199 protein-coding genes, 1 tRNA gene and 7 pseudogenes are annotated in these 224188 nt (G+C 65.1%); 90 read left to right on the plus strand and 117 right to left on the minus strand.

Annotated features, from left to right (window positions below; all coding sequences use genetic code 11):
- Window positions 1–161 precede the first annotated feature (161 nt).
- The 3 genes from ACM0O9_RS13920 to ACM0O9_RS13930 form a co-directional block, all read right to left on the minus strand.
- Entirely contained in the window at window positions 162–1328 is a 1167-nt protein-coding gene (locus tag ACM0O9_RS13920; protein WP_065177863.1) for a lytic polysaccharide monooxygenase, read from the minus strand.
- A 175-nt stretch (window positions 1329–1503) separates the two neighbouring features.
- Window positions 1504–2673: a lytic polysaccharide monooxygenase gene (locus ACM0O9_RS13925; protein ID WP_235648987.1), complete on the minus strand. Its 1170-nt coding sequence runs from the start codon at window positions 2671–2673 to the stop codon at window positions 1504–1506.
- Between the two features lie 233 nt (window positions 2674–2906).
- Entirely contained in the window at window positions 2907–3392 is a 486-nt protein-coding gene (locus tag ACM0O9_RS13930) for a DUF1203 domain-containing protein (RefSeq protein ID WP_414603646.1), read from the minus strand.
- Window positions 3393–3688: 296 nt separating this feature from the next.
- On the opposite strand from ACM0O9_RS13930, the gene ACM0O9_RS13935 reads away from it, so the two are divergent.
- Genes ACM0O9_RS13935 through ACM0O9_RS13945 form a run of 3 tightly spaced genes read left to right on the plus strand, consistent with a single transcriptional unit; the run spans window position 3689 to window position 7139 of the window.
- Entirely contained in the window at window positions 3689–5215 is a 1527-nt protein-coding gene (locus ACM0O9_RS13935) for an alpha/beta hydrolase (RefSeq protein ID WP_164229314.1), read from the plus strand.
- Window positions 5212–5958: an ABC transporter ATP-binding protein gene (locus tag ACM0O9_RS13940; RefSeq protein ID WP_053496785.1), complete on the plus strand. Its 747-nt coding sequence runs from the start codon at window positions 5212–5214 to the stop codon at window positions 5956–5958. Before ACM0O9_RS13935 ends, ACM0O9_RS13940 begins: the two co-directional genes overlap by 4 nt.
- On the plus strand, window positions 5955–7139 hold the full coding sequence (locus ACM0O9_RS13945) for an ABC transporter permease (protein ID WP_414603647.1): 1185 nt from the start codon (window positions 5955–5957) through the stop codon (window positions 7137–7139). Before ACM0O9_RS13940 ends, ACM0O9_RS13945 begins: the two co-directional genes overlap by 4 nt.
- 51 nt (window positions 7140–7190) lie before the next feature.
- On the opposite strand, the gene ACM0O9_RS13950 is transcribed toward ACM0O9_RS13945, so the two are convergent.
- A complete protein-coding gene (locus ACM0O9_RS13950; protein WP_164229312.1) occupies window positions 7191–7871 on the minus strand; it encodes a transposase in 681 nt (226 codons plus the stop codon).
- A gap of 99 nt (window positions 7872–7970) precedes the next feature.
- On the minus strand, window positions 7971–8768 hold the full coding sequence (locus ACM0O9_RS13955; protein WP_065177868.1) for a helix-turn-helix domain-containing protein: 798 nt from the start codon (window positions 8766–8768) through the stop codon (window positions 7971–7973).
- 78 nt (window positions 8769–8846) lie between these two features.
- Here ACM0O9_RS13955 and ACM0O9_RS13960 point away from each other — a divergent pair, with 78 nt between their 5' ends.
- The gene (locus ACM0O9_RS13960) at window positions 8847–9101 is read left to right on the plus strand and encodes a hypothetical protein (RefSeq protein WP_065177869.1); all 255 of its coding nucleotides are present in this window, start codon (window positions 8847–8849) and stop codon (window positions 9099–9101) included.
- Between the two features lie 82 nt (window positions 9102–9183).
- On the opposite strand, the gene ACM0O9_RS13965 is transcribed toward ACM0O9_RS13960, so the two are convergent.
- Window positions 9184–10197 carry an energy transducer TonB gene (locus ACM0O9_RS13965; RefSeq protein WP_065177870.1) on the minus strand — a complete coding sequence of 338 codons (1014 nt, stop codon included), beginning with the start codon at window positions 10195–10197 and terminating at the stop codon, window positions 9184–9186.
- A 200-nt stretch (window positions 10198–10397) separates the two neighbouring features.
- Window positions 10398–11018 carry a TIGR00645 family protein gene (locus ACM0O9_RS13970; RefSeq protein WP_065177871.1) on the minus strand — a complete coding sequence of 207 codons (621 nt, stop codon included), beginning with the start codon at window positions 11016–11018 and terminating at the stop codon, window positions 10398–10400.
- 112 nt (window positions 11019–11130) lie between these two features.
- Here ACM0O9_RS13970 and ACM0O9_RS13975 point away from each other — a divergent pair, with 112 nt between their 5' ends.
- The 4 genes from ACM0O9_RS13975 (at window position 11131) to ACM0O9_RS13990 (ending at window position 16612) form a co-directional block, all read left to right on the plus strand.
- Window positions 11131–11820, plus strand: coding sequence for a glutathione binding-like protein (locus ACM0O9_RS13975; protein ID WP_053496792.1), 690 nt, complete (start codon window positions 11131–11133; stop codon window positions 11818–11820).
- A 161-nt stretch (window positions 11821–11981) separates the two neighbouring features.
- Window positions 11982–14207: a S9 family peptidase gene (locus ACM0O9_RS13980; RefSeq protein ID WP_235648988.1), complete on the plus strand. Its 2226-nt coding sequence runs from the start codon at window positions 11982–11984 to the stop codon at window positions 14205–14207.
- Window positions 14208–14232: 25 nt separating this feature from the next.
- On the plus strand, window positions 14233–14748 hold the full coding sequence (locus ACM0O9_RS13985; RefSeq protein WP_065185883.1) for a cytochrome c oxidase assembly factor Coa1 family protein: 516 nt from the start codon (window positions 14233–14235) through the stop codon (window positions 14746–14748).
- Between the two features lie 67 nt (window positions 14749–14815).
- Complete coding sequence (locus tag ACM0O9_RS13990; protein WP_065185882.1) at window positions 14816–16612, plus strand: DUF885 domain-containing protein; 1797 nt, start codon at window positions 14816–14818, stop codon at window positions 16610–16612.
- A gap of 90 nt (window positions 16613–16702) precedes the next feature.
- Here ACM0O9_RS13990 and ACM0O9_RS13995 read toward each other — a convergent pair whose 3' ends face one another.
- Window positions 16703–17167: a hypothetical protein gene (locus tag ACM0O9_RS13995; RefSeq protein ID WP_235648989.1), complete on the minus strand. Its 465-nt coding sequence runs from the start codon at window positions 17165–17167 to the stop codon at window positions 16703–16705.
- Between the two features lie 186 nt (window positions 17168–17353).
- Between ACM0O9_RS13995 and ACM0O9_RS14000 the strand changes: the two genes are divergently transcribed.
- The 4 genes from ACM0O9_RS14000 (at window position 17354) to ACM0O9_RS14015 (ending at window position 19954) form a co-directional block, all read left to right on the plus strand.
- Window positions 17354–17602: a hypothetical protein gene (locus tag ACM0O9_RS14000; protein ID WP_005420185.1), complete on the plus strand. Its 249-nt coding sequence runs from the start codon at window positions 17354–17356 to the stop codon at window positions 17600–17602.
- A 123-nt stretch (window positions 17603–17725) separates the two neighbouring features.
- Entirely contained in the window at window positions 17726–18643 is a 918-nt protein-coding gene (locus ACM0O9_RS14005) for a bestrophin family protein (protein ID WP_065177874.1), read from the plus strand.
- 19 nt (window positions 18644–18662) lie between these two features.
- A complete protein-coding gene (gene hemB, locus ACM0O9_RS14010; protein ID WP_414603648.1) occupies window positions 18663–19652 on the plus strand; it encodes a porphobilinogen synthase in 990 nt (329 codons plus the stop codon).
- A gap of 32 nt (window positions 19653–19684) precedes the next feature.
- Window positions 19685–19954 (plus strand): hypothetical protein, encoded by a 270-nt coding sequence (locus ACM0O9_RS14015; RefSeq protein ID WP_005420179.1) that lies wholly within the window; start codon window positions 19685–19687, stop codon window positions 19952–19954.
- Window positions 19955–20036: 82 nt separating this feature from the next.
- Here ACM0O9_RS14015 and ACM0O9_RS14020 read toward each other — a convergent pair whose 3' ends face one another.
- Window positions 20037–20900 (minus strand): TolB family protein, encoded by an 864-nt coding sequence (locus ACM0O9_RS14020; protein WP_065185881.1) that lies wholly within the window; start codon window positions 20898–20900, stop codon window positions 20037–20039.
- 49 nt (window positions 20901–20949) lie between these two features.
- Here ACM0O9_RS14020 and aroE point away from each other — a divergent pair, with 49 nt between their 5' ends.
- The 3 genes from aroE (at window position 20950) to dinG (ending at window position 24410) form a co-directional block, all read left to right on the plus strand.
- Window positions 20950–21795, plus strand: a complete 846-nt coding sequence (gene aroE, locus ACM0O9_RS14025) for a shikimate dehydrogenase (RefSeq protein ID WP_005420177.1) — start codon at window positions 20950–20952, stop codon at window positions 21793–21795.
- A 3-nt stretch (window positions 21796–21798) separates the two neighbouring features.
- Window positions 21799–22152, plus strand: coding sequence for a hypothetical protein (locus ACM0O9_RS14030; protein WP_005420176.1), 354 nt, complete (start codon window positions 21799–21801; stop codon window positions 22150–22152).
- Window positions 22153–22307: 155 nt separating this feature from the next.
- On the plus strand, window positions 22308–24410 hold the full coding sequence (gene dinG / locus ACM0O9_RS14035) for an ATP-dependent DNA helicase DinG (protein WP_235648991.1): 2103 nt from the start codon (window positions 22308–22310) through the stop codon (window positions 24408–24410).
- A 57-nt stretch (window positions 24411–24467) separates the two neighbouring features.
- On the opposite strand, the gene ACM0O9_RS14040 is transcribed toward dinG, so the two are convergent.
- Window positions 24468–25076, minus strand: a complete 609-nt coding sequence (locus ACM0O9_RS14040) for a hypothetical protein (RefSeq protein WP_058979311.1) — start codon at window positions 25074–25076, stop codon at window positions 24468–24470.
- A gap of 139 nt (window positions 25077–25215) precedes the next feature.
- A complete protein-coding gene (ilvD, locus tag ACM0O9_RS14045; RefSeq protein WP_065185880.1) occupies window positions 25216–27054 on the minus strand; it encodes a dihydroxy-acid dehydratase in 1839 nt (612 codons plus the stop codon).
- Between the two features lie 407 nt (window positions 27055–27461).
- Between ilvD and ACM0O9_RS14050 the strand changes: the two genes are divergently transcribed.
- Genes ACM0O9_RS14050 through ACM0O9_RS14060 form a run of 3 tightly spaced genes read left to right on the plus strand, consistent with a single transcriptional unit; the run spans window position 27462 to window position 29867 of the window.
- Window positions 27462–28034: a DUF1190 domain-containing protein gene (locus ACM0O9_RS14050; protein ID WP_005420172.1), complete on the plus strand. Its 573-nt coding sequence runs from the start codon at window positions 27462–27464 to the stop codon at window positions 28032–28034.
- Between the two features lie 7 nt (window positions 28035–28041).
- Window positions 28042–29220, plus strand: a complete 1179-nt coding sequence (locus tag ACM0O9_RS14055; RefSeq protein WP_065185879.1) for a glutathionylspermidine synthase family protein — start codon at window positions 28042–28044, stop codon at window positions 29218–29220.
- Complete coding sequence (locus ACM0O9_RS14060; protein ID WP_005420170.1) at window positions 29220–29867, plus strand: hypothetical protein; 648 nt, start codon at window positions 29220–29222, stop codon at window positions 29865–29867. Before ACM0O9_RS14055 ends, ACM0O9_RS14060 begins: the two co-directional genes overlap by 1 nt.
- Window positions 29868–29965: 98 nt before the next feature.
- On the opposite strand, the gene ACM0O9_RS14065 is transcribed toward ACM0O9_RS14060, so the two are convergent.
- The 10 genes from ACM0O9_RS14065 to baeS form a co-directional block, all read right to left on the minus strand.
- On the minus strand, window positions 29966–31264 hold the full coding sequence (locus ACM0O9_RS14065; RefSeq protein WP_005420169.1) for a DUF58 domain-containing protein: 1299 nt from the start codon (window positions 31262–31264) through the stop codon (window positions 29966–29968).
- Window positions 31261–32247, minus strand: a complete 987-nt coding sequence (locus ACM0O9_RS14070; RefSeq protein ID WP_005411535.1) for an AAA family ATPase — start codon at window positions 32245–32247, stop codon at window positions 31261–31263. Before ACM0O9_RS14070 ends, ACM0O9_RS14065 begins: the two co-directional genes overlap by 4 nt.
- A complete protein-coding gene (locus ACM0O9_RS14075) occupies window positions 32244–33428 on the minus strand; it encodes a DUF4350 domain-containing protein (RefSeq protein ID WP_235648992.1) in 1185 nt (394 codons plus the stop codon). The genes ACM0O9_RS14070 and ACM0O9_RS14075 overlap by 4 nt, the downstream gene beginning before the upstream one ends.
- Entirely contained in the window at window positions 33425–35041 is a 1617-nt protein-coding gene (locus ACM0O9_RS14080) for a DUF4129 domain-containing protein (RefSeq protein WP_171956210.1), read from the minus strand. The genes ACM0O9_RS14075 and ACM0O9_RS14080 overlap by 4 nt, the downstream gene beginning before the upstream one ends.
- Window positions 35031–36023, minus strand: coding sequence for a stage II sporulation protein M (locus ACM0O9_RS14085; RefSeq protein ID WP_065177881.1), 993 nt, complete (start codon window positions 36021–36023; stop codon window positions 35031–35033). Before ACM0O9_RS14085 ends, ACM0O9_RS14080 begins: the two co-directional genes overlap by 11 nt.
- A complete protein-coding gene (locus tag ACM0O9_RS14090; protein ID WP_005420157.1) occupies window positions 36020–36709 on the minus strand; it encodes an RDD family protein in 690 nt (229 codons plus the stop codon). The genes ACM0O9_RS14085 and ACM0O9_RS14090 overlap by 4 nt, the downstream gene beginning before the upstream one ends.
- 123 nt (window positions 36710–36832) lie before the next feature.
- Window positions 36833–37363 (minus strand): gamma carbonic anhydrase family protein, encoded by a 531-nt coding sequence (locus ACM0O9_RS14095; RefSeq protein WP_065185876.1) that lies wholly within the window; start codon window positions 37361–37363, stop codon window positions 36833–36835.
- Window positions 37364–37527: 164 nt separating this feature from the next.
- A complete protein-coding gene (locus ACM0O9_RS14100; protein ID WP_005420149.1) occupies window positions 37528–38349 on the minus strand; it encodes a nucleotidyltransferase domain-containing protein in 822 nt (273 codons plus the stop codon).
- Between the two features lie 147 nt (window positions 38350–38496).
- Window positions 38497–39186, minus strand: a complete 690-nt coding sequence (locus ACM0O9_RS14105) for a response regulator (RefSeq protein ID WP_065177883.1) — start codon at window positions 39184–39186, stop codon at window positions 38497–38499.
- A complete protein-coding gene (gene baeS / locus ACM0O9_RS14110) occupies window positions 39183–40574 on the minus strand; it encodes a sensor histidine kinase efflux regulator BaeS (protein WP_065185875.1) in 1392 nt (463 codons plus the stop codon). The genes ACM0O9_RS14105 and baeS overlap by 4 nt, the downstream gene beginning before the upstream one ends.
- Window positions 40575–40702: 128 nt before the next feature.
- Here baeS and smeA point away from each other — a divergent pair, with 128 nt between their 5' ends.
- Genes smeA through smeC form a run of 3 tightly spaced genes read left to right on the plus strand, consistent with a single transcriptional unit; the run spans window position 40703 to window position 46473 of the window.
- On the plus strand, window positions 40703–41899 hold the full coding sequence (smeA, locus tag ACM0O9_RS14115; protein WP_065185874.1) for a multidrug efflux RND transporter periplasmic adaptor subunit SmeA: 1197 nt from the start codon (window positions 40703–40705) through the stop codon (window positions 41897–41899).
- Window positions 41900–41911: 12 nt separating this feature from the next.
- A complete protein-coding gene (gene smeB / locus ACM0O9_RS14120; RefSeq protein ID WP_235648993.1) occupies window positions 41912–45061 on the plus strand; it encodes a multidrug efflux RND transporter permease subunit SmeB in 3150 nt (1049 codons plus the stop codon).
- Window positions 45058–46473 carry a multidrug efflux transporter outer membrane subunit SmeC gene (smeC, locus tag ACM0O9_RS14125; protein ID WP_065185872.1) on the plus strand — a complete coding sequence of 472 codons (1416 nt, stop codon included), beginning with the start codon at window positions 45058–45060 and terminating at the stop codon, window positions 46471–46473. The genes smeB and smeC overlap by 4 nt, the downstream gene beginning before the upstream one ends.
- 207 nt (window positions 46474–46680) lie before the next feature.
- Here the strand turns inward: smeC and mnmG are convergent, their stop codons facing one another.
- Complete coding sequence (mnmG, locus tag ACM0O9_RS14130) at window positions 46681–48570, minus strand: tRNA uridine-5-carboxymethylaminomethyl(34) synthesis enzyme MnmG (protein ID WP_005420137.1); 1890 nt, start codon at window positions 48568–48570, stop codon at window positions 46681–46683.
- A gap of 542 nt (window positions 48571–49112) precedes the next feature.
- Entirely contained in the window at window positions 49113–49604 is a 492-nt protein-coding gene (locus tag ACM0O9_RS14135; protein WP_049415731.1) for a hypothetical protein, read from the minus strand.
- Window positions 49605–49764: 160 nt separating this feature from the next.
- On the opposite strand from ACM0O9_RS14135, the gene ACM0O9_RS14140 reads away from it, so the two are divergent.
- A complete protein-coding gene (locus ACM0O9_RS14140; protein WP_235646034.1) occupies window positions 49765–50727 on the plus strand; it encodes a pyridoxal-phosphate dependent enzyme in 963 nt (320 codons plus the stop codon).
- Entirely contained in the window at window positions 50712–51356 is a 645-nt protein-coding gene (locus ACM0O9_RS14145; protein WP_194442065.1) for a YdcF family protein, read from the plus strand. Before ACM0O9_RS14140 ends, ACM0O9_RS14145 begins: the two co-directional genes overlap by 16 nt.
- Window positions 51357–51578: 222 nt before the next feature.
- Here ACM0O9_RS14145 and bioC read toward each other — a convergent pair whose 3' ends face one another.
- The 5 genes from bioC to bioB all read right to left on the minus strand — a co-directional run bounded on the left by bioC (window position 51579) and on the right by bioB (window position 56417).
- Window positions 51579–52463, minus strand: coding sequence for a malonyl-ACP O-methyltransferase BioC (bioC, locus tag ACM0O9_RS14150; RefSeq protein WP_005420131.1), 885 nt, complete (start codon window positions 52461–52463; stop codon window positions 51579–51581).
- Window positions 52464–52475: 12 nt separating this feature from the next.
- Complete coding sequence (locus ACM0O9_RS14155) at window positions 52476–53255, minus strand: SDR family oxidoreductase (RefSeq protein WP_005420130.1); 780 nt, start codon at window positions 53253–53255, stop codon at window positions 52476–52478.
- A gap of 29 nt (window positions 53256–53284) precedes the next feature.
- Window positions 53285–54064 carry a pimeloyl-ACP methyl ester esterase BioH gene (gene bioH / locus ACM0O9_RS14160; protein ID WP_005420129.1) on the minus strand — a complete coding sequence of 260 codons (780 nt, stop codon included), beginning with the start codon at window positions 54062–54064 and terminating at the stop codon, window positions 53285–53287.
- A gap of 18 nt (window positions 54065–54082) precedes the next feature.
- On the minus strand, window positions 54083–55306 hold the full coding sequence (gene bioF, locus ACM0O9_RS14165) for an 8-amino-7-oxononanoate synthase (protein WP_414603649.1): 1224 nt from the start codon (window positions 55304–55306) through the stop codon (window positions 54083–54085).
- Between the two features lie 67 nt (window positions 55307–55373).
- Window positions 55374–56417, minus strand: coding sequence for a biotin synthase BioB (bioB, locus tag ACM0O9_RS14170; RefSeq protein WP_005420125.1), 1044 nt, complete (start codon window positions 56415–56417; stop codon window positions 55374–55376).
- A 159-nt stretch (window positions 56418–56576) separates the two neighbouring features.
- Here bioB and ACM0O9_RS14175 point away from each other — a divergent pair, with 159 nt between their 5' ends.
- From ACM0O9_RS14175 to ACM0O9_RS14190, 4 genes and pseudogenes are all read left to right on the plus strand, one after another.
- Entirely contained in the window at window positions 56577–56885 is a 309-nt protein-coding gene (locus ACM0O9_RS14175; protein WP_235648994.1) for a hypothetical protein, read from the plus strand.
- Between the two features lie 367 nt (window positions 56886–57252).
- Window positions 57253–58578 (plus strand): chloride channel protein, encoded by a 1326-nt coding sequence (locus ACM0O9_RS14180; protein ID WP_414603650.1) that lies wholly within the window; start codon window positions 57253–57255, stop codon window positions 58576–58578.
- Window positions 58579–58723: 145 nt separating this feature from the next.
- Window positions 58724–59893, plus strand: a complete 1170-nt coding sequence (locus ACM0O9_RS14185) for an L-dopachrome tautomerase-related protein (protein WP_414603651.1) — start codon at window positions 58724–58726, stop codon at window positions 59891–59893.
- An 88-nt stretch (window positions 59894–59981) separates the two neighbouring features.
- A pseudogene (locus tag ACM0O9_RS14190) lies at window positions 59982–60242 on the plus strand (double zinc ribbon domain-containing protein); the annotation flags it as partial.
- A gap of 143 nt (window positions 60243–60385) precedes the next feature.
- On the opposite strand, the gene ACM0O9_RS14195 reads toward ACM0O9_RS14190, so the two are convergent.
- The gene (locus ACM0O9_RS14195) at window positions 60386–61033 is read right to left on the minus strand and encodes a cyclin-dependent kinase inhibitor 3 family protein (RefSeq protein WP_414603652.1); all 648 of its coding nucleotides are present in this window, start codon (window positions 61031–61033) and stop codon (window positions 60386–60388) included.
- Window positions 61034–61230: 197 nt separating this feature from the next.
- On the opposite strand from ACM0O9_RS14195, the gene ACM0O9_RS14200 reads away from it, so the two are divergent.
- Both ACM0O9_RS14200 and ACM0O9_RS14205 read left to right on the plus strand, forming a co-directional pair.
- Window positions 61231–61713 carry an NIF family HAD-type phosphatase gene (locus ACM0O9_RS14200; RefSeq protein WP_414603653.1) on the plus strand — a complete coding sequence of 161 codons (483 nt, stop codon included), beginning with the start codon at window positions 61231–61233 and terminating at the stop codon, window positions 61711–61713.
- 41 nt (window positions 61714–61754) lie between these two features.
- On the plus strand, window positions 61755–62147 hold the full coding sequence (locus ACM0O9_RS14205) for an antitoxin Xre/MbcA/ParS toxin-binding domain-containing protein (protein ID WP_414603654.1): 393 nt from the start codon (window positions 61755–61757) through the stop codon (window positions 62145–62147).
- 208 nt (window positions 62148–62355) lie between these two features.
- On the opposite strand, the gene ACM0O9_RS14210 is transcribed toward ACM0O9_RS14205, so the two are convergent.
- The 5 genes from ACM0O9_RS14210 to ACM0O9_RS14230 all read right to left on the minus strand — a co-directional run bounded on the left by ACM0O9_RS14210 (window position 62356) and on the right by ACM0O9_RS14230 (window position 70480).
- Window positions 62356–63342, minus strand: a complete 987-nt coding sequence (locus ACM0O9_RS14210) for a hypothetical protein (protein WP_414603655.1) — start codon at window positions 63340–63342, stop codon at window positions 62356–62358.
- A gap of 63 nt (window positions 63343–63405) precedes the next feature.
- Entirely contained in the window at window positions 63406–64698 is a 1293-nt protein-coding gene (locus ACM0O9_RS14215) for a TniQ family protein (RefSeq protein WP_414603656.1), read from the minus strand.
- 3 nt (window positions 64699–64701) lie between these two features.
- Window positions 64702–65817, minus strand: coding sequence for an AAA family ATPase (locus tag ACM0O9_RS14220; RefSeq protein ID WP_414603657.1), 1116 nt, complete (start codon window positions 65815–65817; stop codon window positions 64702–64704).
- Entirely contained in the window at window positions 65814–68351 is a 2538-nt protein-coding gene (locus tag ACM0O9_RS14225) for a helix-turn-helix domain-containing protein (RefSeq protein ID WP_414603658.1), read from the minus strand. The genes ACM0O9_RS14220 and ACM0O9_RS14225 overlap by 4 nt, the downstream gene beginning before the upstream one ends.
- Before the next feature lie 1301 nt (window positions 68352–69652).
- Window positions 69653–70480, minus strand: coding sequence for a hypothetical protein (locus tag ACM0O9_RS14230; protein WP_414603659.1), 828 nt, complete (start codon window positions 70478–70480; stop codon window positions 69653–69655).
- 662 nt (window positions 70481–71142) lie between these two features.
- Here ACM0O9_RS14230 and ACM0O9_RS14235 point away from each other — a divergent pair.
- The 6 genes from ACM0O9_RS14235 (at window position 71143) to ACM0O9_RS14260 (ending at window position 78031) form a co-directional block, all read left to right on the plus strand.
- Entirely contained in the window at window positions 71143–72273 is a 1131-nt protein-coding gene (locus ACM0O9_RS14235) for a HEPN-associated N-terminal domain-containing protein (RefSeq protein ID WP_414603660.1), read from the plus strand.
- A gap of 869 nt (window positions 72274–73142) precedes the next feature.
- Complete coding sequence (locus ACM0O9_RS14240) at window positions 73143–73847, plus strand: hypothetical protein (RefSeq protein WP_414603661.1); 705 nt, start codon at window positions 73143–73145, stop codon at window positions 73845–73847.
- A gap of 334 nt (window positions 73848–74181) precedes the next feature.
- Window positions 74182–75114 carry a LysR substrate-binding domain-containing protein gene (locus tag ACM0O9_RS14245; protein WP_414603662.1) on the plus strand — a complete coding sequence of 311 codons (933 nt, stop codon included), beginning with the start codon at window positions 74182–74184 and terminating at the stop codon, window positions 75112–75114.
- Window positions 75115–75588: 474 nt separating this feature from the next.
- A complete protein-coding gene (locus ACM0O9_RS14250) occupies window positions 75589–76203 on the plus strand; it encodes a hypothetical protein (RefSeq protein WP_414603663.1) in 615 nt (204 codons plus the stop codon).
- 386 nt (window positions 76204–76589) lie between these two features.
- Complete coding sequence (locus ACM0O9_RS14255; protein WP_376785717.1) at window positions 76590–76955, plus strand: 4-fold beta flower protein; 366 nt, start codon at window positions 76590–76592, stop codon at window positions 76953–76955.
- Window positions 76956–77056: 101 nt separating this feature from the next.
- On the plus strand, window positions 77057–78031 hold the full coding sequence (locus tag ACM0O9_RS14260; RefSeq protein WP_293982432.1) for a PDDEXK family nuclease: 975 nt from the start codon (window positions 77057–77059) through the stop codon (window positions 78029–78031).
- A 107-nt stretch (window positions 78032–78138) separates the two neighbouring features.
- Here the strand turns inward: ACM0O9_RS14260 and ACM0O9_RS14265 are convergent.
- Window positions 78139–78554: pseudogene (locus tag ACM0O9_RS14265) on the minus strand (transposase); the annotation flags it as partial.
- A gap of 137 nt (window positions 78555–78691) precedes the next feature.
- Here ACM0O9_RS14265 and ACM0O9_RS14270 point away from each other — a divergent pair.
- On the plus strand, window positions 78692–80461 hold the full coding sequence (locus ACM0O9_RS14270; RefSeq protein ID WP_312383045.1) for an ATP-dependent nuclease: 1770 nt from the start codon (window positions 78692–78694) through the stop codon (window positions 80459–80461).
- Between the two features lie 913 nt (window positions 80462–81374).
- Here ACM0O9_RS14270 and ACM0O9_RS14275 read toward each other — a convergent pair.
- Together ACM0O9_RS14275 and ACM0O9_RS14280 are read right to left on the minus strand one after the other, a co-directional pair.
- Window positions 81375–82127 carry a hypothetical protein gene (locus ACM0O9_RS14275; protein WP_414603664.1) on the minus strand — a complete coding sequence of 251 codons (753 nt, stop codon included), beginning with the start codon at window positions 82125–82127 and terminating at the stop codon, window positions 81375–81377.
- 583 nt (window positions 82128–82710) lie between these two features.
- Complete coding sequence (locus ACM0O9_RS14280; RefSeq protein ID WP_414603665.1) at window positions 82711–83529, minus strand: hypothetical protein; 819 nt, start codon at window positions 83527–83529, stop codon at window positions 82711–82713.
- Between the two features lie 609 nt (window positions 83530–84138).
- Here ACM0O9_RS14280 and ACM0O9_RS14285 point away from each other — a divergent pair.
- Entirely contained in the window at window positions 84139–85566 is a 1428-nt protein-coding gene (locus tag ACM0O9_RS14285; protein ID WP_414603666.1) for a KAP family P-loop NTPase fold protein, read from the plus strand.
- A 253-nt stretch (window positions 85567–85819) separates the two neighbouring features.
- Here the strand turns inward: ACM0O9_RS14285 and ACM0O9_RS14290 are convergent, their stop codons facing one another.
- On the minus strand, window positions 85820–86443 hold the full coding sequence (locus tag ACM0O9_RS14290) for a hypothetical protein (protein ID WP_414603667.1): 624 nt from the start codon (window positions 86441–86443) through the stop codon (window positions 85820–85822).
- A gap of 915 nt (window positions 86444–87358) precedes the next feature.
- On the opposite strand from ACM0O9_RS14290, the pseudogene ACM0O9_RS14295 reads away from it, so the two are divergent.
- From ACM0O9_RS14295 to ACM0O9_RS14315, 5 genes and pseudogenes are all read left to right on the plus strand, one after another.
- Window positions 87359–87793: pseudogene (locus ACM0O9_RS14295) on the plus strand (ComF family protein); the annotation flags it as partial.
- Window positions 87794–87832: 39 nt separating this feature from the next.
- Window positions 87833–88192, plus strand: a complete 360-nt coding sequence (locus ACM0O9_RS14300; protein ID WP_414603668.1) for a hypothetical protein — start codon at window positions 87833–87835, stop codon at window positions 88190–88192.
- Window positions 88193–88807: 615 nt separating this feature from the next.
- Window positions 88808–89005, plus strand: a complete 198-nt coding sequence (locus ACM0O9_RS14305; RefSeq protein ID WP_081280504.1) for a DUF4926 domain-containing protein — start codon at window positions 88808–88810, stop codon at window positions 89003–89005.
- 254 nt (window positions 89006–89259) lie between these two features.
- Entirely contained in the window at window positions 89260–89811 is a 552-nt protein-coding gene (locus tag ACM0O9_RS14310; protein ID WP_049431885.1) for an HdeD family acid-resistance protein, read from the plus strand.
- Window positions 89808–90278 carry a SecDF P1 head subdomain-containing protein gene (locus tag ACM0O9_RS14315; RefSeq protein WP_065185868.1) on the plus strand — a complete coding sequence of 157 codons (471 nt, stop codon included), beginning with the start codon at window positions 89808–89810 and terminating at the stop codon, window positions 90276–90278. The genes ACM0O9_RS14310 and ACM0O9_RS14315 overlap by 4 nt, the downstream gene beginning before the upstream one ends.
- Before the next feature lie 52 nt (window positions 90279–90330).
- On the opposite strand, the gene ACM0O9_RS14320 is transcribed toward ACM0O9_RS14315, so the two are convergent.
- The 6 genes and pseudogenes from ACM0O9_RS14320 to ACM0O9_RS14345 form a co-directional block, all read right to left on the minus strand.
- On the minus strand, window positions 90331–92109 hold the full coding sequence (locus ACM0O9_RS14320; RefSeq protein WP_164092994.1) for an MFS transporter: 1779 nt from the start codon (window positions 92107–92109) through the stop codon (window positions 90331–90333).
- Window positions 92110–92301: 192 nt separating this feature from the next.
- A complete protein-coding gene (gene nagA, locus ACM0O9_RS14325; protein WP_235648999.1) occupies window positions 92302–93417 on the minus strand; it encodes an N-acetylglucosamine-6-phosphate deacetylase in 1116 nt (371 codons plus the stop codon).
- Window positions 93414–94190 carry a DeoR family transcriptional regulator gene (locus ACM0O9_RS14330; RefSeq protein WP_065185936.1) on the minus strand — a complete coding sequence of 259 codons (777 nt, stop codon included), beginning with the start codon at window positions 94188–94190 and terminating at the stop codon, window positions 93414–93416. The genes nagA and ACM0O9_RS14330 overlap by 4 nt, the downstream gene beginning before the upstream one ends.
- Before the next feature lie 33 nt (window positions 94191–94223).
- Window positions 94224–95558, minus strand: coding sequence for a D-tagatose-bisphosphate aldolase, class II, non-catalytic subunit (locus ACM0O9_RS14335; protein WP_065197284.1), 1335 nt, complete (start codon window positions 95556–95558; stop codon window positions 94224–94226).
- Window positions 95559–95577: 19 nt separating this feature from the next.
- A pseudogene (locus ACM0O9_RS14340) lies at window positions 95578–96513 on the minus strand (ROK family protein); the annotation flags it as partial.
- Window positions 96506–97660 (minus strand): SIS domain-containing protein, encoded by a 1155-nt coding sequence (locus tag ACM0O9_RS14345; protein WP_005420100.1) that lies wholly within the window; start codon window positions 97658–97660, stop codon window positions 96506–96508. The gene ACM0O9_RS14345 and the pseudogene ACM0O9_RS14340, both read right to left, overlap by 8 nt.
- Before the next feature lie 322 nt (window positions 97661–97982).
- Between ACM0O9_RS14345 and ACM0O9_RS14350 the strand changes: the two genes are divergently transcribed.
- Both ACM0O9_RS14350 and ACM0O9_RS14355 read left to right on the plus strand, forming a co-directional pair.
- Window positions 97983–101342 (plus strand): TIM-barrel domain-containing protein, encoded by a 3360-nt coding sequence (locus ACM0O9_RS14350; protein WP_414603699.1) that lies wholly within the window; start codon window positions 97983–97985, stop codon window positions 101340–101342.
- A 134-nt stretch (window positions 101343–101476) separates the two neighbouring features.
- The gene (locus ACM0O9_RS14355) at window positions 101477–104452 is read left to right on the plus strand and encodes a TonB-dependent receptor domain-containing protein (protein ID WP_065197214.1); all 2976 of its coding nucleotides are present in this window, start codon (window positions 101477–101479) and stop codon (window positions 104450–104452) included.
- A gap of 291 nt (window positions 104453–104743) precedes the next feature.
- Here the strand turns inward: ACM0O9_RS14355 and rpsI are convergent, their stop codons facing one another.
- Window positions 104744–105136 (minus strand): 30S ribosomal protein S9, encoded by a 393-nt coding sequence (gene rpsI, locus ACM0O9_RS14360; RefSeq protein ID WP_005411311.1) that lies wholly within the window; start codon window positions 105134–105136, stop codon window positions 104744–104746.
- A gap of 2 nt (window positions 105137–105138) precedes the next feature.
- A complete protein-coding gene (rplM, locus tag ACM0O9_RS14365; protein ID WP_005414692.1) occupies window positions 105139–105567 on the minus strand; it encodes a 50S ribosomal protein L13 in 429 nt (142 codons plus the stop codon).
- Between the two features lie 196 nt (window positions 105568–105763).
- Here rplM and coq7 point away from each other — a divergent pair, with 196 nt between their 5' ends.
- Window positions 105764–106408 (plus strand): 2-polyprenyl-3-methyl-6-methoxy-1,4-benzoquinone monooxygenase, encoded by a 645-nt coding sequence (coq7, locus tag ACM0O9_RS14370; protein WP_065178880.1) that lies wholly within the window; start codon window positions 105764–105766, stop codon window positions 106406–106408.
- A gap of 84 nt (window positions 106409–106492) precedes the next feature.
- Here the strand turns inward: coq7 and ACM0O9_RS14375 are convergent, their stop codons facing one another.
- A complete protein-coding gene (locus ACM0O9_RS14375; protein ID WP_005419816.1) occupies window positions 106493–106813 on the minus strand; it encodes a DMT family transporter in 321 nt (106 codons plus the stop codon).
- A 168-nt stretch (window positions 106814–106981) separates the two neighbouring features.
- Window positions 106982–107776 carry an adenosylmethionine decarboxylase gene (speD, locus tag ACM0O9_RS14380; protein WP_005411315.1) on the minus strand — a complete coding sequence of 265 codons (795 nt, stop codon included), beginning with the start codon at window positions 107774–107776 and terminating at the stop codon, window positions 106982–106984.
- Window positions 107777–107925: 149 nt separating this feature from the next.
- Between speD and crp the strand changes: the two genes are divergently transcribed.
- Both crp and ACM0O9_RS14390 read left to right on the plus strand, forming a co-directional pair.
- Window positions 107926–108615 carry a cAMP-activated global transcriptional regulator CRP gene (crp, locus tag ACM0O9_RS14385; RefSeq protein WP_010482649.1) on the plus strand — a complete coding sequence of 230 codons (690 nt, stop codon included), beginning with the start codon at window positions 107926–107928 and terminating at the stop codon, window positions 108613–108615.
- A gap of 134 nt (window positions 108616–108749) precedes the next feature.
- Window positions 108750–109511, plus strand: a complete 762-nt coding sequence (locus tag ACM0O9_RS14390; protein ID WP_414603691.1) for a sulfite exporter TauE/SafE family protein — start codon at window positions 108750–108752, stop codon at window positions 109509–109511.
- A gap of 141 nt (window positions 109512–109652) precedes the next feature.
- On the opposite strand, the gene ACM0O9_RS14395 is transcribed toward ACM0O9_RS14390, so the two are convergent.
- The 10 genes from ACM0O9_RS14395 to ACM0O9_RS14440 all read right to left on the minus strand — a co-directional run bounded on the left by ACM0O9_RS14395 (window position 109653) and on the right by ACM0O9_RS14440 (window position 118121).
- On the minus strand, window positions 109653–110369 hold the full coding sequence (locus ACM0O9_RS14395) for a haloacid dehalogenase-like hydrolase (protein WP_005419826.1): 717 nt from the start codon (window positions 110367–110369) through the stop codon (window positions 109653–109655).
- Complete coding sequence (gene trpC / locus ACM0O9_RS14400; protein ID WP_005419828.1) at window positions 110366–111160, minus strand: indole-3-glycerol phosphate synthase TrpC; 795 nt, start codon at window positions 111158–111160, stop codon at window positions 110366–110368. Before trpC ends, ACM0O9_RS14395 begins: the two co-directional genes overlap by 4 nt.
- 74 nt (window positions 111161–111234) lie before the next feature.
- Window positions 111235–112266: an anthranilate phosphoribosyltransferase gene (gene trpD / locus ACM0O9_RS14405; protein ID WP_049443905.1), complete on the minus strand. Its 1032-nt coding sequence runs from the start codon at window positions 112264–112266 to the stop codon at window positions 111235–111237.
- 16 nt (window positions 112267–112282) lie between these two features.
- On the minus strand, window positions 112283–112870 hold the full coding sequence (locus tag ACM0O9_RS14410) for an anthranilate synthase component II (RefSeq protein WP_065178878.1): 588 nt from the start codon (window positions 112868–112870) through the stop codon (window positions 112283–112285).
- Window positions 112871–112872: 2 nt separating this feature from the next.
- Window positions 112873–113652, minus strand: a complete 780-nt coding sequence (locus ACM0O9_RS14415) for an SIMPL domain-containing protein (protein ID WP_414603690.1) — start codon at window positions 113650–113652, stop codon at window positions 112873–112875.
- A 67-nt stretch (window positions 113653–113719) separates the two neighbouring features.
- The gene (gene trpE, locus ACM0O9_RS14420; protein WP_065178876.1) at window positions 113720–115195 is read right to left on the minus strand and encodes an anthranilate synthase component I; all 1476 of its coding nucleotides are present in this window, start codon (window positions 115193–115195) and stop codon (window positions 113720–113722) included.
- Between the two features lie 200 nt (window positions 115196–115395).
- A complete protein-coding gene (gene yegS / locus ACM0O9_RS14425) occupies window positions 115396–116331 on the minus strand; it encodes a lipid kinase YegS (protein ID WP_414603689.1) in 936 nt (311 codons plus the stop codon).
- A gap of 256 nt (window positions 116332–116587) precedes the next feature.
- Complete coding sequence (locus ACM0O9_RS14430; RefSeq protein WP_053497693.1) at window positions 116588–117070, minus strand: GNAT family N-acetyltransferase; 483 nt, start codon at window positions 117068–117070, stop codon at window positions 116588–116590.
- Window positions 117071–117083: 13 nt separating this feature from the next.
- Entirely contained in the window at window positions 117084–117761 is a 678-nt protein-coding gene (gene rpe, locus ACM0O9_RS14435) for a ribulose-phosphate 3-epimerase (RefSeq protein WP_235649030.1), read from the minus strand.
- A 30-nt stretch (window positions 117762–117791) separates the two neighbouring features.
- On the minus strand, window positions 117792–118121 hold the full coding sequence (locus ACM0O9_RS14440) for a J domain-containing protein (RefSeq protein WP_008265098.1): 330 nt from the start codon (window positions 118119–118121) through the stop codon (window positions 117792–117794).
- Between the two features lie 144 nt (window positions 118122–118265).
- Here ACM0O9_RS14440 and ACM0O9_RS14445 point away from each other — a divergent pair, with 144 nt between their 5' ends.
- From ACM0O9_RS14445 to ACM0O9_RS14480, 8 genes are all read left to right on the plus strand, one after another.
- Window positions 118266–119192, plus strand: coding sequence for a phosphoribosylaminoimidazolesuccinocarboxamide synthase (locus ACM0O9_RS14445; RefSeq protein ID WP_065186521.1), 927 nt, complete (start codon window positions 118266–118268; stop codon window positions 119190–119192).
- A 135-nt stretch (window positions 119193–119327) separates the two neighbouring features.
- Window positions 119328–119813, plus strand: coding sequence for an Mpo1 family 2-hydroxy fatty acid dioxygenase (locus ACM0O9_RS14450; protein ID WP_414603688.1), 486 nt, complete (start codon window positions 119328–119330; stop codon window positions 119811–119813).
- Between the two features lie 332 nt (window positions 119814–120145).
- Window positions 120146–122974: a monovalent cation/H+ antiporter subunit A gene (locus ACM0O9_RS14455; protein ID WP_414603687.1), complete on the plus strand. Its 2829-nt coding sequence runs from the start codon at window positions 120146–120148 to the stop codon at window positions 122972–122974.
- Window positions 122974–123366: a Na+/H+ antiporter subunit C gene (locus tag ACM0O9_RS14460; RefSeq protein ID WP_005419863.1), complete on the plus strand. Its 393-nt coding sequence runs from the start codon at window positions 122974–122976 to the stop codon at window positions 123364–123366. Before ACM0O9_RS14455 ends, ACM0O9_RS14460 begins: the two co-directional genes overlap by 1 nt.
- Complete coding sequence (locus ACM0O9_RS14465) at window positions 123363–124898, plus strand: monovalent cation/H+ antiporter subunit D (protein WP_279946295.1); 1536 nt, start codon at window positions 123363–123365, stop codon at window positions 124896–124898. The genes ACM0O9_RS14460 and ACM0O9_RS14465 overlap by 4 nt, the downstream gene beginning before the upstream one ends.
- Window positions 124895–125401 (plus strand): Na+/H+ antiporter subunit E, encoded by a 507-nt coding sequence (locus ACM0O9_RS14470; RefSeq protein ID WP_005419867.1) that lies wholly within the window; start codon window positions 124895–124897, stop codon window positions 125399–125401. The genes ACM0O9_RS14465 and ACM0O9_RS14470 overlap by 4 nt, the downstream gene beginning before the upstream one ends.
- Window positions 125398–125682 carry a K+/H+ antiporter subunit F gene (locus ACM0O9_RS14475; protein WP_005411334.1) on the plus strand — a complete coding sequence of 95 codons (285 nt, stop codon included), beginning with the start codon at window positions 125398–125400 and terminating at the stop codon, window positions 125680–125682. Before ACM0O9_RS14470 ends, ACM0O9_RS14475 begins: the two co-directional genes overlap by 4 nt.
- A complete protein-coding gene (locus ACM0O9_RS14480; protein ID WP_005419868.1) occupies window positions 125679–126068 on the plus strand; it encodes a Na+/H+ antiporter subunit G in 390 nt (129 codons plus the stop codon). The genes ACM0O9_RS14475 and ACM0O9_RS14480 overlap by 4 nt, the downstream gene beginning before the upstream one ends.
- Before the next feature lie 87 nt (window positions 126069–126155).
- Here the strand turns inward: ACM0O9_RS14480 and ACM0O9_RS14485 are convergent, their stop codons facing one another.
- Together ACM0O9_RS14485 and ACM0O9_RS14490 are read right to left on the minus strand one after the other, a co-directional pair.
- On the minus strand, window positions 126156–127133 hold the full coding sequence (locus ACM0O9_RS14485; protein ID WP_414603686.1) for a sodium:calcium antiporter: 978 nt from the start codon (window positions 127131–127133) through the stop codon (window positions 126156–126158).
- A 72-nt stretch (window positions 127134–127205) separates the two neighbouring features.
- Window positions 127206–127862, minus strand: coding sequence for a hypothetical protein (locus ACM0O9_RS14490; RefSeq protein ID WP_005419872.1), 657 nt, complete (start codon window positions 127860–127862; stop codon window positions 127206–127208).
- Between the two features lie 125 nt (window positions 127863–127987).
- On the opposite strand from ACM0O9_RS14490, the gene ACM0O9_RS14495 reads away from it, so the two are divergent.
- Window positions 127988–128521 carry a hypothetical protein gene (locus tag ACM0O9_RS14495; RefSeq protein ID WP_069138716.1) on the plus strand — a complete coding sequence of 178 codons (534 nt, stop codon included), beginning with the start codon at window positions 127988–127990 and terminating at the stop codon, window positions 128519–128521.
- Between the two features lie 84 nt (window positions 128522–128605).
- On the opposite strand, the gene hmgA is transcribed toward ACM0O9_RS14495, so the two are convergent.
- The gene (gene hmgA / locus ACM0O9_RS14500; RefSeq protein ID WP_065197056.1) at window positions 128606–129904 is read right to left on the minus strand and encodes a homogentisate 1,2-dioxygenase; all 1299 of its coding nucleotides are present in this window, start codon (window positions 129902–129904) and stop codon (window positions 128606–128608) included.
- 85 nt (window positions 129905–129989) lie between these two features.
- Complete coding sequence (gene hppD / locus ACM0O9_RS14505; protein WP_196768686.1) at window positions 129990–131102, minus strand: 4-hydroxyphenylpyruvate dioxygenase; 1113 nt, start codon at window positions 131100–131102, stop codon at window positions 129990–129992.
- A gap of 129 nt (window positions 131103–131231) precedes the next feature.
- Here hppD and ACM0O9_RS14510 point away from each other — a divergent pair, with 129 nt between their 5' ends.
- Window positions 131232–131723: a MarR family winged helix-turn-helix transcriptional regulator gene (locus ACM0O9_RS14510; protein WP_005419884.1), complete on the plus strand. Its 492-nt coding sequence runs from the start codon at window positions 131232–131234 to the stop codon at window positions 131721–131723.
- 81 nt (window positions 131724–131804) lie between these two features.
- Here ACM0O9_RS14510 and ACM0O9_RS14515 read toward each other — a convergent pair whose 3' ends face one another.
- The 4 genes from ACM0O9_RS14515 to ACM0O9_RS14530 all read right to left on the minus strand — a co-directional run bounded on the left by ACM0O9_RS14515 (window position 131805) and on the right by ACM0O9_RS14530 (window position 136358).
- Window positions 131805–132944, minus strand: a complete 1140-nt coding sequence (locus tag ACM0O9_RS14515; protein WP_065197055.1) for a hypothetical protein — start codon at window positions 132942–132944, stop codon at window positions 131805–131807.
- 232 nt (window positions 132945–133176) lie between these two features.
- Window positions 133177–133782: a thioredoxin family protein gene (locus ACM0O9_RS14520; RefSeq protein ID WP_069138720.1), complete on the minus strand. Its 606-nt coding sequence runs from the start codon at window positions 133780–133782 to the stop codon at window positions 133177–133179.
- Window positions 133783–133801: 19 nt separating this feature from the next.
- Entirely contained in the window at window positions 133802–135301 is a 1500-nt protein-coding gene (locus ACM0O9_RS14525) for a peptide MFS transporter (protein WP_065178867.1), read from the minus strand.
- Window positions 135302–135482: 181 nt separating this feature from the next.
- A complete protein-coding gene (locus ACM0O9_RS14530; protein ID WP_005419892.1) occupies window positions 135483–136358 on the minus strand; it encodes a tryptophan 2,3-dioxygenase in 876 nt (291 codons plus the stop codon).
- Between the two features lie 335 nt (window positions 136359–136693).
- On the opposite strand from ACM0O9_RS14530, the gene pdhA reads away from it, so the two are divergent.
- From pdhA to ACM0O9_RS14550, 4 genes are read left to right on the plus strand one after another with little or no spacing between them, the layout of a single operon-like run.
- Window positions 136694–137776 carry a pyruvate dehydrogenase (acetyl-transferring) E1 component subunit alpha gene (pdhA, locus tag ACM0O9_RS14535; RefSeq protein ID WP_065186527.1) on the plus strand — a complete coding sequence of 361 codons (1083 nt, stop codon included), beginning with the start codon at window positions 136694–136696 and terminating at the stop codon, window positions 137774–137776.
- Window positions 137769–138836: an alpha-ketoacid dehydrogenase subunit beta gene (locus tag ACM0O9_RS14540; RefSeq protein ID WP_005419896.1), complete on the plus strand. Its 1068-nt coding sequence runs from the start codon at window positions 137769–137771 to the stop codon at window positions 138834–138836. The genes pdhA and ACM0O9_RS14540 overlap by 8 nt, the downstream gene beginning before the upstream one ends.
- 1 nt (window position 138837) lies before the next feature.
- Window positions 138838–139191: an SH3 domain-containing protein gene (locus ACM0O9_RS14545; protein WP_005411349.1), complete on the plus strand. Its 354-nt coding sequence runs from the start codon at window positions 138838–138840 to the stop codon at window positions 139189–139191.
- A complete protein-coding gene (locus ACM0O9_RS14550; RefSeq protein ID WP_164093398.1) occupies window positions 139188–140582 on the plus strand; it encodes a dihydrolipoamide acetyltransferase family protein in 1395 nt (464 codons plus the stop codon). Before ACM0O9_RS14545 ends, ACM0O9_RS14550 begins: the two co-directional genes overlap by 4 nt.
- A gap of 169 nt (window positions 140583–140751) precedes the next feature.
- On the opposite strand, the gene ACM0O9_RS14555 is transcribed toward ACM0O9_RS14550, so the two are convergent.
- The 3 genes from ACM0O9_RS14555 to ACM0O9_RS14565 form a co-directional block, all read right to left on the minus strand.
- A complete protein-coding gene (locus ACM0O9_RS14555) occupies window positions 140752–141138 on the minus strand; it encodes a VOC family protein (protein WP_164230223.1) in 387 nt (128 codons plus the stop codon).
- Between the two features lie 117 nt (window positions 141139–141255).
- The gene (locus tag ACM0O9_RS14560; RefSeq protein WP_164230221.1) at window positions 141256–141963 is read right to left on the minus strand and encodes a helix-turn-helix transcriptional regulator; all 708 of its coding nucleotides are present in this window, start codon (window positions 141961–141963) and stop codon (window positions 141256–141258) included.
- Window positions 141963–142598, minus strand: coding sequence for a Rossmann-fold NAD(P)-binding domain-containing protein (locus ACM0O9_RS14565; RefSeq protein ID WP_065186555.1), 636 nt, complete (start codon window positions 142596–142598; stop codon window positions 141963–141965). The genes ACM0O9_RS14560 and ACM0O9_RS14565 overlap by 1 nt, the downstream gene beginning before the upstream one ends.
- A gap of 105 nt (window positions 142599–142703) precedes the next feature.
- Between ACM0O9_RS14565 and ACM0O9_RS14570 the strand changes: the two genes are divergently transcribed.
- Complete coding sequence (locus ACM0O9_RS14570; RefSeq protein ID WP_005419936.1) at window positions 142704–144242, plus strand: GGDEF domain-containing protein; 1539 nt, start codon at window positions 142704–142706, stop codon at window positions 144240–144242.
- Window positions 144243–144307: 65 nt separating this feature from the next.
- On the opposite strand, the gene ACM0O9_RS14575 is transcribed toward ACM0O9_RS14570, so the two are convergent.
- The gene (locus ACM0O9_RS14575; RefSeq protein WP_279945777.1) at window positions 144308–145234 is read right to left on the minus strand and encodes a DUF808 domain-containing protein; all 927 of its coding nucleotides are present in this window, start codon (window positions 145232–145234) and stop codon (window positions 144308–144310) included.
- Between the two features lie 207 nt (window positions 145235–145441).
- On the opposite strand from ACM0O9_RS14575, the pseudogene ACM0O9_RS14580 reads away from it, so the two are divergent.
- Window positions 145442–147088, plus strand: a pseudogene (locus tag ACM0O9_RS14580) (ABC1 kinase family protein); the annotation flags it as partial.
- Window positions 147089–147332: 244 nt separating this feature from the next.
- Window positions 147333–149438, plus strand: coding sequence for a phosphoglycerol transferase I (locus ACM0O9_RS14585; RefSeq protein ID WP_065186533.1), 2106 nt, complete (start codon window positions 147333–147335; stop codon window positions 149436–149438).
- 598 nt (window positions 149439–150036) lie between these two features.
- Here the strand turns inward: ACM0O9_RS14585 and ACM0O9_RS14590 are convergent.
- Together ACM0O9_RS14590 and ACM0O9_RS14595 are read right to left on the minus strand one after the other, a co-directional pair.
- A complete protein-coding gene (locus ACM0O9_RS14590; RefSeq protein ID WP_053497450.1) occupies window positions 150037–152457 on the minus strand; it encodes a DUF3772 domain-containing protein in 2421 nt (806 codons plus the stop codon).
- 89 nt (window positions 152458–152546) lie between these two features.
- Entirely contained in the window at window positions 152547–152795 is a 249-nt protein-coding gene (locus ACM0O9_RS14595) for a hypothetical protein (RefSeq protein ID WP_005419952.1), read from the minus strand.
- Between the two features lie 182 nt (window positions 152796–152977).
- Here ACM0O9_RS14595 and ACM0O9_RS14600 point away from each other — a divergent pair, with 182 nt between their 5' ends.
- The 3 genes from ACM0O9_RS14600 to ACM0O9_RS14610 all read left to right on the plus strand — a co-directional run bounded on the left by ACM0O9_RS14600 (window position 152978) and on the right by ACM0O9_RS14610 (window position 155299).
- Entirely contained in the window at window positions 152978–153472 is a 495-nt protein-coding gene (locus ACM0O9_RS14600) for a lipocalin family protein (protein WP_414603685.1), read from the plus strand.
- A 12-nt stretch (window positions 153473–153484) separates the two neighbouring features.
- Window positions 153485–154693, plus strand: coding sequence for an NAD(P)/FAD-dependent oxidoreductase (locus ACM0O9_RS14605; RefSeq protein WP_414603684.1), 1209 nt, complete (start codon window positions 153485–153487; stop codon window positions 154691–154693).
- A gap of 126 nt (window positions 154694–154819) precedes the next feature.
- Window positions 154820–155299 carry a hypothetical protein gene (locus ACM0O9_RS14610; RefSeq protein WP_414603683.1) on the plus strand — a complete coding sequence of 160 codons (480 nt, stop codon included), beginning with the start codon at window positions 154820–154822 and terminating at the stop codon, window positions 155297–155299.
- Window positions 155300–155503: 204 nt separating this feature from the next.
- On the opposite strand, the gene ACM0O9_RS14615 is transcribed toward ACM0O9_RS14610, so the two are convergent.
- Window positions 155504–155938, minus strand: a complete 435-nt coding sequence (locus tag ACM0O9_RS14615; protein WP_065178854.1) for a PepSY domain-containing protein — start codon at window positions 155936–155938, stop codon at window positions 155504–155506.
- 144 nt (window positions 155939–156082) lie between these two features.
- Here ACM0O9_RS14615 and ACM0O9_RS14620 point away from each other — a divergent pair, with 144 nt between their 5' ends.
- The 3 genes from ACM0O9_RS14620 to ACM0O9_RS14630 are packed head-to-tail and all read left to right on the plus strand — an operon-like array spanning window position 156083 to window position 158348.
- Complete coding sequence (locus ACM0O9_RS14620; RefSeq protein WP_164283183.1) at window positions 156083–156373, plus strand: PepSY domain-containing protein; 291 nt, start codon at window positions 156083–156085, stop codon at window positions 156371–156373.
- Entirely contained in the window at window positions 156373–157032 is a 660-nt protein-coding gene (locus tag ACM0O9_RS14625; protein ID WP_005419968.1) for a response regulator transcription factor, read from the plus strand. Before ACM0O9_RS14620 ends, ACM0O9_RS14625 begins: the two co-directional genes overlap by 1 nt.
- Window positions 157029–158348, plus strand: a complete 1320-nt coding sequence (locus tag ACM0O9_RS14630; RefSeq protein ID WP_414603682.1) for a sensor histidine kinase — start codon at window positions 157029–157031, stop codon at window positions 158346–158348. The genes ACM0O9_RS14625 and ACM0O9_RS14630 overlap by 4 nt, the downstream gene beginning before the upstream one ends.
- Before the next feature lie 132 nt (window positions 158349–158480).
- On the opposite strand, the gene ACM0O9_RS14635 is transcribed toward ACM0O9_RS14630, so the two are convergent.
- Window positions 158481–158801, minus strand: a complete 321-nt coding sequence (locus ACM0O9_RS14635; RefSeq protein WP_414603681.1) for a DUF6122 family protein — start codon at window positions 158799–158801, stop codon at window positions 158481–158483.
- A 44-nt stretch (window positions 158802–158845) separates the two neighbouring features.
- Window positions 158846–160735: an arginine decarboxylase gene (gene speA / locus ACM0O9_RS14640; RefSeq protein WP_061480252.1), complete on the minus strand. Its 1890-nt coding sequence runs from the start codon at window positions 160733–160735 to the stop codon at window positions 158846–158848.
- Between the two features lie 191 nt (window positions 160736–160926).
- Between speA and speE the strand changes: the two genes are divergently transcribed.
- Window positions 160927–161778 carry a polyamine aminopropyltransferase gene (gene speE, locus ACM0O9_RS14645; RefSeq protein ID WP_005419974.1) on the plus strand — a complete coding sequence of 284 codons (852 nt, stop codon included), beginning with the start codon at window positions 160927–160929 and terminating at the stop codon, window positions 161776–161778.
- A 118-nt stretch (window positions 161779–161896) separates the two neighbouring features.
- Here speE and ACM0O9_RS14650 read toward each other — a convergent pair whose 3' ends face one another.
- Complete coding sequence (locus ACM0O9_RS14650; RefSeq protein ID WP_032954620.1) at window positions 161897–162802, minus strand: aspartyl/asparaginyl beta-hydroxylase domain-containing protein; 906 nt, start codon at window positions 162800–162802, stop codon at window positions 161897–161899.
- 436 nt (window positions 162803–163238) lie between these two features.
- Between ACM0O9_RS14650 and ACM0O9_RS14655 the strand changes: the two genes are divergently transcribed.
- The gene (locus ACM0O9_RS14655; RefSeq protein ID WP_164093447.1) at window positions 163239–163898 is read left to right on the plus strand and encodes an RIO1 family regulatory kinase/ATPase domain-containing protein; all 660 of its coding nucleotides are present in this window, start codon (window positions 163239–163241) and stop codon (window positions 163896–163898) included.
- Window positions 163899–163988: 90 nt separating this feature from the next.
- On the opposite strand, the gene ACM0O9_RS14660 is transcribed toward ACM0O9_RS14655, so the two are convergent.
- Window positions 163989–164327: a P-II family nitrogen regulator gene (locus ACM0O9_RS14660; RefSeq protein WP_005411374.1), complete on the minus strand. Its 339-nt coding sequence runs from the start codon at window positions 164325–164327 to the stop codon at window positions 163989–163991.
- Between the two features lie 155 nt (window positions 164328–164482).
- Here ACM0O9_RS14660 and ubiK point away from each other — a divergent pair, with 155 nt between their 5' ends.
- Both ubiK and arr read left to right on the plus strand, forming a co-directional pair.
- On the plus strand, window positions 164483–164734 hold the full coding sequence (ubiK, locus tag ACM0O9_RS14665; RefSeq protein WP_012512353.1) for a ubiquinone biosynthesis accessory factor UbiK: 252 nt from the start codon (window positions 164483–164485) through the stop codon (window positions 164732–164734).
- A gap of 123 nt (window positions 164735–164857) precedes the next feature.
- On the plus strand, window positions 164858–165292 hold the full coding sequence (arr, locus tag ACM0O9_RS14670; RefSeq protein WP_065178851.1) for an NAD(+)--rifampin ADP-ribosyltransferase: 435 nt from the start codon (window positions 164858–164860) through the stop codon (window positions 165290–165292).
- 4 nt (window positions 165293–165296) lie between these two features.
- Here the strand turns inward: arr and ACM0O9_RS14675 are convergent, their stop codons facing one another.
- From ACM0O9_RS14675 to ACM0O9_RS14700, 6 genes are all read right to left on the minus strand, one after another.
- Entirely contained in the window at window positions 165297–165731 is a 435-nt protein-coding gene (locus ACM0O9_RS14675) for a DUF4279 domain-containing protein (protein ID WP_414603680.1), read from the minus strand.
- Between the two features lie 120 nt (window positions 165732–165851).
- Window positions 165852–166217, minus strand: coding sequence for a hypothetical protein (locus ACM0O9_RS14680; protein WP_049402756.1), 366 nt, complete (start codon window positions 166215–166217; stop codon window positions 165852–165854).
- A 39-nt stretch (window positions 166218–166256) separates the two neighbouring features.
- On the minus strand, window positions 166257–166745 hold the full coding sequence (locus ACM0O9_RS14685) for a hypothetical protein (protein ID WP_080104356.1): 489 nt from the start codon (window positions 166743–166745) through the stop codon (window positions 166257–166259).
- Window positions 166746–167059: 314 nt separating this feature from the next.
- Window positions 167060–167416: a CPCC family cysteine-rich protein gene (locus ACM0O9_RS14690; protein WP_414603679.1), complete on the minus strand. Its 357-nt coding sequence runs from the start codon at window positions 167414–167416 to the stop codon at window positions 167060–167062.
- A 314-nt stretch (window positions 167417–167730) separates the two neighbouring features.
- Window positions 167731–168060, minus strand: a complete 330-nt coding sequence (locus ACM0O9_RS14695; RefSeq protein WP_049454264.1) for a hypothetical protein — start codon at window positions 168058–168060, stop codon at window positions 167731–167733.
- A 260-nt stretch (window positions 168061–168320) separates the two neighbouring features.
- A complete protein-coding gene (locus ACM0O9_RS14700; RefSeq protein WP_414603678.1) occupies window positions 168321–168911 on the minus strand; it encodes a DUF998 domain-containing protein in 591 nt (196 codons plus the stop codon).
- Between the two features lie 630 nt (window positions 168912–169541).
- Here ACM0O9_RS14700 and ACM0O9_RS14705 point away from each other — a divergent pair.
- Together ACM0O9_RS14705 and ACM0O9_RS14710 are read left to right on the plus strand one after the other, a co-directional pair.
- Window positions 169542–169898, plus strand: a complete 357-nt coding sequence (locus ACM0O9_RS14705) for a hypothetical protein (RefSeq protein WP_005419998.1) — start codon at window positions 169542–169544, stop codon at window positions 169896–169898.
- Window positions 169899–169943: 45 nt separating this feature from the next.
- The gene (locus ACM0O9_RS14710; protein ID WP_171956182.1) at window positions 169944–170474 is read left to right on the plus strand and encodes a cold-shock protein; all 531 of its coding nucleotides are present in this window, start codon (window positions 169944–169946) and stop codon (window positions 170472–170474) included.
- A 76-nt stretch (window positions 170475–170550) separates the two neighbouring features.
- Here the strand turns inward: ACM0O9_RS14710 and ACM0O9_RS14715 are convergent, their stop codons facing one another.
- Window positions 170551–171069 carry a hypothetical protein gene (locus tag ACM0O9_RS14715; protein ID WP_231109117.1) on the minus strand — a complete coding sequence of 173 codons (519 nt, stop codon included), beginning with the start codon at window positions 171067–171069 and terminating at the stop codon, window positions 170551–170553.
- Between the two features lie 178 nt (window positions 171070–171247).
- The gene (locus ACM0O9_RS14720) at window positions 171248–172282 is read right to left on the minus strand and encodes an RHS repeat domain-containing protein (RefSeq protein ID WP_414603677.1); all 1035 of its coding nucleotides are present in this window, start codon (window positions 172280–172282) and stop codon (window positions 171248–171250) included.
- 406 nt (window positions 172283–172688) lie between these two features.
- Between ACM0O9_RS14720 and ACM0O9_RS14725 the strand changes: the two genes are divergently transcribed.
- A complete protein-coding gene (locus ACM0O9_RS14725; RefSeq protein WP_414603676.1) occupies window positions 172689–174188 on the plus strand; it encodes a YifB family Mg chelatase-like AAA ATPase in 1500 nt (499 codons plus the stop codon).
- 124 nt (window positions 174189–174312) lie between these two features.
- Here the strand turns inward: ACM0O9_RS14725 and ACM0O9_RS14730 are convergent, their stop codons facing one another.
- Both ACM0O9_RS14730 and ACM0O9_RS14735 read right to left on the minus strand, forming a co-directional pair.
- The gene (locus ACM0O9_RS14730) at window positions 174313–174699 is read right to left on the minus strand and encodes a hypothetical protein (RefSeq protein WP_065179393.1); all 387 of its coding nucleotides are present in this window, start codon (window positions 174697–174699) and stop codon (window positions 174313–174315) included.
- A 177-nt stretch (window positions 174700–174876) separates the two neighbouring features.
- Complete coding sequence (locus tag ACM0O9_RS14735; RefSeq protein WP_414603675.1) at window positions 174877–177195, minus strand: TonB-dependent receptor; 2319 nt, start codon at window positions 177193–177195, stop codon at window positions 174877–174879.
- Between the two features lie 300 nt (window positions 177196–177495).
- Here ACM0O9_RS14735 and ACM0O9_RS14740 point away from each other — a divergent pair, with 300 nt between their 5' ends.
- The gene (locus ACM0O9_RS14740; protein ID WP_414603674.1) at window positions 177496–178029 is read left to right on the plus strand and encodes a hypothetical protein; all 534 of its coding nucleotides are present in this window, start codon (window positions 177496–177498) and stop codon (window positions 178027–178029) included.
- A 15-nt stretch (window positions 178030–178044) separates the two neighbouring features.
- Here ACM0O9_RS14740 and yidA read toward each other — a convergent pair whose 3' ends face one another.
- Window positions 178045–178878 (minus strand): sugar-phosphatase, encoded by an 834-nt coding sequence (gene yidA, locus ACM0O9_RS14745; RefSeq protein ID WP_065179391.1) that lies wholly within the window; start codon window positions 178876–178878, stop codon window positions 178045–178047.
- Window positions 178879–179027: 149 nt separating this feature from the next.
- Between yidA and ACM0O9_RS14750 the strand changes: the two genes are divergently transcribed.
- Entirely contained in the window at window positions 179028–179690 is a 663-nt protein-coding gene (locus tag ACM0O9_RS14750) for an exopolysaccharide biosynthesis protein (protein WP_049444347.1), read from the plus strand.
- A gap of 87 nt (window positions 179691–179777) precedes the next feature.
- Here the strand turns inward: ACM0O9_RS14750 and ACM0O9_RS14755 are convergent, their stop codons facing one another.
- From ACM0O9_RS14755 to ACM0O9_RS14765, 3 genes are all read right to left on the minus strand, one after another.
- Window positions 179778–181088 carry a PQQ-dependent sugar dehydrogenase gene (locus ACM0O9_RS14755; protein WP_065186567.1) on the minus strand — a complete coding sequence of 437 codons (1311 nt, stop codon included), beginning with the start codon at window positions 181086–181088 and terminating at the stop codon, window positions 179778–179780.
- Entirely contained in the window at window positions 181081–181521 is a 441-nt protein-coding gene (locus ACM0O9_RS14760; RefSeq protein ID WP_041863928.1) for a DUF2231 domain-containing protein, read from the minus strand. Before ACM0O9_RS14760 ends, ACM0O9_RS14755 begins: the two co-directional genes overlap by 8 nt.
- A 108-nt stretch (window positions 181522–181629) precedes the next feature.
- Window positions 181630–182040 (minus strand): hypothetical protein, encoded by a 411-nt coding sequence (locus ACM0O9_RS14765; RefSeq protein WP_231112026.1) that lies wholly within the window; start codon window positions 182038–182040, stop codon window positions 181630–181632.
- A 251-nt stretch (window positions 182041–182291) separates the two neighbouring features.
- Here ACM0O9_RS14765 and ACM0O9_RS14770 point away from each other — a divergent pair, with 251 nt between their 5' ends.
- Together ACM0O9_RS14770 and ACM0O9_RS14775 are read left to right on the plus strand one after the other, a co-directional pair.
- Window positions 182292–184058: a S8 family serine peptidase gene (locus tag ACM0O9_RS14770; protein ID WP_065179387.1), complete on the plus strand. Its 1767-nt coding sequence runs from the start codon at window positions 182292–182294 to the stop codon at window positions 184056–184058.
- Window positions 184058–184636, plus strand: a complete 579-nt coding sequence (locus tag ACM0O9_RS14775; RefSeq protein ID WP_032954609.1) for a hypothetical protein — start codon at window positions 184058–184060, stop codon at window positions 184634–184636. The genes ACM0O9_RS14770 and ACM0O9_RS14775 overlap by 1 nt, the downstream gene beginning before the upstream one ends.
- A gap of 104 nt (window positions 184637–184740) precedes the next feature.
- Here the strand turns inward: ACM0O9_RS14775 and ACM0O9_RS14780 are convergent, their stop codons facing one another.
- From ACM0O9_RS14780 to cyoA, 5 genes are read right to left on the minus strand one after another with little or no spacing between them, the layout of a single operon-like run.
- Window positions 184741–185421: an SCO family protein gene (locus tag ACM0O9_RS14780; protein WP_065179386.1), complete on the minus strand. Its 681-nt coding sequence runs from the start codon at window positions 185419–185421 to the stop codon at window positions 184741–184743.
- Between the two features lie 11 nt (window positions 185422–185432).
- Window positions 185433–185765, minus strand: coding sequence for a cytochrome o ubiquinol oxidase subunit IV (cyoD, locus tag ACM0O9_RS14785; RefSeq protein ID WP_006399830.1), 333 nt, complete (start codon window positions 185763–185765; stop codon window positions 185433–185435).
- Between the two features lies 1 nt (window position 185766).
- Window positions 185767–186402, minus strand: a complete 636-nt coding sequence (gene cyoC, locus ACM0O9_RS14790) for a cytochrome o ubiquinol oxidase subunit III (protein ID WP_005420033.1) — start codon at window positions 186400–186402, stop codon at window positions 185767–185769.
- Entirely contained in the window at window positions 186399–188375 is a 1977-nt protein-coding gene (gene cyoB / locus ACM0O9_RS14795; RefSeq protein WP_065197203.1) for a cytochrome o ubiquinol oxidase subunit I, read from the minus strand. Before cyoB ends, cyoC begins: the two co-directional genes overlap by 4 nt.
- A 5-nt stretch (window positions 188376–188380) precedes the next feature.
- Window positions 188381–189286, minus strand: coding sequence for a ubiquinol oxidase subunit II (gene cyoA, locus ACM0O9_RS14800; RefSeq protein WP_095378935.1), 906 nt, complete (start codon window positions 189284–189286; stop codon window positions 188381–188383).
- A 183-nt stretch (window positions 189287–189469) separates the two neighbouring features.
- Here cyoA and ACM0O9_RS14805 point away from each other — a divergent pair, with 183 nt between their 5' ends.
- The 4 genes and pseudogenes from ACM0O9_RS14805 to ACM0O9_RS14820 form a co-directional block, all read left to right on the plus strand.
- A complete protein-coding gene (locus ACM0O9_RS14805; protein ID WP_065179383.1) occupies window positions 189470–190885 on the plus strand; it encodes an aminotransferase-like domain-containing protein in 1416 nt (471 codons plus the stop codon).
- A gap of 55 nt (window positions 190886–190940) precedes the next feature.
- Window positions 190941–191219: a hypothetical protein gene (locus tag ACM0O9_RS14810; protein ID WP_414603673.1), complete on the plus strand. Its 279-nt coding sequence runs from the start codon at window positions 190941–190943 to the stop codon at window positions 191217–191219.
- On the plus strand, window positions 191219–191818 hold the full coding sequence (locus ACM0O9_RS14815) for a DUF6436 domain-containing protein (protein WP_053497371.1): 600 nt from the start codon (window positions 191219–191221) through the stop codon (window positions 191816–191818). Before ACM0O9_RS14810 ends, ACM0O9_RS14815 begins: the two co-directional genes overlap by 1 nt.
- A gap of 9 nt (window positions 191819–191827) precedes the next feature.
- Window positions 191828–193333, plus strand: a pseudogene (locus ACM0O9_RS14820) (aminotransferase-like domain-containing protein); the annotation flags it as partial.
- Here the strand turns inward: ACM0O9_RS14820 and ACM0O9_RS14825 are convergent.
- The gene (locus ACM0O9_RS14825) at window positions 193331–194632 is read right to left on the minus strand and encodes an aminotransferase class V-fold PLP-dependent enzyme (RefSeq protein ID WP_065186576.1); all 1302 of its coding nucleotides are present in this window, start codon (window positions 194630–194632) and stop codon (window positions 193331–193333) included. The pseudogene ACM0O9_RS14820 and the gene ACM0O9_RS14825 sit on opposite strands and share 3 nt — an antisense overlap.
- Window positions 194632–197034 carry a TonB-dependent receptor plug domain-containing protein gene (locus ACM0O9_RS14830; RefSeq protein ID WP_414603672.1) on the minus strand — a complete coding sequence of 801 codons (2403 nt, stop codon included), beginning with the start codon at window positions 197032–197034 and terminating at the stop codon, window positions 194632–194634. Before ACM0O9_RS14830 ends, ACM0O9_RS14825 begins: the two co-directional genes overlap by 1 nt.
- A 200-nt stretch (window positions 197035–197234) precedes the next feature.
- On the opposite strand from ACM0O9_RS14830, the gene ACM0O9_RS14835 reads away from it, so the two are divergent.
- From ACM0O9_RS14835 to ACM0O9_RS14845, 3 genes are read left to right on the plus strand one after another with little or no spacing between them, the layout of a single operon-like run.
- Entirely contained in the window at window positions 197235–198062 is an 828-nt protein-coding gene (locus ACM0O9_RS14835; RefSeq protein ID WP_065186578.1) for an AraC family transcriptional regulator, read from the plus strand.
- A gap of 13 nt (window positions 198063–198075) precedes the next feature.
- Window positions 198076–199155 carry an alpha/beta hydrolase family protein gene (locus ACM0O9_RS14840; protein ID WP_065197209.1) on the plus strand — a complete coding sequence of 360 codons (1080 nt, stop codon included), beginning with the start codon at window positions 198076–198078 and terminating at the stop codon, window positions 199153–199155.
- 54 nt (window positions 199156–199209) lie between these two features.
- Window positions 199210–199881, plus strand: a complete 672-nt coding sequence (locus tag ACM0O9_RS14845) for a VOC family protein (RefSeq protein WP_139727902.1) — start codon at window positions 199210–199212, stop codon at window positions 199879–199881.
- A 1-nt stretch (window position 199882) separates the two neighbouring features.
- On the opposite strand, the gene ACM0O9_RS14850 is transcribed toward ACM0O9_RS14845, so the two are convergent.
- The 4 genes from ACM0O9_RS14850 to ACM0O9_RS14865 form a co-directional block, all read right to left on the minus strand.
- On the minus strand, window positions 199883–201295 hold the full coding sequence (locus ACM0O9_RS14850) for a TPM domain-containing protein (RefSeq protein ID WP_065179379.1): 1413 nt from the start codon (window positions 201293–201295) through the stop codon (window positions 199883–199885).
- A gap of 141 nt (window positions 201296–201436) precedes the next feature.
- Window positions 201437–203161, minus strand: a complete 1725-nt coding sequence (locus ACM0O9_RS14855) for a peptidoglycan-binding protein (protein WP_065179378.1) — start codon at window positions 203159–203161, stop codon at window positions 201437–201439.
- Window positions 203162–203283: 122 nt separating this feature from the next.
- Complete coding sequence (locus ACM0O9_RS14860; RefSeq protein ID WP_227836791.1) at window positions 203284–203856, minus strand: hypothetical protein; 573 nt, start codon at window positions 203854–203856, stop codon at window positions 203284–203286.
- 52 nt (window positions 203857–203908) lie between these two features.
- Window positions 203909–204433 carry a hypothetical protein gene (locus ACM0O9_RS14865; protein WP_005420058.1) on the minus strand — a complete coding sequence of 175 codons (525 nt, stop codon included), beginning with the start codon at window positions 204431–204433 and terminating at the stop codon, window positions 203909–203911.
- Between the two features lie 205 nt (window positions 204434–204638).
- Between ACM0O9_RS14865 and ACM0O9_RS14870 the strand changes: the two genes are divergently transcribed.
- A complete protein-coding gene (locus ACM0O9_RS14870) occupies window positions 204639–205265 on the plus strand; it encodes a YiiX/YebB-like N1pC/P60 family cysteine hydrolase (protein WP_065186583.1) in 627 nt (208 codons plus the stop codon).
- A gap of 54 nt (window positions 205266–205319) precedes the next feature.
- On the opposite strand, the gene ACM0O9_RS14875 is transcribed toward ACM0O9_RS14870, so the two are convergent.
- The 3 genes from ACM0O9_RS14875 to ubiA all read right to left on the minus strand — a co-directional run bounded on the left by ACM0O9_RS14875 (window position 205320) and on the right by ubiA (window position 208245).
- A complete protein-coding gene (locus ACM0O9_RS14875; RefSeq protein WP_167345307.1) occupies window positions 205320–205493 on the minus strand; it encodes a hypothetical protein in 174 nt (57 codons plus the stop codon).
- Window positions 205494–205765: 272 nt separating this feature from the next.
- Window positions 205766–207190 (minus strand): short-chain fatty acid transporter, encoded by a 1425-nt coding sequence (locus ACM0O9_RS14880; protein WP_170944951.1) that lies wholly within the window; start codon window positions 207188–207190, stop codon window positions 205766–205768.
- A 161-nt stretch (window positions 207191–207351) separates the two neighbouring features.
- Window positions 207352–208245, minus strand: a complete 894-nt coding sequence (gene ubiA, locus ACM0O9_RS14885; RefSeq protein WP_005411493.1) for a 4-hydroxybenzoate octaprenyltransferase — start codon at window positions 208243–208245, stop codon at window positions 207352–207354.
- Window positions 208246–208394: 149 nt separating this feature from the next.
- Between ubiA and ACM0O9_RS14890 the strand changes: the two genes are divergently transcribed.
- Window positions 208395–208471 (plus strand) — tRNA-Arg (locus ACM0O9_RS14890).
- A gap of 39 nt (window positions 208472–208510) precedes the next feature.
- Here ACM0O9_RS14890 and ACM0O9_RS14895 read toward each other — a convergent pair.
- The 12 genes and pseudogenes from ACM0O9_RS14895 to ACM0O9_RS14950 all read right to left on the minus strand — a co-directional run bounded on the left by ACM0O9_RS14895 (window position 208511) and on the right by ACM0O9_RS14950 (window position 224129).
- Complete coding sequence (locus tag ACM0O9_RS14895) at window positions 208511–208960, minus strand: adhesin (protein ID WP_138953515.1); 450 nt, start codon at window positions 208958–208960, stop codon at window positions 208511–208513.
- Window positions 208957–209391, minus strand: coding sequence for a hypothetical protein (locus ACM0O9_RS14900; RefSeq protein ID WP_005420072.1), 435 nt, complete (start codon window positions 209389–209391; stop codon window positions 208957–208959). The genes ACM0O9_RS14895 and ACM0O9_RS14900 overlap by 4 nt, the downstream gene beginning before the upstream one ends.
- A gap of 88 nt (window positions 209392–209479) precedes the next feature.
- Window positions 209480–209746, minus strand: a complete 267-nt coding sequence (locus ACM0O9_RS14905; RefSeq protein WP_414603671.1) for a hypothetical protein — start codon at window positions 209744–209746, stop codon at window positions 209480–209482.
- A gap of 205 nt (window positions 209747–209951) precedes the next feature.
- Complete coding sequence (locus ACM0O9_RS14910) at window positions 209952–210245, minus strand: hypothetical protein (protein ID WP_005420077.1); 294 nt, start codon at window positions 210243–210245, stop codon at window positions 209952–209954.
- Between the two features lie 802 nt (window positions 210246–211047).
- A complete protein-coding gene (locus tag ACM0O9_RS14915; protein WP_139727915.1) occupies window positions 211048–211425 on the minus strand; it encodes a hypothetical protein in 378 nt (125 codons plus the stop codon).
- Between the two features lie 547 nt (window positions 211426–211972).
- Entirely contained in the window at window positions 211973–212251 is a 279-nt protein-coding gene (locus ACM0O9_RS14920) for a hypothetical protein (RefSeq protein WP_414603670.1), read from the minus strand.
- A 148-nt stretch (window positions 212252–212399) separates the two neighbouring features.
- On the minus strand, window positions 212400–212765 hold the full coding sequence (locus ACM0O9_RS14925; protein ID WP_146256746.1) for a hypothetical protein: 366 nt from the start codon (window positions 212763–212765) through the stop codon (window positions 212400–212402).
- A gap of 1244 nt (window positions 212766–214009) precedes the next feature.
- On the minus strand, window positions 214010–214468 hold the full coding sequence (locus ACM0O9_RS14930) for a hypothetical protein (RefSeq protein WP_414603669.1): 459 nt from the start codon (window positions 214466–214468) through the stop codon (window positions 214010–214012).
- A gap of 1000 nt (window positions 214469–215468) precedes the next feature.
- On the minus strand, window positions 215469–215828 hold the full coding sequence (locus ACM0O9_RS14935) for a DUF6869 domain-containing protein (RefSeq protein ID WP_139727927.1): 360 nt from the start codon (window positions 215826–215828) through the stop codon (window positions 215469–215471).
- A 529-nt stretch (window positions 215829–216357) separates the two neighbouring features.
- Window positions 216358–217473 (minus strand): annotated as a pseudogene (locus ACM0O9_RS14940) (RHS repeat-associated core domain-containing protein); the annotation flags it as partial.
- 348 nt (window positions 217474–217821) lie between these two features.
- Window positions 217822–222459 (minus strand): RHS repeat-associated core domain-containing protein, encoded by a 4638-nt coding sequence (locus ACM0O9_RS14945; RefSeq protein ID WP_139727929.1) that lies wholly within the window; start codon window positions 222457–222459, stop codon window positions 217822–217824.
- Between the two features lie 314 nt (window positions 222460–222773).
- On the minus strand, window positions 222774–224129 hold the full coding sequence (locus ACM0O9_RS14950; protein WP_139727931.1) for a Gfo/Idh/MocA family protein: 1356 nt from the start codon (window positions 224127–224129) through the stop codon (window positions 222774–222776).
- Window positions 224130–224188: the final 59 nt, after the last annotated feature.

Below are 224188 nucleotides of genomic sequence, written 5' to 3' on the forward strand. Positions count from 1 at the left end.
CTCGCGCCTGCCGCAGTGGATGAAGCTGGCCCGCAACCGGGCGCTGCTGCAGCGTGCGGTGGAGCGGTTGCAGCGTCGCTTGCTGCAACGGTAGTGCCGGCCGCTGGCCGGCACCCCCCCGCAAACCGGAGGCGGCACCACGCCGCCCCCGGTGCCCGGCCTCAGTACGCGATCCAGGCATCACGCCAGGCAAAGCCGGTGCCCGGGCGATAGGCATCGGCGTTGATGTTGCACCACGCACCTTCCGGGAACGGACGGCAGGCGTACAGCTTGCCGTCGGTGCCCTTCACCACGGTCTCGCCAGGCTTGTAGCTGCCGAGGCCGGCCGGATACACGAAGTCGAAATCGCCACCCGGCGGATCGACCGGATCAACCGGGCCCGGAATCTGGGTTTCCAGTTCAAAGCGGTTGCCTGGCTTCAGGTAGACGCGGTTCTCGGTGGCGGACGCCACCGGCGTGATCACGCCGTTCTTCATCACGCCGACGCGGGCGTGCTGGGCACTGCCGTTGACCTTGCGGGCCAGCGCCATCGGCCACTGTGCCGGAGCGGTCTGGCCAGCAGCCAGGGTGATTTCCGGGCGCTCCAGATCGTTGCCGTTGGCATTGAACACGCGCAGGGTCAGCGTGGTGCCTGCCTCCAGCGCACCGCGGGCGGTGACCGGGCCGGCATCCTGCCACTGCGGCGGCGGAATCACGCCATTGCCGCCTTCGAATCGCACGTCCATGCAGGTGTAGAACGCTTCACCCGAATCCGAACGCTGCCAGGTGTTGTAGATGATGTGCTGGCCACTGCGCTTGGGCAGCGGGCAATCCAGCTTGTAGGTCTTGCCATCCACCGGCACGTTGCCCAGGGTGCAGAACTCCTGCAGGTCGGCCCAGCGCAGCGGGCTGCCCGGCTGCCAGCCCTCACGGGTGACATAGAACTTCCACTCGCGGGTGGCATGCGGGGCCGGGGCATAGAATTCGAAGGTGTAGCGGCCACGCGCGTCGGCGCGGATCGGCGTGGTCGGCCAGTCCGTGCGGTTCAGGTCGAGCCCGCGGTACTTGGGAATGCTGGCACTGCACAGCTCGCCGTCGCGCACCAGTTCACGATGGTTGCCATTGGCATTGCCGTGCGCAATCGCGCTCCAGTCGTAGAACGGCTGCGCGCCGCCAATGGCCTTGGCGGCGGCGCAGGCCGGGTTGGTCGGGTTTTCCGGATTGCCCTCGTGGCACTGCTTCACGCGGCTGAGCGGCTTGGTCATGGTGCCGTGGGCGAAGGCGCTGCCAGACAGGGCGAGGCCGGCAACGACGGACAGTGCGAGGACTGCCCGGTGGGACAGGTGCATGCAGAGACTCCTTTGCGAGGTGTGGGAAACCTCATGGAGTCTTCACATGCAGACGCGCCGTCAACATCGGACAAGTTTGAATTTGATGGCTGTCGTGCCTGATCTGCAGCGCCCTGCTCAAAACACTGCGGCCCAGGCAGAAGGCGGCGCGATGCGCACCGCCTTCTACAACGGGTCAGTAGGGCACCCAAGCATCGCGCCATGCACTGCCCACACCGGGGCGATATGCCTCGGCATTGACGTTGCACCACGCCCCTTCCGGGAACGGGCGGCAGGCGTACAGCTTGCCGTCGGGGCCCTTTACCACGGTCTGGCCCGGGACGTAACTGCCAATGCCTGCGGGGTACACGTGGTCGAAATCACCGCCCGGCGACGGCGTGCCCGCGTCGGGCACCCGGGTGTCGAGCTGGAAGCGGTTGCCGTCCTTCAGGTACACACGGTTGTCGGTGGCCGAGGCCGCCGGTGTGATCACGCCGTTGCTGAGCACGCCCACGCGTGCGTGCTGCGCACTGGCATTGACCGTGCGTGCCAGCACCAGCGGCCACTGTGCGGCGGCAGTCTGGCCGCTGGCCAGCGTGGCTTCCACGCGTTCGACATCATTGCCGTTGGCATTGAACACGCGCAGCGCCAACGTGGTGCCGACCGGCAGCTCGCCGCGCGCGGTGACCGGGCCGGCATCCTGCCACTGCGTTGCCGGTGCCGTTACGCCGCCGCCCTGGAAACGCACATCCATGCAGGTATAGAACGCCTCGGTCGAATCCGAGCGCTGCCAAGTGTTGTAGATCACATGCTGGCCGGTGCGCTGCGGCAACGTGCATTGCAGCTTGTAGGTGCCATCGGCCGACAGCGGTGTATTGCCCAGGGTGCAGAACTCCTGCAGGTCGGCCCAGCGCAGCGGGCTGCCCGGCTGCCAGCCTTCGCGGGTGACGAAGAAGCGCCAGTCACGGGTGGCGTGCGGCGCGGTCGCCTTGAACACGAAGGTGAACCTGCCATTGGCATCGGGCTGGATCGGCGTGGTCTGCCAGTCACTGCGGTTCACGTCCAGGCCGCGGAAGGTCGGGTTGTTGCCGCTGCACAGCTTGCCGTCGGGCACCACGGCCTGGTGGTTGCCGTTGGCATTGGCCTGGTTGATGCCGTTCCAGTCGTAGAACGCCTGCGAACCGCCGATGGCCTTGGCGGCGGCACAGGCCGGGTTGGTCGGGTTCTCGGGGTTGCCCTGGAAACAGGCGTAGACGCGGCTGACCGGCGTGGTCATGGTGCCGTGGGCGAACGCGTTGCCGGCCAGGGACAGGCCCGCAGCCACGAACGAGGTAGCCAGCAGCAGCGGTGTGGATCGGAATGACATGGCGCATCCTTGTGGTCGTCGAAAGGGAACGGTGACCGCAGGCGCTGCGCTGCGCAGTGGACTTCCGGCGGCACCACGGCGAGTATCGAGTCGCGATGCAGGCGACGGAACCATCGCAGTGTCGATCCGTGACTGCGCATGTGAAGCCCTTCCCGCAGGCTTCACGCAGGGCTGAACGGATGCGCTGGACGTCACGTGACCGGCGTGGCATCGATCACGTCATGGGGATCACGCTACGCAGTCACGGTACCCACCCGATCTGCCTGGCACGAGAAACAGCCATGCGCCGCGTTGTGCAGCTGGACGAACGCCACCGACGGGTCGGCAAACAGTGCATCCAGGTGGTCGGCCACCTCGGTGCCCGCACAGACCTGGGCACCGCACATCAGCGCGGCGTGGTCATAGGCACGCATCGATATCATCCGGCGCTGCACATACGGGGGCACCTCGCCTGGCGGCAGGACGCAACGGGTCACGCCGCGCTGCACGAAGATCGGGCCGGCGGCGCGATACGGTGAATGCAGCGGCAGGTGGACGTGGGACAGCAGGAGCAGCTCGCTGCCAGGCGCGGGATCGCTCAGGCTGATCCGGCAGGGATGGCCGCCGTTGGCGCCGGCCCAGCGACGCTGGATGCCGAGCGCGGCGAGCGCGCTGTCACTCATCTCGAACAGGTGCAGGAAGGGGCGATGGTCGATGCCACTGAGGTACCACGTGTGCATGAGCGTCTCCTGGGTCTGCGGCGGATTCTGCGCGTGCGCCGGCGGCCGTGCTCGCCGTTTTCAGACCCCGCATCGCCGCCGGGCCGGTGCACTGGCCCACGGGGCGCTGCGGGCCGCCGCCGATGCCGCCCTGTGCCGGCCAAGGCCGAGAGGCGGGACCGCCTGGTCTGCGCGCCGTTGGCTGCGGATTCGTCATTGCCCATCGCCGTCGGCGCGCTGCCCGTGTAAGTTGGGTCACATCTTCCGCGGCAGCCCGTCGTGGTCGACAGGAACGTCCTCCAGGGGAAACGAGCACGATGCAAAGACACCACCTCGCGCTGGCCGGGATGCTGGCCAGCCTGATGCTTGCCGGGTGCAGCCAGCCGCCGCCGGCCGACGCCGGAAGCGCCAGCGATGCACCCAGCCGCCGCTTCGGCACGATCGACTTCCAGCCCTGCACACTGTCCACCGAAGGTGCCAGCGCCAACGTGGAGGCGCAGTGCGCCACCCTGCAGGTGCCGGAGGACCGGGCCCAGCCTGACGGTCGCTGGATCGGCCTGCGTGTCGCCTGGCTGGAATCGGGCAGCAGCGGCGCCAGCCAGCCCGACCCGGTGTTCTTCCTGGCCGGCGGCCCTGGCCAAGCGGCCAGCGAGGTGGCGGTCATCGTCGATACTGCACTGCGCCAGGTGCGCAAGCAGCGCGACGTGTTCCTGATCGACCAGCGCGGCACCGGCGGCTCCAACCCGCTCAGCTGCCTGGGCGCGGACGGCAAGCCGCTGCAGGTGGACGAGGATGCCGCGCCTTCCGAGGCATCGCTGCGCGATTACGCCCAGCGCTGCGCCGCATCGCTGCAGGGGCGTGCCGATGCGCGCTTCTACACCACCACCGAGGCGATCGCCGATCTGGATGCGGTGCGTGCGGCGCTCGGTGTGGACCAGCTCAACCTGGTTGGCGGCTCCTACGGTACCCGCGTGGCCCAGCGCTATGCCGGGGCCTATCGGCAGCACACCCGCAGCATCGTCATCGATGGCGTGGTACCGAACGAGCTGGTGGTCGGTGGCGACTTCGCGACCACCTTCGAGGATGCGATCGCCCTGCAGTCGGCGCAGTGCCGCAAGGATGCTGCGTGCAGCAAGCGTTTCCCGACCGATACCCGCGCGCAGCTGCGCAGCGTGGTCGACACCCTGCGCCGTGCACCGGTCTCGGTCGAGTATCGCGACCCGGGTACCAACGCACCCCGGCAGGATGTCCTGACCCCGGACAGCGTGGTCGGCCTTGCCTTCGCCTTCTCCTACGTGCCGCAGTATTCCTCGCTGCTGCCACTGGTGCTGGATGAAGCCGCACACGGGCGCTATGCCCCGTTGGCATCGCTGGCGCGCGGCGCGAACCGCAGCATGGATTTCCAGATCAACCGCGGCATGCAGTGGTCGGTGATCTGCAGCGAGGATGCGCCGCGCTACCACGCGCCGGCCGAGGATCCCGAGCGGCTGTTCGGCAACGAAGTGGCCAGTGCGTTCTTCGCGGCCTGCCCGGTGTGGCCGCACCGTCCGGCGCCGGCAACCGATGCCGTGCCGCTGCGCAGCGACGTGCCGGCACTGCTGCTGTCTGGTGAGCTGGACCCGGTGACGCCGCCGCGTTACGCCGCACAGGTGCTCAAGGGCCTGCCCAACGGCCGTGCGCTGGTCGCCCGTGGCCAGGGCCATGGCACGTTGACCGCCGGCTGCATGCCGCGGCTGCTCGGCCAGTTCATCGACAAGACCGATGCCAAGGCGCTGGATGCCGGCTGCCTGGATACGCTGAGCTACGTGCCGGCGTTCACCTCGTTCAACGGATGGGAACCATGATCGTCGCCGACAACCTGCACAAGGCCTTCGATACCCGCACGGGCCGCATCCAGGCGGTCGCCAACGTCGGCTTCCGCGCCGGGGATGGGCAGATCACCGGCCTGCTCGGCCCCAATGGTGCCGGCAAGACCACCACCATGCGCATGCTGTACACACTGATGACGCCCGACCAGGGCAGCATCACTGTCGACGGCATCGATGCGGCGCGCAATCCGGTGGAGGTACGTCGCCACCTCGGCGTGCTGCCCGATGCGCGTGGCGTCTACAAGCGCCTGACCGCGCGCGAGAACATCGCCTACTTCGGCGAACTGCATGGCCTGTCTGCCGAGCGCATCCGCGAACGCATCGAGGTGCTGTCGCACGCGCTGGACATGGGGGACATCCTCGACCGGCAGACCGATGGTTTCTCGCAGGGCCAGCGCACCAAGACCGCGATTGCCCGCGCGCTGGTGCACGACCCGCGCAACGTCATCCTCGACGAACCGACCAACGGCCTGGATGTGATGACCACGCGCGCGCTGCGCCGCTTCCTGCTGGGCCTGCGCGAAGAGGGGCGCTGCGTGATCCTGTCCAGCCACATCATGCAGGAGGTGGGCGCGTTGTGTGACCACATCGTGATCATCGCCAAGGGCACGGTGATGGCTGCCGGCAGCGCCGACGAGCTGCGTGCGCAGGCCGGCGAAGCCAATCTTGAGGACGCGTTCGTGAAACTGATCGGCAGCGAAGAGGGCCTGCACGCATGAGCATGATGTCGACCCTGATGACGGTGATGCGCAAGGAACTGCGCGACCTGTCGCGTGACCGCCGCACGCTGCTGCTGACCCTGCTGTTCGGGCCGCTGCTGTACCCGGTGCTGCTGCTGGGCATGGGCAAGCTGGCCGAGAGCCGGGTACGCACCCAGATCGAAGAGCCGTTGCAGATCCCGACCATCGGCGCCGGGAACGCGCCGAACCTGGTGCGCTTCCTCGCCGCACAGGGCCTCAATGCCGCACCGGCACCGAAGGACCTGGCCGAGGCCATCCGCACCCAGGACATCGATGTGGCGCTGCGCATCAGCGATGATTTCGGCAAGGACTGGGCCGAGGGCAAGCCGGCGCTGGTGGAGGTGATCAAGGACAGCACGCGGCGCGCGGCTGAAGTACCCAGTGCGCGCCTGGAGGCGGCGCTGGCCACCTACAACGGCCAGGTCGGTGCACTGCGCCTGATGGCGCGCGGCATCGATGCACAGGTGGCCCGCCCGCTGGACGTGGCACGCCAGGACCTGGCCAGTGCCGAGGCCAAGCGCGGCATTATCCTGTCGATGCTGCTGCCGGTACTGCTGACGCTGACCTCGTTCATCGGTGGCGCCTACCTGGTGATGGACGCCACCGCCGGCGAGCGCGAGCGGCAGTCGCTGGAGCCGCTGCTGGCCACGCCGGGCTCGCGCAGCGCGATCGTCAGCGGCAAGATCGCCGCCGCCTGCGTGGTCGGTTTCGTGTCGCTGCTGCTGACCCTGGTCGCGTTCAAGGTGAGCGCGCAGATCGCACCCGGCAACATTGGCCGCCAGTTCAACATGAACGTCGGCTCGATGCTGCAGATGCTGCTGGTGATGTTGCCGATGCTGCTGATCGGCACCTCGCTGCTGACCTTCCTGTCGGCCGCAGCCAAGAGCATGAAGGAAGCGCAAAGCCACATGACCTGGCTGATGCTGCTGCCGATGCTGCCTGGCTATGCACTGGTAGCCTATCCACTGAAGAGCGAGCTGTGGCAGTACGCCGTGCCGTTCCTGTCGCAGAACCAGATGCTGCTGAAGGTGATCCGCCACGAGATCATCACCCCGGCGGTCTGGGCGATCTACCTCGGTGCCAGCCTCGGCCTCGCCGCCGTGCTGTGGTTCGCCGCCGTGCGCCGCTACCACAACGAGCGCCTGGCGATCTCTGGCTGACCAAAAAGGGGACGGAGGGGATTAAGTCGTTTCTGCCTCTCCCGTCCCCTCCTAGCGCGGACGTCCTCGTCCGCGCATCTCCACCGGGCACCCCAGCGTCTGCTCCACCATCCGCAGGAACGCATCGTTCCCCATCGGGCGTTGTCTGGCGCTGTGGTTGCGGATCGCGGGTACGTCGGCGGACGCATTCACATCGCGCAGGAATTCGGCATACAACGTCGCCCTTCCCAGAGCGGTCGCTGCCAGCGCCTCGAACGCGGGATGTTGCGTCAACATCGGATCATCGCGTCGTTGAAGGTTGCCATGCACGCTGGACCACGGGTGATCTTCAGCACTGACAGCAATTCCTGCACGAACGGGATTGCGTTCGATATAGCGGTATACGCTGAGAAGATACGCATCGCTGTCGATCATTGAGGAATGGAAGCGGCCCTGCCACAGAGGTCCACTGCGCCCGTGCCGCTGGTTGAAGGCCTGTACGTAGTTGTTGCCCTGCATGCGCATTGCACCAGCCAGACCCGGCTGTGTGGAGGGCGTGGCCAACAGGTGAACGTGGTTTCCCATCAGGACATAGGCATGCAGCGCGACGTGGTGCTTGAGGAATGCGCTGTGCAACAGATGCAGGACCAGTTGGCGGTCGATGTCGTCGACGAAGATCGCGCCCTTGTTCACACCGCGCTGGATCACGTGATAGGCCTGGCCTGCCAGCATCAGGCGCGCTTGTCGGGGCATCGGATCTGGAGACTGGACGGGGTTTCAGCCTGTCATTGCGGCCGCGAAGCCGGACATCAGGCAACGCCGCGATGCCGTGTCGGAAGAGTCAAAAGCGACTTAATTCCCTCCGTCCCCTTTTGCGTACTGCGCAGGCGTCACCCCCATCTCGCGCTTGAACACGGTGATGAACGCGCTTGGGGTGTCGTATCCCATCGACAGCGCAACGCTGATCACCGGCTCGCCCGCCAGCAGGCGTGGCAGCGACAGCAGCACGCGCAGGCGCTGCCGCCACTGGCCCAGGGTCATGCCTGTTTCGGCCTGCCAATGGCGGGCGAGGCTGCGGCTGGACAGTCCGCTGGTGGCTGCCCACGCTTCGACGCTGCGAAGGTCGTCCGGCGACCGTGCCAGCGCCGCCGCGATCCGCCGCAACCGTCGATCCTGCGGTTGTGGCAGGGCAAGTGGCAAGGGAGTGCTGGCACGGATCTCGTCGGCGATGACGCCGGCCAAGCGTGCCTGCGCAGCGTCCAGTGCCTGATGCGGCCAGCGCAGTGCCCGCGTCACCGCCGCCTGCAACAGCACATCGGGTTGGAAAATGCGGGGCAGCGGCGGCAGATCCAGGCCGGCATCGGCGCGGACGTACAGGCTCCAGCCATCGAATGCGTCTGCCCCTACCAGGGCGTGGGGCAGCAAGGGCGGTATCCAGGCAACATGCCCCGCCGGCAGCAGCCAGTGCAGGTCGCCGGCCTCGATCCGCAGCAGGCCGTGGTGGGCACCCAGCAACTGGCCGCGCACGTGCTGGTGGCGCGCGGTGCGCCGCCTTCCGGGCACGCGCAGCTGGCCGGCCAGCACGATGGGGCCGTCGTCGGCGTCCGCCAATGCCGGATCAATCAAGCCGGTCGGTGTCTGATCTGCCATATCCATTGGCAGTTATACGGCAGAAGTGCCAATGGCTGGGTGGCACACTGGGCTCCCGATCCCACAGGAGCATCACCCATGCAGCCGCAGGACATCCTTCCCGACCATCAGAACGAGGTGCAGGTGAACGGCCTCACCGTGCGCAAGGGCAGCGTCGGCGCCTTCCTCGCCAGCGTCCGTGACTGGCAGGACTCCGCCGGCGATGACGCCACCCGCGCCACCGCCGAAGCCGACCTGCGTGCGCTGCTGCCGGGCCTGCATGCGCTGGGCCTGTTCCAGGTGCTGGACGCGCGCGATCCGGCACTGCAGCGCCTGATCGACAGCCTCGCCTGAAACGAACACGGCCCGGACATGCCGGGCCGTGTCGTCATTGCGGGTCGGAAACGACTTAATCCCATCCGTCCCCTTTTCGTGGTCAGCTGCCGCCCGGGGCGAACACCAGGGTGCGGCGGGTGGTGACCGGTGCGCTGACCGGCTCGAAGCGCCAACGCTTGACCGCGTTCATGGCCTCGCGATCGAAGACGCGCGATGGCGTTGCGCGCAGCACACGGGCGTTGGTCACCGAACCGTCGGTGCCGACGGTGATTTCCACCAGCACTTCGCCGGAGGTGCCTGCGCGCAGCGCCTCGGACGGATAGCGCGGCGCCGGGGTGCTGACCGGGCGCAGGTTCGGCGCCGCAGCGGCCGCCGGAGCTGCAGCCTGGCGTGCGGCGCTGGCCTGCTGGGCGGCAGCCTGCTGCTGCTTCTGCTCGGCTTCGCGGCGGGCCGCAGCTTGGCGCTCGGCTTCCTGGCGCTCATTGTCGCGGCGGGCGGCGTCCTGCTGGGCAGCGATCTGCTTGGCCGCGTCGGCTTCCCTGGCACGCTGCTCGGCCAGGCGCTGCTGTTCGGTCTGCTGCTTGCTGCGGTCCTCGGCGTCCTTCTTCGCCTTCTCGGCTTCGGCCTCGGTGCGCTTGGCCGCGTTCTGCACGCCCTTGGCCAGGCCGTCCTTCAGGCGTGGCAGGGCCGGCGCGGACGCATCCACCTTCTCGATCAGCGCCACCAGGCGCTGCGCTTCGGTGTAGTCCTCGCGGCCCAGGTGCTGTTCGGCGGCGATCAGGGTGTAGGGCAGCAGGTCGGTCAGCGCGCTCTTCACCGAGGCGTCGTCCGGCGTCTTGTCGCGCAGGGCGAGGTAGTACTCGATGGCGTTGTCGCCAGCCGGCGCGTACATGCGGTTCTCGCGCAGGGCCTGGCTGGCCGACTCACGCAGCTGCTCGGTGCCCATCGACTGCACCTTGGCGGCGACCACCGGTGCGGCCGGTGCAGCGGCGGTGGGTGCGGCGGCCGGGGCCGGTGCGGCGGTTTCCTCCTTGCCCGAGCAGGCAGCCAGTGCCAGTGCCAGGGCAACCGGCAGCCACCGGCGCGCGGCGGTGATCGTTGAGACGTGCGACATCCTGCTCCCCTCTAGAAGACGACGTGACGTAAATCATTGATATGCATGGCCGGGACCTGCGGTCCGGGCGCGGCAGGGTGACGTTTCCCGACGCCACCGCCGGCAACGGCGAGGGTGCAATCTAGCATCCCGGCCGCCGCCGCGTACAAGAGCAGTGGCCGGGATGGGCAACGGCGGCCGTGCCGTTGCCGGCGCCGACCTCAGTGGTCGTGCGCCTTGTCGTGCGACTTGCTGTGGCCGTTGGACATCAGCTTGTCGGTCCAGGCGATGCCGATCGCCGACAGGATGAACACGCAGTGGATGATGGTCTGCCACAGCACGCCTTCCTGAGTCAGCATCGAGCAGCGGGCGACACCGATGTTGGCGGCGGCCACGCTCATCTGCTCCGGCGTGCACAGCGGGATGCCATTCAGTGCGCCACTGGCGATGAAGGTCTTCAGCAGGTGGATCGAGGAGATGCCGATGATCGCCATCGCCAGCTTCACCTTCAGCACGCTGGCATTGACGTGGCTCAGCCATTCCGGCTGGTCCGGGTGGCCTTCCAGGCGCAGGCGCGAGACGAAGGTCTCATAGCCGCCGACGATCACCATCACCAGCAGGTTGGAGATCATCACCACGTCGATCAGGCCCAGCACGATCAGCATGATCTGCTGCTCGCCCATCGACACCGAATGCGAGATCAGGTGCCACAGTTCCTTGCCGAACAGGAACACGTAGACGCACTGCGCCACGATCAGGCCCAGGTACAGCGGCAGCTGCAGCCAGCGCGAGGCGAAGATCAGCGTGGACAACGGAGAGAGCGGCGGGCGGTTTGCACTCATGCGGGGGATGCTGCGTTTCGGGGGAGAGGCGAGGTTACCGGCCCGCCATGACGGTGCCAACCCAACTCACGCACTAGACTTCAGGTTCCTTTCCGCACCCCGAGCCGACGCCATGATCGACCTGTATTACTGGCCCACCCCGAACGGCCATAAAGTGACCCTGCTGCTGGAGGAAGCCGGCCTGGAGTACCGCATCCACCCGGTCAACATCGGCTCGGGTGACCAGTTCAAGCCAGAGTTCCTGGCCATTTCGCCCAACAACAAGATGCCGGCCATCGTCGACCACGCCCCGGTCGATGGCGGCGCCCCGCAGAGCGTGTTCGAGTCCGGCGCGATCCTGCTGTACCTGGCCGAGAAGACCGGCCGCTTCCTGCCCAGCGACCCGCGCGGCCGCATCACCACCCTGGAGTGGCTGTTCTGGCAGATGGCGGGCCTGGGTCCGATGAGTGGCCAGATGGGGCATTTCAATGTGTATGCCCCGGAAAAGATCCCGTATGCGATCGAGCGCTATGACAACGAGGTGCGCCGCCTGCACGGGGTGATGGACAAGCGCCTGGCCCAGCACGCCTTCCTGGCCGGCGACGCGTACACCATCGCCGACATGGCCAGCTACCCGTGGATCGGCGCCTACGACAAGCTGCCGGTGGACTTCGCCGCGTTCCCGAACCTCAAGCGCTGGCACGAGACCATCGCCGCGCGCCCGGCCACCCAGCGCGCCTATGCGCTGCGCCAGCAGGTGAACCCGAACGCCGGCAAGCCGCTCAGCGACGAAGAGCGCAAGCATCTGTTCGGCCAGCGCTGACCCCGGCATCTGAAGGTGGGTGCCGACCGTTGGTCGGCACTCGTCCGCACTGCTTATGGGCAGAAGGTCATGCTGCCTTCCCGCACGGGCTTGGTTAGGATGGGGGCACGACCGTCCCGCGCCCCGCGTGGAGGCGGACCTGCCGTTTGCCGGGATCCTTCATGCGCCACCTGTTCGCTTCGCTTGCCCTCATGCTCGCCACCAGTACCGCCGCCCACGCCGAAAAGCTGACCCTGGAAGCCATCACCGGCCCCCTGCCGTTGTCCGGCCCGACCCTGATGAAGCCCAAGGTGGCGCCGGACGGTTCGCAGGTCAGCTTCCTGCGCGGCAAGGACAGCGACCGCAACCAGCTGGACCTGTGGACCTACGACATCGGCAGCGGCCAGACCCGCCTGCTGGTTGATTCCAAGGTCGTGCTGCCCGGCACCGAGACCCTCAGCGATGAGGAAAAGGCCCGACGCGAGCGCCAGCGCATCGCCGCGATGACCGGCATCGTCGATTACCAGTGGTCGCCGGACGCGCAGCGCCTGCTGTTCCCGTTGGGCGGCGAACTCTACCTGTACGACCTCAAGCAGCATGGCCAGGCGGCCGTGCGCCAGCTGACCCACGGTGAAGGCTTCGCCACCGACGCCAAGCTGTCGCCCCAGGGCGGCTTCGTCAGCTTCATCCGCGGCCGCAACCTGTGGGTGATCGACCTGGCCAGTGGCAAGCAGCTGCAGCTGACCCGCGACGGCAGCACCACCATCGGCAACGGCGTGGCCGAGTTCGTCGCCGATGAGGAAATGGATCGCCACACCGGTTACTGGTGGGCGCCGGATGATTCGGCCATCGCCTTCGCCCGCATCGACGAGGCGCCGGTGCCGGTGCAGAAGCGCTACGAGGTCTATGCCGACCGCACCGACGTGATCGAACAGCGTTACCCGGCCGCCGGCGACGCCAACGTGCGCGTGCAGCTGGGCGTGATCGCACCGGCCGCCGATGCGCAGCCGCGCTGGATCGACCTGGGCAAGGAACAGGACATCTACCTGGCCCGCGTCGATTGGCGCGATGCGCAGCACCTGAGTTTCCAGCGCCAGTCGCGTGACCAGAAGCAGCTGGACCTGGTCGAAGTGGCGCTCGACTCCAACCGCCAGCGCGTGCTCGCCCACGAGACCAGCCCGACCTGGGTGCCGCTGCACAACAGCCTGCGCTTCCTTGAAGATGGCAGCGTGCTGTGGTCGTCCGAGCGCACCGGCTTCCAGCACCTGTACCGCATCGATGACAAGGGCAAGGCCACTGCGCTGACCCATGGCAACTGGCCGGTGGACGAACTGCTGGCGGTCGATGAGAAGGCCGGCAAGGCCTACTTCCGTGCTGGCATCGAGACCTCGCGCGAAAGCCAGATCTATGCGGTGTCGCTGCAGGGCGGTGAGCCGCAGCGCCTGTCGAAGGCGCCGGGCATGCACAGCGCCAGCTTCGCCCGCAATGCCAGCGTCTACGTGGACAGCTGGTCCAACAGCACCACGCCGCCGCAGATCGAACTGTTCCGCGCCAACGGCGAGAAGATCGCCACGCTGGTCGAGAACGACCTGACCGATCCCAAGCACCCGTATGCGCGCTACCGCGATGCGCAGCGCCCGGTCGAGTTCGGCACGTTGATGGCTGCCGACGGCAAGACCCCGTTGAACTACAGCCTGATCAAGCCGGCCGGCTTCGATCCGTCCAAGCGCTACCCGGTGGCGGTGTACGTCTACGGCGGCCCGGCCAGCCAGACCGTCACCGACAGCTGGCCCGGCCGCGGCGACCATCTGTTCAACCAGTACCTGGCCCAACAGGGCTACGTGGTGTTCTCGCTGGACAACCGCGGTACTCCGCGCCGTGGCCGCGACTTCGGTGGTGCGCTGTACGGGAAGCAGGGCACGGTGGAAGTGACCGACCAGCTGCGCGGCGTGGCCTGGCTGAAGCAGCAGCCGTGGGCGGACCCGGCGCGCATCGGCGTGCAGGGCTGGTCCAACGGCGGTTACATGACTCTGATGCTGCTGGCCAAGGCATCGAACCAGTACGCCTGTGGCGTGGCCGGCGCACCGGTCACCGATTGGGGCCTGTATGACAGCCACTACACCGAACGCTACATGGACCTGCCGGCGCGCAACGAAGCGGGGTACCGCGAAGCGCGCGTGCTGACCCATATCGAAGGCCTGCGTTCGCCGTTGCTGCTGATCCACGGCATGGCCGATGACAACGTGCTGTTCACCAACTCGACCAGCCTGATGAGCGCGCTGCAGAAGCGCGGCCAGCCGTTCGAGCTGATGACCTATCCGGGTGCCAAGCATGGCCTGTCCGGCGCCGATGCCCTGCATCGCTACCGTGTGGCCGAAGCCTTCCTGGGACGCTGCCTGAAGCCCTGATGCACAAACGGGAAGGAGCCCGCCGATGACACTGCCGCCGCCGATTCCCACCCATGGCCCGAAGCCTGCCGGCTGGTGGTCCCGTCACTGGCGCTGGGCGATGCCGCTGGCCGTGCTGCTGGTGTTGGCCGGTGCCGGTGGCGTGGTGGCCTGGAGCGTGCTGCGCTGGAGCGAGGCCGCACGCGAGAGCCCGCCGATGCGCGAGGCGATGCGCCGCGCTGGATGCAGCATCGAACTGGTGGAAGCCTTCGGCGAGCCGCTGCGTGCCGAGTCGATGCCGCTGGGCAGCATGCAGACCGCGATCAACGGCCAGCGCGACGTCGGCCTGACCGTGGCCCTGGAAGGCCCGCGCGCGCACGGCCGGCTGTTCGTGAAGGGCACCCGCAGCGACGACGTCTGGGACTATCCGGTGATGTATGTGCTGGGCGAGAACAAGCAGACGTTCGACCTGACCGCGCTGGATGATGACGAGGCCGCGCAGGAATGCGAGCTGCAGGCCTGCCGCGAACGCGGCGAATGCCCGCTGGCCGGGGCGTTGTGACCTCCGGCCGATTGTCGCCACAGCGCTGAGCGCGTAGGGTGCGGGCAACCCTGTCCTGGAGTGCACCATGAAGCCGATCGCGTTGGCCGTTGCCCTGGCCCTGACTGCCGCCCCGCTGATGTCCGCACCGCCGGCGCTGGCGGCACCCGCCGCCAAGGCCGCTACTCCGGCCAGCCCGGCCTGGGTGGCCCGCAGCAACGCACTGGCGCAGATCCTGCTTGATGCGCAGGGCCCGTTCCAGCCGGAAGAAACCGGCTTCTTCGGCGTGCCCGGCTATGACGACAAGGTGGCCGACCTCGGTGCGGACAATGGCAAGCGCTACCGCGCCGCGATGGCCAAGGCCCGCGATGAACTGAAAGCCAAGCTGGCCACCGAGCAGGATCCCAACGTCCGCCAGGACCTGGAGATCATGATCCACGCCGCCAACCAGAACATCGAAGGCAGCGAGCTCAACGAGAAGTACCTGCTGCCATGGAGTGACGCGCCGCAGACCATCTTCAGCGGCCTCAACCTGCTGCTGTCCGACCAGGTGCCGGCCGAGCGCCGGGCCAAGGCGATCGACCGCCTCAAGGCCTACGCCGGGCTGCAGCCGGGTGGCACCGCGTTTACCACGCTGGCCCGCCAGCGTTACGAAGAGCGCTTGAAGGACGGCAGCCTGCTGCAGCCGACGAAGATCGAAGTGCAGCAATCGCTGGACAATGTCGAGACGTACATCACCGGCATCGAGTCGCTGCTGAAGAAGTACCAGATCGCCGGCGCCGATGAGGCGATGAAGGCCCTGGCCGGGCAGATGAAGGACTACGCCGCCTGGACCCGCAAGGACGTGCTGCCGAAGGCACGCACCGACGCGCGCCTGCCGGCGCCGCTGTACGCCTACCAGCTCAAGCAGGTCGGCATCGATATCGACCCGAAGCTGCTGATGCAGCGCGCGCAGCTGGAGTTCATGGAAACCCGCTCGGCGATGCAGCAGCTGGCGCCGCTGGTGGTGAAGGACAAGGGCCTGAAGGTGGCCGACCCGAGCGACCCGGTGGCGGTGATCCGCGCGCTGAAGGCCGACAAGATCGCCGACGACCAGCTGGAAGGCCACTACCGCAAGGTGATCGATGCGATCGATCCGCTGATCCGCGAGCATGCCATCGTCGACGTGCCCAAGCGCGCCATGCAGATGCGCCTGGGTTCGGCCGCCGAGAGCGCGGCCAGCCCGGCCCCGCATTTCCTGCCGGCGCCGCTGGTCAACAACACCGGGCAGCAGGGCACCTTCGTGCTGCCGCTGGGCAACCCGGCGGCGGGCCCGGGCGCACAATACGACGATTTCAACTTCGGTGCGGCGGCGTGGACGCTGAGCGCGCATGAAGGCCGCCCCGGCCACGAGCTGCAGTTCACCGCGATGGTCGAGCGTGGTGTCTCGCTGGCGCGCACCATGTTCGCGTTCAATTCGGTGAACGTTGAAGGCTGGGCGCTGTATGCCGAGGCCGAGATGGTGCCGTACGAGCCGCTGGACGGGCAGATGATCGCCCTGCAGTTCCGCCTGCTGCGGGCCGCACGCGCAATGCTTGACCCGATGCTCAATCTCGGCCTGACCGACCGCGCCAACGGCGAACGTGTGCTGATGGAGCAGGTCGGCCTGTCCAAGGCGATGGCCACCCAGGAACTGGACCGTTACATGGTGCGCATGCCGGGCCAGGCGGGCAGCTACTTCTATGGCTACACCCGCATCCTCGAACTGCGCATGCAGACCGAGCTGGCACTGGGCGCGAAGTTCGACCGCCTGGCGTTCAACAACTTCCTGCTCGACCAGGGCCTGCTGCCGCCGGACCAGCTGGCCGACGCGGTGAACAAAGTGTTCGTGCCGAAGTACAAGTGATGCCCGCGCCGGGGTCGGATCCCTTTCCGCAGGAAAGGGCTCTGACCCCGTGCGTCAATGTCCATCCACGCATGGCGTGGATCTACTGCGTCACCGCTGCGGTTGCGGCGTGATCACCTGGGTCGGCAACCGTGCCGGCGGTTCCGGATTGGGTACCCAGATCGCCACGCCGGCGGCGCGCTTCTGCGTGGTCGGAATACCGATGCCGACGCCACCCCCCACATGCGAGCCGAAGGTGCCGGCGCCCACCGACATGCCCACCGGTGAGCCGCTGCTGCCCACGCCCATCAGCACCACGCCATTGGCGCCCAGTGACGCCGCTTCACGCTTCAGGCGTGCCACCGCGGCATCGGTCTGGCCCTGCGTGCCGAAGCCCACGGCAGATGCCGATTCCAGCTGCGCGATTTCCTGCGAGCCGGCCGGTGGCGTGGAATAGATCTGCACCAGTGCCGGATCGATCGGCGCGCGGGCGCGCCCCAGCATGACCTTGGAGGTGCTGGCACAACCGGCGGCGACCAGCAGGATGGCCGCCAGCGCGGCCCAACGGATGTTCATGGCACGACCCCTGTAGGACTGGTTGCGATCTTCGGTGGGCCACTCTGAATCGGCGCCAACACCCGGGCCCGGGCACCCACGGCAGCACGCTAGCACGCGTCGGGTGACAGCCCCGCCAACGGCAGTAGGCGGCGACCGCGTGAACGACTATGGTGGACAGACAGGAACCAACTGCGGGAGAGCGGAATGGGCGTGATCAGTCTGTTGTGGGGCGTACTGGCGCTGTTGTGGATGATCCTGGCGCTGATTCCGCTGCTTGGCTGGGGCAACTGGTTCCTGATCCCGTTCGCCGCCGTCGGCGCGGTGATCGCCGCGCTGGGCATCCTGTTTACCCACCCGACCAAGCGCGGTCGGGCCTGGGCCGGGCTGGTGCTGAACGGCATCGTGGTGGTGGTCGGCATCCTGCGCCTGGGCCTGGGCGGCGGCGTGATCTGAATCCCGGCACCCGGTGCGACCGGGCGTCGCAGGTACACGGCTGCTGGCCGGGCAGGGGCGTACAATGAGCGGCTGCGCGAGCCCCCCGCGTGCCTGTGATTCCGCGCCTGGCGCGGCTGCCCGATGATCATCCGACCCCGTCCCCACGGCTGGCAACTGCTGTACATCCTGCGCGGCTCGATCGTCAAAGCGATCGCGCCGAAGGTGCTGGCCATCCTGATCCTGTCCATTGCCGTGGCGGCCGTGGTGGAACTGGCCCCGCCGACCGGCATCGAACGCGTGTCGGTCACGCCGTTCACCCTGCTCGGCCTGGTCCTGTCGATCTTCCTCAGCTTCCGCAACAGCGCCTGCTATGACCGCTGGTGGGAAGGCCGCAAGCTGTGGGGCCAGCTGGTCTACGAATCACGTTCGCTGGCCCGCCAGGTGCACCTGCTGCTGGCCGATGACAGCGGCCGCCGCCGCCGCATCGCGTACCTCACCACCGCGTTCGCCCATGCGCTGGCCGCGCGCCTGCGTGGACGCATCGTGGCCCTGGCCGCCTTGCCATGGCTGGACAAGCCGCAACGCGAGCAGCTGGGCCAGCGCGAGAACGTGCCGGATGCATTGCTGTCGATGATCGCTGCCGAGCTGGCCCAGGCGCTGCGCGCCGGCGAGCTCGATCCGATTCTCTACACCCAGCTGGAGGAGCGCCTGCACGCGATGTCGTCGATCCAGGCCGGCTGCGAGCGCATCCTCACCACGCCGCTGCCGTTCGCCTACACCCTGCTGCTGCATCGCTGCGCATGGATGTTCTGCGTGCTGCTGCCGTTCGGCCTGGCCAGTTCGCTGGGCTGGGGCACGCCGGTGCTGTCGGCGGTGCTGGCCTATGCCTTCTTCGGCCTGGACCAGCTGGGCGAAGAAATGGAAGACCCGTTCGGCCTGGAGCCGAACGACCTGCCGCTGGACGCGCTGGTGCGCACGATCGAGATCGACCAGCTCGACGCGCTCGGCGAACGCCCCTTGCCCGAACCCCTGCTGCCGCAGGGTTACCTGTTGCAATAGCCACTCCTCGGAGCCTGCCATGTCCCATCCGCTTTACCGCCCGCGCCGCATGCGCCACGACGAGTTTTCGCGCCGCCTGATGCGCGAGAACACGCTGACCACCGACGACCTGATCTACCCGGTGTTCGTGCACGAACTGGCGGGCCGCACCGCAGTGCCGTCGATGCCGGGCGTGGAGCGGCTGTCGATCGAAGAGCTGCTGAAGGTGGCCGAAGAAGCGCTGGAACTTGGCATTCCGGTGATCGACCTGTTCCCGGTGATCCACCCGTCGCTGAAGTCGCTGGACGCGTCGGCGGCGTGGGCCGAGGACGGCCTGGCGCAGCGTGCGATCCGCGCGCTGAAGTCGCGCTTCCCGGAACTGGGCGTGATGACCGACGTGGCGCTGGACCCGTACACCACCCACGGCCAGGACGGCATCATCGACGACAAGGGCTATGTGCTGAACGACATCACGGTCGAAGCGCTGGTCAAGCAGTCGGTGTCGCACGCCGAGGCCGGTGTGGACATCGTCTCGCCGTCGGACATGATGGACGGCCGCATCGGCGCGATCCGCCGTGCGCTGGATGCCGACAACCACATCAACGTGCGCATCATGGCCTACTCGGCCAAGTACGCCTCGGCGTTCTACGGCCCGTTCCGTGATGCGGTGGGCAGCGCGGCCAGCCTCGGCAAGGCCGACAAGAAGACCTACCAGATGGACCCGGCCAACGGCGACGAGGCCCTGCGCGAGATCGCGCTGGACCTGGAAGAGGGCGCCGACATGGTGATGGTCAAGCCGGGCATGCCGTACCTGGACCTGGTGCGCCGGGTGAAGGAGACGTTCGGCGTGCCGACCTTCGCCTACCAGGTCAGTGGCGAGTACGCGATGATGAAGGCCGCCTTCGCCAACGGCTGGCTGGACGAGCGCGCCTGCGTGCTGGAGTCGCTGCTGGGCTTCAAGCGGGCCGGTGCCGATGGCGTGCTGACCTATTTCGCGCCGCAGGTGGCGCGATGGCTGCGCGAGCGCTGACAATAGCGCCACGATAGACGGAGGACTGCGCGATGGGACCCGAACTGGGATGGATGCAATGGCTGATCTGGGGTACCGGTGTCCTGGTGTTCGGTGCCATCATCGTCGGTGTCTTCATCGCCGCATGGCGCGCGGGCAAGCGCCCACCGGAGCAGCTCTCCGCCGCCCGCCACGTGGCCCGTGAGCAGGCCCTTCCGGACAGCGTGCAGGCCGAGCTGGCTGCGTTGAACCAGCGCAAGGACAACGGCCAGCTGAGCGAGATGGAGTACGAGCAGTTGCGCGCCAAGGTGCTGTCGCGCTGACGGGCAATGCCCGGGGTCGGATCCCTTTCCGCAGGAAAGGGCTCTGACCCCTTCGCGGGCGCCATCCACGCGCGGCGTGGATCTACCGCACGCACCCGGCCACCGCCGCCACCTTCGGCACCGCCAACCGGTACACGTCCACGCCACCGGCGCGCGGCGCCTTTGCCGCGCTGCTGGCCACCATCATCTCGCCGGGCCTGGCGTTGTCGATCACCGGCGTGCCGGTCCAGCCGCCGGCCTGGTTGAACGATAGTCCCAGCGGCTGCAGCGCCACACCGCTCCACGCACAGCCGCTGCTCCAGACCTGCGCGGTACTGCCGTGGCCGCGGCTGAACACCACGGCGCCGTCATGGCCCAGCCAGTCGCCGTCGGTCTCGTCGTCGGCGCTGTTCAGCGCGCTCAGTGCGGTGGCCGGGCCACGCAGGCCCTGCGCATCCAGCGTCGCTACGAACAGGTCCCAGCCGGCGCCATGGCCCTGCTGGCGGGCAAACAACAGCTGCTTGCCATCCGCGCTCAGGGCCGGTCCGCGCTCTTCCCGGCGCCCGCCGTCACCGCCCAGCGGCTGCGCTGGGCCCAGCCGGCCATCGGTGGCCAGCGCAGCGCGGTACAGCGCCAGCGCGCCCTCGCGGCCGGCCGCGAACAGCAGCCAGCGGCCATCACGGCTGAAGTAGGGATCACGGGCTTCACCGGCCACGCCGACCGGCAGTGCCTGTGCCTGCTGCCAACGACCGTCGACCACGCGTGCCTCCCAGAGGCCCCAGCCGGCTTCGTCGCGGCGGGCGAAAACGATGCGCTGGCCATCGGCGCTGATCGTGGCGCGACCCTCGTCTGCGCGGGTCGAGACCACGCCCATGCCTTCGATGCCGTACTCGTTCAACGCCATCGCCACGGGGGCAGAGAGTAGACTGGCGGCAAGCACCAGCAGGGGCGGGGTGATGCGCATCATCCGGTTCCATGCACGAACAGAGCATCAGTCTAGCCAGCTTGAGGATTCCATGACCGACCGTTACGCCGTCTTCGGACACCCCGTCGCCCATTCGAAGTCGCCGCAGATCCATGCGTCGTTCGGTCGCCAGGAAGGCATCGCCATCGACTATCGCGCGATCGACCTGGCCCCGGAGGCGTTCCTGGCCGGCCTGGAGGCCTTCGCTGCCGAGGGCGGTGTCGGTGCGAACGTCACCCTGCCGCACAAGGAAACCGCGTTCTCGGTGTGCACCACGCTGACCGCAAGGGCGCGCCGCGCCGGATCGGTCAACACGCTGCTGCGCAAGGGCGACCGTTGGCACGGCGACACCACCGATGGCATCGGCCTGGTGCGCGACCTGACCGACCGCCACGGCCTGGACCTGCGCGGCCGTCGCGTGCTGATGATCGGTGCCGGTGGCTCGGCGCGCAGCGTCGCCCCGGCGCTGCTCGATGCCGGCATCACCGAACTGGTGGTGGTCAACCGCACGCCGGAACGTGCCGACGAGCTGATCGATGCCATGGGCGAACCGGGCCGCGCGATCAGCCGCTACTGGGAGGACCTGCGCGACCTGGGCGACTTTGAACTGATCGTCAACGCCACCTCGGCGGGCCGCGACCGCGATGTCGAGTTCAAGCTGCCGCTGTCGCTGGTCAACTCGATGACCACCGCCGTCGACCTGAACTACGGCGAGGCGGCGATCGCCTTCCTGGCATGGGCACGCGCGGCGAACTGCCGCAACACCGTGGATGGCCTGGGCATGCTGGTCGAACAGGCCGCCGAGAGCTTCCTGCAGTGGCACGGCGTACGCCCGCAGACCGACGAGGTCTACCAGGCGCTGCGCCAGGGCCCGGCTGTGTTGGCCGGCGAGGACTGATCGATGGACGGCACGACCTTGATGGTGACCGTGCTGAGCATGGTCGGTGTGCGCCTGCCGGTGCTGATCGCGCTGTGCGTCGGCCTGGTCTGGGTGGTCGGTGCGCCGCGCGATGCGACCCGCACCGGCGCCCTGGTCGGCCTGCTGCTGTTGCTGTTGACCAGCCTCGGTGGGATGGCGGCGGGCATCCTGCCGATGTGGATGGTCCGCAGTGGTGATTTCAGTGCCGTGTCGAGCCTGAGCGCCATCCTCGGCGTGCTGCATTTCGCGCTGGCAATGGTCGAGGCCATCGGCGTGGTGCTGCTGGTGTGGGCGCTGGTGCGCCTGCTGCGGCTGCGCGGCAACGCGGTGCAGTGACACCGCGGTGACGGCCCAGGGCCGTCGCCAGCAGCGTCCGGCGTGTTCATCCAGCCGCCGGGCGTCGCCGCTGCCCCGTTCAGGTAGCCAGCGGCGGCGGACATGGCCGGCCATGCGACAATGACCGGCCCGATCCAGCCACGGTAATTCCCGGCGTGACCGAAACCGTCGCCGCTCCGCGCACGCTCGATGACCCCTTGAAGGACGCGATCCGCAAGGCGTACACGACGCTGCAGGCCAATACTCCCGGCTTCTCCACCCGCCGCTCGCAGAGCCAGATGATCGGCGTGGTGTCACGCGCGCTGTCGAAGAGCGGCGGCGTTGGCGTGGTCGAGGCGCCGACCGGCGTCGGCAAGAGCCTGGGTTACCTCACTGCGGGCGTACCGATTGCGCTGGCCAGCAAGAAGAAGCTGGTGATCAGCACCGGCACCGTGGCGCTGCAGTCGCAGCTGGTCGAGCGCGATATCCCGAATTTCCTCAAGGCCACCGGCCTGGAAGCAACCGTGGCGCTGGCCAAGGGCCGTACCCGCTACCTGTGCACGCGTAACGCCGCCGAAGCACAGGGCGAGGGCTCGCAGGGCGGCATGTTCGAGGATGATGCACCACTGTTCGACCGGCCGCTGGCGCCGATCGAGATGGACATCGCCAAGCGCCTGACCGATGCCTTCACCGGCGGCAGCTGGGACGGCGATATCGACAATGCGCCGGAGACCATCAGTCCCGGCCTGCGCAGCCGCATCACCACGCCGGCCTCGGGCTGCGCCGGGCGCCGTTGTGCGTATTCGGCGCAGTGCGCGGTGCTGCGTTCACGCAACACCGTGCGCGATGCGCAGATCGTGGTCACCAACCACGCGCTGCTGCTGTCGGCGCTGTCGATCGGCGACAGCGACAACGGCCAGCCGTTGATCGCGCCGCCGTCGGACATGCTGCTGGTGCTGGACGAAGGCCATCACATCGGCAACGTGGCGATCGACCAGGGCGCGGCCAGCCTGGCGCTGGATGAAATGGCCAAGCGCACCGGGCGCCTGCAGATCCTGATTGCCGGTGCCTACCGCGCGGTTGACAAGGACCGCCTCGGCAACCTGCTGCCGACCGAAGCGATCGAGGTCGCCAGCAACGTCGCCAAGCAGCTGCGCGCGTTCCGCGATCACATCGAGCGGGTGTGGATGCCGGCGCCAGCGGATGAGGAGCCGATGTGGCGCGCGGCCAACGGCCGTTTGCCGGAGGCCTGGCGCGAGCCGATCGAGGCACTGGCCGACGAGACCCGCAGCCTCTACAACTGGGCGCATGCCGCTACCGCGCAGGTGGCCAAGGGCAAGCCGGACGACGCCGCGCGCGAGCGCCTGCAGCGCAACCTGGGCATGGCGCTGGAAATGATCGAGCAACAGTACAACCTGTGGCAGGCCTGGCGCCGCGAGGACAAGGACGGCGCGCCGCCGATGGCGCGCTGGGTCACCGCCACCCGCGACGGCGACCTGGTGCTGCACGGCTCGCCGGTATCGGCCGCGCACGTGCTGCGCAAGCTGCTGTGGGATGAGGTGGACTCGGTGGTGATGACCTCGGCGACGCTGACCGGCGGTGGCGATTTCCAGTCGCTGGCGATCGACAACGGCATTCCGGAAGAGGCCGAGATGGTCTCGCTGTCGTCGCCGTTCGACCTGCCCAACCAGGCCGAGCTGATCGTGCCCAGGTTCCCGGTCACCCCCGACGACCGCGAAGGCCATCCCCGCGAAGTGGCGCGCTACCTCGACACCGAGTTGGATTGGGCCAAGGGCTCGATGGTGCTGTTCACCTCGCGCTGGAAGATGGAAAAGGTGGCCGGGCTGATGCCGGCCGCGCGGCGCAAGCAGGTGCTGGTACAGGGCGAGATGTCCAAGACCCGGCTGATCGAAGAGCACCTGCGCCGCGTCGCTGCCGGCGAAGGCTCGGTACTGTTCGGCCTGAACTCGTTCGGCGAAGGCCTCGACCTGCCCGGCGAAGCCTGCACCACGGTGGTGATCACCCAGGTGCCGTTCGCGGTGCCGACCGATCCGCAGACCGCCACCCTCAGCGAATGGTTCGAAGGCCGCGGGCTCAATGCGTTCAACCTGATCGCCATTCCGCACGCGCTGCGCACGTTGACCCAGTTCGCCGGCCGCCTGATCCGCACCTCCACCGACACCGGCCGCGTGATCATCCTCGATTCGCGGCTGCTGACCCGCCGCTACGGCAAGCGCATCATCGACGCGCTGCCGCCGTTCAAGCGCGTGATCGGCTGAGACGGGGTCGGATCCCTTCCGAAGGAAGGGCTCTGACCCGACCACGCCCTCTGTCGCTCAATCGCCCTCCGGATTCCGGCAGGCCTGGTTGCCCATCGCATTGTGGTAATCGCGATCAAAGCAGCGCAGGAAGCCATCGAGCACGTCCAGGTTGGGCGGCCACGGCACATCCACCTTCTGCCCGCCGGCGGTCGTGAAATGATAACGCCCATCCTTCAGCGCCTTGGCAATCTGCTCCGGCGCAGGAATCGCAATCAACCTTGCTCGCGCTTTCTCCAGCGCCGCACGATCACGCTGCAGGAAGGCGATCGTGCCGTCCACGTAGGCGTTCCAGTAACCGGGGTCGGTGGCGGTGGGCTTGTAGGTGCGCTGCATCAGCGCCACCGCCTCCGGGTACTGGCCCGCCTCCGCACGCATCTGGCTTTCATGCCACAGAATCATGGTGTTGCCCGCAGCCTTGGGCAGCACAGCATAGGCGGCGAGCAGATCAGCGGCTTCACGGTGGCAGCCACGGTCGGCCAGCGTGCGCCAGCCACCTTCCAGGTCCTGATCGAACGCATCCGGTTCCATCGCCAGCATCGCTGCACGGTCGTAGCTGCAGTCGGGTGCTTTGGGTGGTTCTGCTGACGTGCCCATGGCAGCGGCCAGTGCAAAGAAAAGCAACATCCTCTCAACCTCCGTGTTGATGACCTCCTGGCCACCATAACGGATCACGACGGGTAGTGCCGGCCGCTGGCCGGCAACCTCAATGATGTGGGACGCGGCGTGCAGATGCCGGCCAGCGGCCGGCACTACCGCGCAGGGATCAATCGCCGAGCAGGGCGGTGTTGCGTACGGCGCCCTTGTCGGCGCTGGTGGCGAGCAGAGCGTAGGCCTTCAACGCGCTGGTGACCTTGCGCGGGCGCGGCGCACGCGGTTTCCAGCCGCGTGCATCGGCCTCGCTGCGGCGCTGGACCAGCGTGGCCTCATCCAGCAACAGGTCGATGCGGCGGGCCGGGATGTCGATGCGGATGCGGTCACCGTCTTCCACAAGCCCGATCGCGCCGCCACTGGCCGCTTCCGGCGAAACGTGGCCGATCGACAACCCCGAGGTGCCACCGGAGAAGCGGCCATCGGTGAGCAGCGCGCACTGCTTGCCCAGTCCCTTCGACTTCAGGTAGCTGGTCGGGTACAGCATCTCCTGCATGCCCGGGCCGCCCTTCGGCCCTTCGTAGCGGATCACCACCACCTCGCCCGGCTGCACCTCGTCGGCGAGGATGCCGGCGACGGCGGCGTCCTGGCTTTCGTAGACGCGTGCGGGGCCTTCGAACACATGGATCGATTCGTCCACGCCGGCGGTTTTCACCACGCAGCCATCGACGGCCAGATTGCCGCGCAGCACAGCCAGGCCACCTTCCAGCGAATACGCATGCTGCAGCGAGCGGATGCAGCCCTCGGCGCGGTCCAGGTCCAGCGCGGGCCAGCGCGTGGCCTGGCTGAAGGCCTCCTGGGTGGGGATGCCGGCCGGGCCGGCCTTGAAGAAGGTATGCAGGGTGTCGTTGTCGCTGCGCGCCACGTCCCAGCGTTCCAGCGCTTCGGCCAGGCTGGCGCTGTGCACGGTCGGCACTGTGGTATCGAGCAGGCCGGCGCGATCCAGTTCACCGAGGATGCCGAACACGCCGCCGGCGCGGTGCACGTCCTCGATGTGGTACTTCGGTGTGTTCGGCGCCACCTTGCACAGCTGCGGGACGCGTCGCGACAGCGCGTCGATGTGGGTCAGGTCGAAGTCGACCTCCGCTTCCTGCGCTGCGGCCAGCAGATGCAGGATGGTGTTGGTGGAGCCGCCCATGGCGATGTCCAGGGTCATCGCGTTGGCGAACGCGGCCTGGGTGGCGATCCCGCGCGGCAGCGCGCTCGGGTCTTCGCCGCCGTACCAGCGATGGCAGAGCTCGACGATCAGGCGGCCGGCGCGGCGGAACAGCGCCTCGCGGTCGGCATGGGTGGCCAGCGTAGTGCCGTTGCCGGGCAGCGACAGGCCCAGCGCTTCGGTCAGGCAGTTCATCGAGTTGGCGGTGAACATGCCCGAGCAGGAGCCGCAGGTGGGGCAGGCGCTGCGTTCAAAGGCCGCGACCTTCTCGTCGGAGGCGCTGTCATCGGCGGCCACCACCATCGCGTCGACCAGGTCCAGCTTGTGCTCGGACAGCTTTGTCTTCCCCGCTTCCATCGGCCCGCCGGAGACGAACACCACCGGGATGTCCAGGCGCAGCGCAGCCATCAGCATGCCGGGGGTGATCTTGTCGCAGTTGCTGATGCACACCAGCGCGTCGGCGCAGTGCGCGTTGACCATGTACTCCACGGCGTCGGCGATGATCTCGCGGCTGGGCAGCGAATACAGCATCCCGTCGTGGCCCATCGCGATGCCGTCGTCCACGGCGATGGTGTTGAATTCCTTGGCGACGCCACCGACCTGTTCGATTTCGCGCGCGACCAGCTGGCCGAGGTCCTTCAGGTGCACGTGGCCGGGCACGAACTGGGTGAAGGAGTTGGCGATGGCAATGATCGGCTTGTGGAAGTCGCCGTCCTTCATGCCGGTGGCACGCCACAGGGCGCGGGCGCCGGCCATGTTGCGGCCGGCGGTGGAGGTGCGGGAACGGTATTCGGGCATGGCTGGCGGAACGGGCGGGCCGTACGACGTGGGGGTCAGCCGATCATGGCCAATTTTTTCGGTTGCTGCTGCAACCACCTTCACCGCTTGCAGCGGCTTGGTGGTCCGCGCATTTCCCCTTATCCCCGCGCCTGCGGCGCGCCCCCTTGAACAACAAGGGGGCTTCTCGCCGGAGACTTGGCTGCGCGCGCCGGGCATAGCGCGGCGCCGCGGGGCGTGTGCCAACCAAGGTTGGCACCTACCAGTGCGGTGTGCCGCCCGGGGTCGGATCCCATCGCAGCGCGATGGGCTCTGACCCCAATGCCGACGAAAATGAAAGGCCGTTCATCTTTCCCGCTTTGCCGATTCCGGTTGTTGGTGAGGATTTGGCATCATTGGGCATTGATCCGTATACAGGGCATGAGGCCATGAAACGTTCCCGCACCACCGCGCTGCTGCTGATGAGCGCTGCGCCGCTGCTGTTCACCGCCTGCCAGAAGGAGCCGGAGGTGAAGGTGCAGGAAGGCCTGTACACCTCGGTCGAGGCCTGCACCGAGGCCACCGGTGATCCGTCGTCGTGCCGCAATGCCTTTGCCGAAGCGCAGAAGCAGGCCGCCGATGCGGCGCCGAAGTACGCCAGCAAGGAAGCCTGCGAGAAGGATTACAAGCCGGAGCAGTGCGTGCAGCAGCACACCTCGGCCGGCACCTCGTTCATCGGCCCGATGATGATGGGCTTCTTCATGTCGCAGATGCTGAGCAACCGCGGCGGCCTCGCCCCGCAGGCGCCGGCGTCGGCACCGGCATACCAGGACAAGAACGCTGGCTGGGCGCGCCCGGCACCGGGCGGCACCGGTGGCCTGAACACCGCCAGCGGCATCGGCGCCGGCAAGGCCGGTCTGGCACCGGTCACCAGCGAACCGAACCGTGCGGTCACTGCCAGCCGTGGTGGCTTCGGCAACACCAGCGCACGCCGCAGCACCAGCGGCAGCTACGGCGGCTGATCGACCCATGCAGCGCATCCGGATTGCCGAGCGTGCCCAGTGGCGGGCACGCGCGGAGGAAGCGGGTTTCCGTTTCCATACCATCGATGGCCAGCCCTACTGGGATGAAAGCGCGTACTACGCGTTCACCCTGCGCCAGATCGAACAGGACATCGAAGACCCCAGTGCCGAGCTGCACCAGATGGCGCTGGACCTGGTCGGTGATGTCATCGGCAGCGAGCGGTTGATGGACCAGCTGGCGATTCCGTCGCATTACCGCGACTGGATCGCCGACAGCTGGCGCCAGCGCCAGCCGCACCTTTACGGCCGCCTGGACCTGGCCTACGACGGCACCGGCCCGGCCAAGCTGTACGAGCTGAACTACGACACGCCGACCTCGCTGTTCGAGGCCAGCTTCTTCCAGTGGCAGTGGCTGGAAGACCAGCGCAACGCCGGCCGCCTGCCGCAGCATGCCGACCAGTTCAATGCGATCCATGAGGCGCTGGTCGAGCGCTTCGGCGAACTGGCCACGCAGCTGCCGCCGCCGTTGTACTTCAGCGCGGTGGGAAGCTCGGAAGAAGACCGTGGCACTGTCGATTACCTGCGCGACTGCGCGTCGCAGGCCGGCCTGCATGGCCAGGCCATCGCGATCGAGGACATCGGCCTGTCCGAGGACGGCCGCTTCACCGCGCTGGATGATTCGGTGATCGGCACGCTGTTCAAGCTGTACCCGCTGGAAGACCTGATGGCCGAAGAGTTCGGCCGCGCGCTGCCCGGTTCGGGCGTGCAGTTGCTGGAACCGGCGTGGAAGGCAGTGCTGAGCAACAAGGGCATCCTGCCGTTGCTGTGGCAGCGCAACGTAGGCCATCCGAACCTGCTGGAGGCGCACTTCGATGAGGGCAGCACGCTGGCCCCGGGCTGGGTGCGCAAGCCGCTGTTCTCGCGCGAAGGTGCCAACATCGAGATGCACCTGGCCGACGGCAGCACCCAGCGCAGCGACGGTCCCTATGACGGCCCGGCGATCATCCAGCGCGCCCATCCGCTGACCCGCTTCGAAGGCGGCTACCCGCTGATCGGCAGCTGGGTGGTGGGTGACCACGCCTGTGGCATCGGCATCCGCGAGGACGACAGCGCGATCACCCGCGACAGTGCGCGGTTCGTGCCGCACGCGATCGTCGACGAGGCGCCGACGCGGATCTACGTCTGATGACGGTGCGGCGTTGGCCTGGCCGGCATGGGCGTGCCACGCCCGCGCCGGGCCGGCATTTCGATGACGGGCGCAGCCTGCAGGCCTTCGCGGACCGCGTCGCGGTGCGTTGCCACCGCTGCGATGCCCCCGGTTGGGTGATCGCCCGCTGGGAACCCTATCGATGGACCGCGCGTTTCCGCTGCACAGCTTGCAGCGCTGCATTGGACAGCGGCGACTGGGTGGGTGCGGTCCGCATTCTGGGCCGCCAGCCCTGTGGATTCTGCGGGCATCAGTGGCTGCATGTGTGTCGGCCGATTCCCGCCGGCATCCCCGCGCCTGCATCCTTCCCCGCCCGATGCGCACAGTGCGGTCGCAGCACCGAGGTCACGGTGTTGACGCGTCCCCTGCGTGACGCCGAGCCTGCCGATCCGCATTTCGGTCTGCCGCTGCGCCTGGTCGAATCGACCCGCGCGGGCCTGCTGTGGGCCTACAACGCCGAACATCTGCAGGCACTGCACGAATACGCGGGCGCGACGCTGCGCGAGGGCCGCGGCCATCATCGATCCATGTTCTCGCGCCTGCCGCAGTGGATGAAGCTGGCCCGCAACCGGGCGCTGCTGCAGCGTGCGGTGGAGCGGTTGCAGCGTCGCTTGCTGCAAGGGTAGTGCCGGCCGCTGGCCGACAGCCGAGCATGGGCTCGGCGCTACAGGAATCAGGCCGTCTGTAGAGCCGAGCCCATGCTCGGCGCCGGTCAATCGCAGGGCTACAGCAACCCTTCGCGCTTCACCGCCAGGTAGCGCTCCACCAGCGCGCCCGGCAGGGCGTCGGCGGTGACGTCCAGCACCATCACCTTCTCGCTGCGCAGCGCTTCGTGCGCCTTCGCGCGCTGCTGCAGGTACAGCGCCGCGGCACCGGCCTGGGTGGCGTCCTCCAGCGTCTGCACGTCCCCCTCCAGTACGCCGTCCAGCTCGCGCTCGCGCAGGCTGGCCACGCACACCAGGTGGCGCCGTTGCAGCAGGCGCACCGCCGCCAGCAGGTCTTCGATGTCTTCATCGCGCACGTTGCTGACCAGCATCACCAGTGCTCGCCGGCGCTGGCGCAGCGACACCTCGGTGGCAGCGGCCAGGTAATCGGTGGCCACCGCGCGTGGCTGCAGGTCGTAGCTGGCGCGCAGCAGGTGCTCGACCGTGCCCATGCCGCGCTGCGGCGCGACCCAGCGGCGTTCGCCACCGGCAGCGAACAGGCCGGCGGCATCGCCCTGGCGCAGCGCCAGGTAGGCCACCACCAGCGAGGCATTCAAGGCATGGTCGAAGTGCGAGAGACCGCCTTCGCTGGCCAGCATGCGCCGGCCACTGTCGAGCATCAGCAGCAACTGCTGGTTCTTCTCGTCCTGGTACTCGCGCGAGATCAGCTTGCGCGCACGCGCGGTGGCCTTCCAGTCCAGCTGGCGCAGGCTGTCGCCGACGCGGTACTCGCGCATCTGGTGGAAGTCGGTGCCTTCACCACGACGGCGCTTCACGTGTGCACCGACCAGCCGCGAGGCCTGGTCGGCACTGAACAACGCAAAGCGCGTGAGCGGCACGAAATTCGGATAGACCCGCACGTCCAGTGCGGGCGGCAGCGTGCGTTGCTGCCACCACAGGCGCCAAGGCGAGCGCATGCGCAGGTGCACGCCTTCGAAGCGGAAGTGCCCACGCTGCAGCGGCTGCAGGTGGTAGTGCAGCGTGGAGGCGCTACTGGCCCGCAGGCGCACGCGCTGTGGCAGCGATTCCAGTGGCCAGCCGCCGGGGACCAGGTCGAACACCTGCACCGTCATCGATTGCTCGGCCTGCAGCCGCAGCGCCGCCTCGCGGCGCACGCCCAGCGCCAGCGCTTCGGGCAGTTCGCGCTGTACCTGCGGCGACGGGCGCTGCGACTGGCGCCACAGGTCGAACAGCGCAGGCAGCGCGATGGCCACGGCGGCCAGCGCCCAGCTCCAGCGCGGCAGCAACCCGCCCAGCACCAGGCCGCCCAGGGCGGCCCAGGCCAGCAGCAGCGCCAGCAGCAGCGGGGCAGGCCTCATCGGCGCGGTGCTTCCACCTTAGCCAGCAGTGCGCCCAGCACGTCGTCGGCGTCCTGGCCTTCGATCTGCAGCTCCGGGGCCAGTGCAATGCGGTGGCGCAGTGCCGGGCGAGCAATGTCGCGCACGTCGTCCGGCGTGACGAAGTCGCGGCCGGCCAGCACCGCCTGCGCACGCGAGGCACGCACCAGCGCGATGCTGCCGCGTGGGCCGGCGCCGACCGCGATGCCTGGCCACTGCCTCGTGGCCGCCACAATCCGCACCGCGTAGTCGATCACTTCGTCATCGACGGTGATCGCCGCGGTCGCACGCTGCAGTTCCAGCAGTTCGCCGGCACCGAGTACGCGTGGCACCTGGCTCAGGTCGAAATCGCTGGCGGCGCGGCCACTGGTGATCGCGGTCACCATGCGCTTCTCGTCCTCCAGCTGCGGGTAGTCGATCAGCACCTTCAGCAGGAAGCGGTCCAGCTGTGCCTCCGGCAGCGGGTAGGTGCCTTCCTGCTCCAGCGGGTTCTGCGTGGCCAGCGCCATGAACGGCGGCGCCAGGGTGAACGCCTTGCCTTCGATGGTCACCTGGCCTTCCTGCATCACTTCCAGCAGTGCCGACTGGGTCTTGGCCGGCGCACGGTTGATCTCGTCGGCCAACAGCAGGTTGGTGAACACCGGGCCACGGCGGATCTTGAAGCTCTCGCTCTTCGGGTCGTACACCGCATGGCCACTGACGTCGCTGGGCATCAGGTCGGGGGTGAACTGCACGCGGCCGTAATCCAGTTCCAGGGCCTGTGCCAGTGCGCGCACCAGCAGGGTCTTGCCCAGCCCGGGCACGCCCTCGATCAGCACGTGGCCACCGGCCAGCAGCGCCACCAGGATCTGGTCCAGTACATCGGCCTGGCCAATGAAGGCGTGGCCGACGGCATCGCGGATGGCATCGACGCGTTCGATCAGGCGGGCGTTGGCGGCCGCCGGCAGCTCGGGTACTTCGGTCATAGCAGGGATCTCATCTGGAGCAGCAAGCGGATGCGCTCGCGCAGGGCGGAGGAATCGTGCGGCGGAGGGGGCGTGAGCGCGCTGGCAACGCGGCCTTGCGGCCAGGACAGCAGTTCGGCGATGGCCTGTTCGCGCGGCGCGCCGTCCAGTGCGGCGGCCACCGGTGCGCGCAGGCGCAGGCGATGCAGGAACAGGGCGAGCACGGCGTCATACAGGCGCGCGCCTTGGCCGAAGCGCAGCAGCAGCTCGCCGCTGGCACGCACGTGTTCCAGCAGCGAGCGGCGTTCCAGCACCGGCGACGGCAGGCGGCTGCCGAAGCGTTGCGAACGGCCCCACAGCCAGCCCAGCAGGGCCAGCAGCAGCGGCGCCCACACCGGCCAGCCCTGGTAGAACAGGCGCGCCCACAGCGATGGCGGGCGGCTGGCGTAGACCAGCCAGAAAGTGCCCTTGCCGTAGTTCGGATCGAGCAGATAGCGGGTCAGGTCGCGGTGCGAGAGATCGTGCAGGCCGTCGCTGGCCTTGCCCGCAGCCGACGCCAGGCGTGCTGCCGGCGAATCCACCTCGCCGCGCATGAACGCCATGTCGGCCAGCACGCTCACCTTGCCCTGCCCGTGGCGCAGTCGCGCGAACACCAGGTTGCGCTCGTTGCCCCAACGCCGTTCGGCGCGTGTACGGGCGGCAAAGCCCAGCGTGAAGCGACGACCACCGCAGAACTCCACATGGCTGGGATCGTCGATGACGTGGAACGGCTGGCAGTCGCTCTGCTGGTACAGGCTGTCCACGCCCAGCTGGTCCAGCAGCGGTCCCTGCGTACTGCTGGCGTCGTCCTCTGCGGGTGGCGGCGTGCGCACCAGCAGATGGCCACCACCATCGACCCAGGCCAGCAGGGCCCTGGCCGCCGGTGCCGGCAGTTCGCTGCTGTCCTGCAGCAGCACCACCGTGTCGCGCGGACCCAGCGCCATCTGCTGCAGGTCCAGCCGCGGCCGCGAGTGCACGTCGATGCCATCGGCACGCAGGGCCTGTCCAAGCACGTACAGCGGGTTGTAGCCAGCTTCGCCCTGCGGCGGCAGCTGCACGGTCTCGGTCACCCGCTCATGCGTGCGCAGGTAGAGGATCGTCAGCGGTACGCCGAGCAGCACCAGCCCGCCCAGCAACAGCGACCAGAACAGGCGCGGGCTCATGCCAGCCACCGGTACTGCTGGCGCAGAGTGTCGGCCAGTGCATCGAAATCGGCGCGGCTGGGCAGGCGGCCACCGTAGGCGGCGTACTGCCACATGCGCACGATGCGCGCGAACAGGTCACGGTCGGTGGCATCGGGCATGCGCCGCGAGGCGCGAAGGCATTGCGCTTCGGTGGCACCGGGCGGAAGCGCGATGCCGCTGCGCTCGCCCACCGTGCGCACGCTGGCGCGGTACAGCAGGGCCAGCGCCTGACGCGGCCGGCCCTGGTCCCACAGCAGGCCGGCCTGGGTGGCCACGTCCGGCGGCAGCACGACCGGCAGCTCCACCTGTTCCTCCACCACCTGCGGTACAGCGTCGGCCTTGCGCCGGCCACTGCCGCGCAGCCACGGCAGCCACAGCCGTGCGGTCAGCAGCAGCACCAGCAGCAGGACGCCCAGCAGGGCCCACAGGCCCCACTCGGCCAGGCGCGCCAGCCAGGCAATGCCGGCCTTGCGGTTGCTGCGCTCGCCCTTGCTGCTGCCGTCGCTCTGCAGCGCCTTGTCTTCCTTCTTTTTTTCCTCGGCCTGTTCGATCGGCTTCCAGCGCGTGACCTGGCGGGTCGGGCGCTGCAGCGGATCTTCATAGGCGCGGTTCACCGCCTGGCGGAAACCGGCGGTGTCCACCGGCGCCGCACCGAAGATCATCGCCGGCGTATTGGCCGGGTCGTTGGCCGCAGTGGCGGGTTCTTCCGCGCTGTCCTCGTCCCCTTCGGCATCGCCGGCCTGCCCAGCGACCGTCTGCGCGTCCTGCGCATGCACTGGCGCGAAGGCCAGCGGCAGGGCAAGGCACAGCAGCAGCGTCAGCGTCGATGCTGCCGGCAGCAGCCGCTCGCGCAGGCGGCGCAGCGCGATCTCCACGTCCCACGCTTCCATCTGCGTACGCCGGTTCAAGTACAGGCCGAAGCCGGCGCCGACATAGAACGGTCCGATCAGCACCGATGCCAGCCAGCACGCCAGGTTGAAGCCCAGTTGCGCCCAGGCAGGCGTGTCCTGGCCGATCATGTCCCATGCGGCACGCCATGATTCGGACATCAGCTCCAGTGGCATGAACATGAACACCGCGCCGATCGCACCGGACACCAGCACCCCTTCAAAGGCCATGCAGGCCACGGTCAGCACGACGGCGGCGCCCGCAGCACCGGCCGCCACGGCGCGGCGGCGTGCACCGCGCTGGGCCGGCGCGTTGCCTTCCAGCAGGTTCACCGGCAGGCACAGGCTGCGCAGCACGCTGAAGCGGCGCCAGCCCAGGTAGCCCCAGAAGCCTGCATTGCCCCAGCTGCGCTGCGCGCGCAGCGCTGCCAGCGCGCCCACCGGCTCACCGAAGATGCCGCGCGACAGGACGTACAGCGGCGCTCGCTCGAACAGTGGCTTGCACCACCACATCGCCAGCCAGGCCCAGCCGAACGCATCCAGCCACCAGCCCAGCGCGTTGAAGATCACGAACAGCGGTGCACTGGCCAGCAGCCAGCTGCCCCATACCGCACGCGCGTGGCGGCGCGACAGGGCGCTGCCCAGCTCCATTGCTTCCCAGCCACTGCGCGCGCGCAGCGCCACGTCCAGGCGGTCAATGCGCATTGCCGCCTCCGCGCCCGCCGCGCCACAGCCACAGCAGCACGCCGGCCCACAGCACGCCGGCCACGCTGAACTTGCCCCACGCCGGCACTTCGGCAATCGACGACCAGAACGCTTCGATGAACGCGGCCACCAGCAGCATGAACGCCACGCCCAGGCACAGCCGGGCCCCGATGCGGCCGCCTTCGACCAGGGCATCCAGGCGGCTGCGCCGGCCGGGGGCCAGCAGTTTCATGCCCAGCTGCAGGCCGGCACCGCCGGCGATCACTATCGCGGTCAGCTCGAACGCACCATGGCCCGCGACGAAGCGCCAGAATGGATCGCCATGGCCGATGTGCTGCAGGTGGCCGGCCACCGAACCGATGATCACGCCGTTGAACAGCAGCACCAGCAGCGTGCCCAGGCCGGCCAGCAGACCACTGGCGAAGGTACGCAGGGCGATGCTGATGTTGTTCAGGATGTAGTGGCCGAACATCATCCAGTCCGTGCCGCTGTCACGCCCGAGGCGCTCGGCCGCTGGATCGTACATGCGCTCCATCTCGGCGATCTGGCGGTTGTCCATCACCATGTGGATCAGGTCCGGGTAGAGCTGCGCCAGCACGAAGCAGGCCACCGCCGGCAGCGCGAACATCGCCAGTGCCACCCACATGCTGCGCGCCTGGCTGCGCACCAGCAGCGGGAAGTCGGCCACCAGGAATTCAAGTGCACCGCGCCAGCGCGTCGGCGGCGTGCGGTACAGCACGCTGTGGCCCTGCTGCATCAACTGCTGCAGGCGCTGCACCAGCTGCGGGCTGTAGCCGCGCTCGCGGGCCAGTGCCAGCTGCTGGCACAGGCGCCGGTAGCGCTGCGGGAAGGCGGCGTCGTCCACTGCCAGCGCGCTGGCCTTGCGCCGCGTGCGGCGCGCAGCACCAGCACGCAGCAGCAGCCAGTGTTCCAGGTCCTGCCATTCCTGCTGGTAGCGGGCGACGAACTGCTCCTGCTTCATCGCCGCCCCAACAGCCAGTTGGCCATGGCATACAAGCGCAGTACGCCGACCTGGCCGTGGGTGCCGGTCAGCGGTTCGGCGATGCCGGCCAGTTCCTGCTGGCGGGCCGCCGACAGCCGTGGCGCGCGCTCGGCGAAGGCCATCAGCGCGGCCTGCTCTTCCGGTCGCAGCGGCTGCGGCGGGGCCAGCACGCTGTCGATGGTGGGCGGAGGCGGCAGGTACAGCACGGGCGCATGCACCACCACGGTGCCGGCCACCAGATCGCCCAGGCGACGGCCATGGGGATCGAACAGGCTGCTGATCAGGCCCAGTGCATAGCCGAACGGCAGCATGTCCACGGTGCGCAGCAGGTTGCGGGTGATGGCAGGCATCCAGCCTACCGGCGCGCCATCGCGCGCAAGCACGCGCAGGCCCAGCGCGCGCTTGCCGAGGGTACGGCCCCACAGCGCTTCGCAGACGATCGGGTAGGCCCAGTACACCAGGAACATCAGCACCAGGCCGAGCCCGGAGCCGAACGAATCCAGCAGTGCCAGTGGAATCGACATCACCACCAGTACCGCGATGCGCACGCCCAGATCCACCAGCCACGCCATCGCCCGTGGCACCGGGCCGGCTGCCGGCAGCTGCAGCGGCACACCCTCCGGCGTCACCACCTCGCGGTAGGTATCGAGCATCGGTGCGGCCATCAGTGCGATGGCCTTCGTTGTGGGCGCCGGAGTCCTCTCCGGCAGGCAGCCACAGGCATGGGGGTCTCGACAGGTCCTGGTCGGGCCCAGACTTTAGCAGAGCCGCATGGCGGCGTTGGCTGCTCAGCCCAGGTATTCGTCCTTCAGCCGCACGTAGTGGTCGGCCGAGTAGTGCAGCGACTCGATCTCCTTGTCGCTCAGCGTGCGCGCCGGGCGGGCCGGATTGCCCACCCACAGCTCGCCTTCGCCAACCACCTTGCCCGGGCCGACCACCGCACCGGCGCCGACGAAGCCATGGCGCTCGACGCACGCACCGTCGAGGATGCAGGCGCCCATGCCGATCAGGCTGTAGTCGCCGATCGTGCAGGCATGGATGATGCAGCCGTGGCCGACGGTCACGCCTTCGCCGATCAGGGTCGGGTAGCCGGCCTTGTTGTAGGGGCTGTGGTGGCTGACGTGGATGATCGTGCCGTCCTGCACATTGGTGCGCGCCCCGATGCGCACGTAGTTGACGTCGCCGCGGATGACCGTGCCCGGCCACACTGATACGTCCTCGGCCAGCTCCACGTCACCGATGACGGTGCAGGCCGGGTCGATGTACACGCGCTCGCCGAGGATGGGCATCTTGTCGCGGAAGGGGCGCAGCGGGTTCATCGGTGTCTCCGGAAATCAGGGCGTTCGCGACGATGATACGCGTGCGTCCGCTGGGGAAGGTACCGCCCTGGGGCCGCGCGGATACACAGTAGATCCACGCCATGCGTGGATGGTGATCTCGGTGCCGACCAAGGTCGGCAGCTACCAGAAACGGGTGCAACCGCTCAGGACGGCGCGTGCTCGGCCAGCATCCGCCGGAACAGCACGTCCAGCCAGGCGCTGTCGCCCTGTCCGGCCGGCAGCTGCGGGGCCTGCGCCGCGCGAACGGCCATCGCATGGTCAATGTACTCGCTGATGAGCGCGATGCGCGGACGAGCGCTGACCTCGGCGCTGGCGCGCTTGACCACCAGCAATGCGTCGATGGCGTGGCGCACCGGGCCGTCCGGCAGCAACCGGTCCAGCAGATCCTCGAAGGCCATCGGCGGCGGCGTGGGCTCGCTCTCGATCCACTGGCAGGCAAGCAGGGCGCGCAGCACATACAGGTACTTCTTGGTGCTGATGGTGGGCTCACCCAGGTGGCGGCTGTGTGTGGTCCTGGCCATGCTCATGTAGTGCCACCAGCTGCCCAAGGGTGAGTAGAAGCGTTGGGCCGCTTCCCACAGCAGTGCCACCGCAGCGTCATCCTGCCGGTACACGATCGGCGAACGCAGCCATTCGATCAGTGTCGGATTGGATTTTGAGACCAGCCGCAGTGCCTTGCGCAGGTCCCAGCCGCTGACATCGAGCTCATCGTCGATCGGCAGCTCGATCACATCGCGCTGCGCATCGCCCGGGCCGGTGCTCTCGTTGACGCTGAGATACCACGGCTGGCGATGCACGTAGATGAAGCGTGCATCGTAGTCGCTGTCCGGCGAAGAGAAGCCCCAGCCACGGCTGCCGGATTCGCAGGCCAGCAGCACACGCACATTGTGGCGCTGTTCGATGTCGGCGAGGCTGGAAAGAATGGCGGCGCGCTTGTCCGGCGCGATCGGGTGGATGTCGTCCATGCAGTTGTGTTCTTAATGTCGAGCGTTCTCGACTGTAGCGCAGGTCTGCATCGCTGCGCTCGCCGGGCATGGCCCGGCGCTACCAGAGGGTGACGTTCGTCGACGAGGCATGACGGGGTAGCGCCGGGCCAAGCCCGGCGAACGCGATCACGGCTCGTAGCTGTAGCCCATGCCATACACCGAACGGATCGGTTCGCCTTCCATGCCGGCGTCAGCCAGCTTGCGGCGCAGGTTGCGCACGTGGCTGTCGACGGTGCGGTCGACCACCACGCGGTGGTCCAGATAGAGGCGGTCGAGCAGCTCGTCGCGCGCCCAGATCCGGCCCGGCGTGGCCAGCAGCGTGCGCAGCAGGCGGTATTCGACCGGGGTCAGGTCCAGGCCCTTGCCGTTCCAGGTAGCGCGGGCTGCCGGTTCGTCGATATGCAGCCCGCTGTTGGCCCGCGCAACGGGGTCCGGGCGGTAGCGGCGCAGCACCGCCATCACCCGTGCGACCACTTCGCGCGGACTGAACGGCTTGCAGATGTAGTCGTCGGCACCGATGTCCAGGCCCAGCAGGCGGTCGATCTCTTCCACCCGTGCGGTGACCATGATCACCGGTACATCGCTGCTGGCGCGCAGTTCGCGGCACAGGTCCACGCCATCGCGCTGCGGCAGCATCAGGTCCAGCAGCACCAGGTCGGGCTGGTAGCGCGCGAATGCGTCGATCACCTGGCCGCCATCGTCCACCCATTCGCTGGTCATCCCGGCGGCGGCCAGGTAGTCGCGCAGCACCGAGGCCAGGCGTGGCTCATCCTCGACGATCAGGATCTTCGCGGACGCGGCGGGGGACGGGCTCATGCAGGCTCCGGCAGGGTAATGACCACGCGCAGCCCGCCCAGCGGCGATGGCTCGGCGTGGATGAGGCCGTGGTGGGCGAGGATGATGTTGTGGCTGATGGCCAGGCCCAGCCCGCTGCCGCCGCTGGCCCGGTTGCGCGAACTCTCCACCCGGTAGAAGCGCTCGAACAGCAGCGCGCATTTGTCGGCCGGCACGCCTGGCGCGGTGTCTTCCACGATCAGCTGCACGCCGGCAGGCACGCGCGCTGCCTGCACGCGTACGCGGCCCCCGGCGTGGGTGTAGCGCAATGCGTTTTCCAGCAGATTGGCCAGCACCTGCTGCAGGCGTCGTTCGTCACCGGATACCTGCAGCGGTGTGGCGGGCAGGTTCTCCTCCAGTGCCAGCCCCGCCGTGGAGAAGCGCACGCGCATGCCATTGAGCTCGCTGCTCAGCAGCGCCGCCAGGTCCAGCGGTGCGAAGCGGTAGGCCAGGCCGCCGGACTGGGTCATCGACAGGTCGTGCAGGTCGTCGATCAACTTGCCCAGTTGGCGGATCTCGCCCTGCAGGGCACCGAGGTTGGCGCGGTCCAGCGGGCGGATGCCGTCCTCGATGGCTTCCAGTTCGGCACGAACCACCGCCAGCGGCGTGCGCAGTTCGTGCGAGATATCGGCGATGAAGGCACGGCGGTTGCGCTCGGTGTCGTCCAGCGCCTGCGCCATCCGGTTGAAGTCGTTGACCAGTGCATCCAGCTCGTCATCGCTGGTGCGCTCGATGCGGGTGGCGTAGTCGCCAGCGGCGAGCCGGTGGGTGGCCGCCGCCAGTTTGGCAAGGCGCTGGCGCAGCGCGCGCGATACCAGCCAGGCCAGCAGCACCGTCACCAGCAGCAGCGCGATGCCGATCACCCACCACGCACGCATCTGGGTGTTGTAGAAATTCAGGTCGTTGGTGGCGATGACGGTCTGGAACGGCACCATGCCCAGCCAGCCGACCGTGTGCCCGTCCACCTGCACGGCGTGCGGCTCGTCGTCGCTGGTGGCGTCCGGGTTGCCGGCTACGAACCGATGCTGTGCATCGAACAGGCCCAGGCGGGAGGGAACGCCGGTCTGGTCGGACAGCGGTGGCACGGGCCCCTCGTGCCCATGGGCCAGATCCGGGCGCAGCAGCCGCGCCCAGCGGTCACTGTCGCCGCGCAGGTGCTCCCAGCCGCCGTGCGCACTGTACTCGCGCTGCAGGTGCGGCATCACGCGCTGCATGCGCAGGTCGCCCTGGTCATTGAGGTAGTCCAGGAAGCCGGTCTGGAACGCCACGCGGCTGGCAATACCGTTCACTGCCAGCACCAGCAGGCAGGCGGTGAAGATCGCGAGGAAGGTCTTCGCGGTCAGGCCGAATTTGAGTCGAATCTTCGCCATCGCGGGGCCATTAGCGGCGCATGCGGCGCCGAAAGCAAGCGCCCGCTGAGCCGGTCGCACAATCTCCATATTCTCTGCACAGTTCCACGGCAGCGTGCACGGGTAAACGAAAGGCCCCCACGCCCCCCATGTCACTCCTGCGCCCGCTGTCCCGCTCCCCCCGTCCGCTGTTGCTGCCCCTGCTGCTGGCCCTGGCGGCCTGCTCGGCGGGCAGGCCCGAGGCCCCGGCCACCCCTGAAGTGGGCATCATCACTGCCAGCGTGCAGCCGCTGGCCCTGCAACAGACCCTGCCCGGTCGCGCCGTACCGTTCGAGGTGTCCGAGGTGCGCCCGCAGGTCGGTGGGCTGATCCGCCAGCGGTTGTTCACCGAAGGCCAGCAGGTCAAGGCCGGCCAGCTGCTTTACCAGATCGATCCGGCGCCGTACCAGGCCGCCTTCGATACCGCGCGTGGCCAGCTGGCGCAGGCCGAGGCCACTGTGTTGTCGGCGCAGCCGAAGGCCGAGCGCACCCGCACGCTGCTGGGCATGGATGCGGCCAGCAAGCAGGACGCCGACGATGCCACCTCGGCACTGAAGCAGGCCCAGGCCAATGTGATCGCCGCGCGCGCTGCGCTGCAGGCGGCCCGCATCAGCCTCGACTACACCCGGGTTACTGCACCGATCGATGGCCGCATCGGCACGTCCAGTGTCACCGCTGGCGCGCTGGTCGCCGCCGGCCAGGACGCGGCGCTGGCAACCATCCAGCGGTTGGACCCGGTCTATCTGGATGTCACCCAGTCCAGCACGCAGATGCTGGCGCTGCGCAAGCAGCTCGATGCCGGCCGGGTGAAAGCCATCGACGGCAAGGCACAGGTGAAGGTGCTGCTGGAGGACGGCAGCACGTACGCGCATGAAGGCACCCTGGAGTTTGTCGGCAGCGCAGTCGACCCGGGCACCGGCAACGTGGTGCTGCGCGCGGTCATTCCGAACCCGGAGGGCCTGCTGCTGCCAGGCATGTACCTGAGGGCGGTGCTGCCGATGGCCACCGATGCGCGCGCCCTGCTGGTGCCGCAGAAGGCGGTGCTGCGCAATGAACGTGGCGAGCCGCTGCTGCGCCTGCTCGACGCAAAGGACCGCGTGGTCGAGCGCCGGGTCAGCACCGGCCAGGTAGTGGGCAACCAGTGGCAGATCACGCAGGGGCTGAAGGCTGGCGATCGGGTGATCGTCAGCAACGGCAGCGCGGTAGCGCTTGGCCAGCAGGTGCAGGCGGTGGCGGCCACCACCGCGCAGCTGGCCGCAATGCCGGCGATCGACCCGACCGGCAACACCGACGAAACGTCGCACTGAGGCCTGCCGCGCATGGTTCGTTTCTTCATCGACCGGCCGATCTTCGCATGGGTGATCGCCATCGCGGTCAGCCTGCTCGGCCTGCTCGCGATCCTGATCCTGCCGGTGGACCGCTACCCGCAGATCGCCCCACCCACCATCACCATCCGCGCCACCTACACCGGCGCCTCGTCGCAGACCGTGGAAAACGCGGTCACCCAGGTCATCGAGCAGTCCCAGCAGAGCCTGGACCACCTGATGTACATGACCTCCACCAGCGCCTCCGATGGCTCGGCTCAGGTCAACCTGGTGTTTGCCACCGGCACCAATCCGGACACCGCGCAGGTGCAGGTGCAGAACCAGCTGCAGGCGGCGATGGCGACGCTGCCGCAGGCGGTGCAGCAGAACGGCCTGACCATCACCAAGTCCAGTGGTTCGATCTTCGAGGTGCTGTCGTTCACCAGCGAAGACGGCAGCATGGACAACTTCGATGTCGCCAACTTCATGGAAGCGCGCATCGACGACCAGATCAGCCGCGTCAGTGGTGTCGGCAACATCCAGCCGATCGGCCAGGAATACGCCATGCGCATCTGGCTGGACCCGGAGAAGATGCGCCAGTACGCGCTGATGCCGTCGGACATCGAGACCGCACTGCAGGCGCAGAACACCGACGTCTCGGCCGGTGAGCTGGGTGGCCAGCCGGCACTGAAGGGCCAGCAGCTGGACGCCACGGTCACCGCGCGCAGCCGCCTGCACACGCCCGAACAGTTCGCGCGGGTGGTGCTGAAGGCCGATGCCAACGGCAGCGTAGTGCACCTGGGCGACGTGGCGACGATCGGCCTGGGGCCGGAGAGCTACGACAGCATCAGCACCTTCAACGGCAAGCCGTCGGCGTCGCTGGGCATCGAGCTCAACGCCGGCGCCAATGCCATCGCCGTGTCCAAGGCCATCGAGACCCGCCTGCAGCAGTTGCAGAAGTACTGGCCGCACGGCTACACCTACCACGTGGCGTTCACCACCACGCCGTTCGTGACCATCTCGCTGAAGGAAGTGGTGATCACCCTGATCGAGGCGATCATCCTGGTGGTGCTGGTGATGTACCTGTTCCTGCAGAACTGGCGCGCCACCCTGATCCCGACCATCGCGGTGCCGGTGGTGCTGCTGGGCACCTTTGGCGTGCTGGCGGCATTTGGCTATTCGATCAACACGCTGACCATGTTCGCACTGGTGCTGGCCATCGGCCTGCTGGTGGACGATGCCATCGTGGTGGTGGAGAACGTGGAGCGGGTGATGACCTTCGAAGGGCTGGCGCCGAAGGCGGCCACGTTGAAGGCGATGGGCCAGATCACCGGCGCGCTGGTGGGCATCGTGCTGGTGCTGACCGCCGTGTTCCTGCCGATGGCGTTCTTCAGCGGTGTCACCGGCGTGATCTATCGCCAGTTCTCGGTGACGATTGCCGCCGCGATGGTCCTGTCGGTGCTGGTGGCGATGACCATCACCCCGGCGCTGTGCGGCAGCATCCTGCACCAGATTCCCAAGGGCGGCCATCCGCATGGCGACCACGGCGGCGAGCCGAGCCTGCTGGGCAAGTGCTTCATCTGGTTCAACCACCGTTTCGAGCGCACCTCCAACGGCCTGCGTCGCCGGGTGGATGGCTTCCTTGGCCGGCGCACGCTGGGCGTACTGTTCTACCTGGCGCTGAGCGTGGCCACCGGCCTGCTGCTGTGGCACCTGCCCGGCGCGTTCCTGCCCGACGAGGACCAGGGCATGCTCAACGCGCTGGTGAAGCTGCCGGCCGGTGCCACCCTGGAGCAGACCCGCGCGGTGATGGATCGCCTGAGTGCCGCTGCGGTGAAGGACGACGGCGTGCTGTCGATCCAGGCCACCGCTGGTTTCAGTGTCACCGGCAGCGGCCAGAACGTCGGCCAGGCCTTCATCCGCCTGAAGGACTGGGATGACCGCAAGGATGACGCCGACACCATTGCCGCGCGGTTGACCGCGGCCATGGCCAGCGTGCCCGATGCGCAGGTGTTCATCACCTCGCCACCGGCCATCCTTGGCCTGGGTGACGCGGGCGGTTTCACCCTGGAACTGCAGGACGAAGGCGGCGCCGGCCATGCCGCTGCCGTGGCCGCGCGCAACACGCTGTTGAAGGAGGCCGCCAGGGATCCGAAGCTGGTCAACGTGCGCTACGCCAGCCTGGAAGACGCGCCGGTGTATGCAGTGAAGGTGGACGACGCCAAGGCGCAGGCGATGGGCGTGAATCCGCAGGACATCAATGACACCTTGAATGCGGCCTTGGGTGGCGACTTCGTCAACAACTTCATCTACAAGGGCCGCATCAAGAAGGTGTTCATCCAGGGCACGGCCGAAGCGCGCATGCAGCCGCAGGACATCGAGCGCTGGAGCGTGCGCAACCAGGTTGGGCAGATGGTGCCGCTGTCGTCGCTGGTCAGCGCGCACTGGTCCAGCGCGCCGGCCGCGCTGCAACGCTACAACGGCGTGTCGGCGATGGAGATCACCGGCCAGCCCGCGCCGGGCGTCAGTTCCGGCGAGGCGATGGCCGAGATCGCGCGCCTGGCCGACGCGCTGCCGGAAGGCTTCAGCCATGCCTGGTCGGACATGGCCTACCAGGAACAGCTGTCGGGCAATCAGGCGCCGATGCTGTACGCCATCTCGCTGCTGTTCGTGTTCCTGTGCCTGGCCGCGCTGTATGAAAGCTGGGCAGTGCCGTTCGCGGTGATGCTGGCGGTGCCGGTGGGCGTGTTCGGCGCCGTGCTGTTGATGAACCTGCGTGGCCTCAACAACGACGTGTACTTCCAGGTCGGCCTGCTGACCACGATTGGCCTGGCGGCCAAGAACGGCATCCTGATCGTCGAGTTCGCGCGCATCCTTGAACAGCAGGGCAGGAGCACCCGCGAGGCGATCCTGCAGGCCGTCTATCTGCGCCTGCGGCCGATCGTGATGACCTCGCTGGCGTTCCTGATGGGTGTGCTGCCGCTGGTGTTCGCCACCGGCGCTGGCTCGGCCGCGCGCCGCTCGCTGGGTACCGGCGTGGCCGGCGGCACGGTCGCCTCGATGGTGCTGGGCATGTTCTTCGTGCCGTTGTTCTACCTGCTCGTGCGCCGCCTGTTCCCGGGCCGCGCGCCTGCCGAAGCCACTGCCCCGGAGGCAAGCCCATGAAGCCGACGCTGCTGCGCGCCATTGCGGCCGCAACGATGACCACCGTGCTGGGCGGCTGCGTGAGCATGGCGCCGCATTACCAGAGGCCCGAGGCGCCGGTGCCGGCACAATTCGGCAATGCCGCCACGGCCGAGGCCGAGCCAGCACTGGCGGTGCCAGCCTGGCGCGAAGTCTTCCTCGAGCCGCGCCTGCAGCAGGTGATCGCGCTGGCGCTGCAGAACAACCGCGACCTGCGCGTGGCCATGCTGCAGGTGGAGAAGGAACGCGCGCAGTACCGCATCCAGCGCGCGGCGCTGCTGCCGTCGGTGGATGCCAGCGGCAGTGTCACCCGCTCGCGGGTAAGTGATGCCAACAGCGAGACCGGTGCCACCCAGGTAACCGAATCCGATGCCGTGCAGGTGGGTATCAGCAGTTGGGAACTGGATCTGTTCGGACGCATCCGCAGCCTGAAGAACGAGGCCCTGCAGAACTGGCTGGCCAGCGCCGAGAACCAGCGCGCCGCGCGCACCAGCCTGGTGGCCGAAGTGGCCACGGCGTGGCTGGCGTTGGCAGCGGACGAGCAGTCACTGGCGTTCACCCGGCAGACCCTGGACAGCCAGCAGCAGACCCTGCAGCGCACCGAGGCCCGCCACGCCCAAGGCCTGGCCTCGGGCCTGGACCTGTCGCAGGTACAGACCAGCGTCGAAGCCGCGCGCGGTGCGCTCGCCAAGCTGCAGACGCAGCAGGCGCAGGATCGCGATGCATTGCAGTTGCTGGTAGGGGCGCCGCTGGATGCGGCCTTGCTGCCAACCGCGCAGGCGCTGGATGGCAGCGTGGCACTGGCGCCGCTGCCGGCCAACCTGCCGTCCAGCGTGCTGCTGCAGCGCCCGGACGTGTTGTCCGCCGAACACGCACTACAGGCGGCCAATGCCGATATCGGTGCCGCGCGCGCTGCATTCTTCCCGACGCTGACATTGACCGCCAACTACGGCCACAGCTCCACCGCGTTGTCGACGCTGTTCTCGGCCGGCACCCGTGGCTGGTCGTTCGCGCCCAGCATCACCGCGCCGATCTTCCACGCCGGAGCGCTGAAGGCCTCGCTGGATGCCTCGAAGATCGGCAAGGACATCGGCATTGCGCAGTACGAGAAAGCGATCCAGCAGGCCTTCAGTGAAGTAGCCGATGCCCTGGCCACGCGCGATCACCTGACCGTGCAGATGGACGCACAGCGCGCGCGGGTGGCCGCCAGCCAGCGCAGCTACACGCTGGCCGATGCGCGTTACCGCACCGGGCTGGACGGCTATCTGCAGGCATTGGATGCGCAGCGCAGCCTGTTTGCCGCACAGCAGGACCTGATCGCGCTGCAGCAGCAGGAAGCGGGCAACCGGGTGACGTTGTTCAAGGTGCTGGGCGGCGGTGCCGACGCACGCTAGCGCGTTCGCCAAGGTGGGTGCGTGTTCCGCTCCGGTGGGTGCCGACCTTGGTCGGCACGGAGGCCTTCATCCACGCATGGCGTGGATCTACCAGAGCGGGTGGCCTTGGTAGGTGCCGACCTTGGTCGGCACACATGCACGGAGTATCGCTATCGGATGATTCGTGCCGGCCGAGGCCGGCACCCACCAGAAGCGGACGGTCCCGCGTTACGCCACGCGGCCGCGGCGCGCGCGCTCCAGGTGCACCAGCAGCAGTGAGATCGCTGCCGGGGTCATGCCCGGAATACGCTGCGCCTGGCCGATGGTCTGCGGGCGCACCCGCTCCAGTTTCTGCAGTGCTTCGGCCGACAGCCCGCGCACGGTCGCATAGTCGAACGCCTCGGCGATCGGCGTGGCCTCATGCCGCTGCTGGCGCTCGATCTCCTCGCGCTGGCGGTCCAGGTAGCCGGCGTACTTCACGCCGATCTCCACCTGCTCGGCCACCTTGGCGTCGGCCACGGCCGGCCCCAGCGATGGCACCTGCATCAGCTGCGCGTAATCCAGCTCGGGGCGCTTGATCAGGTCCAGCACGTTGGTCTCGCGGCTGACCGCCACGCCCAGCGTGTCCTGCACTTCGCGGCCCAGCGCATTGGCCGGGGTCGCCCACAGCGCGCCCAGGCGTGCGCGCTCGGCAGCAACAGCGGCCTGCTTGGTCTCGAACGCACCCCAGCGACGGTCATCCACCAGGCCCATCTCGCGGCCGGTCGGGGTCAGGCGCTGGTCCGCATTGTCCTCGCGCAGCTGCAGGCGGTACTCGGCGCGGCTGGTGAACATGCGGTACGGCTCGTTGGTGCCGTGGGTGATCAGGTCATCCACGAGCACGCCCAGGTAGGCCTCGTCGCGGCGCGGGCACCAGCCGTCCAGCCCGCGCACCTGGCGCGCGGCGTTGAGGCCGGCCAGCAGGCCCTGCGCGGCGGCTTCTTCATAGCCGGTGGTGCCGTTGATCTGGCCGGCGAAGAACAGGCCGTTGACCAGCTTGGTCTCCAGCGAAGCCTTCAGCCCGCGCGGATCGAAGAAGTCGTACTCGATGGCGTAGCCGGGGCGGGTGATGTGCGCGTTCTCGAAGCCGCGGATGCTGCGCACCATCTCCAGCTGCACGTCGAACGGCAGCGAGGTCGAGATGCCGTTGGGGTAGATCTCGACGATGCCCAGGCCTTCGGGTTCGACGAAGATCTGGTGGCTGGCCTTTTCGGCGAAGCGCACCACCTTGTCCTCGATGGACGGGCAGTAGCGCGGGCCGATGCCTTCGATCTGGCCGCTGTACAGCGGCGATCGGTGCAGCGCGTCGCGGATGATCTGGTGGGTCTGCTCGGTGGTGTGGGTGATCCAGCAGCTGACCTGCTGCGGATGCTCGTCCACCGAGCCGAGGAAGGACATCACCGGCCGCGGCGAATCGCCCGGCTGCTCGTCCATCACGCTGTAGTCCAGCGAGCGGCCATCGATGCGCGGCGGCGTGCCGGTCTTCAGGCGGTCCACCTGGAAAGGACGCTCGCGCAGGCGCGCCGCCAGCGTGGTGGCCGGCGGGTCGCCCATGCGGCCGGCGGCGTACTGGGTCGGGCCGACATGGATCTTGCCGGCCAGGAAGGTGCCGGCGGTCAGCACCACGGCACCGGCGTCGAAGCGCAGGCCGGTCTGGGTCATGACCCCGCGCACGGCGTCGCCTTCAATGACCAGGTCATCGACGGCGGCCTGGAACACGGTCAGGTTGGCCTGGCCTTCGACGATGGCGCGGATCGCCATGCGATACAGGTTGCGGTCGGCCTGGCAGCGGGTGGCGCGCACGGCCGGGCCCTTGGAGGCGTTGAGCGTGCGCCACTGGATGCCGGCGCGGTCGGCGGCATGCGCCATCGCACCGCCCAGGGCGTCGATTTCCTTGACCAGGTGGCCCTTGCCGATGCCGCCGATGGCCGGGTTGCAGCTCATCGCGCCCACTGTTTCGATGTTGTGGGTCAGCAGCAGGGTGCGCACGCCGGTACGGGCCGCGGCCAGCGCGGCTTCGGTGCCGGCGTGGCCACCGCCGATGACGATGACGTCGTAACGATGGAAGGACGGGTTCATGGGGCTGTTCAGCTGGGGGCGGGCGCGGCCGGGGCGGCACCGGGGTGGCGATTTTAGCGCCATTCGGGGCCGCGACGTCGGCGCCGGCCGGCTCCCGTCGAAATCAGCCCTAAAGTTGGCAGGATTTTTGCAGATAACCCAATAGCACCCACCGTGGCTGGCGCCGCAGGCGCCCGTGACCGGAACTGGAACAGGGGCCGGTACAGGCGCACGGTGGGGGAGCAGGGGGCCGGCAGTCGGGGGACTGCCCGGCCCTGTTTTTTGGCGCTATCGGGAGGCCGCCATCCACGCATGGCGTGGATCTACGGAAGCTGCGGCCGCCGGTTGACGACCCCGCAAAACAAACGGCCCCGCACTGCGGGGCCGTCTGCTTTCAGAGGTGCCGACATCCGACAGGGCCGGAACAGGGGGGATCCAGATGTTCCTGTCGGATATCGACGTAGAGCTTTTTGCGGCGGCCCGTGTCGTTTTTGTCACTTTGTGACGCGGGCCGTCACTGGCCCCGTAGAGTGCGGCTTGGACCGTGTGAAATGCAAGACGGTTCAGCGCTCAACTGTGCGCTGCGTCCCACGATCCATGTTGCGCCAGGGGGAACCGTTCATTCTTGGCGCACTCGGCGCCGGAGCCGGACGGGCCGGCGGCGGGGGCGCAGAGGGCTGGATGTTCGATTGCGGCGGCCGGCGCATCGAGTCCATGTTCCGCCACGGCGAACCGCCGTTGTACGACGGCCGCGACGGCGGTGGCGGGCGGTTCTCGCCGCCGTTGCCGGGTGGGCGCGGTGGCGGGCGGTGGTTGTGCGGCGGGCGGTAGATCGGGCGCGAGTAATACGGATTGCCATAGCCGCCGTAGTAGCCGCCATAGCCGCCGTAGTACGGGTAGCCGTAGTTGTAGGGATAGCCGGCGGGGTAGCGGTACTCCACCGACGGCGCACCGTGGTAGTAGCTGCCGCTGCGGCCACCGCCGACATAGTCGTAGGTGGTGCAGCCGGTCAGGGCCAGCATCAGGCCACCGGCAAGCATCAGGCGCGTTTTCATGGTGGGTCCCCCCAGAGGACGGGTTGTACAGTGAGCTTCATGCGCAGGCGTTGAATCGGCCCTTAACTTCACTGTCCAGGATGAATGGAGGTGAAGGCTGCCATGCTGGCATGACCTGTGCCGGGGTCGCCAGCAGGGAGCCATACGTTAATCTTGCGTCATGAGCGATTCACTGTTGCCCCGTGCCGATGATGTCCTGGCTGCCGCTGCGCGGATCGCGCCGCACGCCAGCGTGACCCCGGTGCTGCGCTCGCGCACGCTGGATGCGCTGGCCGGCGCGCAGCTGGCGTTCAAGGCCGAGCATCTGCAGCGCGGTGGCGCATTCAAGTTCCGCGGCGCCTGCAATGCGGTGTGGTCGCTGGATGCCGATCGCGCCGGCGCCGGCGTGGTCACCCATTCCTCCGGCAACCACGGCGCCGCCCTGGCCCTGGCCGCGCGCACCCGTGGCATTCCCTGCCACGTGGTGGTGCCCGAAGGTGCAGTGGCGGCCAAGCTGGCCAACATCGCCCGCCATGGCGCCACGCTCTGGCGCTGCCCGCCAACCATCGCCGACCGTGAGGCCACCTGCGCCAAAGTGCAGGCTGATACCGGCGCGACCTTGGTCCATCCCTATGCGGACCCGGCGGTGATGGCCGGGCAGGGCACCGCGGCACTGGAGCTGCTGCACAGCGACGGCCCGTTCGACGTGCTGGTGGTGCCGGTGGGCGGCGGTGGCCTGGCCAGCGGCACCGCGCGGGCCCTGCAGCTGGCCAGCCCGCAGACCCGGCTGGTGCTGGCCGAGCCGGCCGGCGCTGACGACACCGCGCGCTCGTTGGCCGCTGGCGAGCGCCAGGCGGCGTTCACCCCGGACACGATCTGCGATGGCCTGCGCACCCTGATCGGCGCGTCCAACTTCGAGTTGCTGCGCGCGGCCAGCGCAGAGGTGATCGTGGTCGATGACGCGGCGACGATGGCGGCGATGCGCTTGCTGTGGGAGGTCCTCAAGCAGGTGGTCGAGCCGTCATCGGCGACCGTGCTCGCCGCGGTGCTGGCGCAGCCGCAGCGTTTTGCCGGCCTGCGCGTGGGCCTGGTGCTGTCCGGCGGCAACGTCGACCTGCCGGCACTGCGCTGGGGGGCGCCGTGAGCCGCGACCGGCACCGTCATCGCACTGGCCTGCTGGGCTGGCTGTGGCGGTTGTTTGTCCTGCTGGTGATCTGGCTGCTGGGCGTGACTGCCTGGATCGTCTGGGTCGGCGAGCGTGACCAGGCGGCCAAGGCCGACGCCATCATCGTGCTCGGTGCGGCGGCCTATGACGCCAAGCCGTCGCCGGTATTCGAAGAACGCATCCGTCATGGGCTGGATCTCTATGAGGCCCAGTTCGCGCCGCTGCTGATCTTTACCGGCGGCTATGGTGGTACCGGCGCGCGCTTTTCCGAGTCACAGGTGGCGCGGCGCTATGCGCTCAAGCACGGCGTGCCGGACGATGCGATCCTGATCGAGACTGCCTCGCGCAACACCGTGCAGAACCTGGTGGAAGCCAAGCGGCTGATGGACCAGCGCAACCTGCACCGGGTGATCATCGTCAGCGACCCGCTGCACATGGCGCGCGCGCTGCGCCTGAGCAAGGCGCTGGGCATCGATGCACTGGCCTCGTCCACGCCCAGCACGCGCTTCCGCAGCTTCCACACCAGCTGGCGCTTCCTGGTGCAGGAAATCTATTTCTTCCACCGCGACCTGGTGCGGCCGCCGCTGAGTTCGCCGGCCAACACCTGAGGCGGAAACCTGATTTGGGCGGGTGCCATGCGGTAGTGCCGGCCGCTGGCCGGCAGACGCCCACCATGGAATCGTGAGGTTGCCGGCACTGTGCCGACCAAGGTCGGCACCCACCAGAGCGATTCGCGTATGGCGTCGCATCTGGTAGTGCCGGCCGCTGGCCGGCAGATGCCCACCATGGAATCGTGAGGTTGCCGGCCAGCGGCCGGCACTACCAGACGATCAGGTCTGCTTGCGCCGGATCGGAATCGCCGAAACCGGCACTGAGGCCACGTCATGCCCGCCTTCGCGGATCGGTGCGCCCGGGTCCGGTGCCCAGGCATGGGCATAGATCACTTCCCAGCTGCTGGGCAGCTTGCCGTCGGCGCGCCGCATCGGTTCATACGCCGCTGCCGCCGCAGCGAAACGGCCACGCCCGGTCAGCGTGTGGCGGCGATCCACCCGCGCATTGGTCGCGCCCATCGCGCGCAGCTCGCGCATCAACGAGGGCAGGTCGTCGTAGGTCAAGGTGAACAGATCGCGGTCCAGCACCGGGTCGCGGAAGCCGGCCATCATCAGCGCATCGCCGAACTGGGCGATCTGCGCGAAGCGGCTCACGTGCGGGCGGTCATCGGCGGCCGCGAAGGCCTCGTTGAGTTCGATCAGGGTTTCCGGGCCGAAGGTGGAACACAGCAGCAGGCCACCGGGCTTGAGCACGCGACGGAAGCCTGCGAACACCGCCGGCAGGTCGTCCACCCACTGCAGGCACAGGTTGCTGAAGATCACGTCCACGCTGTTGTCGGCCAGCGGCAGCGCGGCGGCGTCGCCGCACAGGCGTTGGAACGGCTTCCACCAGCCGGCCTGGCGCTTGGCCTGGTCCAGCATCGGCAGTGCCACATCCAGCGCGATCACCTGCGCCTTCGGCCAACGCTTCTTCATCAACGCGCTGGCGTGTCCGGTACCCGCGCCGATGTCCAGCACCACCTCGGGCTTGCGTGCCTCCAGGTAGTCCAACGATTCGATCAGCCGCGACTGCACCTCGCGCTGCAGGGCGGCGGCAGCGTCGTAACTGGTGGCGGCACGCGCGAATGCGCGGCGGACATGGCGGGCATCGAAGTGGGACGGCATTGCGAAAGTCTCTTAGAACGTACCGGGGTATGCGCCGCCGTCGATCAGCAGGTTCTGCCCGGTGAGGTAACCGGTGTGTGCGCTGCACAGGAAGGCGCAGGCGGCGCCGAACTCGTCCGCTGTGCCGAAGCGGCCAGCGGGAATCTGCTGGCGGCGGCGTTCGGCCACTTCGCCGGCATCGCCGTCCTTGCCCGCAGTGTGGGCGAAGTTGGCGCGCAGGCGGTCGGTGTCGAACTGGCCGGGCAGCAGGTTGTTGATCGTGACGTTGTGCGCGACGGTGCGGCGCGACAGGCCGGCGACGAAACCGGTCAGGCCGCTGCGTGCACCGTTGGACAGCGCCAGGATGTCGATCGGCGCTTTCACCGCCGACGAGGTGATGTTGACGATGCGGCCGAAGCCACGCGCAATCATCGCGTCCACGGTGGCGCGGATCAGCGCGATCGGCGCCAGCATGTTGGCGTCGAGCGCGGCGATCCAGTCGTCGCGCTCGAAAGTGCGGAAGTCGCCTGGCGGCGGGCCACCGGCATTGGTGACCAGGATGTCCACCTGCGGGCACGCGGCCAGCGCCGCGGCACGACCGGCGTCGGTGGTGACGTCGGCGGCGACCGCGCGCACCTCAGCGGCACCGGGCAGTGCACGCAGCTCTTCGGCAGCGACCTGCAGTGCAGCCTCGCCACGGGCCACGATCACCACGTTGACGCCCTCGCGCACCAGCGCACGCGCGCAGCCCAGGCCCAAGCCCTTGCTTGCGCCGCAGACCAGTGCCCAGCGGCCGTTGATACCCAGATCCATGCGTCAATCCCGTGGAATGAGGAAGGCGCTCATTGTCCGCCATCGGCCGGTGACAGGCCGGCAACGAAGTGTTGCAGGGCGCTGGCCACCTCGTCGGCATGGCCGAGGAAGGGCGCGTGGCCGCCATGGGCGATGGTCAGCGCCTGCGCACCCGGGGCCAATGCCGCAGCGGCCTGCATCGCCGCCGGAGACACCAGCCGGTCGCGCTGGCCGGCGATCCACAGGCTGGGTTTGCCCAGTGTTGGCAATGCGCCGCGCAGGTCGGTGCTTTCCAGCAGGCGCAGGCCTTCCAGCAGGGCCCGTTCGGTGGGCGCGCCGCGCTCGACCAGGCGTTGGCGCAGCGTGCGCAGCTCCTCGCGGGCGTGCGCCGAGCCCATTACATCCAGCGCCAGGAAGCGTTCCAGGGTGCCACCGAAATCGGTCGCCAGCTCGCGCCCGAACTGCTCGAACACCGCCGGCTCCACCGCATGCGGCCAGTCGTCACCGCGCACGAAGCGCGGCGTGGCCGCGATCATCGTCAGCCCGCGCACTTTCGGAAGCGTTGCGGCGGCGTGCAGTGCGAACAGGCCGCCCAGTGACCAGCCGCACCACACCGCCGGCGGCGTGGCCGCGGCAATGGCGTTCACCACGAACGGCAGGCGCAACGGCGTGGTGTCTTCGCGGCTGTGGCCATGGCCCGGCAGATCAACCAGATGCAGGGTGAACCGGTCGGCCAGGCGCTGCACCAAGGGTGCGAACACACCGCCCTGCAGGGCCCAGCCATGGATCAGTACCAGGTCCGGCCCCTGGCCGGTGACGTCGATATGCATGGGAAAACGACAGCAGGCTCAGGCAAAGACAGGCAATGGCGGTGGCGCGGCGTCACGCACCGCCAGATCCACGCGATCGCGCGCGCTGGCGATCGCGTCCACCAGGCCACGCACCTGTTCCGGCGTGTGCAGGGCGGACAGGGTCACACGCAGGCGCGCCTTGCCTTCGGGCACCGTGGGCGGACGGATCGCGCCGACCAGCCAACCAGCCTGCTCCAGTGCCTTGGACATCGCCACGGCGCGGTGATCGTCACCACACAGCAGCGGTTGGATCGGCGTTTCCGAAGCCATCAGGTCCAGGCCATGGCGGCGTGCCTCGCTGCGGAACAGCGCGATCAGGTCGGTCAGTTTCGAGCGGCGCCAGTTGTCACGGCGTGCCAGGCGCACCGCTTCCAGTGCAGCGGCGGCCAGCGGTGGCGGCATCGCCGTGGTGTAGATGTAGGGGCGTGCGGTTTCAGCCAGGTGCTCGACCAGATCGTCGCGGCCCAGCACCAGCGCGCCGGAACCGCCCAGTGCCTTGCCCAGCGTGACCAGCTGAAGCGGCACATCGTCCACGCCCAGCCCGGCGGCGGCCACGGCACCACGGCCGTCACCGACCACGCCTACGCCGTGCGCATCGTCCACATAGAACAGCGCCTGCTGCAGGCGTGCCACAAGCGACAATGCACGCAGCGGTGCGATGTCGCCATCCATGCTGAAGACACCATCGGAGGCCAGCATCGCCGCGCCGTCGGGCGCGTGCTTGAGCTGGCGCATCGCGCCTTCGGCATCAAGGTGCGGATAACGGCGCAGGCGCGCACCGGCCAGCCGCGTCGCATCCAAGAGGCTGGCGTGGTTGAGCTTGTCCTGCACGCAGACATCACTCTCTTCGCTCAGCAGTGCCTGCTGCACGGCCAGGTTGGCGGCGAAGCCACTACCGAACAGCAGCGCGCGCGGGTAGCCCAGCCACTCCGCCACTTCGCGCTCCAGCGCGTCATGCAGGGCGTGGTGGCCGCAGACCAGGTGCGATGCACCGGCGCCGGTGCCTTCGCGTGCGGCGGCATCCTGCAGCGCGTTGACCACGCTGAACTGCTGGGCCAGGCCCAGATAATCATTGCTGCAAAAGCCGGTCAGCCACTGGCCGTCCACTTCCAGGCGGACGCCATCACGACGGTTGACCGTGCGCCGCGTGCGGCGACGGCCTTGGGCATCGCGCAGGGCGCGCTGGGCGTGGAGGCGGGCGGTCAGGTCGGGGCGGGCCATGGCGGCTGAATGCGGCGACGGGGCGGCTAGGGTAGCGCGTTGCCGCGACGCCTGCTTGTACCCCGTCTCAGGCCGCGTGAGCGCAGCCGCAGCCGGGCGCATCGGCGCTGATGTCGGCGTGCACTGTACCGCCGTGATCGTGGCCCTCGGCATCCACCTGCACCGCCATCGGTTGCAGTCCCAGCCGGGCGAACAGGGCCAGGTCGCGCTCACTCTCCGGGTTGCCGGTGGTCAGCAGCTTGTCGCCGTAGAAGATCGAATTGGCACCGGCCAGGAAGCACAGCGCCTGCAGTTCGTCACTCATGGCCTCGCGCCCGGCCGACAGCCGCACCATCGAGCGCGGCATGGCGATGCGTGCCACCGCGATCATGCGCACGAATTCGAACGGGTCCAGCTCCGCGCTGCCATGCAGCGGGGTGCCCGCCACCTGCACCAGCCTGTTGATCGGCACCGAATCGGGATGCGCCGGCAGCGTGGCCAGCGCCAGCAGCAGGCCAACGCGCTGCGCGCGCGTCTCGCCCATGCCGACAATGCCGCCGCAGCAGGTCTTCAGGCCGGCCTCGCGCACGTGCTCCAGCGTGTCCAGGCGGTCCTGGTACTGGCGCGTGTGGATGATCGAATCGTAGTAGTCCGGTGCGGTGTCGAGGTTGTGGTTGTAGTAGTCCAGGCCGGCGTCCTTCAGCGCGCGTGCCTGTTCGCCACTGAGCATGCCCAGCGTGGCGCAGGTCTCCAGGCCCAGCGCCTTCACCCCGGCGATCATCGCCGCTACCTTCGGGATGTCGCGGTCCTTCGGTGATCGCCACGCGGCACCCATGCAGAAACGCGACGCACCGGCGGCCTTGGCCTGGCGGGCCTTGGCCAGCACCGCATCGGTGTCCATCAGCTTCTGCGCGTTCACCCCGGTGCTGTAGCGCTGCGCCTGAGGGCAGTACGCGCAGTCTTCCGGGCAGCCTCCGGTCTTCACCGACAGCAGCGTGGAGACCTGCACCTGCGCCGGGTCGAAGTGCTCACGGTGGACCGCCGCGGCGCGGAACAGCAGCTCGGGCAACGGCAGGTCGAACAGGGCCTGCAGTTCGTCGTGTTGCCAGTCGTGGCGGATGGCAGCAGCCATGGCGGACCTTGGGTACGAGTGGAGCGAGGGCGGCAGTGTGGGTGGGTTGGTGAATGCTGTCAACTAAGTGGTAATTAATTAGGTTTACAGAAATCGACTGCCAGAAATGCGCGCTACGGTGTAAGTTCATTGCCGCATACGGACTCGCGAGCACGTGCCATGGACAGCTACCAGCCCTACCCGATCCGCCGCGACGCGGTGCTGTGCAGCCTGGCCGCACTTCCTGACGGCGGCCTGCGCGTGGTGCTGGATGATCTGCGTCAGGCCGATGCGCCGGGGCAGTGGAAGAATCACACCTTCGTGACCTTCAAGGACTACGCGGTGGGGGAGCTCGATCCGGCGATGCTGCCGAAGGAGGAACTTGAAGCATTCGGTCACTATGTCTTGGTTCGCTTGTTGGCGATAAACGGTTGCCTGCGTGATACGGACGAAGGTCCTGACAGCGATGTCCCTCTCACCGACCAGTAGCGGCAAAGCACCGCCGCGCTGACCGATGGAGGCATCGCCCGGATCGATGCGCAACTGCGTTTCCACTGCGATGGACAGTTCCGAACATCGCCTGCATCGTGGGGAACGCGATGTCGCTGGACCCGCAGCGCCGCCCCAGCATTACCGATGTCTTCTACGCCCAGCGTGTGCGCGAACGGGTTGCGCGCGGTGTACTGGAAGCGCGGGGTGAGAAAGCGCCGGTGGCGGGAGCGCCTGCGCGTCCAGCGATGTACGCACGGGGCAGGCAGTCGGGACGACCCGTATCGGGGCATTTCACCGCATCCTGCAAGGCCTTCAGCCACAGTAGCCGCTGTCCGCCTTCCTCCGCAGCGTCCAAACTGCCCGCATGACCGATCTCCATCGCCTCCGCGGCCGCATCACCGCGCTGGTTCTCAGTGAGGCCTGGCGCCGCCGTGCCGCGCTCTGGGGCGGGGCTGTGGCCGTAGCGCTGGTGGCCATCCTGTTTGCCAAGGCCAGCGACGCGGCCTTCCATCTGTTCCAGCGCATCACCGCGCACTCGCCGTGGTGGGCCCTGCTGCTCACGCCCGGCATCTTCGCGTTGCTGGCCTGGCTGACCAGTGGCGGGCTGAAGCCCACGCGGGGCAGCGGCATTCCGCAGGTCATCGCTGCGTTGGACAAGCCCGATGAGCCGTTCCGGAAAACCAACCTTTCCCCAGCGGTTTCGGCGGGCAAGCTGTTGCTGACCTCGCTGTCCCTGCTCGGTGGCGCGTCCGTTGGTCGCGAGGGCCCGACCGTGCATGTGGGCGCGAGCCTGATGTATCTGTTCGGCCGCTGGTTCGGCTTCAAGGATCCACGCGAACTCTCGCACTTCCTGCTGGCGGGTGGTGCAGCGGGCATCGCCGCGGCATTCAATACACCGCTGGCGGGCATCGTGTTCGCCATCGAGGAGCTCAGTGGCCGTTTCGAACATCGCTTCTCCGGTACCCTGTTGACCGCAGTGATCGTCGGTGGCGTGGTATCGCTCGGTCTGTTGGGCAACTACACCTATTTCGGCCATGTGAGCGCGCGCCTGCCGCTCGGCCAGGGCTGGCTGGCGATCCTGCTGTGCGGCGTAGTGGCCGGGTTGCTGGGCGGATTGTTCGCGCGCGCGGTGCTGGCCAGTGCGGCGGGCCGCCCCCGTTGGCTCGGGCAACTACGGCAGCGGCATCCCGTGTTGCTGGCCGCAGGCTGCGGGCTGGTGGTGGTGCTGCTGGCCCTGGCATTCGGAGAAGGCGCATTCGGCACCGGCTACGAACAGGCGCGCAGCCTGGTGCAGGGGCAGGCGATGGTGGGCCACGAGTTCGGTCTGATGAAGCTGCTGGCGAACCTCGCATCGTACGTAGCCGGTATTCCCGGCGGCCTGTTCTCGCCGGCGCTGGCGGTCGGTGCCGGCCTTGGCCACAACCTGGCCGTACTGATGCCGGGCGTGGACCCGCGCGCGTTCGTGCTGCTGGGCATGTGCGCCTACCTGACCGGCGTCACCCAGGCCCCGCTGACCTCGGCGGTGATCTCGCTGGAGCTGACCGACAGTGGTGATCTGCTGCTGCCGATCCTGGCCACGGTGCTGATCGCGCGCGGCGTGTCCGGGCTGGTGTGCCGCGTGCCGATCTACCGTGGGTTGGCGGAGATGTTGATGGTGCCGAAAACAGAGCCAGCTGATAGGCCTCACTGATTGCCTTGATCAGCAGGACCAATCATCTCGAATCTTCACTCCAGCAGTGAAGCTGATTCCGCGCTGCACCGTCTACCCGATGCCACGCGCGACGCAGAAGATGCATCGACACCGGGGCTGCACCCGGACCCGCATCGAGAGCACCATGATCAACTGCCGTATCCGCAGCCTGGCGGCTGCCCTCCTGGCTCTGACCAGTTCCCCCGCGCTGGCGATGTCCGGCGCGCCCATGCTGCCCAGCGAGCGCAGCATCGGCACCCTCGAACCGGTGGCGCGTTTCGAAGGTGCCATGCCCACCAGCGTGGCGGTATCAGAAACCGGGCGCATCTTCGTCAACTTCCCGCGCTGGGGCGATGACGTGAGCTACAGCGTGGCCGAATGGCGCGACGGCCGCGCCGTTCCCTATCCGGATGCGCGCATCAACAGCGCGGACGGAGCCGACCCGGCTGCACACTTCATCAGCGTGCAGAGCGTGGTGGCCGATGGCCAAGGCCGGCTGTGGGTGTTGGACACTGCAGCGCCCGGATTCTCCGCACCGCAGGCCGGTGGCGCCAAGCTGGTGGCGATCGATCTGGCTACCAATACCGTGGCCAGGACACTGGTGTTCCCGGCCAACGTCATCGACGCGCGCACCTACGTCAACGATGTGCGCTTCGACTTCCGGGTCGGCCGCGAGGGCGTGGCCTACGTGACCGACTCGTCGCTGAGCGGTATCGGCGGCATCATCGTGATCGACCTCGCTACCGGTAGCGCCACCAAGCGCCTGATCGGGCATGTGTCCACGTCAGCCGACCCGACCTTCGTACCGATCGTGGAAGGGCAGCAGATGCGGCTGCGAAACGCGGATGGTTCGACGCAGCCGTTCACCGTGGCCGCCGATGGCATCGCCCTGTCGCCCGATGGCGCCACGCTGTTCTACACGCCCTTGTCCAGCCGTCATCTGTACAGCGTGCCGACCGCGCTGCTGCGCGATCCGAAGGTGAGTGAAGCGGAACTGGCGGCCGCGGTGGTCGACCACGGCGACAAGGGCGCCTCCGATGGCATGGAGATGGACGCCAACGGGCGGTTGTATGCCAGCGACTACGAGCACAACGCGATCCATGCCCGCGACGCGCAGGGGCGATGGACGACCGTGGTTCACGACCCGCGCATCCTGTGGCCGGATACGTTGTCGATGGGGCCGGAAGGCTATCTGTACTTCACCGCCAACCAGCTGCACCGCCAAGCCGGATTCAATGGCGGCGTTGATCGGCGGCAGGCGCCGTACATGGTGTACCGCACGCGGGTGGATGCCGCGCCGGCGCCCACGAGGTGAAGTGATCCGTAAACGGGTAAGGATGCCTACGGGTTGAAGGGCGAGCGTCTGATGGCGCCAGGGCCGGGGTGCGATCACGCTGTAGTGCATGCCGGTCCTGTTCAAGTCCACCCGCCTCCTGCAGGCGGCGCTTCGCGTGCTGCTGCCACTGCGCTGCCTGGTATGCGGCGATCCGGGCCATGATGATCTCGACCTGTGCCGCGCCTGCCTCGCCGGACTCCCCTGGGCCGGCCGCGCCTGCCTGCGTTGCGCGCTGCCGTTGCCGGACGCCGCCCTGATCGTCTGCGGCAGCTGCCGCGAGGAGGCGCCGCCGCAGGCCGCCACACATGCCAGCCTGCTGTACCTTCCTACGCACGTTAGAAATGATTGGCGGCAGAATTCCACAATGTTTGTCGCTGATCTCCTCCGATAGTTGCGGTAGAGTCCAAAAGCTACGTGCCACTCAATTCTAGCTGAGCTCCACCTTTGGAGCGTCGAGTCGCATACTTGGTCCTATATCGGACGCTCTGTATTCCAGGCGCAAATGAAATCCTCCTGCTCACGTGTCTCGATCGCACCAGGTCGAACCTGACGGACTAGGTCCATGGCCTGCATGCCAGTCGCAGCCATCCCAGTTTCCAGTAGCAACATACAAGCAATGGTGCCAGCTCTCCCTAGTCCGCCCTTGCAATGCACCACAACTCGACGTCCACCCAGCAGCTCCTGACAGAGTGCTGGGCCAAGTACCTGCCATTCCTTCAGGAAGATCCTGTCGGGAGCTGCACCATCCACAATTGGAAGCCCATGCCATGCGATGCCTAGAGCTGCTGCTCGCTGAGGCAGCTCCACGATCCTGAGCTCATCGAACTCCCACGGCTCAATGAGGGAAATCAGGTGCGTGGCCCCCCATCTGTGAATCGTACGTAGATCCACGTTGAGATCGCGGTTCCATGTTCCCGTCATCGCCGCCTCCTGATACTTCCCCGGTGCGAATGTCACGCCTATCGCGCCGCCATTACTTCCTACAGCGAGCGTAGCGACATGTAGTGGATGGGAGAGGCTAGTTCTAAACATTACGGCACCCTCGTCGCGGGAAGAAAGAGAGCCGTGATGCAAGCGGGCGATGCAAGGCTTGCTGCGTTGATCCATCAGCTCTGGCATTGTCTCTCGCCAGAGTGGATCGCCGGGACACGGCTTGGGTAAGGTGGTCCCTTTGCGAGCTACATGCAAGAAGTACCAGTAGGCTCACGCCGTGTGCGTATAAGCAAGAACAGATTCGCGTACCAGAAGGCTCACGCTATGGACAGTGAGTGACCCCGGGAGCAAGGTATACGGGTGCACCTTAGCAGAGGCAGAAAATGAAGCCGACCATCTTGGCGTTAGACCTTGAAGGAACGCTTATCTCCAATGCGATAAGCCAGATTCCAAGGCCAGGCCTCCACCAGTTCTTGGAAGATGTTCAATCGCAATTCAGTCAGTTGATGATGTTCACGACTGTGTCGGAGGAGCGCTTTCGGAGCATTGCCAATCTACTGGGTCGGGAGGGCAGTGCCCCCGATTGGTTCGCAGGTCTGCACTACGTTCACTGGACGGGAAAGACAAAGGACCTCCGTCTTGTAACGCCTTGCCTAGGCGAGGCGTTGCTGCTCGATGATCATGGTCCGTACGTACACCCTGGACAAGAGCATCTCTGGGTTCAGATTCCGCTGTTTGGATCTCCCTATTCGCCTGACGACGATGGTTTCAGGGTTGCACGTCGACGATTGGTCGAACGGACCAGAACGGAAAACACCTTGGCCCCGCACCATCAAAAGGGGGCAGCTCGGCCAGGCCGGTTCTAACAGGGATTAGCACGGCTTGGGAGCCCCATGAGAACGGTACAATGAGAAAGCCCAATGAAAGAAGCGTGGCCGGCATTGCGGCGCCAGCACTACGGGTGTTCATGGAAATTGCAGAAGCTTGGAATCTAACCCATCAAGAACAGGCGGGTATTCTTGGAGTACCTGTGAGCGTCGCGCAGACACGATTGGAGGCGTTCGAGGTGAATGACCTCCTGCCAGAGACGCTAGAACGGATCAGCTATCTGCTCGGCATCTATTGCGCGTTGCACACGTTGTTCCCTAATGAGCAGCAAGCAAATACTTGGGTACGCCGTCCAAACACCGGTGCTCCGTTCAAAGGAGACACAGCGTTACGCTTGATGTGTGCGGGTCGAATCGGCGCACTTGCCACTGTTCGTGAGTACCTGGAGGCTCAAGGGATTTCCGCCCCCTGAAATTTCCTATATCAGCCTACAGAAGGGACGCTGGAGAAGTAGGCACAAAACCAACCCTCATCTTGCCTTTCCGAACTCCTTCCAAGCAGCGTTCAGATCTCGGGCAGGGTCTGACGGGAGCGGACGCCGAACATAAGGAAGTGCGCCTGCTATGAGGTCGCCAAGTGAAAAATGTGCAGCACTCATCGTGCCGATCAAATTTGGATGGTCATGTCATCTGCCATCTTTCGCTGATGATCTGCCGCAGTCGGCCAAGCTCAGCGAGCGTGGCGTGACGGCGTCTACAGAGATAGAGCGAAATGGGATCAACCTGAGTGGTATGCGGACTCAACCTCGCTGGGCAGCGATTCCATATCTCAACTTCGGCGAATGAACCTGCGTCATAAGGCGAGAGACCACTTTCCATTGACCGCAAAAGACGTTGGTGTATTGCAAGGTGACGCGGCTGCTCGTCCTGACTGCACTCCCTCCAAGAGAGAGCGGCCTCACCCGCGACGCGCATCTGTCCGAGGCGCGCCACGGAGCGCGTGGGGACACGTATCACTTCGATGACCGGAGTCGACAGCATTGGCTCTACTCTCGCCCAAGTGACACTGCACTCATCCATCTCGACATGAGACCTTGCTCTGATGCGATCTACTGCGCCAACTCCGGCAAGAACTAGCTCGTGGCTGACACAGCCGAGCTGCTTCAGCGGAATTGCGAGTTCAGCTAACGTCCCGGAAATCTCATAGCGGCACCTGCCGTTGTTGAGCGCATGAGTAAGCACGGCCTGTGTCGCGACCGACAGCTTGGCACTGGGAAGGACGGCGGGAGTTCTTGCGGCAGTGTTGATGCTCAGATTTGGGATGAAGATCTCTCGATCTATGATGATGTAGGACAGTCCGGCAGACATCAATGCCACCCGCTCCGCGCTCACAAGATTCTCAGCGGAGACGGTCACTATGTCGTACAGCCCTGATGTTCGGTAGGCCAGGTGCATGGCTACTATCCAGTCCAGCTTGCACCCACCGCGCGAGCAGGCCAGAAGTACGCGCATTCCGCGCATCTCAAACTCAAGGAAGCTGAAGCTCTTACTGAGGATCTCGTCCTGATCCAATGAATGGATTGAAGGCTTGGAAACTTCACTAATCTCACCGATCCTTGCAAGTGCAGAGAAGGCACGCTTCGAGATGCTGCTCGGAAGGTGGGACATGATTTCTACTCCATTGAGCCTTGTTGGACTAAGGATGGGGCCAGTGCGCTGAGGTTTGGCAGTCTAAGGAGTTCGGGCGGTGCGCCTTCGCCTACATTGACGAAGCAGCGTGCAAGCTGATCCGTGGCTCATGTCGAGCTCGTCCTCGAGCATGCTCCGCACTTCTCCATCGGTGAGGTATGGGAGTTTCCCTTCTAGCTCAAGACGCTCAATTAGCGCCATGCCCGTCTCTCGCCGTAGCATCAGTTGCGCCTGTCGTCTAACTTTCCCCACGTAGCTCTGAGCAAGGTCTGGGAACTCAAGTCGGAACGAGAAGCTGCGCAGGTGAAACAGTGTAGAGATCTCAGCGAGTGTTGGGATGCGGATTCCATCAGGGGCAGCAAGTCCCCTCTCCATTAGTGCGCGAACGTCATCAATGATCTCGTTGTAACTACGCCCTTCGAAGGGAACCCCTTTGCCTGGGGAGGCCAGAGCCAGTCCGAAGGACGCTTTTGCAGCAAGCTCAGGCTCAGTCGCAAGCTGCGCGATCGAGACTTGGTGTCGCACGGAAATATCGATCAAGTTGCTCAATGTCGAGGAGTTCTTCACTCCCCGAGAAGAAACTTTCTCCTTCATCTTGCGCCTGTCAATTCGGTGCAAAGGTGCACACATCGCATTCAACGTGCGATAGAACCGGGGGACAACATCGGGGGCGATACTGGAGATGTCTCCGGATGCAATAGCGGAAACCAGCTCTACGCACTCCTGCTCTCCGTAGTGGGGATGCAAGTCCGGCTGGATGAGACTCCTATCACCAACGAGAAACGAACTGCATGAGTAGCAATGGTCAAGGCCGAGCCTCATGTTGTGGTACTTCTGAGGCTGGAAGCAGGATGGGCAGCTGGCGCGAAGCCGCACCCGATGGAATGGACATCTTTCGATGTAGCTGATGGTCCAGATCAGCCGGTCATGTGCGCCGATATGGTGTCTCGCATCTTCCAACAAGCACATCTCGCACCAGGTGCGTAGACGCGCGATGTTCTTTGTTCCAGCACGCACGCTCCGGCTCGTCCTGGGGAGGTGTGACGGAAGCGCGAACAGCGTGAGCCGGTTGAGATCGGCTCTGCCAAGCCCCCGTTCTAGGAGATCCGAAACTCCCCTTACCCACTGACCTGAGCCATTCAGCCCATTGCCCGTGTAGAGTCTGGATTCGCCGTCAGCGGCGGCGTCGGGATCGAAGGCGCCCCGTAGCGCTCGGAGGAGTTGCGAGCTGCCATAGCCGTGAAGAATCGCCACTCTGGAGTAAAAGGAAGAGAGCGACTCGGTCTCTACAGTTCCAAACGATAAGGGTTGGACAGGTAGCAAGAAGGTGTTCATCAGTCAGCCTCCTGGGACTCGTGCAGGCTTTCGCTGGAATGGACGACTTCCGGCGAGTCGCTTCTTACGTGTTGGGCTGGTGCTGCTCATTGTGCCCTCAGCGCGCATTGCGGAGCGGCCGCCTTCGGGGGTCGAGTCGATGTGAGGTGCCCCAGGCGTGATTACATCGGAAACCTGAGCAAGGGCGGCCTTGCCAAGCTCGATGTCCTTCGCGATCGTGGACCATTCGGCTTGCACCGGCTTGACTGCGCGAATCATCTTAGCGGTGATGCTTTCGTTACAGGCGGCTGCGAAGGCAATCACCTGCTGGAGACGTTTGTCTAGAACACCAATGCATCCATGGCATTGGATGTAAAGTTCGCGACTGCACGCTCTCAGTGCGCCACTCTCACCGATACCATGGGGGTTCGCCTTCTCAATAGCTTTGATGATGCTCTGCCAAGCGCCATAGTCAGCCTCGCCCTCATAGGGGGCCAGATGGACAATCGTGACTCTCGCGGCGAGGTGCGCTCTGTGGGCTAGCAGTGGACCAAGTAGCTCATATCCCCCGGTAAGGACGAGGTTCTGTCCTGGCCCTGACAGTACTTTCAGGGCCTCCAAAAGCGTGGCTCCGAACTCCTCGTTCTTCGTGCGTGCAATGCTCTGTGCGTCATCCAGCAGTACGAATTCGATCCTGCTGATGGAGAACAGGTTCCTGAGCAGCTTTAGGTGGTCGGCCTCAGTCTTGGATCCAGCACTTCCGCGATGGCGCGACTGCTCTAGCTTCACCGGATCGTAAAGAGGATGGCGAGCATCACCGAGAAGCATCTGAATCACGTACTTCGGCGTTACGCGAGAATCATTAGAAGGCAGGACGAAAGCGCCAATGATGGGAGTTGACTCTGGCTTTGCCGCTCTGAAGACAACCTCTCGGAGATGCTTGGCTAGCCTCAGGAGAAGAAGAGACTTCCCGCTGTTTGACGGGCCAATGATCGCAATGATGTTTCCTCCGCCGATGTTCTCGCAAAATGTTCTAAGGAACACCTCTGTCGCTATGAAGTTGCGATGCCCGACCACTCCGATGAGTCTTGGTGTGATGCGATCAAGATCGCGCTCGAATGACGTTGGCTCTGCTGTCATGAGGCACCTGTCGCAGGATCCACAGGTGCCGGCTGGACGTCATCCCAGCCATCGTCCACACACAGGCTGGATGTGCAGGTCGGAGGAAGCTCTTCACTGTCGACCAAGCCTTGTCTGGACTGTTCCGCGAGCTCCGAACTCTTGCCTGCCATTACAGAGCCTTCAGTGGGAACGAAGTCATCAGCCCGCGCCGCCTGATCGTATGCTCTCTGCTCCAGCTCTATCGCCCTGTGCATTGGATGTATCCCTCTTTCCGACGAGGGCCTGGTGGCGAATGGTGCAGTTCCGGAGAGAAGTTCGTCGCTGATGCCTGTGCGAAGACTGTGCTTCCGACAGACTGCCCTATGCCAAGCTTTATCGAGATAGAAGTAGATGACATTGCCGTCACTCTCTGGGTCCAGTCGAGGTGAGAGGTTCGCAACCGCGATGGATTTCGAGATAAGGACCGTCGAGGTGAAGTAGCGCTGATCCCAGCGGATGGCGCCCCGAGGGTTGGTGTAGCCGCGGATTTCAATGAAGGGTGAAGTGGTAATGAAGAAATGCAGATCCTTCTTGACCGGAACACCCTGTTCTCCATAGATCTTCTCTAGGTGATGGCGCGTGTCGATGAGGCTTGGCGCACCTTCCCACGCAGTGCCCTGGTTGATCATGTCTATTGCCAAGGAGACTTTCTTGAGAACTCGGCTACGCAGTTGCTTACTCCTGGCCTCAGGGCTATGGCTAGCAGATACGGCGCGGCTGCTCTTTACGTCTACCTTGAAGCCTGTTGCTCCACGAATGGCCGCTTCCTGAACTAGGTTATGTCTACGCTCAACCTGACTCCCACTTTTCGGGTGTGCGGCTCCTCGCTGGAGGAAGTTGATCTTGAGATCCCAAAGGGATAACTGGAAGGCATCACTGCGGAAGTCGCTACCGCCGTCGGAGTAGATCGTCCTAGGAAGCCGTCCATGCCTGCGGACGCAATCGCGCAGGAGTAGAGCGTTTGTAGTCGAACTTGGCGGTGAGAACAGAATTAACCATGCGAGTACTTCCTCCTTCACTTGGTCAACTAGCATGCTGAGGATCGCGTCGCCCTTCATCTCGCAGGCCACGGGCAAAGTGCAGTGATCTACTTGGGCGATCTGGAATGGCATGACGGCAAGTGGAGCTTGTTTCTCAGTGGCCACACGCCCCGCGTCCGCATTGGCAGCTCGTTTACCTCCAGCCCTTAGTGCGTCGATCCTGTTATGATCGCGTAAGTGCCATAGCCGGTTGTAGGACGCCTTGGACATTGGATGAAGCCCATGCGGCCCTGCGCTCATGCGATCCACTGTCACGCAGTAGCTCGCATAGGACTTCTCAATCGTCACCCCATTCCCTGACGATCGATCAGACGCTATTTGGCAAAGTGCGATGTCAAGATTGGCATCCGTAATCGAGCGGGGGCGGCCGGCGTTCTCTGATCTTGGCGCGAGTCCTGCTAGTCCATGATCTCTATAGCGCGCGCGCCAGCGCTGAACAGTTCGTTCGCTAACCTCAGCTGATTCGGGAAACAGGGCCAAGGCCTGTCCATTGATGACGGCAAGCCGGAATCCAATTTTCTCAAGGTATCGCGGATTGAACAGCTGCTCGGCCTCGCCGAGGCCTCTCTGCAGCACGTGATCCCTCTGCTCGATCGCAATGCCAATCTTTGTAGCCCGGTCAAGGGTTGAGCAGATTGTGGAGGAGTCGGGCTCCCACAGACAGCACCGGGAGAGATCCACGTATACCTTCTGCAGCAGAATGGCCTGGAGTACCGGCAGTCCGCTCGCCAGACCGCAATGGTTCATTACCCCTTCAATGGACACCGGCTGCCTGCGATGAACCGCACGTTGCACTGCTTTGATCGCCGCCTGATCGGCATCGGTGATGGGGTGGGGGACGGGTTCCAACAGAGAGAGGTTACGGGCGAGAATCCAGGGGATTGTCTCAGTCGGAACAACTTCGTGGTCGATACCGATGGATCCGAAGTGGTCATCGGCGGGGCCGAAGGAAAATCTTCCATCGCGGAACGTCCAAAGGTCTGGACGACGTTGGTGGTTTTTCAGGAGTGCCTGTAAGGGCTTAACTTCAATCGCGACCACTCTGTCAGACATGACCAATAGGTAGTCTGGCGTATACCTACGTGGCTGTCGGCGACCAATTGAGTCGGCGAAGGTCATCGCGACAGTGCTGGGCTGATCCAAGAGGATCAACGTAGACGGATTGCAGGACACGATCTCCGCAAAGGCCATCTCACCATCTGACTCGGTCTGAACACGCGCTTCAGAGTCCTCTGAGAGAAAGCTCCCCTGGACGTAGCCATGGCGTTCGCCAATTCGGTTTGTTCCGTGCGAGTTTCCGACCTTTCTGGCAGGGGGGAGGAGGATGGCCGAGATCAGATACTCGATCCCAGGAGGAGTCACACCAAGAGATTTTGCGTGGCGCTCAACTTCCTCTTGTGGCAATGGGGCAATGTGGCGTTCACGCGTGCGGGGCGTGAAAGCTGGGGTCCACACCAGCAGATCGGAGCGCACCAGGTCCTCCGGTCTTACTGAGGGTGTCGTCCCTTCGCCCTCCCCGGCCTGATCGGCTTGTCGCGGTACATTTAACTTGCCCATTTTCTAGGCGCAAAGCAAAGCCGTCCCGCCTTGACGGGCACCCAAGAAGATCCTATCTTGAGCTCGTCTAGCCTCCAAAGCAGACAAGCCCAGTTGTAGGCGAAGCCCGTGCCCCTAAGCACGGGCTTTGCTTTTCAGGTTTGGCCTAATTCAGTGCGCAGCCTCCTGTGTCGGTTGCCGTACTTGTGGTCACGCTGACCTGCCAAAGTGACGGAAGAGCCAATGGGCCAGATCGACAGATCTCACCACGCGGGCTCTTCTCCCTGGGATCTGAATGCACTCCATGCCTAGCCTGTCGCCGGCGGCCGCTCGGCGCGCAGCTCCCCGCGACGGATAGCCCAGTGCCTGCCAAGCGTCAGCCACTGCCACGAAGAGGCCGTGATCCATCGTGATTTGCTCTGCCAGATCGTCTTCGCTGGTTGCGCGAAGGGCCAGCAACTGGATTGAACTGTGCATCGGGAGAACCTAAACGATTTCCCGCGGATAGCAAAGATCAGTGGCGCAGGTTCCGCATGCTTTGCTGATGAGCATCCATCTGAGGCTTGCGACAGAAATTTTGACTTCCCGACGAATCAGGAAGTTGCGAGGGCTTAAGGTGTGTTACGAAAGCACGTTTGCGGATCGCAACTTCGATGTAGTGATGCGCGATTTCTCACGGGCGAGGTCGAATGTGCGCAAACTTAACGTTGCTGCCTTCACGACCGCACGCTTCAGAGATGTTTCCCCGGGGAAACATTGGGATGCTCCGCGCGCGGCGTGGGCCAACTTTTTTTCCCTGTGGAAACAGCATTCAAGTTGCCCACTGCGCCCTTGGTAGCACGCTTGTCGGGCCTCCGACTCCGATAACCCCCTTTCGAACTAACCAAAGTCTGTGTGCGCCAGCACTAGGCTGCGTCCAAATGCCAGTTATGCTCCAAGCGCCAGGAGTCGTCCGAAGACGATCGTGCTGTGCGGCACTATCGTGATCCGCTGCGGCGTGGATCATGGGTCTGTGCCTGATGAAATGAGACTGGGCACACCAGGATGTTCGACGAAGCAGCTTTGGAAGAGTCGTGCTCGATCAGAGGTCAGGAGTGTCGATCGTAGATGAGTGCGCTCACGTCCACGCTGGGATAGACGTGATAGAGCGGATGCGATCGATAATCACGCGTTGGTCTACTGGTGGTACTTGTGCGGTCGCCCCCTCGGGCGACGTAACCTTTCCTCGCCTTCTGCTACTAGCCCAGCCGCAGTGTCAGCGCGCCCGAATGAGAAATCTCAATATCTTTCAAGTTTTTACCTGACAACCTTGTATCGCTAAGGATAGGGCCGGGCTTGATCTCGTTACCAAAAACTCTCTCGAATATTCCCGCCTTGACGATGCGACTCTTGGATTGGTCGCCATGCTGGACGAAAATGTAGGAAAGCGCGAAGTTTCCAAATACGTCAGCCAATTGGATGGCGCGCGATTTGGCGTCGCTCAACGCGCGAATGCCGCCAGTGCCGAGTCTGGGTGAGCCTTGAAACCGTTGTTTTCTATGCGCCTCGTATGCCCAGCGCAGAAGATTGGCTACCGGCACGGATCGTCCATTGATCAAGACTGTTTTCAGCGAGAGCTTCTTGGAAATATCATCTGAATCTATCTCAATGTCGATAGCTTCCAGATTTGATGACGCTGTAAGTCGCTGGAAAGTGATAAGGCCGGGGAAGAGGTGCTGGGCTATCGCTAGCGCATCGCTATCATTCACGTCCGCGCCTCCCAGTCCCCCGGAAACTAGTCGGTTTGAGAAATCAATGAACGTACTCTTCCAGGAGAGATTAAGAAGCGTAAATGTTAGAGATGAGTTCTGATGTTTAATCAGCTCATCCCGTGCTGCAGAAAGAAAAGTCTCATACTGCGACTCTTGTGCCTTCTTGAATTTCTTCCCGTGAAAATTTTTGACGTCACAACTTGAAACGGCGCGATCAATTGCTGAGATGGCGATGTCAGGCAGGATGGCGTAAGTCCAGCCTTCTGACATTTGAGTTTCAGAACCTACTTCATCGACACCCGCAATCCAGTTCATATTCCGTCACGCTTGACTTACATGCTCTTATTGTATATGAAAATTCGCTATCGACTGCCTGGTGATTCCCGCATGCTCTGATTTCAGAAGCAGAGATCAGGGGAGTCCAAGTCGCACTGCAGTGGCCTTGATCGCCATCGGTTGGGCTAGGGCAGCTGGTGCCAAGTGCTCCGCATCTTCCTTGGTCGTTCGACGTCGTATTCCCGCCATCAGGTTTCGATCTCGGTGCCGGCGTGCAGTACTGTCCGGAATGATTGCTCGTTGAGGCATTCGTCGCAGAGGCGGTCGTTGAAGCTCTTGTTGTGGTTGTCTGATTCGGTTTTCATAGTTGGATCAAGCTCAACCTCTGTCACGATTCACATTGAACGCGACTGGTTCATAAATTGCGCGACTGGCAGTTAGATTGCGCATATCAAACCCCTAGCCCCCGCCTCTATAGTTTTAAGCACTTAGGCGCCCTGGGCTTGCCCTCTAGAACTGAATTACCTCCGATATGAGTAGCGGCTACCCAGTGCCTGGGACCGGCGTAGGATCTGGCGCCCCTTTTGGAAGCCGCCCCAAGGACCGGCCGCCTCGACCAAAGACATCGCTCTCTGTAGCTATACTCGCGCCAGCATGGGTCGCTCGGGGGCGTAACAATGGGACGGGCAAAGCACGAATGGATGGAGGATCAAGAGAGAGGCTGGAGCTCCATCGAGGGGAGCACCTGCGAGGATTGCCTGAATCAGGCAGATATCTGGCGACTGTCGAAGGCCAACATTTGCCAAGGCGAGTGCGACTACTGTGATAAGTGCAGCATCCCTGTTCTTGCTGTCGAACACGTTCAAGAACACCTCTACGAAGTGGTGGGAAAGTACTACGCCGAGCCTGCAAATGCGGGTACTCCCTGGATGGACGGAGGGTGGATCGTTCCCACCCTGGACACGGACGATGTTCTGGACGTGCTCGGCTTCTATCCGGCCGACGCGCTGCGTGAGGATATTGTCGAGGCTGATGTCACTGGATGCTGGGTTGAAGCTGCGCGCGGGCATTGGGCGGATGTCCAGGACGAGGAACTCATGCTCCACTCCTGGAAGAGCTTCTCCTATGCGGTGAAGCATCAGACTCGATTCAACTTCCGAAATGTTCGTACGGATACGGACTCGCAGGAGATACCCGTCGCCGACATGCTGGAAGTCGTCGGTGTGGAAATAAGCTCCTTGATCAGGCCGCTCGATACCGGAACGGAACTGTACAGGGCAAGGTATCTCCCGGCTGACGGATCCATGGAGGTATCAGGGTCGACCCTAGGGCCGCCTCCGAAAGAGCGGGCCACGGCCGGCCGTATGAACCCTGCAGGGATCCCATACTTCTATGCCGCGTTCGATGCGAGAACCGCCCTTGCGGAGATCGGCGCGGCCCCCGAAGGCACGTTGCCCGCGACCGCGGTCTTCCGTACCGATCGACTGCTTAACGTTGTGGACTTGGTGGAGCTTCCCCGAGCGCCCTCCGTCTTTGCAACTGACCTAAGGTCTGAGCGCATCAGGGCGCTGTTCTTGACCGGCTTCGTGACGGCAATCACACAGCCTGTCGATAAGGATGGCAGAGAACATATTGACTATGTCCCCTCACAGATCGTTTGTGAGTACGTAGCTCAGTCTTTTTCCCGAGACGATGGCGTTTCCATCGACGGACTAATCTTCCCAAGTGCGGCCCACCCAGGCGGAGTGAATCTGGTAATTTTCCCGTCAGGGAGCCCCTTCCAGCACAATCGATTCAAGGCTATCTCTTTCAGTAGTGCCGTGTCGATGTGAAGGCGCTGTTCCAACCCACCGCTTGGGTGGGATCCACTAGCCCTGCTTGGCAATGGCCTTCTTCCTGCGGGCTTAGACTTTCTGGCAACGATCTCGATTGATCGGCTTCTATCGCGCCAAGGTTGCCGCAGGTGGCACCATGCTCGAGTACGCCATCCTCGTGACTCAAACCACTGCGCTCAAGTGGCTGAACCTGGACAACACCCGACCGGCCCGGTCATTGCCGTCTAATGGTAGTGTCGATGGTTGACGTTGGAGCCACACGCATAGCAACGCCGATAGGCACCTCCCATCCGGGCACGGCCGGCACGCTCGGGGCCGAGCGGCCCACCGCAATGAGAGCAGTCATGGCCCGCACCACGCTGCCACCTGTGCAGCCGGTAGGTAGCCATCCCCATCAGCACCAGGCTTGCGGCCACAAGGCCGACAGGCACCAAGCTGGCCATGGACTTCAGGCCAGCCAGCAGAGGGTTTTGAGGCCAAGCTGACAGCATGGCTACACATAGCGCAGCCAGCACCAGCAGCGACGCAGATAGACCGTACGCTCGCACCACCACCCAGTTTCCTCGTTCCATGATCCCCGCCTATCTCGTGGTTGACTGAGCGATCATGAGCATCAGGCGTCGCACAGCGTGAGATTGAACCGGCATCAGGATCGTCAGTCCAGGTTGACCATCCGCCGGCAGAGAGTGCAAGGCGCACGGAGCTTCCTCGATGCCATGCCCACAAAAGGTCGACCCCCATCCGAGGCATCAACCTTAGGAAGTGGCCAGCCTGTGGGCTGCGCCTGTGGGGAATCGCCCTACAGTCTCTGAAAGCCCAAATCTCTACCATCAGAGACTCACTCTGGAACAGGAAAGTGCGACTGCATGGGTACACCTTATGAAAACCAGATCCTGGGCGCGTTCGTCTTCGCCCTGGGTGTTGAATGCGGAAAGGCCGGTGTGTTCATGCCGGCCAATCTATTCCAGCAAACCCCGTTGGACGGGACGTTCGGTGACCTCGTGGTCGGCGCGGAATGGTGCCTGGCCTTGGAGTTTAAACGAGAGGAAGGAACCATCGACTCGGAGAAAGGGAAATGGAGCAAGGAAGCGCTGCAGGCCTTTGAGGGCGACACGCTGCTTAAGGTCGCCTCCCGCAGGGCCCACATGCTGTGTTTCAGCCGGCCAACGTCCGATGGAATTGATCTGTTCGCTATGGTCTACGCATCCGCGTTGGGCTTGGATAAGTCCAAGGTTGAGATGGAGTGCCATCGTCTTATCCAAGCTCTCGTGCATCTGGTCGGCGACGAATCTCCAGAAGCCAAAGAGAAGATTGGCCTGCCGCCCCGCGAGCTTGAGGCGTACCTGCGCAAACTTGCCTCGTACCGCAGACAAGGCGGAGGTGGAAGGGATGCGACCTGGCTTGCCGTGGCCAAAAGCGGCGATAGCTTCAAGATCCGGACGAGTTCTTCGCTGGAGCAACTTCTGGAACCTCTTCAACAACGTGCCCGATCTCCTTCTGAGCAGCAAGACCACAGCGTCTGGCGTGGACCGACGCTTAGAAGTCGAGACGATGACGAGCACGAACGGTGATACATAGAAAATGATGTCGCGCCCGTTTCTTCCACAGGATGCACTCAATGAGTGCATGGCTGCCATATGGAACAGTCTCAATCGAGTGCTGGGACACGAACACTCGCGATCGTGCGTAGAGCATAGCGACGCAGAACTCCTCGCCGGACAGCTAGCAGAATCAGATGTGCTCTAGTCGCAAGCCATTGGAGATGATTAGAACCTTCTCGCGGTTCAGTTCGCCCGTCAGCTTCCATAGCTGAATCAGAAGCGATGCGGCTCGAAGCTGCTCGATGCGGGTGTTGATTGCGGCACTCTGCGACTCGAGTCGGGCGGCCGTTAGATCTCCAAGTGAGTGTTCTCCAGCGGTCATTCCCGCGACTGCACCACGCTCCATTTCCTGCGTAGCCGCCTCAAGCTTCTGCAGAACGTCAACTCTTCGGAGCCCAGCGACAGCGTTGGACGGGAAGCCTGCCGCCACGTTCCCGCGACGTCGACGTTCGTAGCGGGGAGCCATGCCATCAAGAAGCTGGAAGCTCAGCTGCAGGTGCCGTTGTTTGCTCGCCGCACGAGAGAGGTGAGCCTAAGTGCTCAGGGCGAGTGGCTCTTGGCCCATGTGCAGCGGGGCTTGGCCGAACTTCGACAGGGCATTGCCCTGGTGTCCGACAGCCCTCCGGCCCCACTTCGGCTGCACACTGCCCCAAGCTTTGCGACGCAATGGCTGATTCCGCGCCTGGCCGGATTCGTCAGCACCCACCCCGGCATCGACCTTCGCTTTTCAGCCAGCACCGATTACGCACAGTTCGACAACGACGACTACGATCTGGACATCGTTTACGGAGAGGAGTCGCTGCACATTGAGCACCGCCTGCCACTCTTGATTGAGGAGGTCACTCCGCTGTGCAGTCCCGAAGTGGCAAAGGAAATCTCGTCGATGGCCGATCTCTATCGACTTCCCCTGATCCAGAGCACAGGCAAGTCGGTCCGCTGGCCACACTGGTTTGAATTGAACGGTGCCAGGACCCCAACGTTAAGCGGGCTGGGCTTCGACCGAAGCTCCATGGCGATCGTCGCGGCTACCGATGGGCTGGGCGTAGTGCTCGAATCGAACTTGTTGACCGAACGAGAGCGCCGAGAGGGACGACTCGTCGCCCCGCTGGCGGACCAGACCCTCTCCATCCGCTACGTAGGCCATCATCTGGTGCAGTCCCGCAGGGCCAATCAACCCGCTGCTATGGACCAGTTCAAACTTTGGCTCCTTAAGGAACTGAGTGCAGCCGCACAGTAACTCCGAGAGGTACCGCTAAGTACTGCGCCGTCCAATCAGCCGCGGAGAAGTCTCTCCAATCCTTCCGCAACGCCTATTGCAGGTAATTGAAGGCGTTGAAGATCGCCAAGCACTTTGACCTGCGGAGCCGGAGCCGGAGGCGGCGAGGCGGGGTGGGTAACACAACTCGATTACCTCATGGCTTTTAACGGCCTGGAGCGATAATTAGGGTTATCGTAGATCTCACAGATGTCCGCCTTTGGCCGGAAGCGGACGCCCACTACGGTCCATCCCTCTTCGATATGACAACGGCGGCTTACGGCCCTTTGGACTGAAGGCTAGTCATTTTCAGGCGTTGCAACGGATTGTGAACAGGTCACAATCCGCCTAGTATCGAGCTGTGCCAGGGGGCCGAATCCGTTTGAGGGGGTGTAGGTGGCACAGCCAAACTCCCAGGGGGAGCGTCCATCAAATGGTTTGGCGGGAGTAAAGACTATGTCGACAGTGAGTTTTCTTGCTGGTGAATTTTTTCTGCGGAACAGACCCAACGGCGGCACGGCTGTACTGTTGCGGTCGCTTTGGGTGACATCGCTAATTTGCGTGATCGTGCTCCCAATCAAGTCATACTTTGCGGCCGGCACGGAGCTTGTTTTTTCTGCAGCCCAGCTCAAGGTCGAGATTGGGCAAATGATCCCATGGTTCGGCGCCGTCTTTGCCGGTGCGTACGCGGCGTTCTACACCAGGTTCGCAGCACAGTGGGGCTATCTGGCCGCGCTGTACAACCAGCTCATGGCAACTCTTGCTTCCGCACCGTCTGGGAAATTTCCGAACGAAACTCTCATCATTTGGAATGCGGCATTCATAGAGGACGCTCAAGACTTGCATCTTGCACGGAAGTCAATGTTTGCGTCGGTCATCAGAGAGCTGCTGCAGGATCCGCACGTTGTTCGAGTCTTTCTAGCCTCCACCCAGGGTGGCCCAAACCGGCTTCGCGAACTGGAGCGCCAGCTCAATTGCATCGCCGTGGCCCCCGCAGAGTTCGACTTTGGCACGGCACAGTCCAACCAGCGTGTAGTTGAAAATTCTGCGACTTCCCAACCCGAAATGTGATTCGCTCGAGACGAATCCCCTGTAGCGGCTCGGCTGGAGCTTCACGGATTCCTGCTTCTGGCCACTGCGAGACAAGCTAGCCTGAGTCAAGTCTTCTGACGCTGATCGGCCGGGGTCTGCTTATGGCCGAAAGCGGACATGGGCCCAGACCGACCGTAAGGGAAGGTGGCAATGTCCGCTACCGACCCAAAGCGGACATCCGCCTGAGCGCATGCTCTGGACGCTGCTCGGCCAGGTTATTCATCGGCTTGCTAGCCGGAGCTGGGGCGCTCTATGATCTAGCCGCATCAGGGGGAGAGTCCAATATACGGTGCGCTGTGGATAAGTCGTATAATCGGACCCAGGGATCCGGTTATTAGGTAGTTTGGCCCTACAAGGAGAGTTCGATGCTCCCGCTTTTCGATAAGAACTGCGACCTCGTTGGCTGGATCGCGCCGAACGAGCACATCTTTGACACTGACATGGATTGGGTCGCTTACATCGCAAACGGCCACGCATGGTCGTCCGAATCAGGCGATTGGCTTGGTCAAGTACATGCCATCCTGTGTTTAGATCAGGGTGGTCGGCCAGTTGCTTGGAATCCTGGACAAGGTGTGGCTGGTTCTGCCCGCCCAGCAAGGCCCGCACGTGCTGCTCGAGCAGCACGCCCCGCGCGTCCGGCCCGCCCAGCTCGACCTGCGCGTCCAGCTCGGCCAGCCACTCCCGCTGGCGGCTGGTCTCAGTTGTCGTTTTCTGCGTGGCTGGCGCAGTAGCGCCTAATAATTCATTCAAGCCGAACTTGTCCGCTGGCGCGGCCAAGTCGGTTTAAGTCAGGTGTTAGGAGCGCTGTAAGAATTTTCGCTATCATGCAGAGATGAAGTTCAAGAGCAGAAATCTCCGTGAACTCGCCGAGATGATCATCGGCGATGCCGATCACTTTCACTACAGATCGAGCAGCTACATCACACGATTCTTTGAAGAATGCGATCTTGACTTTGTACATGACGGATCAACTCGATGGAGTTGGACGTCCTCAAAACTTGAGGAACTGCTCCAGGAGCCACCGTCAGGCCCCAACTTGTTGCCGGATAGCTTCGTAAAGGTCTTTCAAGTTCTTATGGAGAAATCTGACGCAACGGACGATGATCCTGACCGCTCCAAAGCTCTAAGCGCCCTCAATAAAACATTGCATAGAGAAGGCTACGAGGCCTTCTACGGAGAAAATGGCTTTCTCCATTTCAAACACATCCGTACACAGTCCGTCTCTGCTGCGCCCAATCCGCACCGCCCATTCACCACAGCGGAACTGAAGAAGCGTGACGACTTGTCTAACTACCTAGACAAGTGCTCGGAGGATGAGCTCATTGAGCGCGTACTGCTCCCCCTCTTTCGACAACTCGGCTATCACCGCATATCCGCAGCCGGCCACAAAGACAAAGCACTTGAGTACGGCAAAGATATCTGGATGCGCTACGTTCTACCAACCCAGCATGTTCTTTACTTCGGGTTACAAGCCAAGAAGGGAAAGTTGGACGCATCCGGCATGTCAAGAGCATCAAACGCGAACATCGCGGAGATCCACAATCAAGCCCTAATGATGCTTGGACACGAGATATTCGACCCTGAAACAAGCAAAAAAGTGCTAGTCGATCATGCCTTCATTGTCGCTGGCGGTGAAATTACCAAGCAGGCCAGGAACTGGCTTGGCGGAAAGCTTGACGCCTCTAAGCGGAGCCAGCTGCTTTTTATGGACCGTGAGGACATCTTGAACCTTTACACCGTGAGCAGCCTTCCTCTTCCTGAAGGCGCAATTCCCGTGACACCCTTTATTGATGAGATTCCGTTCTAGTCTCGGCGCACCTAACAATTCATTCAAGCCGAAGTCGCTTCGCTGAGCGAATTAACTCAAGCGTTGGTCGATGTCCTGGACAAGCTCGCGTGGCAGCGTCGTTCCCCCGAGATCAACTCCGCATCGCGCACGGTCCAGTCCAGTGGCGGCGCGTAGCATGCCGCACGAGACAGGCCCACGTAACCGCAAGACCGGCTCAGGGGACGCGCGTGCACCTCGGTGAGGAAACGCACTGCCTCCCGCTTCTGAACCGGCCCTACAGCTTTTTTGCCATCAAGTCCTTCAGCGCTGCGTTGTTCAGCGCCATTTCCGCATACATGCGTTTGAGCCTTGCGTTCTCAGTTTCGAGGTCCTTGACCCGACGATGCTCGGACGCCTCAAGTCCGCCGTACTTGCTCTTCCACTGATAGTACGTCGCCGTGCTTATACCAGCTTGTCGACATAGATCCTTCACCGCAAGCAAGGCATCGCCTTGCTTGAGGATCGTGATGATCTGCGTCTCGGTGAACTTTGATGTGCGCATGCAAATTCCTCGCTGGCTAAAGATGCCAGAAAGTTCTCCTTATCGGGTGTCTGGCTGCAAAGGGAGCTTGCGCAGTCACGGCGGACACATAATGCGATATGCTCAATTATGGACGCACGTAGCCACAAGGGGGCCCTATGGCAAGTCATTTCACAACCGTCAAGTTTCGAAATTACAAGGCTTTCGGATCCTACTCGCTCAGCCTTACCCAGTTCAACATCATGGTAGGCGCAAATAATGCCGGAAAGTCCACGGTCATAGGTGCTTTTCGGATACTTGCAGAGGGTATCCGGAGAGCACATTCGCGCAATGCTGACTACAGCGAGGCTACGGCGACAAAAGGCTGGGGCTATCCAATTAACTTAAGCGACCTGCCAGTCTCCACCGAGAATGTCTTCACGAACTATGATGACTCTGAGCCTGCGATAATTGAGTTCTGGCTATCCAACGGGAACAAGCTTCGACTCGTATTTCCTGAGAACGATGTTTGCGTTCTGTTATGTGAAACAACTGGCAAGGATGTACGGACGCCCACCGACTTTAAGAGAGCATTTGATGCATCAGTGCACTTTGTGCCGGTGCTCGGACCTGTGGAGCACAATGAGACTCTCAACCAAAAGGAGACTGCGCGTCGCGCACTTCTGACTCATAGAGCGTCGCGAAATTTTCGCAACATCTGGTACCACTTCCCAGACGGATTTGAGGTCTTTCGAGATTTAATTCGTCAAACGTGGCCAGGAATGGACATCGACAAACCAGAGTTGAGCAGAAGCAGCGATTCCGCCAAGCTCCACATGTTCTGTCCGGAAGAACGAATGCCACGTGAACTGTACTGGGCCGGATTTGGATTTCAAGTGTGGTGCCAGATGCTTACCTTTATTGCGAAGGCCCCTCCAGAATCGTTACTAATAATCGATGAGCCGGACGTCTATCTGCATTCCGATCTCCAGCGGCAACTAGTCCACCTATTGCGGTCGCATAGCGGCGATGTGCTGATTGCAACACACGCAACTGAGATCATTGCAGAGGCCGATTCTGGGGAGATCCTTGTACTCAATAAGAAATCCAAGAATGCTCAGCGCATAAAGAATCCCTCGCAGCTTCAAGGCCTATTCGGCTCACTTGGCTCGAACTTAAACCCTACGTTGACACAGCTTGCAAAGACCAAACGAGCGCTGTTCGTGGAAGGCGAGGACTTCGCGCTTCTCTCCGCATTTGCGAGGAAATTCAACTGCACTTCACTAGCGAACAGATCCTCCTTCGCAGTAGTTGCTGCAAAGGGGTTCAACCCGTCTCGAGTAAAAGACTTCTCCGACGGAATGGAGGCAACTCTGGGGATTTCGATCAAACGCGGCATCATATTTGATCGGGATTACCGTACCTCCAAGGCAGTTGACGACCTTAGGCTGGCCCTTCAATCTTCGTGTGAGTTTGTTTGGATTCACGACCGAAAGGAGCTGGAGAACTTTCTCCTCGTGCCATCAGCAATTGAGCGCGCGGTGGCTGCACGGATTCTAGACCGCCAAGCTCGGACAGGGAAGAGGACGCACTTTGAAGTAGACGTCGCATCTCAAATTGGCAGACTTGCTGATTGCATGAAGAGCGAGGTCTTTGGCCAGCTTAACTCAGTTGGAGTGAAAGCCCTGATTGATGCGTCGCCGGGCATGGACATATCGACCGCGACCGCAACTCTTCACAAGTCCTTCGAGTCGGATTGGAGTGATTTCGACCGTCGACTTAAGGTGGTCCCAGGAAAGCTTCTTCTATCCCGCTTCAACGAATGGCTACAAAATGGGTACGGCGTGTCTGTAACACCTAGTGCTATCGCTTCTGCAATGCACATCGGCGAGATTCCTGAGGAGATGCGGCGCTTGATTGAAGCTCTGCAAAAATTCTCCAGCAGTTAGATTGCCATGTTCCCGTGTGCTGCGGATCGTAGAACCGAGCAGGAATCCGGCCACTGGCTGGCTAGGGGGTAATTCCAATGATGCGATGGCTAATTCTTGCGGTTGCTCTTCTTCTATCGCTAACTGGATGCAATCAAGCTCGCGTAGATGATCTTGATAGCCAGGTTGCAGACCTTCAAGCAGAGCTGTCTGAATCGCACACTAGACTGGCTCAACTGGAGAGTGAGCTACAGGACGCACGAGGCACGATTGAGGCCGGCCAATCAGCATTGGCAGATGTAGCTTCACAGTCTCGCGAGGTCCAATCAGCATCGTCCGAACTATTGTCGATCGCTAGCCGCTTCGGCTTCGATGATTGGCAGGATGTTGTGCCGGACATCCAAACTGCAGCCGACAATGTCAACTCAGCGGCAGGTGCCTTAGATACAAGCCTGGGCAACGCGGAGATTGCACTGCAATGACGACCAAGACCCGAGCCCGCTTCGAAGGTCGTCAAGTTTAGGGATTAGTCGATGTCCGCTTCTGGCCGGAAGCGGACATTTGCCAAAAACTCTGGCTAGGAGCGGCTATCGAATGTTGGGCTGCCGATCTTGTAGGGGTACCGAAGTGCAGCTTCCGAGTCCAAACCGAGCCTCTAAGCCACATCCCGCCTAGCCGACGCATCCAACGAACTTCATCGTCTGGGTCGCGCTCTTCCGGCATGGCGGCTGTCATGCAGGGGGACGATCAGTGGATTGATTCACGACAGGCCGTGCCACGTGGCGGGCGGAGCGCGAGTGCCGAGAGCTCGGCACGGCTGACGAAGGTGTCCCGGACCAAAGGCTAGATCTGGTAGGGCTCGATGCGTAGCACCAGCCGTAGGCTCGGCGGACGTCGCAGGGAAATGGATCACAGGCTGCCCATGGATATGGTGTTATCCAATGTTTCCGCGGATAGCCATTCCCAAGAACACACCAATGAGCGATGGTCCGACGAACCGCCAGGCCCAGCGGCCCCAATAATCTCGTGCGTTCAATTCCTGCCGGCTTGATTGAGCACTCAACCTAGCGTTTTCCAGGTCTTTGGTGAGGCGCTCAACTTCCAACTGTGCGTCATGCATTGCACGAGTTAGCTCCGACTCAACCAAGCCCACAGGTTGGGGCAAGTCTTTAAGCTGGCTTGTCATCATGGGCTTAGAACGGCCTTCGACGAGGGGTGTGGACCAATCGAACTCGATGCCGTATCGCAAGTAGAACTTGTTCCTCCGCTCCCTTTTTTCTTCGTTGTTATCGGTACCGTCTGAGCGTTCTTTGATGGTGTCTATTTCAACCAACGTGATGCTTGAAACAACTCCCAGCGGTTGAGACTTCGCCCAGGTAACGGCAAGCGTTTGACACCAAGTTCCGAGATGGAAGCCTTGCCAAGCAGGCTCCAGGCGCATCGTTCCGTCGGTGATCTTGTAGACAGGGTCACCGTTGGCATTAGTCCCGACAAGGGAGGCCCCGAAGCTCCCAATACGCTGGAAGCCGACAGTTGTTCCGATGGTCCAAAGTTGGATGCCTAAGCTAGGCTTGGAGCCGCCCAGTACAGTCACACGGGCAAGTACGTGCTGACTTCTGACCTTCTTTCGATCTGTTGCCTTGAGGTGGACCCATGAATCGACAAGTGGGTAATTTTCGATTCGCATGTAGCTCCCGGGCGGTTACAGAAACCATGACGAAACTTCCAGCAGCATACTCCGCCAGAGGCACTGCGCACATGACGCAAGATGCATCTGGCAAGCCGTGGCTGAAATCTTCAGGCGAGCGGTGCTGAGCATGCTGCGCTTATCGTTGCCCTTCATCAAGTCAGGCAACTGCATCTGGACCTTCGGGATAGATTCCGATTCATCAGGCGCGGCTTACGGGCCTAGCGGGCCGGTGGCCTTGCAATGGGGAGGAGCGAGCGACTGACTATCCGTGTAGACACGGTTAATCTCTTGACCTTCAGAACCCGGCCTCACGGGTCTAATGGCTTTGGCTCCACCAAGTCGGTTCCCCAGTAGTGATTGAGTGCGGACTGTAGTGCTTGTGGAAAGTCGAAGGCAGTGGTCTGCGCTTCTGCAATGGTCCGGCGGTTTCGTGTGATGACCCAGTCGTAACGATCCTCTACATGATCTAGGAAAACGTGTATTTCATAGGATGTGGACCCCTTGGCTTCCACCGTTAGCCAGACGCCTCCATCGCCATCTGTACTAAAAAGACGCTTGAACTGTTCGGCCGCTGACCTGTTCATAGCACAAAGTCCACATAGCCGAGTGCAGACAACGCACGAAGGCTGTTCACTTCCGTCGCAAATTTTGTGCTGATGCCATGCAGAACCGCATGGCGATTCAGTCCTCCAAAATCATCAGGAATCTCCCTCGTATTCTTCGAAAAAGGGCTCTCTTCTACATACGGGGCTAGAAAGACCCAGTCCGCGGAGCCGGCCTCTGCTGTCTTAGCGATGGCGCTAATACCCCGATTTGCGTCTTTCGAGAAGAGCTGCCGCCCGTTTCTTCGGTCGTAGACAAGACCATCAGCTTGGATCAGGAAAACAGGGACGCTCAGCGAGTACTTCCCTGCCTTGTGAGCCTCCCAGGCGTCTTGGATGTGCTGGGCACGATCCGGTGCGTTGGCGCACACGCGGGAAACAATGGCGTCACCTTTAGCCTGATAGTAGGCAATCAACGCGGCCTCAGCTTCCGCCTCTTTGCCTGAAGAATACTCCTCATCTAGCTGTGTGACCGACGAAAGATCCATATCGCTATCGATAAACCATCCTTGCTGCACGATGCCGCGGATGCCGTCTCGGAGCATGCAATTCGATGCTTTGATCATGGCGCCCATCCCGCCGATGAAAGAGCGGGCTTCGTTAAGCTGGTCAACAAACGGACGAATCGTATCGCCAATACCGCGAAGCACGGCCGGCAGAGTATGGGAAGCATCCAGGACAGGCCGCATGGCTGCGGTATACCCCTCCCGCAGCCGTGCAGTTTCCTCTGGATTTAGCTTTGCAATGGCGTCGAGGTTGATGCTCTTGCGCAGGCGGGGTAAAGGCTCAGTAGGCATGGTCACGTTCCGATGTGGATGCCCTCAGTCTACGCTAGTTAAGGCAGTCTCAGGCAGGCTTGTGTGTAAAGTTATTGGCTGATTGCGAACCTGCAATGAGGGTGCCGCAGGTTTTGGGGCAGGGCTGGGGTGCCCCAATTGATTCCCTTAACATCCGAAATCCGCCGTAGTTGCTTGGATGGCCTGGTTTTGCGCGAGGGTAAGTAGCTAGGCACTACGCCGTTCAGTAATGCCCTCTGAATTGCCCGCTGATTTTCTCAAGGCAAAGACTTGTCTTCCCAAACGCTTCTTGGAGTGCGCCCGCTGTAGCTTTGAGTCCTATCGACCCTCTAAAACCTCCAGCCCTTAACTTGGAGTGGCTTCGAAGGTCTGTTGGGCCGCTTTGAGAATTAGTTGGTAGGCGCGTACGGAGTGCCAGGGGGGCATGAGCTTGTCTGCCAGCAGCCAAATGGCCTCGGGGCGCATGCGGTGCAGAACGCAGAACTTCGTCCGAATCGTTTTCTGGGGAAAACTCAAGGCCTCGGCGGACCTCATCCGTGATTGAGTCGATACTCTTGCCGGGGACGACTTCCGGCAGCAGAATGAGAAATCCTAGCCCAGGACGTCAGCATGTCTCTTTCGAAGCTTCCACAGCACACGCCGACTGTCAAGGACATCTGGGGTACAGACCCACTTGCCCGTCGTGAATGCGCCGCCACGCTTACGCGCCTAGTTCAAGCCACTACCAAGCCCTACGTCATAGGCATATATGGTCCTTGGGGCAGCGGGAAAACGGTTTTTATGCAACAGCTTCAGCTCGAGCTGGAAGAGGTAAACGTCCCCACCGTTCGGGTGGATGCGTGGAGGACTGACTATCTGGCAGATCCACTCGTAGCCTTGGTAGAGGCTATCAATCAAAGACAGGCAGAAAAGGCGGCCTCTCACGGCGGGAGCTTGACAAAGTCCACTGATGAACTTTTGGAGGCCTCGCTCGCGATATCCCTCCCGCTCGCGGAAATTGGTGTTGCTGCGACTGCCGTCGCCACGCCGCTGCTGGCTGCGACAGGAGCCGCACTGAAGGGGGCGCTGAATGCTGCAAAAGAGGTGGTGTCGCGACGGGTGAAGGCAAGCAGCGATCTGCGCACCGGAATCGAGCATGCACGCGACTATTTGACGGGAAGAGCGCGCCCAGACGTCATTGGCCCGATCGTTAAGCCGTTGGTAGTATTTATCGACGAGCTGGACAGGTGCAGGCCCGACTACGCAGTGCGCATGCTCGAGCGCGTCAAGCACTTCTTTGATGTAAACGGAATCGTCTTCGTTATAGCATCCGACGGAAAGAACCTACCTGCTGCAGTCAACTCCCAATACGGCTCTGGACTCGACAGTGAGGAGTATCTTCGCAAGTTCTTCGACTATGAGTACATGCTACCCGAGCCCAACGCCTTTCAGTTTACAGGCGTGCTGTTTCAATCTTTCGGCTGGGACAAGATCGTGCCTGAAGGTAACATGCTGTTTGATCGGGACTTCGGATCGCGGGAGGAGATCGCTGCATACGTTCATGGCATCCAATCATTTGATCGGCGCTATGACTACTCGGAGGCACTTGATGTCTTCCCCAAGGTTGCGGATTGGCTCGATTTAAAACTGAGGGATCAGGCGCAGGCCTTCACGCTGGTAGACGTATATCTCCGAACACGTGGGCCTGAAGAGATTGCATTCCCTCAGGTCGCCGTATTCCTAGCATGCATGCGTTTCGGACGCGAAAAAAAGTATCGCGAGATCATCAAGCATCCAACATCGCAGTCATTCCTCGGTCAGATGGATTTCGACCTTCGACGCGATAGCGGCCTAAAATTCATGACAGATTGGGTGAATTCTCTCGCAGCATGGAATCCTCCTAATCAGAAAAAGGCATCGGTCATTGTCAATAATGCTATCGAATCCGGAGGTGTTGATGACCCTGAATTGCTTCCCATCCATGCGCGTTTGAAGAAGCTCAGACGAATAGATATTTCCGATGTCACCTCATCCTTTTCAAGGCTTGCCAAGGCATAACAATTTGGCCGCTTGTTAGGTGTCGTGCTTGCTAAAGCTGTCTATGACATCCGTAACACTCATTGATCAATGCGCCAGTAGTGACCAGGGCACATGGGACGTACCGACGCCTAGCACAACTAGAAGTGCAATGACCACAAGTCGGATATCTCGGGATACCAACGCCCAAAGGCGAAATCGATCGTTCCTGAATGCGCAGTAGGGCCTGTGTTCGCCTCTATCATTCGGCCGTAGCGATGGCTTTTTTTCCATCTCATGCCTCCGCCCCGCCAGGGGGAGCTGCCTCGACCGGAGAATTATCCGTGCTTTGGGCCGCAGCAGCTTGCTGATTGAGCTGCTCATGCCAAAACGCTCGGATTGCTTCGATCTCTCCGTATCCTCCTACTTCGATCAGTCGATCAAGAAACCGGCTATAGAGGCCATCCTGCACTTGGTTTCGAGTGCGCATAAGCTCGACCGCCACATTTGGATTGAGTAGAAGAACAAAATGGAGATCCCCAGATGGGCCTGGCTTAGTCATGATGAAGGACAGCTCGCGCAGGCGCTTCATACGTCGTCGCCAAGTATCTACCGCTCGCTCCCCTGAGAACCCGGCTTCTGCGGCAAAAGTCGCAGGGTTCTCAATGGAAATGAGTGGATTATCCGGTGCCCGCGCCCAGAGGCCCAGCAGCGTGTGTCCAGCCGGCTGTCCCTTGCTCTGGTCGTCGATCGCCTGCATGGCGATAGGGAGGGTCCGCGGCACCGTCGTAAATCCGTCGTTCGTTTTGCGTTGCCATAGCCACTGTGGTGGAAAATTGGGGAAGTGAAGGTTGAGCTGCTGTTGAGCTCGCTCCGACATCTTCAGACGCTTGGTTCCCGACTGCTTGTGCGTTGCCATGTCATTTCTCGAATGCGTGCTAATGGTGAACATCATCCGCGACGTGCCTGCCTGGGGCAACGAGTGAGTTCGCGGTATATCTGTAGATCTCAGCGTAACAAGCGGCCCGCCTAGGTGTCCTGGATGTCGGGCGTATAGATCGTACTCGACTATGTGACTTTGCGCTATTCCGCGCATGGCAATGATATTTTGGCCTTTATTTTCAGATATTTACGTAGCTTATGCGGTGCTCGTCGTCATCCTTGTGCTCGTGTCATCGTTGTGCTCGATGTGCTCCTGGGAGTGAGTGGAGAGAGAGGGGCCGCTCGGGAGGGCCAGATTTGTCTGCAAACCAAGGAGCTAATCATCGGACTCTGACAGCACTTGGTCCGAGAGAAGGCCTCGTACGTCCGAATCTTGGAGTCGAGCTTCTACCCAGCCGAATAGATCCTTCTTGATTCTGCTGCCGAACGGTCGACTCTTGCTGTGCCACGCTAGTGCCCCCCGCTTAAGCGCGTGGCTAGCGGGCAGCTGGACCATGGCATTGGCTATCTCCGGCTCTATGGTCAGTTGTTGGGGGAGTGTGCCGAACACGTCCTGGCCCCGGATGGCACTATCCGGCCTCACAGTCTGATCCTGATGGCGACCCGTAGACTATTCGGCTATCGCTTAAATTGGGCGCGCGACTTCGGCTGCTTCCGTCGCCAGTTTGGCGTTCCCGCCGGCGCTACTGCGTGGGCGGGGCGGCTCCGCAGAGACTCCTCGCCGCTGGGCAGCGATAGCAGGAAGCCTGTTGCAATTACATGAATTTCTGTCGCCTACTTTGCTTAGGGCGTATAGCCCTTACGAATCAATGATGTATTTGGCTGCATCGACAAAAATTCCGACCGGTTGATGAAATCTTGTCTCGGACGCCAGCATTTTTGAACGTGCATACTTCCACCCGTCGATCAGCTGCTGGTGCGTTACAAGTTCCACCAGGACTTGGCGGCCGGGCGCTTGCTTGCCCAGCTGATGCAGCGCGCACCACCGCCCTGGTCGTGTGCGCCGCTGGTGCCGGTGCCGCTGCATGGGCGGCGCCTGCGCCAGCGCGGCTACAACCAGGCCGGCGAGCTGTGCCGGTTGCTGCCGATGCCGGTCTGGCAGGGGGTGTACCGACGACGCCACACCGCGCCGCAGTCCGAGCGCAGCGCAGAGGAGCGCCGGGACAATCTCTTTGACGCATTCGGCACGCGCTTGTCGCCACCGACACGGCTGACCGTCGTGGACGATGTGATGACCACCGGCAGCACCGTGATGGAAATCGCCGAGACGTTGCGGCTGGCGGGTGCCAGGGACGTGCGGGCATGGGTGTGCGCACGGGTGCCGTGACGACGGGAGCGATTGACATCGCATGACGGCAGCTGAAGGATGCCCATCCTTCAGCGCGCGGTGCTCGACTGCATCGCCGCAATGGGTGCACGGATGCAAAGACCCTATCACTCTGCCAGGCATTTGATCGATGCTGGAATAATTACGGAGAACTCTGGGTCAAAAGCCGCTCGGCAGGCGTTCCAGGATATCGGGCGGGCTATTCTTACAAAACCGATAAAAACTTTTGACCACGTAATGGTTCAAGGCGGGCAGCCGGTTAAAGGCTTTTATGGGAAAATTAACGGAGAGGACGTTGTTATCTTTGTGGCGAAGGAGCCTCGCGGCAAGATAGCGGCTGGAGATATTGTTACAGCGATCAAGCCATCCCCGCAGCAGATCAAGAATTTCGGACTATGATAACGAAAGGCAGCCTCGGAATATATTGGGCCATTCCAGACCAGTCTGGTCGTGTTGTTTATCAGGAGGAGGTATGCGGAATTATTTTCTACGGGTATTGGAGTTGTGGTTCGATTGGCGAATTTGGCAAGAATAGTGCCTCGTTTGAGGACATATGGAGTGGTCGCGTCGATGTGAGATTCAGGGAGTGGGAGGGGCAAGGTATGAGCAATTTGTCCGCCGAAGTTAAGATAAATTCCTGGCCTGATGAGGACGAGTGGTTGATATGCATTAGGCGATCACTGGAATGGTTTGTTGAGGGGGGCGCAATCATTTCCTGGTGTGGATCGGAACTGAGTAGCCCCTCCTTGGATGTGTTCTCATCAGTGGATAGCTCTGGTTCGGTATATGCCGCATATAGTGAACGTATCGGCTTTGTTTGTGGTTCGGGATTGAATTGTGAGTATCAGGATGTAAGTCCTTCGGAACTTGAACGTTTTAATAGGCTTGTTCTGGGGGCGGTGTAGATCTACTCATATTCTTGCATTTAGGGCGGGGTCGTTAGAGCTGGGTGGATCTATAAGCTCGGATCAGATGCTCCAGAGCTGACAGCAGTATTTGTGAAGTAATTTATATATGAATTTTAGAATCAATGAAGGTGTACGCTTGTTGGAGGATATTCCTTCAGTGGGAATTTATCGTGGCAGTCTCGGGGTGGTAGTTGCCGTACTCTCCGAGCCAGAGGAAGCCTATGAGGTTGAGTTCTGCGATGGGGGCGGCGCAACAATTGCGCAGATTTCACTAAGGTCAGCGCAGTTTGAGGTCATGAGGTGATGAGCCTTGTTCTGCTGACCGATCCCGCGCCAGGATCAATGGCAGTGGCATCAGCCCCACCCGGCTCACCGTCGCTGGCGAAATGGGGCGCCGGGCGACGCGAAGAAGAACGACAGCTGTTGTCTATTGATGAGATCGGAGCAATTTCGTCCATGGCAGCGCCGGCCCACGACGAACCCGCCAACGATCACCGTCATCTCCCCCTTCATCTCGAACGGCTACGATGAACCCGGTTCCGGATCGAAGGAGTGGTCATGAATTCCCCCTTGTCTCCCCTGTTGTCGGCGGTTGGCCGTAGCTGGTGGATCCTCCTGCTGTATGGCCTGGTCGCTCTCGGCTTCGGCATCGTCGCCATCGGCTGGCCATTGTCGGCGGCCATGGCATTGGCCTGGACGCTGGGCGTGATGGCCATCATCGAGGGCGTCATCAGCCTGTTCGCATTGATCAATGGCGGCAGCGGCGCGTCCCGCGGCTGGCTGGCGCTGTACGCCCTCGCCTCGCTGGGCTTCGGCATCCTGGCGGTGATCAATCCGCTGGCCACCGCCAGCGTGCTGGTGCTGTTCCTGGCGGCGTGGCTGCTGGTGGCCGGCATCTATCGCATCGTGTTCGCGATCCGCGTGCGCAAGCAGATCCAGGGCGAATGGTTGCTGATCCTCAGCGGCGTGCTGGCGGTGGTGCTGGGCCTGCTGTTTGCGGCGAATCCATATGCCGGCGTGGCGGTAACTACGCTGTGGATCGGCATCGGCAGCCTGCTGTACGGCCTGCTGCAGGTGCTGGTGGCATTCAAGCTGCGGAAGCTGAAGTGAGGGCTGCGCTTCCGCTGTTGCTGGGCGTGGCCTTGACCCTGGCCGGCTGCATGCCGGGCGCCACGCCCGGTGGCTTGGCAGGGAAGGATCACGTGCCGCGCCCTGGCGTGGATGTGCGCCTGAGCGCGGTGGACGCCTCCGGCAAAGGCAAGCCGGCGCAATGGCAAGGCGAAACCCTGGCCCTGCGCGAGCCGCCGATTGCCGGCAGCACCGACATTGCCGACGTGCGCTACGTGCTGGATGAAGCCAAGCAACCTGGCCTGCAGATCCGCTATCGACCCGAAGCGCACCAGCGCATCCACGATGGCACGGCAGCACTGGTGGGCCAGCGCGCGGCGCTCAGCGTGGACGGCCGCGTGCTGATGGTGGCGACGGTGAAAGGCCCGTTCGGTGAATCGATGATGCTGAGCGGGCTGCCGAGCATTGCCGAGGCACAGGCGTTGGCGAAGCACATCACCGGTCAGTGACGGGCGCGCTAACACCACCGCGTTACGCGCGGAGGTCGACCAAGGTCGACCGCTACCGGGCGAACCGTGCCTCGATCTCCTCCAGCGACTTGCCCTTGGTCTCCGGCAGCCAGAACGCGGCTACCAGGAAAAATACGAAGGTGCACGCCGCCCAGAACACGAACATGCTGGCGTAGCCGTAGTGGCCCACCGTGGGCAGGAAGATGGCGGCGATGGTGGTCGACACGAACTGGTTGATCAGCAGCGCGATGCTCATGCCATTGGAACGGATGCGGTTCGGCATCAGCTCCGACAGTGCCAGCCACACGCACACGCCGGGGCCGACCGCGAAGAACGCGACGAACACCAGGATGCAGGCGGCCACGGCCCAGCCGTGTGCCGGTGGCGGCACCGGGCCGATGCGGGCCTGTTCGACGCGCAGCGGCGCCTGCGCGGCACTGGCGGGGTCGGCGAACGGGTTCAGATGCAACTTGCGGAAGAATGCGCCGATCACGCTGTCCGGCTGTACGGTGCCGGTGCGGTCGATACGCAGTTCGCGATCAATCAGGTTGTCGCTGCGCACGGCGCGCACATTGGTGAAGTCGCCGTAGGCGTACGACACGGTCAGCTGCAGCGGCCGGCCCTCGCTGTCGATGCCAGCACCGAGGCGCTGCCACTGGGCTTCATCCAGCACCAGCTGCAGGCCATCGCCGTTGACCGCCGCCTGCAACTGCGGCTGCACATCAGCGCGACCGCGCTCGGCCTGGAAGAACAGCGTGGCCGCGGCCAGCAGGGCCACGCAGATACCACCGCTGCCGAGCATCAGCAGGAACTTGCGGCCCTTGCGGTCGACCAGCAGCAACGCGACCACGGTCATCACCGCATTCAGCAGCTTGATCGCCACGTCGGCGCCGTTGGCCACTGAACCGGACAGGCCGGCCTGATTGAGGATGTTCACCGCGTAGGCCAGTACCGAGTTGATGCCGGTGGCCTGGGTGCAGGCCAGCACGACGCAGGCGAGCAGGAACGGCACCACGTAGCGGCGGCTGAGCAGTGGATCGCGCTTGCTGTGGCTGCTGCTCGATTCCGGCGCCTGGATCTGCGCAAGGGTGGGCTCCACATCGGCAGCGGGCAGTACGCGCTGCAGGCTGCGGCGGGCTTCATCAATGCGGCCCCGGCGTACCAGCCAGCGTGGCGATTCGGACAGCCAGAAGATGCCCGCGCAGAACAGCAGGCCCGGCGCCAGGCAGGTCCAGAAGATGGTGCGCCAGGCGTGGTCCTTCACCGTGAACAGCTCCTGCGCCTGCTGTGCCAGCGGCAGCGAGCGCACGGTTTCGGCGGCGGCATCCACGGCGTGGGCGTGGTACAGGCCGATCAGGGCTGCCAGCACCAGGCCAACGGTCAGCAGCAGCTGGAACATCGCGGCGCCGCGCCCGCGTCGCTCGGGGCTGAGCACTTCGGCCAGGTACAGCGGAATCACTACACCGATCAAACCGCCACTGATGCCCTGCAGCAGGCGGCCCAGCAGCAGCGGCGTGTAACCGGAGGCCAGCGCCATGATCGGAATCGAGGCGGTGAACAGCAGGCCGGCCAGCAGCATCGCGCCGCGGCGGCCGATCAGGTCGGCGATCATGCCGGCGAACAGCGAGGACAGCACGCTGCCCAGCAGTACCGCGGCCACCACGAAGCCAAGCTGCTGGCTGCTGAGCTGCCAGGCGTGGCTGGCGGTGGCTTCAAGATAGGGCAGGGCGCCGGCGATGATGCCGATGTCGATGCCGTACAGCAGGCCACCGAGGCCGCCGATGAAGAGCAGGTAACGTACGGGCCAGCGCGGAGCGGTGCTTGCAGTCATCGGCAGTTCCTGTGGTAGCGCCGGGCCAGGCCAGGCGGCGGTTCGTCGCAGAGTGCATTCTGTAGAGCCGAGCCATGCTCGGCTGCTTTCCGTTCCGATATCGAGGTTCCCCATGCCGCGCTTCGTGCGGTGAGCCGAGCATGGCTCGGCTCTACAGGGAGCCCGCGCGGCATCCGGGCCGCATCGCTTGCGTCAGGTCAGATCGATCACGCGCCCACCAATGACCACCTGCTGCAGGCGCAGTTCGGCGTCCAGCACCACCAGGTCGGCACGGGCGTCGGGCGCGATGCGGCCGCGATCGCCCAGGCCCAGATAGTCGGCCGGGAAGGTGGAAACGCGCTGCGAGGCATCGGCCAGCTCCAGGCCCACGCGCACCAGGTTGCGCAGCGCCTGGTCCATGGTCAGCGCGCTGCCGGCCAGTGAACCGGTCGCCAGGCGCACGCAGCCGCCGCACTTGTGCACGCGCTGCTCGCCCAGCGCGTACTCGCCGTCGGGCATGCCGGTGGCGGCCGTCGCGTCGGTCACCGCATACAGGCGCGGGATCGCGCGCGCGGCCAGGCGGATCACGCCGGGATGGATGTGCTGCAGGTCGGGAATGATCTCGGCGTACTGTGCATGCGCCAGCGCCGCCGCGGCGATGCCGGGTCGGTAATGGTCGACACCGGTCATGCCATTGAACAGATGGGTGAAGCCGGAGGCGCCGGCCTGCAGCGCAGCCACGCCCTCTTCATAGGTGCCGGCGCTGTGACCGAGCTGCACGCGGATGCCCATCGCCGAAAGCGCGGGAATCAGTGCGGTGTGCTCGCCGATTTCCGGTGCCAGCGTTATCACTCGGATCGGCGCCAGTGCGTGCAGTTGCTGCACCAGCGCCAGCGTCGCCTCGATCGTGCGGTTGGGCTGTGCACCGAGCCGCTGCGGGCTGATGAACGGTCCTTCCAGATGCACGCCGACGATGCGGGCGGCGTCGGCATCGGGCGCCGCCATCGTCGCAGCCACCCCCTGCAGCGCGTGCTCGATCTCATCCAGGCCGGCGGTCATGGTGGTTGCCAGCAGCGTGGTGGTGCCGAAGCGCAGATGGGTGCGCGCGATGGTGCGCGCCACGTCGCCGCCCTGCATCAGGTCCACGCCGGCCGCACCGTGTACATGCAGGTCGATGAAGCCGGGCAGGATGACCGGCAGCTGCAGGTCGTCAGCACCACTTTGGTCATCCACCTGCAGCCGGCGCACGTGTGAATCGAAGTGGACGTGGCCACGCCGCCAACCCAGCGGGGTGAGGATGCGGCCATGCAGGGAACGGGTGTCGCTCATGCGGGAGGCTCGGCAATGATCACCTCGATGCCCAGCCGCTGCAGTCCCTCGCGGGTTGCGTCGTCGATGCCGGCATCGGTGATGATGGTGTGGATCTGATCCAGCAGGGCGATGCGGTGCAGGCTGACGCGCCCGAACTTGGAGGCGTCGGTCAGCACCACGATACGGCGTGCACGCTCGACCATGCGATGGTTGAGGCGGGCTTCGGCTTCGTCATGGGTGGTCAACCCGAACTGCAGGTCCAGGCCATCCACGCCCAGGAACAGCGTGTCGAAGCTGTAGGAGTTGAGGCTGGCTTCGGCCTGGCTGCCCTGCAGCGACAGCGACTGCTGGCGCAGCAGGCCGCCGGTCAGCAGCACGTTGATGCCGGCCGCGTTGGCCAGTTCCCAGGCGATGTTCAGCCCGTTGGTCATCACCGTCACGTCGCGCTGCGTGCGCAGGTGGCGGGCCAGGGTCATCGTGGTCGAGCCGGAGTCGATGATGATGTTGTCACCAGGCCGTACCAGGCGCGCGGCACACGCGCCGATCGATTCCTTCAACGGCAGGTTCAGTGCGTCCTTTTCGTGGATGTCCTGTTCCTGCGGCGGCGTGCGCACCAGGGTGGCGCCGCCGTGGGTGCGGTTGGCCAGGCCCTGCGACTCGAAGTGGGTCAGGTCGGCACGGATGGTCACCGCCGACACGCCGAAACGCTCGACCAGATCGGCCACCTGCACCGAGCCGTGCTCGATCAGCAGCTGCAGGATCTGTTGCCGGCGGGAGCGGGTGTTGCGCATGGCCATTCTCGGTTTCGCGGGGAAAGGTAGAGATTAGCCGTTCGCAGCAACTGCGGCAGCCGAACGTGCGTTCTGCGTGCGGGTTCCGGCCTGGTTGGCGCTGCAGGCGCGCGCGTACTCGCCCAGGCACAGGCCGATGCGGTGCTGCACCAGCGCGGTGGGGGTGTTGGCCAGCGTGCCCTCACGCACGGCGCGGTACTGCTCCGGCAGGTACTGGCTGAGCAGCACCAGTGGCGGCGCGTGCTGTTCCAGGTTGGCGAACAGGGTCTGCACCGCCTGCACCAGCGCGGGCTCGCCCCAGTAGTAACGGCAGCGGTCACTGAAGGAGTAGCTGCGCAGCAGGCGCAGCGCAGTGTCATCGCCCTGGTAGTAGGACTGCCAGTACTTCGGCTGCGCCACCATCACCTCGTCCAGCACCTGCGGCAGGCGCGAGCACTGTGCCGCCGGCAGCAGTTCGGCCTCGATCGCGGCCAGCGCGAACAGCGCTTCGCGGTAGGCGAAGGTGGCCGCGGGCCCGACCTTGAGGATGGCGAAGTGGTCGCGCACCAGCGCGTGCAGGCCGCTCTCGCGCTGGTAGTCGGTGGAGTGCGCTTCGAACACGATGCGTGGCTGCTGTTCGAGGAAATCGGCCAGCGTACTGGCAGCGGCAGCGTCGTACTCGTGCACGCTGCTGTGGTCGAAGTCCACGCCCGGCTGGACCACCATCGCGATCACACGCTGCCACGCATCGCGCAGCTGCGGGGTATCGAAGGCCTGCCGGTGGATGGCCAGGGTCTGCGCGGCGGCGGCCGGCGTGGTCACCTGCAGGCCCTCGGCCAGCGAGGCTTCGCCTCCGGGAATCGGCACTTCGGTACCGATCACGTAGACCGGCGGCGGCAGGCCATGTTCGGCGGCGGTGCGTTCGGCGATTTCGGCCAGCTCGGCCGAGCGCGCAGCGACGATGGCATCGGGCAGCGGCACCGGATCATCGGCGCAGGACATGCTGCAATCCAGATGGATCTTGTGGAAACCGGCGGCGACGTAGGCTTCGATCAGCACGCGCGCGTGGGTCATCGCTTCGGCCGCCGGGCGCTTCTGCCAGGCATTCGGGCCGAGGTGGTCGCCGCCCAGGATCAGCCGCTCGCGCGGGAAGCCTTCTTCATCGGCCAGCGTGCCCACGTAGTCGCGGTATTGCGGCGGGGTCATGCCGGTGTAGCCGCCGAACTGGTCGACCTGGTTGGAGGTGGCCTCGATCAGCAGCACGGTGCCATGCGCCAGGGCGACGTGCATGGCCGCGCGCAGCACCTGCTCGTTGCTGCAGCAGACGCTGTACAGGCCGACGTTAGCGCCGGCGCGGTGGGAAGCAAGCAGGGTCTGCAACGGGGACATGGTCAGGCTCCGGAGATCGGGAAAACGAGGGTTGGCAGGCGAGCAGGGCGGCACCACGTGCGCCACCGGCATCGCCGAACCGTGGCGGCACGATCGGGGGGACCTGCACGCCATCGAACAGATGGGTGGCGATGGCGGCCGGCAGCTGCCGGTACAGCGGCGCGTACTGCGACAGGCCACCGCCGAGCACGATCACGTGCGGGTCCAGCGCCAGCACCAGCGCGGCCAGGCTGTGGCCGAGCAGATCACGATGAATGTCCAGCGCCTTGCGCGCGTGGGCATCGCCGGCTCCGGCCAGCGTGATCACCGCACTGGCATCGACGGCGCTGCCTCCGAGGTGGCGTTCGATCATGGCCAATCCGCTGCCGGACACATAGCGCTCCACGCAGCCCTGCAGGCCGCAGCCGCAGTCCAGCAGCGGCAGGCCATGGCGCTGCAGCAGATGGCCAGGCACGCTCCAGTGGCCCCACTCGCCGGCCAGGCCGTTGAAGCCGGACAGCAGCCGGCCCTGCAGGCAGAAGCCACCGCCGGCACCGGTGCCGAGGATGGCGCCGAACATGCTGGGGTAGCCATCGGCGGCGCCGCCGTGCGCTTCCGACAGGGCAAAGCACTGCAGGTCATTGCCGAAATGCAGCGGGCGTTGCAGCCGCGCCTGCAGATCCTTCGCCACGCATTGGCCGGTCAGTGCGGGCACGTTCGCGCTGAGCTGGCGGCCGCTGCGGCGGTCACGCACGCCGGGCAGGGCAATGCCGATGGCCGCATCATTCCGGCCCAGCGCGGCGTCGGCCTCGGCCACCAGCGTCACCACGGCCTGCAGGAAACCATCGTAGTCGCCCTGCGGCGTGGCCACGCGGCGGCGCCAGGTGACCTGCATCGCCGCATCGCACGCCACCAGCTCGATCTTGGTGCCGCCGATGTCGATGCCATAGCAGGCGTGGGCGATCAGCTCAGCCATGGTGGATGGTGACGCCCTTGACGACGCGGTTGACGGTGCCGTCCGGGAACGGGTTGTCCGGGGTCAGTCCCAGCGCGGCCGAGCGCTGCAGCGCGAACAGCTGCGCGAAGCCCAGCCACACCGGTGCCAGCCACGGATCGTCCAGCGCCGGTACGGTGAGGGTGTAATCGTCATCGGCGCCGATGTCCGAATGTGGACCGATCGCCAGCACCTGCCCGGCCACGCCATCGCGGCGCAGTTCGTCCAGCAGGTCCTGCTCGTAGCGGCGCGCGAGCGGCTGCACGCTGCGCAGCACCACCACCAGGGTGTTGCCATCCAGCGTCGACTTGGGACCGTGACGGAAGCCCAGCGGCGTGTTGGCCAGCGCCAGAACGCGGCCAGCGGTCAGCTCCAGCACCTTCAGTGCACACTCGCGGGCCAGCGCTTCCAGCGGGCCGCTGCCAAGGTAGATCACGCGGTTGAACGGGCGCTGCGCAAGTGTTGCCACTGGTGCGTCCCACTGCGCCTGCCCTTCGCGGGCCAGCGCGGCGATCTGCTTCAGGCGCGCCACGCGCGCATCCCACGGCGAGCGATCAAACACCGTCAGTGCCGCCAGCAGCATGCAGGTCAGGCTGCTGGTCATGGCGAAGGCACGGTCGCAGCTGGCCGACGGCATCAGCAGGGTGCACGTATCGCCACGGCCGGCGCCACGGCGGGCCAGTTCGCCATCGGCGTTGCAGGTGATGTCGAGGAAGCGCGCGTCGTCCACGTCGCTGCGCACGCGATCCACCGCTGCCACGCTTTCCGGGCTGGAGCCACTGCGGCCGAACGACACCAGCAGGGTCGGGCGGTCACGCTGCAGGTACAGCGCCGGGTGGGTCAGCAGGCTGGTGGTGTGCACCACGCGCACCTCGGCCGCCCACTGTGCGTTGATCGCGTCGGCCACCATCTCGGCGATGAAGCCGGAACTGCCGGCGCCGGTGAACAGCACGCGCTGGTTGGGATCGTTGAGGCTGTCGCCGAGGAAGGCCTGCAGGCGGTCGCGGGCACGCGACAGGTCCTGTGCGAGTGCTTCCCACAGCGCAGGCTGCTGGGCGATTTCGATTGCGGTATCGGCTCCGCCAAGGCGCTGCCAGGCGGACACATCGGAAAGCAGGGTGACGTCCATTCGGAGGTTCCAGTTGGGCCAGCGCACCATCTGTGTTTTCTTTCGAAATGTCAAACATCGAAAGTAAAAAGAAAGAAAATGGCCGAGTGGCTTTCCCAGTCGCGGCATGACCAGGAAAACGAAAGGACGGGTCAAATGCCGTATCGCACAATGCTTAACAGGCGACTGCAAGCGCTTACACAAAGTATTGCGACGCAACAACTTTCGTTTCAATGGAATATATCTTCCTTTTTCCTTTCAATTTGTTGACATCTTTCGAATCGCTGCCCTAGAGTCGGCCCAATCGCTTTCGAAACGCCCGGTGAACGGGTTGGGAGTCCGCGTGGAAAACTGCGTACGTCGCTCGCCGCTGATGCTGGCCCTGTTGCCGGCCTTGATGCTGGCGTCCATGACGGCCCGGGCCGAGCCGGTCGGAAACCTGCGATCGGTCAGCGCCAGCGCCAGCCGCGATGGCGTGCAGGGCTGGGACCTGCAGACCGACAAGGGAGCGCGCATCCGCATTGAACTGCCGGCGACCGACATCATCCGCGTGCAGGCCGGCCGCAACGGCACGTTGACCGGCGCCGGCGACAAAGCCGCACCGATCGTGCTGCCGCAGCCCAAGGCGAACGTGCAGGCGCAGCTGGAAGAAGATGCGCAGGAAATCCGCGTGCGTACCGACGCACTGGTCCTGCATGTGCAGCGGCAACCGCTGCGCCTGCGCCTGGAACGCCTGGACAACGGCCAGCCCACCGCGCTGTGGCAGGAACTGCAGCCGCTGGACCTGGAGGCCACGCAGAGCGTGCAGGTGCTGTCGTCGCAGGCCGATGAGGGCTACTTCGGTGGCGGCCAGCAGAACGGCCGCTATCAGTTCAAGGGCCGCGAGCTGGAGGTGTCCTATTCCGGCGGCTGGGAAGAGGGCGACCGCCCCAGCCCGGCACCCATGCTGCTGAGCAGCCGTGGCTGGGGCATGCTGCGCAATACCTGGAGCGATGGCAGCTACGACCTGCGCCAGCCCGACCAGGCCACGCTGCTGCATCGCGAAGACCGTTTCGATGCCTACTACTTCGTCGGCGCGGACCTGCCCAAGCTGATCGAGCGTTACACCCAGCTGACCGGCCGCCCGAACATGGTGGCGCGCTGGGCGCTGTCCTATGGCGATGCCGACTGCTACAACGACGGCGACAACAGCAAGAAGCCCGGCACCGTGCCCGAAGGCTGGAGCGACGGCCCGACCGGCACCACGCCGGATGTGATCGACAGCGTGGCCAAGCAGTACCGCGCCCACGACATGCCCGGTGGCTGGATCCTGCCCAATGATGGCTACGGCTGCGGCTACAAGCAGTTGCCGGAAACGGTGAAGGGGCTCGCCGGCTACGGCTTCCGCACCGGCCTGTGGACCGAGAACGGCGTCGACAAGATCGCCTGGGAAGTCGGCAAGGCCGGCAGCCGCGTGCAGAAGCTGGACGTGGCCTGGACCGGCAAGGGCTACCAGTTCGCGATGGACGCCAACCGTCAGGCGTTCAACGGCATCCTCGACAATTCCGATTCGCGCCCGTTCCTGTGGACAGTGATGGGCTGGGCCGGCATCCAGCGCTACGCCGTGGCCTGGACCGGCGACCAGAGCAGCAGCTGGGACTACATCCGCTGGCACGTGCCGACCCTGGTCGGCTCCGGCCTGTCCGGCATGGCCTACGCCAGCGGCGATGTGGATGCGATCTTCGGCGGCAGCGCCGAGACCTTCACCCGCGACCTGCAGTGGAAGGCGTTCACCCCGGTGCTGATGGGCATGAGCGGCTGGTCGTCGAACGCGCGCAAGCACCCGTGGTGGTACGACGAGCCGTACCGCAGCATCAACCGCGATTACCTGAAGTTGAAGATGCGCCTGACCCCGTACATGTACGGGCTGGTGCACGAGGCCGCGCAGACCGGCGCACCGCCAGTGCGGGGGCTGATGTGGGACTACCCGCGCGACCCGCATGCACAGGATGAAACCTACAAGTACCAGTTCCTGCTCGGCCGCGACCTGCTGGTGGCGCCGGTGTACCGCAGCCAGGCCGCCAGCCGTGGCTGGCGCCGCGACATCCACCTGCCGGCCGGCGGCTGGATCGACTACTGGGACGGCCGCCGCGTGCAGGCCGGTGCCGACGGCCGCCAGCTCGACCGCCAGGTGGACCTGGCCACGCTGCCGGTGTTCGTGCGCGCCGGTGCGATCCTGCCGATGTACCCGTCGATGCTGTTCGACGGCGAAAAGCCGCTCGATGAAGTGACCTTCGACCTGTACCCGCAGGGCGACTCGCAGTACACGTTGTACGAAGACGATGGCAACACGCGCCGCTACCAGCAGGGCGAGTCGAGCACGCAGGTAATCCGCGTGCAGGCGCCTGCACTGGGCAGTGGCCCGGTGCAGGTGCAGATCGATGCGGTGCAGGGCCAGTACAACGGCCAGCTGGCGCAGCGTCGTTATGGCCTGCGCGTGCTCAGCCGGCAGGCGCCACGTGCAGTGCAGGCCGGTGGCCGCGCGTTGCCAGCGCTGGCCGATGCGGCGGCGTTCAACGGTGCGGCTGAAGGCTGGTACTTCGATGCCAAGGAGCGCCGTGGCACGCTGCACGTGCGTACCGCTGTCCAGGACATCCGCCAGCCGCTGCAGCTGCAGCTGGACTTCGCGGCGGCCGCTGCGGCCGCCGACGATGCCTATCCGGCCGCGCCGGTACTCGGCCGCGAACTGCCCGCAGACAGCCTGCTGGTGGTCAACCGCCCGGCCGAGGAGCCCGGCCATGCGCTGGAGAACGCCTTCGATGACGATCCCAACACCTGGTTCCGCAGCGTGCGCAACCAGGCCGTGCGCACTGGCGCGCACGAGTGGGTGATCGGCTTCGGCGAGCGCAGGATGATCGATGGCATCGACATCGCGCCGCGCAACGACAAGAACTGGAAGCACGGCCAGGTGCGCGATTACGAGGTGTACCTGGGCGACAGCAATGGCGAGTGGGGCGAGCTGATCGCCCGTGGCCGCCTGCAGCTGAAGGAAGGCGTGCAACGCATCGACTTCCCGGCCCATGCCGGCCGCCTGCTGCGCTTCCGCGTACTGAGCGTGCAGAACCCCGAAGGCGACGGCGCCAGCAGCACCGACCCGATGGTGACCGCCGCCCAGGGCAGCGCCCGCGCGTTCGATGCACTGCAGCCGCGCGACGTCGGCCCGATCGCACTGTCCACCTTCCACATCCTCGAACACCAGGAACCGGAGCGACCGGCCCGGCAGCGCTATCTCTCCGAGCTGCCGGTGCCGGCCGCGCTGGCCAGCCAGCTGCGTACCGACCAGTCCTTCCGTGGCGACGCCGGCATGCGCATGAACGGCCTGCAGTTCCGCCGTGGCCTGGGAGTCGGCGCCAACAGCCGCATCGACCTGCGCCTGCAGGGCGGCTGGCACCTGCTGCGTGCCGACCTCGGCATCGACGACGCCTGCCGCAACGCCGGCGGCCTGCAGTTCCAGGTATGGGGCGACAACCGCCTGCTGTACGACAGCGGCCTGGTGAAGGCGCCCGGCGTGGTCAAGCCGGAGCTGGACATCCGTGGCCTTTCCACCCTGAGCCTGCGCACGCTGGGTGCGCAGGGCAGCCAACCCGCCCAGGTCTGTGCCAACTGGGCCAACGCCGTACTGATCGGCCAGGAGGGCGACTCCGCCAGCATCGTCGCCCCATGACCCCCACGTAACACCGCTCCTCCCCCGCCCCATCCCGACTACGGCCCTCATGGCCGTGGCCCGGGAGCGTTTTGCCCGCCGAACGCCCACGCGCTCACTCAGTTGCGCCGCACCCCTGCCAGGAGAGAACCCCGATGTTGCCCGCCCGCCACCACCGCCCCCCCTGCCGCCCGATCGCTCCGCTGACGCTGGCCATTGCCGGCGCGCTGTTCTCGCTTGCTGCTCCTGCCTTCGCCCAGGAGAGCAAGGACAACGCCACCGACCTCGCCCGTATCGAGGTCACCGGCTCCAACATTCGTCGCACCGACGTTGAAACCGCCTCGCCGGTGCAGGTGATCAGCAAGCAGGACATCCAGAACATGGGGGCGCGCACGCTGCTGCAGGTGCTCGACAACCTGCCGGCCGCTCGCCCCGCGCAGCAGGATGCGCGCTCGCTGTTCACCGGTTCCGATGGTGCCTCGCAGGCCAACCTGCGCGGGTTGGGCGCACAGGGCACACTGGTGCTGCTGAACGGTCGCCGCCTGTCGTACTACGGCGCACCGGCCGGGTTCCAGACCCAGTTCGTCAACATCGATGCGATCCCGGCGGCGGCCATCGAGCGCATGGAAGTACTGACCGACGGCGCGTCGGCCGTGTACGGTACCGACGCGGTGGCCGGCGTGATCAACGTGATCACCAAGCGCAACTTCCAGGGTGCCGAGATCAGCTTCACCAACGACACCTCCTCGCGCATCGATTCCTACGGTGAGCGCCAGGCCAGCATCACCGCCGGCTTCGGTGACCTGGCCGAGAACCGCTTCAACATCTACGGCGCGGTCAACATGTACCGTCGCGACGCGATTCCGCTGAGCGATTTCTACGACAAGCGTCCGGACCAGTACTACGTCAACAACCCGAACTACCTCAACAACCTGCGCCTGGGCGTGGGCAGCAGGCCGGGTGAGTTCAATCCGGGCACTTACTTCGCCTTCGATCCGGTCACCGGCCGCCGCGTGCAGGAAGCTGCGCCGGGTTGCAAGAACGTGCTGACCAGTGAAGCGGCCGGTCCGCGTTGCGTCTGGGAAACCTGGATGAACAACGAGATCGACGCCGGTGCCAAGTCCGAGCGCAACACCGCCTACCTCAACGGCACCTTCCTGGTCGGTGACAACACCGAGATATTCGCCGAGGCGACCTACACCGACATCGACCTGCGCGCCAACGGCGGCACGCCGCGCACCTACGGCACCACGACCGGCAACCCGACCAGCTGGTTCTCGCGCAACACCGGCAACACCGTCAACCAGTTCCTGTACCCGTTCCTGGGCCCGAACAACGAGTACAACCACGCCAGCCCGCAGTTGAAGGCCATGATGGGCGGCGTGGTCGGCCTGAACTACCTGCTGCAGGATGCCGGCCCGAACTATTTCGGCCAGCGCAATACCGACAAGAGCTATCGTGTGCTGGCGGGCGCACGTGGCAACGTGGGTGACTGGAACTGGGAAACCGCCTTCGCCAGCGCTGGTACCCACTCCACCACCTACCAGACGATCAACGTCAACACCAAGGGCTTCGAGAAGGCGTTCGGGCCGTACACGATCGATCCTGGTACCGGTCGGGTGATCATCTCCGACCACCCGGCGTACAAGTTCGGCGAGATCAGCGAAGCCAACGCCGCGTTGATCCGTGAAGCGTTCCCGACCTTCGACATCCAGTCGTGGACCCGCCTGCATACCCTGGACGGCAAGATCGAAGGACCGCTGTTCCAGCTGCCGGCGGGCGAGATGCGCGCCGCGTTCGGCTTCAACGCCAGCCGTGAGACCTTCTACACCCCGGGCAATGCCGATGCGGCCAATGGCCTGATCACCCAGCAGGGCGGCTCGTGGTTCGACGGCAAGCGCAACACCTACGCGCTGTTCGCCGAGACCGTGGCGCCGATCACCGACAAGCTGGAACTGGATGCGGCGGTGCGCGTGGACAAGTACCCGAACTTCAGCGCCAACATCGCGCCGAAGATCGGCTTCAAGTACCAGGCGTTCGATCAGCTGATGCTGCGCGGCACCTATTCCACCGGCTTCCGCGCACCGAGCCTGGCCGAGTCCGGCAACGGCGGCGTGTTCGCCCAGCTCGGTGGCTTCCGTGACGAACTGCGCTGCGGCGAGACCAACGCCATCGCCAACCTGCTGCTGAAGTCGCAGCGGCCGGGTGACGTCGACCTCGGCAAGACCCTGCTGAACGTCGACTGCAGCCGCACCGTGGCGCGCATGACCCAGCCGAACAAGGACCTGAAGCCGGAAAAGGCCAAGATCGCCACCCTCGGCTTCGTCTACGAGCCGGCAACCTGGCTGTCGGTGTCGGCCGACTACTGGTTCATCTACCGTGACAACGAAATCGTCGCGCCGGACTATCGCCGCATGGAAGACATCATCTCGATGTCGCGCTCGCCGATCACCGACAGCGACCGCGCCAACCTGGCGCAGCTGGCGGCAATGTGCGCCGATCCGGCCAGCGGCGTGAGCTGCCCGGCCACCCTGCCGGGCTACTCCGCCGGTAACGTGGCCAGCGTGGTCGGCCAGTACAAGAACCGCGGCAAGACGCTGATCGACGGCTTCGACATCGACGCGCGCAGCCGCTTCTCGCTGGGCGACTGGGGCAACCTGAACATCGGCCTGGCCGCCACCATCGCCAACCGCAACCGCTTCTACATGGACGCCGAGAACGGCTGGTACTACGGCGACGTGGTGGGCTACTACAACAATCCGCGCCTGCGTGCCACGCTCAATGCAGACTGGACCTACAAGCAGGTGACCACCAGCATGTTCGTCAACTACGTGGGTGGCACCAAGTGGGCTACCGACCAGATCGACGAAGAGAGCAACAACAAGGAAACCTGCACCGGCGGCTACCTGGCCCTGCAGAAGAGCAAGTGCGATGGTGCACCGTCGTGGTGGACCGCCAACATGAGCGTCACCTGGCGCCCGGATGATGCGTGGAACCTGAGCTTCACCGTCAAGAACCTGTTCAACCGCCTGCCGTTCTACGATCCGAACAGCTTCCTGGGTGACTCCAGTGACTACGCCACCATCTTCGGCCGTGGTTACAGTGTGACCATCGGCTACCGGTTCAAGTAATTCCGTTTGCGTGACCTGGCGTGGGGGGGGGGGGCCGCCCCCCCCCCCCCCCCCCCCCCCCTTGAACATCAAGGGGGCTCTTCTCCAGAGAGGCGCCCGCGGGATCGGACCCTGCTCCGCAGGAAACGGCACCACCCCACCCCTTCCGAGATGCGACGCCCCGGGTAGTGCCGGCCGCTGGCCGGCAACCAGGACATCGATGACCCCCGAAACGACAAAAGCCCGGCCGAAGCCGGGCTTTTGCTTTCCCATCCAGCGGGCTCCCGAAGGAGCCCAACCAGGCGCGGTAGATCAGCGCTTGGAGAACTGGGTGGCGCGGCGGGCCTTGTGCAGACCAACCTTCTTACGCTCGACTTCACGGGCGTCACGGGTCATGAAGCCAGCCTTGCGCAGCTCGGACTTCAGGGTTTCGTCGTACTCGACCAGAGCACGGGCGATGCCCAGACGGATCGCACCGGCCTGGCCGGTGGTGCCGCCGCCAGCGGCGGTGACCAGGATGTCAAAGCTTTCGGTGTTCTTGGTCAGCTCGAGCGGCTGGCGCACGATCATGCGCGCGGTCTCACGACCAAAGAACTCGTCCAGCGGACGACCGTTGACGGTGATGTTGCCCGAACCCTTGCGCAGGAACACGCGAGCGGTGGAGGACTTGCGGCGGCCAGTGCCGTAGTTTTGAGTGATAGCCATGATTAGATATCCAGAACCTGCGGCTGCTGTGCGGCGTGCGGATGCTCAGTGCCGGCGTAGACCTTGAGCTTGCGGTACATCTGGCGACCCAGCGGGCCCTTCGGCAGCATGCCCTTGACGGCGATCTCGATCACGCGCTCCGGGTGGCGCTCCAGCGCCTGGGCCAGGGACTCGGTCTTCAGGTTGCCGATGTAACCGGTGAAACGGTGATACATCTTGTCCTGCAGCTTCTTGCCGGTGACGGCAATCTTTTCTGCATTGATGACGACCAGGTAGTCGCCGGTATCAACGTGCGGGGTGTAGACCGGCTTGTGCTTGCCACGCAGACGGCGGGCCAGCTCGGTGGCGAGACGGCCCAGGGTCTTGCCCTCGGCGTCGACGAGGTACCAGTCGCGCTGGACGGTCTCGTTCTTGGCAGTGAAAGTGCTCATGAAGAACTCTATGTTAGGTCGGGCTCATTGCGGCGAACGGCTCGCCGGAACTCTGCCACGCGTTGTGAAAGGTGAAGCGTAAGAGGCGGGATTGTACGCAGGTCAAGCCCCCGGTGCAAGCCGGCCATGTCCCGGGTTGGCAGGGGGCCGGAGCCGGGGGAGAATCGAGGGGTCTTCCGTCCCACCGCGTACCGCCATGACCGTGCTCCGCCAGACCACACCGCTGGACCATCTGCTGACCGAAGCGCAGCGCGCCTTGGACACGGTGTTCGGCAACCCGCCGGCAGCCCGCCCCTACCCGGCCGCGGACACCAGCGAGCCGGGCATGGACAACGCTGAACGCCGCCACGCGGCCGGGCTGATGCGGATCAACCACGTCGGCGAAGTCTGCGCACAGGGCCTGTATTTCGGGCAGGCCGCCGTGGCCCGCGACCCTGCCACGCGTGAACACCTGCTGGAAGCGGCCCAGGAGGAGACCGACCACCTGGCGTGGTGTGCCACCCGGCTGGGCGAGCTGGACAGCCGCCCGAGCCTGTTCAACCCGCTGTGGTACGCCGGCAGCTACACCATCGGCACCCTGGCCGGGCTGCGCGGCGACGGCTGGAACCTCGGCTTCGTGGTCGAAACCGAGCGCCAGGTGGAAGCCCATCTGGACGAGCACCTGGTCGATCTGCCGGCCGGCGACCTGCGCAGCCGTGCGGTCATCGAGGTGATGAAGGAAGACGAAGCCCGCCATGCGGAGCACGCCGAGCAGGCCGGCGCACGCCGCCTGCCGTTCCCGATCCCTGGCGTGATGGCGCTGGCCTCCAGGGTGATGAAGACCATCGCCTACCGGCTGTAGGCCCGGGGTAGTGCCGGCTGGCCGGCGACCACGCAGGCACCGCAGAAGATCAAGAGGTTGCCGGCCAGCGGCCGGCACTACCGATTAATTGGGCGAGACCAGCTTCAGGCCGATCACGCCGGCCACGATCAGGCCCACGCAGGCCAGGCGGGCCGGCGACGCACTGTCATTGAACAGGTAGATGCCGAGCACAGCCACGCCCATGGCACCGATGCCGGTCCAGATCGCGTAGGCCGTACCGACCGGGATGCTCTTCATCGCCTGGCTCATCAGGTACAGGCTGATCAGGGCCGATACCACCGTGGCAACGGTGGGCAGGGGTTTGCTGAAGCCTTCGGAGTACTTCATTCCGAGGGCGAAACCGATCTCGAACAGGCCGGCCAGCAGCAGGTAGATCCAGGGCATGGGTGGGGGCTCCTTACCTTTTTTGAGAAAAACGAAACGGCCCGGTGTTTTCACACCGGGCCGTGGGTCGGTACATCACCGTGGAACTGTAACGCGTGCGAGGCACTGGTTCCACGGGGCGGGTCGTCCCGCCTGGGTGGCGATGCCTGCGGGCATCGCACATGGGGCTTACTCGGACAGGTTCCGGCCGTGGAACAGCTCTTCGATCTCGCGCTTGAGCAGCGCTTCGATCTTCATGCGTTCCTTGAACGACAGGTTCTTGGCCTTTTCCTCGAACAGGTACTGGTCCAGGTCGAAGTCCTTCAGGTGCATCTTCGTGTGGAAGATGTTCTCCTGGTAGACGTTGACGTCGAACATCTCGTAACGCGACTTGATGTTCTTGGCCAGGAAGTTCTGGATCGAGTTGATCTTGTGGTCGATGAAGTGCTTCTTGCCCTTCACATCGCGGGTGAAGCCACGGACGCGGTAGTCCATGATCACGATGTCCGACTCGAGGCTCTCGATCAGGTAGTTCAGGGCCTTCAGCGGGGAAATGACGCCACAGGTGGCCACGTCGATGTCCGCGCGGAACGTCGCGATACCTTCCTGCGGATGGGTTTCCGGGTAGGTATGGACCGTGATGTGGCTCTTGTCCATGTGCGCGACCACGGCGTCGGAGATCAGCTCCTTGCCGGCCAGCTTCTTGTCGATCACCGGTTCTTCGGAGATCAGGATGGTCACCGAGGCACCCTGCGGATCGTAGTCCTGGCGGGCCACGTTCAGGATGTTGGCGCCGATGATCTCGGCGACATCGGTCAAGATCTGAGTCAGCCTGTCGGCGTTGTACTCTTCATCGATGTATTCAATGTAACGCTGACGCTCCTCTTCGGTGCGCGCGTAACACACGTCATAGATGTTGAAGCTCAGCGCCTTGGTGAGGTTGTTGAAACCCTGCAGCCTCAGGCGAGGCAACGGCTTGACCACGGCGGTCGATTCCTGTGTAAGAAGGGAAAGGGGGAATTATGGGGCAAACTGCCCCCGGGGGGAACGTGAAGACGCAAGAGTTCTGGCACACTGTTTGCCCTTAACAATTGCGCTGGTTAAGCTCCGCTATCGACCCCGTGAATCCGTTCATGCGCAGAGGGAGCGCTCCTATCGTGTCAACCGTGCGCCTAGCTAGCAGTCCACTGGCCCTGGATATCGCCACAATCGATCGTTTCCTGGCGCACAGCCACAGGCGGCGATATCCCACCCGTACCGACGTCTTCCGGCCCGGAGACCCGGCGGGAACCCTGTATTACGTCATCAGCGGCTCGGTTTCGATCATGGCCGAGGAAGATGACGATCGCGAGCTTGTGCTGGGCTACTTCGGTGCCGGCGAGTTCGTCGGCGAGATGGGCCTGTTCGTCGAATCGGACCGCCGGGAGGTGATCCTGCGGACCCGTACCGCCTGCGAGCTGGCTGAAATCAGCTACGAGCGCCTGCATCAGCTGTTCCTCGGCCCGCTGTCGGCCGATGCCCCGCGCCTGCTGTACGCGCTGGGCCAGCAGATTTCCAAGCGCCTGCTCGACACCAGCCGCAAGGCCAGCCGCCTGGCATTCCTGGACGTGACCGACCGGATCGTGCGCACCCTGCACGACCTGGCGCAGGAACCGGAGGCGATGAGCCACCCGCAGGGCAGCCAGCTGCGCGTATCGCGACAGGAACTGGCGCGACTGGTCGGCTGCTCGCGCGAAATGGCCGGCCGCGTGCTGAAGAAACTGCAGACCGACGGCCTGCTGCATGCCCGCGGCAAGACCGTGGTGCTGTACGGCACCCGTTGATTGCAAGGCAACCCAAGGCTGCCGAGCCATCCTGTAGAGCCGAGCCGACGCTCGGCTGCTGTCCGTCGAAGGCAGCCGCGCATGGCTTCAGCTCTACACGGCCCCTGCGCGGCCCGCTGGGCTAGGCTCGGTGCATGGAGCTGAGCAGCGAATTCTGGTGGTTCATCCTCATCGGCCTCGGCGCACAGCTGGTGGACGGTGCATTGGGCATGGCGTTCGGCCTGGTGTCCTCGTCGGTGATGCTGAGCATGGGCCTGCCCCCGGCGCAGGTCAGCGCCAGCATCCACACCGCTGAAGTGTTCACCACGGGCGCCTCGGGGGTGTCGCACCTCGCAGCCGGAAATGTCGATAAACGCCTGTTCCTGCGCCTGGCCCTGCCCGGCGCAGTGGGCGGTGCACTGGGCGCGTACGTGCTCACGCAGGTCCCGGGCGAGATCATCCGGCCACTGATCTACCTGTACCTGCTGGTGCTGGCGATCATCATCCTGGCCCGCGCCGCTGGGCGCTGGATGCCCCAGGGCGAGATCCGCCGGGTACCGGTGCTGGGCTTCTTCGCCGGCCTGCTCGACGCCAGCGGCGGCGGTGGCTGGGGGCCGATCGCGACGTCCACCCTGCTCGCCCGCGGCGGCCAGGCGCGCACCACCATCGGAACAGTCAACGCAGCCGAGTTCGTGGTCACGTTGACGGTGTCAGCGACCTTCCTGTTGTCGATGGGCGTGCAGCATCTGCAGATCGTTGCCGGCCTGCTGATCGGCGGCATGATGGCCGCGCCGGTGGCGGCGATCCTGGTCAAGCGGGTGAAGGAGCGCTGGGTGCTGGTGGCCGTGGGCGTGCTGGTACTGGGCATCAGCCTGTTCCAGATCGGGCATGCGGTGCACGGGTACCTGGGGCGCTGAGCGCTTGCCGGCCAGCGGCCGGCACTACCGGAACGGAGAAGGGTCGGCACAACCGCGACGGAGAAGGGTAGCGCCGGCCGCTGGCCGGCAGATCCGTCATCGTGCGATGGGGTCAGAGCCCCCATGGGATCTGGCCCCGGGCTACGCCTTGTCGCCGCCGCGATCCACGCATCCCCAGTTGAGGATGCGGGTGCCGGCCGGCAGCACGCGGCGGAAGAACGCCACCCGCCCCGGCTTCGGGTTCACCACCACCGGCGCCTTGGCCGCCAGCAGCAGCGGCAGGTCGGCGGTGCTGTCGGAATAGGCGATATCGATGTCGCCATAGCCGCGCTCGCGCAGCATGCGCATCTTCTCTTCGTTGTGGCAGTGACGGGTGGGACCGACGCCGCCCAGCCGCGGGCCGACCTCGGTGCCGATCACCGGCACATCCTGATGGGCCACGAAGGCCAGGATCGCGCGGGCCAGCTCCGGCGGCGCGCCGGTGGCAACCACCACGCGATCGCCTTTGGCGCGGTGCGCGGCGAACACTTCCAGCGCCTGCGGCAGCAGCTTGGCGCGCATCTGCGCCTGGTTGCGCAGCACGTAGGCGTCGATCACCTTGTTGAAGTCGCGCGCACGGTGCAGGCCGAAGCTGCCGATCCACACATAGACCGAGATGCCCGCGCGACGGGTCGGCAGCATCGCCACCATCGGCCCGGCGATCGGCGTGACCAGCAGCGCCGCCAGCATGCGCAGCGGGTTGCGCTTGATCAGCGAGGCGAACAGGTGGGTACCCGAATCGCCGTCGTAGAGGGTGTGGTCGAAGTCGAAGACCACCAGCGGCGCATCCTCGCGCGGCGTCGGATAGTGCGTTGTCATGTTGCGAAGAATAGCTGACGCAGGCCCTCGCCCGGCTCTTCCACGCGCATGAAGGCCTCGCCGACCAGGAAGGCATGGATGCCGGCGTCGCGCATCAGCGCCACGTCCTGCGGGCCGAGGATGCCGCTTTCGGTGACCAGCAGGCGGTCACGCGGCACGGCCTGCTGCATATCCAGCGTGGTCTGCAGCGACACCTCGAAGGTGCGCAGGTTGCGGTTGTTGATGCCGATCATCGGCGCCGGCACCTGCAGTGCGCGCTCCAGTTCGTCGATGTCGTGCACTTCCACCAGCACGTCCATGCCCAGCGACAGCGCCAGTTCCGACAGCGTGGCCAGCTGGGTGTCGTCCAGCGCGGCGACGATCAGCAGGATGCAGTCGGCGCCCAGCACGCGTGCCTCGTACACCTGGTAGGCGTCGATCACGAAGTCCTTGCGCAGCACCGGCAGCGTGCAGGCTTCACGGGCCTGCTGCAGGTAGGTATCGGCGCCCTGGAAGAAGTCCACGTCGGTCAGCACCGAAAGGCAGCTGGCACCACCGAACTCGTAGCTGACCGCGATGTCAGCCGGTCGGAAGTCGGGGCGGATGACGCCCTTGGACGGGCTGGCCTTCTTCACCTCGGCAATCACCGCCGGGTCGCCGTTGGCCACGGCCGCCTGCAACGCGCGCACGAAGCCACGTACCGGCGGGGCGCTGGCCACGGCGGCCTGCAGCTCCTCGAGCGGGCGCTGGGCGCGGCGCTGGGCTACTTCTTCGGCCTTGCGGGCCAGGATCGTCTGCAGGATGTCGCTCATCGTCTTCGATTCGGTGCGGGGGCGCTGAGGACGGCCATTATCGGCCATCGACGGGGTCAGGCTGAACCGCGCGCTCAGGCAACCAGCGCGCGGGTGGTCTCCACATACTGCTGCAGGCGCTGGCGGGCGCTGCCATTGGCGATGGCGGCACGGGCGCGGGCCAGGCCATCACCGATGTCGCTGGCCACGCCGGCCACGTACAGCGCGGCGCCGGCATTGAGCGCGACGATGTCCAGCGCCGGGCCGGGCTCGTTGTCCAGCACCGCGCGCAGCATCTGGATGGACTGCTCCGGGCTGTCCACGCGCAGGTTGCGGCTGGCCGACATGGCGATGCCGAAGTCCTCCGGGTGGATCTCGTACTCGCGCACCTTGCCGTCGCGCAACTCGCCCACCAGGGTGCCGGCGCCGAGCGAGATCTCATCCATGTTGTCGCGGCCCCAGACCACCATGGCGCGCTCGGTGCCCAGCTCGCGCAGCACGCGCGCCTGGATACCCACCAGATCAGGATGGAACACGCCCATCAGCACCGACGGCGCGCTGGCGGGGTTGGTCAGCGGACCAAGGATGTTGAAGATGGTGCGCACGCCCATCTCGCGGCGGACCGGCGCGACGACCTTCATCGACGGATGATGGATCGGCGCGAACATGAAGCCGATGCCGGTCTGCTCGATGGCAGCGGCCACCTGCGCTGGCTGCAGCTCGATGGCCGCGCCCAGTGCTTCCACCGCATCGGCGCTGCCGGACTTGGACGACACGCTGCGGTTGCCGTGCTTGGCCACGCGCGCACCGGCCGCAGCCGCCACGAACATCGCGCAGGTGGAGATGTTGAAGGTGTGCGAGCCATCGCCACCGGTGCCGACGATGTCGACCAGGTGGGTGCTGTCGGCCACCGGCACCGCCAGCGCGAATTCGCGCATGACCGTGGCGGCGGCGGCGATCTCGTCGATGGTTTCCTTCTTCACCCGCAGGCCGGTGAGGATGGCGGCGGTCATCATCGGCGACACGTCGCCGCGCATGATCTGCCGCATCAGGTCGACCATCTCGTCGAAGAAGATCTCGCGGTGCTCGATGGTGCGTTGCAGGGCTTCCTGGGGGGAGAAGCTCATGGGAATGCTCCTTGGATCAGGCCGCCGGGCGCTGCAGGAAATTGCGCAGCAGGGCGTGGCCGTGTTCGGTGAGGATGGATTCGGGGTGGAACTGCACGCCTTCCACCGGGAACTGGCGGTGGCGCAGGCCCATGATCTCTTCGATCGAGCCGTCCTCGTTCTCGGTCCAGGCGGTCACTTCCAGGCAGTCCGGCAGACTGTTCTTGTCCACCACCAGCGAGTGGTAGCGGGTGGCCTGGTAGCGGTCCGGCAGGCCGGCGAACACGCCCTTGCCTTCGTGGCGGATCGGCGAGGTCTTGCCGTGCATGATGTTGCCGGCGCGGATCACGGTGCCGCCGTAGACCTGGCCGATGCCCTGGTGGCCCAGGCACACGCCGAGGATCGGCGTGGTCGGGCCCAGCCGCTGGATCAGCTCCAGCGACACGCCCGCTTCGTTGGGCGTGCACGGGCCGGGCGAGATGACGATGCGCTCGGGCTTCTGCGCGACGATCTCGTCCACGCTCATTGCATCGTTGCGCACCACCTTCACTTCAGCGCCCAGCGTCTGCAGGTACTGCACGAGGTTGTAGGTGAAGCTGTCGTAGTTGTCGATCATCCACAACATGGTCAGGTTCCGTCGCTTATCAGGAAAATGGCGTACACGTTTTCGGTGTAGGTGATGGGGCCGGCTTCGATGGATTCGGGCTCAGCGGGCGCAGGGGCCGAGGCGGGCGCGTAGCTGCCGGTCACCGAGATCCTGTCGAGAGCCCCGCCGTCTTCGCCCGGCTGCGGCCATTGCCCGGCCTGGATGCCGTAGGCGAAGTTCGGCGCCACGTCGGAGATGCTGTACAGGCCGCGCAGCCGGGTGCCGTAGGCCTTGGCCAGGCCCTGCGCGGACTCGCGGGTCCGGGCCGCCGCCTCACCCTTGAGTTCGCGGCGCAGCGCCACTTCACCCGAATAGGTTGGCGCCAGGCTGCTCACCTGTACGTTCTCGTCGGCCTTCAACGCACCCAGCACATCCTGCATCGCCTTCACGCTGGCGAAGCTCGCACGCAGCTGGCGCGATACGCGGGTACCGATGAAGATCTGCCGGTTCTGCTCATAGCGCGTCGCCGGGCCGATCCGCAGGTTGTCCGCACGCACGCTGCCCTCCACCGCCTTGTGCTGCTTGAACAGCGCCAGCACGCGGGCCACGTTGCCCTGCACGCGGCGCCGCGCGGCGTCGGCATCCATGTCGGTCTCTTCGATGTTCAACTGCAGGCCGAAGCGGTCGGGCATCACTGTGCGGGTGCCCTGCCCCTTCACCAGCAGGTGCGGCTGCGAGGGGATCGTGTTGGCCTGCGCCCACGCAGACGGGGCCATCGTGGCCAGCAGTGACGACCACAGCAATGCGCTCAGCAGCTTCATGCGGTACTCCTTGTCTTCAATGGGAACAGCGGAACATGCCGCGGCGCAGGCCACGGCACGGGGAGCGTCACAGGCCCTTGGCGGCCTGGGCGACGGCGCGGAACAGCGCACGGCCCTTGTTCATCGTCTCGTCCCATTCCTTGTCCGGGTCCGAGTCGTAGACGATGCCGGCGCCGGCCTGCACGTACAGGCGGCCATCCTTGATGACCGCAGTGCGGATCGCGATCGCGGTATCGGCATCGCCGTGCCAGCCGATGTAGCCGATGCTGCCGGCGTAGACGTTGCGCTTGATCGGTTCCAGTTCGCGGATCACTTCCAGCGCGCGGATCTTTGGCGCGCCGCTGACCGTGCCGGCCGGGAAGGTGGCGCGCAGCACGTCGGCATAGCTCAGGCCCGGCTGCAGTTGGCCGGTCACTTCGCTGACGATGTGCATGACATGGCTGTAGCGTTCGATCACGAACTGCTCGCCCACTTCCACGGTACCGGCCCTGGAGACGCGCCCGGCATCGTTGCGGCCGAGGTCGATCAGCATCAGGTGCTCGGCACGTTCCTTCGGATCGGCCAGCAGCTCGGCTTCCAGTGCCAGGTCCAGCTCGGGCGTGGCGCCACGCGGGCGGGTGCCGGCGATCGGGCGCACGGTCACTTCGCCATCCTGCAAACGCACCAGGATTTCCGGCGAGGAACCAACCACCTGCAGGTCGCCGACATCGAGGAAATACATGTACGGCGAGGGATTCAACGCGCGCAGCGCGCGGTACACATCCACCGGGCGCGCCTTGAACGGCACGCTCAGGCGCTGGCTGAGCACCACCTGGAAGATGTCACCGGCGCGGATGTATTCCTTGCTGCGCTGGACCGCATCGACGAAGCCTTCGCGGGTGAAGCCGGAGACGAAATCCGATTCGTCCAGCACGTCGCTGTTGAGCGGCGCCGGATAGCCGGCACCCGGCGCACGCAGCTTCGCAGTCAGGGCATCCAGGCGCGCCTGCGCCTGCTCGAAGGCACCGTCGACACGCGGGTCGGCGTGCACGATCAGGTACAGCCGGCCCTTGAGATTGTCGAATACCGCCAGCTCGTTGGAGTCCAGCAGCAGGATGTCCGGCGTGCCCAGCTCATCACGGCCAGCTGGCGGGGCCAGGCGCGGCTCGATGTAGCCGATGCATTCGAAGCCGAACCAGCCGACCAGGCCGCCGGTGAAGCCCGGCAGGCCTTCCAGCTTGGGCACCGAGTGGGCGCTGCGCAGCGCCTCGACTTCGGCGAAGGGATCGGCTACCTCGCGGGTGTCCACCACCTGGCCGTCTTCGCGCACGGTCAGCGTGTGGCCGTGGAAGGCATACACGCGGCGCGCCGGCAGGCCGATGATCGAGTAACGACCAAAGCGCTCGCCGCCTTCGACGGATTCAAACAGGTAGGTATTGGGGCCGTCGGCGAGCTTCAGATAGACCGAAAGCGGCGTGTCCAGGTCGGACAGCACTTCGCGGACGACGGGAATGTGGGTGTGGCCTTCAGCGGCCTGCTGCTGAAACTGAGCGTGCGAGTTCAAGACGACTTTCCTTCCGGGACACAGCGTTATGGGGGCGGACGACGGCAACGGGCCACCATCGCCACCAACGGCGTGCGGAAGAAAGAGTATGCGGGGTCGTCAGGCTGGACACCCCTTGACTGTATCGCAGCTTGCGCGGCAGGGGAACCCTGGGAAACTGAACCACCGGACGCCCGCAGTGGCCACGGGGACTGATGACTCTACCCCTGCCCCTCCAGCAACGGGCATCCGGTCGGCAGATGCATCCGCACCCTGCCCGGCACGCACTCGACGCGAAAGTGACGGGCCTGCACCGGTTCGCCGTCCAGATTCAGGGTCAGCGCCTTGGGCGCATCGATCTGCAGCCACGACAGCCGCGCCCGTGTGGCCAGCTGTTCCAGTGCGGCCTGGGTACCGGACTTCAGCATCTGGCCGAGGGTGGCGGCGACCTCCCCTTCCAGTTCCGGAAGCACGGTCACATCCAGCAGTCCATCATCGATCAGTGCCTGCGGGCACAGCTGCTGGCCACCGCCGGCCTGCCGGCCATTGCCGATGCCGAGCGCGATGAAGTCACCTTCCCAGGCGAAGCCCGGGCCGGACAGGCGCGCGGCGATCGGCTCGATGCGGCCCAGCTTGGCGATGCCGGTGATCACGTAGGCCAGCCCACCGAGCATCTTCTTCAAGCCGGCATCGGTCTCCACCGTCACCTGCGTGCCGAAGCCACCACTGGCGAGGTTGGCGCACCACCAGGGCGTGCCATCGGCATCCACGCGCAACAGGTCGATGGGCCGTGCCGGCACCTGGCCGATCAGCGCGAGGGCATCGCCGGGCTCGGTGGGAATGCCTGCCGACGTGGCGAAGTCGTTGGCGGTCCCCATCGGAATCAACGCCAGCGAAGGCAGCGCTTCTGCCGGTTCCTCACGATGGGCCAACGTCTCGGCCACCGCGCTGAGCGTGCCATCGCCACCGGCCGCCACGATCACGTCCACGCCATGATGGATGGCCTCGGCAACGTAGCGTTCAGCGTCACCGTCTTCCCAGGTCACCCGCACCTCCAGCTGCACGCCCTGCCCGCGCCAATGGCCCACGGCGTCGCGCAGTTCATCGTTGCCAGCCGATTTGCCGTTGAGGATCAGGCGCCAGCGCGGGGTGGTCATGCGGTACTTCCAGGTCAGGGCGGCACAGGCTAGCAATGCACTGTTTGCCCGCAGTGAATGTCACGCAGGTGTCATTCAGCTGCTGGAGAATGGAAGGCCATAGCAGGGACGACGGATGGAGGCAGGATCAGCCTCCCACGCATGCAGCGAGGCCACGCCAGTGATTGGCGTGGCTTTTTTTTTGGGGGGCGGGTACCCAGGGAGTGCGAACCAAGGTTCGCACCCACCGGGTTGCGGTTCGCACCCGCCACACGCCTCACCCGTTGGCGAAATCGTGCAGCGCCTGCCCCTGCAGCCGGTACACGGTCCACTCATCCTGCGGTTTCGCGCCGGCGGCGGTGTAGAACTCGATGGCCGGAGTGTTCCAGTCCAGCACCGACCATTCGAAACGACCGCAACCCTCGGCCACGGCCTGGCGTGCGATGTACTTCAGCAGCGCCTTGCCGGCGCCCGCGCCACGCTTTTCCTGGCTGACATAGAGGTCTTCCAGGTAGATGCCCTTGCGGCCCAGCCAGGTGGAGTAGTTGTAGAAATACACCGCATAGCCGATCGCTTCACCACCGGCTTCGCAGATCAGTGCACGTGCAGTGGCATCGGGTCCGAACAGGCTTTCGGCGATGCCGATCTCATCGGTCTGCACCGAGTGCTCGGCCTTCTCGTAAATGGCCAGCTCGCGGATGAAATGCAGGATCAGACCGGCATCGGCCACGGTGGCCGGTCGGATGTTCAACACGGCCACCGTGCTCATGAGTTCAGCCCCGCGCCGCGGCAACGTTGGCGCGCATCTGCGCGATCACGTCCTGATAGCTGGTCCTGGCATTGAAGATGGCCGAGCCGGCGACGAAGGTATCGGCGCCGGCGGCAGCGATCTCACCGATGTTGTCGGCCTTCACGCCACCGTCGATCTCCAGGCGGATGTCCTTGCCGCTGGCATCGATCATCTTGCGCACCACGCGCAGCTTGTCCAGCGCCGAGTGGATGAAGGCCTGGCCGCCGAAGCCCGGGTTGACCGACATCAGCAGCACCAGGTCCAGGTCATCCAGCACCCAGTCGAGGATGTCCACCGGGGTGGCCGGATTGAGCACGATGCCCGGCTTGCAGCCCAGCGAGCGGATCAGCTGGATGGTGCGGTGCACGTGCCGGCTCGCCTCCGGGTGGAAGCTGATGTAGGTGGCACCGGCCTCGGCGAAGTCCGGGATGATGCGGTCCACCGGCTCGACCATCAGGTGCACGTCGATCGGCGCGGTGACGCCGTGCTTGCGCAGGGCCTGGCAGACCATCGGGCCGATGGTCAGGTTCGGCACGTAGTGGTTGTCCATCACGTCGAAGTGGACCCAGTCCGCACCGGCAGCGAGGACGTTGTCGACTTCCTCGCCGAGGCGGGCGAAGTTGGCGGACAGGATGGAGGGGGCGATGAGGCAGTGGGACATGGCCGGGCCTTGCAACGAGGGGAAAGTGGGTCAGCGCTTGCGCAGGGTCTTGATGCGGTCGTAGGCGGCATTGATCCGCCGCGACTTCTGCTCGGCCTGCTGCTGCAGCTCGGGGGCGGCGCCGCCAAGCTTGTCGGGGTGGTACTGCGAGATCAGCTTGCGGTAGGCGCGTTCGATCTCGGCATCGGTGGCTTCGGAAGTCAGCCCCAGCTCCCGGTACGGGTTCTCCTTGTTCAGGCGGAACCAGTCCGAATCGAAGGCGTGGCCAATCAGCAGGCCGACCACCGCGCCGAACAGCGGATTGGGCCGGAACAGCAGGGCGCCGGCGATGAATCCGAGCAGTTTTCCGTACCAGCGCATGGCGCTCCGGGGTCGACCGACGAAATGGACGCTCATTTTACGTCACAGCGGGCCCGGACGGCTTTACACTAGGCCGCCCGCTGGTCAGCGGGCCCGCCGGGTCCGTTGGGCAGCAGCCGTATCGACAACGCCCCAGGAGTGCCCGTGCCAACCACGCTGTTGCAATCCGATCTCCCCGGCCTGCCCTTGCGCCATCGCGGCAAGGTGCGTGATGTGTTCGATATCCCGCGCGAGCGGCTGCCAGCCGGAACCCCGCCGGGCGACTACCTGCTGATGGTGGCCACCGATCGCCTGTCGGCGTTCGACGTGGTCCTGCCCGACCCGATCCCGGGCAAGGGCGAGATGCTCTGCCAAGTCTCCAACTTCTGGTTCGCCAAGACTGCGCACCTGATGCCCAACCACCTGACCGGCATCGACGTGGCCAGCGTGCTGCCCGAAGGCGTGGACCCGGCCCTGTACGCCAGGCGCGCGGTGGTCACCCGCAAGCTGAAGCCGGTGCCGGTGGAAGCGATCGCCCGCGGCTACCTGATCGGCAGCGGCTGGAAGGATTACCAGCGCACCGGCAAGGTCAGCGGCATCGACCTGCCCGATGGCCTGCGCCAGGCCGAACAGCTGCCCGAGCCGATCTTCACGCCCTCGACCAAGGCCGCGGTCGGCGACCATGACGAGAACATCGATTTCGACGCGATGGTGAAGCAGGTCGGTGCGGAACTGGCCGAGCGGGTGCGCGACGCCACCCTGCGCATCTACAAGTTCGCCGCCGATTACGCCCGCGAGCGCGGCATCATCCTGGCCGACACCAAGTTCGAGTTCGGTACCGACGCCGATGGCCGGCTGTACATCATGGACGAGATGCTGACGCCGGATTCCTCGCGTTACTGGCCGGCCGACGAGTACGAGGTGGGCACCAGCCCGCCGAGCTACGACAAGCAGTTCGTGCGCGATTACCTGGAGACGCTGGACTGGGGCAAGACCGCCCCGGGTCCGAACATCCCGGCCGACATCATCGAGCGCACCCGCGCCAAGTACGCTGAGGCGCTGCAGCGCCTGGCCGGGATCAGCGTCGACTGACCCGCCTGCGCCCCCGGCCGGAAAGGCGGGGGGTGCGTTCGGTAGTGCCGGCCGCTGGCCGGCAACGTCGACGAACACCTGCAGCCAGGCATGGCCTGGCACTACTGACGGGCCCGGCGGGAGTATGCTGGCCGCATGCAGACATCCACCGAGCTTGCGCGGCCGATCGACCGCTATTTCGCCAGCTACTCCGACGACCACCGCAACGTGATCAACCAGCGCATCCACGTGGTGGCGGTGCCGGCGATCCTGTGGTCGGTGGTGGCCCTGCTGTGGTGCCTGCCGCCGCTGATCACCTGGTTCCAGTACGGCATCTGGTCGGCGTTCGCGATGTTCAGCGCCTGGTGCTTCTACAACAAGCTGTCGCGCCCCCTGGGCATCGGCATGCTCGTCCAGTTCTTCGTATTTGGCTGCCTGTGCCGCCTGCTGGAGGCCGAGATCGGCCTGCATGCGCTGCGCTGGCTGGCGGTGGGCGTGTTCGTGGCGGCCTGGATCGCGCAGTTCATCGGCCACACGTTCGAGGGTCGCAAGCCCAGCTTCCTGACCGACCTGACCTACCTGCTGATCGGCCCGGCCTGGGTGATGGGCAAGTTCTATCGCAAGCTCGACTGGCGCTACTGATCGCGGGTGGCCGACAGCGGCCGTCGTTTCCTGAACGGGCGAATTCCATCACCCACACTCCACGGCGGCCCTGCCAGCCTGCGCCGGTGACTCGCTCCCCGCTTCCCGTCCGTTGACGGCAGCCCCTGTGCGACAGGGCCTGCGGTCTCCCTGCGTGGGCGTAGGGTGTCCCCCGAGAGCAACCCGGGAGGGACCGCAGGAACGTGATGTTGCGCCGCAGAAAAAATGAATCAGCGAACGTTACATGGAATTGATCGCTGTTCGATGGGTTTCGGCGACATTTCGCAGCCTGTTATTCTCCCTGACCTGCTCGTGAATCATGGATTCCCTGCATGCTCCCCAGCCTGCCCCTGCTGCTGGCCCTGCCGTTCCTGATGGCAGCGGCTGTTGCGGCCTTCCCCCGTAGTTCGCGCTCGACTGCTGCCTGGCTGGCGGCACTGGCGCCGTTGGGCGGGCTGGCCATGCTCGGCTGGCTGACCCCGGCGGTGCTCGATGGCCAGGTGGTCCGCACCCTGGTCCCTTGGCTTCCACAGATCGGGCTGGACTTCACCCTGCGCCTGGACGGGCTGGCCTGGATGTTCGCCGGGCTGGTGCTGGGCATCGGCGCCCTGGTGGTGCTGTATGCGCGCTACTACCTGAGCCAGCAGGACAACGCGCACCGCTTCTACTGCTACCTGCTGCTGTTCATGGGCGCCATGCTGGGGATGGTGCTGTCGGGCAACCTGCTGTTGCTGATGATCTTCTGGGAAATGACCAGCATCAGCTCGTTCCTGCTGATCGGCTTCTGGTCGCACCGCCAGGACGCACGCGAAGGCGCGCGCATGGCGCTGGTGATCACCGGCGGCGGCGGCCTGGCCCTGCTCGGTGGCGTGCTGCTGATCGGCCGTATCGTCGGCAGCTTCGACCTGGATGTGGTGCTGGCCGCCGGCGAGCAGATCCGCGCCAGCACGCTGTACCCGTACGCCCTGTTCCTGGTGCTGGCCGGCATCTTCACCAAGAGCGCGCAGTTCCCGTTCCACTTCTGGCTGCCGCACGCGATGGCAGCGCCGACCCCGGTCTCGGCCTACCTGCACTCGGCCACCATGGTGAAGGCCGGCGTGTTCCTGCTGGCGCGGCTGCATCCGGCGCTGGCCGGCAGCGACCTGTTCTTCTATACGGTCAGCGGCATCGGCGCGCTGACCCTGCTGATCGGTGCCTGGAACGCGATCTTCCAGCACGACCTGAAAGGCCTGCTGGCGTACTCGACCATTTCCCACCTGGGCCTGATCACCCTGCTGTTCGGCCTGTCCACGCCGATGGCGGTGGTCGCCGGCGTGTTCCACATCCTCAACCACGCCACCTTCAAGGCCTCGCTGTTCATGGCCGCCGGCATCATCGACCACGAAACCGGCACCCGCGACATGCGCAAGCTGGGGGGACTGCGCAGGCTGATGCCGTTCACCAGCGCGCTGGCGATCATCGCCTCGCTGGCGATGGCCGGGATCCCGCTGCTCAACGGCTTCCTGTCCAAGGAAATGCTGTTCGCCGAAGCGATTACGGCCGGCGGCCCGGGCATCATGCGCACGGCGGTGTCGATCGCTGCGTTGCTGGCAGGCGTGTTCGGCGTGGCGTACAGCCTGCGCTTCGTGCACGACACCTTCTTCGGCACTGGCCCGCACGACCTGGACCGCGTGCCCCACGAGCCGCCGCGCTGGATGAAGGTGCCGGTGGAGCTGCTGGTGGTGATCTGTGTGGCGGTGGGCGTGGCACCGGCACTGACCGTCGCGCCGGTGCTGCACGCCGCTGCGGCCTCGATCCTCGGCACCGCCATGCCCGAATACAGCCTGGCGGTGTGGCACGGCTTCAACCTGCCGCTGGCGATGAGCGCGATCGGCGTGGTCGGTGGCGTGGCGCTGTACTTCGGCCTACGCAGGCTGATCAACCTGCATGCCGTGACCAATGTCAGCACGGGCCGCAATGTGTTCCACGCCCAGCTGGACGCCGTGTCCGCGCTGGCGATGCGCCTGACCAATGGCATCGCCAATGGCAGCCTGCAGCGCATGCTGCTGGGCCTGGTGCTGGTGGCGATCGTGGTTGCCGCTGCGCCGTTCGTGGCCAACCCAGCCTCGCCGAACTGGACCGCGCCGCAGCCGATTCCGCTGCTGGGCTGGGCCCTGTGGCTGGTGATGATGGCCTGCGCGGTCGCCACCCTGCGCATCTACAAGCAGCGCCTGCTGGCGGTGCTGCTGGTCGGCGGCGTCGGCCTGATGGTGGCGCTGACCTTCGTGTTCCTGTCCGCGCCCGACCTGGCCCTCACCCAGCTGCTGGTGGAGATGGTGACGCTGGTGCTGATGCTGCTGGGCATGAATTACCTGCCCGCGCAGTCCGGGCCTGAGCGGCCGCGCTGGCGCAAGCGCCGTGACGCGGTGATCGCGATCATCGCCGGTGCCGGGCTTGGCGCGCTGGCCTATTCGGCGATGACCCTGCCGCCGAACACCATGGCCGGCGAGCTGCTCGCCCGTGCCCTGCCCGAGGCCTACGGCCAGAACGTGGTCAACGTGATCCTGGTCGACTTCCGCGGCTTCGATACCTTCGGCGAGATCACCGTGTTCGGCATCGCCGCGCTGGTGGTGCATGCGCTGCTGCGGCGTACGCGGATGGCACCGGAGCAGATCATGCCCGGCCCGCCGATCAAGCTGCCGGTGCCGGCCGACCTGGCGCAGATCATGTTCCCGCTGACCCTGACCGTGTCGATTTTCCTGTTCCTGCGCGGGCACAACGCACCGGGTGGCGGCTTCATCGCCGGCCTGGTGTTGGCAGTGCCGCTGCTGATCCAGTACGTGATCCAGGGCACTGCATCGGTGGAGTCGCGCTTCGGCTTCGACTACATCCGCTGCATCGGCATGGGCCTGCTGATCGCCCTGCTCAGCGGCAGCGCCTCGATGCTGTTCGGCGTGCCGTTCCTGACCAGCGGCCATCTCGACCTGCACCTGCCGCTGATCGGCGACGTACCGCTGGCCAGCGCAATCGGCTTCGACATCGGCGTCTATCTGGTGGTGTTCGGCGGCGCCATGCTGATGCTGTCGATGATGGGCACGATCAAGCCGTCGCGTACCCGCACTGCCCGCAAGGGTGAGATCGACCTGCAACGCCGCTCGGCACGCACCGGGGAGATGCACTGATGGAACTGGCCCTGGCTACCGCGATCGGCGTGCTGACCGCCATCGGCATCTACCTGCTGCTGCGTGCGCGCAGCTTCGATGTGATCCTCGGCATGACCTTCCTGTCCTACGCCACCAACCTGCTGATCTTCGCCGGCGGCCGCGTGGTGCTGGGCAAGGCGCCGGTGCTGCAGGAAGGCGTGGACAGCCACCTGGGCAACTACACCGACCCGCTGCCACAGGCGCTGGTGCTGACCGCGATCGTGATCGCCTTTGCGATGACCGCGGTGAGCATTGTGCTGGCCATGCGCAGCCGCAGCGACAACCACAGCGACCACGTGGATGCCCACGAGCCGGATGACGACCTGCAGGATGAGCGCGTGCCGCCGCGCCAGGGCGAGGACCGCGCATGAACCACCTGGTGATCCTGCCGATCCTGATTCCGCTGCTGGGTGCGGCGCTGTCGCTGTTCGTCGAACACCGCCGCTATGGCCCCAGGGTGCAGCGGGCGGTGGCCTGGACCGCGCTGTCGGCGCTGGCGCTGGCGGTCGGGCTGCTGTTTGCCGCCACGGCCAGTGGTGAAATCAACGTCTACCTGCTTGGCGACTGGCCGTCGCGGCTGGGCATCGCGCTGGTGGCCGACCGGCTGTCGGCGTGGATGCTGCTGACCACCCTGCTGCTGGCCATTCCCTGCCTGCTGCACGCCTGCTCGGGCTGGGACCGCCGCGCGCCGCACTTCCATGCGCTGTTCCAGTTCCAGCTGGTCGGTCTCAACGGTGCGTTCCTGACTGGCGACATCTTCAACCTGTTCGTGTTCTTCGAGGTGATGCTGATCGCCTCCTACGGCCTGCTGCTCAGTGGTGGCCGCGGCCTCCGCATGCGCATCGGCCTGCATTACGTGGTGTTCAACGTCACCGCCTCGACCCTGTTCCTGGTCGCGCTGGGCCTGCTGTATGCCTCGCTGGGCTCATTGAACATGGCCGAGCTGTCGCAGCGCATCGCCGAGGTACCGCCGGCACAGCTGACCCTTGTGAAGGCGACGATGGGCCTGTTGCTGCTGGTGTTCTGCGCCAAGGCCGCGTTGATGCCGCTGTACCTGTGGCTGCCAGAAGCCTATTCGCGCGCACCGGCGGCGGTGGCGGCGCTGTTCGCGATCATGACCAAGGTCGGCCTGTACTCGGTGCTGCGCATCCAGATGCTGTGGTTCGGCGACGATGCCGGCGCGATGGCCGGCTATGGCCGCGACTGGCTGTTGTGGGCCGGCGTCGCGACGCTGGTGCTGGGCGGCCTCGGCGCGCTGGCCGCGACCCGCCTGCGCGTACTGATCTCCTACCTGGTGATCGTGTCGGCAGCCACGCTGTTCATCGCCTTCTCGGTGGGCACGCCACAGGTGCTCTCGGCCGGCCTGTACTACCTGCCACACAGCAGCTTCGTCGCTGCCGCGCTGTTCCTGGTTGCCGATCTGATCCGTCGCCGTCGCGGTGGCGCCAGCGACCGCAAGGAAGTGGTCGCGCCGATGCCAGGCAAGGAGACGCCCGCTGTGTTGTTCCTGATCGGCGCGGTGTCGGTGGCCGGCCTGCCGCCGCTGTCCGGCTTCCTGGCCAAGGCTGCGCTGCTGGCCGGCATGCCGGCGCAGTACACCGGCCCGGTCTGGACCGCCGTTCTGGTCAGCAGCCTGCTGGTGATCATGGGCCTGACCCGGGGGGGCATCCGCCTGTTCTGGCGCGTGCCACCGGTCGATCCGGAAGCGCCGGTACCGCGCAAGGCGCGGCTGCGCCGGGTCGAGCTGTACGCGGCCTGCATCCTGCTGGCCTACGGCATCGGCATGACCCTGGCCGCAGCACCGCTGATGCGCTACACCGACGCCACCGCCGCGCAGCTGCTGCACCCCAGCGAGTACGTGCAGCAGCTGCGTGCGACTGCACCGGAGATCCGCCAGCCATGACCGCCCAGCGCTCCCTGTTCCGTCGCCTGATTCCGTCGCCGATGCTGAGCATCATGGTGGTGGCGTTCTGGCTGCTGATGTCCGACAGCTTCACCCTTGGCCAGATCGTGCTGGGCCTGCTGCTGGGCGTGGTGGTGCCGCTGTTCGCCGCACGCCTGGACCGCGAGTTCGCCCGCATCGGCACCCTGCGCCCGTTGCCGAAACTGCTGTGCGTGACCCTGTGGGACATCCTGATGTCCAACATCCGTGTCGCCCTGCAGGTACTGGGGCCGGAGAAGAACATCCACCCCGGTTTCATCTGGCTGCCGCTGGACATTGCCAACATCCATGGCATCGCTGCGCTGACCAGCATGATCACGCTGACCCCGGGCACGGTCTCGGCCGCGCTCAGCGACGACCGCAAGTACCTGCTGGTGCACGTGCTGCACCTGGAGGACCCGCAGGACCTGATCGATACGATCAAGCGCCGTTACGAGGCGCCGTTGATGGAGATCTTCCCATGACCGGTTTTGAAGTCATCCAGACCACCCTGGTGGTGTGCATGCACGTGGTCGGCCTGGCGATGCTGCTGGCCACCTGGCGGCTGTTGCGCGGGCCGACCGTGCCCGACCGCATCCTCGCGCTGGACACGCTGTCGGTGACCGCGATCGCTGAGCTGATGCTGTTCGGCATGTACCTCAACTCGCCGATCTACTTCGAGGCGGCGCTGATCATCGCCATGCTCGGCTTCGGCAGCACCGTGGTGCTGAGCAAGTTCGTGCTGCGCCGGGACATCGTCGAATGATCACCGCGATCCAGATCGTCCTGTCGATCCTGCTGCTGTTCGGCTGCTTCTTCATCCTGGTCGGCGCACTGGGCCTGGTGAAGCTGTCCACCTTCTTCAAGCGCCTGCACGCACCGACCAAGGCCAGCACGCTGGGCGTGGGCTGCGTGCTGGTGTGCTCGGTGTGCTACCACATCTTCCTCGGCCAGGACCCGCAGCCACGCGAGCTGCTGATCACCGTGTTCCTGTTCATCACCGCACCGATCAGCGCGCACATGATGGCCAAGGCGGCGTTGTCGCTGCTGATGGAAACCCGCCCCAGCCTGCCGGGCAACGAGCCGGCCGCCGAGGAGCAGCTGCCGCCGCCGGAACCGGTGCGGGAAGAAGAAACCACGCAGAACCGGTAGTGCCGGCCGCTGGCCGGCAGGGTGACGCCCCGTGGGTGCCGACCGTTGGTCGGCACGAAATCGACTGCATCCACGCATGGCGTGGATCTACAACGCCGGTGCGCCGACCAGCAGCAGCTCCAGCACGAACCAGCCTACGAACGCGACCAGCAGGATCCCGCCTTCGCCACGACTGATCTTCAGGTCGCCGCGCAGCATCGGGTACAGCACCAGCGCGAACGCCAACAGCGCAGGCAGTTCCAGGCGCACGAACGAGGCCGGCAAGGCCAACGGCTGCAACATCGCCATCGCGCCGATCACCAGCAGCAGGTTGACCACGCTGGAACCCAGCACGTGGCCGAGCACCATGTCGCCATGCCCGCGACGCGAGGCGGCAATGGCGGTGGCCGCCTCGGGCAGTGCGGTGCCGATCGCCACCGGCAGCAGGCCGACCAGCAACGGCGTCCAGCCCAGTGCGGCACCGAAGTCGGCGGCAGCCCCCACCACCAGGCGCGCGCCCCAGTACAGGGTCAGTGCGGCGATCAACACGCGCAGCACGTTCAACGGCAGGCTGGTGCGGCTCAGCGCGGATTCGGCGATGGCTACCTGCACCTCGGCGCTCTCGACGCGGCCGCGGCGCAGCAGCAGCACCTGCACGACGATGAAGCCCGCCACCAGCACGCCGCCTTCCCAGCGCACCAGGTGACCATCCAGGCCGAACAGGATCAGCAGCACGGCGGCCGCCAGCAGCGACCACCACAGCACCGCCTGCAGGCGCGCGCGCAGCAGCAGGGGGGCGGCGACGGCGGCCACCGCCAGGGTCAAGCCCAGATTGACGATGCTGCTGCCCACTGCATTGCCCAGTGCCAGCTCCGGTTGGCCGACCGCCAGCGCACGTGCGTTGACCGCCAGTTCCGGCAACGAGGTGGTCACGCCGAGCAGCAGCAGCCCGGCAGTGAACGGGCTGGCCCCGAAGCGCTGGGCCAGGCCAGAGACGGCCTTCACGATGGAGTCCCCGCCCAGTGCCAGCAGCAGCAGGCCGAGCAGGAACCAGGCAATGGCAATGGCAATGGCAATGGCGATCATCGAGCACTCCCCAGCAGTGGTGGCGCGATTCTACGCTTGGCCCGAGCGCATGGCTGGGCGATGGATCAAGGATCAGCCACAGCCTTCCGCATAGTCGACCTGCGGGGTCTGCCCGACCCGCCAGGCCCCCACCCGGCCATCGGCACCGAGCGCGAAGTCGATCACTGCCCCGCCCTCCTGCGCCGGCCGCACGCGCAGGTGCTGGGCCTTCTCGTCGTACTTGTCGGGACCGACGTCTGCGCGCTCGGGATACAGCACCTGCAGCTCGCCCAGGGTCATGCCGACCTTGCCGCCGCCCGGTGCGGTGATGGCGGCGCTGCGCACGTCGTAGCGCACCAGCTTGCGGCCTTCGATCATCAGCCGCGGGTCCTCGGCATCCTGCGGGCGAAGGAAGTAGCAGCCGTCGTTGCCGTCGTCGGCGGACAGCGGCTTGCCGGCGGCATCGGTGCCCAGCCCCTGCAGTGGCGTGCCAAAACCACTGCGGACTTCGGCGATGCCGGTGCCCAGCTTCGCACCCGCGAAGCCGTCCAGGCGGGCCGGACTGTCCTTGCGGAGGTCGTTCGCCGGGCGGGCCGCCAGATCAGGATCCGTCGACTGGGCCGGACCGGTCGCCGAGGCGGTTTCCGCCGGGGTATCGCTGCCGCTGCCGGCGGCGCCCTGCTTGTCGGGGCCGCCACTGCATGCGGCGAGCGAAAGGAGCAACAGACCAGCAATCGGGAGGTGCTTCATCGGTGCGGTTCCCTGGCACGAAGGTAGCTGCACGCTAGCGCAGCGCGCGTGCAGAGGCTGCATTGTCATCGCGGTTTCATCGCCCTCGTTCAGGCTCGGCATGCACCGACCTGGCTGTCCCTTCCATGCAACCGCGCAAGACCGAACTCGCCCGAACCGCGCTGCAGGCCCATCGCGCGCCGCTGGACATGCGCCAGCGCCGGTTGCTGATCCTGTGCGACGGCCAACGCAGCATCACCGACCTGACCGGTCTGCTCGGCCAGGATGCGCCCGCGATGGTCATCCAGCTGGTGCAGGCCGGCTACCTGAGCACCGGCACCGGTGCCGCAGCCCCGCCACCGCCGCCGGCAGCCACGGTAGAGCCGCAGCCCGCGACACCTGCCGCAGCTGCTGCCACAGCGGTCGAACGCCGCCGCTCGCTGGTGTCCGCGCGCATCTATGTGCTGGGCATCCTGGAAATGCAGCGCCACCCGCAGGCGGCGGCGCTGTTCCGCGACCTGCAGCAGGCACGCGCCGAAAGTGAAGTACTGCAGGTGCTGCACTCGGCGATGCGGATGCTGCCCGGGCTGACTTCGGAAGGCTATTGCCAGCGTGTACGCCAACGCCTGCTGGAAGCGCTGCCGTTGGAGCACTGCGACGCGTTCGCCGAGGTGGCCTGAAGAAAAAGGGGACGGAGGGGATTAAGTCGTTTCAAGCACACGTGTGCTGATTGCGGCTTAATCCCCTCCGTCCCCTTTTTCGGGTCAGCGGAAGTTGTTGCGCAGGCCGTTCCAGCACTGCTGGTAGTCGCCCTGACGGTGGCCGGCGGCCAGGGCCTGTGCGGTCGGGCGGATCACCGCGCGGGTCTCGAACATGAAGGCCATCGTGTCCTTGATCACGTCCGCCTTGGACAGATCGGCATTGGATGCCTTGTCGAAGGTCGGCGCGTCCGGGCCGTGGCCGCTCATGCAGTTGTGCAGCGATGCGCCGCCCGGCACGAAGCCTTCGGCCTTGGCATCGTAGGCACCGTGCACCAGGCCCATGAATTCGCTGGCGATGTTGCGGTGGAACCACGGCGGGCGGAACGTGTTCTGCGCCACCAGCCAGCGCGGCGGGAAGATCGCAAAATCCATGTTGCTGGTTCCCGGCGTGTCGCTGGGCGAATGCAGCACCAGGAAGATCGACGGATCCGGGTGGTCGTAGCTGATCGAGCCAATGGTGTTGAAGCGGCGCAGGTCGTAGCGGTACGGCGCGTAGTTGCCGTGCCAGGCCACCACGTCCAGCGGCGAATGGTCGATCGGCGCACGCCACAGGCGGCCCTCGAACTTGGCGATCAGCTCGAAGTCACCGTCGATGTCCTCGAACGCTGCGTGCGGGGTCTCGAAGTCGCGCGGATTGGCCAGTCCGTTGGAACCGATCGGGCCCAGGTCGGGTAACTTCAGCAGCGCACCGTAGTTCTCGCAGATGTAGCCGCGGCTCGGGCCATCGGGCAGTTCAACGCGGAACCGCACGCCGCGCGGGATCACCGCGATCTGCTGCGGCTCGATCTCGATCACGCCCAGCTCGGTCAGCAGGCGCAGCGCGCCCAGCTGCGGCACGATCAGCAGCTCACCGTCGGCATCGTAGAAGTAGCGGCCGACCATGTCGCGGTTGGCAGCGTAGAGGTGGATGCCCACGCCAGCATGCGCATCGGGCGAACCGTTGCCCCCCATCGTGTACAGGCCTTCGACGAAGTCGGTCGGCAGCTCCGGCAGCGGCAGCGGACTCCAGCGCAGCTGGTTCGGCGAGGCCGGCTGTGCGCCGAAATCACATTGCAGCTGCGACTGCGCGAACGGGGTGAACTCGCCATGGGTCACCGCCGGACGGATCCGGTACAGCCAGCTGCGGCGATTGCTGCCGCGCGGCGCGGTGAAGGCGGTGCCGGTCAACTGTTCGGCGTACAGGCCGTGGGCCACCTTCTGCGGCGAGTTCTGCCCGACCGGCAGCGCGCCGGCGACGGCCTCGGTGGCGAACTCGTTGCCAAAGCCGGACTGGTAGCCGCGGGCGATGATGGCGGGGGACATGGGAACTCCAGAGATGGCCGGCCAGCGGCCGGCACTACCATTCGGACAGGCAATGTCGACCGGAAGCCGACATTGCCTGCAGACCTTACAGCACGCCGCGGCGGATCTGGTCGCGCTCGATGCTCTCGAACAGCGCGGTGAAGTTGCCTTCGCCGAAGCCCTCGTTGCCCTTGCGCTGGATGATCTCGAAGAAGATCGGGCCGATGCAGTTCTGGGTGAAGATCTGCAGCAGCTTGCGCTGGTGGGTTTCCGGATCGGCATCGATCAGGATCTTGTTCCTGGCCAGGCGCGGTACGTCTTCACCGTGGTTCGGCACGCGCTGGTCGATCACGTCGAAGTAGGTTTCCGGCGTGTCGAGGAAGTCCACGCCCTGCGCGCGCATCGCTTCAACGGTCTCATAGATGTTCTCGGTGAAGCAGGCGATATGCTGGATGCCCTCGCCCTTGTACGCGTCCAGGTACTCGTTGATCTGGCTCTTCGGGTCGGACGATTCGTTCAGCGGGATGCGCACGATGCCGTCCGGCGCGGTCATCGCCTTGGACACCAGGCCGGTCTTCAGGCCCTTGATGTCGAAGTAGCGGATCTCGCGGAAGTTGAACAGGCGCTCGTAGTAGTCCGACCACTGCTGCATGTTGCCGAAGTACAGGTTGTGGGTCAGGTGGTCGATGAAGGTCAGGCCGAAGCCCACCGGGTGCAGGTCGGCACCGGCGATCGGCTCGTAGTCGCCGTCGTAGACGCTGCCGGCCGCGCCGTAGCGGTCGACCAGGTACAGCATGCAGTCGCCGATGCCCTTGATGACCGGCGCGCTGACCGCCTTGCTGTCCGGCTTGAAGGCGATGGCTTCGGCGCCGTTGCCCAGCGCGGCCTGGTAGACCTCCTGGCCCGGCTTCTTGAAGCGGATGGCGAAGCCGCAGGCGCACGGACCGTGCTTTTCGGCGAAGTCCGAAGCGAACGAATCGGGGTCTTCATTGACCAGGAAGTTGACGTCGCCCTGGCGATAGACGGTAATCGGACGCTGCTTGTGCTTGAGCACCGCGCTGAAGCCCATCTTCCGGAAGTACTCGTGCAGCTCCTGGCCGCGGCCGGCCGGGGCGGCGAATTCGACGAACTCGAAACCGTCGATGCCCATCGGGTTCTCGAAGGTGGTGACCTGCATGCCGGGGTTGGGGTGCGAGGCGGTCGGGACTGCGGTATTCATGGCGTGGCTCCGAATCGGTACCGCATCGGTACAAACCAGGTGCGGGCAGGTAGGGACCCGGCGAGAATGCAGGGTCTGGACCTACCCCTTATAGTTACACTTGAAACCACCAGCAAGGTGCACCGCAACATGAGCCCCGATCCCGCCTCGACCCGCCTGCGTGCCTCGCACGTCCTGCTCGACCTGGAACAGTTCCTGCCGTATCGGCTGAGCGTGCTGTCAAACCGGGTCAGCGGCAACATCGCCAAGCTGTACGGCGATCGTTACGGTCTGGCGATCCCCGAGTGGCGGGTGATCACCATCCTGGCGCTGTACCCGGGCTCCTCGGCCAGCGAGGTCTCCGACCGCACGGCGATGGACAAGGTGGCGGTCAGCCGCGCCGTGGCCCGCCTGCTGGAGCGCGGCTTCATCAAGCGCGAGACGCATGGCGACGACCGCCGCCGCTCGGTACTGGCGCTGTCGGCCGCCGGTTTCGAGGTGTACGAGACCATCGCGCCGATGGTGATCGAGATCACCCGCAAGCTGATGTCGGTGCTGAGCGAGGAGGAAGAGCAGGTGCTGGAAAAGCTGATCCTGCGCCTGGCCGGCGAAGGCCTGGAGCGGATGGGCGAAGGGGTCTGAAAGAAAAAGGGGACGGAGGGGATTAAGTCGTAACGAGCACAGGTGTGCCTGAAACGACTTAATCCCCTCCGTCCCCTTTTTTCAGCTCAGGTGCTTGCGCCGTGCGTGGATCCACGGCACGGCCAGTGCTGCGATGGCGCCGCCGGCGAAGCCCAGCGAGGCGGCAACCGTGGCGGCTTCGACGGCCCCGGGCAGCGCCAGCGCCGCAGCCACCAGCAGCAGCGACGGCAGGCCGACGAAGGTGCCCAGGAAGAAATGCCAGCGCGGTGACCATGTATTGAGCTGCAGCAGGCTGACCGGTTGCCAGGCGTCGGACGCGGCATCCTCGGCGATCTTCGCCACTACCTTGCCCAGATCCACTTCCGGCAGCGCGCGCCCCGGGCGGACGGTCGCCAGCAGTTCGGCCACGGCCTCCACCGGTGGGAAGCTGGACGGCCACGCCACCGGGGCCGGCACGCCGTAAGCGGTCAGCAGCGGCACGCTCAGCCACGGCGCCACCAGCGGGCGCATGCGGCGACGGCCATGCACGCACCAGATCTGCGGCTGTCCATGCGCGGTGACGTTGTACAGCGCCAGTTCGTTGGCGGGCGGATAACCCAGCATGGTCACCCGCGCCGCCAGACTGTCCTGGCCCATCGCACGCAGGAAGCCCGGGCGGCTGCGCCCTTCCTGCATCCACGCCAGGCCCAGCGCACCCACCAGGTACGCCTCCGCCGCGTCCTTGCTGCCCGCAGTGGCGCGCTCATCACTGGCCAGGTACCACGCCAACGACTTCGGCTCGGCGACATCCTCCAGGCCCCATCGGCTGTCATCCCCCAGCACGTGCCGCACCGGCAGGCGGGCAGGCGCAGTTTCGCCACGCTCCCCGGTCTGCAGGAACGGCAGCACGCCCTGGATGAAGGTGGACAGCTCGATCGCGCGCGCGCCATGGCCCTGCCATTCCGGCGGCAGCAGCCCGGCCAGCTGGCCCTCGGCCGCCAGCGCATCAAGCCGCGCCTTCTGCTCGACCAGATTCTGCACCGCGCCCTTCAGCACCACGTTGTCGGGCAGCGCGATCTGCGGCAGGCGGTGGCGTGGTGGTGCCAGTTCGACGGTTTCCTCGCCGGTGCCGGCGTCGTCCAACAGGGTTTCCTGCGCCGGCAGGGTCACGCCTTCGCCTGCCCCACCCTCGGCCAGGTGGCTGGCAGGTTCGGGCAATCGTTCGGCGTGGTCGCTGTGCATGGGCGTTCCGGTAGGTTGCGTCGACGGGGCGTCGACTGAAGTCCTTGCCGGTAACGGCGAGCGCGTTGCGAAGTTGAGATGCCGATTCAGGGAGTGTGACGGCGCGCGCAGTAGAGCCACGCCATGCGTGGATGCGACCCGACGTCAGTGCCGACCAACGGTCGGCACCCACCGGGGTAGGCGGCCAGCGGTCGGCCCCCACCACAGCTGCCGGCCAGCGGCCGGCACTACCCTACTCCGGTTTATCAGGTGCCCACTGCTTGAGGAACGCGCTCACCCGCGCAGGCTGGAAGGCTTCGCCCCTGCGCAGTTCGCCGGTGGCCTGCGAGACCAGCAGGCTGCCATCGGCGTCCAGTACCAGCAGGTGCGGGTAGTCGCGCTCCATCACCGGGAACTGGGCGAAGAAGGCGGTGTTGGGCTGTTCGTCGCTGGCGTTGACCTTCACCCACACGTAGTGGGCGTCGCGGAAGCGGCGCAGGTCGCCGTTGCCCTCGACCATTTCGTCCAGCGCCCGGCAGCGATCGCAGGCGGCGTTACCGATCTCGAGCAGGATGCGCTTCTTGCCGCGCTGGGCTTCCACCTTGGCGGTGGCCAGGTCATCGGCGGGGTCGCGGGCCGGGTCGAACTGCGCGCCGAGCCCGGCGATGGCGGCAATGTCCGCCGCCACCGGGGTGTTGCCCGAGGCCACCGGTTCGCTGGGGTCAGCGACCGGCGGCTCGGTGGGCCGGGTATCCAGGGGCTGCGTGGGCTCGGCGGTGGCAGGCGGTTGCGGTTGGGAACAGGCGCCGATCAGCGCCGCACAGACCACCACCATTGCACCACCGAGCTTGCTGCGCATGCCTTCTACCCTCGCTTCATTACTTGACGCCGTGCATCAGCTTGTTGATCAGCGGGGCGATCAGGAACAGCACCACGCCGGAGCCGATCAGGGCCCAGAACCCGAAGGTATACCCCTTCAGGGCCGACTCGACCGTCATGCCGCCTTCACCACTGACCACACCAGCGAAGATGCCCGACAGGTTGTTGCCGATGCCGGTGGACAGGAACCAGCCGCCCATGCCGAAGCCGACCAAGCGCACCGGGGCCAGCTTGGTCACCATCGACAGGCCGATAGGCGACAGGCACAGCTCACCCACCGACTGGATGACGTAGACCATGAACAGGGTCCAGAACGGGATCTTGCCGTCCACCACCATCTGCGACAGGGCGAACATCAGCAGCGCGAAGGCGGCGCCGTTGAACAGCAGGCCCAGGCCGAACTTGCGCGGGATGGACGGATTGGCGCGGCCCATCGCCACCCAGATCCAGGCGATGACCGGGGCCAGGGTGATGATCGCCACCGAGTTGACCGACTGGAACCACGCGGTCGGGAAGGTCCAGCTGCCGAACTGGCGGTTGACGATGTTCTCGGCCAGGAAGGTGAACGAGCTGCCGGCCTGCTCGAAGAACATCCAGAACATCACGTTGAAGGCGAAGATGATCAGCATGGCGATCACGCGGTCGCGCTGCACCTTGCCTTCGCGGATGCCCTCGACCAGCAGCAGGATGGCCAGCGCGGTGAACATCGCGCCGAGGATCCAGGCCAGCGCGGTGGCGCCGGTGGCCAGCAGGAAGTACGCGACCGGGATGGCGACCACGGCACCGGCCAGCACCATGATGATGCGGCCGAAACCTTCCGCGCCGGCCGGCGGTGCGCCGATGCCCTTCAGGCCGGCACGACCGATGTAGAACCACACCAGCGAGATCAGCATGCCCACGCCCGAGGCGATGAACACGACCTTGTAGGACGGCATCGCATCGGTACCGAACACCTTGCGGGCCAGGTACTCGGTCAGCACCGGGGCGATCATCGCGCCGATGTTGATGCCCATGTAGAAGATGGTGAAGCCCGAATCGCGGCGCTCGTCCTTCAGGCCGTACAGCTTGCCGACCATGGTCGAGATGTTGGGCTTGAACAGACCGTTGCCGACGATGATCGTGGCCAGGCCGAGCTTGAAGATGTGCTCCTGCGGAAGCGAGATCATGAACAGGCCGGCGGCCATGATGATCGCGCCGGTCAGGATCGAGCGCTGGTAGCCCAGTACCCGGTCGGCCACGTAGCCGCCGAAGATGGCCGCGGCGTACACCAGGGCCAGGTAGGCGCCATAGATGCGGCTGGCGTCGCCTTCACCGGCAGCGCTGCCGTTGTAGAACTGGGCAACGATGTAGAGCACCAACGCCCAGCGGATGCCGTAGAACGCAAAGCGTTCCCAGAACTCGGTCATGAACAGCATCCACAACGGGCGCGGGTGGCCCAGCGTGGTCTTGAAGTCCGGCAGTGCCGGCTCTGGGGTGTTCGCAGTGGCGTTTACGCTCATGCGGATTTCCTGGTTCGGTGGATGACGAGCACGTCCGCTGTGCAGTTGGAGCAACGCGCGAGGATCACCGACTTCTGGCGTTCACGTCAAATACACGCCGTTTGAGGCAGGTGGCAGCCTGCTCCCTGAACTTGCATCTGAAACGATCCAGCCGCGGGCCGGGAACCAAGCTGAATGGGGATCAGCCCAGCGCTGCCGGGGGCGCGGCCTGCAGGCTGGTGCGCACCTGGAACAGCTCGGGGAAGAAGGTCAGTTCCAGCGCCTTGGCCAGGAAGCCCACGCCGGACGAACCGCCGGTGCCACGCTTGAAGCCGATCACCCGCATCACGGTGCGCATGTGTCGGAATCGCCACAGCTGGAAAGCCGTCTCCAGGTCCACCAGGTCCTCGCACAGCGCATACTCGCGCCAGTAGCGGTCGGTGTCCTGGTAGATGCGCTCGAAGACCGGCTGCAATGCGTCGTCGGCCACGTGTGGCTGGGTCCAGTCGTGGGCCTCGTAGACCGCCGGCACGGCATGGCCGAAGCGGGCCAGGTACTTCAGGAATTCCTCGTACAGGCTGGGCGCCTCCAGCACGGTGCGCAGCTGCGCCTGCCCGGCCGGGTCATGCTCGAACACCTGCAGCATCTGCGCGTTCTTGTTGCCCAGCAGGAATTCGATGTAGCGGTACTGCAGCGACTGGAAGCCCGACGACGGGCCCAGCACGTCGCGGAAGCCCATGTACTCGGACGGGGTCAGCGTTTCCAGCACCGACCATTGCTCGGTCAGCTGGCGCAGCACCTGCTTGCTGCGCGCCAGCACCTTGCGGCACTGCCAGACTTCATCGCGCTGCAGGAAGCCGATTGCGGCACGCAGCTCATGGCCCAGCAGCTTCAGCCACAGCTCCGAGGTCTGGTGCTGGATGATGAAGAGCATCTCGTCATGGTGCGGCGGGCTGGACAGCGGCTGCTGCGCGCTGAGCAGCTGGTCCAGCCGCAGGTAGCCGCCGTAGGTCAGGCGTCCCTGCAGGTCGGTGTGGATGCCGGCTTCGAGATCGCGTTGGTTGTTGTCGACGGACATGGGCGGGACCAGATCGGGGGCGGCAAGGGTAGCGCGTTGCCGCCGCGCTGGCAGCCGCCCGGTCCATACCGGGGCGTGCGGCTGGCCGTGGAGCATCGGCCGACCACCGGCCTGCGCGTGGAACCGTCCGCGCCGTTGTGCCGGCAGTCAGCCAGAGGCGTATTCTGATGCTTTGCAGCAACGACTGAATACGTTGTTGTTATTGGCCCCCCACCCGCCGGCAGGGGTAAAACGGGGAATCTCCGTGTTGCGGCGCAGGAAGGCTATTCCGTACGCGTTCCTTAACATGGCGATTCATATCATTTGTAACTTCTCTGTCGAAGGTGCAGTACGCAATGACGGTTGCCGCTGAATTCAAGATCGAATACCTGCAGTACCTGGACACGGACGGCACGCTCGTCCGTGACGACCTGCCCGTGTCGCTGCGCGACCCCAAGGTCCTGGTACCGCTGTTCAAGCAGATGCTGTTCGTACGCACGTTCGACAGCAAATCCATCGCGCTGCAGCGCACCGGCAAGCTCGGCACCTATGCCGCCTGCCTGGGCCATGAAGCCGCGCACGTGGGTATCGGCGCGGCGATGCAGAAGGACGACGTGTTCGCGCCTTCGTACCGCGAGTATGGCGCGATGTTCATGCGTGGCGTGCGCCCGCACGACGTGCTGATGTACTGGGGCGGCGACGAACGCGGCAACGATTACGGCGGCAACGCGGCCAGGGACTTCCCGTTCTGCGTGCCGATTTCCACCCAGTGCCTGCATGCGGCAGGTGCCGCGCTGAAGTTCAAGCTCAACAAGGAACCGCAGATCGCCGTGGCCGTGTGCGGCGACGGTGGCAGCTCCAAGACCGACTTCTACGCGGCACTGAACTCGGCCGGCGCCTACAAGCTGCCGCTGATCCTGTGCATCGTCAACAACGGCTGGGCCATCTCGGTGCCGCGTTCGGCCCAGACCGGTGCCGAAACGCTGGCGCAGAAGGGCCTGGCGGGCGGCCTGCACTGCCTGCAGGTGGACGGCAACGACCTGATCGCGGTGCTGGCGGCAATGGAACAGGCGCGCGAACGTGCGCTGGCCGGCGACGGTGGCACCGTGCTGGAACTGATGACCTACCGCCTGTCCGACCACACCACCGCTGATGACGCGCGCCGCTACCGCGACGATGCCGAAGTGAAGGATGCCTGGCAGCGCGAGCCGATGCTGCGCCTGCGCAAGTACCTGATCAACGCCGGGGTGTGGAGCGAGGAAGAAGAAGCCGCCTGGACCGCCGAGTGCGGCGCGCGCGTGGACGAGGAAGTGAACCTGTACCTCAACACGCCGGTGCAGCCGGTCGAGGCGATGTTCGACTTCCTGTATGCCGATCCGCCGCCGGACCTGCTGGCCCAGCGTGCCCAGGCGATCGCCCTGGAGAAGCGCCATGGATGAGATCAAGAACGGCGCGCCCGGCGCGCACACCAACGCCGCCGACAGCGCTGCAGTCGCGCGCGGAGATGACAGCATGACCACCACCCCGATCACCCTCATCGAAGCCATCACCCAGGCGCTGGCCTGGGAGCTGGAACACGATCCGTCGGTGCTGGTGCTGGGCGAGGACGTGGGCGTCAACGGCGGCGTGTTCCGCGCCACTGCCGGCCTGCAGCAGCGCTTCGGCTCGGACCGCATCCTCGACACCCCGCTGGACGAAACCACCATCGCCGGTCTGACCATCGGCCTGGCCGCACAAGGCATGAAGCCGGTGGCCGAAGCCCAGTTCGATGGCTTCATGTACCCGATGGTCGACCATATCGTCTGCCACGCCGCACGCCTGCGTTACCGCACGCGTGGCCGCCTGCACTGCCCGATGGTGCTGCGCGTGCCGTGGGGCGGTGGCATCCGCGCGCCGGAACACCACAGCGAAGCCAACGAGGCGATCTTCACCAATGTGCCGGGCCTGCGCGTGGTGCTGCCGTCGTCGCCGCAGCGTGCCTACGGCCTGCTGCTGGCCGCGATCCGCGAGCCGGATCCGGTGATCTACATGGAGCCCAAGCGCATCTACCGCCAGTACAAGGAAGTGGTCGTCAACGACGGCGAAGCCTTGCCGCTGGACGTCTGCTTCGTGCTGCGCGACGGCACCGACGTGACCCTGGTGACCTGGGGCGCGCAGGTGAAGGAAGCCCTGGAAGCGGCCGACAAGCTGGCCGGGGAAGGCATCAGTGCCGAAGTCATCGACGTGGCCACGCTGCGCCCGCTGGACTTCGCCACCATCGCCGAATCGGTGGCCAAGACCGGCCGCTGCGTGATCGTGCAGGAGGCCCCGAAGACCGCGGGCTTCGGCGCCGAGATCGCCGCGCGCCTGGCCGAGGAATCGATCTACGACCTGCTGGCCCCGGTCGAGCGCGTCACTGGCTACGACACCCACATTCCGCTGTTCCGCCTGGAAATGAAGTACCTGCCGAGCGTTGAGCGGATCGTGGCGGCGGCCAAGCGCGCGGTGGCGGCCGGCTGACATGCGGGCCCGCCTTCTGGGGGCTTACCGCAGCCAGTATCCCAACCCGCTCCGGTTCCACACCGGCCAGATCGTCGAAGTAGGTGTACGTGACGAGGAATGGCCGGCGTTTGCCTGGGTACGCACCAACGATGGGCGCGCTGGATGGGCGCCCATCGCCTGGTTGCAGCTGCTGGACGAGGGTCGCGCCGAAGCCCTGTGCGACTACGACGCCCGCGAGCTGGATGTGGAAAGCGGCGAGATGGTGAAGCTTCATCACGAACACGGCGGGTGGTGGTGGTCCGAGCGCGCCAATGGCGCGACGGGTTGGCTGCCGGCCCGCGAACTGGAACTGCTGGAAGAGAACTGCAAATGAGCCAGACCAAGAACTTCAACCTGCCCGACCTGGGCGAAGGCCTGCCGGACGCGACCATCGTCGAGTGGTTCGTCAAGGAAGGCGATGTGATCAAGCTGGACGAGCCGCTGGTGTCGATGGAGACCGCCAAGGCCGTGGTGGAAGTGCCCTCGCCGTTCTCCGGCAAGGTGCTGAAGCTGTCCGGCGCTGCCGGCGACATCATCCCGACCGGTTCGGTGCTGGCCAGCTTCGAACTGGACCCGAACCTGCCGCAGCGCGCCGATGGCCAGGACACCGGCCACAGCCATGGTCACGCCGCACCGGCAGCGCCGGCTGCCGCACCGACCCCGCCGCCGCTGCCGGCTGCGGCCGCTCCGGTTGCCGCCGAGGACGCCAAGCCCGCCGCGGCCGAGCGTGACGACGCCGGTACCGTGGTCGGCGCGATGCAGAGCTCCAATGCCGTGCACGCCGAGCAGGCGCTGGCCGTCGGTGGCGTCAAGGCCGTGCCGGCCGTGCGTGCGATGGCGCGCAAGCTGGGCGTGGACCTGAGCCGCGTGGCCGCTACCGGCACCGATGGTGCGGTGACCATGGCCGACGTCAAGCAGGCCGCCGCCAACGGCACCGCCAAACTCGGCGCCGCCCCGGCACCGGTTGCCGCCGCGTATGCCGCGCCCACCCCGGCGCAGGTGTCTGCCCCGGTGCAGAGCGAAGCCCGCACCCCGCTGTCTGCGGCCGGCAAGCCGATGCGCACCCAGCCGCCGGGCGTGGTCGCCAAGGGCCAGCCGGAACCGCTGAAGGGCGTGCGCCGCAACATGGCCCGCGTCATGGCCGATGCGCACAGCAAGGTCGTGCCGACCACGCTGAACGACGACGCCGACATCCACGCCTGGCTGCCGGGCAACGACGTCACCGCCCGCCTGGTTCGCGCCATCGTCATTGCCGCACAGAAGGTGCCGGCCATGAACGCCTGGTTCGACGGTGAAGCGCTGACCCGCACCCTGCACGCCCAGGTGGACATCGGCATCGCCGTGGACACCGACGACGGCCTGTTCGTGCCGGCCCTGCGCAATGCCGACATGCTCGATGCACGCGGCATCCGCGAAGGCGTCAACCGCCTGCGTGAGCAGGTGGAATCGCGTTCGATCGCCGCCTCGGAACTGAGCGGCTACACCATCTCGCTGTCCAACTTCGGCATGTTCGCCGGCCGCTACGCGACCCCGGTCGTGGTGCCGCCGTGCGTGGCCATCGTCGGTGCCGGCCGTGCCCGCCACCAGATGACCCCGGTGATGGGCGGCGTGGAAGCGCACAAGGTAATCCCGCTGTCGGTCACCTTCGACCACCGCGCGGCTACGGGTGGTGAAGCCGCCCGCTTCCTGCGCGCGATGATGGACGACCTGGCGCTGGCCAGCTGATCGGCCCCCTCTGAAACACAGGAAACGCCGGGCAATGCCCGGCGTTTTTTTGTGCCGCTCTATTGTAGAGCCGAGCCCTGCTCGGCTGCCTTGCAATATATCCACGTCATGCGTGGATGAAGGCAAGAAGCAAGCCGAGCATGGGCTCGGCTCCACAGATCGCCTGCGATCAATCGCGCGCGACCATACCCTCGGCACGGCTGTACACACGCAGGCGATGACCATCCGGATCGGCGCCGACGAAGGTGTGGCCGAATTCCAGCGTTGTTGGTGCCTGCAGGATCTGCACGCCCAACGCGCGCCACGCATCGTGCATCTGCTGCACGGCGTCGGGGTTGGCGACCACCATCGCCAGTTCGGCGGCACCGGCCTGCGCGGACACCGGAGGCTGCACGTCATCGCGCTGCCACAGGCCGAGTGCGGCACCATCACCGAGCAGGAACAGCGCAAAGCCGGGCGACTGTTCAACCGGTGGTTTGCCGAGGATGCCACTGTAGAAGGTTGCGCTGATGGCGACGTCGTGCACGTACTGCAGCAGGGTGCTGGGTGTGAACATGGGGAAGCTCCGTTGTTGGGAGCATTCATGGTGGTATGGGCCTGCTGACACATTCTGTCAGTAGAGGGGACTACCGGTAGAGTCGACTCTACCCCCCGCTCTCGGCTGTTGCTGTGGTTATGAGCGATCCAGCCAGTCGGGTGCAATGCCCTGCGCCTTCTGCCAGCGCCGCCGCAGGGTGGCGCGCGGCACGCGGTAGCGGTCCTCCAGCACACGCACCTGACGGATGCGATCCAGCCGGAAATGGCGGAAATCCTCGCGGTGCTCGCACCACGCCGCCAGCATCGGCACCTCATCGAAGTAGCCCAGCGCGAACGGCCAGACGACGCGCGCGCTGCGCTGGCCGTGCGCATCCTCGTAAGCGAACTTCAGGCGCTGCTGCGATCCCACGGCTTCGCGCACGGCCTGCAGGCGTGCTGCCGGCACCTTGGCCGCAGCACGCGAAGGTCCCACGCGCAGGCCACTGTCACGCAATGCCTCGCGGCGTGCCGCAGGCAACACATGGGCGATACGCGCCAGGGCATCACGTGCGGCCTCGGCCAGCGCCGGCTCGGTGCGCGCGGCGACCCAGCGCAGGCCCAGCACCAGCGCGTCGATCTCGGCCGGTGGCAGGGTCATGGGAGGCAAGGTATCGCTGGGTGCCAGCTGGTAGCCGACGCCGGCCTCGCCACGCAGGTCGGCGCCCTGCTCGCGCAGGGTCTCGATATCGCGGTACAGCGTGCGCAGGCTGATGCCCAGCGCTTCGGCCAGCGCCTGCCCGGCCACCGGCCGTCGATGACGGCGCAGCAGCTGCAGCAGCTGGGTCAGGCGCAGCGCTCGCGACATCAGCCGACCAGCGTGCTCGACGCCACCACGTGCTCGCCCGGCTGCGGGGCCAACGCAGCCTCGACCAGCGCCCTGGCAATCTCGGTGGCCGGATTGATCCGCCACGCACGCGGCAACACCGGTCCCAAAGCACCCAGCACCGTCAGTGCCAGGCGTTCGCCGCGACGCACCTCGTTGCGCTCGCCCCCGATCAGCCCTGGGCGGACCAGGGTCAACGAGTTGAATCCCAGCGCGCGCAGGTCACGCTCCAGCTCGCCCTTCACCCGGCTGTAGAAGATCGACGACTGTGGATTGGCGCCGGCTGCGGAGTTCAGCACAAAGGCCTGCGCACCCTGCGCCTGCGCCAGGCGGGCGAACGCCAGCGGATAGTCGTGGTCGATACGGTGGAAGGCCTCGCGGCTGCCGGCCTGGGCGATGGTGCTGCCCAGCGCGCAGATGACCGCGTCAACGCGCGCCCATTCTGGCGAAGTGGGCAACGCGTCGAATGCCAGCACCGGGTTCTCCAGCTTCCCGTGAGTCAACGCCAGGGGGCGGCGGGTCGGGGCAACCACGGCGCTGCAGCGCGGGTCGTCCAGCAGCCTGCGCAGGGTCAGCCCACCGACCAGGCCGGTCGCCCCCAGCAACATCACGCGCATCACCACCTCCACTGCGGCATCCTGTCGCCCATCCTAGCCGTTCAAGCCCTCGGCGGCCGCGCCGATATGCTGGAACCAGTCCCTGCCAGCCCCAGGATTCGCTCCATGACGGACCAGCCCGACCACCGCCCTGCCCCCGGTACCGCCCTTGGGCCGCCGGCACGCGTGCGCGCGGTGGTGGACGATGGGCGGGGTGACCGCGTAGTGCTGCAGGGCGGCGGTGGCGTGGCGCTGCAGCAGCTGTTCGCAGGCGCCGATGCGCCGGAACCGCTGCTGGCGGCGTTCGCCAACGGAATGGCCACCCTGCCCGGCGAACTGGGCGACATGGGCGACCGCCTGCAGTCCGCACAGGCCAGCGCCGATTGGCCGCGCTATGGGCGCGCGATGCGGCAGCTGATCGACAAGTACATCCGCACCATCGAGCAGCATTCGCCGGACGGGCAGCCGGAAAGCCTGCGCCTGTCCGAGCAGCTGCGGCTGCTGCTGGGCGGTGCGGTGGTGGCCCTGCTGCAGCACGACCCGGACCTGCGCGAGCAAGCGCAGGCGCTGGCCCTGCGCCTGCGCCAATGGCAGCCGGGCACGGCCCTGGAACCCATCGAACAGGGCGTGCGCGAACTTGGCCACCAGGTCGGCGTGCGTGCCGAAAGCTGGCAGGAGCAGCAGGCGCTGCTGCTGGAGCTGTTCGCGCTGCTGCTGGAGAACGTCAGCGAACTGCTGGATGACCGCAGCTGGCTGCAGGGCCAGATCGCGGCGGTACGCCAGTTGCTGGACGGTCCGTTGGAAGCGGAAGCGGTCGAGCGCACCCGGGCCGAACTGCGCGAAGTGATCTACAAGCAGGGGCTGCTGCGCCAGGGCATCGACGATTCGAAGGCGGCGATGCGCGGGTTGATGGGCGAGTTCATCGAGCGCATGGATGGCATGGCCACCAGCACCGGCGAATACCACGACCGCATCGGCAGCTACGCGTTGCAGCTGCGCGAGGCGCGCAGCATCGCCGACCTCAACCAGCTGCTGCAGGAGGTGATGCGCGATACAGGCAAAGTGCAGCAGCAGGCCGCACAGGCCCGCGATCACCTGGCCAATGCGCGGCAGGAAGTGGAGCGCGCAGAGCAGCGCATTGCCGAGCTGGAGCAGGAACTGCGCGCCGCTGGTGACCTGGCACGCATCGATCCACTGACCCAGGCGCTGAACCGCCGTGGCCTGGACGAACTGCTGGAGCGCGAGCTGGCCCGCGCCGCACGCAACAACTCACCGCTGGGCGTAGCGGTGATCGACCTGGATGATTTCCACCAGACCAACGACGCGCATGGGCATGCCGGTGGCGATGCGTTGCTGCAGCACCTGGTGGCCGTGTGCAAGCTGCTGCTGCGCGCCACCGACGGCATCGCACGGCTGGGCGGCGACGAGTTCGTGCTGGTGCTGCCGGAAACCCAGGGCGCCGACAGCATGGCCACCGTGCAGCGCCTGCAGCGCTCGCTGGCCCATCGCGTGCTGACCGTGCAGGACCAGCGCGTGCCGGTGCATTTCAGCGCCGGGCTGGCGCAATGGCAGCCCGGCGACGATACCGAGACCCTGCTGCGGCGCGCCGATGACGCGCTGTATGCGGCCAAGCGGCAGGGCAAGAACCGCGTGCAGGCGGGGTGATCGTGGAATGGGGTCAGATCCCTTTTCCAACGGGAAAAGGGATCTGACCCCGAGGGTCTACGGGCTTATTTACCGCGCAGCTTCTGGAACCCGGTCACCGCTGCCAGCACGATGGCGCCGGCGATGATGCCGACCACCATGTTGCCCACCGCGCTCACCAGCCAGCCCCACTGCCCTTCGCCGCCCAGCGCCTGCACCGCGTGGTGCAGGGCCGGCACGTTGTGCACCAGGATGCCGCCGCCGACCAGGAACATGGCGATGGTGCCGGCCACCGACAGGAACTTCATCAGCCACGGCGCCGACGCCACCAGCCCGCGACCGAAGGCGGCAATGGCACCGCCCTTGCGCGACAGGTACAGCCCAACGTCATCGAGCTTGACGATGCCTGCCACCAGTCCGTAGACGAACACGGTCATCGCCAGTGCGACCACGCTCAGCGTGAGGATCTGGTTGGTGAACGACGCAGTGGCGACCACGCCCAGGGTGAGCACGATGATCTCGGCCGAAAGGATGAAGTCGGTGCGGATCGCGCCCTTCACCTTGTCCTTCTCCCACGCGACCATGTCCACCTGCGCGTCAGCCAGCGCCTTGCGGCGTTCGGCCTGGCGTTCGGCATCGTCGTCGGAGGAATGCAGGAAGCGGTGCGCCAGCTTCTCCACGCCTTCGAAGCACAGGAAGGCACCGCCGATCATCATCAGCGGCACGATCAGCGGCACGTTCCAGCCCCGGCTGCGCAGCCAGGCTTCCAACGCACTGATCGCCAGGGCCGCCGGCACCAGGATCACCTTGTTGACCAGCGAGCCCTTGGCCACCGCCCACACCACTGGCAGCTCGCGGTTGGCGTTGACCCCGGTCACCTGCTGCGCGTTCAGCGCCAGATCGTCGCCCAGCACACCGGCGGTCTTCTTCGCGGCGACCTTGGTCAGCACCGAGACATCGTCGAGCAGGGAGGCGATATCGTCGAGCAGGGCGAACAGGCTGGCACCGGCCATGGGGCGTCCAAGAGAGGGAATGCGCCGATTCTGACCGATCCGCCGGTCTCTGCGATAGCCGCGGGGTTCACCGCATGCCCACCTTCCCCCGGCGACACTGCCGAATCCGGACATTGCCGGCCAGCGCCCGGCACTACCGTCCTTGCCGCATGGGAGTTACGCTTGAGCAATCCGCCCACCGCCAATGGCAATCCCCCGCTGGTCAAAGGCATGAACCGGCGCAGCCAGATCCTGCGCCTGCTGATGCGCTACCGCCATTCGGGCGTTTTCTCGGGCATGAACCTGGACGTCGCCAGCAACCAGGCCGACGTGCCCGCCGATGGCAACCCGGAGCAGTTCGTCAGTGACCTGGAGGCCTTGGGGCCGACCTTCGTCAAGCTGGGCCAGATGCTGTCCACCCGCCCGGACATGGTACCGGTGGAGTTCGCCACCGCCCTGGAACGCATGCAGGAAAAGGTGGCGCCGATCCCGGTCGAGCGCATCCACGCCATCATCGAGCAGGAGCTGGGCGTGGGGGTTAGCAAGCTGTTTGCCTCGTTCGATCCCGAGCCGTTGGGCTGTGCGTCGATCGCGCAGGTGCATCGCGCGGTGCTGCATGATGGCCGCCAGGTGGCGGTGAAAGTGCAGAAGCCTGAGGTGGCCGCGCAGCTGCGCTCGGACCTGGAAGCGCTGCGCAGCTTTGCGCTGGCCGCCGATCACCTGACCCAGGTGGGCCGCCGCGTGCGCCTGCGCGATTGGCTCAACGAGTTCGCCAAGACCCTGATGCAGGAGCTGGACTACCACGCCGAGGCCGAGAATCTGGCCCGCTTCGGACGGCATCTGCGGCCCTTCCGCCGCCTGTGGGTGCCGCAGCCGATCTGGGACTACAGCAGCCAGCGCGTGCTGACCATGGAGCTCGCCACCGGCGTGCGCGTGGATGCGATCTCTGGCGTGCGCCGCACCGAGCAGGACATGGATCCGCTGGCAGCGGCGCTCATCCGCGGCTATCTGGACCAGATCTTCGTGCATGGCGAGATCCATGCCGACCCGCACCCGGGCAACCTGCGGGTGATGCCCGATGGCCGGCTGGCGATCTTCGACCTGGGCATGGTCGCGCACATGCCGCCGCGCCTGCGCGAGCGGCTGCTGAAGATCCTGTTCGCCGCCGTCGATGGCCGCGGCGAAGAGGTGGCCGACGATCTGATCAGCATCAGCACGCGGCTGGAGGCCTTCGACGAAGAGCGCTACCTGCGTGAGACCGGCCAGCTGATCGCGCGCTACGCCGCCAGTGGCAGCTTCTCGGAAGGCCGCGTGGTGCTGGACATGGTGCGCATCGCCACCGCCTGCGGCCTGCGCACGCCGCCGGAACTGAGCCTGCTGGGCAAGGCCCTGCTCAACCTGGAAACCGTGTGCCGGCTGCTGGCACCGGAGCTGGACACGCGCCGCATCGTCGAGCGCCAGCTGCAGCACGTGATGCGCGCGCGCCTGAAGAAATCCCTGTCGGCGGCCAACATCGCCAGCGAGGCGATGGAGCTGCAGCAGCTGCTGCGCGATGGGCCGCGCAAGCTGTCGGACATCATGGCGCTGCTGGCCGAGAACCGCCTGCAGATGAAGGTGACCGGGCTGGAAGAATCGCGATTGATGGAGAACCTGCAGAAGATCGCCAACCGCGTGGCGGCCGGCATCATCAGCGCCGCGTTGATCATGGCTGCGGCAATGATGATGAAGATCGACACCGGCTGGCACCTGTTCGGCTATCCCCTGATCGCACTGATACTGCTGCTGATCGGCGTGGTGCTGGGGCTGGGCATCGTTACCAGTGCATTGCTGTTCGATCGTCGCGCGCGGGCGCGCGAGGAACGCGGGCACCGCTGATGCATTGGCGAAAAGCCGCGTATTCATGCGGTTTTTAATGCAATCCAACGAAGCCTTTCACGCTCGTTTTACCTTCGCGGCGTGATTGCACGCGCGTCCTTTCAACAAACATTTCAGTCAGCTTCGTGCATGCACTATCGGGTCATCGGCCTGTCATGTGGATGTGCTTGCAGCAGCGCCGGTCGGATGGACACGCGTCGGTACGACGTCCATCGCCACCACCCCGTCACTGCCGAAGCTGCCTATGCTCTGGATACTGCTGCTGTCGTTGTTGCTGCTGTGCTGGCTGTTCCTCGCGTCCGACAAGTGGGTGTGGTGGAAGGCCGGTGCATTCTCGCTGCTGTTGCTGATGCTCAGCACGTGGTGGCTGATCGACAAACTGTCCGGTGATGGGCTCAACGCCGCCACGCTCTATCACCTCGGCGCCGACATGGAAGGCGCTGGTGTCTCCGACTTCAAGGGCTACATCGCCGGCTTCATCGTGCTGGCGCTGGTCTCGCTGCTGCCACTGTTTGCCACGCGGGTGAAACGCTGGCGCCGGCCCGGCCACGGTGGTGCGCTGTTCGCCGGTTTCGCGACCGTGTGGGTGGCCACGATCCTGATCAGCCCGCTGGCCCGTGACGGCCAACGCCTCTACCAGCAGCTGCGCCCGGTCGATTTCGCCCGCATCGCCCCCGAGTACCAGGTGCCGACGCAGCCGTTGCAGCGCCCGCGCAACATCGTATGGATCTACGGCGAGAGCCTGGAACGCACCTATCTGGACGAGGCCGTGTTTCCCGGCCTGATGCCCAACCTCAACCGCCTGGCATCCGAGTCGCTGGACGTACGTGGCCTGGCCTCGGCCGAAGGCAGCGGTTGGACCATCGCCGGCCTGGTGTCGTCAATGTGTGGCGTGCCGCTGACCACCTCGCAGGGCGACGAGAACAGCATGGACCGCATGGGCAGTTTCCTGCCCAAGGCGGTGTGCCTGGGCGACTACCTGAAGCAGCAGGGCTACACCAACCATTACCTGGGCGGCGCCAACGGCCAGTTCGCCGGCAAGGGCCAGTTCCTGGCCAGCCATGGCTTTGACGAAGTGCATGACCTGGCATGGTTCAAGCAGCAGAAGAAGATCGGCCGCATCCACTACTCGGCCTGGGGCGTGCACGACGACGTGCTGCTGGACACCGCCTACCAGCGCTTCGAGCAGCTCTCACGCGCCGGTTCACCGTTCATGCTGACCACGCTGACCATGGACACCCACCACCCGGCGGGCCACCTGCCGGTGTCGTGCAAGGGCGAGCGCTACCGGAGCGGGTACGGCAACATCGGCCTGCTCAATGCACTCAAGTGCACCGACCGCCTGATCTCACAGCTGGTCGAGCGTATCCAGGCCAGCCCGTATGGGAAGGACACGCTGATCGTGATCGCCTCCGACCACCTGGCGATGCCCAACGACCTCAGCCACGTGCTGGCCAAGCAGAAGCGCGAGAACCTGCTGCTGTTCCTCGGCGACGGCATTGCCCCGCAGCAGCTCAGTGCCGACGCTGGCACCACCCTGGATTCCGGTGCGACCCTGCTCAGCCTGCTGGACCCGAACCTGAAGACGATGGGCTTTGGCCGCTCGCTGATCGACCCGCAGCGCGCGCCCAGTGCCAGCGTGGCCGCGCGGCGCGATGATGGCCGCGACTACCCGCAGTACCTGGCCTTCGCCCGTTCGCTGTGGCTGGGCCAGCCGACCCGCGAACTGAAGATCGATGGCGATGACCAGGTGGTCGTTGGCCTGCAGCACGTGCAGCCGCCGGTGCTGCTGGAGTACGACAAGGAGTGGGGCTTGAAGTCGGTGTACCTGGAAAACACCTCGCGCCAGTTCGATGATGCCAACCCGGACAACACCCTGGCCTACGTCGACCGTTGCACCGCGTTCGAGGACGGCTCGGCCGATGGTGACTGGTGCGCCCTGCTCGTCAACCGCGACAACGGCTTCAAGCTGTACCGCGACAACGACCTGCGCGGTGGCATCGCGGTGGATGCACCGCTGGATACGCTCCAGGGCCCGCGCCCGAGCGTGCGCCAGGCACACATGATCACCCAGAAGGGACGCCGTACGCGTGCCGGCCAGTACATGCTGCAACTGGTGGCGAGCACGCGCCCGGACCGCGGTTTCTGGATCGAAGCGGTGTCCTCGCAGCGCAAGGTGGTACTGGCCCAGCAGTGGGTACAGCCCGATGCCAACGGCAAGATCAACGTGTCGTTCGGGTTGGATCACGAAGTGGACGATCTGGAGATCCGCGCGTGGTTGAACCACGCCGAGAAGCTGGCGGTGGATACGTTCGCACTGGTGCCCTCGCGCAGCCGACCGCGGGGGTAGGGCTATTTGCAGGGCTGCGCCCTGCACCCGCTACAAACCGGAGCAACGGCAACAGCAACAGCGTGCATTCCGTGGTTGGGCGGGGCGGTGTCGGAGTGCGGGGACGCCGTAAATCCGTCCCTGGAGGCTTGGCAGCCGCATCCATGCGGCTGACACCCCGCACTCCGACACCGCCCCACCTCTGACAGAGTCCTGCGGCTGTCGGTAGGTGCAGACCTTGGTCGACACTTTTGTGAGATATCGAAATCAATCTGGGGTCAGATCCGTTTTCCGGAGGAAAACGGATCTGACCCCAAAAGCAATTCCAAAAGATCGCGGAAAACTGTCGAAGGCGGGGTGGGTCCGGTTGCGGGGGCGTGAGCCGCATGGATGCGGCGACCGAGCTTACATGGGTGAGGGCGCTTCGCTTGCGAAGCACTGCTTCGCAACCGCCCGAACGCGCAGCCGCCAGCGGCTGGGCCGGGCCCCGGAGGGGTACCTGCAGCGGCCCCCGCAACCGGACCCACCCCGCCATCCCACAGGAAACCAGCTTTTGTCGTTGCCGTTGCCGTAGCTCCGGCTTGTAGCGGGTGCAGGGCGCAGCCCTGCAAAGAAACCCCTACTCCTGCGGATCGCGGATGATGTGGATGTCGGTCGGGGTCGACAGCGGAATGTTCCGCTCGGCCAGGATCTGCAACAGGCTGAAGTACAGGTCGCTGCGGGTGGCGTACACCTGCCGCGGGCTGGCCACGTAAGCGAAGCTGTTGATGGTGATCTGGCCACCGGCAATGCTGTCGATGTAGACCGTCGGTGCCGGCTGTTTCAGCACGTTGGTGTGCGCGGTGTACGCATCCAGCAGCGCCTGCCGCAGATTGCCGACATCCGTGCTGGGCGGCACCGCGAACTGGATCTGGATGCGGCCCTGGTTGTTGCCCATCGTCATGTTGCGCACGGTCTTGGTGACCAGCTCGGAGTTGGGCACGATCAACGTCGACTTGTCGCCCACCTGGATCTCGGTCGATCGCAGGCTGATGCGGCGGATGTCGCCCTCCTGGTCGCCCAGCTTCACCCAGTCGCCGATCTTCACCGGCCGCTCGGCCAGCAGGATCAGGCCGGAAACAAAGTTCTGGGTGATCACCTGCAGGCCGAAACCGATACCCACCGACAGCGCGCTGACCAGCAATGCCAGCTTGCTCAGCTGCAGGCCCATCGCCGACAGCGCCCAGATCACCGCGATGATGATGCCCACATAGCGGGCAACGGTACTCACCGAATTGCGCGCGCCCAGATCCAGCTCGGTCTTGGGCAGGTAGGTGTCGGTCAGCCAGCGCTGTACCAGCTGGGTAACGGCCAGGCCAGCCAGCAGCACCAGCACCGCCAGCACGATGCGCACCGGCTCCAGCTTGGTTCCGCCAATGTCGAATCCAGACGTGAACAGCGAGGAGAAGCGCTCCACCACCGCGCCGATGTTGCCGAACGGTGCCACCAGCGCCAGCAGCGCGATCAGTACGACGATGGTGCGCAACGCCGCCGACAGCAGCACGCCCGCCTGTTCCAGCCGCGATACGCTCAGGCCGGTGCTGAGCAGGATGGTCTGGCCGACCTTGCTGTCGGCGTTGAGCATCCAGGTGCTCAGGTCATCGACGAACTTGAACAGCAGGGTTGCGGCCAGCACGACGATGCTGCCGCCGATCAGCTGCTGGTTCACGAACTTGGCGAAATTTAGGTAGCCCAGCAACGTGGCAACGATGGCCGCCACCACCGCGATATTGCCCGCTACCCGGGCCAGCACCAGCCAGCTGCTGCGGCGCACGGGCGTGGTTGCCCCCACGCCATCGGCCTGTGCTTCCAGCTTGGCCTCGGCCTCGGCGGTCTGCCGGCGATGCAGGCGCGCCAGGGTCACCAGCATGGCCATGATCAGGCCGAGGTAAGTCAGGGCAATCAGGCCGTCCAACGCCACCGTGGTGACGTCGCTGGTGCGCGTAGCCTGGTCGAGGGCCACCAGCACCGTGCTCAGCCAGGCCAGCGCCGCCGCGCCCCAGGCATATTTGCGCAGCTTCAGCGCGGCGGTGTCGTCCAGGTTCAACAGCCGCCATGACGGGCGCTTGGGCACCAGCAGGCAGGCGCTGAGCGCGGCAATGAACGCCGCACGGAAGGTGGCGGTCTCCAGGCCGTCGGCCACGACCTGCAAGCGCGGCGCGATGGCATCGATCGCATCCAGCGCCGCCATCAGTACCACCACGGCATAACCGGGCAGCAGCGTGCCCACCAGCAGCAGCCACATTGCCAGGCCAGACCGGCGCAGTCGTCCATCAGGCGCGCGCTCGGACGCGGCGAACTGCCGCCCCAGCCTGCGCAGCCACAACCGCAGCGGGAACATCATCACCAGCGCGGCCAGCAGGCCCAGCAACGGCGTGCCCCAGCCATGGGTGCGGATGCCGGCCACCAGCGCGTCACGCCCCTGCTCGGCCAACGGCGCAACGCGCGCGATATCGATCGGCAGGCGCTCGGCCACCTTGCTCCACAACGCAGGCGACAGCGGCGAGGCGACCTTCTGGCCCAGTTCCTCCGTACGTTGTGCGGTGCGCTGCTGCTCGATGTCCGCCGCCAGCTGCTGTGCACGCACGGCACTGGCCTTGGCCTGCGCTACCGACGCGGCCAGGCCGTCGCGCTGCCTGGTTATGGCCCGTCGCTGCGCTGCCAGCTCCGGCGGCTCCGTGGTGCCCTCGGCAGGCGTCCCCAGCTGCGCCAGCTGCTCGTTGATGCGATCCAGCTGGGGCTGCAGTGCCTTTTCCAGTGCCTCGGCGTCACGCCGTGCCTGCGAGGCATTCTCGGACAGCATCGCCAGCGTCTCGGTGGCTTCCGCATCGCCACGTTTGCGCTCGACATCCTTCAACCGCGAATCGATGTCCGCCAGCTGTTGCTTGGGCGTGGGGTCCTCCTCCTGCGCCAGCACCGGCGCGGACAGCAGGAAGGCAGTGCACAGCAGCAGGGCCCACCAGGGCCCTCGTGCACGGATCGATCGCAGGAAAGAAGACACGCAGCCACACCGGTTCGCGCGGACCACCGCGCCTGCGCGCGACTATACGGCAGAGGCGGTAAAGGACGGATGGGGGACGCGCAGCAGTATCAGTACTTCAGGCGCAGCTCTTCCACGGTCGGCTGCTGCAGCGCGTACCAGTCCTGGAACTCTTCCTCGGTGATCTCATCGGGCGCATATACCGCCACCGGGTGCCACTCGTGGTCGGTCGGCAGTGGCTGGCGCGGGCCGGCTCGCAGGCTGTAGCTGACGCCCTCGTAGTCGACCAGGTCGTCGACCTGCGGCCACTGTTCGCGCGCGAACGCGGATTCACTCTTCAACAGGATCACCTGGTACATCGGCACCTCCACCTCGGTTGGATCAGGAAAACACGGCGCTGGCGGCAGGATACCGCCATGCCGGTGACAACAGGCACGTCGCAGCGGCGACGGATCGTTCTGGACACGGCCATCGCCCCGGCTTCACCCGCCCATGGCGAGCCCATCGGCATCGTGGAGGCCCGCCCCTGCCACGATGACCGATGACCGAGCACCCGCCGCTGAAGACCGTCGCCGACCTCAAGCTGCCGCGCTACCTGGGCACCTGGTACGAGATCGCGCGCCTACCGATGCGCCACGAGCCGCAAGGCTGCACCGATGTGTCGGCGCACTACACCCTGCTCGACAACGGCAATGTCGGCGTCACCAACCGCTGCCGCATGGACGGCGAGATCGAAGAGGCCACCGGCGAGGCCTGCGCCGTCGACAACGACAGCGCGCGCCTGGAGGTCAGTTTCCTGCCCAAGGGCCTGCGCTGGCTGCCGTTCGCCAAGGGCGACTATTGGGTGATCCAGGTCGCCCCGGACTACAGCGTCTCGCTGGTCGGCAGCCCGGATCGCAAGTACCTGTGGCTGCTGGCGCGCGAGCCACGCCTGGACGCGACCGTGCAGGACCATTATCTGGCCGCGGCCCGCCTGCAGGGCTTCGATCTGTCCGAACTGATCCAGACCCCGCATACCGGCCACCCCACCGCCTGAGCACGACCACGCATGGACCTGAAAAGTGGCTACCCCTGGTGGGCAGTGCGCAACGGACTGCTGCAGGCCTTTCCCCCGCTGGAGCAGGATCTGCGCTGCGACGTGCTGGTGGTCGGTGGCGGCATCACCGGTGCGCTGATCGCCGACGAACTGTCCGCCCACGGCCACGAGGTGGCGGTGATCGAGCAGCGCGACATCGGCTGGGGCAGCACGGCGGCCAGCACCGCGCTGTTGCAGTACGAGATCGATACCCATCTGCTGGAACTGGCCGAGCGCTATGGCAAGGATGCCGCCGCCCTGGCCTACCTTGCCTGTGCCGACGCGATCCCGGCACTGGCCGAAGTGGCACGCGGGCTGAAGGAGGTGGACTTCCGGCCGATGGACAGCCTGTACCTGGCCAGCCGGCGGCGCGACGTGCCGCGCCTGATGGCCGAAGGAGCTGCACGCCGTGATATTGGACTGGACGCGCGTTGGCTGGACCGCGAAGCCCTGCGCGAACGCTTCGACGTGGATGCCGGCGGCGCCCTGTTGACCCGCCAGGCGGCGCGGGTCGATCCCTACTGCCTCACCTACGGCCTGCTCAAACGAGTGCGCCGTCGCGGCGGCCATGTGCACGACCGCACCGTGCTGCACACGCTCAAGCCTGGCGCGCAGGGCGTAACCGCGATGACCGAGGCCGGCGCCACGGTCCGTGCCCGCCACGTGGTCCTGGCCATGGGCTACGCCAACCAGCGTTGGCTTGAACAGCGGGTCGCGCGCAACCGCAGCAGCTACGCCTTCATCACCGACCCGATCGATGCGGACACGCTGGGCCGGCTGCAGCGCACGATGGTGTGGGAGAGCGCACGCCCGTACCTGTACCTGCGCGCCACCGGCGACCGCCGCCTGCTGGTGGGTGGGCTGGACGACGCCATCGATATCCCGGCGCGGCGCGACCGGCGCGTGCAGCGTAAGGCCGAAAAGCTGATGGATCAGCTGCTGCATTGGTTCCCGCGGCTGGACCCGGTGCCCGCCTTTTCCTGGGCCGGCACCTTCGCCGAAACCGCCGACGGCCTGCCCTTCTTCGGCCCGCACGCGCAGTGGGGGCCGCGGGTCCATTTCGCCATGGCCTACGGCGGCAACGGCATCACTTATTCAATGATCGGCGCCCAACTGCTGCGCGCCCGGATCGAGCGGCGCAGGCATGCGCTGGAAGGGCTGTTCGGGTTCGAACGGTTGTAGCGTGCAGCCAGGCATGGCCTGGCTCTACCGCAAGCGGGCGCCGACAGGCATCATTCAAGCAACCCCTGCTAGCGTCGGCCTGTACCGCCGCGTGTTGCGCGGCCACCTGTCCGCTGGAGCGCCGTCATGATCCGCCCCCTGACCCTGCTGCTGTGCCTGGCCCTGCCGGGAACCGTGCTGGCCCAGTCCGCCGCCGGCGCCACCGCGCCGCAGGCTGCCGGCCTGGACCTGACGCTGCCGCAGGCGCCGATGCGCTATCTCAACGACCCGGCCCTGCAGCAGGACCCGCCCGGCACCTATTACGGTGACAAGAGCGGCCCGCGCGTGCACGACGACGCCAGGATCGCCGACGTCACCGACGACAAGGTCAAGGTGTCGGGCAGCTTCACCACCGGCATCGGCTATTCCAAGAACGGTGGCAACAGCCACTACAACGCGGCCACGCTGAACCTGAGCAAGAACTACACCACCGATGAGGGCAAGACCCACGGGGTCAACGTCAACATCCACGTGAGCGAAGGCAAGGGACCGGGCTTCTTCGGCCCGTATGGCGGCTACTACGGCCGGGGCCCGGGCTGGGATTACCCACCGCCGTACGGCTGGTAAGCTCCGCGCCGGGCCCGGGCCGACCCAGGTGGCCGCTATCGCTGCGTACGCTTGGTAGATGTCGACCTTGGTCGGCACGCTTTCTCCCCGTGTGCCGGCCAGCGGCCGGCATCTACCGGTACCTATGCCCGGTAGGTGTCGACCTTGGTCGACACGCTTTCTCCCCGTGAGCCGGCCAGCGGCCGGCACCTACCGGCACGCGAATCAATCCAGCCAGCCATCGCGCTCGCTGTGCAGGATGCGGCCGTCATAGCCGCTCAGGCGCACCTCTACCTTCTGGTTGCGGGCATTGCGGGCTTCCAGCGACCAGGTCGCACCATCGCGTTCCAGCGAATGGATCTCGCGCAGGCCATGCGACTGCGCCCGTGCCAGCACCTGCTCGGTAGTCAGCAGCGCGCGGCCGCTGTGCTCGTCGAAGATCTCGCCGGTCTTCGGGTCCACGTAGACCTCGCTGAAGCGGCCATCGGCGCGGCTCACGTCAGCCTCCCACAGGCCATCATCGCGTTCGATCTCGTGGATCTGGGTGTAGCCGGCCTTGCGCAGGGTCTGTTCAACCTGGGCCATGCCCAGCGGCGCGGCCTGTACGGCCGGCGCGACGGCAAGCAGGGCAACAGTGGCGAGGGTGAGCGACTTCAACATGGGGTTCTCCTGTTCGTGGCCGGACCATCCCGGCAACGCCACGATGCATGGCCCGGTTAACAGCGCCTTAGCCGTGGCTGTTAGCCGGCTGTTAGTCATCCCCGCCACACTCGCGCCTGTACCCCTCTCTCTTTCCTTACCCGCATGCTCGCCACCCTGCCCCTGCTGCTGGCCCTGGCCAACGCCCCGACCGCCGCCGCGCCCCTGCAGGACCCGGCGCAGCAGGTCGCGCGTCGCGCCGTGCAGCAGGGCCGCTACGTGCCGCTGGAGAGCGTGGTGCGCGATGCGCTCAAGCGCTACCCGGGCCAACTGCTGGAAGTGGAGCTGGACGACGGCGTCTACGAAGTGGAGATCCTGCGCGGCGACGGCGTGGTGGTGGAGCTGGACTATGATGCGCGCAGCGGAAAGCTGCTGAAGATGGAGCTCGACGACTGATGCGCATCCTGTTGGCCGAAGACGATGCCGCACTGGCACAGCGCCTGGTGCCCCTGCTGGAACAGGCCGGCTATGTGGTGGCGGTGGTCGCCGACGGTCGCCAGGCCGAGGAGATCGGCCAGATCGAGGACCTGCAGGCCGCCATCGTCGACCTCGGCCTGCCCGGACTGGATGGACTGAGCGTGATCGAGCGCTGGCGCGGCAATGGCCGCAGCTTTCCGGTGCTGGTGCTGACCGCGCGCGGGCGCTGGCACGACAAGCTGGCTGGCTTCGATGCCGGTGCCGACGACTACCTGACCAAACCGTTCCAGGCCGACGAACTGGTGCTGCGGCTGCGCGCCCTGATCCGCCGCAGCCATGGCCACGCCAGCCCGCGCCTGCACTGCGGCCCGCTGCAGCTGGACGTCAATGCCGGCCGCTTTGAACTGGATGGGCAGGCGCTGCCGCTCAGTCCGCAGGAGTTCCGCCTGCTCAGCTACTTCATCCATCACAGCGGCCAGGTGATCGGCCGCGACCGGCTGGGCGAGCAGGTGTTCGACGGTGGCCACGACCCGGACTCCAACGCACTGGACGTGCTGCTCGGTCGCGTGCGCCGCAAGCTCGGCATCGACCTGATCCAGACCGTGCGCGGCCAGGGCTGGCGGCTGGCCGCGCCGTGAGCCGGCAACCATCGCTGCGACGGCGCCTGCTGCTGGCCGGCGGCGTCGGCCTGCTGCTGGTCTCGCTGCTGGCCAGCGCGCTGCTGGGCGAGCTGTTCAAGCGCAGTGCGCGTGACCGCCTCGACCACGAACTGCAGCAGGACATGCTGACCCTGCTGGCGCAGGCCGAAATGGATGCGGACGGACAGCTGCGCCTGCGCCAGGAACCCAATGACGCACGCTTCCAGCGCGTGTTCTCCGGTGCCTACTGGCAGATCACTGGGGCCGATGGCCGCGTGTTGCTGCAGTCGCGCTCGCTGTGGGATGAAACCCTGCCGGCGCCGGTTGCCGGGCCGGCCACCCGCAACCTGGCCGGGCCGCTGCAGCAATCCCTGCGCGCACGCGTGCAGCAGGTGCGCCTGCCACGCGCCAGCGAACCGTTCGTAGCCGTGGTCGCCACCGATCGCAGCACACTGGATGCGGATGTTGCCGCGTTCCGCAACCGCACCGCCATCGCCCTGGGCGTACTGGTTGCGGCGTGGCTGGCGGTGCTGGCCAGCCAGGTGCACTTCGGCCTGCGCCCACTGCATCGCCTCGGTGCGCAGCTGGAACGGGTACGCCGCGGTGATGTGCTGCGCATCGACACGCAGGAACTGGGCGCGGAGGTCGCACCGCTGGGGGAAGAACTCAATGCACTGCTGGACCACCAGCAACGCATGGTCGCGCGTGCGCGCACCAGTGCACAGGATCTGGCGCATGCGCTGAAAACCCCGCTGAGCGTGCTGGCCACCGAAGCTGACGGCGATGGCGCGCACTGGCGGGCCACCGTGCGCGAGCAGAGTGCGCGCATGCAGGCCAGTGTCGACCGTTACCTGGCTGCAGGACTGGCCGCCGACCATCGCCAGCGCACCGACGTGGCGGCCGTCGCACAGGCGATGTGCCGGCTGATGGCACGCGTGCATGGCGAACGTGGCATCGCGTTCACGGCGGCGGGCATCGATCCGACGCTGCAGTTCGCCGGTGCCAGTGCGGATCTGGAGGAGATGCTGGGCAACCTGCTGGACAATGCCGGGCGCTGGGCGCAACAGCAGGTCACTGTCGAAGCGGAAACCAGCGAAGGGCAGCTACGCATCGAAGTGCGCGACGATGGCCCCGGCCTGGCCGCAGACGCGCTGGAACGGGTCACCCAGCGTGGCGTGCGGCTGGATGAGCGCGTGGGCAGCAGTGGATTGGGGTTGGCGATCGTGGGCGATATCGCCGCCAGCTATGGCGGGCGCCTGGCGCTGGAGAATGTGCAGCCGGGCCTGCGCGCGACGGTGTGGTTGCCGGTGGCGTGAAGCGACCAACCTGACGGTGGGTAGTGCCGACCGCTGGCCGGCAACCACGTGGTCACAGGGAACGCCCAGCGGAAGCCGGCCAGCGGCCGGCTCTACCAAGCGCCAATCCGACCGGTCGCCGTGCATCAAGCATCAACGGTGATGCATCCACCAGCAATCAATTGCGTCCAGCACGATGTGGATGATCAGACCGATGCCGAACAACCGCGTTTTCTTCGGCACGCACAGCCCGGCATAGACCGCAATGGCCGGTGCGGTGTGCAGCGGATGGAAACCAATGCTGCAGCGGTTCGGTGCATAGATCGGGTCGGCCAGCAGATGGTCCAGGTCGATGATCCAGCCCAGCAGCATCAACAACCACGCCGAGGCGAAGCGCTTGCGCCAGAACAACCATGCCAGCAACGCTGGCACGGCGGCATGCAGGAACAGGTGGAAGATCGTGCGCGCGCTCATCGGGGCCGGTAGCGCCGGGCCTGTGCCCGGCATTCCCGTTTACCTCAGACCAACGGCTCGTCGGAGAGGTAGGTATAACCGGTCAGGCCGGCTTCCAGCGCGTCCGACAGTTCCTGCGCGCGTTCTGGCGACAGCTGCGCTGCAGCCACGCGCTGCGCATAGGTCGCCCGCAGTTCGTCCAGGCGGTAACCCACGTAATCCAGCATCACGTCGGTGGTGTCGCCGCGGCGCTGCTGGGTAATGGCATAGCCATCGGCATCGGCCAGCACTTCCACCGCGTCGGTATCGCCGAACAGGTTATGGATGTCACCCAGAATTTCCTGGTACGCGCCGACCATGAAGAAGCCGATGCGGTAGCTCTCGCCCGGCTTCATCTTGTGCAGCGGCAGCGAGCTGTCCAGGCTCTCGTTCTCGACATAGGTTTCCACCATGCCATCCGAGTCGCAGGTCATGTCAGCGATGATGCCGCGGCGGTCCGGGGTCTCGTCCAGGCGCTCGATCGGCACGATCGGAAACACCTGGTCGATCGCCCACACGTCCGGGATCGATTCGAACACGCTGAAGTTGACGAAGTACTTGTCGACCAGGCGCTCGTTCAGTTCGTCCAGCACCGGGCGATGGCTCTTCTCGTCATAGCTCAGGCGCGCACGCACGCCGTGGGCGATGGCGTAGAACAGATCGTCGATGCGCGCACGCTGCGGCAGGTCGATCTGGCCCAGCGCGTAGCTGGCCAGGCCTTCGGCATGGAAATGCTGGGCTTCCTGGAACAGTTCCACCGCGGGGCGCACGTCCAGCTCGTCATGGATCTCGCGCAGGTGGCGAATCGCCGCCGGCTCGTCGTCGTGCTGGTCCGGCACGCGGCCTTCCTGCGCTTCTTCCACTTCCGACACATTGGCGATCAGCACCGCGTGGTGCGCGGTCATCGCGCGGCCGCACTCGGTGACGATGCGCGGTGGGGTCAGGCCGAACTCTTCGCAGGCATTGGCCAGCGGCTGCACGATGTTGCTGGCGTAGGAATGCAGGCCGTAGTTGATCGAGCAGAAGCTGCGCGAACGGGTGCCTTCATAGTCCACGCCCAGGCCACCGCCCACATCGACGTGGGTGATCTTCGCGCCCAGGCGCGACAGCTCCACGAAGTAGCGGGTGGCTTCGCGCATGCCGTTGGCGATGTCGCGCACGTTGGAGATCTGCGAGCCCATGTGGAAGTGCAGCAGGTTCAGGCAGTCGGCGTACTCGGTGTCACGCAGCGACTTCCACAGGTCCAGCAGCTGGCGCGGCGACAGGCCGAACTTGGCCTTGTCGCCACCGCTGTTCTGCCACTTGCCGGCGCCCAGCGAGGCCAGGCGCATGCGCACGCCCAGGCCCGGCTTCACGTCCAGCGCCTTGGACTCTTCCAGCACCAGCTTCAGCTCGGACGGCTTCTCGATGACGATGAAGGTCTGCAGGCCCAGCTTGCGGCCGATCAGGGCCAGGCGGATGTACTCGCGGTCCTTGTAGCCGTTGCAGACGATCAGCCCGCCCGGGCGCGACAGCGCCAGTACGGCCATCAGCTCGGGCTTGCTGCCCGCTTCCAGGCCGAAGCCCTCGCCGTGGTGGCTGGCCAGGGTGCCGGCCACGCCGCGGGTCTGGTTGACCTTGATCGGGTACACGGCGGTGTAGCCGCCGCTGTACTCCCAGTCCTGCTGGGCCTGGGCGAAGGCCGCCTGCAGCTTGCCCAGGCGCTGGCCGAGGATGTCCGGGAAGCGCACCAGCAGCGGCAGCTTGGCGCCCGCCGCGCGCGCCGCATCGACCACCTTGGGCAGCGACACCACCGGGCCGTCCGCCCCGGTCGGTCTCACCACCATGTGCCCGGCCTGATCCACGTCGAAGTAACCGTCCGCCCAATGCGGGATCGAGTAGGTCTTGCGGGCTTGGTCGAGGGACCAATCGGTCATTTCAGTCGGCCTTGTTGGCAATAAAAGGGGGGGCATGATAACGCCTATGTGCCCACAGGTTCGTTATCATGCGCGCCCGCGCCCGTGACAGGTTCCAACCTGAACGGGCCGATCCGTCCGGATGTGGCATCTGTGCCACGCGGCCCCGCCCGCCAGCCCGGCTCCACCCCTCCGAACAGGACCGTTTTCCAATGACTGACAGCAACAACTGGTACATCGAACACTTCGAGCGCACCGGCTCGGCCATCGGCTACCGCATCACCGGCAAGCTGGACGAGGTGCAGTCGCCGTTCCAGAAGATCGAGATCTTCCAGACCACCGACTGGGGCAACCTGATGACCATCGACGGGGCCATCATGCTGACCAGCAAGGACAACTTCTTCTACCACGAGATGATCAGCCACCCGGTGCTGTTCACCCACGCCGCGCCCAAGCGCGTGGTGATCATCGGTGGCGGCGACTGCGGCACCCTGCGCGAAGTGCTCAAGCACACCAGCGTTGAGAGCGTGACCCAGTGCGATATCGACGAGCAGGTCACCGTGATGGCGCGCAAGCACTTCCCGGAACTGTGCGACTCCAACGACGACGCCCGCGCCGAGCTGCTGTTCGACGACGGCGTGGCCTACATGGCCAACTGCCCGGCGGGCAGCGTGGACGTGGTGATCGTCGACTCGACCGACCCGGTCGGCCCGGGTGAAGGCCTGTTCAACAAGGCCTTCTACGAGAGCTGCTTCAAGGCCCTGAAGGACGACGGCATCCTGGTGCAGCAGTCCGAGTCGCCGCTGATGCAGCTGGAGCTGATCAACGAAATGCGCACCGAGATGGGCAAGGCCGGCTTCGGTTCGTTCAAGACCCTGCCGTTCCCGCAGCCGTGCTACCCCACCGGCTGGTGGAGCGTGACCATGGCGCGCAAGGGCGACAGCAGCTTCGACTTCCGCCAGGCCGACTCGGCCGCCAAGACCTTCAACACCCTGTACTACACCGCCGCGCTGCACACCGGCGTGCTGGTGACCCCGCCGTTCGTGCAGGCTGCATTGAAGTAAGGCGTGCCGACCAACGGTCGGCACCCACCAAGGCAAAAGAAAAACCCGCGCTGGCGACAGCGCGGGTTTTTTCATGTTCCGGTAGTGCCGGCCGCTGGCCGGCAACCTCATGTAACGATCAAAGCGCCCAGATACCGGCGATCACCGCCACCACCAGGCCCCACTTGATCAGCTGGTAGGCCACCACGCTGCGCTCGCGCAGTGCCTTGGCCTTCAGGCGCACCTTGTAGACGCTGCCGAATGCCTTGTTGACGCCACCGGTCGGGTCACCCGGCAGGTTCGGCGAGGCGCCGCCGGCCAGCAGCGTGGCCGCCACCGCGCGGTTGAACAGCCCCGGCAAGCCGAAGCGCAGCGGGCGGGCGATGTCGCAGAACAGGATCACGCGGTCCTGCTGCGTCTCGTTGTGTGCATGGTGGATGTAGGTCTCGTCGAACATCATCCACTCGCCGTCGCGCCAGCTCTTCTTGATGCCGTCCACTTCGATGTAGCAGGCATCGTCGTTGGGCGTGCTCAGGCCCAGGTGCAGGCGCAGCGAGCCGGCGAACGGGTCGCGGTGCGGGCGCAGCTCACTGCCCGGCGGCAGCTGCGCGAACATCGCCGCACGCACATCCGGGATCGACTCGATCAGCGCCGTGGTCTTCGGGCACAGCGTCTTCGCCGACGGGTGCGACGGGCCGTACCACTTCAGGTAGAAGCGCTTCCAGCCACGACGGAAGAACGAATTGAAGCCGGCATCGTTGAACGTGCTGGAGGCGGCGATCTTCTGCGCGTCGCGCAGCGCCAGCGCCTCGTCGCGGATCATCTGCCAGTTCTGGCGCAGCGGCTCCAGCTGCGGGAACTCCTTGCCCGGGTCCAGGAACGGCGTGGTCGGCACCTTCGAGAACATGTACATGACCACGTTGATCGGGGCCATGAAACTGGAGTGGTCCAGCAGCTGGCGCGACCAGCGCGCGCGGACCTTGCCACGGAAGTGGATGTACAGCACGCAGGCTACGAACAGCGCTGCAATGACGATTTTGATGATCAAAGCACTTTCCTCCAGCCGCGGCCGGAACGGGAAACGGGGCGATGCACGGCCAGGCGGCCAGCACCGGTGGGGAACGCGGCAGGGGACGGGGACGTGCCGGAGGGGGGCGGCCGCCGATGTCGCGGGTTAACAGCTTATGGTCGGCAGGGCGTGCGCCGGGGTCAAGTTGCCCGTGCGCCGCGTTCAGCCGGTTGTGAACGAGGCGCAGGGCGGAGCGCGCAAGCGGTTGATACTAAAGGCCAACCGGAATAAGTGAGACAGAATTGTCCGATTCTGCGCGACGAACTGTTCCAGCCACGACCCCGACATTTCTCCGACAAACCGTGGAATAGCGAACTGACGAGTACTAAAATTAACGAAAACTTAGTAACTCCCTGTAACACCGGTTCGCTTGACGCATTGCGCCACCCACCGGGTCGTCCGAGACCCCGACATGTATCTTCCTGCCCTGCCCCCCTCCTCCTGCGGCGATGACGCCGCCTCCCCGCTGCTGCTCAAGCGCGGCGAACGTTTCCTGGCCCCCGACGTCTACCGCACCTGCCTGGACGGGCGCGAGGCGGTCATCAAGGACTACTCCCGCTACCGCGGCACTCCCGTTTCGCTGATCGCGCGACTGATGGTGCGTCGGGAAGCCCGCATGCTGCAGCGCCTCGGCGGCTGGAAGCATGCCCCCGCGCTGCTCGGCACCCTCGGTGGCCTGGCACTGGGCATGGAGTTCATCCCGGGCCAGACCCTGAGCACCGCGCAGGCCGTGGGCAATGAAGTGTTCGAGCAGCTGCAGCACGCGCTCACCCGCCTGCACGCCGCCGGCATCACCCACAACGACCTGCATGGCACCAACGTGGTGGTCAGCGGCGGCGTGCCGGTGCTGCTGGACTTCACCTCCGCCTGGCGCGCCCCGCGCTGGCTGCGCCGCAATCCACTGAGCCGGCAGATGCGCCGCAGCGACATGAAGAACCTGCTGAAGATCCGCCAGCGCGTGACCGGCCAGGCCCCGAGTGCCGCGCAGGCCGCGCTGGTGGCCGACCCGGGCTGGGTCGCCGCCGTGCGCCAGGGCTGGAAGCGGTTCTACAAGTGGGCGAAGCGCCGGTAAATGCTTTGCTTTGGTAGGGGTCGAGCTTGCTCGACCGCTCTTCTGTAGAGCCGAGCATCGGCTCGGCTCTACAACATCCCGCCAAACGGCTTACAACGCGTCCGCGTCCAGTTCACCGGTACGAATACGCACCACGCTGCCCAGGTCGTACACGAACACCTTGCCGTCACCGATCTTGCCGGTGCCGGCGGCCTTCACGATGGCCTCAACCACGGCCTCCACCTGGTCATCGGTCACCGCCACTTCCAGCTTCACCTTCGGCAGGAAATCGACCACATACTCCGCGCCGCGGTACAGCTCGGTATGGCCCTTCTGGCGACCAAAGCCCTTGACTTCCGTCACCGTGATCCCGGTAACCCCACGCTCGGCCAGCGCTTCGCGCACGTCGTCGAGCTTGAACGGCTTGATCACCGCCATGACCATCTTCATCGTCTATCTCCTGTCTTCCGGCGTGGAGGATAGCGCCTGAACGCTGCCCGTGCGAAGCCGCTGCGGCCTGTCCGGGCAGTGGGTGCCAGCAGTATCCTTGTGCCCGAATGGCCTGCCCGCGCCGGATGCACGGGCCCACCCCCACGGAGCACCCCATGATCGACCTGAATCAAATCGATGACCTCGCCCGTCGCCTCAGCGACCTGGTGCCGCCGGGCCTGCGCGAATCGCGCGAGGAACTGCAGGCCACCTTCAAGAGCGCGCTGCAGGCCGGCCTGGCCAAGCTCGACCTGGTCACCCGCGAGGAGTTCGAAGTGCAGCGCGCCGTGCTGCTGAAGACCCGCGAGAAGCTGGACGCGCTGGAAACGGCCGTGCGCGAACTGGAAGGGCGCGGCACCGCAGAATGAAAAAGGAGGCGCACCGCGCCTCCCACTACAGAGTATTTCCCGGATGGGGCCTTGCGGCAAGGCCCACCGGACGCCCTAGACTCGCCGGCCTGTCGATCCGGCAGGACACGCAGGGCAGTGCCGATGGCGCAGGACACCGAATGGACACCCGTTTCGCATGACACCTGCGACCAGGTCGCCGGGCCGTTCTATCACGGCACTCGCGCTGATCTGGCGGTGGGCGAGTTGCTGAGTGCGGGCTTCCGCTCCAACTATCGCGACAGCGTGGTGATGAACCACATCTACTTCACCACCATTGCCAAGGGCGCCGGGCTGGCTGCGGAGATGGCCCGGGGCGAAGGGCGACCGCGCGTGTATGTGGTAGAGCCGACTGGACCGTTTGAAGACGATCCGAATGTGACCAACAAGAAGTTTCCCGGGAACCCGACGCGGTCGTATCGGAGTGCGCAGCCGTTGCGGGTTGTGGGGGAGATTGTGGAGTGGGAGCTCTACGACGCGGAGTTCGTTCGGCAGTTGAAGGCGTTTGTTGCTTCGGGGAGTGGGGAGATCATCAATTGATGACCTACTGGCGTTGGGCGTTGCGCACTTCTTCATCGGCTTTATAGATGTCCAGCCCGAGCTCAATGCCGCGCTCTCCCAAAGCGAGCAGCACGCGGGGCGAAAGCGAGACACCGTCATTGCTGCTGCACATGAAAAGACCGCAGAACAGGTCAGGCCGGAACCGTGCCAATGACTGCCATACGGCGAGATCGCCGGTGAGCTGATCGAGGATCTCGAAGATCTGCGCTTCCAGATCTTCAGGCTCACGACGCTCCGCATCAAGTTGCCAGCTTCCAGTCCTGGCGATACGCACGGTGCCTGGTGGGTTGCCTCTGAGTTCCTGCCCCTTGTGATGCGATGCGGTTGGAGTGGATCCGAGCAAGGCACTGACTTCTTCGGGCAGGAGGTCGTCCCCGAAGAATCTGAGGGTTACCAGGGAATGATCGAATACGGCCATTGGAATCCAGTGCGTAGGCATCGTTGATGTCAGATTACGGCCGGAACCGGATGACAGCAGCTTCAGAATAGGCCGAAGCGCGGGAATCGGCATGCGCTCAAACGGAGAGCTGGCCGGACCCTACTTGAACATATCCAACAGGTCCTTGTCTTCATGCCGCTGCTCCCACGTGGAGAGAAAGCAAAAGCTGACCCCACTGCGCATGGCAACCCTCTGGAACGCCGCGAGCTCTTCCTTCGTGATCGGATACTCGACCGGATCAAAGTGCAGGAGCGCCCACGGCTTGAGGAGTGAGAACCCGAACGTGAGTTCCGAGAAGAGTTCCTTCAGCTTAGGCCGGATGGTGGAGAAGTCCCTGACCGGCCCCGCGCGATTGCCAAGGGCGTGGCACTGGCGGCGAATGGTTCTGTCACCACCGACCAAGCGGGCGATGAAGTGATCCTGGTGCACTTGAACGTAGAACAATTGCCGGCGAAATATCCTCATTCCCCGCATCGTCCCCCAAAAGCCCAGCCGTGCAAATCATCAAGCCCCATCCGGAAGCCGGACCTGCGCCGCGCATTCTGCCGCAACGGACCCAAGCGCTGCGCCCTTCATCCGTGAAAGTGCCGCAAGCGTACGTCGTTCATACGCCTCCGCGACGCCCGGATCTGGCTCTATGAAAGGCGATGTGCAGATATCTTCGACCTTGAATCCCCGTGCGATCAATGCCAAGACCCGCTCAGGCGCTTTGGGCAATGCATGGGCTACCGCGTAATTGATGGATAGCGAAGCGCCCGCATCTGAAAACGGCTTTAGCGCAGCCGCAACCTCAAGCCATGCTGGATCACCTGACTCGATGCCAGAGGTGACCTGCCCAAACTCCCGCTCGTGCTGCCACAGGTCCCAAAGCACCTTGCGCCCCCCTTCGTTGGCAATGCGATTGAGCACGGCCTGTGCCGAAGGGCGATCCGCCGCAACTGCAGCTGGACTGGCAAGCGCAAGCACGAGTAGGAGCGCTGTCATGTTTCCCATGGCACCTGACTCCCTGATGTATGGACCCTTGGATCCGGTCATACGACCTACCCACAAAGCAACATGTGGCGTACTTTCCCCTTATACAGCGCGATCCTAGTGCGGCTGGGGGTCGGCCATCAAGCCAGCGCATGGCCGGACCCAGGCATAGAATCAGACGCCTCGCCAATTCCACGTTCAGGACACCTGGGCCATGTCCGCTACGGGTCGCTGGCTGGTCAGTGATCCACAGGAAGTGCCCTGCGCGAGCCAATGTCCGCTCTCGGCCAGGGGGAGAAATTCGTGAACGTCATGAGTTGAGCCGCAAAGTGGCTTCAGATCGATAGAGCGCCCAAGCTCGACCAGTAGGCCTCCCTCTCGTGCGAGACCCCCTTGCTGTGCCAGTGTTTGCCGCCCCTTAAAGCTTCGTAGTGCCCAATTTCTGCGCGGGACAAAGGGCGCCAGCCAGATCCGCGGCGAAAGCCGCCTGCGACCTGGACGCCAAGGGGGAAACTGGAGAGAGCATTCTGCTGCGCTTGCGCCAGAGACTCGCCGTTGGCTCCGCCGTTGGATGTGGGGTTGGCAAGTTGTACCCCGTCATCCTCCCAGTTGCAGATCGGACATATGGCATAGGACCCGTAGAAGCCTTCCAGGGTCAGGAAGCCACATGATGGACAAGGCAGATCGATCATTGAGAACCAAGAACCTCAGGTAGACGAATCACTGGACCGGCAGGTGTCGCGCAGGGCTGAAGGGGACGAACGTCCGCTTCGGATCGAGAGCGGCCTCTAGCATTCCTGATCGCGTTGTCTGGCGCAGGCACGTTTCCTTTCAACCAAGGGCGGACATCAATCGCAAGAGCCTTCCTTATCGCGGAACTCCGGCGCGATAGTTTGAGCTGCATCAGGCCGGCTAGATGCGCGACGCGCGGTTTTCATGCTCGGCCCTTGCCAAGCTGCTGCAAGATGATTGCAGGCTATTGGCTTTGGTCTACCCCAGCGATTCGTCACTCCCGCCTTTCCGCCTGGATATGGATAGACGAAACACCGGAAACCAAGGAATGGCTGGACCAAGCATCCAGCTCTTCTGCAATTGAGCCACTCAAGAGCCATCCGCGGCCGGTGCACTGAGCCGAAGCCAGGGCAAGAACCACAAATTCAGGCCACGATTGCGCGGCATGATGGGAGCAGGCACTCACCATGAAGCCGCCCTTGTGATAGGGCTCGGCGTGGAGATTGCTGACTTCAAGACCTGCTTGCTCAAACATCCGCGCCGCGACCTTGAGAGTCGCCTGCTGCGATGTGCAATTAGTGAACAAGCGCCAGTACAACTCCATGAGTCCACAATCTTCCAAAAGGCCCTCTGGGCGCGGTTGCGCTACTTATAGCAGAAGGCGCGCACGACCTTTCCCCTCTTGCCACCCGAGGTGCCTGCATCAAGGAACAGATGGTTGAAGAGCGCCCACGGTTTGAACAGTGAGCCCCCTGGCATGAATCCCGAAAAGATCACCTGGAGCTGGGGCCTGAGAATCGAGAAGCCCTTGATCGATCCTCTATGTTCCGGTCGCGCGCCCCCATCAAAGCGCCGGCTGCCCCTTCAACGCGCTTGAGCGCTTGAACCCCTGCGCAGCAGATACAGCGCCACCAGGAATGGCCACAGCGAGTTGATCGATGAAAACACGCGCTGGGTCAGCCCCCTGAACCCCTCCGGGTCCGCCCCCACCACGTTCAACCAGAGATAGACGATGCCCCCGATGCTCACCACAGCGGTCACGGCATACGCCCTTCGGTTGGCAGACCACGCGCTCAACTCGATGTGCGACATCGCCGGTGCAATGATGTTTGCGATACCGATGGTGTAGAAGCCATGCATCGGATGGCCCATGGGCCAGAGGCCGTTGGTCAGCATGGAGATGCCAAAGATCATCCAGCAGATCGCGCCCACGGCAATGCGGCGGCCGGACTCCCCCCATACCCCGATGGAGAACGCCACGAAGCCCACACCGGAGCCGATGGCGGCGATCCTGGCGCAGATGCTTGCAAGCGTTGGCGCCTGCAGCAGCTCGCTGGCGTGTTGTGCAAGCGGGTTGTAGCCCGGCGCAAACACGGCGGCAACGCTGATCCAGAACAGGAACCACGGGAGCGGGACCAGACCCGCAGACAGAAGAAGTCGATTGCGGCGTAACACGTACAGTGATCCTTGTAGCGGCCTGCGCCAGTGGGTGGAGTCCGTTCAAACGCCACAGAACCTTCCTGCTGCGGGCAGAACAGTTCTGAGTGACTACAGCGGTAGTCAGATTCTGCGTGGCGCCCCGCGGGGTCAATAGGCAGAAAGTCACTCACGCATAGAGGCGAAATACGTGGCATCCATCAGCGACCGTCGGACCAATGCTGTCGCATTTGCCGCTCCCTGCGTCTCTGGCGGAAGGTTCTGACGACTCCGTCGCAGAAGTGCCGCTGCGCCAAGCACGCCAAGGCTCTCGCCGCTTTCCTCGCTATGCGACAATGCCAAAAACGTCTCGGGTTTTGGCGGAATTGACCCCTACCCGTTGGCATTCCGAACAACAGCAGGTAATCGTTACTGCGCCACCGTGCATCGGTGGTCGGGACTCGAAAGCCCGGATTGCTAGACGTAAGTTTGCGCTTGCCAGCCGGCACCACCGCGCGTGGTGCCGGCTGGCAATCCGTCTGCCGGCTATGGCGGGCGGGGCGTGGGGGCCTCGTGCCCGCCGGCTTTGTCTAGCAACCGGTTTTCGAGCCACGCTCTGCCCGCCACCTCTATCGGTGGCGGCGTCCGCCTGCTTGCACGAAGCCCGCCATGACCACACCGCACTCCCCGCCCCCGCGCCCGATCCAGGAAGCGCCGTCACCCGCACCCGCGCTGGCCCCCAACAGCCTCATCGCCATCCTGCACGCCATCGGTGCGGGCGCTGCGGCCGACGGTCAGCCCTGGCCCGAGCGGCACCATCTACGCAGCCGGCAGATGCAGTTGTCCGACGCCGACTGCGCACTCACCGGCCAACGCATCGTGCAGGAGATCCTGCTGGCGGCCGAGCGCACGCGCCAGAACGGCGAGCCGGAGCAGTACGTCGGCGACCGGGTGATGGAGGGACTGGTGATGGCCGATCTGGCGCTGACCGCCTTCATCCACGAGCGGATGCGCCCCAAGGACTGAGCGCGCTTATGGCGCTGACCTTTCTGCCTGTGTGCGGGGTGACGAATGAAGAAGCACGGCCTTGCCGCTGCAGCGGCGTGCATCGCGGTGATCGGCGCGATGTGGGTGGAGTGGCCCGAGCCCGCGGGCGATCAGGTGTGGGCCTACCAGAAGCTGCAGCCGGCCGATTACCGCCTGCTGCACAGTGATGCACTCGGCTTCGTGACCGCGAAGGCACTCGAGGGCTTTGAACTGCACACGCGCCATGCCGGGGCGACATCCTTCGAGATCCGATGCAAGGGCGTGCTGGTGATGGAGGTGAAGAACGCGCCCTCGCGCGTGCTGATCCGCATGCCCGCCGATGCACGCTGGCGGGCGCCGGACATCGAACGTCTGCGCATCAGCTTCGAGCGGTGGCTGGATCTGCACCAGAGCCGGGGAAGGTTGTTGGTGGAAAGTGCGGGGCCTTCGTGGGTTGAGGCACGGTTTGGGCGCTTCAATGGGCTGGTGCTGGATGAGCAACGGTGTCTGCTTGGGGCGCCCGGCATCCGCCAGCCCGATCCCACCAACGACTTCAGCGCTGAAGTGCCTTCGTAGGCTGACGCTCACAGTTGCGCTGCGCCTGCACCGCAAGGGGCCGCCCGATGCTCGATCATCAAGGACGGCGCCAACGTCAGGGGCGGTCTGTACTGATGGAAACCGAGCCGTCATCCAGCAGGTGGACGTTTACATATGCGTCTGGCGGAGGTATCCGATCGATCGACGCCCCTGCGGGGAGAATGTCCCAACTGGTGATCGAGCCGCAGACTGTCCTGTGCACCAATCGGCGACTATCCAACCCTCGCTTGGCAAGCTCGGCCACAACTACTTCAGGAGGCTGGCGGTCGAAGCCCTTGTAGGCGGTGCACGTCTCTCCCGTCTGGCCAATGGGATACGTTGAACTCTCCACCTCATCCCGGCACCCCGGCAGGCCCATGGCGAGCGAGAGGGCCATCAGTACTCGCAAGCCGCGAGGGACTTCAAGTGAACACAGTTTTTCCAGCAGCCGATGTGGAGATTGGCATGCTTTCACTTGCACGCCGGTAAACCTCCCCGCAAAGAGCACAAGCCGCCCATTGGCCGACTTGTTCTTTGGTGCAAACGAAATCCCGGAACGGTGCACGCCTATCGCCTTCGACGCGAATTTTCCCACCACTGCTTCAGCGCAAGAAACAGTTGAAGGAATAGAAAGATCACCGCGAAGTAGCCCCAAATACGCAATCCCGTGTGCATAGCGTCCGGGTAATTGCGGTACGTGAGAACTGCGAAGTACGAAACGCCAAAGACCGCAGCGAGAAGCTGAGTGCCTATGAAGCCTTTCAACAAGGGACTCATTTCTTCTTCTCCAAGTCCTTCTGTACGATAGTCGCCCCTGCTCCCGCCAGGCCCTGGCCCGCTTGGGACGCCGCACCCTGGAGCGCCGATTGCCTGGGAATGGCAGTTCCGGTTGACGCAGTGGCAGTTGCCATGTTCGGTCCACCTGGGCCGCGGGATTGACTCAGCCGTTGGAGTGATCCCCGTGCAGCTGGCCCTACGAAATCACCCATGGCAACGCCAACCCCGGAGGCTGCCAATCCACCCGCTGCACTGCCAATCGCGTTTGAAGCGACGCCCTCCGCCGTGATGGGCTGCCCTTTGATTGCGCTCTCTGCGGCGGAGCCGGCACCGCCTGCCACCGCATTGACCACGGTCTGTATAGCAACTGCACGCCCTACCGAAATCGTGCCAGATCCGACTGCCGCAACGGCTACTCCACCGGCGCCTCCGGAGACAGAGCCAACCGCAGCCGCAATGCCAGCCTCCACTTTGTCGATAGGCTTATCCGGATTCATGGCTTTCTGGACCGCGATGTCTGCGAGGCCGCCCAGGACGACACCGTAGATGAATGGCATTACCGGGACCCTTCCGTCCGGATCGGTGAAGGAGTAGGGATTGCCGTAAGCGTAGCTGTAGCGATTGAAGTGTTTCGGGCTTGAATGCGTGGAGATCGGATCCACCGAGAGGAAGAGTCCCAAGTGGGGATCATAGTAGCGCTGCTGCATGTAGCTCAGCCCAGTGGCAGCGTCGCTCACGTGTCCCGTATATCCAGGTCCATCCGCAACCTGCCCACCAACAACGGCCCCATAGGGTTCGTAGTCATAGCGCTTGACCACGTTGCCATTGGCGTCGGTCTCGGCAACCACCGAACCAAGCGCATCAGTATGAATGTAGGTGACCGTCTCGGCGCTTGCCGATGGCGCCAACGCCAAGCTCATCAGTGGTATGCAACTGAGCCAGGTCCCCATGGGGGCCCGTTTAGGAAAGCGCTTCGCCAAGCCCCAAGGAAAGAGGAAAACACGGTGATCGATCTCCTCGAACTTTTCCATCCTTCCAATCCCATTGAAAGAGCCTACAGCAAGATCCCGTCTTCATATCACAGCCCCTGATAGCTGGGGAAGCCACACTGAGACCCGTGCGTGTTGACGTGAATCAAGCGCTGGTTGTTGCCACGCTGATCTTTCAGAAGCATCCGCAGGTAGGGCACCTGGATTCCCCAAGTGAAATTGGCGTGGCGCTAGGAAGTGCGCGGCATGTGAAACCGACGCCCCTCATTGGAGTAGCACAGCGTTAGCGTCGATCCTTCACTTGATGGCAGAGACCCGTGTCCGCAGAGGAAGAAGACACGCTCCAACCATCGGCCGGAATCCCCCTAGTATCTGCACCAGCAATTCCCGATAGTCCCACGCAGATTACCTGCAGCACCATCGAGCGTCCCTCTGCAGGAATCCACACATGAGCCTGGCGCTGGTCCACAGCCGTGCCCGCGCCGGGGTCGATGCCCCGCTGGTGCGGGTGGAAGTGCACCTCTCTGGCGGCCTGCCTGCCACCCAGATTGTCGGACTGGCCGAGACCAGCGTGCGTGAATCCCGTGAGCGCGTACGTGCGGCCCTTCTTTGCGCCCGCTTCGACTTTCCGCAGCGGCGCATCACGCTCAACCTCGCGCCCGCTGACCTGCCCAAGGAAGGCGGGCGTTACGACCTGGCCATCGCGTTGGGCATTCTGGCAGCCAGTGGCCAGATCGATCCGCAGTCGCTGCTGCAATACGAGTTCTTGGGTGAGCTTGGCCTGACCGGCGAGCTGCGGCCGGTGGCGGGCGCGCTGCCCGCTGCGATTGCAGCGGCTGACGCTGGGCGCATCCTGGTGGTGCCGCCGGGCAATGCCGCAGAGGCCGCGTTGGCCGAGCACGCCGATGTACGTGTGGCGCGCACGCTGCTGGAGTGCTGCGCCGGGTTGGGCAATCCGCGCCTGTTGCCGTCCGTGGAGCGCGTGGACACGACACCGTTGCCACTGCCCGATCTGGCCGACGTGCGCGGGCAAGCGCATGCGCGGCGCGCGTTGGAAGTGGCGGCCGCCGGTGGGCACCATCTATTGCTGATCGGTAGCCCTGGCTGCGGCAAGACACTGTTGGCCTCACGCCTGCCCAGCCTGTTGCCGGACACCGAGGAAGCCGAGGCGTTGCAGCTGGCCGCGATTGCCTCAGTGAGCGGTGAGGGGCTGGATCCGCGGCGCTGGCGACAGCGTCCGTTCCGGGCGCCGCACCACAGCGCGAGTGCGGCGGCGCTGGTGGGTGGGGGCAATCCGCCCTGCCCCGGCGAGATCTCGCTGGCCCATCACGGCGTGCTGTTCCTGGATGAGCTACCAGAGTGGAACCGCAGTGCGTTGGAAACCCTGCGAGAGCCGCTGGAATCCGGCCACATCCGCATCGCCCGCGCGGCACGCAGCGTGCAGTATCCGGCGCGATTCCAGCTGGTGGCGGCGATGAATCCCTGCCCCTGTGGCTGGGCCGGCGACCGCAGTAGCCGCTGCCTGTGCAGTGATGAGCGCATCAACCGCTACCGTGCGCGGGTTTCTGGCCCGCTGCTGGACCGCATCGACCTGCATATCAGTGTGACGCGCATGGATGCCGTGGAGCTGCGGGAGAGCACGCCACTGGGTGAGCCCAGTGCTGCGGTACGTGCACGGGTGGAAGCCGCCCATGCCCGGCAGCAGGCGCGTGGCGGGCTCAATGCGCATCTGCCGCCAGCGGCGCTGCGAGCCTGTACCCGACTCAGCGAGGCAGATCAGGACATGCTGGAGCAGGCCATCGAGCGTCTGCAGCTTTCCGCACGTGCGATGCACCGGATTCTGCGCGTGGCGCGCACGATTGCCGATCTGGCGGGTTGCGAGGGTATCCAGACCGCGCACCTGGCTGAGGCGATCGGCTACCGGCAGTTGGATCGGGGAAAGCCTTAGAAATGACGGTCGGGTTGGCTATTGGTAGAGTCGACCGTTGGTCGACTCTCGCGCGAAGCGCGGCCTTCTGAGAGGTAGATGCGAAGAGCGGTCGACTAACAGTCGACCCCACCAAGGGCAGGCATCAGGCTGCCGAATGCAACCGTCCCCGCTTCGCCAGCAGCGCCACCCGACGGCTGACCAGCGCGTGCAGCTCCGCCAGCTCCGACGCCCGGCCAGCCGTCATGTTGTCGCCGAACAGCACCCGCGACAGCCCCGCCGCGTCGCTGTCCTCCGGGTGCTGCCAGCGGTCGCGATATACCTTCTGGCACACCAGCCAGGCCTGCGGCAGCCCACCGCCGGGTAGCGGGCGGACCACGCGTTCGTAGACGTGCCAGAAGTGGTACTCGGCCTGCAGGTCGATCACAGGTGCCACGGACGGCGCCTGCCGGGGCCGTCCTGGGCCTCGGATGCCGAACAACCGGGTTGGCGGGGTCTGCTGTGCCATGCGCACAGGATGACCCAGCAACATTGTGGGAACCTTGCGTCGCCGCCGGAAAATCCCTGTTGATTGCGCAAGGCGGGCTTCAGGGCGGGCTTCGGGGTCAGAGCCCTTTGCCGTGCAAAGGGATCTGACCCCCGATCACGGGATGGCTGCGGGGTCGGATCCCTTTGCGCAGCAAAGGGCTCTGACCCCGCCCTCGTCGCCTCAGAACGCCATCGAGGTACTGAACATCAGCTGCCGTGGCGCGCTGCGCTGCAGGGTCTGGTAATCCCCCGAGAACGACGAGCCGGCGATGGTGGCGGTGCCGATGTTGTGGCGGTTGAACAGGTTGCTCACGTCCAGCCGCAGCTCCAGGCCGGGCACGGCGCTGTCCGCACCGAAGCGGTAAGCGGCGTAGGTGTTGACCTGCCAGAACGTGGGCACGCGGATGTCGTTCTCGTAGGTGAAGGGCTGGCGCAGGTACGAGGTGCTGGTTGCACCAAAGCGCCAGTCACCGAAGTGGGCGGACAGGTCGCTGACCAGCGAGATCTGCGGGTAGCCCGGCTGGGCGTTGCCCTTGATCGGGTACACCGTGTCATCCACCACGAAATCGCTGTCATAGTACGAACGGGCCACGGCCACGCCCTGGTAGAACTGCAGGTGGTCGGTCAGGTCGGCGGTGATGCCGAGGTCGGCACCGATCACGTGCATCTTCGGCATCAACCGCACGGTGTTGATCTGTGCGAACTGGGTGCCGATGGCAGCCGACAGCAGGCGGTTGCGGATGTCGTTGTAGAACACGTCGCCGGTGATCGTCAGCCGGTCGAAGCGATGCGATGCACCCACGGTGAGGTTCCAGTTCTTTTCCGGACGCAGGGTACCCGCTACGCGGTCGAACTCTTCCTGGTCGGTGATGGTCCACGCCGAGGCGGTGTAACCGATGTTGCCGCGCTGAGCGACGCGATAGCCGTTCATGGTATTGGCCAGGTCGATGAAGGCATCGGTGGATTCGGTCGGGCTCCAGAACAGCGAGACATGCGGCAGGAAGTTGCTCTTCGCGCGCAGCGTGCCGTTCACCGGCCGGTCCTTGGCATCGCCGAGGCCGCCGCCGCGGGTGCGGAAGTCCACGGCCTTGAAACCAACGCCCAGCTTCAGCGTGTCGTTCAGCACGATGTCGTCCTGCAGGTAGAACTGGCGCGAGCGGGTCACCCAGCTCGATGCGTTGTCGGTCTTGAACGCGGGGCCGTACACATCGAACGGGCCGGTGGCCTTCAATGGCGGGCCCTCGCCCAGCAGTGGCTGCTGGTACCACTCGGTCTTGGCGGCGGCCTTGCTCTTCTCCTGCCAGAAGCCGGCGGTGAAGGTGTGCGCGCCGGTCTCGAACTGCAGGTTGACCATGCCACCCAGCCGGTTGAGGCGTGGTGTCTGCACCTGTTCGGAGAACGGTGCGCCGTTGGGTGACGGTACGGTCGGGTCGGTCAGCGTGGCCTGGGTGTGGCTGTTGGCGTTGTACAGCTGCACGTTGCCACTCAGCGCCGGGGTGATCTGGAAGCGATGGTTGATCGATGACACGCGGTCGCGGGTGATCTGGCCGGTGTCGTACGGAATCAGTTCGGAAAGCTCGCCGCAGGTGTAGGCGCCGCAGGACTTGTCTGCATTCTCCGGCGAGGCCACGTACCACGCCCACGCATAATCGGGATAGAAGATGTCGGCCTTCCAGCCCAGTTTGCGGATCATGTCGAAGGAGATGTTGTTGTAGCCCCAGACCTTGGCCTTGCTGTCGGACAGGAACACGGTGACATCGCCCCAGGCGACGTCCTGCTGCAACTTGAGGTCGCCGCGCAGGAAGTTCTGCGTGCCCTCGCCCTGGTACTTGTCGGCAGACACGCGCTGCAGGTCGACCAGTACTTTCGGGCCCTGCTCGCCGAGCTGGCCGCTCTGCCCGGATACGGTGGTGACCAACGTGCTGTTGCTGCCCACGCCCTGCTTCAAACGCAGGCTGGGCGTGTCCTGCAGGTCACGCAGGCGGTACTCCAGGCTGCCGCCGTTGACGCTGCTGGAGAACACGCTGACCGGTGCGCCACCGGGGCTGACCGTGATCGCGCCGATGCCATCGGGCACGCCCACGTTCACCACGCTGGTGCCGGTAAGCGAGAGGAAGCCGTTGTCGTTCAGCGGCACGCCTTCGAAGGTGATGCCCATTTCATTCATGCGGAAGCCGCGCACGAACAGGCTGGTGGCCGAGATATCCAGGCCCAGCCCATCGGTGGCAGTGTAGCTGGCGCCCGGTACCTGCCTCAGCATCGCCAGGCCGTTGTTGCCGGTGACCATCGCGTCCAGGTCTTCGGCCTTGATGATGTAGCGGTTGGGACCAACCACCTGGGTCGGTGCCACGGCCGCGCCACGCGGCGCGGCGATGACCTGCAGGGCATTGAGCGTGGTGGGCGTGTCGTGCGCGGCATCGTGCGTTTCTGCGGCGTACGCAGGGGCGGTGATGGCCGCGATGATCGCCAAGGCAAGGCGTGTCGTGGGTGGGGTGTTCATGGCAGCAGATCCAGGGTGCAGGGAGAGAGCGGCGCAGGCGCACGCCCAGCGCGTTGCAGCGCCGGTGTCGGCGCCCTGGCTGGCAGTGCGATTGCGTTGAGAGGGTGACGGCGCGGTGCGCGCCGGTCAGCAGACGAAGACGATCATCTGCCGCAGGATTCGATGGCGTGATTTCGACGTGCGAAATTCTTGCATCGCGCTGCCGCATCCGCCATTGCGCCGTGGTACAGCGCGGCTATACGCAGGTATCGTCCTGTCCGGTATCTTCAGATACCCGATTCCGGATTGGCAGGAGCCTTGATGATCCGCTGGACCACCTGGAAAGTAATAGCCATCGTTGGCGTGACGCTGCTTTCGTGCATGGAAACTGCGCAATCGCACGACAGAGTTGAAGTGCGTTCCCCACAGCGTCTGGATGCCCTGATCGACGCGCTGGTCACCACGCCGTCGCCGATCAGCCCGGCCCAGTTGCATGAGCTGGGCATCATCGCGCCGTTTTCCTTTGAGAAGGATGCAGGACCGCGCATCTACCGGTCACAGCCGATGCTGACCGCCGATGGCTATGCCATCGACAATGTGGAGTATCGCGTGATACGCGGCAAGGACGATGACATCCGCCTCCTGTTCGTCACGTTCGTGGATACGCCATGCTTCCCACTGGAGCGGTTGGGTAAGCGTTACACCCTGCAGCCATTCATCTATCCACCCAGCCATGGTGCGCCATTGATCGCGCGGAACCACGAGCAGCACCATTCGCTCACCGTAGGAGCGCAGGAGATCATCGTCCGCAGCCAGCGCGATGCTCCGCACTGCGTGCTGGGCCTGAGGCGCTGAGCGCCGCTTGGCGCCTCAACGCAATACGTAGGTCTCAATGGCGCGCGCCACGCCGTCATCAGCATTGCTGCTGGTCTCAAACCGCGCCACCGCCTTCACCGCGTCGATGGCATTGCCCATTGCCACGCTGGTACCGGCGTACTGCAGCATCGTCAGGTCGTTCTCCTGGTCGCCGATGGCCATCACATTGGCGCGGTCGATGCCCAGGTGCTCGGCCAGCTTCTGCAGGCTCGGTCCCTTGCCGGCGCGGTGGTCGAACACTTCCAGGAAGAACGGTGCACTCTTCAGTACCGCGAAGCGCTCGGTCAGTTCGCTGGGCAGGCGCGCGATGGCGGCATCCAGCACGTCCGGCGCGTCGATCATCATCAGCTTGATGAAGGACATCGATGGGTCCATGTCCTCCACGCGACGATACGACAGCGGCATCCGCGAAAGATGCGAGTCGGCTACGGTGTAGTAGCTGATGTCCTGGTTGGGCGTGTACATGCGCTGGCTGTCCAGCGCCTGGAAGTGCACGCCCAGGTCGCGGGCGACGTGCTCGCAGAACAGGAAGTCGTCGAAGCTGAGCGGATACTCGACCACGGTTTCGCGCGTGCCGATGCGCTGCACCAGGCCGCCATTGCAGGCGATGCAGTAGTCGTCGTTGCCGGTGATGCCCAGCTCGTGCAGGTACGGCGCCAGGCCCGGAACCGGGCGGCCACTGGTCAGCACGATGTGCACGCCCAGCGCCCGCGCCTGCGCGATGGCCTTCCTGGCGCGGGAGGTGAGCTGGTGCGACGGGTCCAGCAGCGTGCCATCCATGTCGATGGCGACCAGTTCGATGGTCGATTGCCGGCGGCCCATGTCCATTGCGTTCAACTCGTGCGGGGCACGCCAGTTTACCCCCTCATGCCCGGTTCACCTCTTTGCCCACGTTGGCCGGGATACTGCGGGAGCCTGTGCGTCCCCCACCGCAGGACGGCCCCTTGACCGCCCTTCCCTGGAGAACCTTGCGACGCATGACCTACCGTGCCCCTGAAACCAATGACAGCGCGCCCCTGGCCCAGCAGATCGAGCAGATGATCGACGAGCTGCCCGGCGACCAGGTGAGCGTCGGCACCCTGCTCAGCGCGCTGGGCGATGAGGGCCTGCTGCTGATCGTGATCCTGCTCTCGGCCATCTTCATCATTCCGGTGTCGATTCCCGGGCTGAGTACGGTGTTTGGCGCCTCGATCCTGCTGATCGGCCTGAGCCGGGTGCGCAACCGCCCGCTGTGGGTGCCACAGAAGCTGGCCCGCCGCGAGATCGCCACCGACAAGCTGAAGGCCAACCTCGGCCGTGCGCTGAAATGGGTGCACCGCATGGAGCGGCTGTCGCGGCCGATGCGGCTGGCGGTGATGGTGCGCTCGAAGAAGATGATGCGCCTGAACAACCTGATGCTGGTGTTCGCGACCCTGCTGTTGATGGCGCCGGCCGGGCCGATACCCTTCAGCAACACGCTGCCGGCGCTGGCGCTGATGTCCTTCGCCATCGGTTTCATCCAGCGCGATGGCGCGGCGGTGGCGGCCGGTTATGGCTTCGTGGTGGCCACAGTGGTGTATTTCGGCGTGCTGCTGGGCGGCGTGGGGTTTGCTGCGGAATCGGTGTTCAGCGGGTTCCGCAGCAGTACTGCGGAACTGTAGAGCCGAGCCCATGCTCGGCTGCTCTTCGACCTGTACGCGAAACCCCGCGCTGCGCGCGTAAGCCGAGCATGGCTCGGCTCTACAGAACTACCTGGCCGACACCCGCCACACCACGTCGCCCACGTCGTCGGCCACCAGCAGCGCGCCTTCGGCGTCCATGGCCATGCCCACCGGTGCGCCCATCAGGGTCTTCTCGTCCTTTGAGGCGAAGCCGCTCACCACGGTCTGCGGGCGCCCGGTCGGCTTGCCGTCCTTGAACGGTACATACACCACTTCGTAGCCGCTCAGCGGCGAGCGGTCCCAGCTGCCGTGCTCGCCGATGAAGGCGCCGCCGTGGTACTGCGCCGGCAGTGCCTGTCCGGTGTAGAACAACAGGCCCAGGGGTGCCACGTGCGAGCCGATGGCGTAGTCCGGCACGATTGCCTTGGCCACCAGGTCCGGCCGCTGCGGCTGCACGCGTTCGTCCACGTGCTGCCCGTAGTAGCTGTAAGGCCAGCCGTAGAAGCCATCTTCCTTCACCGAGGTAAGGTAGTCAGGCACCAGGTCGGCACCGATCTCGTCGCGTTCGTTTGCTACCGCCCACAGCTTCCCGGTACTCGGCTCCCAGTCCAGCCCGGTCGGGTTGCGGATGCCCGAGGCGTAGATGCGGCTGCCGCGGGTGGCCACGTCCACTTCCAGCACCACCGCACGGCGGTATTCGACGGCCAGGCCGTTCTCGGTGATGTTGCTGTTGGAGCCCACGCCCACATACAGCTTGCGGCCATCACGGCTGGCCAGCAGTTCCTTGGTCCAGTGGTGGTTGATGGTGCTGGGCAGGTCGGTGAACTCGCGGCCCTTGTCCGACATGCGGGTTTCGCCGGGCACATAGTGGTACTGCATGATGTTGCCGGTGTTGGCCACGTACAGCGTGTCGCCGATCAGCTGGATGCCGAACGGCGAATGCAGGCCCTCGATGTAGACATGCTGGGTCCACGTGTTCGTTCCCGGCGTGCGGCGCAGCAGGGTGACCCGGTTCCCGCCCTTGCCGGCCTTGCCCGAGCGCGCTTTGACCTTGCCGGCAATCCACTGCTTGGGCGTGGTGACCGGTTCTTCACCGGGGCCGTTGCCTTCCACCACCAGTACATCGCCATTGGGCAGGGTCAGCAGGCGCCGCGGATGCTGCAGGTTGGCGGCGATGCGCTCGATCTTCAGGCCCTCGGCCACCGTGGGGGTCTGCCCATCAGTCCAGCCGACGCCCTTGGGCACCTGCATCGGCGGCATCAGGAAGTTGGCCGGCTTGGGCAGCGGCGGCTGCGGGCCCGACTGATCGGCGGGATGGTATTCAGCCTTGCCGGCGCAGGCCGACAGCATCACGGCCAGCGCCAGGGCGCCCACGGTGGGCAGGATGTGCTTAGCCATGACGACCTCCCTGCAGCACCGGCGGCTGCAGTGACAGCAGTATCAGGCCCAGGGCGATCAGGGCCACGGTCAACGCCGACAGGATCGTGCCCGGCACCGCAACGGCGTACGCGTCGCGGCTGTGCACGAAGGCGTTCCAGATGGCCAGCACCACCGCGACCAGGTTGAGGAAGAAGTCGATGCGGTCGATGCGGGTGGCGGTACCGTTGCGGCGCCAGACCGCGAAGAGGTTGATCAGGCGCGGCACGATGGCGATCAGCAGGCCGAAGGTGATCAGCCAGGCAGCGGCCTTGCCCCACATCACCTCGGCGCTGTTGAGATAGATCGCGTCGAAGATCAGTGCGCCGACGAAGAAGCCGAAAGGTATCGGGTTCAACAGGCTGAACAGCGTGGTGCCGAGGCCGCGATGGGCCTGGGCGAGCGGATTGACCATCATCGTGCTCCGTGCGGAAGGGTGCACGGGCTGTAGTAGCACAGCGCGATGTGAGGACGCGCGATGATGCCCCGGCGGGGCTGCCACACCCTCCGCGCAGGCACCGCGCTAAGTGGATTCGTCCTCGCGCACCTCGTGGAAGGGCAGCATCGTCTCGAAGCCGAATTCGTGTTCCATGCTGGTGCGGACCAGGCCGCCGATGGCGTAGCGGCTGGTGTTGGCGTGCACGTCTATGCCACCAGGCCGCCACTCGGTGCGCAGATGCAGCGTCTCTGCGCGTCGCATGACGATCCGTTCCTCCTGCAGCAGCGCGCGACGATGCTTCTTCATCAACAGGCGCAGCGGTTTCACCGTGGTGATGCCGAAGGCTGCCAGCTCGGGCAGCAACTCGCTGATATCGGCATCGTCGCCATAGTCGTGGCTGCGCGTATGCACGGACAGCACCACCTTGCGGATGACGGCAACCGAGAGCGGGGTCTGGTCCACGCGCGCACGGGCACGCTGGCGTGCCTTCTTCATGTGTGACTTCACCTGCATGCGATTACCCACGTTCCCCGTACCTCGAAGCAAGCACGCGATGATGGCGTGAAGGCATTCGAGTGCCCCGTCATAACTTGACGTACTAAGTGTTTGTGACGCAATTGGCACATTCGCACATTGCGGGTGTGAAGAGGTAGGGGGTTGTTCGTTGTGTCGCGTTTGGCTCGTTGCGATGGGGCAGTTCCGCCCCGCCGTCCTGCCATGCCGATTCACAACAGAAGGATTCGTGTATGAAGCGACACACGCAACGCACCGCGCCACCGCGCTCCGCGCGCCTGGCCCTCGCCACTGCCTTGGTACTGGGCAGCCTGGCCGTCACTGCCCAGGCCCAACAGGCCGATCCACTGGCGGCAATACAGTGGCACCTGCTCAACACCGGGCAGACGGTCCCGGCTGACACGCTGCCGGTGGCCGGCAACGATCTGAACGTGGATGGCCTGTTCCGCAACGGCATCCGCGGCCAGGGCGTCACCATCGCCATCGTCGATGACGGCCTGCAGATCGCGCATCCGGACCTGGCGGCCAACGTGGCCGCGGTGGCCGGCAAGAACTTCACCAATGGCTCGAACAACCCCACCCCGACCAACCCGGATGTCGACAACCACGGCACCATGGTCGGTGGCATCGCCGGCGCGGTGGGCGCCAACAACCTGGGCGTGCGCGGTGTGGCCCCGGCGGCGACGTTGAAGGGCTTCAACCCGATTTCGCGCTCGGCCCTGGGCAACCAGCAGAGCAACATTGAGTACGCCTGGTGGGACGGCGCGGAATCGGTCGACGTGCAGGTGTTCAACAACAGCTGGGGCGCCGGCCCGGGCAATCCAAACCTGCCGCTGGCGTACAGCGAAAACACGATTCGTTCGTACGAGCAGGCACTGTCGGGCACGCGCGGTGGCCGCGGCGGCATCTACGTGAAGTCGGCCGGCAACAACTTCAACAATGCCTCGATCAGCCAGACCCAGGATGTCTGCACCACCGACACCAAGAACCGCAACACCGGCTGCGTGCCGGCCGGCCGTGATCCGCGCAACAACCTGTTCAACGTGATCACCGTGGGCGCGGTGCGCGCCGATGGCGTGCGCTCGTCTTACTCCTCCACCGGCTCGGCCCTGTGGGTTTCGGCCTTTGGTGGTGAGTACGGCCTGCAGGCGCAGTACGCGCCCGGCCTGGTGGCACGCGCGTACGACCCGGCCATCGTCACCACCGACGTGACCGGGTGCGCGCAGGGCAGCAACAAGAACACCAACCGCCAGAACACCCTGGACAGCAACCTGTCGGCCATCGACAGCACCTGCAACTACACCGCCAAGATGAACGGCACTTCGGCGTCGGCGCCGATGGTATCGGGCGTGGCGGCACTGGTGCTGGAGGCCAATCCGAACCTGTCCTATCGCGACGTGAAGTACATCCTGGCCACCACCGCCACCCGCAACCACCCGAACCAGCCGGCGGTGACGTTGGCCGACGGGCGCACGCTGGTGCCGGGCTGGACGGTGAATGCTGCCGGCCGTGCCTACAGCAACTGGTATGGCTTCGGCGTGGTCAACGCTGCGCGTGCAGTGCAGGTCGCTGAGAACTTCCAGTCGCTGGGCCCGCTGGTCGACAGTGGCTGGCGCAACACGACGCGTACCGTGGCCATCGGCAACACCTCGGCTGCCGCCGCACGCCTGACCTTCCAGTTGGCCAACGGCGCGCGCAACATCGAAAGCGTGCAGCTGGGCTTCCGGGTCAACCACCGCAACACGCGCCAGCTGCAGTTCGTGCTGGTGTCGCCCAGCGGCACCCGCAGCGTGGTGCAACCGGCGTTCACCGCGATCGGTTCGGGCACGGGTGGCGCGCAGAGCAACTTCACCAGCTGGGACCTGCTGTCCAGCAATGCCTTCCTGGATGAGAATGCCAGCGGCACCTGGACGCTGGAAGTCACCGACATGGGGCAGGCCGCGACCGCAGCTTCGCGCGGCAACCTCGAATTCTTCAAGATCCGCGTTCTGGGGCACTGATGATGAAGACCACCATTCTGTTGAGCACGCTCGCCCTCGCGGCGATGACCTCCCCTGCCTGGGCACAGAGCTCGGGGCAGACTCCTCCGGCCAGGACCCTGTCGACCGTGGATGTGCAGGAACTGAAGGCGTCCGCTACCGGCCGCGCGTTCGATGTAGGCGGCACGCGTTTCCAGCTGTCCCCCTCGGCCACGGTGAAGCAGGCCAGCGGCGGCCAGTTCACGATCACCCCGCAGGCGGCGGCGACCACCAGCTCGCGTACCAGGCGTTCGCTGGATGGCGCAGCGGCGGCACCTGCTGATGCCGGTGCCGGCAAGTTCGCGGCGGCGGTCTCCCGTGACGGCGCGCCGGTGGTGGCGACGTCGCGGGTCAAGGTGTTCTTCACCGATGCAGCCTCGGCCCAGCGCGCAGCCGCCGCCACTGGCGGTACCGTGGTGAAGGTCTCCAAGGCTTCAGGCCAGGCCATCGTGGAGTACCCGTCGGTGAACGCGGCGCTGGATGCGACCACCAGGCTGCTGTCCACCGCCGGTATCCGCGCGACCGAGCCGGACGTGGTGCAGTGGGAAGAGACCAAGTAAGGCGTTGAGTGGTGCCCCTGGCCGGTTGGCTCTCCTGGCCGGCCGGGGGATTGATGTCAGGGTGTGCCGACCAACGGTCGGCACCCACCGCGGTAGAGGTGGCGTCAGCGGGCGGCGAGTGTGCCGCTGTGCTTGAGGTGGCAGCTGGCCAGTGCGTCGTTGCCGGCGGCCGGGTGGCCGGGTTCGAGCAGCAGGCGCTGCACGTCCGAGAACAGCTTGTCCACCGGCATGCCGTATGGCGCGAACAGGCGCAGGCGGCCCTGGCGGTCGAACACGTAGCCACCGGCGATGTGGCTCATGGTGTAGGTATCCGGTACCTGGCCGGGCTCCTTTTCGTAGAACGCCTTGAAGTCGCTGGCCATCGCCGCCAGCTGTGCTTCGTTGCCGACCAGCGCGATTGCCTTGGGATCGAAGGCTTCCACATAGGTGCGCGCAACCTCCGGCGTATCGCGCGCCGGGTCGACGCTGACGAACACCACCTGCAGCTGGTCGGCATCCCTGCCCATCAGGTGCTTGACCTGGCTCAGCTCGACCATGGTGGTCGGGCACACGTCCGGGCAGCTGGTGAAGCCGAAGAACAGATAGGTCACCTGGCCCTGCAGGTCCTTCGGGCCACGCACGGTGCCGTGGCTGTCGGGCATCGACCACTGTTGGCCAAGTTCTTCGCAGGCAATGTCCTTGGAATAGAAGTCCATGCGCGACTGCGCACTACAGCCGGCCAGCAGGCCGAGCAGCAGGCCTGCGGCCAGCCGCAGGCCACGATGGGGGAACGCAATGCCGTTCACGGTTCGCAGGCTCAGTTGATCATCATGTGGTAGTGCATGCTCCAGATGATCCAGACCGACAGCGCGACGACGATGAACAGGATCACCAGGGTGAACACGAAGCTGGCCAGGTTCCACCCGCCTTCGGACTTGCGGTCCATGTGCAGGAAATAGACCAGCTGCACCAGGATCTGTGCCACCGCGAAGCCGACCAGCAGGAACAGCGTGAGCGGCCGCGACAGCACCGGGTTCATCACCAGCGCGAACGGCACCACGGTCAGCAGCGCGCACAGCACGAAACCGATCAGGTAGGACTTGGTGGAGCCGTGCGCATTGCCGGCGCGCGAGGTTTCGACGTGGGCCATGTCAGAAGGCTCCGATCAGGTAGACGAAGGTGAAGACGCAGATCCACACCAGGTCCAGGAAGTGCCAGAACAGGCTCAGGCACGAAACGCGGGTGATGTTGGTCGGGGTCAGGCCACGGCGGTAGACCTGGTGCATGACCACCGCCATCCAGATCAGGCCGCTGGCGACGTGCAGGCCGTGGGTGGCGACCAGCGCAAAGAACGCCGACAGGTAGGCACTGGTGCTCGGGCCTGCGCCTTCGTGGATCAGGTGCGAGAACTCGTAGATTTCCATGCCGATGAACGAGGCACCGAGCACGAAGGTCACGCCCAGCCAGCGCAGCACCGCCGACGCATCGTGGCGATGCATCGCCAGCACGGCCTGGCCGTAGGTGATGCTGGACACAAGCAGCAGGAAGGTCTCGGCCATCACGAACGGCAACGAGAACAGCTCCTTGCCGGTGGGGCCGCCGGCATAGGCGGTGCTGAGCACCGCATACGAGGCGAACAGCGAACCGAACAGCACCAGGTCGGACATGAGGTAGACCCACATGCCGAACACCTTCATGCCGCCCTGCTCGTGGCTGTGGTCGTGTTCGTGATGGTCCTCGTGCGCCTGCGTGTCGCTGGCCAGCTCGGGGCGGGTCAACAGGTTCATGCGCGTACCTCCTTCAGCTTGGCAAGGTTGGCCGCTTCAGTGCGCGCCACCTCTTCGGAACTGACGTAGTAGTCCACGTCCTCGTCGTAGGACCGCACGATCAGGGTGACGATCATCGCGATGAAGCTGGCCGCGGCCATCCACCAGATGTGCCAGACCAGGGCGAAGCACAGCACCAGGATCCAGATGTTGAGGATCACCGGTACGCCGGTGTTCTTCGGCATGTGGATCGGCGCGTACTTCTTCGGCGGCGGCGGCAGGCCGCGCTTCTTCGCTTCATGGAAGGCGTCCAGCTCGTCGGCCTTGGGCACCACGGCGAAGTTGTAGAACGGCGGCGGCGACGGCGTGGCCCATTCCAGCGTGCGTGCGTTCCACGGGTCGCCGGTCAGGTCCAGGTTGCGCTTGCGGTCGCGCACGCTCACGTAGATCTGCACCAGCATCAGGATGATGCCCGCGAACACGAACAGCGCGCCGATGAAGGCGGCGATCAGGTACGGCGTCCACGCCGGGTTGTCGTACTGGTTCATGCGGCGGGTCATGCCCATGAAGCCCAGCATATACAGCGGCATGAAGGCCAGGTAGAAGCCGATCACCCAGCACGCGAACGACCACTTGCCCAGGCGCTCGTTGAGGGTGAAGCCGAACACCTTCGGGAACCAGTACGCGAAGCCGGCCAGGTAGCCGAACAGCGCGCCACCGATGATGGTGTTGTGGAAGTGCGCAACCAGAAACAGGCTGTTGTGCAGCAGGAAGTCCGCTCCCGGAATGGCCAGCAGCACGCCGGTCATGCCACCGATGGTGAAGGTGACCAGGAAGGCAATGGTCCACAGCATCGGCACACTGAACTCAACGCGGCCACCGTACATGGTGAACAGCCAGGTAAAGATCTTCACGCCGGTGGGAATGGCGATGATCATCGTCATGATGCCGAAGAAGGCGTTGACGCTGGCACCGGAACCCATGGTGAAGAAGTGGTGCAACCAGACGATGAACGACAGGATGCCGATCGCCAGCGTTGCACCGACCATCGACTTGTAGCCGAACAGCTTCTTGCGCGCGAACGTGGCGGTGACTTCAGAGAAGATGCCGAACGCCGGCAGCACCAGGATGTACACCTCCGGATGGCCCCAGGCCCACACCAGGTTCACGTACATCATCGGGTTGCCACCCAGCGTGTTGGTGTAGAAGTTGAAGTCCAGGTAGCGGTCCAGGGTGAGCGCGCCCAGCGCCACGGTCAGGATCGGGAAGGCGGCGATGATGATCACGCTGGTGACCAGCACGGTCCAGGTGAACACCGGCATCTTCATCAGAGTCATGCCCGGCGCACGCATGCGCAGGATGGTGATGAACAGGTTGACGCCGGTCAGCAAGGTGCCGATGCCCGAGGCCTGCAATGCCCAGATGTAGTAGTCCACGCCCACGCCTGGACTGAACTCGATGCCCGACAGCGGCGGATAAGCCACCCAGCCGGTCATGGCGAATTCGCCAACGCCCAGCGAGATCATCATCAGCGCGGCGCCGACCACGAAGATCCAGAAGCTGAAGGCGTTGAGGAACGGGAACGCCATGTCGCGTGCGCCGATCTGCAGCGGCACGATGATGTTCATCAGGCCGACCACGAACGGGGTGGCCACGAAGAAGATCATGATCACGCCGTGTGCGGTGAAGATCTGGTCGTAGTGCTCCGGTGGCAGGAAGCCGTCACTGCCCGGCCCGGCCGCGGCCAGCTGCGCGCGCATCATCAGCGCGTCGGCGAAGCCACGCACCAGCATGACCAGCGCCACCACCACGTACATGATGCCGATCTTCTTGTGGTCCACGGTGGTGAACCAGTCACGCCACAGCGGGCCCCACAGCTTGAAGTACGTCACTGCGCCAAGCAGCGCGAGGCCACCCAGCACCATGGCCACCAAGGTGACCACGACGATCGGCTCGTGCAGCGGCACGGCCTCCCACGTCAATTTACCCAACATGTTCGTTACTCCTGGGAAACCTGGGCACCGCCGGCAGCGCCCGCCGGGGTAGCCGCAGCGGTGTTCTCACCGACGCCGATGAACTGGTCGATGACCTTCTTGAACAGCAACGGTTCAACACTGGAGAAGTGCTGCACCGGTGCGTTCTTCGACGGCGCGGCCAGCGCCTTGAACTGGTTGAAATCCAGCGCCTGTGGCGCGCTGCGTACCTCGGCCACCCAGCGCTCGAAGTCCTCGTTGCTGCTGGCGGTGGCAATGAACTTCATGTTCGAGAAGCCATGCCCGCTGTAGTTGCCGGACATGCCACGGAACTGGCCAGGCTCGTTGGCGATCAGGTGCAGCTGCGTGCGCATGCCCGCCATCGCGTAGATCTGCCCACCCAGCTGCGGGATGAAGAAGGTATTCATCGTCGAGTTGGAGGTGATGTTGAACGCCAGCGGGCGGTTGGCCGGGAAGTTGAGCTGGTTGACCGTGGCGATGCCCAGGTCCGGGTATACGAACACCCATTTCCAGTCGGTGGCGATCACGTCCACGTGCAGCGGTTCACCGGCCACGTCCAGCGGCTTGTACGGGTCCAGTTCGTGGGTCGACTTCCACACGATCACCGCCAGGCCGGCAATGATCAGCAGCGGCACGCCCCAGACCACGATCTCCACCTTGGTGGAGTGCGACCAGTCCGGCGTGTATTTCGCTTGGGTGTTGCCGGCGCGGAAGCGCCAGGCGAATACGAAGGTCAGCACAATGGCCGGTATCACCACGATCAGCATCAGGCCGATGCAGATCAGGATCAGGTCGCGCTGGGCGAGCCCGACCATGCCCTTCGAATCCAGCAGCACCCAGTCACAGCCCGACAGGCCGACGCAGGCCAGGGCGACCAGCGCCAGGCGGATGCGGTTCCAGCAGATATTCATTGGAGGTCAACCCTGTTGAAGAAGCGCGCTTGACCGGCTCGCCTGCGCGCAGCGCCCGGGCGTGGAGCGGCTACACTGTGGGTACGAGGTCGCCTACAAGAGGGCGAACCACTCCAATCAAGCCCATACAAAATACATCATTGTATGGAATTGTACATCTGCACGTATGGAAAAGCCTGACCGATGACGCCACCTGCCGCCGGCCGCCGCCTGAAACACCCCAATCGCACCTGGGTTCGCCCCTTCCGCGAGGGCGCAGGCCCGCTGTACCTGCAGATTGCCCAGCAGGTGCGCGAGGCGGTGGATGACGGCGTGCTGCGCCCGGGCGACCGCCTGCCGCCGCAGCGCGACCTGGCCCAGCAGGTGGGCGTGGACCTGACCACGGTTACCCGGGCGTTCGCCGAGCTGCGCCAGGCCGGCCTGCTCGACGCGCAGGGCGCCGGCGGCACCTTCATCGCGCTGTCGGCCGGCAACCGCAGCACCTCGGTGGACCTGAGCATGAACATCCCGCCGCTGCTGGGCAGTGCGCCGTTCGCGCAGGGTATGGAGGCCGGTTTCCAGCACGTGGGCCAGCAGCTGGGCCAGGGCGAACTGATGAGCTACCACGTCGGCGCCGGTACCCGCGAGGACCGCGCCGCCGCGGTGCAGTGGCTGGCGCCGATGCTGGGCACGGTGGGCGCCGACCAGGTGGTGATCTGTCCCGGTGCGCAGACCGCGCTGTGTGCACTGATCCTGGCCTGCACCCAGCCGGGCGAGCTGATTGCCGCCGAGCAGCTGACCTACCCGGGCCTGCTGGCCGCCGCGCGCGTGCTGCAGCGGGGTGTGGTGCCGGTGGCGATGGACGCCGAAGGCATGCTGCCCGATGCGCTGGAAGAAGCCTGCCAGCTGCGCCGCCCGCGCCTGCTGTACCTGGTACCGACCATCCAGAACCCGACCACGGCAACGATGTCGGCACAACGCCGGCAGGCCCTGTTGGCGGTCGCCAAGCGCCACGATCTGACCGTGATCGAAGACGATCCCTACTGGTTGCTGGCCGGGGACGCCGCACCGCCGCTGGCCGCCCACCGCGACGCCGGCTGCCCGGTGTATTACATCTCCACCCTGTCCAAGTGCCTGGCACCGGGCCTGCGCACCGCCTACCTGGTGGTGCCGGCCGGCGAACCGATGGAACCGGTGCTGGACGCCCTGCGTGCGATCGCGCTGATGCCGACCCAGTCGATGGTGGCGGTGGCCTCGCAGTGGATCCGCAGCGGCAAGGCCCAGGACATGGTGCAGCGCTTCCAGCAGGAGCTGCGCGAGCGCCAGGCGATTGCTGCGCAGTACTTGCCGTCCCGTGCCCAGGCCCATCCGGCCGGCCTGCATGTGTGGCTGCCGCTGCCGCCACGGCTGGACCAGTACCGGCTGATCCAGGCCGCGCAGGAACAGGGGCTGGGCATCGCCAGTTCCGACGCCTTCAGCGTGGAAGAACCGCCTCCGGGCAACGCGATCCGCCTGTCACTGGGCGGCGCGGTCGACCAGGGCGCGCTGGCCGGGGCCCTGGCCAAGCTGAATGAAATCCTGTCTGAAGCCCCCGAGGCCCGGCACAACGCCATCGTCTGAACCGGACGCATGGCCCCACATCCATACAAAATGATATTTTGTATGCAATGTATGGATGAAGGGACGTGCCTCGATGCGCGCGGAGAAACTGAAGTTCCACCTGGTGATGGCCGGCTGCGGTGGCTTTGTGGGGTTGATGCTGGCTGTGCTGGCCTGGGTCTGCCTGCAGCCGCAGACCGTGGATGTGCAGGCCGCCGAACGCCACGCCATCGAGCAATGCGTGCAGCGCAGCGAGGATCCGTCGCGTAGCGAGATCCAGCGCCGGGCGCAGGCCGATTCCTGCCGCGAGATGCGCAAGCAGTACGTACACAAGTTCGGCGGGGACGCGTCCTGATGGGCGCAGCCGCGCCGCGTCGCCGCTGGTTGCTGCCGACGATGATCGCCCTCGCCTGCCTGTTCATGGCCGGCGTGGCGGCGGCGCTGTGGCAGTACTTCGGCTACAGCGCGCAGTCCACGTTCACCGAACAGGCCATCGTCTTCGACGACTCGCAGCTGCGCCTGCCGGCCGATCTGGCCGGTAATACCGGCCGCATCCGCGTGGTGCATTTCTGGGACCCGGCCTGCGGCGTGTGCAACCGCGAGACTGGTGCGCACCTGAGCTACCTGATCAGCATGTACCGCCGCGCCGGCATCGACTTCTACGCGATCCGTCGCCCTGGCACGCAGGGCGAACTGCCCGAGCCGCTGCGCAACAAGGTGATCAACCTGCCGACCATCGATGGCATCGAGCACATTCCGGCCAGCCCTGCCGTGGCGATCTGGGACCGGCAGGGCCATCTGGCCTACGCCGGGCCGTACAGCATCGGCATGGTCTGCAACTCGGCCAACAGTTTCGTCGAACCGCTGCTGGACAGACTGGTGCGCGGCGAATCCGTGCGCCCGAAAGGACTGCTTGCCGTGGGCTGTTACTGCCCGTGGCAGGCCAAGCGCTGAGGACGCGCAATGACATCACTGGCTCTGGGTGGCGTGGCCGCCGCAAACAACAACGGCGGTCACCTGTCCGAACCGACCGATGGTTATGGACAGGCTCCCGCCGTTGGAAGCAACGATACGCCCCGACATGCTCCGTACATGCCGCGACCGGATGTCGCAGCGCGCGAATGGATGCAGGACGTGCTCGCGCACAACGGGCCGATCTATCTGCGCATCGTCAATTCGCTGGAGCGCACGGTGCGTCGCGGTGGTCTTGCACCGGGGCAGCGCCTTCCCTCGCAGCGCGCGTTGGCGCAGCAGCTCGGCGTCGACCTGACCACGGTAACGCGGGCATTCGATGAAGCGCGCAAGCGCGGCCTGATCGAAGCGCGTGGGCCACAAGGCAGTTTCATCGCACCACCCAAGGCTGGCTTCGACCAGGTGGTGGACCTGAGCATGAACGTGCCACCGGTACCCGATGCCGACGCGCTGGCCGAGACCCTGCGCCGCGGCGCCGCCGCCGTGCTTGCGCGCAGCAATGCACCGAACCTGATGACCTACCACCTGGGCGGCGGTAACCCGACCGACCGCCATGCGGCAGCGCGCTGGCTGCAACCGATGCTGGGCACGGTGGACGATGCCTGCCTGCTACTGACCGAAGGCGCCCAGGTGGCGCTGGCCGCGATCCTGCTCAGCCAGGGCCGCGATGGCGACGCGATCCTGTGCGATGCGCTGGTCTATCCGGGCCTGCTGCAGGCCGCAGCGGCGCTTGGCCGGCGGCTGTTGCCGGTGGACTGCGACGAACACGGCATGTGCCCTGAAGCGCTGCTGCAGCAGGCACGCGGGAGTGGCGCGCGGCTGCTCTATCTCAACCCCACCTGCCAGAACCCGACCGCGCTAACGTTGCCGTTGCAGCGGCGCGAAGCGCTGGCGCGTGTGCTGGAGAGTGAAGGCCTACTGGCGATCGAGGATGATCCGTACTGGCACCTTGCCGAAGAGGCGCCGGTACCCCTGGCGATGCTGGCACCGCGCCACGTGTTCCATGTGGCGACGCTGTCGAAGGTGATCAGCCCGGGCCTGCGCACCGCCTTCGTGCGCTGCCCGAGTGCCGCGCATGCCGAGGCGATGACCGCCGCGCTGCGGGCGACGCGGCTGATGGGCCATCCATTGGTGTCGGCGCTGGCCAGCCAACTGTTGCTGGATGGTTCGGCACAATCGCTGCTGGCGCAGGTGCGTGCCGAGGCGCGCGAGCGCGTGCGCATGGCCCGCTGCCTGCTGGCGCCGTCGCTGCTGCTGCGCGCCGAAGGCCTGCACGCCTGGTGCAGGGTACCAGCGCCATGGACCGACGCCACGCTGGTGCGTACCGCGCAGCTGCAGGGGCTGGCCATCGCTCCTTCATCGGCGTTCTGTCCGCCCGGGGTGCAGCATCAGCACGGCGTGCGGCTGTCGTTGGGGCTGGCGGCGGACCGACGGCAGCTGGAGAGCGCGTTGCGGCGGATTGACCGGTTGTTGTTGTCGGACGCGCTGCCGGCACTACCCCAATGCCACCAGCGCCTGTACCAGCACATCCATCTGCGCCGGCCGGGTGAACACCGACGGTGTCACCCGCACGCAGGCACCCGACTCCAGGCCATCGCGATGGGTGGTGAAGATCCGATGCTCATCCAGCAAGCGCTTCTGCAGTGCCTGATTCTGTTCTACCGAGGTGTGGCCGCGCAGGCGGAAGCTGGCCAATGCGCTGGCCAGCGCCGGATCAGGCGACGACAGCACTTCGATATGCGCCATCTGCCGCGCAGGCACGGTCCAGCGCTCGCGCAGGTAGCGCAGGCGCGCCTGCTTGTTGGCTGCGCCGATGCGCTGGTGCAGCGCGATCGCTTCCGGCAGCGCCAGGTAAGCGGCGAAGTTGACCGTACCGGTGTGCACACGGCTGCCCACGCGGCCATCGTCGGTCTCGCCCATGTACGGGTCCAGGTCCGCAACGCGGCCCTTGCGCACATACATCGCGCCGACGCCGACCGGCGCACCGATCCACTTATGCAGGTTGATGCCGACGAAATCAGACTTCAGCTGCGGCACCGCGTAGTCGATCTGGCCAAACCCGTGTGCTGCATCAACGATCACGTCGATGCCGCGTGCGCGCGCACGTTCAGCGATTTCGGCCACCGGCAGCACCAGCCCATGGCGATGGCTGACCTGGGTCAGCAGCACCAGTTTCAGGCGTGGCAGCCGCGCGAACGCGGCCTCGTAGGCCTGCAGGATCTGCGCATGGTCGGGCACGGCCGGCAGCGCGATGCGCTCGACCTGCACGCCGCGGCGCTGCTGCAGCCAGCGCATCGCGCCGATCATGCTGTCGTAGTCGATGTCGGCGTACAGCACCTGGTCGCCAGGCTGCAGGCGGTTGTAGCCGCCGATCAGCGCCAGCATCGCCTCGGTGGCACCGCGGGTGAGTGCGATCTCGTCGGCGCCCACGCCCAGCAGTTCGGCCACCTGCCGCTGCACCGCCATGTACTGCGCCGGGAACGCATGACGGCCATACCAGGCATTGCCTCGGTTCACTTCAGCGGTGTGGCGCTGGTAGCTGGCCAGCGTCTCGCGGCCCATCGCGCCCCAGTAGCCGTTCTCCAGATGGTTCACTTCGTCGGTGACATCGAAGTGGCTGGCCACGGCGGCCCAGTAGTTTTCATCGCGGGCCAGCACGTCCGGCGCCACGGTCGTTGCGGGAATCTGCATGGACGCAGCGTAACGCGTGGCAGCCATGGCCGGCAGTGAAGAAAGTGCGGCTGCGGCCGGCAGCAAGGCGCCGGCACGCAACAGGGAGCGGCGGGCCGGGTCCATCAGAAGCTCAGCCGGTACTGTGCGTACAGGTTGGCACCGTCGGTGTCGTATGGCGCGTTGCGCGAGTAGACCAGGCCGCGACTGGCCTGGAAGGTGGCTTCGTCCGGATAGCGGTCGAATACGTTGTCGGCACCGACGCGCAGGCTGTGATGTTCGTTGATGCGATAGCCAACGGCCAGGTCGAGGAAGCTCATCGCGCCGAAGCGCTGGTAGATATCGCCCACTGCATTGCCGCTGGAATCGGTCCAGGCGCCGTAGTAGCGCATGCGTGCCATCAGCGACCAGGCGCCGATGTCCCAGCTGCCGGTCAGGCTGCCCTTGTGCTCGGGCAGGCGATCCTCGAACAGCACGCGCTGGGTCTCGTTGGTGGCCACCGAGGTGCTGCCATTGTCCACGCGGGTGCGGTTGTAGTTGTAGGCCAGGGTCAGCGTCATGCGGCCGGCGCCGAGGTCGCGCAGGTAGTTGCCGACCACGTCCACCCCGGTGGTGGTGGTATCGAAGTCGTTGGTGAAATAGTTCACCGAGGTATAGCCCAGCGGATTGGGCGTACCGGCCGGAATGGCGAAACTGGCCGACTGGCTGAAGCGGTCGCTGAGCTTGATCTGGTAGACATCCACCGAGCCGGACAGGCCCAGGTCGGTGCGCCAGGTCAGGCCCAGCGACGCGGTACGCGATTGTTCCGGCTTCAGCGGCCTGGCGCCGAGCAGCTGCGCCAGCGGATCGTTCGGCGACAGGCGGCCACTGGTGAAGATCTGCAGCGTGCGCGTATCCAACCCCTGGGTGGTGCTGGTGGTGTTGAGCTGCGCCGGCGTCGGTGCACGGAAGCCGCTGGACACGGTGCCGCGCAGGGCCACGTCCGGGGTGATCGCGAAGCGCGCCGAGAGCTTGCCGTCCAGCGTGCTGCCGAAGCTGGAGAAGTCCTCGTAGCGGCCGGCCGCACCGATGCTCCAGCGCTCGCCCAGCGGCACTTCCATGTCCACGTAGGCGGCCCTGCTGCGCTGGCTCCACTGCCCGGCCTGGCTGGCCGAGAAGCCGGGCGCGCCATTGGAATTTGCCTCCAGGCCTGCAGCCGCGCCAGGACCCACGGCGTACGAGGCGGGGTCACCGGCACGCACCTGATAGGTCTCCTGGCGGAACTCGCCACCGAAGGCGACGTTGATCGGCTGGGACAGCGCGGCCACGTCCCATTCGTAGTTGAAGTCGGCGTTGGCGTTCTTTTCGGTCTGGGTCAGGCGGCCAAGATCGAACGCGGTCGGGCTGGCCGGGCCGAGCGAAGCGTTGATGGAGTTCTTCAGGCTGTAGTCGATGGCGTTGCGGCCATACGACGCGCTGACATCCCAGCGTAGCTTCGGCGTGATCTCGCCACGCAGGCCGACGACCAGCTGCAGGTCGTTCTGCGTGTTGCCGTACTGCGGGCTGAAGCCCACCGGATAGATCGAACGCAGGTTCCAGCCCGGGAAGATCGCCGTGGTGCGGTAGGCGCCGGTGGTGGTGTCCGGGTTGCGCCAGTTGAAATCGCTGACACCATCGCTGTGGCTGTACAGGCCGAACGCATACAGCTCCAGCGTGTCGTTGGCATGGGCCTTCACGTTGAAGCCGACGCGGCGGCTTTCCAGTTCCGGCTGGCCCCAGCGCTGCACCGGATTGGGCACGTCCAGCTCCGGATGTGCAGCCTGGAAGGCGATCGCATCCGGGCGCTGGCGCGTGCGCGAGGTGGCGTCTGAGTTGGACGATTCGGCGAACAGCACCAGGCTGCCATAGTCGCCCAGCGACCAGCCGGTGCGCGCACTGAAATCGCGCGAGGCACCGTCGCCCTGCGCGTACTGCGAATAGCCGGCGGTGATCTCGGTGCCGGGCCCCTCTTCGAGGATGATGTTGATGACACCGGCGATGGCATCCGAGCCGTACTGCGCCGACGCGCCATCACGCAGCACCTCGATGCGCTTGATCGCGCTGGTGGGAATCTGTGCCAGATCAGCCGCCTGCGCACCGCGGTTGCCGAGCAGCGCGCTGCGATGGAAGCGGCGACCGTTGACCAGCACCAGGGTCTGGTCCGGCGACAGGCCACGCAGCGTGGCCGGACGCACGAACACCTGGCCGTCCGCCATCGGCAGGCGCTGCACCACGAACGACGGCACCAGCTGGGCCAGCACGTCCTTCAGGTCGGTGGATTCGACGGACGTGATGTCTTCCTTGCTGAACACGTCCACCGGCGCCAGCGTTTCGAACTGGGTGCGGTTGGACGCGCGGGTACCGGTGACCAGCATCGCGTCGAGCTGGGTGGGCGCGGCGCGGCTGCCGCCGGCGGCATCGACCGCATCGGCTTCCGCTGCGATCGCGCCTCCTGCGCTGGCCATGGAAAGGGCAAGGAGGATGGAACGCGAAAGCTTCGAACGATGCACGGCAGGGCTCCGGGAGGACGCGACAGGGCCAGCACCTGTGCGCACACAACAGGCCTGGACAAGGCGCGCAGTCTCGGCGCGATGTGTGAAGGAGGCATGACGTCAGTACGACAGCTTGAATCCGCACAGGCGCAAGAACTGCTAAACGCCGCGCCTGCCGATCCGCTACTGTGCCGGCATTGGATCCGGGGAACGGCAGGATGAGCGCGGCAGGCAAGGCGTTGTGGTACATCGAAACCCATGCGGACCAGCCCTTGGCGCTGGCCGACATTGCCGCTGCGGCCGGCCTGTCGCCGTTTCATCTGTCACGTCTGTTCCAGGCCCGCACCGGCACCCCGGTGGTGCGCTACCTGCGCGGGCGCCGCCTGACCGCTGCCGCGCAGCAGTTGGCCAACGGCGCCAACGACATCCTGCAGGTGGCGCTGGGTGCCGGCTATACCACCCATGCAGCCTTCACGCGTGCCTTCAGCGAACAGTTCGGACAGACGCCGGAGCGCGTACGCGAACAGGGCACCGATGGGCTGGCGCTGGTGCAGGCGATCCGCGTGGACGAGGCCCCGTCCGCCTGCATTGAAGCGCCCCGCCTGCTTGAGACGCCCGCGTTCCAGGTGGCCGGCATCGGCATGCGGCATACCCGCGACAGTGGTGGCGCGATTCCTGGCCAGTGGGCGCAGCTCAACCGCGAATGGCCGATGCCGGCGCCGATCAGCTTCGGCGTGTGCTGCAACAGTGATGACGATGGTGGCTTCGACTACATTGCGGCACTACCGGCAAGCACGGTGCCGAGCGTGCCTGCGCACTGGCGACGCGTGGACATTCCGGCGCGCCGCTACCTGGTGGCTTGGCACGGCGGACACATCTCGGCCATCCGCTCGACCTGGTTCTGGTTGCTGGATCATTATCTCCCTGCGTCCAACCTGAGCCTTGCCGATGCGCCGGACCTGGAGCGCTACGACGCCCGGTTCGACGAGCACAGCGGCAACGGCGGCGTGGAGATCTGGCTGCCCGTCGACGACCGTCACCACTGACAAGGAGTTGAAGATGCGCATGACCGCTGCTGTGCTGGGAGGAATGCTGCTGGCGTTCGCGAGCGTCGGCGCCGCCCGCGAAAGCGGCGTCGCCGGCGAGCGCCACGGCACGACGACGCTGGCCAGCGCCGCCGTGCGCGACGCAGAGCACCGTGACGCGCTGCGCTACACGGTCTGGTATCCGGCACCTGCAGGCAGCCGGGAAACCGCGCTGACCATCGGTCCACCCGACGCGCCGCTGTTCGACGTCGGCCGGTCGTCCAGGGATGCGCCGGTCGCCGGTGATCGCCTGCCGACCTTGCTGCTCTCCCATGGCAACGGCGGCAGCGCGCGCATGATGGGCTGGCTGGGCACCGCGTTGGCGCGGGCAGGCTATCTGGTGATCGCAGTCGATCATCCGGGCAACAACGGCGTTGACAGCATGACCCTGCCCGGCAGCGTACTGATCTGGCTGCGCGCCGATGACCTGCGTGCCGCACTGGCGGCTGTGCAGGCCGATCCGGTGCTGGGCCCGCATGTCGATCCTGAGCGCCTGGGGGTCGCCGGATTCTCGGCCGGCGGCTACACCGCACTGGTGGCGGCCGGTGCGCGACCGGACCTGCAGCGACTGCTGGCCTTCTGCACGGCGCATCCGGATGACGGCGTCTGCCGGCCCCAGCAGGAAGCGGCCACGCACACGATGGAGGCGCGTGTTGCCGCTGCGGCGTCGCCCGAGCTGTCGCCGTGGATGTCCCACGCCAACGACGCTCGCGCCATTCCCGGCGTGCGCGCGGTGTTCCTGCTGGCACCGGCAATCGTGCAGGCCTTTGCGCCCGAGCAGCTCTCCTCGCTGGAACAGCCCGTGTCGATCGTACTGGGCGAGGCTGACACGGTTGCGCCACCGCAGAGCAATGGCGAGGCTGCGCGTGCGGTGATTGCGGGCGCTGCACTGCAGGCGCTGCCCGGTGTCGGCCATTACGATTTCCTCGCCGCATGCACCCCGACCGGACAGCGGCGGCTGCAGGACCTGTGCAGGACGTCGGTGCCGAAGGCGCAGACCCACGCGCAGGCAGTGGACGCAGCAATACGATTCTTCAACCATTCACTGCGCTAGTGGCCGCCGGGCAGGCCCCAGCGTTACAGTGAGCGCGTCCATGGAGAATCGGTCATGCGCCTGCTTCACCTCACCCTGCCGGTGTCCGACGTCGCCACCGTCGCCGCGTATTTCCACGATGTGCTGCAGCAGCGCGTGGTCGGCAACCATGTGCACATCGGCTGGAGCACGATCGAACTGCAGGCGGCGGGTGATCACCCCATCGGTGGCGTGCACCTGGCCTTCAACGTACCGGACAACCGCTTCAGCGAGGCGATGGCCTGGTTGCGCGAACGTACCCCGCTGCAACGTAATCCTGAGGGCCTGGATTACTTTGCGCTGGAGAGCAGCTGGCAGTCGCAGTCGGTGTACTTCACCGGTCCCGACGGCCTGATCCTCGAGTTGATCGGCCGGCGCCGTCTGCCAGTCAGCACGCGCGCAGGCGCTTTCCATGGCAGCGAGCTGACCTGCCTGAGCGAGGTTGGCCTGCCCAGCCACGATGTCGATGCGGTGCGCGAACAGTCCAGCCAGCGCTTCGGCCTGCAGCCGATCAGCCCGCCTTCGCCGCAGTTCGCACCGGTGGGCGACGACGAGGGCCTGCTGATCATCGTCGCCGCCGACCGTCGTTGGTTCCCCGAGCAGAAAGACCTGCCCAATGCGCAGGGCGTGCAGCTGCAGATGGGTGATGTGAGCGGCAGCGGCGAGCTGCGCGATGCGACGCTGGGCTGGCGGGTGTGGGCGGCCTGAGCTACCAGCTGCCCGAAGCGCCGCCACCGCCGCTGCGACCACCGCCACCGGACCAGCCGCCGGAACTGCTCGAGGACGAACTCGACGACGAGGTGCTGGACGAGGAACGGTAGCCTTGGGACGACCTTTGTCCGCTGCGTGCTTTTTCGCCGGGCAGCAGGGTGAACACCCAGATGAAGTACAGGAACAGCGTGCTTGCGCAGGACACGATCGTCGCCAAAACGCGTGCGTTCTCGTCGCCGGCCCGGTCGATGGCCAGCAGCGCGCCCAGCGCATAGCCGCCGGTCAACAGCACCAGCACCACCAGGCGCACGGCGAAGCTGTTGCGGTTCTTCCGCCAGCGCGCGCGGCCGGCCTGCACCAGGAAGAACACCAGCATGGCGGCAATGGCGACCGCCAGGTTGAGCAACGTGTGCAGGGCAAGGCTGGGCGGCAACTGACCACGGACCAGCATCACCATGAAGAAACCGATACTGACGGCCAACATGCCGGACAGCACGATGCGCACACCACGGCTGCGACGCCAGCACCACCCCAGCAGCGCCGCCACCGGTACGGCCGGTAACAGCACGAAGAACAGCGCAGGCAGCACATGCCGCGGCAGCAGCAGCGTCGCCGAAACCAACCCAGCGGCCATCACCGCCGTTACCAGCAACGGCCTGCCCCAGGCAGGCAAGGTCGGCCAATTCGGCCTGGGCACTGCCGCATTGGCTGCCAGTGCCTTGCGCCGCCGCTCACGGCGTTTACCGCTGGACTCGGCCTCGGTCCTGATGGCCAGCAGGCGCGGCGGTGATCGCCACAGACCGGCCAGGAACCCCACCAGCAACGTCAGGGCAACGACCGAATCCCCTGTACGCCAATCCGCTGGCAACAGGTTGCGTGCGGATGAATCCTGCTCGGGCGGCAGCGGCTCGCCATCGATCAGCGCCACCAGCACCTTGCTGCCGTCCAGCATGCCCCGGTCCAGGTCTCCTTCGCGCAGGCGCGGCACGATCGCTTTGTCGATGATGCGCGCGGCATAGGCATCGGGAATGGTGCCTTCCAGGCCATAGCCGGTCTGGATGCGTACGCGCCTGTCCTGCACCGCCACCAGCAGCAACACCCCGTCATCGACACCGGCGCGGCCCAGCTGCCACTGGTCGAAGACACGCTGTGCAAAGGCTTCGATGCCGTCATCGCCAACACTGGGCACCACCAGCACCTGCAGTTGCGCGCCTTTGCGTGCCTGCAGCTGCAATGCCTGCTCGCGCAGCGTTGCGCGGGTGCTGGCGGACAGCGCGTTGGCGGTGTCCACCACCGGGTCGTCCAGCGCAGGAATCGGGACCGCCGCCAGCACTGGCAGTGGCAACAGCCAGAGCAGCAGTGCCAGCCCTCCCCACTGCCATGCGTTGCGCCACCGCAGCACCCGGCTCATGTGGACGCCGTGCCTTGCAATGGCGGCGTGCTGTGCATCATGCGAAACGGCATCCGTGTATGTCCTTGCCCCATGAACGGAAAAGCCGGCCGGATTACTCCGGCCGGCCTCCTTTACCACACACCTCTTCACACGCAGCGGTCAACGGCCCATGGCCACCCGCTGCTGCTCGTCCTGCACGTGTTGCTGCGAAGGCTCGTGCTTGGCCAGCATTGCAGCGCTGGTCTCCTGCAGGCTCGGTGCCGTCTGGGTCATGTCCACCGCAGTACGGAAGCCGGGAACGGTGCCCACGACGAAGGCCTTGCCATCCTGCACGGTGACCCCCTGCAGCTTTTCCGGCGAATCGATGCCCGCGGCCTTGGCCTGGGCGGTCACATGCGCGCTCATCTCGTTGCAGATCATGCCCGGCATGTGGCCGCGGATCGCATTGTGCAGCGGCGTATCCGGATGCGCCTTGTCGCCCAGTTGCGGCCCCTTCGGCGCCGCCTCGGCATGGCTGCGGCCTTCGGCCAGCTTGCCCAGCGTCGCCGGACCCGCCACGCCATCGGCGGAGAGCCCGTGCTGCTTCTGGTAGGCGATCAGTGCGTCCCTGGTATTGGCACCGAACTTGCCGTCCTCGCTCAGCGGGTTGCCTTGGCCGTCGCGCACGCCCAGGCGGTTGAGTTCCTTCTGCAGCGCAGTCACTTCCTCGCCCTTGGCCCCCTGGCGCAGCACACCGTTGTGGTCGGCGTCATGCGAATGGCCACCCTTGCCGGTTTCCTTCAGCTTGCCGTGGTCCCAGAAGTCCTGCGGGCTGAGCAGCTTGCCGTGCGGATCCTTCAACTGGTAATGCACGTGCTGGGCATACTGACCCGCACCGCCCGGGCCACGCCCGCCCATGGTGCCGATCGGCTCGCCCGCCTTGATCGGCTGGCCTTCCTTCACCTGGGTCGACTGCAGGTGCAGGATCTCGTGCGAGTTGCCCTGTGCATCCCTGATCTTCACCGTACCGTAGTCGCCACCGACGAACGTCACCGTTCCGGAGATCGGCGCGTTGACGGTCGGGTGCTGCAGATTACGGCCGTGCTGGCCGCCAACATAGTTGAAGTCGGTGCCACCGTGCGGCTTGTGCGCGCGGTGTTCGCCGAATTCACCGGTAATGTGCGGCTTGACCCCGTTCTGCGGGGGCAGCATCACCTGCATCGTCTGCTCGAAGGTGCGGGTCTGGCCTTCGGCATGCGCCGCTGCCGGCTTGGCCTGCGCGTGCGTGGCCGCAGCTACGGCGGGGGCCGCGTGGCTGCCCTGGGACTGGCCGTGGGTCAGTCCCAGGCGCTGCTCCACGAACCGCTCGTACTTGTCCACGTACGGCATCACCTTCTTTTCAGACAGGGCGAGGCCGCCGTAATCGCGGGTCGGGCCGTCGTGATGGTACTTGTAGATGTACTCCTCACCCTGGCCGCGCTTGTGCGCCAGCGTGCGGTTATCGATGTAATGGTCAACCAGTGCATCGGACTGTGCGCCGACGTCGAAGCGGTTGCGGTTGTTGAGGTGGTAGTGGTTGCCGGTCTTGTCGATGAACTGGCCCAGGCCCGAGGCCGAGGTGGTGCCAGCGGCGGCATCGGGGTTGAAACCCGATTCAACGCGGGCGATGGCCAGTACGTGCGCCGTTTCGCGTGGGGTCAGTCCCTTCTCGCGCGCCGACTCGATGATCGTGTCGATCACCCGTGACTGTACTTCCGGGGTCGCATCGCCCCACCGGCGGGAGTTGCCATGCAGGCGGCCGTCGCTCTGGTCGATCGGCTCGCGGTAGTGGCTCCACGATTTGATGCGGTCACTGCTGTAGGCCGCCCCGCGGGGCTGGACCATGTCCTGGTAGATGTCTGCCATGTCTGTGCTATCCATTCTATGAAAAAGGGAATTTCCTTAAGGGGTACTGCTCCTGGTACTTCTGGTACTGCGGTACTGCAGTGCTGCGTTCACAGCGCGCGTGCGACGTCCTGCCGCTGCGCTCAGTCTTCGATGTAGTTCACCTCCGGGTGCTTGATGCCGAGCGAGTCGATCAACTTCTCGTACTCGTCGTTGTTGGGCTCCTGCTCTTCGCCTTCCGCGCCGCGCAGCGGCGGTGTGCTGTGGGTCAACTGGCGGCCACTGGCGTCGTACAGGTAGTACCACTCGCAGAAGCTGCAGCCGAACGGCAGTTCACCGTACTGCACGACGAAGTACGGCGTACCGCTGCGGTCCTGCACGCAGGCCAGGCCAACGGCGGTATAGCCGTCCATCTCCTTGGGCGCAGCAATGGCCTGGCGTGCGCCGTCCTTTTCAATTTCCAGCGTGGTCAGCCGGGAAGCGTCCGTGTCTTGGGTGGGCTGGGCCGCCAGGTGCAGGCGGGTGCCTTGGCAATCGATATGCATGCCGGTCTCGTCGCGCGTAAGAGAGGTGGAATGGTCCGCAACGGCAGCCGCAGGTGCGGCCGGCGTCGCTGCCGGGTCAGTGGAAGCAGGGGCCGCCGGTGCAGCCGCCTCAGGGCCGCTGCAGGCAGCAAGCATCAGGGCCAGTACGGGGGCAACGGGAGACAGACGCATGCGGGGCTCCTTGGGTGAATCACACGACCGCTCGCAGGCGGTTGCTCAGGGGTCAGATCGATTCGTCCTCACGCTTGACCAGTTGCCAGCACGGCTTCTGGGCAAAGGTGTAGATCTGCTGGTCGCTGGTATCGGGAGTGCGCATCTGCACCTGTACCTGGCCATCGGGCAGGCGGGTGACCTGCATCTCGCGGCCCTGGCGCTGCAGCGTGGCCGGGTCCGGCATCACCGGCCATTCGACCTTGGCAAGCGGCACCTTCTCCTCCACCTTGCGTGGCTCCGGCTCGGCTTCGCTGTCGATGTGGCTGTCCAGCAGCGGATCGGCAGTGGACGTTTCCTGCAGCGCGATCTCGTTGCCGAAATGCTTGAGGAAGTCGTCGAAGACCGGATGGGGGCAGCTGGCAGAAGCCTCTGCCGGGGCCGCGGCAACCGGCGTGGCCGGCGTCGTGGCGGTGGCCGTGCTGGTCGGAGCCGGTACGGCGGCGTCAGCGGGGGCTGCCTGGGGCGCAGGCTTGCAGCCGGACAGCGCAAGCCCCAGGGCAAGCGCAAGCAGGGCAACGGGGCGGAGCTGGTTCACGGGATCCTCCTGATTCCGGGCGGTCGCGCGCGGTTCCGGCGCGGTAGGGAGGCAAGGATAGCCATGCCTCGGTCAATTCAGTTTCAACATCCGCTGTCAGGAATATCCCGACATGCCGAATTGTGACTAATATCACACTAATACTGAAATCAACGTCATCGCAGCAGCCGTTAGACTACGCCGCACACGCTTCGACCCTGGCCCCATGCGCGCATTCCTGCTTGCCCTCTCCCTGCTGCTGCCAACGCTGTGGCCTGGTGGTGCGGCCGCGCTGGAGGTCCGGGAAGGCGATCTGCTGTTCGTCACCGCCGGCCATGCCGGCCTGAGCGCGGCCATCGACGATGCCACCGGCAAGCAGGGCGCACCCAGCTTCGATCACGTGGCCCTGGTCGCTGCGGCGCCAGACGGCTGGGAGGTACTGCATGCGGATGAGAAAGGCTCGCGCCGGCAGACGCTGGATCAGTTCCGCGAGGACGCCCGAGGCAAGCAGCGGCAGGTCGTGGTCTATCGGCTGCGCGCATCGCAGCAGGCTGCCATCAAGGATGCGATCGCGACCGCACGCATGATGCTGGGTAAGCCCTACAACACGTCGTATGTGTTGAATGAGGACAGCTACTACTGTTCGGATTTCATCGAACGTGCGTTCCGTGCGCACCATGTGTTCGCACTGCAGCCGATGAACTTCCGCAACCCGAAGACCGGGCAGATCGCACGGCACTGGGTCGATCTCTACCGCGCCATGGGCATGGAGGTGCCGCAGGATCAGCCGGGCACCAACCCGAACGACATGTCAGCAGCGCCGGTGCTGCAACGCATTGGCGTGCTGGAATAAGCGAAGCCCCGCACTGGGCGGGGCTTCGCGCATCACAGGAAGTGGGTACCGAAGTCACTCCTCCTCGTCCTGCCCACCCTGTTGCTGGTTGCGCTGGTTGCGCTGCTGCTGTTCCTGCTGCTGTTGCTGCTGCTGGTCGCGGCCACGCCCCTGCTGCTGATCCTGCTGATCCTGCTGGTTCTGCTGGCCCTGCTGCTTCTGGTTCGGGTTCTGGTTCTGCTGTGCCATGTCCGATCTCCAAAGCCACACGCGGAATGCGGTGGACGGGGCCATCGTCTGCAGCGAAGAGTTAATCGCGCGTTGGTGGGCGGCTACATTGGTGTGTACGCGCGTGAATGAACGGGCAAAGCCCCTTGCGGCACAAGCCGATGAAGGATTCATATGGGTTCGGCATGTGCTCATGCCGTCAGCGCGACTGCGCGCATTCATGGCGTGCTCTGCTGGAAACACGCGCTGAACGGAGCTGGCGTCCTGCTCGCGCACGGACGCCAGCCCTGCACTCACGGCATCACCGGCGGCACATACGCCAGGGTCATGCCCAGCAGCCACAACAGGCCCAGCACCAGCGGGATGTGCACCAGCAACTGGATGAAGGTGAAGCCCACGATGTCGCGTGCCTTCAGCCCCAGCACGCCCAGCAATGGCAGCATCCAGAACGGGTTGATCAGGTTCGGCAGCGCTTCGGCCGCGTTGTAGACCTGCACTGCCCAGCCCAGGTGCGCCTTCAGCTCGTTGGCGGCCTGCATCACGTACGGCGCCTCGATGATCCACTTGCCGCCACCGGACGGCACGAAGAAGCCCAGCACCGCCGAGTAGATGCCCATCACCAGCGCGAAGCTATCGGTGCTGGCCACGTGCACGAACAGGCTCGACAGCCGGTGCGCCAGGGTCTGCCCGTCACCACCGGCGGCGTGGGTGAGGATCATCGCGATACCGCCGTACAGCGGGAACTGGATCAGCACGCCGGTGGTGCTCGGCACCGCCTTGGCCACAGCGTTGAGGAAGCTGCGCGGGCGCCAGTGCAGCAGCAGGCCCAGCGAAATGAAAAGGAAGTTGTAGGTGTTGAGGTTGGCGATGGCAGTGACCACCGGCTTGTTGGCGAACTCGTTGAACAGCCAGCCGAACGCCAGCAGCGAGAGCAGCACGGTCAGCAGCGGGCTGTATTCCAGCCATTCGCCCGGGCGCGTGCGTCGCTGCAGCGGTTCCGGCTCGGCCTGCGCAGCGCCGGGAAATTCCTCAGCGGTACGCGCACTGCCGGCTGCAGGCGCGGTCAGCCAGGCGATCAGCAGCGAGACAAGGATCAGCACTGCGGTCAGGGCGATCGACTGCCACAGAAAGATGGTTTCGGTGAACGGCAATACGCCGGTGATCTCCACCAGCCCCGGCGGCATGCTGGCCGGGTTGGCCTGCAACTGTGCGGCCGACGAGCTCAGCCCCATCGCCCACACTGCGCCCAGGCCGAGATAGGCCGACGCACCGGCGGCGCGGTAGTCCATGCGCAGTTCGGTGCGACGGGCCAGCGCGCGGACCAGCAGGCCACCGAACACCAGCGAGAAGCCCCAGCTGAGCAGCGAGGCGAGCATGCTGACCAGGCCCACGTACACCACCGCACCGCGACCGGTGCGCGGCACCCGGGCCAGGAAGTCGATGAAGCGTGCGACCACCGGCGCGGTCGCCACGGCGTAGCCGCCGATGACCACAAAGGCCATCTGCATGGTGAAGGGGATCAGGCTCCAGAAGCCGTCACCAAAGGCGCTGGCGGTGGCCTGAGGGGTCGAACCGAAGCCCATCGCGGCCAGCGCGACAATGACCACGCCCAGCACCGCGAACACATACGCATCGGGGAACCACTTTTCCGCCCAGGCGGCCGAGCGCAGCGCTGCGCGCGCCATCCAGCCGTCCTGTACTGCTGCCGTCGAGGCCATCGCCTACCCTCCCAGGTTCGATGGACCGATTCTGGGCGGTGGGGTGTGGGCTGTCTGCCACCTATTGGTCGTAGGTGGCGGTAGTGCCGGCCGCTGGCCGGCAAACTCGGGATCGCGCACGGGTGCAGCCGGCCAGCGGCCGGCTCTACCAACCCCTGGGGTCAGCGCAGCGCCAGGTCCACGGCGATACCGGCAAACAGCGCGGCGCCGACCCAGTTGTTGTGCAGGAACGCCTTGAAACACGGGCCGCGCTCGCGGTTGCGGCAGATCCAGAATTCGTACACCACCAGCGCGGTGGCCACGGCCACGCCGGCCAGGTAGTAGCCACCCAGCCCGCCGCGCACGCCAACCAGCGCCATGGTGGCCAGGAACAGCGCGTACAGCACGCCCTGGATGACCAGATCGAGATCACCGAACAGGATCGCGGTGGAGTGCGAGCCCATCTTCAGGTCGTCCTCGCGGTCGACCATGGCATACCAGGTGTCGTAGGCGGTCGACCACAGGATGTTGCCGGCATACAGCAGCCAGCCCAGCATCGGCACCTCGCCCTGCACGGCGGCGAACGCCATCGGGATGCCCCAGCCGAACGACATGCCCAGGTAGACCTGCGGCAGATGGGTGTAGCGCTTCAGGTACGGATAGCTGGCGGCCAGGAACACGCCGATGAAGCTCAGGCCGATGGTCAGCCCGTTCAGGGTCAGCACCAGGCCGAAGGCCACCAGCATCAGTACGGCGAACAGCGCCAGCGCTGCGCGACCGCTGATCGCGCCGGTGGCCAGCGGCCGCGCCTTGGTGCGCTCCACATGCGGGTCGAGCCAGCGGTCAGCGTAGTCGTTGATGACGCAACCGGCCGAGCGGGTCAGCCACACGCCGGCGGTGAACACGAACAGCGTCCACAGCGGCGGCAGGCCGCCGGCAGCCAGCCATAACGCCCACCACGTGGGCCACAGCAGCAGCAACGTGCCGATCGGGCGATCAGCGCGCATCAGACTCCAGTAATGCCGCCAACGCGGCGTCGCCGGCGACTGCGGCGAAGTGAGGGGGGTATCAGCCATGGCGATAGGATACTCCTGCCCCTCTGGCAGGGCTTTGCCGGTGGGGGGAGATTTGTTCGACGAAACTGGATAGAATGCCGGTCCCGCACCGCCTCATGGCGCTGCGATGCCCGCCCCGGCACTGGCCGACGGCGCGGCGGTTCTACAACGCGCCCGTAGCTCAGCCGGATAGAGTAGTGGCTTCCGAAGCCATTGGTCGGGGGTTCGAATCCCTCCGGGCGCGCCATTTTTCCTTCGTTGCCTGGCCGGCGCGCCGCCAGAAATGTCAGGGAATGAACGTTGCCGAGCGATGCTCGCAACCGGCAGCGTCCTGTACCACGATGGAGTAATTCGCGCCCGCGCTGGATGCGCCGGGCAGGAACAGGCCATCACCATCGAACAGAACGCTCTGCTGTTCATCCTGCCCGATCGACAGCCCGATCGCTCCCGGTGTGATTTCCTCAAGGATCACGTTGTAAGGCCGCCAGGCATCCTCGCCTGTGCGCCTCATCTCTGCGCGAGCGGTCCTTGAGTTCAACCTGCGTCTCTCATCCACCCACAGCTGAAGCGGCTGATCAGCGTTGTGGGTGACCTGGAAGCGCCCGTAGGTCAGTCCGTCGACTCTCTCGGTGCCGACGTAGGTGAAATGGGCCGGCGGACACTTCGTGGTGCGGTTCGGATGCGCCGCACAGGATGTCAGTGCAACCACGAGGCAAAAGGCGTTCAGGTGCTTCATGGCTTCGAGGCCTGACGTGGGTGGTTGTCGCGGCGGTGTTCGGCAGTGAGGGCAACCAGCACTACGCCCCAGAGCGGCGTGAGCAGCACGACGCTCATCACCGTCAGCGAAACCGGTACCTGCCAGAGCAGCGATGGGCTGAATCCGCTGAATCTATAGGCTTCCAGTACAAGCACCACGACCTGGGCCAGAAGGCCCGCGAGCAGCCCCAAGCCAGCCCCCTTGGCAAGCCGCCTGATCGTAAGGCGGCCCGCGGCGGGAACCCGTGCGCAGATTCCCAGCAACAAAAGGCTGACGGCATACAGCCAGAAGAAAACCTGATGTGAGTCGAAGGCGTAAAGCGCCCTGCCCACAAAGTGCAGGAACAGCCAGAGTGCTCCACACGACACCGCGTAGGCCAGCCCGTACCGAAGAATCTGCCTGGCTTTCATCTTGTACCTCTCCGAGGGCGTGCAGCCCGATCGCGTTCTTTTGTGGAGGAGTGCGGGAGCTCATGCACCTTGCCTCCCGCTTGGCACCCTACTCGCGCAAGGCATCGCGCAGCGCTCGAGAGTACCTGCCTGCCTCCAGCGTTCGCAGCTGGGCCAGTGGAATCCGATACCTCCTGAACAGTGCGGCCAGTTCCAAGACCTCCCCCTCCAGAACCGCATCTGGATCCAGGGGGAGATAGATGACATCCCCTCTGCCGACCACATTACCGATGCAGCCGATTCGACCAATCCACTCGAAGAAGAACCGTTCATCCTGTTGAGAAAAGAAAATTACCTTTTTCGCTTCAAGCTCCATGGTAAATCACCGTCCATTCAACCAAGTCATTTGAATGACGCGCCCCATTCCAGCCTTTGCGCTGATTACTCTGGAGCGGCGACAACGAACAGAGCTGTCAGCGCGCTGCAGAACATCCTGCGAAGACACGGGTGGGCTTCTTCTTCAAGCTCAAAGCGATCACGCGGCGCATGGGATGCTCCGGCACGTGCACGCCTATCTGCAATCACACTTCTTCACTCATCCTCCCCCCTATCTCGTAGGGGAGGCAGGCCAAAGCAGATAGATGATAGGCCAGTGGCTCCTGCTGCCCCGACGCTACTCTTTGAATATCAGAGTAGTCATCGAAAAGACTTCCAACTTCAAGCTCCACCCGCTCACCGCCCATGGAGTGGCGTTCCGACCATGGCACCACGCGGTAGAACACGTCCTCCACTTCAATCTCTTGCAAGCCCCTGGAGCGCAGCGCGTCGAACAATATTGATGAGACCTTTTCCAAGGTGTCCAAATTCATCTTCATACTAGACGCCAAATTCGAATTTCATAAGGCCAGGGTGGCACTGAAAAGAAGATTGCGACTGCCGGCCCAAAGCGGGTATCTGCGCCCCCACGCTAGAAGGATACGGAGAAGATATGGGAATCACCACCTGCATATTTCCCGCGCCCTGCCGAGAACGGCCGCACTTGCCCGTCCGACTTCGAGCTTCCGTATCAATCCAGCACATTCAGGCCGATCCCCGGTTTTCACTCCATAGATCACGGGCTCACCGTTCCTATCTACTCCATCCAAATAGAGCACTGCGCAGTCACCAGCGATTGTTCCAATGCGCACCGCACGAACCTTCTCGATACTGGCATCTGGACCGGCTGCACCCTCGCACATCCCACCGTAGTACGCACTACTCAGCTCAGCGTAGATGGGTTTCAGCTGCAGCTCCCCTAACCGGTCATTCTCGCATCCGCTCAGGGCGAGCACGCAGACGGACGCGAAAGACAAAGCGCGTAGGAAGAAGCCTTTGGCATCGAGAGAACTCCTGAGCAACCCCGATTTCATTTGACTGCTTTCCATTAGCTCCCCAGAACAATCTGCTCGAACGCATTGGTCGCGCTGCACCGATCTCCCTTGCGGTTGCCGAGCGCGCCATTGGTCGCACACTGGCGTCATCCGCCAGGCAGTAGGCGGAGCTCGACGCTTCAGCGCACTATAGCGCCGCCGAGCATCGGCCGAATACGTTGGCGGGCTTCTCCCGAAGACTCACGGCAGCCACCCGTTGCTTCTGCTCACCGCAGCCCCCCATCACCCCGTACATGATGAGAAGTCCCTAGTCGTTGACGTAGCCGATGAACTTGCCCCTACCTTCATCCGAAGCGGCCCTGACGAGATAGACGCTCTCCCCGGGCGCTGGCTTCAGGTCACTCAACGGCATTGGACCGATCTTCCCTTCAACCTCTGATGCCGATACCACGACCAGCGAATGCTCCAACATCCACTTCGCAATGGCTGCTTCACTATCAGGATCAAGTATGGAAACGCGGTCAAGCGGTAGAGTCGTTGAATTGCCAGGGAAAATTGCACCGGACGAAACATCTACCCAGTCCGACTTCCATTCCGTATGTTGAAACTGGTGAATGCTGCAGCCCCCTAGCATTGGCAAGAGCAGCACCGCTGCACGCAAGATGCCAGCCTTCGGCATGGACATGAGAGCCCCAGAAAGGGCCGGCCAAATGTTAGTTACCATCTGCAACCCGTTCTGCAAAACGATTCAGGGACTGCACCTCGCGCCCAAGATGGTATGTCATTTCTTGACTTCCCTATCATGGGCTGGCACTTGGCGTGTCGCTACGCTGCTCCGGATTTGCGGCAGCGTGCGCAGTCGAAGCACCTGGCCTGCGCGCATTGTAATCGGCATCCCGGCAGGCGCGCACGATCGGACTTCGTGCGTGCCTGATCACGCCCGGGAACCAGCACAGCACCAGCACTACCAGACAGATCGTTCCCAGCCGTACCCATTCACCCGCGACACTGGCCCCGATCAGCGGCAATGCCGCCACCAGGATGACGACCTGTGTGTACAGAAGATAGAGCGTGTACGTGCCCAACCGCGGGTCTGAACGAAGCTCGACGCGACACCTCCGGCAGGACATCTTTGCTTGACGCCTCCCAGCAAATCTCAGGGGAAAGCGCTGCCCGCTAGCGCCACAAAGTGGACAGATGAAGGTCATCAGGCGCATCGGTAAAACCTCTTTTCAGAAGTTTCCATCAGCAGGTTCCATCTGCGGCGTCGACCATACGCACCACATCATCAAAGCTCTTGCCAGCGGCGTCAGATCAAGATCACCACGCACATCGATGTTGGTCACGAAGGGCATCAATGCGCTGAGGAGAGCCACATCGTTGTAATAGGCCACCACATGCAGGGGCGTGTCCTCATAGGCTCCTCGGGTCTCCGGACAAGTCAGCGCCGCATCGCCGAAGTCAGTGCCGACACCGAGCCGGGAAAGCAGTTCGCTGAGTACAGGATCCATGATGTTCATCGGGCTGCACGCACGGTAGAGCCGTTTGCGTTGGCCCGATGATGGTCCGTCCCACAATCCATCTCTCCGTCAGATCCCTGTCGACCTACAAGCCAAGCGGTGCGTGCGTCTTGGAGCGATGCGCTCGACAGATCAGGAATCATGACTTGACAGGAATCAACCGGCTATCCCAAGTGCCCTCTACTAGAAGTGCAATCTCTGCGCCGGCAGAAGCCTCAATGAAGACCAAGGTGTCACCGTCGACAATTTCCCTGGCAGCCACTGGATCTAGGCCAAGGAGGAAGCAACACCGCTTGAATTCAAAGGAATCATCCTTTCGATTGAAGACCTTGAGATCGAGCACGACATTCTGGCTAGAGAAACCATCAATGCTTGCTCTCCTGACTTGGCCAAAGACCAAATCATAGGATGCCCGCGAAGATTCATCGAACAGAGAAACAGTCACACCTGACACCGGATCAAGACGAATTCCAACCAGCTGGAAATCGTGAATAGTGATACCCATGCAATCACCTGTCGGAACCATACGTCGCGCGTGATGCTCCAGGCGCAGCCTACTGATTGGATTTCATTCCTTTAATCACAATTGCCATGAACATGCCGCAAATCAGGAGTGACCCCAGCGCCACAGGCAACATTACAAAATAATCACCCCTCTCAAGATGACCAATAGCATACACCTTCAATACAAGATAGGACGAGGACCTCAAAAAAACTAGCGCAAATAACAACAAACCAAGCCAATTCAGCATTTTCTTGCGCATATGCATATCACCTCCATTATATGCAACTGCACCCAGACCCACCCGAAACATCCTTCACCGCCTTCATGGCATCCAGCGCATCCTTGTCAGGGGCTACGCAGTGCAACAGTTCCGTGTGGCCTTAAGGTGACCGTTGAACGTCAAGCCGAATGACGACAGCTCTCCCGTCTTCGCGCCAACTGCCCCCCCCCGCCACCTCGGTATAGATGGACTCTCTTTCCTTTGCATCCTGAGCGGTTTGTATCACTGACACTCCATCGTACGCCGTTGCTCGACCATTCACCATTACCAGGAATCCGGGGATTGCAACTTCGGGCTGCGGAGACAAAACACCGGCAATGGTGACTCCTTTGCCATTCACAGCTTCCAAGCCTCCAAAGGCGAGGTCTGCCACACCGAACGTCACGCCCAAGTAGTCGACGCACTCACACGGGCACAGACCAGGTGGATCTACCAAATACAACGGGACGCCACCTGCGTACGGCCGGCACTACCCCGGCAGTTGTTCAGAGCATCCCCGGAAAGATCTATGGTGCCCTCCTTTGCCGAAGACGGAGCAGGCCGACAGACCCGATTTTCCACATGGCAAACGCTGTGCAAAGAGAGAGCGCGACAAACGCCAAACCCGCAAATCCGTAGTCTCGTCCACCATCAGAAATATCAACCAGCACAAAGGCAAGGAGCACTGAATTTACGGCAACTCCAAGGCAAGCAACCAGCCTGAGCGCCCAGAAGAACATGATGTAGTAAGCCAAAAAAAACGATTGTACTTTCTCATCTCAAGGACACCCGCATCCTTTTCCAGTCGGCGCAGCTATCTGACCAGGAACTGTGTAGCCAGATCCCGACATGACGCCAAACCCAACTCCAAGCAGTGGAGGGACCGAAAGGGATCCACCACCGACCTTATCTCGCCTCATATCTTCAAGTGAGAAAAGGCGGCGAAGCCACCCAATCTGCTCCACTCCAATCCACCCAGTGCCAACTATTCCTCCCTCAAGAATTTCCTCGGCCGAGCTCCAAGCCTGATGATTTTTCGCGCAGGACCAAGATAGATATCACCGAATACAAATGAGAATGCGACAGCTGTATAGAAAACAAGTAGTGCACCAGGAATGGGAATCGCGCGAACGAAGCTAGCGCATTCGAGATTGCGGGCGACAAGCCACCCAATCATCAGCATCTCGGCCAGGAGCGCCATTGCGAACGCGAAACGCACCCGCCCAACCTCAATCGACAGAATTCCCCTTCTCGCCAGTTCGAACTTGGAATATGCGAGCAACATCAGCAACGCGAAGAAAAGAGCAAACATAACTTCCGGTGAGTACCTGGCGACTGGACAGCGCATACTCAACATGGACGCGATCAGCGCGCAACAGATCCCCAGCGCTCCCGCCGCAGCTGCACCCTTCATGAACCTTATGAAAATCACTTCGCCGGACATTGGCATTTATTGTAGTTTGACCTGTAATTCACGATTGCTCCAAGGGGCCCCAGGATCTTCGACCCACCCCGCAAGAGATTGGCGTTCCCCGGATGCGCTGCAGCTCGATTAAGTCGACCATTGGCAACCGAGATGCGGTTGGCATCGTCGTAGGTGAACGTCTTGCTGCCGATGCTGGTGGTGTTGCCCGCTGCGTCATGGCTGCGCGCCTCGACATCCACCGCAGTCAGCTGATGGCTGGTTGCGGGATAGGGTGTAGCGGGGGCGCCGAGCCCCCGTGCATCCCTCAGCAGACGTCACCGCACCAAGGTGCCCTGCCATCACTGTGTCCTCCCAACCTTGCTGGGTACGCTCTGGCCCATATCCAACTAGGTAATTCACGCAGTGGCAGCTCCTGTTTCGCCACAGTCTCCAGCTTGGTGATCTCAGTTTCGCCTCGCTTAGTTAACTCTAGTCCGCGCTTCTCGCGGTTTCCGGGCAGGATGAGCTCCGGCCCACTGTTGATCTTAGCTCTCGTATTCCATCCCGCACATACCCTATGTGACCCAGATAGCAGACCTTCAGCACGTAACGAGTCTTATCCGGATAAACATATCCAACAACCGGAATCGGAGTAGTACTCGTACCAATTACGCCCCCGCCCTCTGCCGAATCATAAACTTCGATCACGCCCTCCGGCACAACTTCTCTACCCTTGTGTTCGCAAGAGGTGATAGTTAAGACTGAGCAGATAAGAAAAATTCCAGGAATAAATTTCATCACCTTTTCCCGCGTTGAATGGTTGAGTCATCAGACATCCACCAAAGCAGGGGGTTTATTGATTCCGGAAGAATCATGTTCACAGGCTGAAGCCCCTTGCCAATCTCCCGCATGCAATTCTGCAACGGCGTCCCGCAGTTATTATTTATTGCACTGTACTCCCCCTGCGGCCTCGCGGGACATGCCGATAGCGAAGCTGCCAAGCGTAGTCATAAGGCGTTCGAGCGTTACCCATGGCAGCCTAACCTGATGCAGCAGCAAGTTGTACCCGCCGCCATACCTCATCCGACATCGAGTTCTTCCACGTCTGAGCAAGGAGATCCCGAAGAGATGGGTCGTGCTTTGCCAAGCTTTCAACCCTCTCGATTTCGGTCTCGCCGTGGGCAACCAAGTAGTCCTCCAAAGGTCCGGCAGCAAGATTGGAAAGTAGATGCGCATCCACATCCATTCGCCTGACAGCCTCAATGAATTTCCAACCTTCGCCAGGATCTCGCTGGATGATGCCATCAACTTCATCCAGCACGCCTGTGAGCGGACCCCGCTCATTCGCATCGACTGCGAGCCGATTAAAGTTAACCCATGCTTCAGCGACTTTTTCCATGCACTCTTTATCAAGCATTGTCTAGATCTCAAATTGGTTGAGCCATAGTGGCCCATTGCCAAGCCTCATTGCTATAACCTGCACAGCGCTTTGCTGCAGATTCAGCAAGCAATCGCCTCAACTGTGCCTGCTTGTTTTGAAATTGCTGCACATGCCCATCTATTGACATACGACCGGTAGCCAGAAGCCCACGTCTATCCAGTTTAAGATCCCAGTATCGCTTTCTCAGCTCGACCACCAAAGAATCTATCTTTGCTATGAGACGATTACAGTCATCGTCGTCTTCTTTCTCGCACGCCTTGGATATGATGTTCCGCGTCAGAATTGACGCGGGACTTTGCGGATTTAAGACACTGCTTGAGTGAGTTAAGCTAAGGCTGTTCAGCGCATTTGTCGTTGCGGCAAGGCCAGAAGACACTTCCCCCCAAGAAGCGGGCGCAGCGAAGTTTGATTGATTGTCTCCTGTAGGAGCTTGGTTCGAATTCATCATAGCGCGAGAGCCTGCGTGCACGCCGCTGCGCATGACTTGCAGACCCTCTGCGTCACTATGTGAGCCCGGGGAACTTAGTGCGTAGCTGAAGGTACTTATTCCACCGGCCAACCCAATCGGATCACTCTGCGAATACCGCCCCACAGCCGGGTCGTACTCGCGTTGGTAGTTGTAGAACAACCCACTCGCATCCGTCTCCTGCTGGCCCGGGAAGCGCAGTGCCAGCTCGAACGCCACTCCATCGCCATCCGGGTCAGCACTCGGAATCTGGTTGCCGAACACCTCGCTCTTGTTGTTCCACTCCCAGATCGCCACATCGCGCACCGGATCGATCACCACGCGCGGTGTGCCCAGATGATCCGGCTGCACGTAGGCAAGTTCCGGCACGCCGGTGCCTGGCACATTGATCAGTGCTACCGGATAGTTGTCCAGCCAGATGGCCTGCTGCTGCGCCTGGCCCGTGGCCGAGTAGTTGCCTAGCCACCGCCCTGCCTCGTCGTACAGCGTGATCTGAGCCGCGCCACTGGCCGGGGTACGCAGCACGCGTTCACCGCGATGGTTGTAGCTGTAGCTTTCCAGTACAGCATCACCCTGCTTCACCGCGCTCATGCGGTTGGCATCGCTGTAGGTGAACGTCTTGCTGCCGATGCTGGTGGTGTTGCCCGCTGCGTCATGTTTGCGCGCTTCGCCGTCCACCGCAGTCAGGCGATGGCTGGTTGCGGGATACGTATAGCTGGCGGTGCCTGCCGAGGTGGTCAGCGCGGTGCGATTGCCGGTGGCGTCATAGGCATAGGTTTCGATCGGGGTGCCGGTCGTGCCGTCCTGGGTCTGAGTCAGGCGGCCCAGCGTGTCGTAGGCGTACTTGGCCAGCACCGTCGAGCCTGCGCCGTTCTTCAATTCGGTGATCGAACCGACCGGGTCGTAGCCATAGCCCAGCGAGAGGCCACCTGCGGCCGGGTCGTGCACCACTTGCGGGCGGTAGTCCAGATCCAGCGGACGCTGTAGCTGGCGGCCGTTGCCATAGGTCCAGCCGGTCGCCGGGCTGAAGGCCGCATGGGTCACGTTGTTCACCACGATCTGGCGCGCCTGGCCGGGCTGGGTCAGGCCGATCTGGCTGATGCGGCCCTGGGGTTCGCGCACGTAGCATGCTGTACTCGTCTTCCCACACGAAGTTCCGCCATTTCCTGCTCAGCAGCATGCGAAGAGAAGGAGCCTGCTCCGCCAGACTCTCCAACTCTGCAACTTCATTCTCGCCACACAAGATCAGCAATCCTCCAACTGTCCAGCCACACGATTGAAGAACGAAGATGCAGTTGCAGATGCATCCATCTGAGCCTTTGAAGCTGTCACTCTTCAGTGCTGCATTGGCTCGTCGAGTAGTTCCAACTCCCTCCATCATCTAAACAGGCATCGATAGCCATTTGCCCCCGAAACCAAAAAGCAAGAGCAATAATCACTACAATTGCACAGAGAAGTACAACGGTCTTTGACTGTTTTTTCATTTCAATAATTGTCCGGCAATCCATTCGGCCTGAATGGTGAACATACTTCAGAACATGACCCCTCGCCCGCGTTATTTCGGCCGAACAAATTGGCCCGTTGGTCTGCGGCCGACGCTGCAGATGAATCCCCCTTCACCCGCTGATCAAATATCTCCCGAGCATTGCTCATATTGCAAGCAGCCGCTTTGCCGCCTTGTCCGCGCTGAGCAGCCTCACAGTTTGCCTTGCAATGAAAGTACTTATCCTGGAGCTTCGTGTTAGCCAGCCTCATGTCGATGTAGTTTCTCACGAAATCCTGGACCCCCTGCCTGTACTCCGTTGGGTACCCGCTCGGAGGAGGGGGCGTTGCGCCGGAATACTTGTAGATGTACTCCAGATCTCTTGACTGAAGGCCAAGCGAATCCACGCTCATTAGCGGTCCACCGCCCGCATAGGTGAACGTGCTTATTCCCCCCATCAACCCAATCGGATCACTCTGCGAATACCGCCCCACCGCCGGGTCGTACTCGCGCTGGTAGTTGTAGAACAACCCACTCGAATCCGTCGCCTGCTGGCCGGGGAAGCGCAACGCCAGCTCGAACGCCACACCATCGCCATCGGGATCGGCACTCGGAATCTGGTTGCCGAACACCTCGCTCTTGTTGCTCCACTCCCAGATCGCGACATTCCGCACCGGATCGATCACCACGCGCGGCGTGCCCAGATGGTCCGGCTGGACATAGGCCAGCTCCGGCACGCCGGTGCCCGGCACGTTGATCAGCGCCACCGGGTAGTTGTCCAGCCAGATGGCCTGCTGCTGCGCCTGGCCCGTGGCCGAGTAGTTGCCCAGCCATTGCCCTGCTTCGTCGTACAGGGTGATCTGGGCAGCTCCACCGGACGGGCTGCGCAGCACGCGCTCGCCGCGATGGTTGTAACCGTAGCTTTCCAGCACGGCATCGCCCTGCTTCACCGCGTTCATGCGGTTGGCGTCGTTGTAGGTGAACGTCTTGCTGCCGATGCCGGTGGTGTTGCCCGCCACGTCATGGCTGCGTGCCTCGCCATCCACGGCAGTCAGCCGGTGGCTGGTTGCGGGATAGGTGTAGCTGGCGGTGCCTGCCGAGGTGGTCAGCGCGGTGCGATTGCCGGTGGCGTCATAGGCATAGGTTTCGATCGGCGTACCGGTCGCGCCGTCCTGGGTCTGGGTCAGGCGACCCAGCGCGTCGTAGGCGTACTTGGCGAGCACCGCCGAGCCTGCGCCGTTCTTCAGCTCGGTGATCGAGCCAACCGGGTCATAGCCATAGCCCAGTGACAGGCCACCTGCGGCCGGGTCGTGTACCGCCTGCGGGCGGTAATCCAGATCCAGCGGACGCTGCAGCTGGCGGCCGTTGCCGTAGGTCCAGCCGGTCGCCGGGCCGAAGGCCGCATAGGTCACGTTGTTCACCACGATCTGGCGTGCCTGGCCGGGCCGGGTCAGGCCGATCTGGCTGATGCGGCCCTGGATATCGCGCACGTAGTCGGCCACGCTGCCGTCGGGGTAGGTCAACGCGGTCAAGCGACCCGACTTACTGTAGGCATAGCGCAGGGTGGTGGCCACACCATTGACGGTCTGCACCTTGCGGGTGACCTGGCCGAAACGGTCATGGCAGTACTGGGTGCTGCCATTGGCGTGCAGCACCTGCCCCAGGCGGCCCTCGGCGAAGCGCTCGTCGGCGGCACAGGCGGCCGGTGCCACGTCATAGCTGTAGCCCACGTCCAGATTGGGGTCCGGATAGGCGATACCGATCAGGCGGTTGAGTGCATCGTAGTGATAGGTGGCGGTGACGCCGCGTGCATCGGTGGCCGTCTTGCGATTGCCGGCCGCGTCCACGGTGTAGCTGCTGGCGCCACTGTCCGGGCTGACCTGCCCGGTCAGATCACCGAAACCGTTGTAGGCGTAGGTGGTATGCAGGCCCTTCGGGTCGGTGACCTGGGTGACCTGGTCCAGCGCGTTGTACTGGCTGCGGATCTCCGCCGCGACGCCGCCGACGTCCTGCAGGGTCTGCGCCAGGCGGTTCAACGGATCGTACTGCTGGCTGGTCACGCGCTGCAGGGCATCGGTCACCGTCTGTGGGTTGCCGTTGGCATCGTAGGCAAAGCCGGTGGCGTGGTTGCCCGCATCCTTCAGCGCGGTCAGCTGGCCAAGCGTGTTGAACGTCCGCGCCAGGGTACGGCGCAGGGTGCCGCCTGCATCCAGCGTGTCTTCCTTGAGGCGGTTGCCGGCGTTGTCCAATACGTAGTGGATCGTGTTGCCGCTGTTGTCCGCAATATCGGTCAAGCGCTGGGCGGCGTCATAGACATAGGTGACACTGCTGCCGTCCGGCTCGGTGACCTGCTGCACCTGGCCGGTCGGCCAGTAGCTGATCTGGGTCACCCGGTCCTCGGCTGTGGTGGCACCGCGCACGGTGACCGAGGTCGGCCAGCCGCGCGCATGGTAGGTGTAATCGGTGACCACGCCGTTGGCATCCTTGACCGACAACGGCCGCCCGAACGCGTCGTAGGCCAAGGTCTCGACCGTCTGGCCCAGCGCATTGGTCACGCTGCGCAGGTCGCCCTTGCGATAACTGCAGGCACCACTGGTCGCGCATCCCGCGTCGTCCGCGGTGTAGTAGGCATAGGTGGAGACATCCGCCACATCACTGCGTGGGCCATCCACGCTACGCAGCAGTCCCACCAGCGGGCACTCCGGCCCTTCGGCCTCACAGTAGGTCTGCGTGGTGATGCGGGTATCACCGGTCACCCTGTCGCGCACGGTGATGGTGGTTGGCTGGAGGCGCGCATTGCGTGCGATGCGGATCTCACGGTTACCGATGGTCTGCTGCACCAGCCGATTGCTGTCCATGGCCACGCGCATTTCGCTGACGCGCTGGTCCGGAGTACCGGCCGCTTCGGTGGTGGTGGTCACGCTGACGGCGCCTGCGGCAGCATCACTGGCCTCGGCATAGGCGTAGCTGGTGACGACACCACGGCGATCGGTCACCGACTGCAGCCGACGCCGGAAATCGGTGCCCTCGGGCAGATAGGCGCGAGTGATGCTGCCGTTGCTTTCGGTGATGCTATTGACCTTGCGCGGAAGGCCACTGGTGCCGCTGGCGGTCAAGGCGTAGGTGCTCTGCTTGCCCAGTGCGTCGGTGACGATGGTGGTGCCTGCCGGCGTGTACTCCAGGCGCACGCCATCAATGCCCACGTCGGCTTGGCTGCAATCGCCGGAATGGCGGCTGCAGGTGACTCGCCCTTGCGTGTCATAGCCGTACCAGCTGTAGCGCTGGTTGTCTTCGGCGGTCACGCCGGTCAGGTAGCCCGGGAAGCGGGCGTCCTCATAGTGATAGGTACGGCTGGCACCGTCGGCATAGGTCGCGGTGATCAGTTCCCCGGCCGGAGAATAGGCGTAGCTCACCACAGGCTGGCCGGCGATCACCAGGGCCGAGATCAGTGAATCGTCGCCCGGCGCGAGGTACTGGACATCCACGCGCCGACCGGTTGAATGGGTGATGCTGAGCAGGCGGCCGCGGCTGTCGTGTGCATAGGTCAGCGAAGTACCGTCTTCGAGATCACGGCGCTGCATCAAGCCATCAGCATCAAAATAAATGCGCTCTCCGGCACGTGAAAGTTGCCAGTTGGTGCCCTGCTGGACCGCACGATCGCCGCTTCCGTCCATGGCTTCGTAGCTTGCCCCCACTTTCTGGAATGCGGTCTGCCCGCCATCGGCGCCGATCAGCCCAACTTTCAGTTCGGGGCTGGGAGGGAAGGTGGAATCGTCTACGCCTGCGGTAAGCCGCAGATTGTGGGAATGGGTCCAGCCCGTACCCAACGCGCCGCCCGCCGTGCTTGTCAGGGAGTGATAGTGGCGTTGGAAGCTCACCCATCCAAGGTTGAAATCCGGCTCAGGCTGGGATTTATCGCCAGTGGTCGGATCACACGGGTTACCAACAGGACACTGCTGCGGCGGCAGCGGCCCGCTTGTGTAGGAGAGCATGGGCGACATGTGCGGCTCGTCCTGCTGGACCAGGGAGCACATCTGCAGGGCCTCATTCCACGTCAGGGACGGTCGATTCGGACAAAGCGCCGTTCTGGCCCGGCGCACACGCTCCCACCCCACTATCGACGAGCATTCTTGAGTGCTCTGATGATAGAAGTTCAAGGTGTAATGGAAATCCTTCTCCTCGTTGGTGACGCTACCGTCGTCGCCCCTGCCAAGTCCAAGGAGCTCCACCCAAGGATCCTCCGTGAGTGAAGTCGCCGGGCACTGCGGGTCGCTGACGCGGGTAGCGAGGATCGCGCTACGAATCTGATCTTCGGATGAGTACTCCTGCCCTGAGTGGATGTAGACCCAGTCGGTAGTAACGATCTTCTCGGGTCTCACCCGGTAATCGTAGATGACCTTCTTTCCAAGGACGCGTTGGCGTTTGACATGCCAATCGAAGGGTTTGTCCTTTTCGTACTGGGAAAAGAGCGACTTGATGTCCTTCTGCACCGCCGCTTCGGTGGCTCGCGGCTGGCCCATCGACAGGTAGCTCTCCCACTTCTTCTGCACCTCCTGCGCCTGCGCAGCCCAAGGAGCCAAGCTCCCCAGCGCGATCATCGCCAGTGCGGCACACGAAATGGTCTTCAGTCGTTTCAACATCCCTGTTCTCCTTCCTGGACAAACACAGCACCGGCGGGAACGAGAACGTGGGGCGGTTGCCTCACCACGTCATGCTTCGGATCGTCCCTGGTCCGGAATGCGGTCTGACCGCATGGGGACGTTATCTCCGATGTCGTTTACACATTCAAGTCATAAAGTGTGGAGTGGGTCGGATTTCAGAGTTTTCTGATAAAGCGAGCGGCCGACCGAACAAGCAGCCGAGCGTGGGCTCGGCTCTACAAGGCGAATGCCTCCAGAAACAGAAACGCCGGGCATCGCCCGGCATTTCCGTCACAGCATGGAAGGGATGAATCTCAGTATTTACCGTCGAACGCGAAGATCGGCTTGCGCGTCTTCCACGCACCAGCAGTAAAGTCCGGGAACTCCAGCGTCTGGAAACCGTTGGCGATCGACTGCTCGCTCAACGGGGTGATCGCACTCCAGGTCACCGCGTCGTAGATGTCGATCGGCATCGGTGCCTTGGCTTTGAGCGCTTCAACAAATGCATGGATGACGAACCAGTCCATGCCGCCGTGGCCGGCGCCGGCGGCGGTGTCGGCATTCTGTTTCCACAGCGGGTGCTCGTACGCGTCCTGGTACTTCTTGAACTCTTCCCACTGGTGCGGCGGGCTGCGGCCTTCGATGTGGATCGAATGGTTCACGTCCATCCACAGGCCCTTGGTGCCCTGCACACGGAAGCCCATTGAATACGGGCGCGGCAGCGAGGTGTCGTGCTGCAGCAGGATGGTCTCGCCGTTCTCGCAGGCCAGCGTGGTGGTGACGATATCGCCGAGCTTGAACTTCACCTGGGTGCTGGGGTGGGTGGTGCCACCACTCTTGGCCACGGTGTATTCGTGCAGGCCGCGTGCCTTGGTCGCGAAGGCGTTGATGTGGGTGAAGCGGTTGCCACGGTTGATGCCGGTGTACATCGCACAGGGGCCGATGCCGTGGCTGGGGTACAGCTCACCATTGCGTTCCACCGAATGCTCGGTGCGCCAGCGGGCTTCGCTCCAGCCCTTGGGCCCGAACTCCACGCCGCTGTCGTAGGGCTGGTTGGGGTCGCCGGAATTGAACTTCACGCCGCGCAGGTCGTGCTGGTAGCCGGCCTGCAGATGCACCAGTTCGCCGAACAGGCCCTGGCGCACCATCTGCAACGCCGCCATCACGTCGCGGCGGTAGCAGACGTTCTCCAGCAGCATGTACGGGGTGCCGGTGCTCAGCTGGGTCTTCAGCACGTCCCAGTGGTCCTGCAGCGTGATGCCGGCCACCACTTCACAGCCCACGGCCACGCCGGCCTGCATCGCGGCAATCGCCATCGGTGCGTGGTACTCCCACGGCGTGGCGATGATCACGCCATCGATGCCCTTCTGTTCCAGCAGGCGCTTCCAGGCGTTGGTATCGCGGTCCTGGCCGTAGGTCTTCGGGGCCGGCTTGCCGGCCTTGGCCACCATGTCCATGGCACGGCCGAGCATGATCGGTTCGATGTCGCACAGCGCGACCACCTCGACATCGTCGCGGCGCACCAGCTCCTTCAGCAGCACAAGGCCACGCATGCCGGTACCGATCATGGCCAGGCGCACTTTGCGCCCGCGTGCCCATGCCGGGGTCTGCGGCAGCAGGCTGCTGGCGGCGACAGCGGCACTGGCCGCGATGAATTCCCTACGCTTCATGGCAAACATCTCTCCTCTTGGCAGCGTGCCGGCCGCAGCCGGCACGCCAGGTCAACCAA

The organism is Stenotrophomonas sp. FR012, assembly GCF_047520565.2.
GTDB classification, from domain to species: domain Bacteria; phylum Pseudomonadota; class Gammaproteobacteria; order Xanthomonadales; family Xanthomonadaceae; genus Stenotrophomonas; species Stenotrophomonas sepilia.

Coding starts and splice junctions, on each gene's coding strand:
- ubiK (WP_012512353.1), top strand. CDS start 164,483: ATGATCGACCTGAATCAAATCGATGACCTCGCCCGTCGCCTCAGCGAC.
- ACM0O9_RS14600 (WP_414603685.1), top strand. CDS start 152,978: ATGACCGAGCACCCGCCGCTGAAGACCGTCGCCGACCTCAAGCTGCCG.
- hemB (WP_414603648.1), top strand. CDS start 18,663: ATGTCCCATCCGCTTTACCGCCCGCGCCGCATGCGCCACGACGAGTTT.
- ACM0O9_RS14000 (WP_005420185.1), top strand. CDS start 17,354: ATGGGCGTGATCAGTCTGTTGTGGGGCGTACTGGCGCTGTTGTGGATG.
- ACM0O9_RS14945 (WP_139727929.1), bottom strand. CDS start 222,459: ATGTTGAAACGACTGAAGACCATTTCGTGTGCCGCACTGGCGATGATC.
- ACM0O9_RS14330 (WP_065185936.1), bottom strand. CDS start 94,190: ATGCGCAACACCCGCTCCCGCCGGCAACAGATCCTGCAGCTGCTGATC.
- ACM0O9_RS14815 (WP_053497371.1), top strand. CDS start 191,219: ATGGGCGCAGCCGCGCCGCGTCGCCGCTGGTTGCTGCCGACGATGATC.
- ACM0O9_RS14215 (WP_414603656.1), bottom strand. CDS start 64,698: ATGAACACCTTCTTGCTACCTGTCCAACCCTTATCGTTTGGAACTGTA.
- rplM (WP_005414692.1), bottom strand. CDS start 105,567: ATGAGCACTTTCACTGCCAAGAACGAGACCGTCCAGCGCGACTGGTAC.
- mnmG (WP_005420137.1), bottom strand. CDS start 48,570: ATGAACCCGTCCTTCCATCGTTACGACGTCATCGTCATCGGCGGTGGC.
- ACM0O9_RS14390 (WP_414603691.1), top strand. CDS start 108,750: ATGGAGCTGAGCAGCGAATTCTGGTGGTTCATCCTCATCGGCCTCGGC.
- rpsI (WP_005411311.1), bottom strand. CDS start 105,136: ATGGCTATCACTCAAAACTACGGCACTGGCCGCCGCAAGTCCTCCACC.
- ACM0O9_RS14660 (WP_005411374.1), bottom strand. CDS start 164,327: ATGAAGATGGTCATGGCGGTGATCAAGCCGTTCAAGCTCGACGACGTG.
- ACM0O9_RS13930 (WP_414603646.1), bottom strand. CDS start 3,392: ATGCACACGTGGTACCTCAGTGGCATCGACCATCGCCCCTTCCTGCAC.
- cyoD (WP_006399830.1), bottom strand. CDS start 185,765: ATGGCCCACGTCGAAACCTCGCGCGCCGGCAATGCGCACGGCTCCACC.
- ACM0O9_RS14270 (WP_312383045.1), top strand. CDS start 78,692: ATGGCAAGTCATTTCACAACCGTCAAGTTTCGAAATTACAAGGCTTTC.
- ACM0O9_RS14720 (WP_414603677.1), bottom strand. CDS start 172,282: ATGGAAAAGTTCGAGGAGATCGATCACCGTGTTTTCCTCTTTCCTTGG.
- ACM0O9_RS14320 (WP_164092994.1), bottom strand. CDS start 92,109: ATGACTGCAAGCACCGCTCCGCGCTGGCCCGTACGTTACCTGCTCTTC.
- ACM0O9_RS14050 (WP_005420172.1), top strand. CDS start 27,462: ATGAAACGTTCCCGCACCACCGCGCTGCTGCTGATGAGCGCTGCGCCG.
- ilvD (WP_065185880.1), bottom strand. CDS start 27,054: ATGCCCGAATACCGTTCCCGCACCTCCACCGCCGGCCGCAACATGGCC.
- ACM0O9_RS14560 (WP_164230221.1), bottom strand. CDS start 141,963: ATGTCGCGAGCGCTGCGCCTGACCCAGCTGCTGCAGCTGCTGCGCCGT.
- ACM0O9_RS14455 (WP_414603687.1), top strand. CDS start 120,146: ATGCTCCCCAGCCTGCCCCTGCTGCTGGCCCTGCCGTTCCTGATGGCA.
- ACM0O9_RS14310 (WP_049431885.1), top strand. CDS start 89,260: ATGAATTCCCCCTTGTCTCCCCTGTTGTCGGCGGTTGGCCGTAGCTGG.
- ACM0O9_RS14935 (WP_139727927.1), bottom strand. CDS start 215,828: ATGGAAAAAGTCGCTGAAGCATGGGTTAACTTTAATCGGCTCGCAGTC.
- ACM0O9_RS14675 (WP_414603680.1), bottom strand. CDS start 165,731: ATGGCCGTATTCGATCATTCCCTGGTAACCCTCAGATTCTTCGGGGAC.
- arr (WP_065178851.1), top strand. CDS start 164,858: ATGGCGCAGGACACCGAATGGACACCCGTTTCGCATGACACCTGCGAC.
- ACM0O9_RS14605 (WP_414603684.1), top strand. CDS start 153,485: ATGGACCTGAAAAGTGGCTACCCCTGGTGGGCAGTGCGCAACGGACTG.
- ACM0O9_RS14530 (WP_005419892.1), bottom strand. CDS start 136,358: ATGTCCGTCGACAACAACCAACGCGATCTCGAAGCCGGCATCCACACC.
- ACM0O9_RS14335 (WP_065197284.1), bottom strand. CDS start 95,558: ATGTCCCCGTTGCAGACCCTGCTTGCTTCCCACCGCGCCGGCGCTAAC.
- ACM0O9_RS14105 (WP_065177883.1), bottom strand. CDS start 39,186: ATGAGCCCGTCCCCCGCCGCGTCCGCGAAGATCCTGATCGTCGAGGAT.
- ACM0O9_RS14905 (WP_414603671.1), bottom strand. CDS start 209,746: ATGGAGCTTGAAGCGAAAAAGGTAATTTTCTTTTCTCAACAGGATGAA.
- ubiA (WP_005411493.1), bottom strand. CDS start 208,245: ATGGCTGATACCCCCCTCACTTCGCCGCAGTCGCCGGCGACGCCGCGT.
- ACM0O9_RS14575 (WP_279945777.1), bottom strand. CDS start 145,234: ATGGCCGGTGCCAGCCTGTTCGCCCTGCTCGACGATATCGCCTCCCTG.
- ACM0O9_RS14475 (WP_005411334.1), top strand. CDS start 125,398: ATGACCGGTTTTGAAGTCATCCAGACCACCCTGGTGGTGTGCATGCAC.
- speE (WP_005419974.1), top strand. CDS start 160,927: ATGACTGACAGCAACAACTGGTACATCGAACACTTCGAGCGCACCGGC.
- ACM0O9_RS14680 (WP_049402756.1), bottom strand. CDS start 166,217: ATGAGGATATTTCGCCGGCAATTGTTCTACGTTCAAGTGCACCAGGAT.
- ACM0O9_RS14835 (WP_065186578.1), top strand. CDS start 197,235: ATGAGCGCGGCAGGCAAGGCGTTGTGGTACATCGAAACCCATGCGGAC.
- ACM0O9_RS13950 (WP_164229312.1), bottom strand. CDS start 7,871: ATGCCCCGACAAGCGCGCCTGATGCTGGCAGGCCAGGCCTATCACGTG.
- ACM0O9_RS14620 (WP_164283183.1), top strand. CDS start 156,083: ATGCTCGCCACCCTGCCCCTGCTGCTGGCCCTGGCCAACGCCCCGACC.
- ACM0O9_RS14740 (WP_414603674.1), top strand. CDS start 177,496: ATGATCCGCTGGACCACCTGGAAAGTAATAGCCATCGTTGGCGTGACG.
- ACM0O9_RS14810 (WP_414603673.1), top strand. CDS start 190,941: ATGAAGGGACGTGCCTCGATGCGCGCGGAGAAACTGAAGTTCCACCTG.
- ACM0O9_RS14140 (WP_235646034.1), top strand. CDS start 49,765: ATGAGCGATTCACTGTTGCCCCGTGCCGATGATGTCCTGGCTGCCGCT.
- ACM0O9_RS14545 (WP_005411349.1), top strand. CDS start 138,838: ATGCGGGCCCGCCTTCTGGGGGCTTACCGCAGCCAGTATCCCAACCCG.
- ACM0O9_RS14470 (WP_005419867.1), top strand. CDS start 124,895: ATGACCGCCCAGCGCTCCCTGTTCCGTCGCCTGATTCCGTCGCCGATG.
- ACM0O9_RS14775 (WP_032954609.1), top strand. CDS start 184,058: ATGATGAAGACCACCATTCTGTTGAGCACGCTCGCCCTCGCGGCGATG.
- nagA (WP_235648999.1), bottom strand. CDS start 93,417: ATGAGCGACACCCGTTCCCTGCATGGCCGCATCCTCACCCCGCTGGGT.
- ACM0O9_RS14290 (WP_414603667.1), bottom strand. CDS start 86,443: ATGGCAACGCACAAGCAGTCGGGAACCAAGCGTCTGAAGATGTCGGAG.
- ACM0O9_RS14485 (WP_414603686.1), bottom strand. CDS start 127,133: ATGATCGCCATTGCCATTGCCATTGCCATTGCCTGGTTCCTGCTCGGC.
- ACM0O9_RS14565 (WP_065186555.1), bottom strand. CDS start 142,598: ATGCGCGTGATGTTGCTGGGGGCGACCGGCCTGGTCGGTGGGCTGACC.
- ACM0O9_RS14005 (WP_065177874.1), top strand. CDS start 17,726: ATGATCATCCGACCCCGTCCCCACGGCTGGCAACTGCTGTACATCCTG.
- trpD (WP_049443905.1), bottom strand. CDS start 112,266: ATGAGCTTCTCCCCCCAGGAAGCCCTGCAACGCACCATCGAGCACCGC.
- ACM0O9_RS14615 (WP_065178854.1), bottom strand. CDS start 155,938: ATGTTGAAGTCGCTCACCCTCGCCACTGTTGCCCTGCTTGCCGTCGCG.
- ACM0O9_RS14860 (WP_227836791.1), bottom strand. CDS start 203,856: ATGCGTCTGTCTCCCGTTGCCCCCGTACTGGCCCTGATGCTTGCTGCC.
- smeB (WP_235648993.1), top strand. CDS start 41,912: ATGGTTCGTTTCTTCATCGACCGGCCGATCTTCGCATGGGTGATCGCC.
- ACM0O9_RS14685 (WP_080104356.1), bottom strand. CDS start 166,745: ATGGGAAACATGACAGCGCTCCTACTCGTGCTTGCGCTTGCCAGTCCA.
- ACM0O9_RS14870 (WP_065186583.1), top strand. CDS start 204,639: ATGCGCGCATTCCTGCTTGCCCTCTCCCTGCTGCTGCCAACGCTGTGG.
- ACM0O9_RS14705 (WP_005419998.1), top strand. CDS start 169,542: ATGACCACACCGCACTCCCCGCCCCCGCGCCCGATCCAGGAAGCGCCG.
- ACM0O9_RS13960 (WP_065177869.1), top strand. CDS start 8,847: ATGCAGCCGCAGGACATCCTTCCCGACCATCAGAACGAGGTGCAGGTG.
- ACM0O9_RS14075 (WP_235648992.1), bottom strand. CDS start 33,428: ATGAGCCCGCGCCTGTTCTGGTCGCTGTTGCTGGGCGGGCTGGTGCTG.
- cyoC (WP_005420033.1), bottom strand. CDS start 186,402: ATGAACCTGTTGACCCGCCCCGAGCTGGCCAGCGACACGCAGGCGCAC.
- ACM0O9_RS14300 (WP_414603668.1), top strand. CDS start 87,833: ATGCCCATCCTTCAGCGCGCGGTGCTCGACTGCATCGCCGCAATGGGT.
- bioH (WP_005420129.1), bottom strand. CDS start 54,064: ATGCATATCGACGTCACCGGCCAGGGGCCGGACCTGGTACTGATCCAT.
- ACM0O9_RS14850 (WP_065179379.1), bottom strand. CDS start 201,295: ATGAGCCGGGTGCTGCGGTGGCGCAACGCATGGCAGTGGGGAGGGCTG.
- ACM0O9_RS14280 (WP_414603665.1), bottom strand. CDS start 83,529: ATGCCTACTGAGCCTTTACCCCGCCTGCGCAAGAGCATCAACCTCGAC.
- ACM0O9_RS14760 (WP_041863928.1), bottom strand. CDS start 181,521: ATGGTCAATCCGCTCGCCCAGGCCCATCGCGGCCTCGGCACCACGCTG.
- ACM0O9_RS14570 (WP_005419936.1), top strand. CDS start 142,704: ATGACGGACCAGCCCGACCACCGCCCTGCCCCCGGTACCGCCCTTGGG.
- ACM0O9_RS14555 (WP_164230223.1), bottom strand. CDS start 141,138: ATGTTCACACCCAGCACCCTGCTGCAGTACGTGCACGACGTCGCCATC.
- ACM0O9_RS14710 (WP_171956182.1), top strand. CDS start 169,944: ATGAAGAAGCACGGCCTTGCCGCTGCAGCGGCGTGCATCGCGGTGATC.
- ACM0O9_RS14480 (WP_005419868.1), top strand. CDS start 125,679: ATGATCACCGCGATCCAGATCGTCCTGTCGATCCTGCTGCTGTTCGGC.
- ACM0O9_RS14515 (WP_065197055.1), bottom strand. CDS start 132,944: ATGCACAGCGACCACGCCGAACGATTGCCCGAACCTGCCAGCCACCTG.
- ACM0O9_RS14375 (WP_005419816.1), bottom strand. CDS start 106,813: ATGCCCTGGATCTACCTGCTGCTGGCCGGCCTGTTCGAGATCGGTTTC.
- ACM0O9_RS14610 (WP_414603683.1), top strand. CDS start 154,820: ATGATCCGCCCCCTGACCCTGCTGCTGTGCCTGGCCCTGCCGGGAACC.
- ACM0O9_RS14015 (WP_005420179.1), top strand. CDS start 19,685: ATGGGACCCGAACTGGGATGGATGCAATGGCTGATCTGGGGTACCGGT.
- ACM0O9_RS13990 (WP_065185882.1), top strand. CDS start 14,816: ATGAAGCCGATCGCGTTGGCCGTTGCCCTGGCCCTGACTGCCGCCCCG.
- ACM0O9_RS14410 (WP_065178878.1), bottom strand. CDS start 112,870: ATGTTGTGGATGATCGACAACTACGACAGCTTCACCTACAACCTCGTG.
- hppD (WP_196768686.1), bottom strand. CDS start 131,102: ATGAATACCGCAGTCCCGACCGCCTCGCACCCCAACCCCGGCATGCAG.
- ACM0O9_RS14440 (WP_008265098.1), bottom strand. CDS start 118,121: ATGCGCTGGTACGGAAAACTGCTCGGATTCATCGCCGGCGCCCTGCTG.
- ACM0O9_RS14090 (WP_005420157.1), bottom strand. CDS start 36,709: ATGGCCGCACCGATGCTCGATACCTACCGCGAGGTGGTGACGCCGGAG.
- ACM0O9_RS14155 (WP_005420130.1), bottom strand. CDS start 53,255: ATGGATCTGGGTATCAACGGCCGCTGGGCACTGGTCTGCGGCGCAAGC.
- ACM0O9_RS14750 (WP_049444347.1), top strand. CDS start 179,028: ATGACCTACCGTGCCCCTGAAACCAATGACAGCGCGCCCCTGGCCCAG.
- cyoB (WP_065197203.1), bottom strand. CDS start 188,375: ATGTTGGGTAAATTGACGTGGGAGGCCGTGCCGCTGCACGAGCCGATC.
- ACM0O9_RS13935 (WP_164229314.1), top strand. CDS start 3,689: ATGCAAAGACACCACCTCGCGCTGGCCGGGATGCTGGCCAGCCTGATG.
- ACM0O9_RS14465 (WP_279946295.1), top strand. CDS start 123,363: ATGAACCACCTGGTGATCCTGCCGATCCTGATTCCGCTGCTGGGTGCG.
- ACM0O9_RS13995 (WP_235648989.1), bottom strand. CDS start 17,167: ATGAACATCCGTTGGGCCGCGCTGGCGGCCATCCTGCTGGTCGCCGCC.
- bioF (WP_414603649.1), bottom strand. CDS start 55,306: ATGGCCCGCCCCGACCTGACCGCCCGCCTCCACGCCCAGCGCGCCCTG.
- ACM0O9_RS13965 (WP_065177870.1), bottom strand. CDS start 10,197: ATGTCGCACGTCTCAACGATCACCGCCGCGCGCCGGTGGCTGCCGGTT.
- ACM0O9_RS14635 (WP_414603681.1), bottom strand. CDS start 158,801: ATGAGCGCGCGCACGATCTTCCACCTGTTCCTGCATGCCGCCGTGCCA.
- ACM0O9_RS14950 (WP_139727931.1), bottom strand. CDS start 224,129: ATGAAGCGTAGGGAATTCATCGCGGCCAGTGCCGCTGTCGCCGCCAGC.
- ACM0O9_RS14100 (WP_005420149.1), bottom strand. CDS start 38,349: ATGGACGACATCCACCCGATCGCGCCGGACAAGCGCGCCGCCATTCTT.
- ACM0O9_RS14095 (WP_065185876.1), bottom strand. CDS start 37,363: ATGAACCCGCTGCGCCCCTTCCGCGACAAGATGCCCATCCTCGGCGAG.
- ACM0O9_RS14205 (WP_414603654.1), top strand. CDS start 61,755: ATGAGAAAGCCCAATGAAAGAAGCGTGGCCGGCATTGCGGCGCCAGCA.
- ACM0O9_RS14845 (WP_139727902.1), top strand. CDS start 199,210: ATGCGCCTGCTTCACCTCACCCTGCCGGTGTCCGACGTCGCCACCGTC.
- ACM0O9_RS14695 (WP_049454264.1), bottom strand. CDS start 168,060: ATGGAGTTGTACTGGCGCTTGTTCACTAATTGCACATCGCAGCAGGCG.
- bioB (WP_005420125.1), bottom strand. CDS start 56,417: ATGGCTGCTGCCATCCGCCACGACTGGCAACACGACGAACTGCAGGCC.
- ACM0O9_RS14450 (WP_414603688.1), top strand. CDS start 119,328: ATGCAGACATCCACCGAGCTTGCGCGGCCGATCGACCGCTATTTCGCC.
- baeS (WP_065185875.1), bottom strand. CDS start 40,574: ATGGCGAAGATTCGACTCAAATTCGGCCTGACCGCGAAGACCTTCCTC.
- ACM0O9_RS14395 (WP_005419826.1), bottom strand. CDS start 110,369: ATGACAACGCACTATCCGACGCCGCGCGAGGATGCGCCGCTGGTGGTC.
- ACM0O9_RS14755 (WP_065186567.1), bottom strand. CDS start 181,088: ATGGCTAAGCACATCCTGCCCACCGTGGGCGCCCTGGCGCTGGCCGTG.
- ACM0O9_RS14055 (WP_065185879.1), top strand. CDS start 28,042: ATGCAGCGCATCCGGATTGCCGAGCGTGCCCAGTGGCGGGCACGCGCG.
- ACM0O9_RS14540 (WP_005419896.1), top strand. CDS start 137,769: ATGGATGAGATCAAGAACGGCGCGCCCGGCGCGCACACCAACGCCGCC.
- bioC (WP_005420131.1), bottom strand. CDS start 52,463: ATGCCGTCCCACTTCGATGCCCGCCATGTCCGCCGCGCATTCGCGCGT.
- ACM0O9_RS14925 (WP_146256746.1), bottom strand. CDS start 212,765: ATGGGTATCACTATTCACGATTTCCAGCTGGTTGGAATTCGTCTTGAT.
- ACM0O9_RS14490 (WP_005419872.1), bottom strand. CDS start 127,862: ATGAAGCACCTCCCGATTGCTGGTCTGTTGCTCCTTTCGCTCGCCGCA.
- ACM0O9_RS14020 (WP_065185881.1), bottom strand. CDS start 20,900: ATGATGCGCATCACCCCGCCCCTGCTGGTGCTTGCCGCCAGTCTACTC.
- ACM0O9_RS14345 (WP_005420100.1), bottom strand. CDS start 97,660: ATGGACGTCACCCTGCTTTCCGATGTGTCCGCCTGGCAGCGCCTTGGC.
- ACM0O9_RS14510 (WP_005419884.1), top strand. CDS start 131,232: ATGAGCCCCGATCCCGCCTCGACCCGCCTGCGTGCCTCGCACGTCCTG.
- ACM0O9_RS14930 (WP_414603669.1), bottom strand. CDS start 214,468: ATGTCCGGCGAAGTGATTTTCATAAGGTTCATGAAGGGTGCAGCTGCG.
- ACM0O9_RS14355 (WP_065197214.1), top strand. CDS start 101,477: ATGTTGCCCGCCCGCCACCACCGCCCCCCCTGCCGCCCGATCGCTCCG.
- ACM0O9_RS14550 (WP_164093398.1), top strand. CDS start 139,188: ATGAGCCAGACCAAGAACTTCAACCTGCCCGACCTGGGCGAAGGCCTG.
- ACM0O9_RS14260 (WP_293982432.1), top strand. CDS start 77,057: ATGAAGTTCAAGAGCAGAAATCTCCGTGAACTCGCCGAGATGATCATC.
- ACM0O9_RS14460 (WP_005419863.1), top strand. CDS start 122,974: ATGGAACTGGCCCTGGCTACCGCGATCGGCGTGCTGACCGCCATCGGC.
- ACM0O9_RS14040 (WP_058979311.1), bottom strand. CDS start 25,076: ATGTTGCTTTTCTTTGCACTGGCCGCTGCCATGGGCACGTCAGCAGAA.
- ACM0O9_RS13925 (WP_235648987.1), bottom strand. CDS start 2,673: ATGTCATTCCGATCCACACCGCTGCTGCTGGCTACCTCGTTCGTGGCT.
- ACM0O9_RS14135 (WP_049415731.1), bottom strand. CDS start 49,604: ATGAAAACGCGCCTGATGCTTGCCGGTGGCCTGATGCTGGCCCTGACC.
- ACM0O9_RS13985 (WP_065185883.1), top strand. CDS start 14,233: ATGACACTGCCGCCGCCGATTCCCACCCATGGCCCGAAGCCTGCCGGC.
- ACM0O9_RS14690 (WP_414603679.1), bottom strand. CDS start 167,416: ATGATCGATCTGCCTTGTCCATCATGTGGCTTCCTGACCCTGGAAGGC.
- ACM0O9_RS14200 (WP_414603653.1), top strand. CDS start 61,231: ATGAAGCCGACCATCTTGGCGTTAGACCTTGAAGGAACGCTTATCTCC.
- ACM0O9_RS14210 (WP_414603655.1), bottom strand. CDS start 63,342: ATGTCCCACCTTCCGAGCAGCATCTCGAAGCGTGCCTTCTCTGCACTT.
- ACM0O9_RS14765 (WP_231112026.1), bottom strand. CDS start 182,040: ATGAAGAAGGCACGCCAGCGTGCCCGTGCGCGCGTGGACCAGACCCCG.
- ACM0O9_RS14185 (WP_414603651.1), top strand. CDS start 58,724: ATGATCAACTGCCGTATCCGCAGCCTGGCGGCTGCCCTCCTGGCTCTG.
- ACM0O9_RS14065 (WP_005420169.1), bottom strand. CDS start 31,264: ATGAGGCCTGCCCCGCTGCTGCTGGCGCTGCTGCTGGCCTGGGCCGCC.
- ACM0O9_RS14855 (WP_065179378.1), bottom strand. CDS start 203,161: ATGGCAGACATCTACCAGGACATGGTCCAGCCCCGCGGGGCGGCCTAC.
- ACM0O9_RS14060 (WP_005420170.1), top strand. CDS start 29,220: ATGACGGTGCGGCGTTGGCCTGGCCGGCATGGGCGTGCCACGCCCGCG.
- yidA (WP_065179391.1), bottom strand. CDS start 178,878: ATGGACATGGGCCGCCGGCAATCGACCATCGAACTGGTCGCCATCGAC.
- ACM0O9_RS14875 (WP_167345307.1), bottom strand. CDS start 205,493: ATGGCACAGCAGAACCAGAACCCGAACCAGAAGCAGCAGGGCCAGCAG.
- coq7 (WP_065178880.1), top strand. CDS start 105,764: ATGACCGTGCTCCGCCAGACCACACCGCTGGACCATCTGCTGACCGAA.
- ACM0O9_RS14275 (WP_414603664.1), bottom strand. CDS start 82,127: ATGCGAATCGAAAATTACCCACTTGTCGATTCATGGGTCCACCTCAAG.
- ACM0O9_RS14080 (WP_171956210.1), bottom strand. CDS start 35,041: ATGCGCATTGACCGCCTGGACGTGGCGCTGCGCGCGCGCAGTGGCTGG.
- ACM0O9_RS14655 (WP_164093447.1), top strand. CDS start 163,239: ATGTATCTTCCTGCCCTGCCCCCCTCCTCCTGCGGCGATGACGCCGCC.
- ACM0O9_RS13940 (WP_053496785.1), top strand. CDS start 5,212: ATGATCGTCGCCGACAACCTGCACAAGGCCTTCGATACCCGCACGGGC.
- ACM0O9_RS14240 (WP_414603661.1), top strand. CDS start 73,143: ATGGGTACACCTTATGAAAACCAGATCCTGGGCGCGTTCGTCTTCGCC.
- ACM0O9_RS14070 (WP_005411535.1), bottom strand. CDS start 32,247: ATGACCGAAGTACCCGAGCTGCCGGCGGCCGCCAACGCCCGCCTGATC.
- cyoA (WP_095378935.1), bottom strand. CDS start 189,286: ATGAATATCTGCTGGAACCGCATCCGCCTGGCGCTGGTCGCCCTGGCC.
- yegS (WP_414603689.1), bottom strand. CDS start 116,331: ATGACCACCCCGCGCTGGCGCCTGATCCTCAACGGCAAATCGGCTGGC.
- ACM0O9_RS14255 (WP_376785717.1), top strand. CDS start 76,590: ATGCTCCCGCTTTTCGATAAGAACTGCGACCTCGTTGGCTGGATCGCG.
- ACM0O9_RS13970 (WP_065177871.1), bottom strand. CDS start 11,018: ATGAGTGCAAACCGCCCGCCGCTCTCTCCGTTGTCCACGCTGATCTTC.
- ACM0O9_RS14725 (WP_414603676.1), top strand. CDS start 172,689: ATGAGCCTGGCGCTGGTCCACAGCCGTGCCCGCGCCGGGGTCGATGCC.
- speA (WP_061480252.1), bottom strand. CDS start 160,735: ATGACCGATTGGTCCCTCGACCAAGCCCGCAAGACCTACTCGATCCCG.
- ACM0O9_RS14180 (WP_414603650.1), top strand. CDS start 57,253: ATGACCGATCTCCATCGCCTCCGCGGCCGCATCACCGCGCTGGTTCTC.
- ACM0O9_RS14915 (WP_139727915.1), bottom strand. CDS start 211,425: ATGTCCATGCCGAAGGCTGGCATCTTGCGTGCAGCGGTGCTGCTCTTG.
- ACM0O9_RS14230 (WP_414603659.1), bottom strand. CDS start 70,480: ATGAACTGGATTGCGGGTGTCGATGAAGTAGGTTCTGAAACTCAAATG.
- hmgA (WP_065197056.1), bottom strand. CDS start 129,904: ATGTCCCCCGCCATCATCGCCCGCGGCTACCAGTCCGGCTTTGGCAAC.
- pdhA (WP_065186527.1), top strand. CDS start 136,694: ATGACGGTTGCCGCTGAATTCAAGATCGAATACCTGCAGTACCTGGAC.
- crp (WP_010482649.1), top strand. CDS start 107,926: ATGCGCAGAGGGAGCGCTCCTATCGTGTCAACCGTGCGCCTAGCTAGC.
- ACM0O9_RS14250 (WP_414603663.1), top strand. CDS start 75,589: ATGTCGACAGTGAGTTTTCTTGCTGGTGAATTTTTTCTGCGGAACAGA.
- ACM0O9_RS14585 (WP_065186533.1), top strand. CDS start 147,333: ATGCTCTGGATACTGCTGCTGTCGTTGTTGCTGCTGTGCTGGCTGTTC.
- ACM0O9_RS14910 (WP_005420077.1), bottom strand. CDS start 210,245: ATGAAGATGAATTTGGACACCTTGGAAAAGGTCTCATCAATATTGTTC.
- ACM0O9_RS14235 (WP_414603660.1), top strand. CDS start 71,143: ATGGAGGATCAAGAGAGAGGCTGGAGCTCCATCGAGGGGAGCACCTGC.
- ACM0O9_RS14625 (WP_005419968.1), top strand. CDS start 156,373: ATGCGCATCCTGTTGGCCGAAGACGATGCCGCACTGGCACAGCGCCTG.
- ACM0O9_RS14730 (WP_065179393.1), bottom strand. CDS start 174,699: ATGTTGCTGGGTCATCCTGTGCGCATGGCACAGCAGACCCCGCCAACC.
- ACM0O9_RS14895 (WP_138953515.1), bottom strand. CDS start 208,960: ATGAAGCACCTGAACGCCTTTTGCCTCGTGGTTGCACTGACATCCTGT.
- trpC (WP_005419828.1), bottom strand. CDS start 111,160: ATGAGCGACATCCTGCAGACGATCCTGGCCCGCAAGGCCGAAGAAGTA.
- ACM0O9_RS14305 (WP_081280504.1), top strand. CDS start 88,808: ATGAATTTTAGAATCAATGAAGGTGTACGCTTGTTGGAGGATATTCCT.
- ACM0O9_RS14805 (WP_065179383.1), top strand. CDS start 189,470: ATGACGCCACCTGCCGCCGGCCGCCGCCTGAAACACCCCAATCGCACC.
- ACM0O9_RS14220 (WP_414603657.1), bottom strand. CDS start 65,817: ATGACAGCAGAGCCAACGTCATTCGAGCGCGATCTTGATCGCATCACA.
- ACM0O9_RS14085 (WP_065177881.1), bottom strand. CDS start 36,023: ATGAAGCAGGAGCAGTTCGTCGCCCGCTACCAGCAGGAATGGCAGGAC.
- ACM0O9_RS14840 (WP_065197209.1), top strand. CDS start 198,076: ATGCGCATGACCGCTGCTGTGCTGGGAGGAATGCTGCTGGCGTTCGCG.
- ACM0O9_RS14735 (WP_414603675.1), bottom strand. CDS start 177,195: ATGAACACCCCACCCACGACACGCCTTGCCTTGGCGATCATCGCGGCC.
- ACM0O9_RS14415 (WP_414603690.1), bottom strand. CDS start 113,652: ATGAAGCTGCTGAGCGCATTGCTGTGGTCGTCACTGCTGGCCACGATG.
- ACM0O9_RS14495 (WP_069138716.1), top strand. CDS start 127,988: ATGCAACCGCGCAAGACCGAACTCGCCCGAACCGCGCTGCAGGCCCAT.
- ACM0O9_RS14030 (WP_005420176.1), top strand. CDS start 21,799: ATGGACGGCACGACCTTGATGGTGACCGTGCTGAGCATGGTCGGTGTG.
- ACM0O9_RS13920 (WP_065177863.1), bottom strand. CDS start 1,328: ATGCACCTGTCCCACCGGGCAGTCCTCGCACTGTCCGTCGTTGCCGGC.
- ACM0O9_RS14595 (WP_005419952.1), bottom strand. CDS start 152,795: ATGTACCAGGTGATCCTGTTGAAGAGTGAATCCGCGTTCGCGCGCGAA.
- ACM0O9_RS14770 (WP_065179387.1), top strand. CDS start 182,292: ATGAAGCGACACACGCAACGCACCGCGCCACCGCGCTCCGCGCGCCTG.
- aroE (WP_005420177.1), top strand. CDS start 20,950: ATGACCGACCGTTACGCCGTCTTCGGACACCCCGTCGCCCATTCGAAG.
- ACM0O9_RS13955 (WP_065177868.1), bottom strand. CDS start 8,768: ATGGCAGATCAGACACCGACCGGCTTGATTGATCCGGCATTGGCGGAC.
- ACM0O9_RS13945 (WP_414603647.1), top strand. CDS start 5,955: ATGAGCATGATGTCGACCCTGATGACGGTGATGCGCAAGGAACTGCGC.
- smeC (WP_065185872.1), top strand. CDS start 45,058: ATGAAGCCGACGCTGCTGCGCGCCATTGCGGCCGCAACGATGACCACC.
- ACM0O9_RS14195 (WP_414603652.1), bottom strand. CDS start 61,033: ATGCCAGAGCTGATGGATCAACGCAGCAAGCCTTGCATCGCCCGCTTG.
- ACM0O9_RS14825 (WP_065186576.1), bottom strand. CDS start 194,632: ATGGACCCGGCCCGCCGCTCCCTGTTGCGTGCCGGCGCCTTGCTGCCG.
- rpe (WP_235649030.1), bottom strand. CDS start 117,761: ATGTCCCACTGCCTCATCGCCCCCTCCATCCTGTCCGCCAACTTCGCC.
- ACM0O9_RS14520 (WP_069138720.1), bottom strand. CDS start 133,782: ATGCGCAGCAAGCTCGGTGGTGCAATGGTGGTGGTCTGTGCGGCGCTG.
- ACM0O9_RS14920 (WP_414603670.1), bottom strand. CDS start 212,251: ATGGATCCTGTACTCAGCGAACTGCTTTCCCGGCTCGGTGTCGGCACT.
- ACM0O9_RS14175 (WP_235648994.1), top strand. CDS start 56,577: ATGGACAGCTACCAGCCCTACCCGATCCGCCGCGACGCGGTGCTGTGC.
- ACM0O9_RS13975 (WP_053496792.1), top strand. CDS start 11,131: ATGATCGACCTGTATTACTGGCCCACCCCGAACGGCCATAAAGTGACC.
- ACM0O9_RS14285 (WP_414603666.1), top strand. CDS start 84,139: ATGTCTCTTTCGAAGCTTCCACAGCACACGCCGACTGTCAAGGACATC.
- ACM0O9_RS14880 (WP_170944951.1), bottom strand. CDS start 207,190: ATGGCCTCGACGGCAGCAGTACAGGACGGCTGGATGGCGCGCGCAGCG.
- smeA (WP_065185874.1), top strand. CDS start 40,703: ATGTCACTCCTGCGCCCGCTGTCCCGCTCCCCCCGTCCGCTGTTGCTG.
- ACM0O9_RS14900 (WP_005420072.1), bottom strand. CDS start 209,391: ATGAAAGCCAGGCAGATTCTTCGGTACGGGCTGGCCTACGCGGTGTCG.
- ACM0O9_RS13980 (WP_235648988.1), top strand. CDS start 11,982: ATGCGCCACCTGTTCGCTTCGCTTGCCCTCATGCTCGCCACCAGTACC.
- ACM0O9_RS14525 (WP_065178867.1), bottom strand. CDS start 135,301: ATGAGCGTAAACGCCACTGCGAACACCCCAGAGCCGGCACTGCCGGAC.